The sequence below is a fragment of the Kitasatospora sp. NPDC056181 genome, from assembly GCF_042266225.1.
Lineage (GTDB): Bacteria > Actinomycetota > Actinomycetes > Streptomycetales > Streptomycetaceae > Kitasatospora.
The window spans coordinates 1-226,359 of record NZ_JBHJUK010000001.1 but is presented as its reverse complement, the minus strand read 5'-3'; the positions used below and the strand labels follow the sequence as shown (position 1 = coordinate 226,359).

Below are 226,359 nucleotides of genomic sequence, written 5' to 3'. Positions count from 1 at the left end.
AGTTCCATGACCGAACGCTCCATGCAGGAGCCCACGCTGCTTCTGCTCACCGCACTGGCCGACGCTCCCAGGCACGGCTACGCGCTGATCCAGGAGGTCTCCGCGATCTCCGGCGGCCGGGTCGCGATGCGCACCGGCACGCTCTACGGCGCCCTCGACCGGCTGCTCCAGCAGGGCCTGATCGAGGTCGCGGCCGAGGAGGTGGTGGACGGCCGGGCCCGGCGCACGTACGCGCTGACCGCCGCCGGCCGGACCTCCCTGGCCACCGAGGCGGAGCGGCTGCGCGCCGTCGCCACCGAGGCGGAGCGCCGCCTCTCCGTGTTTCGCCCGAGGACCAGGGGGACCTTCGCATGACGATGACCACGCCGACGGTGGCGGTGAAGGCCGCGCTCCGGTTCTACCCGGCACGCTACCGCCGTGAGCGCGGGGACGAGCTGGCCGCCGTCTTCTCCGACACCACGGCCGAGGCCGGGGCGCCCGCCGTCGTCCGGGAGGCGCTGGACCTCGCCGCGTACGGGCTGCGGGTGCGCACCCGGCTGACCGCCTTCTCCGCCGGCGGGCGGCTGCTGGCGCTGGCCGCGCCGGTGATCGCCGGGGCGATCGCGGGGGCCGGGCTGTACCCGTGGGTCAGCGACACGGACCTGCTCGCCTGGCGGCTCGGGCACACCTCGTCGGTGATCACGCTGGTGGCCGCCTTCGCGCAGCCGGTGGCGTCGCTGCTGCTGGCCCTCGCCGCGTTCCTGGGACGCTGGACGGAGGCGCGGGTGATCGCGGTGGCGGTGATGGCCGCCGGGCTGCTCGGCATGAAGGACGCCTTCGCGGTGGACCGGGTCGACGCGTGGTGGATCCTGGCGGTCGGCTCCTCGGCGATGCCGTTCGTGCTGGCCGGCCTGCTGGTGATCGCGGCGCCGCGCGAGCTGCTGGCCGAGCCGACCTGGCGCACGCGCGCCGTGGTGCCGGCGTCGATGGTCGGCGGCTGGTCCTTCTTCGCCCTCCAGGGCGGCTTCGACTCCCACTACATGCTGAACGGCCCGCGCTCGGTCGCGCTGGTGGTCCCTCCGCTGTTCCTGGTGCTGACGGCGCTGCGCGGCCGGCTGGTGCCGGCGGCGATCGGGCTCGCGGTGCTGCCGCTGACCGTCACCTTCAGCATGTTCACGCTCTGGCAGACGACCGGCGGCCTCTGGTACCTGCTGCCGATCTCCGCCGTGGCGGTGGTGCTGATGGCGGCGCCGCTGATGATCGGGAGCCGGGGCGGGGCCGGCGGTGCCCGCGGTCTCGCCTGACCGGGCGCGCACCGATGGCCGCACCGATGGCCGCGCCGATCACAGCGCCGATCGTCTGACCGGTCACCGGGGCGGGCCCCCGGCGTGGGCTCCCGGCCGAGCGACCGCCGGGGGGCTCGCCGGGGGCTCCCGGATGTGGCAGGCTATCCGATATGTCTAGACCAATTTTCGAAGTCATCGCGCTGACGCCCCAGGACGCCCAGGCCGCCGAGTCGGGCGGCGCCGACCGGCTCGAACTGGTCACGGACATGGCCGCCGACGGACTCACCCCGTCGGTCGCGGACTTCGCCGCGATCCGTGCCGCGGTGAACCTCCCGCTGCGCGTCATGCTGCGCATCCGGGACGGCTTCGCGCCCGGCGACCTGGACGAGCTGCGGGCCCGTGCCGCCGCGCTGCGGGCCGAGGGGGCGGACGAGTTCGTCTTCGGCTTCCTGGACGCCGACGGCGCCGTGGACCTGGCCGCCACCGGCGCCGTCGCCGAGGCGGTGGCCGGCTGCCGCTGGACCTTCCACCGGGCGGTCGACCACAGCGCCGACCGCGGCGCCGTCCGCGCGGCCGTCGGTGCGCTGCCCGGGCTGGACACCTTCCTCACCTCCGGTGCGGCCGGCGGAGTGGACGCGGGCCGCGAGGCGCTGGAGGCCGAGCTGGCCAAGGCCGGCGAGCCCGGCTACGGCCAGCGGATCCTGATCGGCGGCGGGCTGCGGGCCGATCACCTGCCGGGCCTGCGGGCGGCCGGCTTCGACGCCTTCCACGTCGGCGGGGCGGTCCGCGCCGACGGGTGGGGCTCGCCGGTGGACGCCGGCAAGGTCGCCGAGTGGCGTGCCCTGATCGATGGCTGAGCGTGGAAGCGCCGACGGCTGAGCGATCGGCGGCCGTCGGCTCGGTGGGAGGGGGACCGGCAGACGCCGGTCCCCCTCCCGCTTTCCGCTCCGGCTCCCGCCGCCCCCGTACGGCCGCTCAGCCCAGCTGCCCGGGCACCGGCTCGGCGTGCAGCACGGCCAGCCCGGAGACGGCGCGGGTGAGGGCCACGTACAGGCGGCGCAGGCCGGTCCGCTCGTCCGGTTCGCCGGCGACGACGGCGGCCGGCTCGTCCAGGACCACGTAGTCGTACTCCAGACCCTTGGCCAGCGAGGCCGGGACGAGGGTCAGCCGGGCCTGCGCACTGGTCTCGGCGCCGGGGGAGAGGTACGCCAGGCCGGCTGCGGTGAGCGCCTCGGCGAGCAGCGGGATGCGCGCGTCCGCGGCGATCAGCCCGGTCGAGCCCTCGTGCTCCAGCGCCCGGTGGCAGGCCTCGACGACCGCCTTCTCCAGCCCGTCCTCCGGGACGCGGGTGACCGTCAGCGAGCCGGGCGCCTCGCGGACCGAGGTCGCCGGGGCGAGGCCGGGGGCGATCGAGGGCAGCAGCCGGGAGGCGTAGGCGATGACCTCCTCGGGGACGCGGAAGCCCTTGGTCAGCTCCTCGACGTGGGCGGCCGGCTTGCCCAGGTGGTGCAGGGCGTCCGCCCAACTCGCCGTCGCCCACGGGGTGGTGCCCTGGGCGAGGTCGCCGAGGACGGTCGCCGAGCCGGTGGTGCAGCGGCGGCCGACCGCGCGGTACTGCATCGGCGAGAGGTCCTGCGCCTCGTCCAGCACCACGTGCCCGAGCGACGGTGTGCGCTGGACCAGGTCGGCCGTCTCGTCCACCAGGACGGCGTCGGCCTGGGTCCAGCGGGCGGTCTTCACGGAGCGGCCGGGCTTGGGCCAGAGCACGGCCCGCTGCTCCTCGGGGGTGAGCACGCCGTCCGCGCACGCGGCGAGGAACTCCGGGTCGGAGAGCAGCCGCAGCACCAGCCTGGCCGGCTCGACCAGCGGCCAGCACTCCTTGACCACCGCCTTGACCGCGGGGTTGCGGGCCACCGCGTCCTGCACCCGGTCGTCCGGCGCCTCGCCGCCCTGCTCCATCTTCAGCAGCACGGCGTGCGCGATGCGCTGCGGCAGCGCGTCGCGCGCGGCGCCGTAGCGGATCTCGCGGCCCTTCAGCTCCTCGACGATCTCGACGAGTTCGTACGCCGGGACGCGCCAACGCCGGGAGCCGCGGACCACCACGCAGGGCTCGGTGGGCAGCGTGATGCCGGCCCGGACCGCCCGGCGCAGCACCTCGGCCATCCGGGCGTCGCCCTTCAGCCGGGCCGCCTCGGCGCTGTCCTCGCCCTTCACCTCGACGTGCGCGACCAGCTGCTGCACGGTGGCCTGCGCCACGTCCAGCTCGCCGAGGGCGGGCAGCACCTGCTCGATGTAGGAGAGGAAGGCGTTGTTCGGCCCGATCACCAGGGTGCCGGTCCGGGCGAGCCGCTCGCGGTGCGCGTACAGCAGGTACGCCACGCGGTGCAGGCCGACGGCGGTCTTCCCGGTGCCGGGCGCGCCCTGGACGCAGACGGTGCCGGTGATGTCGGCGCGGACGATCTCGTCCTGCTCGGGCTGGATGGTGGCGACGATGTCGCGCATCGGGCCGACGCGGGGCTTCTCGATCTCGGCGGCGAGCAGGGCCGAGGCGGAGTCCGACTCGGCCGGGTCGCTGAGGTGCTCGTCCTCGTACGCGGTGAGCTCGCCGCCGGTGTAGCCGAAGCGGCGCCGGCGTTCGACGTCCATCGGCTCGGTCCGGCTGGCGCGGTAGAACGGCTGGGAGACCGGCGCGCGCCAGTCGATCACCATCGGGTCGCCGTCGGCGTCGTGGACGTGCCGGCGGCCGATGTAGAAGCTCTCCCCGCCGGAGCCCTCGGAGAGCTCCTCGCTGATCGCGTGCAGGTAGTCCAGGCGGCCGAAGAAGAGCGGGGTGTGCGAGAGGTCGGCCAGGGCGGCGATCCTGGCCTCGATCTGGTTCTGCAGCACGAGGGCGGTGACCCAGGTGCCGGTCACGTCGCTGATGTCGAGCGACTGGACGTCCTCCCGCATGGCGCGCAGCGCGGCCCGGGAGGAGGCCAGGTGGTCGCGTTCGCGCTGGAGGGGGTCGGTGGTGGGGGTGGCGGGCACAGCGAACCTTCCCGGCTGCCCCGGAGACGGGCGCAGCGGATCGTTGGAGCTCACGGTGGACACGGCCGACCGGTTGCCGTGCGGTCGACGCCTCCCCCGGCTGCCTGCGGGACTTCAGCAGGTACCACGGTTCGGGAGGGGGCAGACGGACGATCCTAGACCGCCTGCGGCTCCGGTGCCATTCAGCCCGTGCCGCGCGGCCCCAGGTCGGCGTACCGGACCACCTGGAACGCCAGCACACCCAGCCCGGCGAACTCGGCCACCGACGTGGCGGTCTGCCACCCCGCGTTCCCGTCGTGGGCCCAGAACAGGACGATCGCGGTGGCCGAGGAGAGGCAGAACACCAGCAGGTTGGCCGCCAGTTGCAGGTACTTGCGGCTGGTCCGCCGCTCGTCCCTCAGGTGTGAGGCCTCCCAGCCGAACACCGTCGTGTCGCCCGGGAGGACCGCGGCGAGGCGCGGGGCGAGGTCGCCGCGGATGTACCGGCCGATGGAGGAGATCTTGTGGTCGTTGATCAGGTACGTCCAGCCGAGCAGGAAGGTCACCGGGGGCAGCAGCAGGAGCCGTTCCGGGTGCCCGCCGGACTGCAGGGTCGCCGCCAGGACGGCGGCCAGCGACGCGAGCGTGGCGTAGATGAGGTTGTCCCGGAACCCGATCCGCTGCTTCTGCTCGTCCTTGATGGACGTGTACTCCGCGAGCAGCACCTGTACGGCGACGCTCTGCTCCTGAGGCGACACTGTCCCTCCCCCTGTGACGTCGACGGACGGCCATCTTGCCCGACCGGGCGTGGGCCGGTCCAGGCTGGGAGGCCTTCGGCCGGGGCCGCGGATCCGGCCCGGAAGTCCCTGCGGCATGGCTAACATGACGCCATGTCAGGATGGGCGGCCTACCGTGCGCGGGTGGCGAAGAAGCGGGTTGCCGGCTACATCCCGCCGACCTTCCACCTCACGGAGGCCGACGGCGAGGAGCAGGAGTACGAGGGCGAGGAGCCGGAGGGCGACGGGGAGCCGGAGGACCAGACCGAGGTCGCGCAGCGGCCGTACCGGTGGCTCCTCGACCAGTTGGCCGGGTTCCCGCCACGGACCTACCTGGTCGACGGGGTGGCCGGCAGCGGGAAGAGCTCGCTCGTCACCCACATGGCGATGGACCTGCTCGCCGCCGAGGTGGCCTGCGTCCAGGTCAACCGGGACACCCTGGCCTACGGCTTCAAACACCTCGGTGACCCGCTGGACTTCGGCCGGGCGCAGTGCCCGCCGGACATCGACGAGCCCCTCTGGAAGGCGAGGTTCAAGCAGCGCAGGGGCGTCTTCCTGATCGACGCCGTCAACGAGCTGGAACGCGAGCTGAACCCGAAGGAGATGCGCTTCGTCCGCCTCCTGCTGGACGGTTCGCACCGCTACCCGGTGCTGGCGACCTCGCGGACCGAGCCGGAGCGGCTGGGGTCGGCGGGGCTGCGCTCGATCAAGCGGCTCACGATCGCCCCGCTGACCGAGGGGGAGTCCGGCGGCTACCTGCGGGCGCGCGGGCTCGAACCCGACGCGGCCCTGAAGGAGATCCGGGCCGCGGGCCTGGACGGCGCGATCTGGAACCCCCTGCTGCTGTCGTTGCTGGCGGGCCTGCTGCAGACCGAGGGCGACGACCGCTCGGCCCCGCTGCCCCGCTCGCGGGCCGAGCTGCTGCGCCGGACCGTCCACCGGAACCCGGCGGGGAACCACGCCGACCCCGCGGCGGACCGGCTCAGGGGCCAGGGCCTGCACCTGGAGTCCGTGCTCTGCGCCGCGGCGCTGGTGGTGGCGGGCAAGGAGGGTGAGAGCGGCTTCCGGCGCAACGACCTCAGGGCCGTCCTCGACCGGGTCTGGGACGACCGGACCGGGCTGGACGGGCTCATCGAGGAGTTCCTGAACACGCAGATGGTGGCGGTCGAGACCACCGAGCACCACCAGGAGCAGTCCTACCGGCTGCTCCACCAGTCGATCGTCGACTTCGGGCTGGCCCTGGGCTGGCAGAACAGCAGCCTGCCGCCGCTCGCCTTCGACCTCGACCAGTGCGTCGGCGACTGGCTGGGCCTCCAGGAGGACACCGGGCGGGCGACGGAGGCCGTGCTGGCCCGCCGGGAGGACCTGCGGCCCAGCGTGCTGCTCGACGTCCTGGTCGCCAACCGCGGCCGGCTCTCCGACGAGTCGCGGGCGAGCATCTGGCGGGCCCTCGGCGAGCACTTCTGCGGAGACCGCAGACACCGGGACGACCTGGCGACGTCGCTCGGACGGGTGCCCTTCCACGTCGTGAAGGAGGGGGTGGACTACGGGCTGCTGGAGGACCTGAAGGAGCGGGACCCGCTGATGGTGCGCGGCGTCCTCGAATCCCTGTGGAACGAGACGCTGACGCCGGAACACCTCCAGCAGCTGCGCCGGCGCAAGCTGCGGCAGGAGAAGGACCAGCACCGGGCACAGGCCGAGGCCGGCGCCGCGGGCGAACCCTCCGAAGCCCTGGTGGCCACCCGGCTGGCGCGCCTGGCGGACGACCCGTCGTCCGCCAACCGGGGCAGGACGGCCCTGTGGCTGGCCCGCAACCGCCCCGTCGAGGCACTGGCGCCCCTGGCGGCCGCCCTGATCACCGACCCCGTGCCGACCGTCCGGGGCGCCGCGGCGAAGGCGCTCGGCCTGATCGGGGACCCGACGGTGGTTCCGGCACTGAAGGCGACCGTGACGGGTGACGCGGACCCGGTGGTGCGCGGCACCGCGGCCAACACCCTGGGCAAGCTCGGGGACCGGACCACGGTGCCGACCCTGCAGACGGTGCTGGAGAAGGACGACGACCCCGTGGTGCGCGCCTCGGCGGCCACCGCGCTGGGGAGGATCGGGGACCGCTCCGGGGTGACGGCCCTGCAGGCGGCGCTGAAGGGCGACCCCGACTCCGTGGTGCGCGGCTCGGCGGCCAATGCGCTGGGGTTCCTCGGGGACCGGTCCACGGCCCCGGCCCTGCGTGCCGTGGTGGAGGGGGACGAGGACCCCGTGGTGCGCGGCTCCGCGGCCACCGCGCTGGGGCGGCTGGGGGACCGGTCGGCGGTCGCGGTGCTCGGCGCGGCGGCGCAGCGCGATCCGGACGAGGGGGTGCGCGGATCCGCCGTGCACGCCCTGGGGCGGCTCGGCGACGGGTCGGCGGCCCCGGTGCTGGGCGCCGTGATGGAGGCCGACACCAACTCCTGGGTCCGGGGCGCCGCCGCCAACGCGCTGGGCGGGCTCGGGGACGCCTCGGTGCTCCCCGGACTGCGCAGGGTCGTCGAGGACCCGGCCGAGGACTTCACCACCCGCGGCTCCGCCGTGTGGTCGATCGGCGCGCTCGCCACCGAGCCCCAGCTCTGGCTCATCCCCTTCGCCGAGTCCGCCCGCAACTACATCGGGTCCGACGTGTCGTCGGCGCGGAAGTTCCGCGGGACGATCGTCAACCTCCTGGCCCGGCAGGCCGCCCACGAGGACGTCCGGCACTGGCTCAACCGGGTCGCCCGGCTCGACTCCGACCCGCTGAACCGGACGGAGGCCGTCCGGGGCCTCGCCCAGGCCAACGTCATCAGCAGCGAGCTGATCCGGTTCCTGATAGATCCGGAGAAGCCCCGCAGCGACAAGCGCAAGCGGGACACCGACAACGGCGTGCTGGGCAGCGCGGGGGCGGCCGCGCTCTGGATGTACGGCTACAACGAGAAGCTCGCCGACCACCTCCTGCCCTCCGTGGCCCGGCTGCTGACCGACGAGGCCACCTGGAGCGGCACCGTCAACGCGGTGCTCTCACCGCTCGCCGTGCTGCCCCTGGACGTGTCCCGGCGGATCATCCGGGTGCTGGAGGAGACGGCCGCGGAGTGCGGGGGCCGCCCGTTCCTGGAACGCCGGCTGGTGCCCTACGCGCGGCTCAACGAATGGCGCCAGGCCGTGCGCGGCGACATGGAACGGCTCAGAGAGAGACCCGAGGAGATCATGGCAGGCTTTCGGCCCGGACCGGCCGCGGCGGAGCCGGCGGAACCGTCCGCCGGGGAGTTCGACGTCGCCGTCCTCACCGCGATCCAGGTGGAGTTCCGTGCACTGCTGGACGAGGTGAAGCAGCGGGGGATCCCGGTGACGAAGGTGCAGAAGGGCAGCAGGTACTACCGCACCTTCACCCTGCCGGGGAGCCAGGGGCCCGTCCGGGTCGTCGCGGCCAAGGCCACCGACAAGGGCGGCCAGGCGGCGGCCGCCCTCACCCAGGCGGTGATGGCCGACTACGACTGCTCGCTGCTGCTGCTGGTCGGCGTCGCCGGCGGTTTCGCCGAACGCGGCGTGCGGCTCCACGACGTCCTCTTCGGGAAGGTCGTCCACAACTACGACCCCGAGCGCCTCCAGGCCGACGGGGCGGGCAACCGCCAGCAGGCCTACCGGACGGACGAGCAGCTGCTCCGGCTGGTGCAGGACCTCCACGTGGACGGCGACCTGGACGACGCGCTCGACGGGCACCGCCTGCACGTGAAGGACTACGCCAGCGGGGAGAAGGTGGTCGCCTGGGAGGACGCGCCGCTGCGCCGGGCCATGCTCGCCATGTCCACCGACGTGTACGGCATGGAGACCGAGGCCCACGGGGTCCTGCACGCCGTGTACGAGGGGGACAAGGCGGGCGCCTACGTCAACGCGGGCATCGTCAAGTGCATCAGCGACCTCGGGGACGAGGCCATGCGGGAGGACAAGGAGACCAAGCAGGAGCAGGCCGCCGGGATCGCGGCCCGGGTCGCCCTGGACGTGCTCTCCCACTTCTACCGACCCGTAGGGGGAGGGGTAGGGGACGGGGGAGGGGACCTCTAGGGGACGGGGAGGGGCCTGCGTACACCCGGAGGACGACCTGGGGCACGTCCGGTACGGCCTTTGGGGTGATGTGCCCGGACCGCTCGGGAGCCTACCGTTGAAGGCATGAGCACCGTACACGTCACGGCGCCGCGAGTGCCGAACCAGAAGTCCGCCCCTGCCCGCCCCGCGGGCGCCACCGCCACCGCGGCCACCGGCCCCGGCCGGCGCCGCAGTCCGCTGAAGACCGCCGTCCGCAACGTCGGCATCGCCCTCGACACCGCCGCGCGCGTGGTCTTCCTCGGGCGCGACGGCGTCAAGTACTGAGCGTTGCCGGGGGTTACAACACGTCGTCCGCGTCGATGATGCGGTACGCGTAGCCCTGCTCGGCCAGGAAGCGCTGCCGGTGGGCGGCGAAGTCCTGGTCGACGGTGTCGCGGGCCACCACCGAGTAGAAGTGCGCCGCGTGGCCGTCCGCCTTCGGGCGCAGCACGCGGCCCAGGCGCTGGGCCTCCTCCTGGCGGGAGCCGAAGGTGCCGGAGACCTGGATGGCGACGGTCGCCTCCGGCAGGTCGATGGAGAAGTTGGCGACCTTGGAGACCACCAGGACGCTGATCTCCTTGGTCCGGAAGGCCTCGAACAGCTTCTCGCGCTGGGCGTTGCTGGTCTCGCCCTTGATCACCGGGGCGTCCAGGGCCTCGCCGAGCTCGTCCAGCTGGTCGATGTACTGCCCGATGATCAGCGTCTGGTCCTTCTCGTGCTTCTTGACCAGCGCCTCCACCACCCGCCGCTTGGTGGCGGTGGTGGCGCAGAAGCGGTACCGCTCCTCGGGCTCGGCGGTCGCGTAGGCGAGCCGCTCGGAGTCGGTGAGGGTGACCCGGACCTCGCAGCAGTCGGCGGGCGCGATGTAGCCCTGCGCCTCGATCTCCTTCCACGGGGCGTCGAAGCGCTTGGGGCCGATGAGCGAGAAGACGTCGCCCTCGCGGCCGTCCTCGCGGACCAGGGTGGCGGTCAGGCCGAGCCGGCGGCGGGCCTGGAGGTCGGCGGTGAACTTGAACACCGGCGCGGGCAGCAGGTGCACCTCGTCGTAGACCACCAGGCCCCAGTTGCGGGCGTCGAACAGCTCCAGGTGGGCGTAGACGCCCTTCCGCTTGGTCGTCATCACCTGGTAGGTGGCGATGGTGACCGGGCGGATCTCCTTCTTCGTCCCGCTGTACTCGCCGATCTCGTCCTCGGTCAGCGAGGTGCGCTTGACCAGTTCGTGCTTCCACTGCCGGGCCGAGACGGTGTTGGTGACCAGGATGAGCGTGGTCGACTTGGCCTCGGCCATGGCGGCGGCGCCGACCAGCGTCTTGCCGGCGCCGCAGGGCAGCACCACGACGCCCGAGCCGCCGTGCCAGAAGCCCTCGACGGCCTGCGCCTGGTACGGGCGCAGCTGCCAGCCGTTCTGGTCCAGCTCGATCGGGTGCGCCTCGCCGTCCACGTAGCCGGCGAAGTCCTCGGCGGGCCAGCCGAGTTTGAGCAGCACCTGCTTGATCTGGCCGCGCTCGGACGGGTGGACGACGACGGTGTCCGGGTCCACCCGGGCGCCGACCAGCGGGACGATCTTCTTGGAGCGCAGCACCTCCTCCAGCACCGGGCGGTCCGTGGTGGTGAGCACCAGGCCGTGGGTGGGGTGCTTGGAGAGCCTGAGCCGCCCGTAGCGCGCCATGGTGTCGGCCACGTCGACCAGCAGCGCGTGCGGGACGGGGTAGCGGGAGTACTTCACCAGGGCGTCGACCACCTGCTCGGCGTCGTGCCCGGCGGCGCGCGCGTTCCACAGCCCGAGCGGGGTCACCCGGTAGGTGTGCACGTGCTCGGGCGCGCGCTCCAGTTCGGCGAACGGCGCGATGGCGCGGCGGCAGTCGGAGGCCTTGGGGTGGTCGATCTCCAGGAGAAGAGTTTTGTCGCTCTGGACGATGAGCGGTCCGTCGTTCACGCGGGGGAGCCCTCCACTGGCTGACAGGTCTGTCGGGACGCAGACCCTCCAGTGTCGCGCATCCGGCGGGGAAGGCGGGAGGCCGCCCGGGCGGGGGCTACTTCCACTCGAACACCTTGGCGCTGTTCTTGCCGTCGGCGGTGGAGTCGAACTCGAAGACGCCGGCGATGCCGTTCAGGCGGGAGAACTGCGGGGACGCGGTGGTGAAGAAGACCGAGCCGCGGAACGAGACACCGCCGCCCTCGGTGAAGTGGCCGACGCCGCTGCCGTGCCAGGTGATGGTCTGGCCGTCGGCGGTCATGTCGACGCCCTGGCCCTCACCGAACAGCGTGCCGTCGGCGTGGAGTTCCGACTCGTAGGTGGCGAACTCCGTGACCGGGGTGCCGAGGACCTCTCCCGTGCCCTGGAACGAGACCTCGACCACCGGGCCCTCGCCGCCGGCGAGCACCCGCCGGACGGTGTCCTGGCTCCGAATCTCCGCTATCCGATCGCCGAGCATGGTGACTCCTTCCGCAAACCCCCCTCTCCTCCGGACTACGCCGGGCCGGCGGGGTCGTCAACCGCAGGGCTGTGACCAGTGCGGGCGTCGCTCGTTAGAGCAGGTCATGAACAAGTCGAAGCGTGCCCTCACCGCTCTCGCCCTCCTCGGTTCGGCCTTCGCCGCGACCGCCTCCTCCGCCGGTTCCGCCCACGCCCTCGCGGGCGTCGGCGAGGGCCCGGGCGGGCTGCTCGCGTCCCCCGCCTTCCTGATCGCCGACCTGGCCGGGGCTCCCGAACTGCCGGTCGGCAAGGACCAGATCGGCACGCTGGCGGACAAGGCGGTCAAGGAGAAGGTGAAGGAGGCCCAGCAGGGCCACTGATCCTGCGGTCACTCCTCCAGTTCGGCGACGCCGGTGATCCGGTGCAGGGCGAAGGTGCGCAGCTCGTCGGCGTGGTGGTCGAAGGCGGTGACGAAGCCGCCCTCGACCTTGACCGGGTCGATGATCCGCTGGCTGGAGAGCCCCTCGGCGTTGAGGTAGCCGATCCACATCCGCTCGCCGAGCAGCACGGCCGTCTGCAGTGCGGCGAGGGTCTCGGCGGCCGGGGTGCGCGGGAGTTGGCGCGGGTCGGGGGTGTGCTCGCGGCGGACGGCGGTGGCGGCGCGGTCACCCGCCCGGATGGCCTTGATGGCGACGGCGAGCAGGGTGTCGTCGGGCGTGGGCGGGCCGTCCGGGACGGGGACGGGGGCCGCGCGCGGCGGGGTGCGGTGGCTGTCCGGCCGGGTGATCAGCACGTCGCCCTCGGCGGACTCGGCGGCGGGCGCGTAGCCCATGCCGCGCAGGGCCGCGAGCAGTACGTCCGGCGCGGCCTGGGCGGCGAGGACGGTGGGGGCGAGCAGGCGCAGCCGCAGGTCGACGGAGCGGCGGTCGGCCAGGACCTCGTTCAGCAGCGCCGGGTCGTCGCAGCGCAGGTAGGAGGAGGCGGCGCCGACCCGCAGGATGCCGTGCCGGCGGGCGACGTCGTCGATCAGGTAGGCGAGCGGCTGCGGGACGGGCGTGCGCGAGTGCTGTTCCAGGAAGGCCCGGAGGTCGGCGGCGGTGCGGCCGGCGTCGAGGGCCCGTCGGACGGATGCGGTGGTGAACCGGTAGACGGTGGCGCCGCCCTTGGACTCGATGTCGGCGCAGAGCGCGAGCGCCTGGGCGAGCGGGGTGAGCAGGGGGCCGGGGGCGATCGCGGTGAGGTCCGGCTGGAGGATCACGTGGTCCAGCGGCTGCGGCAGCAGCGGGGCCAGCACCTCGGCCGGGTCGGCCTCGGCGGTGAGCAGCGCGCGGGCGTGGGAGGCGAGGGCGCCGCGGCCGGTGACGCCGAGCAGTTCGGCCTCGGCGAGGGTCCACGCCGTGAGGTCGTCGCGCAGGTCGTGGGTCTGCCCGGCGGGCTCCTGCCCCGCGTGGGTCTGGCCGGTGTGGGCCTGGCCGGTGTGGGTCTGGCCGGCGGGACCCTGGCCGGTGGCGGGGGCCTGGCCGGTGACCGGGCCGCCGCGCAGCGGGCGCTGCCAGCGCAGGGTGGGCAGCAGTTCGCCGGCGGTGGCGGCGGTGCCGGGCGGCAGTTCGGCGAGCAGGGCGAGGGCCGCGCGGCGGACCGACGGGGCCAGGGTGCGGTCCAGTTCGGGGCCGAGCGCGGCCCGTGCCTTGCCCTTGCCGTCCGGGGAGCCGGTGAGGGCGGCGACGCGGGTGGCGGTGAGCCAGCCGCCGGCCAGCACCGCCCAGCGGTCGGCGGTGTCCTGCTGGAGCCAGCCGTCGTAGGCCGGGGTGGGCGCCCAGCGCTCGTCGGCCTCACCGTCGGGGGCCAGCAGGCCGCAGGTGTAGGCGAGTTCGAGCCAGAAGGCGGTCTGCTGCTCGGTGGTCTCCAGGGCCTGCGCGGTGCGCTTGAGGTCGCGGACGCCCAGGCCGCCGGCGCGCAGGGTGGGCGGGGGGTTGAGGCCCCAGAGGTCGAGCACCTCCTCGACGATCCGGACGGCGGTGTGCGCCTGGCCGGCGGCGGCCTTGTCCACAACCTGTGGATCGCGCGGGGCGGCGGCCGGGGCCGGCTCCGGCTGGACCGGCTCGACCACGCGGTGGGTGCGGCCGCCGCGCAGGTGCAGGGCGAGTTCGCGGGGCAGGACGACGCTGCCGGGGCTGCTGGGCAGCAGCAGGCCGCGGGCCAGCAGCCACTCGACCGGGCTCTGCGCGTCCTCGGCGGTGACCGGCCGGGTGGCGTCCGGGACGGTGCCGGTGGGCGGGCCCCAGACCAGCCGGTCCAGCAGCCGCAGCGCCGGTTCGGGCGCGGTGGCGAGCAGGGCGTCGCAGCGGGCGCGGTCGCCGAGCAGCGCGGTGAGCGCGGCGACGGCCGTGACCGGGTCCGGGGTGGCGGGCTGCCCGGCCGAGGCGAGCAACTGCTGGAGCCGGGCCGGGGACATGCCGACCGTGGCGTCGGCCAGGGTCGGGCCGAGGCCGGTGCGGCCGGGGTTGGCGGCGGTGGGCGCGAGCGCCTCGCGGGCCGCGATGACCAGGCGCAGCCCGTTCTCCGGCCCCCAGAGCAGCGCGCGGTCGCGCAGGGTGGCGAGCGCGCGCGGGAGGGCGGCGGTGACGGCGGCCCGGTCCGCGGTGGTCAGCGGGGTGGCGCCGGGGTGCGGCTTGACCCTGGCCGGGCCGGTGAGGAGCGCCTTCACGGTGGCCGGGGAGGCGCCGTCCGGGGCGGCGGCCAGCGCCTCGGCGACCTGGAGGGTGAAGCGGTCCAGCCGCTCCAGGGCGCGCAGTGCGGAGGCGCGGGAGGAGAGCCGGGCGGCGAGCTGGGTGAGGTCGCCGGGCACGGGGTTGAGCAGGTCGGGGCGGGACCGGAGCAGGGTGGCGAGGTCGTCGTCCGCGCGGCTGCGGAGCTCGTCGGCGAGGGTGCGCGGGCCGGCGGGCGCCTTGCCGGTGCGTTGGGGGCCCTGCTGTGTGGTCATTCGACCTAGGTTAGTCGGGAGGGGGCACGGTGGGGACCGGTCGGCGTGGCCCCGGTCGGGGTGGGTACCGTCTGACCGGCGGCCCCACGACGGCCGCTGCGGCACGGGCGAGGCGGGGTGTGGGGCGAATGTCGGACGGCGAGTGGTGGCGCAAGCGGGGGCCGTGGAGCGGGCCGCCGGGGGGCGGTGACGGCGGCACTGGCTCGGAGGGCGAGGACAGTGTGTACGCCGACGGGGCGCCCGCGGTGCCGCCGCGGCCCGCCGATCCGCCGGCCGCGCCGCCGTCCGCCGGGCCGGTCACCGGACCGCCTGCCGGCCCGCCGTCCGCGCCGCCGTCCGCGCCGCCGTCCGGACGTCGGCCTTCGCCGGCCGCGGACGACCCGGGCTCGCCCTGGGTGCCGCAGCCGATCGCGGACGCGGACGCCGATCCGGACGCCGTGCCGGCTCCCTTCACGGCCGTGAACGCGGGCGACTGGTCCCTCGTGTCGCTGGACTTCTCGGACGGCCCTGGCCCGGCCGTCAAGCCGATCCCCGAGCAGCGGACCGCCGCCGAGGACGCCCCTGCGCAGACCCCGCCCGCCGCCCCCGCCGCCGCGCAGGACAAGGGCAGGAAGCGGAGGAAGGGCCGGGCGGCGCCCCCGCCGCAGGCCGCCACGCCCGATGCGGCGCCCGACGCCGGCGCCGCGGCTGGTCCGAAACCGTCCGCGATGGCCGGCCGCCGCCCCTCCCCGCTCCTGCTGCTGGCCGCGGTGACGCTGCTCGGCGGCGCCGTCAGCAGCCAGCTCGTGGTGATGCTGGTCGGCTGGGGGCTCGGCTACCTGTCCAGCCGGCTCACCGACTTCACCCGCAAGGTCGGCATCCTCGGCATTCCCCTGATGACGATGAGCGCCACCACCGTCTGGTTCTGGGGCAGGTCCCAGGGCCGCTGGGGCGGGGCGCTCCAGCCGGGCCAGCAGGCGGGCCAGGTCGCCTGGTCGGCCGCGCCCGGCGTGCTGCGCGTGGCCGCGGTGCTGTCGGCGCTGTTCCTGCTGGCCGTGGCGTTCAAGCGGCGGGCCCGCCCGGAGGGGTGAGCCGCGGGCCCGGCCGTCAGTCGTCGGCGATGGTGACCCGGCGGCGGAAGGTCTCGGGTGCGCCGAGGTGCCCCACGATCCAGGCCGCGATGGTGGCCCGGGTGGCGGTGCCCGCCCCGGGGAGCGGGCGGTCGTACGAGACGCGGGGGCCGGCGGCGGGCGGCCCGTCCTTGAGCATCGGGGCGCGGACGACGGTCCAGGCCGTGTCGGAGTCCTCCAGGACCGCCTCCATCCGGGCCAGGTCGCGGTGGATCTCCCGGTAGAGCCGGTCGACCACCAGCCGGGACACCACCCGCTGGGCGAACGGCAGATGGCCGGTCTCCAGCCCCGCCGAGCCCATCACCACCAGGTGCCGCGGCCCGCCGGCCCGCGCGGCGGCCACCAGCTCCCGTGCGCCGTCCGAGAAGACCGTGGTGGCGGCCCGGCCGGTGGTGCCGAGCGTCGAGACCACCGCGTCCTGGCCGGTCAGCGGCTCGCGCAGGGAGCCGGGCCGGTGGACGTCGGCCTGCACGATGTGCGGCGTGCCGTGCGCGAACTCCGGTAGCCGGGAGGGTGTGCGGGCGACGGCCGTGACGGTGTGCCCGGCGGCCAGGGCGAGGTCGACGACCAGGCGGCCGGTGCGGCCGGCGGCGCCGACGACGGCGAGTTTCATCGCGTTCCTCCTTGCGGGCGGCCCCGAGGTCCGTTCGGGGGTCTGCCCTTGCCGATTCATTCAGACAGGCTGTATGACTGAACCCAGTGAACCACACAGTTCGGCTCAAGGGAGTGATGGGACATGCGAGTTCAGTACCCCGACCTGTCCGGCAAGGTCGTCGTGATCACCGGCGGCAGCCGCGGCATCGGCGCCGAGACCGCCCGCTCGTTCGCCCGGCAGGGTGCGGCCGTCGCCGTCCTCGGCCGGGACGGGACGGCCCTGGCCGCCGTCGAGGGCGAGCTGCGCGAGCTGGGCGCCAAGGCGCTCGGCCTGGTCGCCGACTGCACCGACGCCGCCGCGCTCGCCCGGGCCGCCGACCGGATCGAGGAGGGGCTCGGCCCGGTCGATGTCGTCGCCGCCTTCGCCGGCGGGGACGGCTACCCGGTGCCGACCGTCCGGGAGACCGAGGAGCACTGGCGCGCCGTGCTGGAGGCTAACCTCACGGCCACCTTCCTCACCGTCCAGGCCTTCCTGCCGGGCCTGCTGGAACGCGGCGCCGGCTCGGTGGTCACCATGGCCTCCACGGCCGGCCGGCTGCCCAGCGGCTCCTCCGCCGCGTACGCGGCCGCCAAGGCGGGGGTGCTGATGTACACCCGCCACCTCGCCCTGGAGCTGGCGGGCGAGGGCGTCCGGGTCAACGCGATCGCGCCCGGCGCCGTCCGGACCGAGCGGACGGCCGCCGTCATGCCGCCCGAGGTGCAGGCGGCCGTCGCCGCGGCCCACCCGCTCGGCCGGCTCGGCGAACCGGCCGACGTCGCGGCGGCCACGCTCTTCCTGGCGTCCACCGCGTCCTCGTGGATCACCGGCCAGACGCTGGACGTCAGCGGCGGCCGGGTCATCGTCTGACGCCCCCCGCCCGGGGCGCCGGCCCATCGGGGATACTGCCTGTTCACGAGAGGTCCGACCGTCGTTGCACCGGCGGCGGGACGAGCGAGTGGAGGCGAGCGCGATGAGCCCCCGGTCCTACCGGATGGGACAGCGGCAGGCGGACGTGGACGAGACGCGCGCGCGGATCGTCGCGGCCGCGCGGGGGCAGCTGGCCGGGACGGGCACGCTCTCGCTGGACGCGGTCGCCAAGCGGGCGGACGTCGCCCGGGCCACCGTCTACTACCAGTTCGGCTCGAAGACGGGCCTGTTGGAGGCCGTCTGCGACGCGCTCGCGGCCGAGGGCGGGATGGCGCGGCTCGCCGAGGCGTTCACGCTGCCCGGGCCCTGGCCGGCGGTGGACCGTTTCGTCGAGGTGATGGGCGGCTTCTGGGCGGTGGACCGGGTCTGCACCCGCCGGCTGCGCGCGCTGGCCGCACTGGACGAGGAGGTGGGCCGGGTCATCGCCGCACGCGACGCCCGCCGCCGCGAGGGCGCCCGGGTGCTGGCCGCCCGGCTCGACGGCGTACCGCAGGACGCGGCCGCGCTGCTGTTCGTGCTCACCGGCTTCGAGACCTTCGACGCGCTGGCCGGCGAGACGGCCGGCCCCGACGGTGACCTGCGGACGGCGGTTCCGGCCGTCACCCGGCTGGTCCGGAGCGCGCTGGGCGGGCCTGCGGCCTGACCGGTCGCAGGCCCGCGCGGGCGTCGGGGGCGGGGCTCAGGCGGACGCGGCCGCCGGGGCCGGGGCCCATTGCGGGTCGCGGCCCGACGCGGCCAGCGCGCGGTCGAGCGGCGAGGCCTCGGCGGGCACGGCGACGGGGCCGTCGAACCCGTCGTACTGGCGGAAGAGCGCGGCGAACTCCTCGACGATCCCGAGGACCGCCCCGGCCAGTTCGTCCCCGGCCCCGGCCCCGGTCCGCTGGCCGGTCGCGCGGGCGACGTCCCACCCGTGCAGCACCAGCTCCAGGACCAGCATCCGGGCGATGGCGGCGGCGGGCATCGGCGACCCGCCCAGGTCCACGTCGCCCTCCCAGACCGCCGGGTCGGCCCAGGCCGCGACGGCCCGCTCCAACTGGGCGGCGTAGGCGTCGGCCCAGGCGGGGTCGGCGGTGAAGTCGCGCTCGACGAGGTCCTGCGGCAGGTCCTTGCGCAGGGCCCGGTGCTCCAGGCCGTGCGAGGTGTAGAGCACCCAGTGGTTGACCAGCGCCCGGGTGTCGAACCCGGTGCAGGGGGTGGGTCCGTCCAGCTGCTCCGGACGGACGCCGCGGGCGATGCGCGCGGCCTCCGCGGCGGCCTGAGCCATGAGGGGGTGGAGTGCATGACCGTTCATGGCCCGATCCTGCGCGGGGTGGCGGCGCCGGGTCTTGAAGAAACGCGACGACGGCGCCCCTGCTGTCGGCGGCACGTCCTAGCCTGGCGGCATGAACGGTCCTGATCTCGGCCGCGGGGTGCTCCACCCCGGAAGGGCGGCGGGCGTGGTCCACCTGGACCGGTACGGGCCCGCTCCCGGGCTGGCGCGTCTGGTCGAGTTCTACTGGCTGGTCCGGTGGGACCGCCGCGGGCTGCCCGCGCACGAGCAGAAGGTGCTCGCCCACCCCAACGTCCACCTGGTGTTCGAGGCCCCGCGGGCGCGCGTCTACGGCGTCGACCGGTCGCTGTTCGTGCGCCGGCTGGAGGGCGCGGGGCACGTGCTGGGGGTCAAGTTCCGGCCGGGCGGCTTCCGCCCGTTCACCGACCGCCCGGTGGCCGGGCTCGCCGACCGGTCGGTGCCGGCGGCAGGGGTCTTCGGGCCCGCCGCCGACCTGCTCAACGAGGAGGTGCTGTCCGGAGCCGCGGAGCCGGCCGCACTGGTGGACGCCTTCCTGCTCGCCCGGCTGCCCGCCCCGGTGGCGGACCGTCAGGCGGAGCTCGCCGCCGCGATGGTCGAGCGCGTCACCGGCTCGGCGGACCTGCGCCGCGTGGACGAGCTGGCCGCCGAGTTCGGCGTCACCGTCCGCCAGGTGCAGCGACTCTTCGCCGAGTACGTCGGCGCGGCGCCCAAGTGGGTGCTGCGGCGGGCCCGGCTGCACGAGGCCGCCCAGCGCGCCGACCGGGGGGCGGATGTGGACTGGGCCGCGCTGGCCGCCGAGCTCGGATACGCCGACCAGGCCCACTTCACCCGCGACTTCACGGCGGCGGTGGGCCTCTCGCCGGCCCGCTACGCCGGGGGCCGGTGACCGGGGCGGCTCAGCCCCGCTCGTGCGCGGCCATCAGCGCGTGCAGCAGCCCGGGGAACGCCTCCTCGAACTCCTCCCGGCGCAGCGCGTTCATCCGCGAGGTGCCGACGTAGTACTGCCGGATGAGCCCGGCCTCGCGCAGCACGTGGAAGTGGTGGGTGGCGGTGGACTTGCTGACCGGCAGCTCGATCGTGCCGCAGGCGAGGTCCTCGCCGGCGGCGTACAGCCCGCCGACGATCAGGCGGCGCACCGGGTCGACCACGGCCTCCAGGACCTGCTGGAGGGTGACCTCCCGGAGGTCGGGGTGGGGCGGGGTGCGGTCCTGCTGTCCGCTGCGCCGTGTGGTCGCCATCTCGCTCCGATCTCCGGTGGCTCGTCGTACGGGGTTGGTCAGAGTATGGCCTGCATCAAAGTACGACAGACATCGAAGTTTGACAGCTGACGTACTTTCAGGTTCAGTGATCTGCGGCGGCCGACGGTTCCCGGGCCGCCGTCAGCGATCGGAAGGGGCGGGCGCGATGGCCAGGACGGTGCGGTTCCACGAACACGGCGGGCCGGAGGTGCTGCGGCTGGAGGACGCGGAGGTCGGCACGCCCGGCCCCGGCGAGCTGCTGATCCGGGTGGACGCGATCGGGCTCAACCGGGCCGAGGTGCTGTTCCGCAGCGGCGTCTACATCGAGCCGGTCCGGGAGTTCCCCGCCCGGCTCGGCTCCGAGGCCGCGGGTGTGGTCGAGGTGGTCGGTCCGGGCGTGGCCGGCTTCGAGTCCGGGCAGGCGGTCAGTGTGGTGCCCGCGTTCTCGATGAACGACTACGGCGTCTACGCCGAGCGCGCGATCGTTCCGGCGGCGGCGGTGGTCCACCGTCCCGAGGGGCTCGACGCGGTGGCGGGCGCCGCGGTCTGGATGCCGTACCTGACCGCCTACGGCGCACTGGTCGACGTGGGCGGCATGCGCGCCGGGGACACCGTGGTGATCACGGCGGCCTCCAGCAGCGTGGGCCTGGCCGCGATCCAACTCGCCCACCGGGTGGGGGCGGTGCCCATCGCCACCACCCGGACACAGGCCAAGCGGGACGCCCTGCTCAAGGCGGGTGCGGCCGCGGTGATCGTCACCGAGGAGGAGGACGTCGTCGGGCGGGTGCGCGAACTGACCGGGGGGCGGGGTGCCGAGTTCGTCTTCGACGCCGTGGCCGGCCGCGGCGTGCTCGACCTGGCCAAGGTGGTCGCCCCCGGCGGCACCCTGTTCCTGTACGGCGCCCTGAGCGGCGAGCCGACGCCCTACCCCGGCTTCGAACTCGGCATGCCGGCGCTGAACATGCGCACGTACACGCTGCACGAGATCACCAGGGACGGCGAACGGCTGCGCCGGGCGGAGGCGTTCGTCGCCTCGGGGCTGCGCAGCGGGGCGTTCACACCGGTGGTGGACAGGGTCTTCGGCCTGGCCGAGATCGCGGAGGCGCACCGGTACATGGAGGCGGGCAACCAGCTGGGCAAGATCGTGGTGACCGTCGACCACTGAGGGTTCGGCCGGGGCGGTCCTGCCCGGGCCGCCCCGCTCACGCCCCCAGGAAGCGCTGCAACTCCGCCAGGACGTAGTTGGCGGCCGTGTAGCCGTTGCCCTGGAACCAGAGCTGGTCGTCCACCTCGAAGGCCCGGTGCGCCTTCACCGCCCCGAGGGACTGCCAGGCCGGGGTGGCCAGGACGGCGGCGGTGCCGGCCGGGTCGCCGTAGGTGGCGTACACCAGCAGGTCGCCGTCGGCCTTGGCGAGCTGGTCGACGGGGATCTCGAAGTCGGACTGGTCGACGTTCTGCGCATCCGGCCGGCCGAGCTGTACGTCGGCCAGGACGGTGCCGGGGAAGGTCTGCCTGCCGTACAGCCGGATGCCGCCGCCCTGGACGAACCGCACCAGGCTGACCTTCCGGCCCGAGGCCCTGGCGCCGGACAGCGCCTGGACCACCTGGGAGACGTGCCGCTGGTAGGACGAGACGAACGCCGCCGCCGCCTCCTGGCGGCTGAGCGCCTGGGCGTGCACCTGGAAGTTGGCCTTCCAGGGGGCGCCGGTGGTCTGGGTGAGCACCGTGGGGGCGATCCCGCGGAGCTGGTCGTACCGGGCGCCGTCGCTGGTCTGGTTGGAGAGGACGAGGTCCGGCCGGACGGCGCGGAGGGCCGCCAGGTCCGGTGAGCCGATCGACCCCACCCGGGTGATCCCGCTGAGCCGGGACAGGGGCCAGTAGTCGGGGAAGCCGGAGTCCAGCGGCGCCAGGGCCGCCCCGACCGGGGTGATGCCGAGAGTGAGGGCCGAGTCGAGCTCCCCCGTGTCCAGCGTGACCACCCGCATCGGCGCGCCCGGGACGACCACCGGCCCCGTCGCGGTGTTCACGGTGACGTTGGGCACCGCTTCCGGGCTCGGGGTCACGGTGCCCGTCGCGGCGTCGGCGGGAGGGGCGGCGTGCCGTACGGCGCAGCCGCCGAGGGCGGCGGCGCCGAGCCCCGCGAGCAGGGCGCGGCGGGCGATCGGGGGCATCGGCGGTCCTCGGTGGATGGGCACACGGGCGCGGGCGCGTCGATTATGTCCGAATTGCCCGCTAGGCGTCCGCCTTCACCGCCCACGGCGCGCCCGGGACGACCAGCGGGGTGCCGGTCACCGGGTCCGGGACGACCACCGAGGACAGCCCGAAGACCTCCCGCACCAGCTCCGCCGTCACGACCTCGCCCGGCGCGCCCTGGGCGACGATCCGCCCGTCGCGCATGGCCACCAGGTGGTCCGCGTACCGGGCCGCCTGGTTGAGGTCGTGCAGGACGGCGACCACCGTCCTCCCGCGCTCGACGTTGAGCCGCCGGACGAGGTCCAGCACCTCCACCTGGTGGGCGATGTCCAGGAAGGTGGTCGGCTCGTCCAGCAGCAGGATGTCCGTCCCCTGGGCGAGCGCCATCGCGATCCAGGCCCGCTGGCGCTGGCCGCCCGACAGCTCGTCGACGCTGCGCTCGGCCAGTTCGGCCGTGGAGGTGCGCTCCAGCGCCTCCGCCACCGCCTGCTCGTCCTCGGCCGACCACTGCTGCCACCAGCTCTGGTGCGGCTGGCGGCCGCGCGAGACCAGGTCCGCCACCGAGATGCCCTCGGGCGCGGTGGGGGACTGCGGCAGCAGGCCGATCCGCTGGGCGATCCGCTTGGTGGGGACGCGGGCCAGTTCGGCGCCGTCCAGCAGTACCGCGCCGCGCACCGGCTTCAGCAGCCGGCCGAGGGCGCGCAGCAGCGTCGACTTGCCGCAGGCGTTCGGGCCGACGATCACCGTCACCCGGCCGTCCGGGACGACGAGGTCCAGCCCCTCGACGACCGTGCGCGCCTCGTAGGCGAGGGTCAGGCCGCGGGCTTCGAGACGGTGGCCGGGCACCGGGGGAACGGTCATCAGGAGCCTCCACGGCGGGATCGGATCAGCAGCCACATCAGGTACGGCGCGCCGACCAGCCCGGTCACCACGCCGACCGGCAGCTCGGTGGGCGCGAGCAGCCGCCGGGCCAGCAGGTCGGCCAGGACGACGACCAGCGCGCCGGTCAGGGCCGAACAGAGCAGCGGGACCTGCGCCGAGCGGGCCAGCCGCAGCGCGATCTGCGGGGCCATCAGCGCGACGAAGTCCACCGGACCGGCCGCGCCCGCGGCGCAGGAGGCCAGCACGATGCCGAGCAGCGCCATGCCGAGCCGGATCCGGTCCAGCCGCAGACCGAGGCCGACGGCGGTGGCGTCGTCGAAGGAGATCGACCGCTGCGCCCGCGCCGCCCAGAGCGCGAGCGGCGCGGCGGCCGGCAGCACCCAGGCGAGCCATCCGGCCTGGTCGTAGCCGGAGCCGTTGAGGCTGCCGGTCATCCACACCTTCGCCGCCTGCGCCTGGAAACCGTCCCCCTTGGTGAGGAAGACGGAGGTGAGCGAGGAGAGCGCGACCGAGACGCCGATGCCGATCAGCACGAACCGCTGGGCGTGCAGTCCGCGCCGCCAGGCCAGCAGGTACACCAGCAGGCCGGCCGCCAGGCCGCCGGCCACCGCCGCGTACGGCACCTGCCCGGCGGAGCCGACCACGCCGTACGCCATCAGGCCGACCACGGTGGCGGTGGCGCCCCAGGAGACGCCAACCACGTCGGGGCTGGCCAGCGGATTGCGGGCGACGGTCTGGATCAGCGCGCCGGCCAGGCCGAGCGCTGATCCGACCAGCAGGCCGACCACCACCCGGGGCAGCCGGAACTCGCCGACCACCAGCTCGTGCGGGCTGGGCCGCCCGAGCAGGACCGTCACCACCTCGCCGGGGGAGACCGTGGACTCGCCCAGACAGAGCGAGGCGACGACGGTGGCGGCGAGCACCAGCGCCAGGCAGCAGGCCGCCACGGCGGAACGCCGGTGCAGCAGGAACGACGCGCGCCCGGCGCGCAGCACGGTGTACCCGCGCAGAGCCACGGCGCTCATGCGCCCACCTCGCTGCGCTCGGCAGACGCTTCGCTCAACGCGCACCCCTCGACGGTTCGCTCGCTGCGCTCGCTCACGCGCCCACCTCCCTGCGCCCGGCAGACGCCTCGCTCAACGCGCACCCCTCGACGGTTCGCTCGCTCACGCCGCCACCACCTTCCGACGCCGGACCAGTGCGACCAGGACCGGCACCCCGACCAGTGCGGTCATCACACCGGCGGGGACCTCCGACGGCGGGAAGAGCACCCGGCCGAACGCGTCCGCGAGCAGCAGCAGCGCCGGGCCGAGCACCGCGGAGAACGTCAGCACCCAGCGGTGGTCCGCGCCGGCCACCGCGCGGGCGGCGTGCGGGACGGCCAGGCCGACGAAGGCGATCGGGCCGGCCGCGGCGACCGCCGAACCGGTCAGCACCGTGGCGCCGAGCGCGCCGACCGCCCGGACGGCGCCGGTCCTGGCACCGAGGCCCTTCGCGGTGTCGTCGCCGAGCGCCAGCGCGTCCAGCCCGCGCGCCACCGCGAACACCAGCACCGTGCCGGCCAGCAGGAACGGCAGCAGCTGCCAGGCCACGTCGGCGGTGCGGCCGGAGAGCGAGCCGACGTGCCAGAACCGGAACTGGTCCATGGCGGCGGCGTCGGTGGTGAGCACCAGGGTGTTGAGCGAGGCGATGAACGCGGACATCGCCGAGCCGGCCAGCGCCAGCTTGACCGGCGTGGCCCCGCCCCGGCCGCGCCCGGCCAGCCCGTACACCAGCACGGTGGCGATGACGGCCCCGGCGAAGCCGAACCAGACGTAGCCGGTGAGGGTGGAGATGCCGAAGCCGGAGATGGCCAGCACCACGCCGGCCGCCGCGCCCTGGCTGACGCCGAGGATGCCGGGGTCGGCGATCGGGTTGCGGGTGATGCCCTGCATCACGGCGCCGGCCAGGCCGAGCGCCGCGCCGACCGCGAGGCCGACCACCGTGCGCGGCACCCGCAGTTCGCGGACGACGACGGCGTTGGTGGTGTCGCCGCCGTGCAGCAGGGCGTCCAGGGTCTCGCCGAACGGGATGGTGCGGCTGCCGACCGCCAGGCTCAGCAGGACGGCCGTGGCGAGCAGGACGAGGGCGGCGACGAGCCACAGTATTCGGCGGCGCAGCAGCCGCCGCTTGCCGGGAGCGGTGGCCGGCCTCGCGGCCGGCGCGGTGGTGTCGGTCATGGCTCTCTCTCGCAGATAGCTGAGGCAAACCTAAGTTCCCTGGAGAAGCCGGGGCAAATCGCCTGTGCACCTTCGTTGGATAGCCTGACGACATGCCCACCACCCCGGTTTCCCCGCTCACCGTCGGCTTCGACCTCGACATGACCCTGCTGGACACCCGGCCCGGGATCCGGGCCACCTACGCCGCCCTCTCCGCCGAGACCGGCGCGTACATCGACGCCGACCTGGTGGTCACCCGGCTCGGGCCGCCGCTCGCGGACGAGATGGGCAACTGGTTCCCGGCCGATCGGCTGCAGGCGGCCGTCGACCGCTACCGCGAGCTGTACCGGGACCACGCCTTCGCCCCCACCGTCGCCCTGCCCGGCGCGCACGCCGCCGTCGAGGCGGTCCGCGCCCAGGGCGGCCGGGTCGCGGTGATCACCGGCAAGTACGAGCCCAACGCCCGGCTGCACCTGGAGCACGCGGGCCTGCACGCGGACGCGCTGGTGGGCGACCTCTGGGCGGAGACCAAGGGCGACGCGCTGCGCGAGCACGGCGCGAGCGTCTACGTCGGCGACCACCTCGGGGACATCCGCGGCGCCAAGCACGCGGACGCCGTCGCGGTGGGCGTGGCCACCGGCCCGTACAGCGCGGAGGAGCTGCTGGCGGCGGGCGCGGACGTGGTGCTGGCCGACCTCACCGGGTTCCCGGCCTGGCTGGCCGGTCACCTGGCCGGCCGGGCCTAGGAGCCGGGCAGCCCAGGAGTCAGGAAGCCGGGAAGCCGGGAAGCAGGGAAGTCGAGAAGCCCAGGAGTCAGGAAGCCTAGGAGCCGCGGACCCGGCGGCGCTGGGCGCGGGCGGAGAGCAGCAGCCCGGTCAGGGCCAGCAGGAAGCCCAGCGGCATCATCATGCTCAGCCAGTACGCGGCCGTAGGCAGCGGCGTGAGGTGCAGGAACAGCGGGACGAAGGTGACGAGCGTGGCGAGCGCGCCGAGCCCGAAGACGATCGCTCCGGCCTTGACGTAGGCGTCGCCGTGGTCGGCGCTCTGGCTGCTCACTGGGCTTGCTCCTCTGCGGGCCTGGGGGAGTCGGTCTGCCGCCCCAGTCTCGCAGAGCGCCCGGGCGGCGACCGCGCCGGACCGCTTCGCAGGCGAGCGGTCCGGTCACGTTGCGCAGTTTCCCGGGCGCTGGGAGTTTTGATCCCTGCTGAGCGGGGGTATGCAGGCTGTGCCGAGGGGTGCGACAGGTGCGCCCCGTCTCCTCAGACCGGGGGTGTGAGCCAGTGGAAAGCGCCGAGTCGCGCCCCGGCCATGCCAGTACCGGGTCGCCCGTGGCCGCGAGAGCCCCGTACGGATCCTTCGCGGAACGCGGATGAGGCAGTGACGGACCGTTAGTCTGCTCCCTACAGCGTGCTGACCATGGGCGCCCCGCGGGCGCCGAGTCGAGGTCGGCCCACCCTCCCACCCAGTGATCCCCGGCCAGGGCCGGGATCCCTCACACCCACATCGAGGACTGTTCGAGATGCCCACCGGCCAGGTCAAGTGGTTCAACGAGACGAAGGGCTTCGGCTTCCTGTCGCGCGACGACGGCGGCGACGTCTTCGTCCACACCAAGGCGCTGCCCGCCGGTGTCACCGTGCTCAAGCCGGGCCAGCGGGTCGAGTTCGGCGTGGTCGCGGGCCACCGCGGCGACCAGGCGATGGCCGTGCAGCTGCTGGACGCGCTGCCGTCGGTGGCGGCCGCCCAGCGCAAGACCCCGGACGACATGGCGGCGCTCGTCCAGGACTTGATCACGATGATGGACTCGGTGCTGCCGGGGCTCCAGCACGGCCGTTACCCGGCCAAGCCGGCCGGCCAGAAGCTGGCCGTGCTGCTGCGCGCGGTGGCGGACCAGTTCGACGTGTAGTCCGCGGTCGGGCCCGCCGCGCTCGGGCGGGCGGGCCCCGGACGCCGCGCGGCGCGGAACGCCGCGGGGCTCAGAACGCGAGCGCACCCGGGTCGAGCGGGGGCACCAGCCCCTCGGCGGCGGCCCGGGTGAGCAGCGCCCGGACGGCGCCGTAGCCCTCTTCGCCGAGGTCCGCGGTGAACTCGTTGACGTACAGCCCGATGTGCTGGTCGGCGACGTCCGGGTCCATCTCCTGGGCGTTCGCCAGCACGTACGTGCGGCTGGCCGACGGGTCCGCCCAGGCCTGCCGGACGGAGGCGCGGATGGCGTCGGCGATCGCGTGCAGCCGCTCGGTGCCGAGCGAGCGCTTGGCGATGATCGCGCCGAGCGGGATCGGCAGGCCGGTCTCCTGCTCCCAGGCCTCGCCCATGTCGGCGAGGCGGTGCAGTCCGTACTGCTGGTAGGTGAAGCGGGCCTCGTGGATCACCAGGCCGGCGTCCACCCGGCCGTCCCGGACGGCGGGCATGATCTCGTGGAACGGCAGCACGACGATCTCGCCGAACCCGCCGGGCACGGCCTTCGCGGCCCAGAGCCGGAACAGCAGGTAGGCGGTGGACCGCTCGGACGGGACGGCGACGGTCCGGCCGGTGAGGTCGCCGCCGGTGTCCGGGCGGGTGAGCACCAGCGGGCCGCAGCCGCGGCCGAGCGCGCCGCCGCAGGGCAGCAGGGCGTACTCGTCCAGGACCCAGGGCAGGGCCGCGTAGCTGACCTTGAGGACGTCCAGCCCGCCCTGCTCGGCCAGGCCGTTGGTGACGTCGATGTCCGCGAAGGTGACCTCGGGGGCGTCCGCGCCGGGCACCAGGCCGTGCGTCCAGGCGTGGAAGACGAAGGTGTCGTTCGGGCAGGGCGAGTGGGCGATGCCCAGCTGTTCAGCCACGGCGGGCCTCCTTCAGGAACTCCGGGTAGGGCAGCGCGGCGAAGGCCCGTTCCAGCGCGCCCAGCGCCTCGCCGATCCGCCAGGCGGCCCGGTCGCGCGGGCCCACCGGGTTGGAGACGGTGCGCAGTTCGAAGGCCGGCACGCCGTGCCGGACGGCGGCCTCGGCCACCCCGAACCCCTCCATCGCCTCGGCCACCGCGCCGGGGTGGCGGGCGGTCAGCGCGGCGGCGCGTCCGGCGCTGCCGGTCACCGTGGAGACGGTCAGGACGGTGCCTGTGACGGCGCCCAGGGCGGCTGCGGCGAGCGCCACGGCGGCCGGGGCGGGGGTGTGCCGGACGGTCCCGAAACCCAGCTCGGTGACGTCCGCGAAGCCGTCGGGGGTCTCGGCCCCGAGGTCGGCGGCGACGATCGCCTCGGCGAGCACCGTCGAGCCGACCGGGGCCTGCGGGGCGAAGCCGCCGCCGATGCCGGCCGAGACCACGAGGTCGTAAGGGTGCGCGCAGAGCGCGGCGGACGCGGCGGCAGCGGCGGCGGCCGGGCCGACCCCGCCCGCCAGCACGTCCACCGTCACGCCCGAGGGGTGCGCGGCGCGGTGCAGTTCACCGCCGGGCAGCGGCAGGGCCCGCACCGGCCCGCCGAGGCCGCGCAGGACGGCCTGCGCCTCGGCGGCCACCGCGACGACGACGAGCAGCCGGCCCCGCTCGGGGGCCGGCTGCTCACCGGTGTGTCGCTCGGTCACCGGGTGACCGTCAGGCGTCCTGGGTGTCCAGCTCGAAGTACCAGACGCCGTAGATCGCGTCGGGCTGCTTCGGGTCGGACTCGACCACGGTGACCAGGGTCTTGCCCGAGGCGTTGAGCGCCCGGGAGGCCGCGACGGAGCCGGAGTACGTGGAGCCCTTGGCCGCCGGGGCCAGGATGAACCGGCCGCCGGAGGCCTGGCCGCCGCCGTTGGTGTTGGCCCACCAGCCGCGGTCGGCCACGTCCGGGGTCACGCCCACGCCGATCCGGTCACTGGCGACCACGTCGGACTTGGGGAGCTTGCCCTCGTCCAGGGCCTTGCTGGCCTTGTCCTGGCACTCGCTCTGCTGGTCCTCGGTGAGCGGCTTGCCGTCGTTGAAGCAGAACGGCTCGACCTCCATCGAGGAACGGCCGACGGTGAGGGTCGCGCGGTGGCTGACGGGCTCGTCCCTGCCGGACGCGACGGCGACGGAGGTGCCGACCGTGGCCGCGCCGATCACGACGACGGCGCCGAGGGCGGCGATGACACGGGTGCTGAGGCTCATGCGTCAGAGGCTACCGGGCTTTGCCGATCACGCTACGCGGGGGTGGGCAACCGCGTGTTGTGGCAGGAGAACGACGGCCCGGGACGACCGCCCCGCCCTGCCCCGCCGGGGAGGGCCTCAGGCCACCCGAGGTGCGGCGGCGCGGCGCCGCAACCCCACCCGGAACAGCGAACGGACCGTCCAGAGCAGCACCACGCCCAGGACCCCGGCCGCCACCGAGAGGCCGAGCACGCCGTTCAGCGGCAGCAGGATGCCGACCGCGCCCCCGGCCACCCAGCACAACTGGAGCAGCGTCTCCGAACGGGCGAAGGCGGACGTCCGCACCGACTCCGGGACGTCCCGCTGGATCAGCGCGTCCAGCGCCAGCTTGCCCAGCGAGGCCGCCACCCCGGACACCGCGGCGACCAGGACCACCGTCACCGCGCCGTACCAGAGCGCGGCGGCCGCCGTGGTGCAGGTGGCCAGCAGCAGCATCGCGGTGACCGTCGCCTCCGAGCCCCGGGTGCGCAGCCATGAGCCGAGCACCGAGCCCAGCGCGTTGCCCGTGCCGGCCGCGAGGGCGACGAGGCCGAGCGCGAGGGTCGGCTGGAGCCCGCCGATCGGCTCGTCACGGAGCAGGAACGCCAGGAACATCACCAGGAAGCCGACCAGCCAGCGCAGTGCCGACATCGCCCGCAGCGCCAGGATCACCGAGGGTCCGACGGTGCGCAGCGACGCCTTCGGCGCCTTGGCCGCCTGCGTGGTCCCGGTCCCGGCGCCGCTGCCGCTGCCGGGTTCGGCTCCGGCGGGGACGGCCGCGGCCTCGCCGTGCACCTCCGCGTGCAGGACGGCCCGCTGCTCGCCCTTGGCGGAGTCCACCGCGTGCGGCAGGTGGAAGGCCATCAGGGTGCCGACGACGAAGACCAGGAAGGCGCCGCGCAGCGGCCACCCCGGCCCGATCAGGTGCAGCAGCCCGCCCACCCCGGCCGCCACCATGGTGGCCAGCAGCCCGGCCAGGGTGACCCGGGAGTTCGCCTTCACGAGTGAAAGCCGGCTCGGCAGCAGCCGGGGCACCACGACGCTGCGCACCACCCCGTAGGCCTTGGACGCCACCAGGACGCCCAGCGCCTCCGGGTAGAGCGCCAGCCCGCCGCCGACCACGGTGCCGGCCATCGTCCACGCCAGCACCGCACGGGCCAGCATCGACGTCGCCATCGCGGCCCGGCGGCCGTGCGGGAGGCGGTCCAGCAGCGGGCCGATCACCGGGGCCAGCACGGCGAACGGGGCCATCGTGATCAGCAGGTAGAGCGCCACCCGGCCGCGGGCCTCGCCGGTGGGGACGGAGAAGAAGATGGTGGAGGCCAGCGCGACGGTGATCAGCATGTCGCCGAACGAGTTCAGCGCGTGCAGCTCGATCAGTTTGGCGAGGCCGGACTCGCCGGCGCCCTCGGCGGAGGTCGCCTTGCGGATGCGGCGGCCGGTGCCGTGGACGACCTTTCCGGTGCGGGAGCCGGCGGCGGAGGCGGTGCGGACGAGGAAGTGCCGGCGCGGCTCCTCCTCCTCGTCGAGCGGGTCGAGCGCGTCGAGGGCGTCGAGCGCGTCGACGGCGTCGAGCGGGCCGGGGGAGTCCGGGGAGTCCGCGTCCGGGTGCTTGTCGAGGTCCACGTGCCCGGCGGAATCCCGGGGCGTCGCGGAGGTGTCCACCGGCTGCGGTTCGCCCGCAGCGAGGACCGGAGGCTGCTGTCGCGGCACGGCGTTCACCTCGTCGGGACTGCCGTCGGCCTGCGAGGCGCGCAGTGCATGCTGCGACGGGTTTTCGTCCGCCACAAGCCCATCCTGCCCCAGAATCGTGACGACGACGCGGGATTCCGCTTCGCTCGGCGCGGCCGTTCCGGCGCCGGCCGCCGCCCCGGACTGTGCCGGGTGGCCGACCGGCGGGTAGCCTGCCCAGGGTCCGCCCGACGATCGGCCGGGCGCCGGCCGGAGCTGACGGGCGGCGCGGCCGGTACCCGAGGCGGCCCGTGGTCGCGCAGAATGGACGAGGGAAACCGAGCCGCGACGGAACAGGCAACACGCCGTGGGCAACAGAAGAACTGGGAGAGAATCGACGCCGTGAGTGCTGCGATGCGAAGCCGTACCCCCGACCGGCTCTGTGCCGAGGCCGTCGAACTCGCCCGGCAGGCGGCAGACGAGGCCGTCGGAGCAGAGACCGTCGGTGCGCACCTCGGAGTCCAGGCGGACGCCGACCGCGTCGTCACCCACACCTTCGAGTGCCTGGACGCCGCCTACCGGGGCTGGAACTGGGCCGTCACCGTGGCCCGCGCCCCGCGCGCAAAGAACGTCACGCTGGACGAGGTCGTGCTGCTGCCCGGCCCCGACGCCGTGCTCGCCCCGCAGTGGGTGCCGTGGAGCGAGCGGCTGCGCCCCGGCGACATGGGCCCGGGCGACCTGCTGCCCACCGACGCCGACGACCTGCGCCTGGAGCCGGGTTGGTCCGGCGAGGACGAGCCGGCGCCGAACTCCGCGGTGGCGCTGGCCGCCGAGGAGGACGTGGTCGTCAGCGACCCGCACATCCAGCCGGCCCCGGTGCGTGCGCAGATCGGCGCCGTCGCCGAGGAGCTCGGCATGGGCCGCAGCCGGGTGCTCTCGCGGCTCGGCCTGCACCTGGCGGCGGACCGTTGGGAGAAGGCGCACGGCCCGCAGACGCCGATGGCGCAGTCGGCCCCGGCCTCGTGCAACAGCTGCGGCTTCCTGATCCCGATCGGCGGCTCGCTCGGCCAGGCGTTCGGTGTCTGCGGCAACGAGTTCGGCCCGGCCGACGGCCAGATCGTCTCCTTCGCGTACGGCTGCGGCGGTCACTCCGAGGCGGCGGTCATCCCGGCCCCGCCGGCGCCGTCCGAGCTGATCCTGGACGAGCTGGTGGTCGAGCCGCTCCAGCTGCACCCCGACCGCACCTCCGGCTCGGTCGAGCCGGACGCCCCGGCCGAGGAGCTCGGCCACTCCTGAGCGATCCGCCGCCGGCCCGCCCCCCGTCACGTCGAGGGGGCGGGCCGGCGGCGTTCAGCGGCGGCCGAACAGCCCGCGCCTCGGCGGCGCGGCCTCCCGCGGCGGGTTCGGCGGGGCGGGCGGCGGGGCCTCCTCCTCGGCGTGCACCAGCTCGCCGACCGAGACCCGGAAGTGACGCTTCCAGCCGCGGTAGTGGAGCTGGACCAGGAAGCCGCCGTCGGGGAGCCGGAAGACCCGCCGGGCCGGTGTCCCGGCCGGCTCCCCGCTCTCGCGCGGGAGGTACGTGCGGGCCGTCTCCTCCGCCAGCTCGACCGCCTGCTCCCGGCCGAGCGGAGCCTCCTGGGGCGGGGCCAGCTGCCAGCGGTAGTAGACGGAGTCGCCGTAGTCCCGCCTGTCGCGTTCGATCAGGACGTACCACGAACGGTCGGACACCTGTGGACGGTCGGACGCCATCGGATTCCCCCCTCGCCGGGCCATCGGAGCGGCCCCAGGATAGGCGCGGCCCCACCCCGGTCCGCCGGGGGTGCCCGGGCGGGGGAGAATGCCCCCCGTACGAAGTACAGGGCGGCGGAAGGCGGCAGGTCCAGTGGAACCTCGGATCATCGGCAGCGGCACGGACGAGCACCTCGCGGACCACTTCGGCAGCGCCGGGCTGCGCCGCCGGGTGCTGGACGCCTGGGCCGCCTCCCCGGCCCGGTTCCGGGAGGACGCCAACGCCGAGGAGGAGCTCGCCCTCGGCGGCTACCGCGACCGCCTCGTCGTCGAGTTGGCGCAGAACGCCGCCGACGCGGCGGCCCGCGCCGGCGGCGGTCCGGGCCGGCTGCGGCTCACCCTCGCGGACGGCGTGCTGGCGGCCGCCAACACCGGCGCGCCGCTGGACCACGCCGCCGTCGAGTCGCTCTCCACCCTGCGCGCCTCCTCGAAGCGGGCGGACGAGCAGCCCACCGTCGGCCGCTTCGGCGTCGGCTTCGCCGCCGTCCTCGCCGTCACCGACGAGCCGGCCGTGCTCGGCTCCGCCGGCGGCGTGCGCTGGTCGCTCGGCGAGGCCCGCTCGCTGGCCGAGGCGCAGCCGGCGCTCGCCGACGAACTGCGCCGCCGGGACGGCCACGTGCCGCTGCTGCGGTTGCCGTTCGCCGCCGAGGGACCGGCGCCCGACGGCTACGACACGGTGGTCGTGCTGCCGCTGCGCGACGCCGCCGCCGAGGACCTCACCCGCCGCCTGCTGGCCGGCATCGACGACGCGCTGCTGCTCACCCTCCCCGGCCTCGCCGAGGTCGTGGTGGAGACCCCGGACGGCACCCGCACACTGACCCGGTCCGCCGCCGAGCCGCGCCCGGACGGCGTCACCGAGGTCACCGTCACCGACGACGCGGGCGGGCGGCTGCGGCAGACCGTCTGGCAGACCGCCGGCGCCTCCGGCTCGCTGGACGCCGCGCTGCTCGCCGACCGCCCCACCGAGGAGCGCGCCCGCCCGTACTGGACGGTGACCTGGGCCGTCCCGGTCGGCGCCGACGGTGCCCCGCAGAAGCCCGGGATCGCCCCGGTCCTGCACGCGCCGACGCCGAGCGACGAGCCGCTCGGCCTGCCGGCGCTGCTGATCGCCTCCTACCCGCTGGACTCCACCCGCCGGCACGTCGCCCCCGGCCCGCTCGCCGACTTCCTGACCGGGCGCGCCGCCGACAGCTACGCCGATCTGCTGCGCGCCCGCGGCGGCGACCTCGGCTCGCTCGGCCTGGTGCCCGGCCCGCTCGGCCAGGGCGCGCTGGACAACGCGCTGCGCGCCGCGATCCTCTCCCGGCTGCCCGGCACGCCGTTCCTGCCGCACCCGGCGCCGGTCGAGCAGGGCACGCCGGCGCTGCGGCCGCGGGACGCCACGCTGCTGGAGGGCGCGGACGGCTCGGTGGTCGAGGCGCTGGCGCCGGTCTTCCCCGGGCTGCTGCCGGCCGGCCTGGAGCGCCGCAGCGAGCTGCGGGTGCTGGGCGTGCGCCGGGTGCCGCTGGCCGACGTGGTCGACCAGCTCGGCGGTCTGGACCGCGAGCCGGCCTGGTGGCGCAACCTCTACGCGGCGCTCGGCGCGGCCGACCCGGAGGCGCTCGGCGCGCTGCCGGTGCCGCTGGCCGACGGACGGACGGTCACCGGCCCGCGCCGCGTCCTGCTGCCCTCCGACGACGCCGACTGGGCGGCCTTCCCCGGCTACCCGGAGTCGCTGGCCGGTGCGCTGGCCCTGCTCGACCTGCGCCTCGCCCACCCGGAGGCCGCGCACCCGCTGCTGGCCAAGCTCGGCGCCGGCACCGCCACCCCGGCCGGCGTCCTGGACACCCCCGAGGTGCGGGCCGCCGTCGCCCGCTCCTACGAGCTGGCCGAGGACGACCTGGACGCCGCGGCCGACCTCGCCGAGTCCGTCCTCGGCCTGGTGAAGGCGGCCGCCCCGGCGGTCGGCGAGCACCCGTGGCTGGCCCGGCTGGCGCTGCTGGACGACGAGGGCGAGCCGACCCGCGCCGGTGAGCTGATCCTGCCCGGCAGCCCGCTGGCCGGTCTGGCCCGGGAGGACGACGCCGGCTGGCTGGACGACGAACTCGTGGACCGCTGGGGCCCCGAAGTCCTGGCCGCGGCAGGAGTGCTGGCGGACTTCGTGCTGGTCCGCGCCGAGGACGTGGTGCTCGACCCGGACGACCTGGAGCGGCTCGACCCGACCGTCCCCGCCGACCGCGCCGCCGGCGGCCGCCCCACCGGGCTGCTGGACGAGGCGCCGGACGGCCTCGCGGAGTGGGCCGAGGACGCCCTGGAGGCGCTGCACGCCGACGACGCCGACGCGGTCGGCGTGCCGCCGGTCGCGGCCGAGCTGCTCGCCGTCCGCGACCTCGACCTGGTGGACGACGACGCCTGGCCCGAGGCGCTGGCCGCGCTGGCCCGCCCGCCGTACCGGGACGCCGTCGTCCTGCCCGTCCGCGCCCTGCTGCCGGACGGCTCGTACGCGGACCTGCCGCCGTACACCGCCTGGTGGCTGCGCGACCACCCGGTGCTGGACGGCCGCGAGCCGGCCGGCCTGCGCGCGGCCGGCGCCGACCCGCTGCTGCGCGGCCTCTACGACGAGGCCCGCACGACGCTGGACGAGCAGTTCCTGCACGCGCTGGGCGTCCGCACCACGCTGACCGCACTGCTGGCCGAGCCGCACGGGCCGGACGAGGTGCTGGACCGGCTCACCGATCCGGCCTCCGAGGTCGGCCACCGCCAGCTGCACGGCATCCACAGCGCGTTGGCCCGGGTGGAGGCGGAGCGGATCGATCCGCTGGACGTCGTCCGGGCGCTGCCGCCGCTGGACCCGGAGACCGGTCGCCGCCCGGCGCACACGGTGATCGTGGACGCCACCGAGGCGGTCGTCGCCGACGCCCCCGACCTGGTCCAGCTCCTGCACCCGTACCCGCTGCTGCCGGTCGCCCCGGCACTGGCCGCGGACCTCGCCGAGCGGCTGCACGTCTCGCTGGCCAGCGAGGTGGCCGGCGGCCGGGTGCTCTCCGAGGGCCGGCTGCACCGGGTCCCCGCCGTGGTGCGGGAGCTGCTGCCCGGCTGCCCGGTGGCGTACGAGGAGCACGAGGAGCTGCTGGTGGTCGGCCCCGACGGCAACGAGGCCGCGGTGGACTGGCGGTGGGACTCGGTGGCGGACACGCCGGAGGCGCCGTACGACCCGGATGCGGCCGAGGAGGCGGACGAGGACGACGAGTTCGAGCTGCCGCCGGCGCCGGGGCTGCTGCACGCCGCCACCCCGGAGGGCCTGGCCGCCGGCCTGGCCTGGTCGGTCGGGCAGTGGCACCGGCGGTTCGAGGTGCTGGCCGCGCTCACCGAGCCGGACCGCGCCTACGAGCTCTCCGCGGCACGGGACTTCGAGGGCTAGACCGGCCCGGCCGCTTCGCCCGCGTACCCGCTCCGCCCGCGCATCCGCTCCGGCTCAGGGGCGGGTGCGCGCGGACGCGGTCAGACGGAGGTAGAGCGTGAGCGTGACCGCCACCCAGAGGGCCAGCAGTGCGGCCAGTGCGGCCTTCCGCAGCAGCGGACCGGCCTCGATCCCGGCGAACGTCACCACCCCGTAGCCGGCCAGCGCCGTCAGGCCGGCCGCCACGAGCCCGCCCAGGAAGGCGGTGAACGCCTCCAAGTCCCCACCCCTGCGTGCCATCCGGCCACCCCCTCCGGGGTCAATCATCCATCTTGCGCCGCATGATCCGCCAGACCACCTCCAGCACCAGCCCGGCGGTCACCGCGATCGCGACGCCGATCCACGGGTCCCGGGTGCCGGAGAGGGAGAGCTCGAAGAAGTCCGACAGCCACGGCACGGTCAGCACCAGCGCGAACGCCCCGCACATCGTCCCGATCAGCAGCAGCCGCCACCAGTTGTACGGCCGGGCCACGATCGCCAGTACCCAGATCGCCACCAGGAACAGCGTCAGGGTGGCCACGCTGGTGTCCGCCTCCAGGTCGGTGGCGTGGTTGGCCCGGGCCAGCGCGTAGGCGGTGAAGGTCGCGGTGCCGGCGATGATCCCGCCGGGGATCGCCAGCCGCAGCACCCGGCGGACGAAGCCGGTGCGGGCGCGCTCGTTGTTGGGCGCCAGCGCCAGGAAGAAGGCCGGCACGCCGATGGTGAGGGTGGAGAGCACCGTCGAGTGCCGGGGCAGGAACGGGTACGGCGAGTGGGTGAAGATCACCAGCAGGGCGAGCAGCACCGAGTAGACCGTCTTGACCAGGAAGAGCCCGGCCACCCGCTCGATGTTGCCGATCACCCGGCGGCCCTCGGCGACCACCGAGGGCAGGGTGGCGAAGGAGTCGTTCAGCAGGACGATCTGGGCGACGGCCTTGGTCGCGTCGCTGCCGGTGCCCATCGCCACGCCGATGTCGGCGTCCTTGAGCGCCAGCACGTCGTTGACGCCGTCGCCGGTCATCGCCACGGTGTGCCCGCGCGACTGCATCGCGCCGACCAGCTCGCGCTTCTGCTGCGGGGTGACCCGGCCGAACACGGTGGTGCGTTCCGCGGCGTCGGCGAACCGCTCCGGCTCGGCGGGCAGCGTCCGGGCGTCCAGCGGGTGGTCGGCGCCGGGCATGCCGAGGTGGGCGGCGACCGCGCCGACCGAGACGGCCGCGTCGCCGGAGATCACCTTCGCCTGGACCTGCTGCCCCTCGAAGTAGCGCAGGGTGTCGGCGGCGTCCTCGCGCAGCCGCTGCTGGAGCACCACCAGGGCGAGCGGCTGGAGGTCGGCGGCCGGGTCCGGGGCGTCCAGCGGGACGGGCGTGCGGCCGAGCAGCAGCACCCGCAGGCCCTTGGCGCCCAGCTCGTCCACCTCGTCCAGGGCCGGGTGCCCGGCGGGCAGCAGCACGTCGGGCGCGCCGAGCAGCCAGCTGGCCTCGCCGCCCTGCGGCTCCAGTAGCTGCACGCCGCTCCACTTGCGGGCGGACGAGAACGGCATCGCCTCGATCACCCGCCAGCCGCCGCCACCGCCGTCGCTGCCGGTGCCGTAGGCGTCGATGACGGCCTGCATCGACGGGTTGGGGCGGGCGTCGGCTCCGGCCATCACGCCGAGCGCCTGTTTGACGGTCGCCGGGTCGGCCGGGACGTGCCGGGCCGGCGGGGCGTCCGGGCGCAGGTGGCCGTCGGCCCCGGCGACCTCCGGCAGGGTGCGCAGCTCGACCACGTCCATGCCGCCCTCGGTGAGGGTGCCGGTCTTGTCCAGGCAGACGATGTCCACCCGGGCCAGCCCCTCGATCGCGGGCAGCTCCTGCACCAGGCACTGCTTGCGGCCGAGCCGGACCACGCCGATCGCGAAGGCGACCGAGGTCAGCAGGACCAGCCCCTCCGGGACCATCGGCACGATGCCGGCCACCATCCGGCGGACCGCCTCCTGCCAGTCCCGCCCCTCCACCGCCAGCTGGCTGATGATCAGGCCGATGGCGGTCGGGACGAGCAGCCAGGTGATGAACCGCAGGATGCTGTTGATGCCGCTGCGCAGCTCCGACCTGACCAGGGTGAACCGGCTCGCCTCCTCGGCCAGCTGCGCCGCGTAGGCCTCGCGGCCGACCTTGGTGGCGGTGAACGCGCCGGCGCCGGCCACCACGAAGCTGCCGGACATCACCTGGTCGCCGGGCTGCTTGAGGACGGGGTCGGGCTCGCCGGTGAGCAGCGACTCGTCGATCTCCAGGCCGTCCGCCTCGGTGACCTCGCCGTCGACGATCACCTTGTCGCCGATGCCGAGCAGCACCGTGTCGTCCAGCACGATCGCGCCGGTGGCGATCTGCTGGACGGTGCCGTCCCGGCGGACCTGCGGTCTGGCCTCGCCGATCAGTGCGAGGCTGTCGAGGGTCTTCTTGGCCCGCAGTTCCTGGACGATGCCGATCGCGGTGTTGGCGACGATGACCAGGCCGAAGAGGCCGTCCTGGATCGGGCCGACGATCAGGATGATGCCGAACATCACGCCGATGATCGCGTTGAACCGGGTGAAGACGTTGGCCCGGACGATCTCCCGGGTGGAGCGGCTGGACCGCACCGGGACGTCGTTGACGTCCCCGCGGGCGACCCGCTCGGCCACCTCGGCGGTGGTGAGGCCGCCGCGCCGCCCGGGCAGCAGTCCGAGCGGGTGGGCGCCGTCGGGCTCCCGGGTGCCGCCGCCGTCCCGGCGGCTGTCACGCTCCCGGTCGCCGGGCGTCTCTTCCGCGGGCTGCGCAGGCTGCGTCATGGCACCGACTCTACGGGCGCCTTATGTCCGATGCGTGCTACTAAAGGACTATTCAGTCCGACCGGGTGGCCGGGTCGGCGCCGTTCCCGGTCGCGCCGTTGCCGGGTGCGCCTTCACCGGGGGTCTGCGCCTCGCCCGCGGCCCGGCTGCGGGCGATCGCGTCCCGGCGGGCGCGGCAGTACCAGAGGCCGATCAGGCCCAGGCCGGCGCCGGACAGGCAGATCCACGGCCAGCTGCCGTGGCCGTGTTCGGAGAGGGCGCCCTGGAAGGGGAGGAGCGCCAGGAAGGCGATGAACCACAGCACCGTGCCTCCGCCGACGATGGCGACGTCGTTGGCCTCCAAGGGCGGGGGCGAGGGGTGCAGCGGGGTCTTCGGCATGGGCCCTAGCGTACGGCGCCGGGGCTCCGCGTCCGACTTTCGGCCGCCGTTGTCCGGTGCCGTTCGTCCCCGCTCGTTCTACGCGCGAAGATAGCGCGTGTGCGATCGGGGAATTCATACTGGGCGTTCCGGTTGGCCGCGCCATGCCCAGGACGCCTGAGTTCGTGCCCGTCCCACCGGGCCCGTCCGGCCACCGTCGCTCCGGGCGATCACCCTCTCCTCAGCCCCCACCAGAGGACGCACGCATGCCTGTGGCCCAGCCGACCACCGAGTCGCCCGAGCCCACCTCCACCGCGCCGAAGCCCCCCGCCGGCGCCCTGGACCGCTACTTCCGGATCACCGAGCGCGGCTCCACCCTGCCGCGTGAGGTCCGCGGTGGCATCGCCACCTTCTTCACCATGGCCTACATCCTGGTGCTCAACCCGATCATCCTGGCCAGTGCCACGGACATGACCGGCAGCCACCTGGACAGCGCGCAGCTGGTCACCGCCACCGCCCTCACCGCCGGGCTCACCACCCTGCTGATGGGCGTGATCGGCAACGTCCCGATCGGCCTCGCCGCCGGCCTCGGCGTCAACACCATCGTCGCCCTCCAGCTCGCCCCCAAGATGACCTGGCCGGACGCCATGGGCATGGTGGTGCTGGCCGGCTTCGCAATCATGATCCTGGTCGCCACCGGCCTGCGCGAGCGCGTCATGAACGCCGTCCCGCTCGGCCTGCGCAAGGCCATCGCGATCGGCATCGGCCTGTTCATCAGCCTCGTCGGCCTGGTGGACTCCGGCTTCGTCAGCCGCATCCCGGACGCCGCCCACGCCACCGTCCCGCTCCAGCTCGGCGGCAACGGCCACCTGCTCGGCTGGCCGGTCCTGGTCTTCGTGCTCGGCCTGCTGCTCACCCTGGTCCTGATCGTCCGCAAGGTCCCCGGCGCGATCCTCATCTCCATCGTGGTGATGACCGGCCTCGCCGCGGTGATCGACAAGCTCGCCGACATCCCCGCCCTCAACTGGGGCCTCACCGTCCCGGCCTGGCCCGGCAACCCGGTGGCCGCCCCCGACTTCGGCCTGGTCGGCAAGGTCAGCCTGTTCGGCGGCTTCGAGAAGGTCGGCGTGCTGACCGGCGTGCTCTTCGTCTTCACGGTGCTCATGTCGTGCTTCTTCGACGCGATGGGCACCATCCTCGGCGTCGCCGACGAGGCCCACCTGCTGGACGAGAAGGGCGACCTGCCCGGCATCAACAAGATCCTGATGGTCGACGGCATCGCCACCGCCGCCGGCGGCGCCACCTCCTCCTCCGCCAACACCTGCTTCGTCGAGTCCACCGCCGGCGTCGGCGAGGGCGCCCGCACCGGGTTCGCCTCGATCGTCACCGGCCTGCTCTTCGTGGTGGCCCTCTTCCTGACCCCGCTCGCCACCATGGTCCCCGCCCAGGCCGCCACCCCGGCCCTGGTCGCGGTCGGCTTCCTGATCCTGGCCAACTCGGTCAAGGAGATCGACTGGGCCGACCACACCATCGCGATCCCGGCGTTCCTGACCATCGTGATGATGCCGTTCACCTACTCCATCACCAACGGAATCGGCTTCGGCTTCATCGCCTTCTGCGTCCTGCGCCTCGCCGCGGGCCGCGGCCGCGAGGTCCCCGCCGCGATGTACGTGGTGGCCGCCGTCTTCGCCTTCTACTACCTGATGCCGGCCCTCGGCCTGCTCTGACCGGGTGTCCTGCGGCGTACGGGAACGGGCCCGCCCCCTCGGCAGGGGGTGGGCCCGTTCGTGTGCGGCGGGGGCGGGCTCAGTCGTCCTCGGGGAAGGCGAACTCCAGGTTCTGCCGGTGGTAGGGCAGCGGGAGGCCCGTCAGGCGGCGCGCCGGCCAGAGGTCGGAGCGCTCGCTGAGGCTCAGCTCGCCGCCCTGGCGGACCAGCCAGACCTCCTCGTAGTCGAGGTGCAGCACGGCGTCGCCCGGGACCTGGGCGAGCAGGCCGAGCGTCAGCCGGACGGCGTCGTCCTGCTGGCCGGCGACGTCGGCCGTCTTGTCGAGGCGGAAGGCCACCGCGACGGTCGCGCCGAAGGGGCGGCCGCCGATCTGCGGGTCCCCCCAGGGGACCGGCTTCACCGGGACCACCCGGACCCAGGTGCCGTACGCGGTGATAGCGCCCTCGCCGAGCAGCGGGCCGGCGGCCTCGGGGGTGCCGAACAACCGCTGCGGCCGGGCGATCTCGTCGAGCTTCTGCGCGACCTCGGACGGGGTGAGCGGGGTCACCAGGTCGAGGCTGTAGGAAATAGCCATGCTGGCCGTCTTTCTCGGTATGTCTAGGGGAAGAAGTGGACCACGTTGCCGGAGGAGTCGATGACCTTGACCTCCTTGAGGCCGTCGATCGGCCATTCCGACAGCTGCCTGCGCATGGCGGCCGCGTCGACGCCGCTGTCGGAGAGGTTCAGCACGATGCGGTCGGCCTGGCCCGAGTCCACCTTCTTCTGGATCCCGGTGGCGATGGAGCGCGGGTTCGAGGCGGTGGGCGCGTAACAGTCGAAGACCTCGCCCTCGATGCGGTAGTCGGGGTTCTTGGTCGTGCCCGGGACGTCCGGGTTCTGCTCGACCTTGTAGCCGTTCCGCGCCATGATCTCGGCGGACTCGTTCTCGCGCTGGAACGCGCGGACCGTCGTCTGGTCGGCGTTCTTCGGGATGCTGGTGGTGTGGCCCTCCGGTGTGGCGGCGGGGTCGACCCCCTTCGACGGCTGGGTGTGGAGTTCGGGCGAGCTGCCGCCCCCGCCTCCGCCCTCGCCCTCCATGTGGACCCGGTCCTGGCCCATGGCGTCCTTGGCGATGTCGCTCGCGCCCATGCCGGCCACGCCCACACCGGTCGCGATGAGGCCGGCCGAGAGCACGTTGACCGGGACGCCGACCACGGCGCCCACGCCGGTGAGGTCCAGGCCGACGCCGAGGACCTCGCCGCCCGCGCCGACGGTGGCCAGGGCGAGGCCGCCCGCGACCTCCAGGGCCGCGCCCGGGTTGTGCAGCATGGCGTTGCCGACCGAGGCGAGGTCCTCCACCGCGACCTGGCCGACGTCGGCCAGGAAGTCGCCCGCGTCGGAGAGGAAGTCGCCGACGTCGTCCCAGAAGCCCGGCTCCTCGGGGGCCTTGTCGCGAGCCTTGCCGATCTTGTCGGCCGCGGTGTCGCCCGCGCTCTTGACCTGGCCCCGCGCGGTGGAGAGGGTCTGCCGCGCCGCGGTGCGGGTGCCCTCGCCCGGGTCGGTGAACGGCAGCTCGTGGCCGGCGTTCTTCTCGGCGTCCTGGTGGTCGCTCTTCGCCTTGTTGGTCGCAGCCTGGCCCTCGTTCCACTGCCGGATCGCGTCCTGGGCCTGGCCCTGTGCCCAGGTCAGGGTCGTCTGGTACGAGGTCAGGGCGGTGGCGGCGTCGTGGAAGCAGTCGCCGGCCTCCACCCACTTGGCGGGCTCGCCGTCGAAGGCCTCGCGGAAGGCGTCGCCGGCCTCCCCGGACCAGCCCTCGGTGGTGTCGATCTTCTTCAGGCCGAGGCCGGTCGAGTGCAGGGTGTCGCCGTAGCTCTTGAGCCAGGCGCTGGTCGAGGCGAGCGCCTCGGGGTTGCCGGGGACGAGCTCCTTCGGGTCGGAGGTCTCGCCGAGTTCCTTCGCCATCAGTTCGCCCCCGGGTCCTTGCCGCCGTCGCGGGTGAGCGTCCCGCTCAGGTGGCCGACGATGTGGCCGTCGACCTCGCGGTAGGCCTTCACGCTCGCGTTCAGCCGCTTCGAGACCTCCTGGGCGTCCTTCGCCAGGTTCTCCACGCCGATCTCCCAACGGGTGCAGAACTTCTCGACCACGCCGGCCAGGTGGTCGTGGCCGAAGTCCTCCTTCTGCGGGTCGAGGTCGCTGACCTTCTTGAACTGCAGCTTGGCCAGCGTGTCCGTGATGCCCGAGGCCGCGTCGTCGAGCGCGCCCAGGTCCACGCTGAAACCTTGTCCTGCCATGGGTCCCTCCCTGTCGTGCACCGGCCCCCTCGCGCCGGGCGGGCCGGCGGGGCCGTTGCTGGGGACGGCCACACCGGAACGGGCGGTTCCCGGTGGATTGGGTGAGGCCTGTGAACGTTCGGGCCCGGTGCGGCCGCACGCCTCGGCGGGCCCCGCGGCCGGCCGCCGGCCACCGGTGAACGGCCGGTGTCAAAAAGGGGACTGTGTAGGCCAGTTGACGGTGGGCATACTGCCTGGACGGGAGACGGGGAGGGGGCTCGACCGATGGTGCAGGAAGATCCGCCCGTGGGCGACGAGGCACGGCTGCTGCCGGAGCTGTTCTGGACGGCCGACCGGGCGTCGGTGGAGGGGCAGCGGCAGACGCTGCGCTGGTACCGCGGCCTGATCGCGATGCTGGTGGTCGCCGCGGCGGTGGGGTCGCTGCCGGGGCCGGAGCACCGCGGGGACGGTGACATCACGCCGCTCTTCTCCGTGGTGGCCTTCCTGATCGCCGGCTACTTCTGGTCGCGGCTGCGCCGCAGCAACCCGCAGGGCCGGTGGTACGAGGCGCGGGCGGCGGCCGAGTCGGTGAAGACGCTCGCCTGGAAGTACTCGATGCGGGCCCGGCCGTTCGACGGTGCGGCGGACTCGGCGGAGACGGACCGCGGCTACCTGCTCCAGCTGGAGGACGTGCTGCGCGCCTTCGAGGACCCGGAGATCGTGCCGCCGGGCACCGTCCCGGAGATCACCCCGGAGATGCGCCGCGTCCGCTCCGCCAGCCTGGTCGCCCGCCGGACGCTCTACCTGCGCACCCGGGTGGAGGGCCAGCGGACGTGGTACCGCTCGCGTGCCGAGTCGTGCGAGTCGCAGGCGGTGTCCTGGGGGCTGGGGATAGCGGCGCTGATCATCATCGGTGCGGCGGCGGCGATCGCCCAGGCGACCGGCGCGCTGTCGGTGCACGTCTTCGGGGCCAGTTCGGCGGCGGCCGCCGCGGTGATCGCCTGGACCCAGCTGAAGCAGTTGCGCCCGCTGGCCGCCGCGTACCAGCTGGCCGCGCGCGAGCTGGAGAACGTCGGCAACCAGCTCTCCGACCTCGATCTGAAGGCCCCGGACGCCGAGCAGCGCTGGGCCCGGCTGGCCGCCGAGGCGGAGGACGCCGTCTCCCGCGAGCACACCACCTGGCGCGCCCGGCGGGCGTTCCCGCGCTGACGCCGCAGCGTTCCCCGGGGGGCCTTTGTCACGGGGCGGATCGGGAGGTCGTGGGGAGATCGGGCGGAGCCGCGCGCCGCCCCGGGCACAGGTGTGCGGGGTGGGTGAGGGTCGGGCGCGCAAGCCCGGACCGTAATCATTGCGTGTCCATGCCCTGGTTTCATCGCCTCCGCGCACGACGTCAGTCACTGCTCGGAGGCCCCCTTGCGCATTCTCCTGATCGCCAGCGCGTTCAACAGCCTGACCCAGCGCGTCCACACCGAACTCCGTGACCGCGGGCACCAGGTGGCCGTCCAGCTGGCGCTCGGCGACGAGCAGGTGCGGGCGGCGGTGGAGCGGACCGACCCCGAGTTGATCCTCTGCCCGATGCTCACCAAGGCCGTCCCCGAGGACGTCTGGTCGCGGCACACCGTCCTGATCGTGCACCCCGGCCCCAAGGGCGACCGCGGCCCGTCCTCGCTGGACTGGGCGATCACCGAGGGAGCCGAGCGCTGGGGCGTGACCGTGCTCCAGGCGGTCGGGGAGATGGACGCCGGGGACATCTGGGCCTGCGTCGAGTTCCCCGTCCCGGCCGGCGGCAAGAGCGAGATCTACCGCAACGAGGTCGCGGACGCCGCCGTGGAGGCGGTGCTGCTGGCCGTCGGCCGGTTCCAGGGCGGGCTGTACACCCCCGAGCCGTTGGACTACGCCCGCCCGGACGTCCGCGGCGAGCTGCGGCCCCTCCTCCGGCAGGAGACCCGCCGCATCGACTGGTCCGCCGACCCCACCGCCACCGTGCTGCGCAAGCTGCGCGCCGCCGACTCGCAGCCGGGCGTCCTGGACGAGCTGTACGGGCGCGAGTACTTCCTGCACGGCGGCCACCCCGAGGACGAACTGCGCGGCCGCGAGCCCGGCGCGGTGATCGCGACCCGGGACGGCGCGATCTGCCGGGCCACCGTGGACGGCGCGGTCTGGATCCCGCAGCTGCGCCCGCGCCGTACGCCCGGCGGTCCGGCCACCTTCAAGCGGCCGGCCGCGACGGTGCTCGCCGACCACCTCCACCGGGTCCGCGAGGTGCCCGTCACCCCGGCCTCGGCGGCCGGGCGGGACACCTGGGCGGAGATCCGCTACCACGAGCAGGACGAGGTCGGCTTCCTCGAATTCGCCTTCGCCGGCGGGGCGATGAGCACCGATCAGTGCCGCCGCCTGCTGGCCGCCTACCGGGAGGCCGTGGACCGGCCGACCTCGGTGCTGGTGCTCGGCCCGGCCCGGGACTTCTTCTCCAACGGCATCCACCTCAACGTGATCGAGGGGGCGTCGTACCCGGCGCTGGAGTCCTGGGAGAACATCAACGCGATGGACGACCTGGTCGAGGCGGTCCTCACCACCACCGACAAGCTGACCGTCTCCGCCCTGGCCGGGAACGCGGCGGCCGGCGGGCTGATGCTGGCGATCGCCGCCGACGAGGTCTGGTGCCGCGAGTCGGCCGTCCTCAACCCGCACTACCGGCTGATGGGCCTCCACGGCTCCGAGTACTGGACGTACACGCTGCCCCGCCGGGTCGGCGCCGAGCAGGCCGGGCGGCTGACCGAGCAGGCCCTGCCGGTCGGAGCGGCACAGGCCGAGCGGCTGGGCCTGGTCGACCGGACGGCGGGCGGCAGCGCGGCCGGGTTCCGCCGCTGGGTGGCCCGGGAGGCGGCCCGGCTGGCGGGCTCGCCGGAGCTGACCGGCCGGCTGGTGGAGAAGAAGCGCCGCCGGGCCGAGGACGAGGACGCCAGGCCGCTCGCCGAGTACCGGGCGGAGGAACTGCGCCTGATGCACCGCAACTTCTACCGGGACGGCGAGCCGTACCACGGGCTGCGGCGCGACTTCGTGCACAAGGTCTGCCCGGTCGCGACGCCGGAGCACCTGACCGGGCTGCTCGGCAGGCCGGAGTAGGACGGGCCGCAGGCGGCAGGGCCCCGGGCCCCGGTGAGGAGACCGGGGTCCGGGGCCCTGCCCGTGCTCAGCGTCCGTGCGGGGCCAGCGGCGCCGCCCGCCCGACCAGCACCGGCTGCGCGTTGAGGGTGCTGCGGCTCGGCGACACCGCGAAGGCCAGCGAGCCGAAGAAGATGTAGCAGCCCAGCCCGACCACCAGCGGGAAGATGAACTGGAGCGCCATCACCCCGTCCGCCGTGCTCTGCGAGGCGTCCAGCCGGACGGAGACGGCGGCCATCCCGGTGTAGTGCATCGCGCACACCGCGACGCCCATCACCGGGGCCGCGGCGAGCACCGCGAGGGTGCCCCGGATGTTCAGCGCGGCCCAGAGCGCGGCCGTCGCGGCGAACACCGCGATGCCGACCGAGAGCCACACCGTGGTCTGGTCGTAGCCGACGTGGCCGGGCAGGACCATGGCGGCCATGCCGAGGTAGTGCATGGCCGCGACTCCGAGCCCGGTGGTCAGCCCGCCCGCGAGCAGCGCGGCGACCCGGTGGCGGCTGTAGCCGACGGCGAACATGCCGAGGCCGACCACGAGGATCGCCACGAGCAGGCTGAGCACGGTCAGCCCGGGGCGGTAGCTGATCTCGACGCCGGTGACGGAGAAGCCCAGCATCGCGATGAAGTGCATCGACCAGATGCCCGCGCCGAGCGAGGTCGACGCGAACAGCAGCCAGTAGACGCGGGTGCGGCCGGTGGAGACGAGCGCCCAGCGGGTGCTGCGCAGGGCGACGAAGGCGCCCAGGCAGGCGACGAAGTACGAGACCGCCGGCGTCAGCCAGCCGTGGTCGGCATGATGGATCTCTCCCACGAGGAAGCTCCCTGACGGGTTTGGGGGGAGGACTGACGCCAGGATCGGGCGGACGCGCAGGCCGTGGGACGGCCCGGTCACGGGTGGCGATGCCGGGTGCGCGGTACGCGCGGGTGTCGCGCTCCTGCCCGGGGGAAGCCTGGCGTGTGGTGCCCCTGACAACGGGGACAGTAGCCACTACCGGCGGGTCGCACAATGTTCGCGTTTTTGGTGAACTCGCAGGTCAGGGCCGCTCTTTACGTGATCGGCAAGATCTCGGCACCAAGCCCTGACGCCGCCTGCGCATGCACACTCCGCCTCCCCGGAGGGCCGTGGGGTCCTCCCGGCCGTCACTCCAGGGGAGCTAGTCCGAACGGGTGGCCGGCCGGGTCGATCAGCACCTTGAGGGTGCGGCCGTGCTGGTACTGCGGTTCGGTGGCGCCGAGTGCGAGCGCCCGGGCGGTGGCCTCGTCCAGGTCGTCGACGTAGAAGTCCAGGTGGAAGTGCTTGCTGCCGTCCGGTTCAGTCCACGGCTCCGGCCGGTAGCCGGCGACCCGCCCGAAGCCGAGCGGGCTGCCGCCCTCCGGGTTGTCCAGGATGGCGAAGTGCTCGTCCACGTGCCGGGTCTCCCACCCGAGCAGCTCGCCGTAGAAGGCGGCCAGCGCGACCGGGTCGGCGCAGTCGATGGTGACCATGGCGAGGCGGGCGAAGCCGGTGTCGTTCTGCTCGGGGGCGAGGTCGGCGAGGTCGGACATTTCTGGTCGGCCCTTCTCCTGAGGGGTGGGTGCGGAACCCGTCATGACCAGCATCGCGCTCGGGGCCGCGCGCGGCGCGGGGAGCCGCCGGCGGAGGGCGGGAGGAGGGGTCGGCGGAGGGCCGGCGGTAACCAATTTTCCTTAGCGAGAGTAATGACGTAGGCTAAATACATGCCCGAGATGTCCGAGCAGGACCTCGCAGCCATCAGTCAGCTGCGGTCGTCCACCATGCGCCTCTCCCGTCGCCTGCGTCACCAGCGGGTCGAGGAGTCGCTCAGCCCTACCGAGATGGGGGTGCTGGGCACCCTCGCGCGCTGCGGGAAGGCCACGCCGGGTGAGCTCGCCCGGAAGGAGCACGTCCAGCCGCCCTCCATGACCAGGATCGTCGCGATGCTGGAGGAGAAGGGCCTGGTGCGGAGGGAACCGCACCCGGAGGACCGCCGCCAGGTGGTCGTCAGCAGCACCGAGCAGGCGGAGGTGATCCTCCAGGAGAGCCGCCGCCGGCGCAACGCCTGGCTCGCCGAGCTCGCCGAAGGGCTCGACGAGGAGGAGTGGGCCGTCCTCCGGGAGGCCGCTCCCGTGCTGTACAAGCTCGCACATCTCTGAGGCACACCTGTTTCCGGTCAGCCGCCGGAGGACGAAGGAGAACCGCATCACCGCAGCGCCGACCACCGACACCAGGAGCACGACGACCCCCCGACGGGTCGTCGCGCCGCGAGGGGAGACCACCGTGACACCGCCGGCCGCAGCCAGCGCCGCCGCCATCCGCACCGACGAGCCGACCACCGACCCCGCCGCAGCCTCCGCCGCGGCCGCCGACGCCCAGGCACCCGCCCCCACGGGGCTGCCGGGCAACGGCGACGACGACCCCGACGAACGCACCGCGGCGGTAGACCCCGCCGCTCAAGGCCACGGCACCGTGGCCGCGTCCCCGACCGGCGCCCGCTTCACCCGGCCCGGGGGGATGTTCTCCTCACTGCGCGTCCGCAACTACCGCTACTACTTCGCGGGCCAGGTGGTCTCCAACACCGGCACCTGGATGCAGCGGATCGCACAGGACTGGCTGGTCCTCAGCCTCACCGGCAGCCCGCTGGCCGTCGGCATCACCACCGCCATGCAGTTCCTGCCGATGCTGCTGCTCGGCCTGTTCGGCGGGGTGCTCGCCGACCGGATGCCCAAGCGCCGCCTGCTGGTCTACACCCAGGGCGCGATGGGCCTGCTGGCCGCCGGCCTGGCCGTCCTGACCATCGGCGGCGTCGTGACGCCGTACTACGTGTACGCGTTCGCGCTGCTGCTCGGCCTGGTCACGGTGGTCGACAACCCGACCCGCCAGGCCTTCGTCTCCGAGATGGTCGGCCCGAAGGACCTCGCCAACGCCGTCAGCCTGAACGCCGCCAACTTCCAGACCGCCCGGCTGGTCGGCCCCGCCGTCGCGGGCCTGCTGATCGCCGCGGTCGGCAGTGGCTGGGCGTTCGCGGTGAACGCGCTCTCCTTCGCCGCCGTGATCGGCGGACTGCTCGCCATGCGCGAGGGCGAACTGCGCCCGACGGCGCCGATCGCCCGCGAGAAGGGGCAGTTGAAGGAGGGGCTGCGGTACGTGAAGGAGCGGCCCGAGCTGCTCTGGCCGATGGTGCTGGCCGGGTTCATCGGCACCTTCGGGTTCAACTTCCCGACGCTGCTCTCCGGCTTCGCCTACGACACCTTCAAGGTGGGCGCCGGGCAGTACGGCCTGCTGAACACCGCGATGGCGGTCGGCTCGCTGGCCGGCGCCCTGCTCGCGGCGCGCCGGGGAGCGCCCAGGCTGCGCCGGCTGGTGGGGGCGGCACTGGCCTTCGGCACGCTGGAGGTGGTGGCCGCGTTCGCCCCCGGCTACTGGACCTTCGCGGTGCTGCTGACGCTGATCGGCGTATTCGGGCTGAGCTTCAACACCTCGGTCAACTCCACGCTCCAGCTGGCCACCGACCCGGAGATGCGGGGCCGGGTGATGGGCCTGCTGGTGCTGGTCTTCACCGGTGGCACGCCGATCGGTGCGCCGGTGGTGGGCTGGGTGACGGCCTCGTACGGGCCGCGGCTGGGGCTGCTGGCCTGCGGGCTGGTCTCGGCGCTGGCCGCCGGTACGGTCGGCCTGGTGCTGGCGCGCAGTGCCGACCTGAAGGTCCGGGTCGACCTGCACCCGGGCCGCGGCGGGCGGGTGGTGGCCTTCGTGCCGCGCGTGCGCACCACCGCCAAGTCGGAGCTGGCCGCCGCCTGCTGACGGTCGGTCACCCCGGGGCGGGCGTGGTCGCCCGCCCCGGGTCGGTGGTCACGGCCGCCGCCGGGTCCGCGGCGGCCGGGCCGTTGCCGGACCCGCCGTCAGAGCCGGATCTCCAGCACCTGGCCGGGCCAGGTCCCGCCCGGCTGCTCGACCTCGAACGCCACGGTCTCGGTGAAGCCGAGCGCCCGGTACTGGCCCACCAGCTTGCGGTCGGCGCCCCCGTAGCAGTCCACCCGGACCAGGTCGATGCCGCGGCGGCGGGCCTCGTCCAGGGCGTCGGCGATCAGCGCGGCGCCGATGCCCGAGCCCTTGCGGGTCCGGTCGGTGACCAGGTTGCGGATGTACAGCTCGCGCTCCTCCACCGCGGGGATGTAGGTGCCGCGCTCCTCGGAGAGGACGCAGGAGCCCACCGTGCGGCCCTCGTCGTCCACGGCGAGGCGGATCAGGAAGGGCTCACGGCCGTACTTCTCGGTGTGCTCGACCCTGGTCGGGTTGCCGCTGAAGGGCTGGTCGCCCCACTGGCCGGTGCGGCCCTGTGCGGCGAGCCAGGTGACGGCTCCGTCGAGCAGGGCGAGGATGTCGGCGATGTCGTCGGGACCGCCGGTACGGATCTTCATGGAATCCGTTCTAACCCAAACGGCTCCGCGCGGGAAGACGGTGGGCGGATCGCCGGGCGCGGGAGGACGGCCGGGCGGATCGCGAGGGATCGCGGGGGATCGCGGGGACTCGCAGGGGAAGGAAAATGGCTCCATGAGGCTCTTTGTGGCGGTGCTGCCGCCGGTCGAGGCGTTGCAGGGGCTCTACGACGCGGTGGAGCCGGTGCGCGGGCTGCCCGGGGCGGACCGGTTGCGCTGGACGACGGTCGAGGGCTGGCACCTGACCCTGGCCTTCCTCGGCGAGGTGCCGGTCGAGCGGCTGCCCGAGCTGGAGGCCGGGCTGGCCGGGGTGGCCGAGGTGCACGCCGTGCACCGGCTGCGGCTCGCCGGGGCCGGCCGGTTCGGCGACCGGGTGCTCTGGGCCGGGGTGGAGGGCCAGACCTGGGCGCTGCGGCGGCTCGCCGAGGCGGTGAACGAGGCCACCGCGGACGTGATCGGCGAGGTGGACGCGTTCACCTTCCACCCGCACCTGACCCTGGCCCGGGCCGGCTCCTCGCGCGGCCACCGGCGGGCGGTGCAGCGGATGGCGGCGGCGGAGCTGGACTCCCTGGCGCTGGCGCTCGGCGACTACCGGGGGCCGGAGTGGGAGGCGGCCGAGCTGCACCTGATGAAGAGCGAGCCGGACGGCGGCGTCACGCACTACGAGACGGTCCGCGCCTGGCCGCTGGCCGACTGGAGCTGAGGCCGGGGGCGCCGTACCGCGCGCCCCCGGCCCCGTGGTCGGCCGGACCGGCGGATCAGCCGGTGTAGTAGCCCTGGACGTCGGCCACCAGGTCCACGCTGCCGTGCGGGTTGTACAGCTCGATGCAGCCGTCCGCGCCGACCGGGACGACGGTCATCGCGGCGGTGTCCTTGCCGCCGGCGTAGTTGAGGTTGGACGTGGACGGGATCGCGTCGCCGCTGCGGTAGGCGGTGATGTGGCCGTCGTCCGCGGCGTTGGTGCCGGTGAGGTTGAGGACCACGGCGGTGACGTTCTCGGGCACGCCGCCCAGGCCGGTCACCTTGACCCGGACGGTGCTGCCGGGGCCGGCCTGGCCCGCGGGGGCACCCAGCCCGGACCGGGTGTCGAGCACCCGGGTGGGGGCGGCCGGGACGAACAGGCCGTGGTCGCCGGAGGCGGTGCCCGGGTAGTGGTAGTCGAACCGCCCGATGTAGTCGACCACCAGGTCCACCTGGCCGGCGTTGTTGTACAGGGCGAGGCCGCCCCGGCCCGCGTCGATGTACGACAGGTTGGTGACGGTCTGGCCGGCCGCGAAGTTGAGGTCGGAGGTCCGCCAGACGCTCTGGCCCGCCGGGTAGACGGTGACGTGGCTGGCGTCGGTCGGCTCGGTCGCGGTGACCTGGAGCACGAGCTCGGAGCCGCCCGCGTCCGCGGGCAGCACCGAGGAGACGTCCGCCGCGATGGCGTTCTGCTCGCCGGCGCCGACCTTGCCCTGCCGGTCGCCGATGGTGGTGCGGGTGTCCAGGAGGCGGGTGGGCCGGCCGAGCACGAAGGTGGAGCCGGGGTAGTTCCCGTTGGTGCCCTTGGCGGTGTAGAAGCCCTGGAGGTCGACCACCAGGTGGACGCTGCCGACGTGGTTGTACAGGTCCACCACGCCGTTGGCGCCGACCTGCACCGTCACCCGGTTGGTGGTGACCTGGCGGCGCGGGTCGAAGTTGAGGTTGGACACCGTCGGCACCTGCTGCCCGTCGGGGAAGGCGGTGACGAAGCTGTCGCCGGTCGGGTCGACGGCGGTGACGTTCATGACCACCGCGGTCGGCACGACGTTGGTGCCGAGCCACTTGCGGAGGTCGAGCCTGGTCACGCTGTCGGGGCCGACCTTGCCGCTGGGGGCGCCGTTGCCGACCCGGGTGTCCAGGATGCGGTAGTTCGACACCGAGAACCAGGTGCTGGCCGGGCCGGTCTGGCTGTTCCCGGCCGCGACGGCCGAGGGTGCCGCGGGCAGGACGGTACCGGCCGCGAGGACGAGCGCCGCCAGGGCAGCGGTGCGGGATGCGCGCATGTGTTCTGTTTCCCCCAGTGAATGTGAAGATCCCTCGGACCTTCGAGGAGGCATGGTAGCGGCCGCCGCTCGCCGCTGGTCAACGGGATAACCGCTGTGCCGCCCAGGGGCGTTCGCTCACGGCCACACGCGCATCGCGTCGGCGGCGACGCGTTCCAGCTCGGCCCGGTCCGCGCCGTCGCGGGCGCGCTGGGACATGCCCTGGAGCACGGCGGCGGTGAACCGGGCCAGTGCCGCCGGGTCGGTGCCGGCGGGCTCGTGGCCGGCCGCGACGTCGGCGCGGATCAGGGACTCCAGGGCGCGGACGTTGGCGTTGCGCAGCTCCCGGACGGCCTCGGTGACCTCCGGCGAGGTGCAGTTCACCGTCGAGCTGATCAGCAGGCAGCCCCAGGGGTGGTCCGGGTCGGTGGCCTGGGCGGCGGCCTCGCGCAGCATCCGGGCGACGCCGGCCCGGGCGGTGGGCTCCTCGGCCAGCGCGTGGGTGGCGTACGCGCCGTGGCTCTCCCGGTAGCGGGCGACGACCTCCTCGAACAGTGCCCGCTTGTCGCCGAAGGCCGCGTACAGGCTCGGCGGGCGGATGCCCATGGCGGCGGTGAGGTCGGCGACCGAGGTCGCCTCGTAGCCGCGCTCCCAGAACAGCCGCAGCGCCTGCTCCAGGGCGGCGTCGCGGTCGAAGGAACGCGGGCGTCCGCGCTGGGGGGTGGTCGTCGCCGGGGTCGTGGCCATGAAGGGATTCTATATCGAGCACTACAAAACGCGTGCTACGGTTCCTTTCATTAGCGACCGCTACAGAAATGAGGGGGCGTGGCCATGGGCGCGCTTGAGGGCAGGACGGCACTGGTGACGGGCGGCAGCCGGGGGATCGGACGGGGCATCGCCGAGCGGCTGGGCCGGGAGGGCGCGCTGGTCGCCGTCCACTACGGCGGCAACGCGGCGGCGGCCGAGGAGGTCGTCGAGGCGATCGGGCGGGCCGGCGGGCGGGCCTTCGCGATCGGCGCCGAGCTGGGCGTCCCCGGCGACGCGAAGGCGCTCTGGGCGGCCTTCGACGAGGGGCTCGCCGCCGCCGGCGGGGGAGAGGGCCTGGACATCCTGGTGAACAACGCCGGGATCGGCCAGTTCGGGCGGGTCCACGAGGTGGCCGAAGCCGACTTCGACCGGGTGTTCGCGGTGAACGCCAAGGCGCCGTTCTTCATCGTCCAGGAGGGCCTGGGCCGGCTGCGGGACGGCGGCCGGATCGTCAACGTCTCGTCCGGCGTCACCCGGGTGGCCTTCCCCGGCGCGGTGTCGTACGCGATGACGAAGGGTGCGCTGAACACCCTGACGCTGACCCTGGCGGAGGAGCTGGGCCCGCGCGGGATCACCGTCAACGCGGTGCTGCCAGGCGTCGTCGCCACCGACATCAACCCCTGGCTGGAGGACCCGGCGGCGCGCGCCCGGGTGGCCGCCTACTCGGCCTTCGGCCGGGTCGGCGAGGCCGCCGACGTGGCGGACGTCGTGGCCTTCCTCGCCTCCGACGACTCCCGCTGGGTCACCGGCCAGAACCTGGACGTCAGCGGCGGGTCCAACCTCGGCGTCTAGGTCCGCGCGGGGCCCGGGTACGCTCGTTGACCGTGGATCCCAAGACTCGTATGCGTATCGTGACCGGCGCCCTGGTGCTGCTGCTCGTCGTCGTGCTGGTCAGCTCACTGGTCAACCGCTAGCGCACCCGCCCCGGCGCACGTCCGGGGCCCCGCGGACACGCAGAAGGGCCACCGCCCGCAGGCGGTGGCCCTCACGCGTGTGCCGGACGGTTCAGAGCTGCTCGACCACGTAGTCGATGCAGGCGGTGAGCGCCTCGACGTCCGCCGGGTCGATCGCCGGGAACATCGCGATGCGCAGCTGGTTGCGGCCGAGCTTGCGGTACGGCTCGGTGTCGACGATGCCGTTGGCACGCAGTGCCTTGGCGACGGCGGCGGCGTCCACCGAGTCGTCGAAGTCGATCGTGCCGACGACCTGCGAGCGCTCGGCCGGGTTCGCCACGAACGGGTTGGCGTACGAGGACTTCTCGGCCCAGCCGTACAGGCGGGACGAGGAATCAGCCGTACGGGCGACGGCCCAGTCGAGCCCGCCGTTGCCGTTCAGCCACTCCAGCTGGTCGGCGAGGAGGAACAGCGTGGCGATCGACGGGGTGTTGTACGTCTGGTCCTTCGACGAGTTGTCGATGGCCGTCGGCAGGTCGAAGAACGGCGGGATGTAGCGGCCGGAGCCGGCGATCTCCGCGGCGCGCTCCAGCGCGGCCGGGGAGAAGGCCGCCAGCCAGAGCCCGCCCTCGGAGGCGAAGGACTTCTGCGGGGCGAAGTAGTAGACGTCCGTCTCGGTGATGTCGACCGGCAGGCCGCCGGCGCCCGAGGTGGCGTCCACCAGGACGAGCGAGCCCTGGTCGGCGCCGGCCGGGCGCCTGATCGGCATCGCGACGCCGGTGGAGGTCTCGTTGTGGGTGAGTCCGTAGACGTCCACGCCGGCCTCGGCGACCGGCAGCGGGTGGGTGCCCGGGGCGGTCTTGATCACGGTCGGCTCGGCGAGCCACGGGGCCGCCTTGACCGAGGAGGCGAACTTGGACGAGAACTCGCCGAAGTCGAGGTGCTGGGACTTCTCCCGCACCAGGCCGAAGGCCGCGATGTCCCAGAAGGCGGTGGAGCCGCCGTTGCCGAGCACCACCTCGTACCCCTCGGGGAGGGAGAAGAGGCTGCTCACGCCCTCGCGCACGCGCTTGACCAGGTTCTTCACCGGGGCCTGGCGGTGGGAGGTGCCGAGCAGGGAGGTCTCGGTCGCGGCGAGGGCACTCAGGGCCTCGGGGCGCACCTTGGACGGGCCGCAGCCGAAACGGCCGTCTGCGGGCTTGATGTCAGCGGGGATCTGGATCTGAGCCACGCGCGCAGCCTACCGGCCGGTCGCTCCCCGGCGTGCTGTCGGTCCGCCCGCTGAGATGTGATCTCCGCGGCTCCCGGAAGCGGCGGCAGCGGGCCCGGCACGGTGCCGGACCCGCTGCTCAGCAGGGGTTTCGTCAGTGCGCGATGGCCTCGTAGCCCTCGATGTCGCGCGGGCTGCGCGGGCCCGGGCCGATGTAGCGCGCGGCGGGGCGCACGAGCCGGCCCGTGCGCTTCTGCTCCAGGATGTGCGCCGACCAGCCGGCGGTGCGGGCACAGGTGAACATCGAGGTGAACATGTGCGCCGGGACCTCGGCGAAGTCCAGCATGATCGCGGCCCAGAACTCGACGTTGGTGGCCAGCACGCGGTCGGGGCGGCGGTTGTGCAGCTCCTCCAGCGCGGCCTTCTCCAGCGCCTCGGCGACCTCGAAGCGCGGCGCCCCGAGCTCCTTGGCGGTACGGCGCAGCACGCGGGCGCGCGGGTCCTCGGCGCGGTAGACGCGGTGGCCGAAGCCCATCAGGCGCTCGCCCTTGTCCAGGGCGTTCTTCACCCAGGCGGTGGCGTCGCCGGTGCGCTCGATCTCCTCGATCATGCCGAGCACGCGGGACGGCGCGCCGCCGTGCAGCGGGCCGGACATCGCGCCGACGGCGCCGGAGAGCGCGGCCGCGACGTCGGCGCCGGTGGAGGCGATGACGCGGGCGGTGAAGGTGGAGGCGTTCATGCCGTGCTCGGCGGCGGACGTCCAGTAGGCGTCGATGGCCTTGACGTGCTTCGGGTCCGGCTCGCCGCGCCAGCGGATCATGAAGCGCTCGACGACCGTCTCGGCCTTGTCGATCTCGCTCTGCGGGACCATCGGCAGGCCCTGGCCGCGGGCGGACTGGGCGACGTAGGACAGCGCCATCACGGCGGCGCGGGCGAGGTCGTCGCGGGCCTGCTCGGCGGAGATGTCCAGCAGCGGCTTGAGGCCCCAGACGGGGGCGAGCATGGCGAGGGCGGACTGCACGTCGACGCGGATGTCACCGGAGTGCACCGGGATCGGGAACGGCTCGGCGGCCGGCAGGCCGGGGTTGAACTTGCCGTCCACCAGCAGGCCCCAGACGTGGCCGAAGGAGACGTGGCCGACCAGGTCGTCGATGTCGACGCCCCGGTACCGCAGTGCGCCGCCTTCACGGTCGGGTTCGGCGATCTCGCTCTCGAACGCGACGACTCCCTCAAGCCCGGGTACGAAGTCGGACATGCGACGGCTCCTTCAGTTCTGCGATCGGCGCTCCGCCGTGGTGGGGCGGTACGCCAGTGACCGATGGTGGTTGGCACTCGGTGCCATCCTCACAGGCACAGAGTGCATTGCGCCATACACCACCGTGGTGATGTTGCCCTGGGGCCCGCTTGACTTTTCGCCCGGAGGCCGGTCGTGCCAGGGAAATCTCCCGAACCAAACCCCAGGTTCCGGACAATTCACCGTAGGCCGGGCGGTCAAGCGGTGGCGAGTCACCTTATCTCCCACCGGGGTTTGTCCGGAGGTAGCGGTGCCGGTTGCTTGTCGTACGGGATGATGTTGACGTGCAGACCCCGGAACGCGCCCAGTCGACGCCCCCGAGCCCCGCCACCCGGATCCTGGCCGAGGAGGCCCGGCCCGGGCCGGACCTCACCGTGATGCGCAAGCACTACACCCACGAGGGCCTGGTCGAGGAGCAGCTCACCGCCGAGCCGATCGCGCTGTTCACCCGCTGGTTCCACGAGGCGGACGACGCCGGGGTGGTGGAGCCCAACGCGATGGTGCTCTCCACGGCCGACGCCGAGGGGCGGCCCAGCTCGCGGACCGTCCTCCTGAAGGGCTTCGACGCGCGCGGCTTCGTCTTCTTCACCAACTACGGCTCGCGCAAGGGCGCCGAGCTGGCCGCCAACCCGCATGCGGCGCTGCTCTTCCCGTGGATCGCGCTGGCCCGCCAGGTGATCGTCCAGGGCCGGGTGGAGAAGGTCGGCCGGGACGAGACCGCCGCCTACTTCCGCACCCGCCCGCACGGCTCGCAGCTCGGGGCCTGGGCCAGCGAGCAGTCCAGCCCGGTCGGCAGCCGGGAGGTGCTGGAGCAGCGGTACGCGGAGCTGGAGCGGCGCTACCCGGAGGGCGAGGGGGTGCCGGTGCCGCCGTTCTGGGGCGGGTACCGGGTGCTCCCCGAGCGCGTGGAGTTCTGGCAGGGCCGGGAGAACCGGCTGCACGACCGGCTGAACTACCTCGCCGACCCGTCGGCCCCGTCCGGCTGGCGGGTGGAGCGGCTCTGTCCGTGAGTGCTGCGTGGGCGGGGTGGGGCGGCGGCCCGGGTGGCGCATCTTGGCCGGTGAACTACCTTGCCACGCTTCGAAGATGAGGCAACGTCAGGTACTCCGGTGTAACGTGGCCGAAAGGCCCGGACTGGGGTCTGGGCCGCACTCTTCCGAGAGAGTGAGGCATCTGATGGATGACACCGCCGCACCTATCGCCGCCGGGCCCGCCGACCCGGGCGACGCCCCCCGCCGGCCGACCCTGGGCGAGCTGGCCGGCATGTCGGCGGCCGACCTTGGCGCGCTGCTGCGCCGGACGGGTTTGGAGGAGGGGGGGTCCTGCGCCGTCCCGGTGGCCAGATTCTCCTCCGCGGCGTGACCCAACGAGCTGGGATCTTCCTGGATCCCGGCTCCTTTTGCGTCAACTGACCTGTATCTTAAGCCAAGTTGGTGGGGTGGGACCGGGGGGTTCAGTGCGGCCGTACTTCTTCTTCAGCTATGCGCGGCGGGACCACATGGCCGGCGGCGCCTTCGTCGACCAGTTCTTCAGCGACCTCCGGGACGAGCTGGCCCGGATCGAGCCCGCGGCCGGGCCGGGCGAACTCGCCTACCGGGACACCGAACGACTGCGCGTCGGCGACGACTGGGAGCAGCAGCTCTCCCGGATGCTGGCCGTCAGTCGCACCATGGTGGCGCTGTACTCCCCGGCCTACTTCGCCAGTTCGTACTGCGGCAAGGAGTGGACGGCCTTCGACGGCCGGATGCGGCGGCACCAGAAGATGACCGGCGAGGCGGTGCCGGCCCTGATCCCGGTGGTCTGGGAGCCGCCCCCGGCCGGCCTGCCCGCCGAGGTGCTGCGGATCCAGTACAGCCAGCACGACCTGGGCGTGGCGTACGCCACCGGCGGGCTGCGCGACCTCCTGCGGGCCGACCCGCACGGACCCGACTACCGCCGGGTGGTCCGGGCCATCGCCGAGCGGGTGCGGGAGGCGGCGTGCCGGCCCCTGACCGAGCTGCCCCACCTCGACCTGGGCCGGGTGGACGGCTGCTTCCCGGTGCCGGACGCCGTGCCGCCGCCCGGGCGCAGCGGGATGGTCCGGATCTTCGTCGCCGCCGGCCACAAGGCCGTCGGCCACACCGCCGCCCGCCGCACCGCCGACCCGTCCCGCGCCGGGGGGCGGACGGCGGACGCCGCCGTGTACGCCGTGCCCGGCATCCCGGCGCAGCGGCAGGACGAGGACCGGTACCGGGGCGGCTGGTACGGGGACCGGCCCAGGGACTGGGCGCCCTACCACCCGCCGCGGCTGCCCCCGCTGGTGGTGCAGGCCCAGCAGGCGATCACCCAGGCCGGCCACAGCACCACGTTGGAGGAGGTCGGGCCGGGCCTGGCCGCCAGCCTGGACCTCGCCCGCGAGAACAACGAGGTCAGCGTCCTGCTGGTGGATCCGTGGGCGGCCACCGCCGAGCCCTACCGACAGGCGCTGCGCGACTTCGACGACCAGAACCACCCCGTCACCGGCGTCCTGGTGCCGGCCGGCACCGATGACCCGCCCGAGGGGCCGGCGCGCAGCAGGCTCTGGGGAGGGGTGCGCGACGTCTTCCCGCGCAACTGGCTGCACAGGTCCGGGCCGGAGCCGCTCTTTAAGGTGCGCGTTCCGCGGGAACGCTTCGAAACGGACCTGCTACGTACCGTTACGGTTGCCCAGAATCGACTGTTAGACGAGACGGACGAAGTCGATCCGGTTCTCGCGCGGGCTGCGTTCGGCCTGGGCCCCGGCGTCGCGGCCATGCCTGCTCTGCTGATCCCGGCGTGGCCGCCGGCAGTGTCCCCTGAAGCAGCCCTGCCCCCGGCTCCCCGGGAGCCCCGCGAAGGAGACTCCGAACGATGACCGCCGATCAGGTGGCCCTGGCGGACGCCGAGTCCGCCGTCCCGTCGACACCCGGGACCGGGTCGGTCGTCACCTTCTACTCGTACAAGGGCGGCACCGGCCGCACCATGGCGCTGGCCAACCTCGGCTGGATCCTGGCCAGCCAGGGCCTGCGCGTCCTGGTGGTCGACTGGGACCTCGAAGCTCCCGGCCTGCACCGGTACTACCACCCGCTGCTGATCGACCCCGAGCTGCACGCCACCGACGGCCTGATCGACCTGCTGCGGGCCTACGTCGAACAGGCGCTGCCGGCCCCCGGCGACGCCACCGCGGCAGCCCCCCGGGACTGGCTGGCCGAGCCCGGCCGGCTCGACCGCTACCTCTGCGGCCTCGCGCTCGACCTGCCGGCCGGCGGGCGGCTCGACCTGATGCCGGCCGGCCGGCAGAACGCCTCCTACTCGGCCGCCGTGACCAGCTTCAACTGGCGCAGCTTCTACACCCGCGCGGACATCCGGGGCGCCGAGTTCCTGTACGCGCTGCGCGAGCAGTGGACCGGCTCGTACGACTACGTGCTGATCGACAGCCGGACCGGGGTCAGCGACACCTCGGGCATCTGCACCGTGCTGATGCCGGACACCGTGGTGGACTGCTTCACCCTCGGCGCCCAGAGCATCCGCGGCGGCGTCGACGCGGCCCGCGCGATCGTGGACGCCGACGAGCGCGACATCCGGGTGCTGCCCGTCCCGATGCGGGTCGAGGACGCCGAGCGGGCCGGGCTGGCCGCCGGGCGCGACCTCGCCCACGACGCCTTCGCCCCGTACCTGGACCGCTGGCTGAGCGTCGAGCGCCGGGCCGACTACTGGCGGGACGTCGAGGTCCCGTACAAGCCGTTCTACGCATACGAAGAAGTTCCGGCCACCATCGTCGACCGGCCGCAGCAGGGCCGCAGCCTGCTCGGCGCGTTCGAACGGCTGGCGGAGTGGCTCACCGAGGGCCGGGTCCGCGCGCTGCGGCCCGTCCCCGACCGCGCCCGCCGCCGGCTGTACGCGGCCTACCTGCGCACCGGCCGCACGAGGTCCCGCCAGGTGCACGTGAGTTACGCCCCGGGGGACCGGATCTGGGCCGAGTGGGCCGCCGCTGCCCTGGCCGGCTTCGGCTACCTCGCCTCGCTGCACAGCGCCGCGGCGCCGATGGACGCCGGGCCGCCCGGCGACGCCGCCCTGCCCGAGGCCGCCGGGCCGTTGGACGGCGACGGCCGGGTGCTGGTGCTGCTCTCGCCCGAGTACGCGGAACTGCCCCGCGGCCGGGAGATCTGGCGCAGGCTCACCTCCGCCGAGCAGGACGGCGGCTCGGCCGGCCTGCTGCCGCTCGCCCTGACGGCGCCGGGCGAGCGGCTGCCCGAGCCGTTCGCCGGCCACCGGGTGTCCGAGCTGGCCCGGGGCTCCGTCGAGCAGGCCGAGACCCAGCTCTTCGAGCTGCTCGGCCCGCCGCCCGGCGCCGGCCGCTGGCTGGAGGCCGACGAGGAGGCCGCGCCCGCCCCCGCCCGCTTCCCGACGGGCCGGCCCGCGGTGGAGAACCCCCCGCCCCGGCTGCCCACCTTCACCGGCCGCGCCCGGCTGCTGGAGACCCTGCGGGACGGTTTCACGCTCGGCCCGGCGGCCGAACCCGTGCAGGTCCTGTACGGCATGGGCGGGGTGGGCAAGTCGCAGGCCGCGGTCGAGTACGCCCACCGGTTCGCGCCCGCGTACGAGGTGGTCTGGTGGGTGCCGGCCGAGGACCCGGCCGGCGTCCCGCAGCGGCTCGCCGAACTCGCCGCCGAACTCGGCCTGGAGGGCGGCGGCGACGCGGCCCGGACCGCCCGGGCCGTCCTGGACGCGCTCGGCCGGGGCCTGCCGCACCGGCGCTGGCTCCTGGTCTTCGACAACGCGGAGGACCCGGAGCAGCTCGCCGCCTGGATCCCGGCGGGCACCGCCGACGGCCACGTCCTGGTGACCTCGCGCGACCGGCGCTGGGCCAGGCACCGCGGACGGACCGAGGTCGAGGTCTTCGACCGGGCGGAGAGCGTCGAGCTGGTCCGCCGCTTCAACGCCGGGGTCGGGGCCGCCGACGCCGACCGGATCGCCGAACTCCTCGGGGACCTGCCGCTCGCCGTCGGCCAGGCCGCCGCCTGGCTCCACGAGACCCCGATGCCGGCCGCCACCTACGCCGAACTGCTGGACGAGACGCTCACCGACATCCTCGACCGGTCGGTCCAGGCGGACGCCGAGTACTCGACCGTCACCGCGGCCACCTGGCGGATCGCCGGTGCCGACCTGCGCCGGATCAACGCCCCCGCCGCCCGGCTGCTGGAGGTCTGCGGCTTCCTCGGCCCGGACGCCATCCCGATCCGGCTGCTCTACAGCGCGCCCGTGACCGAGGCCGTCGGGCTGCCCCCGGGCACGGACGGCCAGCTCGCGACGGGCGAGATCCTGCGCACCGTCAACCAGTTCAACCTCGCCCGGTACGACCAGGCCGGCGGGACGCTGAGCGTGCACCGGATCACCCAGGCGCTGCTGCGCGACCAGGTCACCGAGGCCGACCGGGCCCGGGTGCGGGCCGTCGTGCACCGCGCGCTCGCACTGGACTCCCCGGGCGACCCCGACACCCCGGACAACTGGGCCCGGTACGCCGAACTGCTGCCCCACCTCGGGCCGTCCGGAGCCACCGCGAGCACCGACCCGGCGGTCCGGCGGTGGATCGTCGAGTCGGTCCGCTACCTCTGGCACCGCGGCCTGCTCGACGCCGGCCGCGACCTCGCCGAACGCGCCCTGGCGCAGTGGTCCACCGACGGCCACGACGGGCCCGGCCAGGACGGCGGTGACGACGGCGGAGACGACGTGCCGGCCCTGCTGATGCGCGTCCAGCTCGGCAATATCCGGCGTTCCCAGGGAGCCGCGCAGGCGGCCTACGAGCTCGACCGGCACGCGCTGGAGCGGCTGCGCGCGGCGCTCGGCCCGGACCACCTGCACACCATCGCCGTGGCCAACAGCCTCGGCGGCGACCTGCGCCACCTCGGGCACTACGCGCAGGCCCGGGCGCTGGACGAGCAGACCCTGGAGACCGCGCTGCGGGTGCTGGGCCCCGACCACCCGCGCACGTTCATGAGCATGAACAACCTGGCCGTCTCGGCCTTCATGACCGGCGACTTCCGGGCGGCGCTGGCCGGCCACCAGGACGTCTACCGCCGCCAGTGCGCGGTGCTGGGCGAGCACAACCCCTACACGCTGCTGTCCGGCCTCAACTACGCCCGCGACCTGAGCGGGAACGGGCGGTTCCAGGAGGCCCTGGAACTCCTGGAGCACGTCGTGCGGAGCTACCGGGAGATCGTCGGGGACGACCACGACGACACCCTGCGCGCCCGCCGGAGCCTCGGGATCGTGCTGCGCCGGCTCGGCCGGTACCGGGAGGCGCTGGCGAACGACGAGGACGTCCACCGGCGCCTGCACGCCCTCAACGGGGCCGACGACCACGGCACCGCGGCCGCCGCCGGCAACCTGGCCGGCTCCCTCGGCGCGCTGGGCGAGACCGGGCGGGCCGTCCCGCCGGCCGAGGACGCGTTCGGGTACTGCCGCACCCACCTCGGCGAGGACCACCCGACCACCTGGGTCTCGGCCGTGAACCTCGCCGTGGCGCTGCGCCGGGCCGGCCGCACCGCCGAGGCCCGGCAGCTCTCCGGCCGGGCCCTGGACGGTCTGGGCGCGGCGCTCGGGGACCGCCACCCGTACGTCGGGATCGCGATGCTGAACCACGCCGACCACCTGGCCCTGGCCGGTGACCCGGCGGCGGCACTGGCCCTGGACGAGCAGGCCGCACAGCTGCTGGCCGACGTCCTCGGCCCGGACCATCCCGACACCCTCGCGGCGGTCTCCAACCTGTCGCTCGGCCTCGCCGCCGCCGGCGACACCGCCCGGGCCGGGCGGCTGGTGGCGGACGCGCTCGCACGGGCCCGGGAGTCGATGGGTGAGACCCATCCGGTGACGGTGGCGATCAGGGAGGGCCGGCGGCTGGAGAGCGACATCGAGGTGCGAGCGGTGTGAGTCGGCAGGCCGTCACCGGGGGCGGTGCGCCGTGCAGGTGCCGCTACGCGACCGCCGAGTGGGTGAACTTTCCGCAAGACTTCGCTGGATGGCGGGGTAGAGGACACGGAGGCTCGTGGAACAGCGCGGTGTTGCCCCCGTGCTGCCACTACATTGGTCGAAAGGCGCCGGGGTATACCCGGAGTCGGCTCTCTCTAACCCCCATCGTGGAAGAGAATCGAACATGACACCCGCACTGGACACCAAGCCCAAGCATGACCTGACGGATCATCACCAGTCGGACCGGCCGACCCTGGCCGATCTGGCCTCGCTCGGGGCCGACGAGCTGGCCACGCGGCTCCGACGTGCCCTGCCAGGCTCCGATACCGGTCTGGTGCCGGTCGCGGCCTTCAACTCCTCCATCTGACCAGCCGATCGACCATCGGCTCCGGCTGAAAACGACTGACCATGACGCGATCCCTGCTTCCGTTCACGCAGTTCGTTGTGAAGGTCCACAGCCGGTGCGATCTCGCCTGTGACCACTGCTACGTCTACGAGCACGCCGACACCAGTTGGCGCGCCCGGCCCAAGGTCATCGGCGACGAGGTCCTGGCCAAGGCCGCCGAACGGATCGGCGAGCACGCGGCCGCCCACGGCCTCACCGTCGTCCGGGTCGTCCTGCACGGGGGAGAGCCCCTGCTGGCCGGCCCGGACCGACTGCGCCGTGCCGCCGAGGAGTTCAGGGTCGCACTCCCGCCCGGCTGTGCGCTCGACCTGCGGATCCACACCAACGGGGTGCTGCTGAGCCCCGCCTTCTGCGACCTCTTCGACCGGCAGGACATCAAGGTCGGCGTCTCCCTGGACGGCGACCGCGCGGCCAACGACCGGCACCGCCGGTTCGCCGACGGCCGCAGCAGCCACCCCCAGGTGCTGCGGGCGGTGGGCCTGCTCCGCCGGCCCGAGTACCGGCACCTCTACGCCGGCCTGCTCTGCACCGTCGACATCGACAACGACCCGGCCGCCGTCTACCGCGCACTGGCCGAACTGGAGCCCCCCGCCGTCGACTTCCTGCTCCCGCACGCCACCTGGGAGCAGCCGCCGAGACGCCCCGCCGGCCGGACGGAGAACCCGTACGCCGCATGGCTGCTGGCCGTCTACGACCACTGGGAGGGGGACGGCCGGCCGTTCGCCGTCCGGACCTTCGACTCGGTCCACCGCACCCTGCACGGGCTCTCCAGCCTCACCGAGTCGCTCGGCCTGGAGCCCGCCGCGCTGGTGGTGCTGGAGACCGACGGCACGTTCGAGCAGGCCGACAGCCTGAAGACCGCGTACGACGGCGCTCCCGCCACCGGCCTCGACGTCTTCCGGCACAGCCTCGACGAGGTCGCCCGGCACCCCGGCATGGCCGCCCGGCAGTCCGGGCTGGCCGGCCTGAGCGCCACCTGTCGCGGCTGCCCCGTCGTCCGTTCCTGCGGTGGCGGTCTGTACGCCCACCGCTACCGGGCCGATGGTGGATTCGACAACCCCTCCGTCTACTGCGGGGATCTCATGACACTCATCAACGGCATCGCCGACCGCGGCGAGCCGGACCCCGGGGCCGGCACGGCCCCGCGAGCGGCAACCGACCAGGCCGTTCCCGTGCAGGCCGTTTCCGCGCAGGCCGTTCCGGTGCAGGCCGGCGAGCCGGCCGTGCCCGTCGGCCTCACCGACCGGCAGCTCGGCCAGCTGGCCCGCGGCCACGGTGACGCGGACACCGTCCGGGCCCTCGTCCGCTCCCAACTCGCCCTCACCCGGGCGATGCTGGCGGCCGTCCGGGGCACCTCCGGGCTGCGCTCCTCGGCCGCCTGGGACCTCCTCACCGACCTCGACGCCGCCGCACCGGCCGCGCTGGACACGGTGCTCGGCCACCCGTACGCCCGGGCCTGGGCGGCCCGGAGGCTCGGCGGCGACCCCGGCGCCGGGCTCGGGCGGCTGGCCGAGCTGGCCGGCGCCGCGGCCGTCCGGGCCGGGCGGGGCGACGCCGTGGCCGTCCCGGTCCGGGAAGGCGCCCTGCACCTGCCGACCCTCGGCCGGCTCACCCTCGCCGGGGGCGGGGAGGCGCTCGTCACCGGCACCGGCGACGGGTTCACCGTCCGCACGGCCGGTGGCGAGGTGCTCACCCTCGGCGCGGGCCACCGGGACCCGCGCTGGGAGCCGGTCCGGCTGGTCCGCCCGGCCGGCGGCTGGACGCTCGCCCTGGAGGACACCGACCCGCAGCGCGACAGCCACCAGTGGCCGGTCGGCGACCGGCTCGACGAGGCCGAACTGCACGCCTGGACCGGGGCGTTGCGCGAGGCCGTCGAGCTGCTCGACCGGGACCTGCCGGCCTACGCCCAGGGCCTGCGGACCGGACTGACCACCGTCACCCCGCTGCGCCCCGGCCCGTCCGGACGGGACGTCAGCGCTGCCGCCCGGCAGGCCTTCGGTGCGGTCGGGATCGCCCGCCCGGCCACCGCGCCGACCCTGGCGCTGCTGCTCGCGCACGAGTTCCAGCACGTCAAACTGGGCGCCGTGCTGGACCTGCTGGACCTCTACGACCCCGCCGACACCGCGCAGTACGACGCGCCCTGGCGGCCCGACCCGCGCCCGATCGAGGGCCTGCTCCAGGGTACCTACGCCCACCTCGCGGTGACCGCCTTCTGGGGCACCCGGACCGCCATCTACGACGGCCTGCCCGGGACGGCCGCCGAGCACGCCCGGGCGCAGTTCGCGCTCTGGCGCGGGTACACCGCCGAGGCGGTCGAGAGACTGGCCGGTTCGGGGTCGCTGACCCCGGTCGGCCTGCGCTTCGCCGACGGCATGCGGGAGACGGTCGGGCCCTGGCTGGACGTGGCCCTGCCGAAGGCGGCCGAGGACGCCGCCCGGCAGGCCCGGCAGGCCAGGCGTCCGGCCGCGCCCACCGGCTGACCGCGCCCCGCGCACCACGCCCCGGCCCGCGCACCACGCCCCGGCCCGCCCGCGACGCCTGACCCGCCCACGACGCCCTGGCCGTCCACGACGCCCCGGTCGGCCTTCGCCGCGCCGATGACGTGACGGTCGCCCAGAACCAACTGTTACCAAGGATGTGAGCCACCCCCCGGGGTGCAGAACCGGCCGATCGCGACCGGTGGTTGCCCTGGCGCCTTCCGCCGTGGGCGCCCCTCGGGGTTGTAGGCTCGCGCTCATCCCCCCTCCGGCACCGGAGCCTTCCTCCGGGCCCATCACCCTCGGGAACCGCCATCCTCACCGAACCGAGTCCCGTGCCGTCCCGGCAGGACATATCGCCAAATAAGTTGACTCGAACGATGCTCGCGGAGCAGTTCACCGATCTCGGCGTTCGGCCGGGCCAGGTGCTGCTCGTCCAGGCCTCGCTGCGCCGGCTCGGCCCGGTCGAGGGCGATGGCGCCACCGTCGTCGAAGCGCTGCTGGACGCGCTCGGCGGCCCCGGGCGGGGCACCCTGGCCGCGTACACCGGCACCCCGGAGAACTCGGACACCTCCCGGATGGTCAGGGAGATGATGCAGGGCTGGCTGCCCGAGCAGGTGGACGAGTGGCGCGCGAGCATGCCCCCCTTCGACCCGTACACGACGCCGGCCTCGCCGACCATGGGCACGCTTTCGGAGCTGATCCGCGTCCACCCGGAGGCGGTGCGCAGCAACCATCCGCAGTCCTCCTTCGCCGCGGTGGGGGCTCGCGCGAAGGACGTCACCGAGCTGCACGAACTCACCTGCCACCTCGGCATGGCGTCGCCGCTCGGCCGGCTGTACGAGATCGGTGCACACGTGCTCGGCATCGGGGTGGGGATGGACAGGTTCACCGCCTTCCACCTGGCCGACCTCCAGATGCCGGACATCCCCGTCCGCCACTACGGCTGCGTGATCAAGGAGGGCGGCGGCAGCCGCTGGGTCCACTTCGACGGCCCGCTCCTGGACGACCTGCACTTCGGGGAGCTCGGCGAGGAGGTGCTCCGCTCCGCCGCCGGCGTCCGGCACGGCAGCGTGGGCGGCGCGGACTGCCGGCTCCTCCCGATGCGCGAGGCCGTCGATCTCGCGGTCGGCATCCTGCGCGAGCGGCGCTGGCTCAGGCCGGATCTGGCCACCGCGTAAGGGCCGTACGGGGGCGGTCGTTTCAGTCATGTCAACTCGCATGGCCCGCTGTGCTATTCCATTGGACCCTCAGTCGTTCCTACACTGAAGCCCCGCGTACGGGGACTCGCGGGAAAGAGGTTGCCGGCGGGCCAGGGGGAGGCGCGTGTGAACGACCATGGCTGGGACGAGGAAGCCGCCCGGCCGTACTTCTTCCTCAGTTACGCCCACACCCCGAAGGCCGGCGCGCGTGGCGCCGGGGATCCCAACCACTGGGTGCGACAGCTGTATCGCGACCTCTGCGAGGCCGTGCTGCAACTGACCACCGTGCCCGCGGGCGTACCGGTCGGGTTCATGGACGAGTCCATGCACCAGGGGGAGTTGTGGGCCGACCGGCTCTCCGAGGAGCTGGCCACCTGCCGGGTCTTCGTGCCGCTCTACTCGCCGCGGTACTTCAACAGCCTCCCGTGCGGCCAGGAGTGGCACTCCTTCACCCAGCGGCCGGTCTACCCGGCCAACCTCGACTCGGAGCGGACCAGCGGCATCGTGCCGGTGCTCTGGGCGCCGATGAGCCGCTACAAACTGCCCGAGGTGGCGAGCGAACTCCAGTTCAACCACGCCAGTTTCGGCCCCGACTACGCCACCGAGGGCCTCTACGCGCTGATGAAGCTCAGCTACTTCCGGTCCGCCTACGAGCTGGCCGTGCACCGGCTGGCCCGGCGGATCGTCGAGGTGGCCGAGGAGACGGTGATCCCGGTCGGGCGCCGCCTCGACTTCAACGCCCAGCCCAGCGCCTTCAACGTCACCGCGCCCACCAAGCAGCTGCGGATCTCCGTCCTCGCCTACCACCGGGGCGAGGTGCCGCCCGACCGCAACCCCGACTACTACGGCGCCAGGCGCACCGACTGGCACCCGTACCGGCCGGCCGCCTCCCGCCCGCTGGCCGAGCACGCGGTGCGGCTCGCCCGGCAGCTGGGGTTCCAGGCCACCGTGCACGAGTTCGACGGCGAGGCCGAGGCGATCATCGCCGGCGGCGACCCGGTCGCGCCGGGGCTGCTGCTGCTGGACCGCTGGGTGCTCCAGGACGAGCGGTGGAGCGAACTGGTCCGCCGCTTCGACCGCTCCGACTGCTCCTGGGTGAGCGTCCTGGAGCCGTGGAACCTCGACGACCCGGACTGCGTGGAGAACCACCGCGAGCTGGGCGAACTCAGCGACCGGGTCCTGCGGTTCACCCACCGGTCCGTCCGGCCGAGCTTCCTCGGCGCCACCGGCGGGCCGCCCGGGCTGGGCAGCCTGGAGGAGTTCGACGACGCGCTGCCCCGGGCCGCCATGAAGGCCAAGTACGCCTTCGAGGGCCGGACCAGGACCGAACCCGAGGAACCACCGCCGCCACGGCCCAATCTGCGGGACGCTTTCCGGTACGGGCGCGGGCGGGACGGGCCCGAACCCTTCGCCTACGACGACGACCAGCCACCACGCGACTCAGGCGAACGCCCGGACGACGGGACACCGCCCCGGGGAGGAAGCACATGAGCGAGCGGAGCGAGCGAATCACCGGGGGCTGCGCGTTTCGCGAAGCGACCGCCGAACGCAGCGAGGTGGGCACAATGAGCGAGCGGAACGAGCGAATCACGGGGGGCTGCGCGTTTCGCGAAGCGACCGCCGAGCGCAGCGAGGTGGGCGCATGAGTGACAACCGCACCAGGAACCTCCGGATCGGGGGCCTGACCGCAGCCGAACTCGCCGCCCGGCGCGAGGCGGAGCAGGACCGGCAGGGCCGGATCATCACCTTCTACTCGTACAAGGGCGGCACCGGGCGCACCATGGCGCTCGCCAACACCGCCTGGATCCTTGCCGCCAACGGTTACCGGGTGCTCACCGTCGACTGGGACCTGGAGGCACCGGGCCTGGCCAAGTTCTTCCACCCGTTCCTCGACCCGGCGGTACTGGCCGGAACCACCGGCATGATGGACCTGATCGCCGAGTACCGGGAGGAGGCGCTGCGCCCGGTCGAGCACGCCGACGGCTGGCACCTCGACTTCGCCCGGGTCCACCCGCACGCGCTGTCGCTCTCCTGGCCGATGTTCCCCTCCGGCGGCAGCCTGGACTTCCTCTCCGCGGGCCAGTTCAACCGGGACTACTCCGAGGCCGTCACCCACCTCGACTGGGACATCTTCTACGACCGCTTCGACGGCGGGCAGTTCTTCGACGCGCTCCGCGCCGACATGGGCAAGCGCTACGACTACGTGCTGATCGACTCCCGGACCGGCCTCTCCGACATCGCCGAGATCTGCACCGTCCAGATGCCCGACGACCTGGTCGTCTGCTTCACCCTCAGCGACCAGTCGATCGACGGCGCCTCCCGGATCGCCCAGCACATCCACGACCGCTACCGCGAGCGCGGCATCCGCATCCTGCCGGTGCCGATGCGCATCGACGAGGGCGAGAAGGAGAAGGCCGACGCCGGCCGGGCGCTCGCCCGGATCCGCTTCGACGGCCTGCCGGCCGGGCTGAACGGCGAGGAGCTCGCCCACTACTGGGGCTCGGTGGAGATCCCGTACCGGCCGTTCTACGCCTACGAGGAGATCCTCGCCACCTTCGGCGACCAGGGCGGCACCCAGACCTCGATGCTCGCCGCCTGCGAGCGGCTGACCGGCGTCATCACCGAGGGCCGGGTCACCTCTCTGCCCCCGGTCGACGAGGAGGTCCGGCTGCGTTACGTGGATGCCTTCACCCGGCGCCGCCCGTCCGTGCCGGCCGACCTCTACCTCTCCTACGTGCCCGAGGACCGGATGTGGGCGGACTGGATCGAGTCGGTCCTGACCCGGGCCGGCTTCCGGGTGCTGCCGAGGGACCTCAGCGCCGGCTCGGACCCGCGCCACGAGACCGAGCGCGGCATCGATGCCGCCTACCGGACGGTCGCGGTGCTCTCGCCCGCCTACCAGCGTTCGCCGCAGGCCCGCGCGCTCTGGGAGTCCGTCGTCAGCTCCGACCCGTCCGGCACCCGCCGCCAGCTGGTCCCGGTCCGGGTCGGCGACGTCCGCCTCACCGCGCCGTTCAGCAACCGCAACCCGGTCGACCTGGTCGGCCGCGACGAGACGCAGTCGGTGCAGACCCTGCTGCGCGCCCTCGGCCGCGGCGACGTGCCGCTCGCCGAGACCGCCGGCACCGGCCCGCGCTTCCCCGGCAGCAAGCCGCAGGTCTGGGACGTGCCGCCGCGCAACCCGTCCTTCACCGGCCGCGCCGCCGTCCTGGAGCAGCTGCGCAACCAGCTGCGCGGCGGCATGGCCGCCGTCCTGCCCACCCCGCAGACCCTGTACGGGCTCGGCGGCGTCGGCAAGACCCAGGTGGCGCTGGAGTACGCGCACCGCTTCATGTCCGACTACGACCTGGTCTGGTGGATCGACGCCGAGCAGACCGAGCTGGTCGCCCCGGCCCTGGCCGACCTGGCCCGCCGGCTCGGACTGCGGGTCGGCGACTCCGTCACCGAGGCGGCCGAGGCGGCCCGCGAGGCGCTGCGCCGCGGGGTGCCCACCGCACGCTGGCTGCTGATCTTCGACAACGCCGACGAGCCGTCCGAGATCCGCCGGTTCTTCCCCGGCGGCTCCGGACACATCCTGGTCACCTCCCGCAACCAGGCCTGGTCCGGGCACGCGGAGGCGCTGGAGGTGGACGTCTTCACCCGCGGCGAGAGCGTCGAGCACCTCTGCCGGCGCGCCCGCGGCCTCTCCCGCCCCGACGCCGACCGGGTCGCCGAGGCCGTCGGGGACCTCCCGCTGGCCGTCGAGGTCGCCGCCGCCTGGCTGGACACCACCGGCACCCCGGTCGACACCTACGTCGCCCAGCTGCAGGCCGAGGCCGCCCGCGCCCTGGCCGGCGCCCGCCCGGCCGACTACCCGACCCCGGTCGGCGCCACCTGGAACGTCTCGATCGCCCGGCTGCGCACCCAGTCCCCGGCAGCGGTGCGGCTGCTCCAGCTCTGCGCGTTCTTCGCGCCCGAGCCGATCTCGATGAACCTCTTCTACAGCGACCAGATGATCCGCGCGCTCGTCCAGTACGACGCCGACCTCAGCGACAAGTTCATGCTGGGCAAGGTGATCCAGGCGATCGGCCGGTACGCGCTGGCCAAGGTCGACGCCGGCACCAACAGCTTCCAGGTGCACCGGCTGGTCCAGGCGGTCATCCGGGCCGAGATGACCGATGACGAGCAGGAGATCGCCATCCACGAGGTGCACCGCATCCTCACCGGCGCCCGGCCCGTCCTCGGCGACACCGACGACCCCGCCAACTGGCCCGCCTTCGACGAGATCTGGCCGCACCTCTCGCCCTCCAAGGCGCACAACTGCGACGAGGCCGACACCCGGCAGCTGCTCATCGACCGCGTCCGCTACCTGTGGAAGCGCGGCGAACTGGACCGCGCCCGCGACCTCGGCCACGCCCTGGACGCCGAGTGGACCGGCAAGCTCGGCGAGGACGACCGGCAGACCCTGCTGCTGCGCTTCCAGCTCGCCAACGTGCTGCGCTCGCAGGGCAACTACGCCGAGGCGCTGGCCCTCGACGAGGCCACCCTGGAGCGCCAGCGGGCCCTGCTGGGCGAGCACCACCCGTACACCCTGATGACGGCCGGCTCGCTCGGCGCCGACCGGCGGGCCCTCGGCCGGTTCCAGGCCGCGCTCGACCTCGACCGCGAGATCCTCGACCAGTTCCGCGAGTTGTTCGGCGACGACAACCCGCGCACGCTCTCGATGGCCAACAACCTGGCGATCGACTACCGGCTGGTCGGCGACAGCGAGGCCGCCCGCGAACTCGACCAGGAGACCCTCGACCGGCGCACCGCCGTCCTCGGCCCGCGCCACCCGTACACCCTCTCCACCAAGTCCAACCTCGCCCGTGACCTGCGCGAACTCGGCGACTACCGCGGCTCGGTCGAACTGCTCCAGGAGGTGACCAACGACCTCGGCGACGTGCTCGACCCCGACCTTCCGGAGAACCTGCGCAACGCCAAGTCGCTGGCCGTCTCGCTGCGCCGCACCGGCCAGCTCGCCGAGGCCCGCCGGATCACCAAGGAGACCTACGAGCGCTACCTGGAGCGGTACGGCGCCGACGCCCCCGACGCGCTGGCCTGCGCGCTCAACCTGGCCGCCGACCACAGCGCCTCCGGGGACAAGGAGGCCGCCCGCGACCTCTGCACCACCGTCTTCGAGGGCCACCGGCGGCTGTTCGGCGACGAGCACCCGTTCACCCTGGCCTGCGCCAACAACCTCGGCATCTACCTGCGGGGCAGCGGCGACGTCCAGGGCGCCATCGCGCGCGGGCTCGCCACCGTCGAGGGGCTCACCGAGTCCGTCGGCGCGGAGCACCCGTACACCCTGAACGCGATGATCAACCTGGCCAACGCCTACGGGGAGGACGGCCAGATCGCCAGGGCCGAGGAGCTCGGCCGCACCGCGTACGCGGGCCTCTGCGACCGCTACACGCCCCGGCACCCGGACGCGGTGGCCTGCGAGGCCAACCTGGCCGTCACCCTGCGCGCGGCCGGCCGGCACACCCAGGCGGCCGAGCTGCGGGCCAAGGCGATCTCCGAGCTGATCCGGCAGTTCGGCGAGGAACACCCGAACACCGTCTCGGCGCGCGGCTGGAAGCGGATCAACCGCGACCTGGAGCCGCAGCCGGTCTGACGGGGAGGTTCCGGCCGGGGCCGGCGGGTACGCTGCGGGACCTATGAACGAGCAGCTGCCCCCGGTCCTGGTCACCCGCCGCCTCGCGCCGGGGGTGATCGAGCGGCTCACCGCCCACCACGCGGCGACCCTGCACGACTCGGACCTGCCGATGCCGCGCGCCGAGCTGCTGGCCGCCGTCCGCGGCCGGTCGGCGGTGGTCACCACGCTGGACGACGCGGTCGACGGCGCGTTCCTGGACGCGGCCGGCCCGGGCCTGCGGATCGTCGCCAACCACGCGGTCGGCCACCACAACGTCGACCTCGCCGCCTGCGCCGAACGCGGAGTCCTGGTCAGCAACACCCCCGGCGTGCTCACCGCCGCCACCGCCGACATGGCCTGGGCGCTGCTGCTGGCCGCCACCCGCCGGCTGGGCGAGGGGGAGCGCCTGCTGCGCTCCGGGGAGCCGTGGGCCTGGGCCCCGAACTTCATGCTCGGCCTGGAGCTGGCCGGCACCCCGCTGGGCGTCCTCGGCATGGGCCGGATCGGGCAGGCCGTGGCCCGCCGCGCCCGGGCCTTCGACATGCCGGTGAGCTACCACAACCGCTCCGAACTGCCGCCCGGGAAGGCCGAGGGCGCGCAGTGGCTGCCGCTGGAGGAACTGCTCGCCACCTCCACCGTGCTGGTGGTCACCTGCCCGCTCGGCGCCGCCACCCGGCACCTGCTGGACGCCCGTCGGCTGGCCCTGCTCCCGGCCGGGGCGGTCGTGGTCTCGATGACCGCCGGGGTGGTGGACGAGGACGCGCTCGCCGCCGCGCTGGAGTCGGGCGCGCTGTTCGCCGCGGCGGTGGACAACTTCGAGCGGGAACCGGCGGTGCCGTCGGCCCTGCTCGCCCAGGAGCGCGCGGTGCTGGCCCCGCACCTGGGCAGTGCCACCGTGCGGACCAGGCAGGCGATGGGCGGGCTCGCGGTGGAGAACGTGCTGGCGGTGCTGGCCGGCGGGGAGCCGGTCACCCCGGTCGGGGCCTGAGGGCCGGGCCCGGGCTCAGGGCCTGCGCCCGGGGGCCGCGGTGTGGCCGGCCGCCCAGGCCAGCGCGGTGGTCATCACCCGGAACGCCCCGAAGTGCGCGGCGCCGGGCTCCAGGAAGAGCTCGGCGCCGGGGATGTGGTCGGCCAGCCAGCGGGAGTGCTCGACCGGCGAGAACTGGTCGTCGGCGCCGTGCCAGAGCCACGCGGGGACCGTGATGTCCTGCACCTTGAAGCCCCAGTCGGCGGTGAAGGCCAGCACGTCGTCGATCCAGCCGTCGGCGCCGTGCCGGAACGCCTCGCGGTAGTTGCTCTGCAGCATCCGCCGCAGCCCGGTGTCGGCGACCACCTCCCGGTCGTTGGGCGTCAGCTCCGGCCGCAGGCCCTTGAGCAGCCGGACCGGGTCGGCCTTGATCTGCTCGGAGCGGAACCGCATCGCCGCGGCGATCCGGTCGTGCCCGCGTTCGGCCTCCCGGTACGCGCGGATGTTGGACGGGGTCATTCCGCCGTACCAGTCCAGCCCGGCCGCGTTCCGGGGCGCCAGGCCCACCAGCACGGCGACCCGGCTGACCCGGTCGGGCAGCAGCGCCGCGCAGGCCAGCGCGTGCGGACCGCCGCCCGAGCGGCCCAGCACCGCGAACCGGTCGATCCCGAGCTCGTCCGCGATGGTCCGCACGTCGGCCGCCGCCGCGCTCACCCGGCGGCCGGGCAGCCGGGCGGAGTCGCCGTAGCCGGGCCGGTCGAAGGAGACCAGCCGGACGCCCAGGCGGTACAGCACGGTGCTGCGCGGGTGCGGGCCGACCCGGCTGCCGGGCATGCCGTGCAGCAGGAACACCGGCCGGCCGCGCGGGTCGCCCAGGGTCTCGACGGCGATGGCGCGGCCGTCCGGCGCCTTGACCATCCGTAATGACACGCGGGCCTCCTCGGTACGGGTGATGCTTCCGTGGTGCCGGTCTGTTCGGGGCCGGTCCTCCGGCCGTCCCGGTCCGGTGGTTCCGGGCCTCAGTGGTCCCGGTCGGTCGTGCCGCGGACCTCACGGCGGGCCTGCCAGGTGGTGTGCTCGCGGGAGACCGCGTCCTCGGCGTCGCGGGCCAGCCGGGACCAGATCTCCTCGGCGTCGGAGGACGTCACGTCCAGCTGGGCCAGCTGGCTGCGGATCAGCTCCAGTTCGTCGGCGGCCAGGCCGTACGCGGCCGCCAGCGGCCGGTACTGGCGCAGCTGCGCCCAGGCGGCGACCGAGGCGGCCACCGCCGAGACGGTGCCGAGCGCGTCGTAGCCGAACTCGCCCATCGCGCGCAGCACCGCCAGGACCAGGCCGAGCAGCGGCAGCACCACGCCCAGCACGCCCGTCCAGAAGCCGGCCCGGGCGCAGTAGCGGGCCTTCGACCGGTACCAGTCGTGCTGGACCTGGATGCGCTCGCGCAGGTACACCTCGCGGCGCACCGCCAGCGGCTGGTCGCGCAGGCCGCGCATCGCGTCGGTGATCCGCGCGCCGGAGTCCTCCGCCGCGGCGCCGACCGCGCGGCTGCCCCGGAAGGCGTTCAGCACCCGGCCGAGCTGGAAGCTGTACAGCCCCTCGGCGTCCGGCAGGCTGCGCGGCGGCGGCTGGTACGCGTCGGCCCGGACGCTGAACTTCCAGGCCAGCGTCTTGACCGACTCCGCGGCCGCCCGGCCCTCGTACCAGAGGCCCTGCGGGTTCTGCCGGCTGATCACCAGGGCGAGGGCGATCGCGCCGAGGTAGGCGGCGGCGGCCGGCCAGGCCCAGGGCGCGCCGTCGGCGGAGCCGAACGCGGCGGCGGCCACCAGCAGTACCAGCTCCCACGCGGAGAGCAGTACGGACCGCCGCTGCCCCTGCAGGGAGGCGGAGTCGGCGGACCAGAACAGCGCGGGCATCAGCTCCTGCTCGCGCACTCTTCCCATTGGACCCGCACCCGATGCCATCCTCGGCCCCCACCCGTCGCTCCGGTCGCACCCGCTCTCCTGCCCCGCCCGCCGCGCCGGTACGCCTGGCCCGGGCCGGCTCCGGCCGCATTGGCCGGGATGCCGCCGGAGGTTGTCCCATATCGCGGCCCTCCGGCGGCGGCCGCCGCGCGCGGCTCAGTACGTGTAGAAGACCCGGTCCGCGTTGTCGGCCATCTGCTTGGCGTTCCACTCGGTGCCGCCGGGCACGTTGCCGGAGCGGAACAGCGGCGGGGTGGCGCCGGTGCCGGCCGCCGCCGCGTCGGCGAGGCGGCCGACCGCCGAGGCGACCACGGCCTGCATCAGCGCGCTGGTCACGATGGTGGAGACCGGGCCGAACGAGGTCTCGGCGGCCGGGTGGGTCAGCTCGCCGTCCCCGACCGCGATCTTGTTGTCCAGGACGACGTCGCAGTGGTCCTTGAGGTAGCTGCCGGACGGGTGCGCCGAGGGCACCTGCTCCGGGTACGCCAGCGAGGTCACCCCGATCACCTTGAGTCCGCGCTCCCGGGCGTGGCGGGCGAGCTCGACCGGCATCACCTGGCGGCCGGAGAGGGAGATGACGAACAGCAGGTCCCCCGAGGTGGCCGGGGTGAGGTCCAGGGTGGTGGTGGCCAGGCCGGAGACCCGCTCCAGCGCGCTGGAGAGCGGGGCGGGCATCACCGTCACCCCGGACATCCCGGGGACGTCCAGCAGGTTGACCGGGACGAGCCCGCCGGCCCGGTAGACCACGTCCTGGGCGGCCAGTGAGGAGTGGCCGGAGCCGAAGGTGAAGATCCGGCGCCCCTCGGCGACCGCCTCGGCCAGCAGCGCGGCAGCCGCCTCGATGGTGTCGGCCTCCTCCGTGCGGACCCGCTGGAGGTGGGCGATCGCGGCGTCGAAGTACCGGCCGACCAGGTCGCTCATCTGTTGCCTTCGCTCTCTGCCGGTGGGGGAGCCGGCCGGGTGGGGCGGCCCGGGTGGTCCAGACCGCCGATGGAGAAAGCTACGGCCAGCACCGTGCTGCCTCACCGGTACCGCTGTCAACAGGAACGAAATGCGGTCCCCGAGGCCCCTGCGCGGGCTCGGCAGTCGGTGCGGTACGTCAGAATTGGCGGTGAGGACACCGAAGAAGGGAACCAGCGGCGATGTCTGGGCTGATCGACACCACTGAGATGTACCTTCGCACCATCCTGGAGCTGGAGGAGGAGGGCATCACACCGATGCGCGCCCGCATCGCCGAGCGTCTGGAACAGAGCGGCCCCACGGTCAGCCAGACGGTCGGCCGGATGGAGCGCGACGGACTGCTCCGGGTCGCGGGCGACCGTCACCTCGAACTCACCGAGGACGGCCGCCGGCTCGCGGTGCGGGTGATGCGCAAGCACCGCATCGCCGAGTGCCTGCTGGTCGACGTGATCGGTCTGGAGTGGGAGCAGGTCCACGAGGAGGCCTGCCGCTGGGAGCACGTGATGAGCGAGACGGTCGAGCGCAAGGTGCTCGCCATGCTCGGCCACCCCACCCAGTCCCCGTACGGGAACCCGATCCCGGGCCTGGACGAGCTGGGCGACGCCAAGGCCGAGGGCGAGGGCTTCGACGCGGCGCTCGTCCCGCTGGACACGGTCCGCCCGGGCGAGGCGGGCGCGGACGTCGTGGTCCGCCGGATCGGCGAGCCGATCCAGACCGACGGCGAGCTGATGCGCACGCTGCGCCGGGCCGGGATCCGGCCGGGCTCGACGGTGCGGGTCACCGCCGGGGTCGGCGGGGTGCTGGTCGGCAGCGGGGAGACCGCGGCCGAGCTGGGCAAGGAGATCGCCGCGCACGTCTTCGTCGCGCAGGCCTGATCCCGCGGGCAGTCGAATGAGCAGGGCCCGGTGCATCCCCGTGCACCGGGCCCTGCTCGTCCTCCCCGTCCCTCCCTGTTCCTCCCTGCTTCCGTGGCACCGGCCTCCCCGAACCCGGCCGGTACCACGGCCCCTCCGTTCCCTCCCGTCCCTCCCTGTCCCCTCCGTCCCCTCCGTTCCCTCCCGACCGCCCCGCCCGGCTTCCCCGTCCGAGCGCCCCTTCCGGCGTCCCCTCACGGTGGAATTTCTCCCCTCGGCAGATCATGGCAATCCTTGAGCGTTGTCACTCGTAAGAGGGGCTTTCGCCGTTGACCAGCGGGTACACCGAAGCCTTATCCGCACATGCGTGTGACGGGCCTTGTCTCCGGTGGGAGACAAGGCCCGTCAGCCGCGCGCGGGGTGTCGCGCTGTGCACGCCCTCACCCGATAGGCGTAGGGCGGCCGTCCACGGGACGGTGAACCTCCGGGCCGGTGCCGGGGGACCGTCCGGCTCAGGGGGTCAGCGGACCGCCGCCGGCTGGGCCGGCTGGAGGCGGGCCGACGGCGCCTCGCGCCCGCAGGCGTAGGCCAGCGGGCTGACCAGCTCGGCGGCGTCCGGCAGCCAGCGGTTCAGTGCGGAGGGCGAGCGCGCCCACTGGGCGAAGCCGGTCGGGCCGACCCGGGACGGCGGGGCCACCGTCCAGTCGCCCTCGCCGCGGGCCACCAGGTCCAGCCGGCCGGGCGGCCAGCCGAGCTTGCGCAGCATCTCGGGCAGCTTGGCGGCCACTCCGGGCAGCACCAGGAAGTGCAGCCGCCGGCCGGAGCGGCCGGGTGCGGCCGGGACGGCGACCACCGGGCCGAGCTGGAGGTCCATCCGCTCCATCCGGGCCAGTGCCAGGCAGCCGGCCACCTCCGGCACGTCCAGCACGTCGAAGGAGCGGCTGGTGGGCAGCAGGATCGAGGCCTCCGGTCGCTCGGTCCACCAGCGCCGCACCGCGCCCGGGCCGGCGCTCGCCTTGCGCGCCCAGTCCGCGTCGATCGGGTGCGCACCCGGCATCGGGCAGCGGGCGTCGCCGCAGGAGCAGCGGGCCGGCCCGTCGCCGTCGATCAGCCAGGCGCCCGGCGCGACCTCCCAGTGCCGGCTCTCGGCGTAGCCGACGGCTTCGATGAGCAGCGGGGGCAGTCCGGCGGTGCCGCCCTGGTCGGGGGAGTCTGGGATGTCTTCCACGCGCTGCACAACTACCGTGCGTGAGGCTGGTTACGGCCGGGCGGGGGCGGGTCTTGCGCGCGGTGGCAATGTCACCCGAACCGGTGAGGCAACCGAGTTGGAGCGGACCGGGTGGACGGGGGTGGGCGCAGTGGGGGCGCACGGGAGCATTTCCCAGGGCGCGCGGGGGGTGGGGATCGTCACCGTGGGTATCCCGGTGGCGTTGCTGATCGCTAACCTGGTGTCAGATTCCTTGGACGGTCGGACAGTCGGCAACAGATCAGCAGAATCGTCGCCCACCGGCCGGGCCGGAGGGTGTGGGGAGGCGAAGCCCAATGGCCGCGAGACCACTTGTCGCACGACAGCCCAACGAGCGTCTGCAGCAGCTGATCCAGGAGGCCAGCTGCTCCAACGCCGGCCTGGCGCGGAGAGTCAACCTGTGCGGTGCGGAGCACGGCCTGGACCTGCGGTACGACAAGACGTCCGTCGCCCGCTGGCTCCGCGGCCAGCAGCCGCGCGGGCAGGCCCCGGCGGTGATCGCCGAGGCCCTCGGCCGCAAGCTGGGGCGGAGCGTGTCGGTCGAGGAGATCGGCATGGCGGACGGCAAGAACCTCAGCTCCGGGATCGGGCTGCAGTTCGCGCCGACGCTGAACGCCGCACTGGAGCAGGTGTGCGAGCTGTGGCGCAGCGACGTCGGCCGCCGGGACTTCCTGACCGGGGCGACGGTGGCGGCCTCCGCCCTCGTCGAGCCCAGCCGGGACTGGCTGATCACCCCGCCCGACCCGGTGGTGGCCCGTACCGGCGGCACGCGGGTCGGTCCGACGGACGTCGCGGCGATCCGGGCGACCACGGCGATGCTGGTCGACCTCGACCACCGCTTCGGCAGCGGGCACGTCCGCCCGGTGGTGGTCCACTACCTCAACAGCGTGGTCTCCGGCCTGCTGGGCGGCGCGTACCGGGAGGAGACCGGCCGGCAACTCTTCGCGGCGGTGGCCCGGTTGACCGAACTGGCCGGCTACATGGCGGTGGACACCGGGCAGCCGGGCCTGGCCCAGCGCTACTACATCCAGGCGCTGCGGCTCGCCCAGGCCGCCGACGACCGCGGCTACGGCGGGTACGTGCTGGCGGCGTCGATGAGCCACCTGGCGGCGACGCTGGGCAACCCGCGGGAGATCGCCCAGCTGGCCCGTGCCGCGCAGGAGGGCGCCCGCTCGGTGGCCACCCCGACGGCGATGGCGATGTTCTACGCGGCCGAGGCGCGCGGCCACGCCCTGCTCGGCGACGCCCGGTCGTGCGAGGCGGTGGCCGCCAAGGCGCTGGAGGCGATGGAGAGGCGCCGCCCGGAGGACGACCCGGACTGGATCGTCCACTTCGACGACGCCTACCTGGCGGACGAGCTGGCCCACTGCCACCGGGACCTGGAGCAGGCCGGCCAGGCCGAGCACTACGCGCGCCGGGCGCTCGACCTGCACCCCCCGACCAGGGTGCGGCGCCGGGCGGTCGACCTCGTCCTGCTGGCCACGGCCCAGCTCCAGCAGCGGGACCTGGAACGGGCCTGCGAGACCGGCGCCCAGGCGGTGCGGCTGCTGAGCGGGCTCCGGTCCAACCGGGGCGTGGAGTACCTGGACGAGTTCCGGCGGCGGCTGGAGCCGTTCCGGGAGCAGCGGGTGGTCCGCGAGTTCCAGGCCCGGGCGGAGGCGGAGGCAGCCTGACCTGGAGCGGGGGGCGCGTCGTCGGCGCGTACGTGAGGGGCCGGTGAGGGATGGACCGCCCACGTGGTCACCCGGTTCGGCGAACCGGTAGCGTGGGCGCGACGTCCAAGGAACTGTGATGCTCCCAAGAACCGACGAGATGTGGTCCGCCGTCAGCGCGCGGTCGTGCACAGGTGAGGAATCGCGTTGAGTCAGCGCCGCTCGTACCCGAACTCGGGTGACTTCAACCTGGACGACCTGTTCCGCCCGGAGCCCGGCCAGCCGCAGGGCCAGGGCGGTGCGCCCGGCCAGGCCGGGCCCGGCCAGCAGTACCTGCCGCCGGACGGTCAGCCAGAGTACCTCGGCGAGGGCGCGCACGCGCTGCCGACCCAGGCCATCCCGGCCCAGGGCGCCCCGTGGGGCGGCGCTCCGCACCCCGGGTACGGCGCTCCGCAGGCCGATCCGGCCCCGGCGACCCAGTACCTGCCGCCCTACCCCACCGCGGACCCGCAGGCGGCCAGCTACCCGGCCCGGCCCGGCTACCAGCAGCCCGCTCCGCCGCAGGCCTACCCGCAGGCGCAGCAGGGCTACCAGCCGGCCCCGCAGGAGTACCCGGCCCAGCCGGAGTACGCGGGGCCGGACTACCCGACCGGCCCGGTCCCCGCGCGGGGCGGCGACGGCGGGCGTTCGTCCGGCAAGCTGATCATCGGCGGCGTGGTGGCCGGTTGTGCGGCGGCCGGCATCCTGGTCGCCGTCCTGCTGAGCGGCGGCGACGACCAGTCCGCCGGCAAGGAGAAGCAGGCCAATCCGGTGACCACCGGCAGCGCCGCCGCGAGCGGTGGCCCGGCGACCGCGAGCGCGTCGGCGGCGACGGTCAACCCGGAGGTCAAGGCGCAGGCCCAGCCGCTCTCCGATCTGCTGGGCACGGCCAACGACAGCCGCCAGGCGGTGATCGGCGCGGTGGCCGCGGTGCAGAAGTGCGACAAGCTGCCCGAGTCCCAGCAGGCGCTGGCCGACGCCGCGGGCAAGCGCCGGGACCTGCAGACCAAGCTGGCGGCGCTGAAGACGGACAAGCTGCCGGGCGGGCCCCAGCTGGTCGAGCAGCTGAACGCCGCCTGGACGGCCTCGGCGACCGCCGACGACGAGTACGCGGCCTGGGCCACGGACATGCAGGCCGCCTGCGACGCCAAGAAGGCCGACAACCAGCACTACAAGAACGCGGTCCAGGCCAGTGGCACGGCCACCACCGCGAAGAAGCAGGCCTCCGGCCTCTGGAACACCATCGCCGGGCAGACCGGCCTGCCGACCCGCGGCGACGGGGACCTGTAGCACGGGGGCCGGCGCCCGCGGGACCTGTGCCGAGGGGCCGCACCGGCTGCCCGGTACGGCCCCTCGCGGTACGGCCCTCGGGGGTGAGCCCCGGGGCCCGGGGTCAGGCCGGCGGCCTGCTCCCGGTGAGCACCCAGCGCACGTCCACGAAGCCGGGCTGCTGCAGGGTCATCCGCCCGCCCTTGACCACCTGGTACGTCACCCAGGTGTTCACCAGCCGCGGCGACTCGGTGCTCGGCAGCATGTTGGTGGTGCCCCAGTTCAGCGGCGGGGTCAGGCCGACGTCCACCTGCTCGCCGCTGTCCAGCAGCCCGGTGACCGTCTTGGAGCTGACCGGGCGGCCGGCCGCGTTCAGCCGGTCGGCCACCTGCCGGAACACCTCGTACGCGACCCAGGTGGTCTGCACCCCGGGGTCGGAGACGTCGATGCTGCGCCCGCCGGCGGCGTCGCTGCGGACCACCGCGCGCAGCGCGTCCCAGGTCTTGGCCGACTCGGGCGGGTACCAGCCGGTCACGTAGGCACCGGCCAGCGGGCCGCTGTCGCCGCCGGTCGAGTCGACCACCGACTGCTGGACGCTGCCGATGACCGAGGCGATCCTGGTGTTCCGCGGACTCAGCCGGCGGTAGGAGTCGAGCAGGTTGCCGGTCGGCTCGGCGCCCAGGGCGGACGTGAGGCAGTTGCCCGCCTCGTCCTTGCCGATCGCCTTGCGGGCCACCGGCGTGTAGTCCGAGGACTGCTCCGGCGCCTTGACGTCCAGCAGCTTGATCCCGGCCGGCTTGAGCGCGTTGGCGAGGTAGCCGAGCAGGTTGTCACCGGCCGGGGTGTCCGGGCGGACCAGCGAGACGGCCTTGCAGCCGGCCTCCACCAGCTGCCGGCCGCTGCCGCCGATCAGCGCCGGCATGCCGCCGGCCACCGGGTACGACAGCGGGCTGCTGAACTCGGGCTGGGAGAGCCCGTACCCGCCGATCAGGGGAATGCCGGCCCGCTCCAGGACCGGCATGAAACGGTCGCCGTACTGGCTGTACGAGCCGATCACCGCGACCGCCTGGGCGCTCACCGCCTGCTGGGCGCAGGCCGTGGCGCCGTCCGCGGTGTTGTGCTCGTTGCAGGTGAGGACGCGCAGCTTGCGTCCGTTCAGGCCGCCCTTGGCGTTGACGTCCCGGCCGATCGCATCTGCGAGGGCGGTCATGCCGGGCCGGTCGGCGGACCCGGTACCGGACGGTGCCCAGGTCATCACGGTCAGGTCGCCGGCACTGGTGGCGGCATCGGCCGGTCCGCCGCACGCGGAGGCCGAGAAGAGGGTTGGGAGCAGTGCCACGGCGGTGGCGGCTGCGGTGATCGGGCGGCGGTGGCGCCGTGTCGCGATCGGATTCTGACTCTGGAACGAGCCCTTTCGGCCGGTCATCGGTCTTCCCTCCCGGGGCGCTCTGCGGCGCACCGGCACCAGCCAAGCCCCGGCGCCACACGCCGAGAGGGCCGAAAAGGGAACGGTTGGCAAACGGCGGCCGAACTCCGGGCTTGGACGCGTGTAGAGCCGGAGTAGAGCACGAACCTTTGGGGAACGTACGATCGTCCACCATGTCCGCCAGCACAGATTCTTCGTATCGGTCTGCCCGAAACCCTTCTCGTCCGGGCCACCGCTCAAGCACGATGGGCGGCATGCCGCTCAACGACCTGCCCTGGTGGCGCTGGCGTGCCCGACTGCGCTCGGCGTTGCACATGCTGTCCGACCCCGGCTTCCAGCAGGAGACCTGGCTGGCCGGCCGCGAGGGCTTCGGTGACGTGACCGACGCCGTGTACCGGCTGGTGGAGGACACCTGGCTGGACCGGTGGTCGGCCGAGAAGTACGTCGGCACGATCTTCCGGGACTCGGCCGAGGCCGCGGTGGTGGACGTCGCGGTGCTCCGGGTGGTCCGCATCCTCCACCAGGTCGGCGCGGACGCCCCGGCCTCCGCCTACCTCGGCCACCACGGCTGGCCGGAGGCGGTCCGGGCGGCCCGCGAGGCCCACGTCAAGCTGGCCGTCAACGACGGCGAGGACCCGGACGCCCCGCCGCGCTCGCTGGACGTGCTGCGCATCCTGACCGCGTCCTGACCCGGGGCCGACCCGTGCCGACCCGGCCCTGACCTGCCACGACGCCGCCCCGACCGGCTTCGGCCCGGTTCCGGGGCGGTGCTGCGCGGTGCCCGCCGGGGCCCCGCGCCCCGCGGCCGGACCGGGCCGTCCCGCAGTGCGGGCAGCGGGACGGCGGCTGTCCAGGATGTGACACGCTGGGGCACTCACCAGGAGCACGACCCCAGGACGGGAGACCCCCCACCGTGGAACAGCAGCCGGCCAGCGCCCAGTACGTCCTCACGCTGTCCTCGCCCGACAAGCAGGGCATCGTCCACGCGGTCTCCAGCTACCTCTTCATGACCGGGTGCAACATCATCGACAGCCAGCAGTTCGGCGACGGTGACAGCGGGCTGTTCTTCATGCGGGTGCACTTCTCCGCCGTCGAGCCGGTCACCGTGGACAAGCTGCGGGCCAGCTTCGCCGCGATCGGGGCCTCCTTCGGGATGGAGTGGCAGATCCACCCGTCCGAGGAGCGGATGCGGATCGTCCTGATGGTCAGCAAGTTCGGGCACTGCCTGAACGACCTGCTCTACCGCACCGGGATCGGCGCCCTGCCGGTGGAGATCGCCGCGGTGGTCTCCAACCACACCGACCTGCGCGGCCTGACCGAGAGCTACGGCATCCCGTTCCACCACATCCCGGTGACCCGGGACACCAAGGCCGAGGCCGAGCAGCAGCTGCTGGACCTGGTCGCCAAGGAGAAGGTCGAGCTGGTCGTACTGGCCCGCTACATGCAGGTGCTCTCGGACCAGCTCTGCACGGCGCTGTCCGGCAAGGTGATCAACATCCACCACTCCTTCCTGCCGAGCTTCAAGGGCGCCAAGCCGTACCACCAGGCGCACGCCCGCGGCGTGAAGCTGATCGGCGCCACCGCGCACTACGTCACCGCCGACCTCGACGAGGGCCCGATCATCGAGCAGGAGGTGGCCCGGGTGACCCACGACGTCACCCCGGACCAGCTGGTCGCGCTCGGCCGGGACGTCGAGTGCCAGGCGCTGGCCCGTGCGGTGAAGTGGCACAGCGAGCACCGGGTCCTGCTCAACGGCACCCGCACGGTGGTCTTCGCCTGATCCCCGGCTCCTGACCCCGGGCCCCGAGGCCGCGGCTCCCGGGTTCCGGCGCCGAGGGCCCGTGGCCCCGTGGTCCCGGGGTTTCGGGGTTCCTACGGCCGGGAGAGCAGCGGGACCGCGTGGAGCACCTCGTGGATCGCCGCCCGGTCGCCGTGGGCGCCCACCGGCAGCCGGTCCGGGTCGCGGTGCGCGGCCGCCAGCTGGCAGAACTCCAGCCCGTCCAGCACCAGCGCGGCCACCGGGTCCCCGCCGGGCGGACCGCTCTCCGGGCCGTCCAGGGGGATCAGCCACTCACCGGCCGCCGGGCCGTCGATCACCAGCCGGACCCGCCGGCCCGTCCGGCCGTCCGCGCCCGGTGCGACCGCGGGCGCACCGGCGTGCTCGGGCCGCGCCGCGCGCAGCCCGGCCAGCACGGGCGGGAGCATCCGGACGGCCAGGTCGACCATCTGCCGGAGGTGCTGGGGCGCCGGCGGGTCGTACGGGTACGCCACCGCGCGGGCCACGTCCTCGCCGTGGACGAAGCACTCGAAGGCCCGGTCGACGAAGGCGTCGCGCAGCGGGACGGTCGCGAAGCCGTAGTCGACGGGCGTGTTGCCCTGCGGGGCCAACGCCGCGGTGCGGACCAGCTCGTGGCAGTGCCGGCGCCAGCGGGCGCGCACCGTCTGCGGCGGCAGGCCGGCCTGTTCGGCGGTCAGCCGGGCGGTGCGCTCGGCGATCGCGGCGAACGGCGGGCGGCCCTGCGGCGGCACCCGGGGCACGGTCGGTGCCGGGTCCTGCGGCGGCACCCGGCGGCCGGCCGCAGGCGTGCCCCCACCGGGGACGGGGTCGGGCAGGCCGAGGGCGAGGGCGAGGTAGCCGTCCACGGCGGCGAGGTGGCAGAGCACCTCGGCCGGGCGCAGGTACTCGGTGCCGCCGTGCCAGGGGAGTTCGGCCACCTCCTGCCACTCCTCCGGCCCGAGGTCGCGCAGCAGCGCGTCGAGCTTGGCCGTCTCGGCGGTGTAGGGCGCACCCCAGACGGGGACGGGCAGTTCGGCCGGGCGCCGGGCGAGACACCAGTCGAGCACCTGCTGGCGCAGCGAACCGGGCTGGTCGAGCGGTTCGTCGACGGCGAGCCAGCCGGCGGCCTCGCGCAGCCGGGCGGCCTCCTCGGCGCAGCCCGGGCAGGCCTTCAGGTGGAGTTCCAGTTCGGCGGCCTCGGGGTGCGGGCAGGCGCCCAGGGCCCAGGCGCCGAGCAGCGAGCGCAGGGCCTCGTGCTGGTCCTCGGTGGTCGTCACGTGCCCCCGTCCTCGTTCCGGTGCCGCGGTCCGTCGTGGTGCCTGTCGTGGTACCTGTCGTGGTGTCGATTGCTGTGCCGATTGCTGTGCCGGTCGTCCTGACCGCGCCGCGTCTGTGGCTCGTCCTGCTCGCCCGGGTGTTCTCCCGGGTGCCGTTCCCCGTGCGGCCGGCCGTCGCCGGCTCTGTCGTCGCCGCCCCGGCCCTCGCCGCCCCGGTCGCCACCGGTCCTGCCGCGGCTGTTCCGGGCCCGTCGCTGGCGGTCGCGCTCCTCGGCGAGTTCGGTGGCCAGCAGCTCCAGGCCGAGCCGCATCCGCTGCTTGGCGGCCTGTTCGCTGATGCCGAGCCGGCGGGCCGTCTCCTGGTAGGTGCGGCCGTCGTAGTACGACACCGTGATCGTCTCACGCAGGCTGTGCGGCAGGGAGTCGACCGCGACCTGGATCCGGGCGGCGGTGGCCACCGTCCGGATCTCCTCCTCGACCGGCGAGTCCTCGCCGTAAGTGCCGCTGCCGGAAGAGCGGTTGACGCCCTCGCCGCCCTCGCCGCCCGGGCCGTCCCGGTAGCCGTCGCCGAAGGCCGGGACCTCGGCGGCGCGCCGGACCCGGAGCCGGTCCACCGCGCGGCGGTGGGTCAGCGAGCCGATCCAGGAGCGGAGCGAGCCCTGGGCGGGGTCGAAGGACTCGGGGTGCTCCCAGACGTGGGCGAATATCTCGCGGGTCAGTTGGGCGGCCGCGGCCTGGTCGGCCAGTATCCGCCCGGCCAGCCCGTGCACCATCGGCGCCAGCTGGTCGTAGAGTTCGCCGAGAGCGGTCTCCTCACCCCGGGCCAGCCGGAGTTGGAGCTGCTCGTCCCAGCGCGGGGCGCTGCCGGGGATGGCCATCGTCAACCACCCTCCTGCCGTGGGATCCGCCGCCTTACTCAACGGTATCTTGCGGTCTTCCGGGGACGGGTGGATTCCGGGGAGAACGGAGTCCGCAGTTTCGGATCGTCCTCCGGGGCCGGCGCCGCGGGCCTCGTTCCGGATCGTCACATCGGGGGATCTGCCGCCGATCCCGCTGTTCGAAGACCGGTGGACATATGTCGCAAGGGGCGTTCGCGAGTGGCGGGCCGGGCCGCGGGGGTGTCCGGCGGTAGGTTCGCCACTGCGTGTCCGGCCGGTCGGCCGCCGGTCGGACGAGCGCCGGTACGAGGCTCGCGTGAGTGAACGGGACAGTATGCACTGCCCTGTCCCCCGATCGCTGGAATATGCCCGAAGCGCTTGCTGCGCCCCGTCCGCCGACTCATCCTGAGGCGTATTCGTGTCGCAGCCTGTGCGCGACGGACGAGACGGCGCGGGCACGACGTACCGGGTTGACGTGCGGCGCGGCCCGGCGTGCGGTGGCCCGGCGCGCGCCAGGGCCGGCCGGCTGGACGATCCGGCCTGATCGAGACGACGGCCGAACTGCGAGTGCGGGTGGTGGAGCGGTGCAGGTTCTTCAGGTACAGCTGGCGGTGCAGGCGGACCCCGCGGAGGTCGGCCGGGCCCGCCGGTGGGTGCGCTCGCGTCTGCTCAACCACGGCGTGGACCCGGACGCCCCGATCGCCGAGACGGTCGTGCTGGTGGTCTCCGAGCTGGTGACCAACGCCGTGGTGCACACCGGTTGTCCTGCCGTGCTGCGGCTCTGCTTCCCGATGGACGGCTCCGCTGCGGACGGCGACCCGGTGCAGGCCGGCACCGCGGACGGCGCCGGCCCGGACGGTTCCGGCTGCCAGGTGCGCGAGTCGGCCGCCGTCGGCCCGCTCCGGGTCGAGGTCGCGGACGCCAGCCAGGCCGCCCCCGCCCCGCGGCACGCGGGCGCGGACACCGACGCCACCAACGGCCGCGGCCTGGAACTGGTCGAACTGCTCTGTGACCGCTGGGGTTGGTATCCGGACGGTTCGGGCAAGCGCGTCTGGTGCGAGATCGGCGCGGACGCCCGGCCGGCGGACCCGTTGGCCGCCGTGGACTGGGCCGCGCTGGCGCAGTGACCCTCCCCGCGACACCGGGCGGTCACCCGGCGATCATCGGGCTGAAAGCTGACGCAACCATTCCGAATTTCTGACAACCCATTGACGTGACGTATCCGACTGATCACGCTTGGGAGCAGCTCTCCGTTGCGAGGGGACGCCGAGGGAACACCCGAACGCCGCTGCGGTGCTGCTGTCCAGGGGGATCGTGTCAGCAGGGGGGCCGTGGTCTACCGGTCGCGCGGTGGCTCCTTGGCGAGTGCGGAGTGCGGTTGCGCGGGTTCAGGGGCCCGTGCGAGGGGGTTGGATGGCGGCCTGCCGTGCCGTGCTCGGGGTGCGTGCGGCCTGCCGCCATCCAATCCGTCCACTGCCGGGGGCGTCTTTCGGCCACCTGGTCAGCCCACCTGCTCCGGGGCCCGGAACGTTCGCCGGTACGCGCTCGGCGCGACGTCCAGCCGGCCGCGCAGCTGGAGCCGGAGCGAGGCGGCCGTCCCGAAACCGGACTCCCGGGCCACCTGGTCGATCGTCAGGTCGGTGCGCTCCAGCAACTGCCGGGCCCGTTCGGTGCGCTGCACCGTCAGCCACTGGCCGGGGCTGGCGCCGGTCTCCTCGCGGAACCGCCGGGTGAAGGTCCGCACGCTCATCCCCGCCCGGCCGGCGAGCAGGCGCAGCGGCAGCGGCTCGTCCAGGTGCTCCAGCGTCCAGGCCCGGACGGCGGCGGTGCCCGGGCCGGTCTCGGCGGCCGGGCGGGGGATCGCCACGTACTGCTTCTGGCCACCCTCGCGCCACGGCGGCACCAGGCAGGTGCGGGCCACCGCGTTGGCCACGGCGCTGCCGTGGTCGCGGCGCACGATGTGCAGGCAGAGGTCGACGCCGGCGGCCACCCCGCCCGAGGTGAGCACGTCCCCGTCGTCCGTGAACAGCACGTCCGGGTCGAGCCGGACCTTCGGGAAGAGCGCGGCGAACCGGCCGGTGTAGCTCCAGTGGGTGGTGGCCGGGCGGCCGTCGAGCAGACCGGCGGCGGCCAGGACGAACGAGGCGGTGCAGATCGAGACCAGCCGGGTGCCGGGCCGGATCCGGGCCAGCGCGGCGGTCAGTGCGGGGCTGAGCCGGGCGTCCACCTGCTTGGGCCCCTCGTCGGTGGAGGCCGGGACGACCACGGTGTCCGCCCACTCCAGCAGTTCGGGCCCGTGGTCGACGGCGACCCGGAAGTCGCTGCTGGTGGCGACCGGCCGGCCGTCCACGGTGCAGGTGGCCACTTGGTAGTACGGGACGCCGGCGGCGTCCTTGGCGGACTCGAAGATCCTTGCGGGGATGCCCAGTTCGAAGGCGATCACCCCGTCGAGGGCCAGTACCGCGACCTTGTGCGCCACCCGGTCTCCCGTTCCGTGCCCGATCAGGGGTCCCAGCGTACGCCGGGCAGCTGGCCCGATTCTTGCGAAACCTGGCAGTCAGGCCACTCGTGGGTGCCGGGGCCGTTCGGGAGACTCGGCCGGGTGAACGAACGGAACGCCCCCACGATCGACTCCCCGCCCACCCCGCCGACCCCGCCCGCCGCCGGCCGGCCCCGGCTGCACTACGCGTGGGTGGTGGCCGGCGTCTCGCTGCTGGTGCTGCTCGGCTCGGCCGGGTTCCGCTCCACGCCGAGCCTGATGATGGACGCGCTGCACAACGAGTACGGCTGGTCGATGGGGACGATCTCCAGCGCCACCTCGGTCAACCTCACCCTCTACGGACTCACCGCCCCCTTCGCCGCCGCCCTGATGGACCGGTTCGGCGTCCGGCTCGTGGTGGTCTGCGCGCTGCTCACCATCTCGGTCGGCTCCGGCCTCACCATGCTGATGCGCGAGCCCTGGCAACTGGTGCTCTGCTGGGGCGTGTTGGTCGGCCTCGGCAGCGGTTCGATGGCCGGCGCCTTCGCCACCACGATCACCGGCCGCTGGTTCCGGGCCCGGCAGGGGCTGGTCACCGGCGTGCTCACCGCGGCCGGCGCGGCCGGCAACCTGGTCTTCCTGCCGCTCGGCGCCTGGCTGGTGGAGGAGCACGGCTGGCGCTCGGCGGTGGTGGTCGTCTCGTTGGCCGCCAGCGCGGTGGCCGTCCCGGTGCTGCTGCTGATGCGCGAGCGCCCGGCCGACCTCGGCCTGCTCCCGTACGGGGCCACCGAGGAGCCGCCCGCGGCGCCCGGCGGGCGGGCTGTGGCACGCTCGCTGCGGGTGCTCCGCGAAGCGGTGCGCAGCCGGGCGTTCTGGCTGCTGGCCGGCTCCTTCGCGATCTGCGGTGCGACCACCGCCGGGCTGGTCGGCACCCACTTCATCCCGGCCGCCCACGATCACGGCCTGCCCGTCACCACGGCCGCGAGCCTGCTGGCGCTGGTCGGCGTCTTCGACGTGGTCGGCACGATCGCCAGCGGCTGGTTCACCGACCGCTTCGACTCCCGGCTGCTGCTGGTCGTCTACTACGCGCTGCGCGGGCTCTCGCTGCTCCTGCTGCCGCAGCTGTTCGCGGGCTCGCTGGAGCCGCCGATCCTGGCCTTCGTGATCTTCTACGGCCTGGACTGGGTGGCCACGGTGCCGCCGACCGTCGCGCTCTGCCGCCGCCACTTCGGCGAGGACGCGCCGATCGTCTTCGGCTGGGCGCTGGCCTGCCACCAGATCGGCGCGGCCGTGGTGGCCGGCCTGGCGGGCCTGACCCGGGACGCGCTCGGCAGCTACGACCTGACCTGGTACGCGGCCGGCGGGCTCTGCGCGGTCGCCGTCGTGCTCTGCCTGGCACTGCGGGGGAGCGGGCCGGCCCGGCCGGCCCCGGCACTGTCGTAGGCGGCGGGTAGGCTCCGCGCCCATGACACTCGTCTTCACCCTGGACCCCGACCTCGACCCCGGGCTGCGGGCCGCCGCCGTCCGGCTCTGGACGGACGTCACCAACGCCGGGGGCGCGGTCGGCTTCGTCGCGCCGGTGACGGAGGACGAGGTCTGGAAGACCGCCGACGTGCAGTTCGCGGGCGTCGGGCCGGGCGAGCCGGACCGCCTGCTGGTCGCCCACGATGCGGAGACCGGCCGCCTCGCCGGCCTGCTGTTCTTCGAGTCGATGCGGTTCGGGCCGATGGACCACTGGCGGCTGCTCAAGCGGGTCATGGTGCACCCGGACTTCCAGGGGCGCGGCTACGGCGCCGAGCTGATGGCCGAGGCCGCGCGGGTGGCCCGGGCCTGGGGACTGGAGAGCCTGCGGCTCACCCTGCGCGGCGGGCTCGGCCTGGAGGCGTTCTACGGGCGCTGCGGCTGGACGGAGGCCGGCCGGGTCCCGGCGGCGATCCGGGTCGCCCCCGGGGACGACCGCGACGACGTCACCATGTGGCTCGACCTGCGCTGATGACGCCCCCGGCGCCGGGGGCGACGTGGCCGACGGCGGGTGTGACGTGGCCGACGGCGGGTGCGGCGGCCGTCCGGACGCGGGGGACGGGCGACCCGTTCCCCGCGCGGCCCGTCGGGCATGCTTCACTGGGAGACCGGCCGAGCCCCGCACAGAGAAGGATGTGTTCCCGGTGAGCAGCAATGTGAGCAGCAAGTCGCACGCCACGCTCCGTTACACGTCCCTGCGGGTCAGCATTTTCCTCGGCTGCCTGCTGGTGGCCCTCCTCCTCGGCCACTTCGGGGTGATCCCGGTCGCGGGCGAGCTCGGGGTGATCTTCCTCTTCCTGCTGGCCGCGGTGGTCTCGGCGCCGCTCAGCTACGTCCTGCTGAACAAGCAGCGGAACGAGATGTCGGCCCAGATCTCCGGCAAGGTCAACGACCTGCGCAACCGGACGGCCGACCGGATCGCGGCGCAGAACGCCGAGGAGGACGCCGCCGACGAGGCCGCCCGCGCGGCGGCCCGGTAGCCGCGGCGGCCCGCTGGAACCGGCCCGCACCGCCGCCGTGTCCACCTCCGCCCCCACGCCCGGACCCGCGTCCGCCTCCGGTTCCGGACCCGCGTCCGCCTCCGGGTCCGGACCCGCATCCGCCTCTGGCTCCGCGTCCCGGAACGACGGGCCCGCGCACGAGAAGTCGGCCGGCCCGACGTCCAGTGCTTCCGGCGTGCCCGGCGTGCCCGGCGTGCCCGGTGCGGCCGCCGCGCCGAGTGCTCCCGGTGCGTCCGCCGCGCCTGCGGCCGCGACGGACGAGGTGGCCAGCGGCACCTGGCCGGCGCCGGTGCGCAGACCCACCGGAAGGGACGTCGCCCGTCTCGCCGGGGTCTCCCAGGCCACCGTCTCGCTGGTGTTCTCCGGCTCCGAGGCGGGCCGCCGGGTCTCCGACGCCACCCGCGAGCGCGTCCGCGAGGCCGCCCGCAGCCTCGGCTACCGCCCGCAGGCGGCCGGCCGCCAGCTCCGCCTCGGCCGCAGCGGCATGATCCTGCTGGCCGTGCCGAACATCCTCGGCCCGTTCTTCGGCCGGGTACTGGAGGGCGTCCACGCCGAGGCCGGCAGACACGGCCTGGCCGTCGTGGTCAGCTCCGGCTGGGGGAGCGCCACCCTCGCCGACGCCGCCACCACCAGCCGCTTCGACGGCCTGCTGATCTGCTCCCCGGACGACAGCCAGCTCGGCGAGCTGCCCGCCGACACCCCCGCCGTCTTCCTGGACGCCGACCCGGGCACCGACCGGGCCCGCCCGACCATCGAGCTGGACGTGGCCGGCGGCATGCGCGCCGCCGTCGAGCACCTGGCCGGACTGGGCCACCGACGCCTCGGCCGGCTGCGCTCCACGCACTCCGCGTACACCTTCCGGGTCCGCCAGGCCGCCTTCGAGGAGGCCGCCCGCGCGCTCGGCCTGGACGTGGTCGAGCTCGGTGTCAGCCTCAACGAGGGCCAGCCCGCGGCCCGCAGCGTCGCCCGCCGGCTGCTGGAGCGACCGGACCGCCCGCACGCGGTGATCTGCGACGACGACGTGGTGGCCTCCGGGGTCTACCAGGCCGCCGCCGAACTCGGACTGCGGGTGCCCGGCGACCTCTCGGTGGTCGGCATCGACAACGTTCCGGTGGCCGCGCTGCTCGCCCCGCCGCTGACCACCGTGGACCTGCCCGGCGAGGAGCTGGGCCGGGCCGGCGTCTCCGCCCTCGCCGACCTGCTCCGCGGTGAGTCGGTGGCCCCCGTCCCGCCGCTCGCCACCTCGCTGGTGCTGCGCTCCTCGACCGCGGCCTCCGACCGCTCCTGACGGCCTGCCGCCGGGCGCGTCTGCCCCGGAACGCCGCGCCCGGGACTGTCGCGCCGTCAGGCCGTCCCGGGTATGTCCGCCCACCCGAACGGGTGAAAGATCGCCGCATCGTCTCGCGCCACACCGACGTGACGATTACGGCCGAGGTCCGCGCCGATGTGCGTGCCGACGTCCTCGCCGTCGTCCACGGCGAGCCCTTCGCCGACTCGGGCGCCGCCCTGGTAGCCGACGCGCGCGCCGACCCACACGAGCTAGCTGACCCACACGAGCCACCTGACCCGCGCGAAGCACCCGACGCAGTCGCCGACCCACGGCGGCACGCTGCCCGACACCGGCGGCGGGACCACCACCCTCGTGGGCGTGCTCGGCGCGGCCGTCCTCGGCGCGGACCTGCGGCTCATCCCGGTCGCCCGAGGAGGCCGCGGCGGCCACGGCTGTTCGGGAAGCCCGTGCCGGGCGGTGCCGGGTGAGGGAGTGAACAAGTGACTGCGCCCGTCGGCCAGACCACCCGGTCCGACGGGCGCAGTCACGTCTCTGGGGCGGGCCCGGCCCGCCTCCGCCGGCTGGCTCGGTCCACCAGGACCGGCTCAGCCCACCGGTACGGGCTCAGCCCACCAGCACCGGCTCCGCCGCCGGGACCGCGGCGGCAGGCGCGGGCCGGAACCAGCGACGGGCGCCGAAGAGCAGCAGCCCGCCCAGGGCGATCCCGCCCGCCGCGCAGAGCGCCACCGAGCGCAGCGACCCCTCGGCGAGGCTGCCGGAGACGGCGTAGCCGAGCGAGTTGCCGGTCGCGAACAGCGTCACCAGCCAGGCGAAAGCCTCGGTCACGGTGCCGGCCGGCGCCAGTTCGGCGACCAGGACGAACGCGGCGGCCAGCAGCGGCGCCAGCCCGATCCCGGAGAGGAACGCCAGCCCGGCCATCGCGTACGGCCCGGGGAGCAGCACCAACGGCAGGTAGCTGACGGCCATCCCGAGCGCCATCACCCAGGTCCGGGTGGCCGTGCTGCTGCGCCACTGCACCGCGCCGTAGGCGAGCGCCCCGAGCAGGCCGCCGAGCGCTGCCAGGGCCAGCAGGGTTCCCGCGCCACCCGGCAGTGCGCCGTCGTGGGCCTCGGCGTAGGCGATGAAGAGCACGTTCTGCGCGCCGACCGCCCAGCCGGCGCCGGCCAGGCCGACCAGCAGCAGGACCAGCCCGGGGGAGCGGAGCGGTCCGAGCAGGCCGGCCGAGTGGGCGCGCGGCGGCGCCTGCCAGGCCCGGGCCGGTCCGGCGGTGGCCACGATCAGTGCCCCGGCCAGCCCCAGGCCGGCGGCCACCCAGAGCGCCGCGACCGGGCTGACCGCGCCCGCGATGCCGGCCACCGCGAGCGGTCCGGCGACGTAGAGGATCTGCTGCGAGGCGGAGTCGAAGGCGTACGCGGTGTCGAGCTGCTTCTCCTCGACGACGTCCGGCCAGAGCGAGCGGAGGCAGGGTTCGAGCGGCGGCATGGCCAGGCCGGCGATCGCGGCGCCGACCGGTGCGGCCACGGCCGAGCCGGGCGCGAGCGCGAGCAGCGCGTAGCCGCCGCCGGCGACCACGGCCGAGGCGAGCAGCACCCGCGGCTGTCCGGTGCGGTCCACGATCCGGCCCAGGACCGGCCCGCCGACGGCGGCCGAGATCGCGTAGGCGGCGGTGGCCAGCCCGATCCGGCTGTACGGCGCGTCGGCCTCGCGCAGCGCGAGCGCGATCACCAGGGCGGTCATGCCGGCGGGGAGGCGGCCGAGCAGGGTGCCGAAGAGGAGGCGGCTGACGTGCGGGGCGCGGAGCAGGGCGACATAGCCCATGGACGGTTCTCCGGTTCCGGGCAGGGAGGGGCGGGGGGCTGTCCTGCCAAGTTATACGTATAACCGGCGTCGGTCAATCGAGGTGACCCCCGGGGTGGCCGCCGGCCCCGCAGAAGATCTGATGGTGCGTCAGCCTCGTTCGTGTCCGGAATTGATCGCACCGCCGCCTGCATCTCAAACAACTACTTTGAACATCTCAAACCTTTGCTGCTAACGTACCGGCCATGACCACCTCAGGAGCACCCCGGACGAACGGCCTGGGCTCGATGCCCGGCGCCGCCCGCCGGTGCTGCCTGCCGGGTGCTGTGGACAGCCCGCGCCGTTGTCGCGCCATGAGCTGTATTCAGGCGGCACGCCCCTGACCGGGGGCCGACCCCAACCCGTCCGGCCCGCGCGCCGTGCCGCCTTCCCCGCCTCACTTCACCGTCAGTAACGCCCTCCCCCGGAGTCGCACCGTCATGTCCACAGCGCCCGAGGCGACCTCGTCGCCGTCCGTGCTCGCCAGGCTGCGAAGCTCGAAGCTTGGCAAGACCCCCTTCTGGGTCCAGATCGTCGCCGGCCTCGTGCTCGGCATCGGTCTCGGCTACCTGGCCCGCGCGGCCGACATCTCCTGGCTGGCCACCACCCTGGAGACGATCGGCAGGATCTTCGTCCAGCTGCTGAAGCTGGCCGTCCCGCCGCTGGTCTTCACCGCGATCGTGGTGTCCGTCGCCAACCTGCGGAACGTCACCAACGCGGCCCGCCTCGCCGCCCGCACCCTGCTCTGGTTCCTGGTCACCTCGCTGATCGCCGTCGCGATCGGCCTGGGCCTGGGCCTGCTGACCAACCCGGGCGAGGGCACCAACCTCAAGACCGAGGGTCTCAAGCCGCCGAAGTCCACCGGCACCTGGATCGACTTCCTCACCGGCATCTTCCCGACCAACATCGTCGACGCCTTCACCCAGGTGAACGTCCTCCAGATCGTCTTCCTGGCGGTCGTGGTCGGCGCGGCGATCATCAAGCTCGGCGCCAAGGCCGAGCCGATCCTCAAGCTCAACGAGTCCGTGCTGGAGCTGGTGCAGACCGCCCTCTGGTGGGTCATCCGGCTCTCCCCGCTCGGCACCCTCGGCCTGATCGGCAAGTCCGTCGCCAAGTACGGCTGGGACCTGCTGAAGCCGTTCGCGACGCTGACCGTCGACATCTACGTCGGCTGCGCGCTGGTGCTGTTCGTCGTCTACTCCCTGCTCCTGAAGTTCGCCGGGGGCCTCAATCCGGTCAACTTCTTCAAGGGCGCCTGGCCCGCCATCCAGCTGGCCTTCGTCTCCCGCTCCTCCGTCGGCACCCTGCCGGTCACCCGCCGCGTCACCGAGCGCCTCGGCGTCCCGAGCGAGTACGCCTCGTTCGCCGTCCCGTTCGGCGCCACGACCAAGATGGACGGTTGCGCCGCGATCTACCCGTCGCTGGCCGCGATCTTCGTCGCCCAGGTCTACGGCATCGACCTCGGCATCAAGGACTACCTGCTGATCGCCTTCGTCTCGGTCATCGGCTCGGCCGCCACGGCCGGTCTGACCGGTGCGATCGTCATGCTGACCCTGACCCTGTCGACGCTGGGCCTGCCCCTGGAGGGCGTCGGTCTGCTGCTCGCCATCGACCCGATCCTCGACATGATGAGGACCGCCACCAACGTCGCCGGACAAGCTGTCGTCCCGATCCTGGTCGCGGCCCGCGAGAAGACCCTCGACCTGGCCGCCTACAACAACCCGCACGGCGACCTCTACGAGGACGCCCAGTCGGCCGTCATCCCGGCTCAGGCCTCCGTGAAGGCGCCCGCCGCCGCCTGACGCCCGTACTCCTGGAGCCCGCCCCCACGCCGTCCGGCGCGGGGGCGGGCTTCGTCGTGGGGGAGGGCTTCGTGGCGGGGGAGGGGGCCGCTGCTTCCGCTGCGGGCGCGCGAGGGACAGGTGGCCGCTGGGCTGTTCAGTGGCTGCGGGGCTGTTCAGACGGATCCCCGGGCGTGTGCCCGGGGGCACGGTGGAGCGACGACCGAGGGGGTCACCGCCCGTGTTGAGAGTCGGAGATTCGGTATCGGGTGAGCTTTGAGGGCGTGAACTCGGCCGTCCGGGACGTTGCCGTTGTGGAAGGCAGGACGGAATGTCGCAGCAGCCCTCCGGGAATCCCCTTCGATTCGAATTCATCCGGCGATTCGATGGCTGATGGGGCTGGTAGGGCTGGTGGGCGTTGTGCTCCTGCTTTCGGCGGTCAGCGGGCAGATGCCGAGCTCGCCAAGAAGCAGAACGCGGAGAAGGCCAGCCAGGTCTCACCGGAGATCATCGACAGGTTCGCCCAGGCCGACGCGAGGCGCAGGAGCGCGATCTGGTGAACGAATTCACCCAGATGATGAACGACAAGCTTGAGGTGCCTCCCAAGGACGACATCGTCCGCGAGCTGGTCGGCATTGCCTGGCTGCGGCTGTCGGCGCCGGACGGCGGGCGCCGACAGCGGGGTCGGGCGGCGGGGACGAGCGGTCCGGCAGCTGGGCTTCGGGCTACGGGCGGTTCAGTAGCTTGGTCGACGTGCGCAGTGCCAGGCTGCGGACCTCCTGGGTCCGGCCCTGCGACAGGCAGTGTTCCGCCGGCTCGACCAGCAGATCGCGCGAGTTGGGAGACGAGTGGCCACCTGCCCGCTTCGGAGTCCGTTCTCATCTCCACGGTCAGCGGGAGCGACCTTATTGTTTGCGCGGGCTGCTCGAAGTAGATGCGTCCCGGTTTCCTCGCCGAGTCCGGCGTCCCTCACGACCGCGCTGATGCACTCCTGGCCGACCGGCTGAGGAATTCCCGGCCCCTGGGACTGTCGACGAACCCGTCGAGCCGGCCGGCGTCGGTGGCCTTGGTGAGGACCGGCAGGGCGAAGGCCGGGGTGTCGAACAGCCAGGGCCTGAGCCTGTCGACAAGGGCGAGCGTGTTGTGGTCAGTGAACTCACGGCGCTCAGGGTCCGAAGCGGGCCTTCGATGTCGGAATTCCCGAGGATTTCTTGATGTCCCCCTTGGCGTGCGCCTTCGTGTCGACGGTCGGCTTTACGCCGCCCCGTCGGTCGGCCGGCCACGCGCCAGGCCTGGAAGCGCCGGCTCCGGGCGGTCGCAGGGAGGCGGGGCGTAGGCGGCGGCCCCGGCCGGGAGGTCGCCGGATGGGATCCGGGGCGTCAGATCCGGGGTACGTGGGATTCGGGAGGGCCTACGGCTGCCGGATCGCGACGAGGGGCCGTGGACGGTGGCGGTGGCAGTGGTGGGCCGGCGTCCTCGGCGGGACAAGAGGCAGGGGGCCCGACGGATGGTCGGGCCCCCTTGGGTATTGCTCTTGTGCTCATGGTGACGGCCAGAGTGCCGTCGGCGGACCCGAGGGGTCCCGAGCGATCAGGTCATCAGAGGATGATCAGATAGCGGTGACGTTCTCCGCCTGCGGGCCCTTCGGACCCTGGGTGACGTCGAAGCTGACCGCCTGGTTCTCCTCCAGCGAGCGGAAACCGTTCGCGTTGATGGCGGAGTAGTGGACGAAGACGTCGGGGCCGCCGCCCTCCTGGGCGATGAAGCCGAAGCCCTTCTCAGCGTTGAACCACTTGACGGTTCCCTGAGCCATGCCGTTCTCCTTGCGAGGGACGTATTGGGGGCCACACCGTGTGGCACCCGGTCCGCTGCGCTGATCGCCCTGCCTCCGGACGGGTCCGGAGTTTTTCGATATTGCTGAAAAACTACAAAAAGCCTGCGGTTACATGCTCCGCAGGCTTCAAGTACTGCAAGGGGAATCAAACTGCAACTGACAGCAACGCTAGCATGCGTGCGCTGTCACGACCAGAGGTGACTTGAGGGGTGGATCGGGCGTGTCGTAAGGCCGGTGCGAGGCTTCCCGAACGGCAGGCGTACGGTGCGTGGAGGCGCACGAACAGCAAGGGAGCGGCGCAGTGGCGGTAGCGGATGCGGAGACGCAGGAGCACCGGGAGCACCGGGAGAACACCCCGGTCAGGCCGCGGGTCGGGCATATTCAGTTCCTGAACTGCGTCCCCCTCTACTGGGGCCTGGCCAGGACCGGCAATCTGCTCGATCTGGACCTCACCAAGGACACCCCGGAGAAGCTGAGCGACCAGCTGGTCGGCGGCTCGCTGGACATCGGTCCGATCACCTGCGTGGAGTACCTGCGGCACGCGGACGAACTGCTCGTCCTTCCCGACATCGCGGTCGGCAGCGACGGCCCGGTGATGTCCTGCGTGATCGTCAGCAAGCTGCCGCTGGCCGAGCTGGACGGCCGCAAGGTCGCCCTCGGCTCCACCAGCCGGACCTCGGTGCGGCTGGCGCGGCTGCTCCTGGAGGAGCGCGAGGGGGTGCGGCCGGAGTACTTCAGCTGCCCGCCCGACCTGGACGCCATGCTCGCCGAGGCCGACGCCGCCGTCCTGATCGGCGACCCGGCGCTGCGTGCCTACCTGGGCCAGGCGGCCGCGAAGGGGCTCGCGGTGCACGACCTCGGCGAGATGTGGAAGGAGTGGACCGGCCTGCCCTTCGTCTTCGCCGTCTGGGCCGCCCGCCGCGACTTCGCCGAGCGCCGCCCCGAACTGACGGCGGCGGTGCACCGGGCCTTCCTGGAGTCCCGCGACCTCTCCCTGGTCGAGGCCGGCGAGGTGGCCGAGCACGCGGCCCGCTGGGAGGCGTTCGACGCCGGGGTGCTGGAGCGGTACTTCAGCGAGGCGCTGGACTTCTCGCTCGGCGAGCGGCAGCTGGCCGGCGTGGCCGAGTTCGCCCGCCGGGTCGCCCACGACAGCGGCTTCGCCCCGGACGTCGAGGTCCGGCTGCTGGAGCCCGAGCCCGCGGCGGTCGTGGCCTGACCCGGGCCGTGTTGGTCGAGGCCTGCCCCCGGTCCAAGTTGGCTGAGGCCTGACCCCGGGCCGTCTTGGTCGAGGTCTGGCCCCGGCCGCAGCGGTCGTGGCCCGATTCCGGCCCCGATCCCGATCCCGGCCCCGGCCCCGGCCCCGATCCCGATCCTGACCCCGGCCGCCCCGACCCCGGCCGTGGCGGCCAGGGTCAGGCCCCCGCCGGACGTGCCACGGGTTGTGGCACGTCGGAGTCTTGCCGCCCGGTAGCGTCTGCACGCGGCATCGGCGGCCGGTGGCGATGCCGGTCGGCCGGTCGGGCCGGCGGGCGAGGGGAGCGTGCGGGATGCAGGCACTGGGGGCGGACGACCCGCGCCAGGTGGGCGGGTACCGGTTGCTGAGGCGGCTCGGCGCGGGCGGGATGGGCCGGGTCTACCTCGGCCGGACGGCCGGCGGGCGCACGGTGGCGGTCAAGGTGGTCCGCGGCGAGCTGGCCGAGGACGCCGAGTTCCGGGCCCGGTTCCGGCAGGAGGTCGCTGCGGCCCGCCGGGTCGGCGGCGCCTGGACCGCGCCCGTGCTGGACGCGGACACCGAGGGCGAACACCCGTGGGTGGCCACCGGGTACGTGGCCGGGCCGGCGCTCGGCGGCGCCGTCCGGGAGTTCGGGCCGCTGTCGGAAGCCGCCACGCGGGCGCTCGGGGTCGGGCTGGCCGAGGCGCTGGAGCACGTGCACGGGCTGGGCCTGGTGCACCGGGACGTCAAACCGTCGAACGTGCTGCTCACCCTGGACGGGCCCCGGCTGATCGACTTCGGCATCGCCCGGGCGTTGGACGCGACCAGTGGGTTCACCCGGTCCGGTTACGTGGTGGGCTCGCCCGGCTTCATGTCGCCGGAACAGGCGAACGGGCTGCCCGCAGGGGCGCCCAGCGACGTGTTCTCGCTCGGCGCGGTCCTCGCCTTCGCGGCCACCGGGGTCCACCCCTTCGGCGAGGGCGTGAGCGTGGCGGTGCTGCTCTACCGGGTCCTCCACGAGGAACCGGACCTCTCGGGGCTGGCCGAACCCCTCCGCTCCGTCGTGCTCGCCTGTCTGGCCAAGGATCCGGCGGCCCGTCCCACCCCGCGGCAGCTGCGGGACCGGCTGGACGCCGACGGCGGGGCCACCGTCCGGCTGGGGCGGGGCGGCTGGCTGCCGCCCGCCCTGGCGGCGGCGGTCGGACGCAGCGCGGTCGGGCTGCTGGACCTGGAGGGGGATCCGGAGGACGGACCCGTCGCGCCGCTCGGCGCTCCGGTCAGTGCTCCGGCCTCGCCGGCCTCCCCGGACGCTCCCGTCGCGCCGCTCGGTGCTCCGTCCGGTGCTCAGGTCGGCGTTCCGGCGGAGGTGCCGCCGCTGTGGACTCCCACGGTCGGTAGCGGGGTGCCGGTCGGCGGCGCGGCACCGGTCGGGGCCGGAGCGCCGGTCGGTACCGGGGGACCGGTCTGGCCGGGGCCCTGGACGGGGCCGTTGCCGCTGCCCGAACAACGGGCGCAGTGGGTGAAGGAGCGGCAGGCGCCGCGCTGGGCGGTCGCGGTCGTGGGGGTGACGGCGGCCGTACTGGTGCTCGTGGCCTTCAAGTTCGGGCTCTTCGACTCGTCGGGGAGTCAGGACCTGGCGACCACGCCCACCACCACGGCCGCCTCCACACCGGCCGGCACGACCGGCGTCACCCAGCCACCGCCCGCGACCACCCCGCCCGTGACGACCCCGCCCGTGACGACCCCGTCAGCGGCCGCCGCGTCCAGCGCCGCCAAGCCCGGGGGCCCCAGCGTCGTACCGGCCGTCTTCCTCGGCACGTGGAGCGGGGAGATGACCAGCGAGAAGGGGCTGCCCGCCGGCACCACCACGCTGGTGATCGGTCCGGCCGCGATCGGACAGGAGAACACCACCAGCCGCAACGCCGTCACCGGACTGCTCTCCGTCTCCTGCGAGGGGGCCTGGACGCTCAACTCGGCGTCGCCGGAGAAGCTGGTGTTCACCTCCCGGCTGGTCCGCTCCTCGATCCCGGGGGCGTGCACTGGCGGGTCCAACGCGGAGACGCTCACCCTCCAGAGCGACGGGACCATCCGCTTCACCTCTGCCGACCCGCCGGCCGGGAACCCGGCCGGGACGATGCGGAGGGCAGGCTGAGGGGAAGGCGGGCTGAGGGGAAGGCGGGAGCGTGGACGGCGGGTGGAGCGGCACGCGGGCTGAGGAGAGCGGGGCGGTGTGCCGGGGCGGCGGTGTGCAGGTGTGCCTGCGCGCCCGGGTGACGGGTCGGCGCGAGCCGGGGCAGCGGGCTGACGCAGCGGCCGGAATGCCCTGGCGTAGGCTGGTTCGGCCGTACCCGGAAGCCTCCGGAAGCACTGGAACACGCAGCAGTACCCGAGAGAGAGAAGGCCGCCAGGTGTCCGAGCTCGCAGCGACCACCCTCGATGCGCCCAGCACCGACCTGCAGGCCGTGCTCGACCGGGCCGCGGCCGGCGGCCGGATCACTCCGGAGGAGGCGCTGGAGCTGTACCGCTCGGCGCCGCTGCACGCGCTCGGCTCCGCCGCCGACACGGTGCGCCGCCGCCGTTACGCCGGCACCGAGCACATCGCGACGTACATCATCGAGCGCAACATCAACTACACGAACGTCTGCGTGACGGCGTGCAAGTTCTGCGCCTTCTACGTGCCGCCGAAGAGCGACAAGGGCTGGTCCCGCGACCTCGACGAGATCCTGCGCCGTTGCGCGGAGACGGTCGAGCTGGGCGGCACCCAGGTCATGTTCCAGGGCGGCCACCACCCGGACTACGGCGTGGAGTACTACGAGCGCGCCTTCGCGGCCATCAAGGCGGACTTCCCGCAGCTGGTGATCCACTCGCTCGGCGCGTCCGAGGTCGAGCACATGTCCCGGATCTCGGGCGTCTCCATCGAGGAGGCCATCACCCGGATCCACAAGGCGGGCCTGGACTCCTTCGCGGGTGCCGGCGCCGAGCTGCTCCCGGAGCGGCCGCGCAAGGCGATCGCGCCGCTCAAGGAGTCCGGCGAGCGCTGGCTGGAGATCATGGAGGTCTCCCACGGCCTGGGCGTGGAGTCCACCTCCACCATGCTGATGGGCACCGGCGAGACCAACGCCGAGCGGATCGAGCACCTGCGGATGATCCGGGACGTGCAGGACCGCACCGGCGGCTTCCGGGCCTTCATCCCGTACACCTACCAGCCGCAGAACAACCACCTGAAGGGCTCGACCCAGGCGACGGTCTTCGAGTACCTGCGGATGATCGCGATCGCGCGGCTCTTCCTCGACAACGTCGCCCACATCCAGGGCTCCTGGCTGACCACCGGCAAGGAGGCCGGCCAGCTGTCGCTGCACTACGGCGCCGACGACCTGGGCTCGGTCATGCTGGAGGAGAACGTGGTCTCGGCGGCCGGCGCCAAGCACCGCTCCAACCTCACCGAGCTGATCCACCTGATCCGCTCCGCCGACCGCGTCCCGGCCCAGCGTTCCACCACGTACGAGCACCTGCGGGTGCTGGACGACCCGGCCAACGACCCGGTCGACCCGCGGGTCGCATCGCACATCGCCTCCACCGCGATCGAGGGCGGCACCGCGCACCCCGAGCTGAAGATCCTCAACAACGGCTGAGGGCTTCCCTCGTCCGTGTTGATCCCGCCGTCATGGTGACCGTGCTGCCGTGTTGACCCTGCACCGGGCGGCCCTCGTGCTGCCCGACCCGGCCGACCCCACCGCCCCGCCGCTCGCCGACGGGGCGGTGCTGGTGCGTGACGGGCGGATCGCCGCCCTCGGCCCGTACCGGGCGCTGGCCGCCGCCCACCCGGGGGCCCGGCTGCGGGACTGGGGCGACGCCCTGCTCACGGCCGGCCTGCGCAACCCGTACGGACACTGGCTGCTGGAGTGCGCGTACCACCCGGACCCGCGCGAGGGGGTCGGGGACGAGCCGGTGCCCGGGGGCCTGACCGGTACGACGGACGAGGCGCGTTGTGGCGCGAGCGCCCGGCGTGGGCTGCAGCGGATGCTCGGGTTCGGGGTGACCGCGGTGGCCGGACCGTTCGAGCGCGCCTCGGTGCGGACGGCGGTGGCCCGCTCGGGGCTGGCGGCGCTGCCCGGCTCGGCCGGGGACGAGGGCCCGCTGGACCCGCTCGCCGTGCTGCCGCTCGGTGCGGCGGCGCACGGCAAGCTGACGGGTGACGGGCCGGCGGACTTCGCGGTGTTCGCGCTGACTGCGGGGCAGGGCGCGGCGGCGGCCGGTGGGGCGGCGGCCGGTGGGGAGGCGGTGCGCCCCGGTGGGTGCCTGGCCACCGTGCTGGCCGGGCGGCTGGTGTACCGGCGGCGCTGATCGCCGGTGGTGGGGCGGGAGTCGGTGGCTGGTGGGCGGTGGCTGCGGGTCGGGGGTCGGGGGTCGGGCGGGGGCGTGTCGGTCCAGGGTCGAGTGCCGGTCGGGCGTCGAGTGCCGGTCGGGCGTCGGGTGTCGGTCCAGGGGCGAGTGCCGGTCGAGAGTTGCCCGGCGATCTTCGGCTACCCGCGGGTAGCCGGACTCCCGTGCAGTGCAGGGGACTTCCTTCGTGTGCCGTCGAACTCCGCTTCCGGCCATATCGTCTGATTCACCCTTCGCCGTGACCTGAGGGCCCGCCAGCGGATACGATCCCGGACAGCTCACTCCGTACCCTCACCACACACCGCCCGCCCCCGCGGGTGGCGGGGCCCCGTCCCAGGTCCCGAAGGCAAGCCAGGACAGGAACCATGCGATCCGCGACCGTCCCCCCGCCGCGCTCCCCGCGGTTGGGCCGTGGCTGGTACCTCACCGCCGTGCTCAGCGCCGTGCTGGCCGTCGGCATGTGCCTGCTCGGTTGGCGTCAGGCCGAGCAGGCCGACCGGATCGGCGCCAACCCGGTGAGAGTTGACGGCGTCGTCACCCAGCTGCCCACCGGCGGCGGCTCGTACTCCACCGTCAGCTACCGGGCCGCCGGCCAGTCGCACACCGCGGCCGCGCTGCCGTTGGCCGACGGCACCAAGGTCGGCGACGCGGTCTGCCTGGAGCACGCCGCCGACGACCCGGGTGCGGTCCGGATCTGCGGCGACACCTACCCGCAGCCGGTCGGCGTCGGCCTGGCCCGGATCAGCGTGCCGGTGGCCGGGCTGCTCTTCCTGGTCTGCGTGCTGCGGATCCGCCGGCACCGCCGGGCGGTCGCCATCCGGAGCGGTCAGGGACGCTTCGCCACCACCGTGGCGCTCGCCGCGGGCGCGCTGCCGGACGGGATGCCCGCGATAACGCAGGGCAAGCGCTCGCGCCGCAAGCGCCGTGCGAGCGGGCGGCGCGGCCTGCACTGAGGCCTGCGCCGACGCCGTACTGCGGCCTGTACTGAGGCCTGTACCAACGCCTGCAGCAACGCCTGTGCTGAGGCTGGCGCCGGGGGCGGGGACCGCTCCGGGGCTGAGGTCAGAGGCCGGTACCGGGCCGGTGCCGGGGCCGGGCGCCGGGGTCTTGTGCGGCGGGCGGCGTGCCCCCTTGCCCGGGCCGTCGGCGCCAGGGTGAACAATGGGGGCGTGACCCGAGCCTCTCTGGACAAGCAGCCGCACGAAGTCGCCGCCATGTTCGACGACGTCGCGGCCAAGTACGACCGCACCAACGACGTGATCTCCCTCGGTCAGGCGCGCGCCTGGCGCCGGGCGGTGGCCGAGGCGGTGGCCGCAGGACCGGGGGACCTCGTGCTCGACCTCGGTGCCGGCACCGGCACCTCCTCGTTGCCCTTCGTCGAGGCCGGGGCCAAGGTCGTCCCGTGCGACTTCTCGGTGGGCATGCTCTCGGAGGGCAAGCGCCGCCACCCCGAGCTTCCGCTGACCGCGGGGGACGCCACCAGCCTGCCGTTCGCGGACGACACCTTCGACGCGGTGACGATCTCCTTCGCGCTGCGCAACGTCCACGACACCGACGCCGCGCTGAGCGAGATGTTCCGGGTCACCAAGCCCGGCGGCAAGCTGGTGATCTGCGAGTTCTCGACGCCGACCTGGACGCCGTTCCGCACGGTCTACACCGAGTACCTGATGCGCGCGCTGCCGCCGGTCGCCACCGCGGTCAGCAGCAACCCGGACGCGTACGTCTACCTCGCCGAGTCCATCCGCGCCTGGCCCGACCAGCCCGAGCTGGCCGCGAAGCTCCAGGCGGCCGGCTGGTCCAAGGTCGCCTGGCGCAACCTGACCGGCGGGATCGTCGCGCTGCACCGCGCTTACAAGGTCTCCGCGTAGGACTTCCCTACGCCTCCCGGCGGGCCCCGCGACTCGTGGCGGGCCCGCCGGTCGCGTCTTGCCGGCAGCGTCCTGGTGGGTGGATCGCGCTGGCCGGGGCTCGTCGGGTGGGGTCCGGTGAGACCGTGTGCGGTCGACCGTCGGCCCGGTGGGCGTGGCCGGGGGAACTGGTCGGCCGCGGGGCCGGACCACGCCCTGAAGGGCCTCGATCGAGCGGTTGAGCCGGGTCGGCGCCCTGGCCGGCTCGGCCACCTCGGCCACCTCGGCTTCCGTTCAGCCCTTCAGCACCCGGTCGGGCCCGTCCTGGTGACGGTTGCGGTCCGTCGTGAGGGCCTCGTCCCCGGTGGGGGTGATGGCGAACGTGCGGGCCACCCCGCCGTCCGGGTCCGGGATCCGCAGGACCACGCCGGCGCGCAGCATCGCTGCCGCCTGCCCGTTCACGGTGGAGGCGTCCAGTTGGAACGCCTTCGCGAGCTGCTGATCCGGTGCTGGACGGGTGGCGGTTCGGGAGTCGCTTTGGGAGGCGGCTCGGGAGTCAGTTCGGGAGCCGCTCCGGGAGCCGCTCCGGGAGCCGGTTCGGGAGCCGGTTCGGGAGTCGGTTCGGCGTCCGGCTGTTCGTCCGCGGCTGGTGCCGCCGTCGGATCCGGTCCCGAGGACGGCAACTAGACTGCCGGGGACAGCCGCCGTCCCCCAGCCGCAGCTCCAGGAGAGTGCCCACCGTGTCCGAGACCGCAGCCGACCTGACGAAGCCGGACAGCCCCGTGGAGAGCACCGCGGACGTCATCGTGGTCGGCGCAGGCCCGGCCGGCTCCACCACCGCGTACTACCTGGCCCAGGCCGGCCTCGACGTCCTGCTGCTGGAGAAGACCTCGTTCCCGCGTGAGAAGGTCTGCGGCGACGGCCTGACCCCGCGCGCCACCAAGCAGCTGGTCGACATGGGCATCGACGTGTCGGTGGAGAACGGCTGGCTGCACAACAAGGGCCTGCGGATCATCGGCGGCGGTGTCCGGCTCGAACTCGACTGGCCGGAGCTGTCGGCCTTCCCCGACTACGGCCTGGTGCGCAAGCGCGCCGACTTCGACGAGCTGCTCGCCCGTCAGGCCGAGAAGGCGGGCGCGCGGCTGTACGAGCGGTGCAACGTCAGCGGCCCGGTGCTGGACGACCGGACCGGCCGGATTGTTGGCGTCACCGCCCGGCTCGGGGAGGAGAAGCGCGAGGTGACGTTCCGGGCCCCGCTGGTCGTCGCCGCCGACGGCAACTCCACCCGGCTCTCGCTCGCCATGGGCCTGCACCGCCGCGAGGACCGCCCGATGGGCGTCGCCTACCGGACGTACTTCACCTCCCCGCGCCACGACGACGACTACCTCGAGTCCTGGCTGGAGCTGTGGGACACCCGCGGCGGCGAGCGCAAGCTGCTTCCCGGCTACGGCTGGGTCTTCGGCATGGGCGACGGGACCTCCAACGTCGGCCTCGGCATCCTCAACTCCTCGCCCGCCTTCGGCGAGCTGGACTGGCGCGAGGTGCTCAAGGCCTGGTGCGCGAGCATGCCGGAGGAATGGGGCTACACCCCGGAGAACATGACCGACCCGATCCGCGGCGCCGCCCTGCCGATGGCCTTCAACCGGCAGCCGCACTACACGCGCGGCCTGCTGCTCGTCGGCGACGCCGGCGGCATGGTCAACCCGTTCAACGGCGAGGGCATCGCCTACGCGATGGAATCCGGGCAGATCGCCGCCGGCGTCATCGTCCAGGCCAACGCCCGGGTCACCGACGCCGGTCGTGAGCGCGCCCTCCAGGCCTACCCGCGCATCCTCAAGGACGTCTACGGCGGCTACTACACGATGGGCCGCGCCTTCGTGAAGCTCATTGGCAACCCCAAGGTCATGCAGCTCGCCACCCAGCGCGGCCTGACGCACCCGATGCTGATGAAGTTCGTCCTCAAGATGCTCGCCAACCTGACCGACCCGCAGGGTGGCGACGCCATGGACCGCATCATCAACGGCCTCGCCCGGGTCGCCCCGAACGCGTGACGGGTGTCGCGTGACGCGTGACGGGAGTCGCGTGACCGGTGCCGGTGCCGGTGCCGGTGGTTGTGGCGGGTGGCGGTCGTCGGCTGACGGGTGCCGTTGCCGTCCCCCGGCCCCGGCTGGGCCGGGGGCGGGCCAGGGCGGGGGCGGTTCAGCCGGTCGCGCGCACGTAGATGTCGGCGCCTTGCGGTGAGCCGGCTGCCGCGGTGACGACGAAGATCTGCCGCTTGTCCGTCCCCGTCTGCCGCACCAGAGGAGCCTCGGCCGGCTCCTCCCCGGGAAACGCCGCCCGCAGATCGTCCGGGAGCGGCGCCGGGGCGGCGGGCTGCGGCAGGTCGTAGACCCGGAGGAAGTCGTCCACGTTGGAGTCCGGGCCGGCCTGCACCTGGTAGTGGAGGTAGCCCGCCCGCGTTCCGTCGGGCAGTCGGCTGAACACGGCCTCCGCCGGGACGTAGTACCGCCCCTTGCCCGGGTTCTGCCGGTAGTGCAGGGTTGCCAGCTTCTCTGCTCGGTCGGCGTCGGTCTCGGGTGGGTGGACGGTCGCCACCATCACCTGTGCGATCCAGCCGACGGCGACGACGGTGAACGCCAGGCAGATCCCGATCCCCCACACCAGCGCCCGCCGGATCCCGGGCCGCCGCTGCGCCCCGGGCACCACTTCGCCGATCCACCCGCCGGTCTTGGCCGCCATCCGATGCCCCCAGGATTCGTCCGCCACCGACGACCGTAGGGGGCCTGGCGGGGCCGGGTCATCCGTAGAAGTACTCAGATTGCGGGCCGCGCGGTGGCGTTGGGTTGCGCGGTGCCCGCAGCCACGATCGCCGGGGTGCGCGGGATGTCCGTGACGTTGGCCGGGTGCGAGGCGTGTGTGCAGCAGTCGCCGTGATCGCGGTGACCGCCGTGACCGCCGTGTGCGCGGCTACTCCGGGCGGCGGCTGGCGGTGGAGCGCTGCTCGACGTACGCGAGGCGGTCGGCGAAGACCTGGGCGGCGTCCGGAGTGAGGGTGCGGAGGGCGACGAGGGCGGAGAAGACGACGTCGCAGAGTTCGTGCTGGACGTCCTCCCAGGTGTGGGTGACCCCCTTGCGGGGGTTCTGTCCGGTGGCGCCTACCACCGCGGCGCCGACCTCGCCGATCTCCTCGGACAGCTTGAGGATGCGGAGCAGCCGTTCCTCCTGAGGGGAGAGCCGGCTCTCGTCGTCCAGCCAGGCGACCAGATGGTCGACGCTCTCCCAGATCCTGCTGTCCATGTGCGCGGCTCCCGTACGGCTTCGGTGACGCTGACCACCGTACGGGAGCCTGGCGGTCGCCGGGCGGGCCGGTTCAGCGGGAGCTGATCTTCACGTTGCGGATGTTCACCGGGAGCGTGGGGAACCCGTCGCCCGGATTGTTCTGGTCGTCCTCGCCGCCCGCCGCGATCTTCTGCAGGACGTCGAGGCCCGCGGTGATCCGCCCGAACGGGGTGTAGGCGGGGGAGAGCTTGGTGTCCTTCCAGACGAAGAAGAACTGGCTGCCGTTGGTGTTCGGACCGGCGTTGGCCATGGCCACGGTTCCGGCGGGGTAGGTGGCGCCGGTCAGGTTCTCGTCCGGGAAGGAGTAGCCGGGGCCGCCGCTGCCGGTCCCGGTCGGGTCGCCGCACTGGAGGACGAAGATCCGCTGCGTGGTGAGGCGGTGGCAGTGGCTGCGGTCGAAGTAGTCGTGCTCGGCGAGGAAGCGGAACGAGAAGGTGGTGCAGGGGGCTTCCGCGGTCAGGGCCTGGAAAGTGATCGCTCCCTGGCTGGTCTTCAGCGTCGCGCTGTAGGGCTTGGCGGCCTTCTTCGCGTCGAAGACCGGGATGCCCTTGAAGTTGTCGGCCGGCACGGCCGGGGTGTACGTGCACGTGGCGGGTGCGGTCGGCGTCTGGGCCGCGCCCGGCGGGGTCTCCGCGGCGGCGGTGCCGGTGGTCGCGACGAGCGGGAGGACGGTGGCGACGGCGAACAACGCCCAGTGCTTGCGCTTCACTTGACGGGCCTTCCGGGGGGTGGTGGACGGCGATGTTGTCATGGCTACATCATCCACGGCGCAAGGTGGTTCCGGTAGACGTCGGGGGCGGGCGGCGCAGAGAGGGAGGTGTGAGCGGGCCGGGGTGGACGGTGCGGCGAGGGGTGCGTGAGCAGGTCGGGGAGGGTGGCCTCAGCGGTTGGGGTGGATGAGCCGGGGTGGATGGACCGGGGGAGTGGGCTGGGGCGGATGGACCGGGGGGCGGGCCGGGGTGGGTGGTGCGGGGTGGGTGGTGTGGATCAGTCGGCCTCCGTGGCGAACAGGCCTGCGCGGGCGGCGAGGGTGGCGGCGTCGGCTGCTCGCTCGGCGGTGTGGGCGTCCAGTGGCTCGCCGGTGACGAACAGGCGGTAGTAGATCGGCGCGGTGGCGGCCCGGATCACCTCGGCGCCGTCGGTGCCGGCGGGCAGCTCGCCGCGTTCGACGGCGCGTTCGGCCACCGCGGCGGCTTGCCGGTGGCGTGCTGCGAAGAAAGCGCGGAGGGCGGTTGCGCCGACGTCGGAGCGCTGGGCGGCGGTGATCAGTGCGGTCGGGGTCGGGCCGAGTTCGGGGTCGGTGAAGACGGCGTAGACCTCGTGGGCGATGCGGCGGAGGTCGCCGGCGAGGTCGCCGGTGTCGGGGAGCGGCCAGGGCCGGTCGGCGGAGGCGGTCAGTGCGTCCGCGACCAGGCCGTCCACCCCGTTCCAACGGCGGTACAGGGTGGCCTTGTGGACGCCGGAGCGGGCTGCGACCGCGTCGACGGTCAGGCCGTCGTAACCCTTCTCGGTGACCTCGGCCAGCGTGGCGGCGACGACGTTCTCGCGCACCCGGGTGCTGCGCCCGCCGGGGCGAGGGGTGGGGGTTCGGGCTTCCTCGCTCAAAGTCGACTCCAGTCGCATTAAGACTTGCTGTGGCGGTGCCGCCATGTCATTCTCATCTTAATGCGACTCTGGTCGCATTTCGCGATGTTCGTTGAGCTGCCCAAGGAGTTCCATGGCTGCCACCATCCCTGACCACACCGTGCTTCACCCGCTCGCCGGCCACGACCGCGTCGTGCTGCTGCGCCCACTGGTCAGTGACCCGCGTATCCAGGTCGGCGAATACACCTACTTCGACGACCCGGACGGTGCCACCCGGTTCGAGGAGCGCAACGTCCTCTATGCGTACGGGCCCGAGCGGCTGGTGATCGGCAAGTACTGCGCGATCGCCACCGGCACCCGATTCCTGATGGCCGGCGCCGCTCACCCCACCGTAGGAGTCTCCACCTTTCCGTTCACCATGTTCGGCGGGACCTGGACCGAGCGGACGCTGGACATCGTCACGGGCCTCCCGAGCCGGGGTGACACCGTGGTCGGCAACGACGTCTGGTTCGGCTACGGCGCCACCGTCCTGCCCGGTGTCCGGATCGGCGACGGCGCGATCATCGCCGCCGGTTCCGTGGTCACCTCCGATGTCGAGCCGTACACCGTCGTCGGCGGAAACCCCGCCCGCCCGATCCGTCGGCGCTTCGACGATGCGGACGTCGACCGCCTGCTGCGCGCCGCCTGGTGGGACTGGCCGGTCGAACTCGTCACCGAACACGTCCGCGCCATCATGTCCGGCACGCCCGCCGACATCGAGGCCGTCGCCGCGGCCCACGGTCTGCTGGCCGGCTGAGGCCGGACGTTGGGAGGCCGGGCGATGGGAGGCCGGACGTTGGGAGGTCGGGCGATGGGAACGGGATACGCGCAGCGCGGGAGCGCAAGGGTGCGGCGACGGGCGGTGCCCGAAAGCCGTTGATCGCCGGCGGTCGGGTGCGCGAAGATGGCGGGCCTTTGCCGGGGGGCTTGCCCTGGCCCGAGATCCGTCCGATGTCGTACGGGAATCTCCTCGTCGGTTCCGTTCGCTCCGGAGGGTTCCTGTCCATGCGTGGTTCGTCGTCCTTCCTTCGTGATGTGCCCGTACTGCTGGTGGCAGTGGTGTGGGGATCGAGCTTTCTGGCCGTCCAGCAGGTGGCCGAACCGGGGACGGTGGTGGCGATGCTGGTGCTGAGGTTCGGCCTGGTGCTGCCGGTGCTGGGACTGGCGGCATGGCGGGGGCTGCGGGGGATGGGCCGGGCCGAGTGGCTGGGCGGTGCGGTGCTGGGGCTGGTGCTCGGCGGCGTCTTTCTGCTGGAGACCTACGGCGCGGTGCACACCTCGGCCACCAACGCCGGTCTGATCATCAGTCTCACCATGGTGTTCACTCCTCTCGCGGAGAGCGCGCTTGCCCGGACGCCGCTGCCGCGGGCCTTCCTTGCCGCGGCCGGGCTGGCGGTGGCCGGCGTCGCCCTGCTCACCGGGGGCGGTGGGCTGAAGACGCCCTCGCTGGGCGATCTGCTGGTGCTCGGTGCCGCGGTGGTGCGGACCGTGCACGTACTGGCGATGGCTCGCCTCCGGTCCATCCGGGTCACCGACTCGTTGGCCCTCACCTGGGTCCAACTCGCGACCGCGACAGTGGTTTTCGCCGTCGTCGCGCCGTTCGCCGGACCGCTGCCGTGGACGGTCGCCGCCTCGTACGGCCCCGCCCAGTGGGCTTGGCTGCTGCATCTCGCCCTGCTCTGCACGCTGTTCGCCTTCTTCGTGCAGATGTGGGCCGTCCGCACCACCTCGCCGTCCAGGGTCAGCCTGCTGCTCGGCACCGAACCGCTCTGGGCCGCCGTCTTCGGCATCACACTCGCCGGCAACCACCTCGGCCCGCTCGCGCTCCTGGGCGGCGCTCTCGTCCTGGTTGCCACCGAATGGGGCCGCCGGACCGCCGTCGCTCCGGCCCGGGATGCGGCCCGGGGTGCGGCCGGGGGTGCGGCCGGGGGTGCGGCCGGGGGTGCGGCCGGGGACGAAGCGCGGGATGCAGCACGAGCGGCGGTGGCCGAGGAGGGGACGGAGCCGACTGCGGCTTCGGCTGCGGTGTAGCGCGGCGCCTTCGTCATCGGCGGCCCAGCGTGCGGCGGGCGTAGGCGAAGGTGACGAGCGCGAGCAAGGGACCCCAGGCGACCAGCGGCAGGTAGCAGAGGGTCATGACGAGCCCGGCAAAGCCGTGCGGGGCTTCGGGGTCGCTCATGTTGCTGCTCCAGCCGCCGAACAGGGCCGCCATCCCGAGCCGGGTCAGGACCACGGAGCCGAGTACGGCCGGGACGATCGCGGCGAGCGGGCGGATCCTGCGGCCTCCTATCAGCGGGATCCAGCGGGGCACTACCTCGCCCCAGGGGCGGACCAGGCCGACGGTGAGGAAGGCGAGCGACTCGGCCAGGGCGCTCAGGACCACCACGTACACGGTGCCCCAGCCGGGGTTGTGCCGGGCGGCCAACTCCGCGGTCTCGCCGCTGAAGCCGACCGGGATGCCGAGACCGAACACGATCCGCCAGAGCCCGGAGGGCACGGTGGTCCAGACGGTGGCCTTGGCGGCCAGTTCGGCCCACCGCGGAACGGGGGCCTTGGTGGTGGCCGGTGCGTGTCCGCCGGCAACGGCGGCGGCACCGGTCGAGGTCCCGGCCCTGTTCGGACGCGCGGCCGGGGTGCGGGTGACGGTGCTCATGGCTGTGGACTCCCCTCTCGACCGGCCCCTGCGGCCGGTTCGACGGGTCAAGCCTGGCGGTCCGCTGCGGCCTGCGGCAGATGCCGATCGGGCTGTTCTTGCTGCTCAGAAGGCGTGCGCAAATATGCCGATCGGCACAGGCGGCCGGGAGTTGAAGTCCGTAGGCTGACCGCGGGAAAGGAGGCGACGATGAGTCAGATTCTGGCGTTGGCGGTCCCGGTGGTCCTGCTGATCGGTTGGGCGGCACGCGGGCGGTACGGGGTGGTGACCGTGACCGGTGCGGCCGGTGCGGTTTCGGTGGCGACCACGGCGGGTGTCTGGGCCGCCGGCCGGTGGGTCGAGGCGGACCGCTGGCCCGGCCTGGTCGGTCTGCTCGAACTCGCCTCCCTGCTCCTGCTGGTGGTGCTGGCGCTGCGGGCCGAGGACGGGAGGCGGTCGGCGGTGGCGGCCTGGACGGTCGGCGGCGCGGTCGCGCTCTGGCCGTCCCGGTTCGACGTGATCGTCGGCGGCCCGCTGGACGCACTGACCCTCTTCGGGTTCGGTTCGGCCTTCACGCTGCCGGTGGTGCTGGCCGGGCTGTACCTGCGCGGGCTGGACGAGACCAGGCGGCGCTCGGTGGCCGCCGCCCGTCGCGTCCAACGGCTGGAACTCGCCCACGACCTGCACGACTTCGTCGCGCACGATGTCAGCGGCATGGTCGCCCAGGCACAGGCGGGCATCGTGCTGGCCGCCTCCGACCCGGCCCGTGCGGCAGCCCTGTTCGAGCGGATAGAGAAGGCCGGGCTGCAGGCGCTGGCCTCGCTCGACCGGACGGTCCACCTGCTGCGCAGCGAGGAGCCGGACGGACCGGAGCGAGGGCCGCAGCCGGGCCTGGCCGAACTCACCGAACTCACCGATCGGTTCGCGGAGTCCGGTGGTGCCACTGTCCGGCTGGACACCCCGGCGGAACAGGTCGGCGTACCCCGGGAGGTGGCGGCGACGGCCTACCGGATCGTGGTCGAGGCGCTGACGAACGTCAGGCGCCACGCGCCCGCCGCGCGAGTGGTGGACGTCAAGGTACGGCGCGAGGGCCGACGGCTGGAGGTCATGGTGCAGGACGACGGTGGCGGTCCGCAGACGTCCGGGCCGCGCCTCGGGGAGGGCCGTCGCGGCGGCAGCGGACTGGCCGGGCTGGCGGCCAGGGTCGAGGCGCTGGGCGGGACGCTCTCCTCCGGGCGGGAGAAGACCGGCGGCTGGCGAGTCACTGCAACGATGCCCTTGGAGGGCCGATGAGCATCCGAGTCCTTCTCGCCGATGACGACGAGGCGATCCGCAGTGCGTACCGGATCATTCTGGACGCACAGCCGGACATCGAGGTGGTGGGTGAGGCCGAGGACGGTGCGGTGGCGGTGGAGGAGGCCCGTCGGCTGCGGCCGGACGTGATCCTCGCGGACATCCGGATGCCCCGGCTGGACGGGCTGGAGCTGACCAGGCAGTTGGGCGGGGAGTTCCGGGTGGTCGTGGTCACCACCTTCGACCTGGACGAGTACGTGCACACGGCGATCCGCGCCGGTGCGGCCGGGTTCCTGCTGAAGCGCTCGGGCCCGGCGCTGCTCGCGGAGGCGGTCCGGGCGGCGGTCGCCGGGGATGCGTTGGTCAGCCCGCAGGTTACCGTCCGCCTGCTGCGGCAGCTGTCGCAGCAGGGGCAGGAGCACGATCGCCAGCGGCCGGGACGCCTGGAGCAGGGGAGCAGGGGCAGGCAGGAGAGGAAGGAGACACAGCGCGGTCAGGACCGGCAGGGCCCCGAGTTCATCGAGGAACTCACCCCGCGAGAGAGGGAGATCGCTCAGCTCGTCGCCGGCGGGGCGACCAACGCGGAGATCGGCGCGCAGTTGTTCATCACTGCCGGGACGGTGAAGAACCACCTGGCCACAGTCCAGCGCAAGATCGGCGCCCGGAACCGCGTTGGCATCGCCGCCTGGGTCTGGGAGGCCGGTTCCTAGCCAAGCCGTGGCCTGACGGCCCCACCACCCACCCCACCGTCCGGCGGCGCATGCCACGGCCGCGGCATGCGTCGCCGTGCCGCGGGGCCGCCCTACCGCCGGGCTGCCCTGCTGTCGGGTCGCTGTGCCGTCGCGCATCCGGACAGCGAGCCGATGAAGCCGGCAGCCGGCGAAGCACACACCCGGCGCTAGGCACCCGGCACCTGGCAGCAGGCGCCACCGCCCCTCCACCGCCCCCGACCCGGCCCCTCCACTGCCCCCGCCCCCGCACCCGCATCCGCCACTGCCCCCGCCCCCGCCCCCGCACCCGCCACTGCCCCCGTCCCGGGGCCCGCTCGCGCGCTTGTGAACGAAGGGTCAAGCGGGCGTTCGGAGGCCCGCCACCCCTGCGAGTGAGGCGCTATAACACGTCAACATTGCGCCCAGAAATTTGCCTTGAGCGGAGCATAGTTGATATAGGAGCGCGGCCCTGACCAGCTGCTTCACACAGAAATGCGACTGGTTGTGACTGTTTGACTTCTTTGTGTTGACAACTCTGGGCATGTTCACTTTCGCCACCATTCCAGGGGTGGCGTAGATCACAAAGATCGCCGTGAACTGCGTGTCGCAGATCACAAGCCGACGGGCATAGGATGCGCTCGTTCCAGGCTTTGTGAACTGCCTCACATGAGGTGGATCTCGGGAACTGGATCGCGGGTCCACCACAGCGTGACCCGTCGGTTCCGATCTGCAGTCAAGGACGACTGGACGGAGGGAGCGGGGGCTATGAATGCCTACGCGCCGATCCTCGTACTCGGTGCCATCGCGGCGGCGTTCGCGGTCGGCTCGGTCGTGATGGCCTCACTGACCGGCCCGAAGCGATACAACCGGGCCAAGTTGGAGGCGTACGAGTGCGGCATCGAGCCGACCCCGCAGCCCGTGGGCGGCGGTCGGTTCCCGATCAAGTACTACCTGACGGCGATGCTCTTCATCGTCTTCGACATCGAGATCGTCTTCCTCTACCCGTGGGCGGTGAGCTTCGACGCCCTGGGGATCTTCGGGCTGGTCGAGATGCTCCTGTTCATCGCCACCGTCTTCGTCGCCTACGCCTACGTCTGGCGTCGCGGCGGCCTGGAGTGGGACTGAGCGCGGGGCGGCCGCTGACTTTGTGAACGGGCGGACAAGCCCGGCGGGGTGCAGCGACCCGAACGGACGGACGAACCACAGGACTTGAGGGCACCGAGGGCATTGAGAGGGATCTGATGGGAATCGAGGAGAAGCTGCCGAGCGGCTTTCTGCTCACGAGTGTGGAGACGGCCGCGGGCTGGGTGCGCAAGGCGTCGCTCTTCCCGGCCACCTTCGGACTGGCCTGCTGCGCGATCGAGATGATGACCACCGGCGCCGGCCGCTACGACCTGGCCCGGTTCGGTATGGAGGTCTTCCGGGGCTCCCCCCGGCAGGCCGATCTGATGATCGTGGCGGGGCGGGTGAGCCAGAAGATGGCCCCGGTGCTGCGCCAGGTGTACGACCAGATGGCCAACCCGAAGTGGGTCATCTCGATGGGTGTCTGCGCCTCCTCGGGCGGCATGTTCAACAACTACGCGATCGTGCAGGGCGTCGACCACATCGTCCCGGTGGACATCTACCTGCCCGGCTGCCCGCCCCGCCCGGAGATGCTGATGGACGCGATCCTGAAGCTGCACGACAAGATCCAGCACGAGCCGCTGGGCGCGAACCGCCGCCGCGCCGAGGAGCTGGGCGAGGCGCTCGCCCTGAAGGCCACCCCGGTGAGCGAGATGCGGGGGCAGCTGCGATGAACGACCAGGTACCCGAGACCCGGCGCGAGCACCCGCACCGCGAGATCCCGGTCGAGGTGGTCGGCCGGCGCCAGGGCATGTTCGGCGCCGAGGGCAGCGGTGACACCTCCGGCTTCGGCGGCCTCGCGGCCCCGATCGCCCTGCCGCCCGCGAGCCAACGCCCCTACGGGGGCTGGTTCGACGAGGTCGCGGACGAGCTGGAGGGGGCACTGGAGGAGCAGGGCCTCGACCCCGCGGAGGTGATCGAGAAGACCGTCGTCGACCGCGCCGAGCTCACCTTCCACGTCGCCCGCGAGCACCTGCTGAAGACCGTCCGCACGCTGCGCGACGACCCCGCGCTCCGCTTCGAGCTCTGCCTCGGCGTGAGCGGCGTCCACTACCCGGGCGACCCGGGTCGTGAGCTGCACGCGGTCTACCACCTGCGCTCGATCACCCACGGCCGGCTGCTCCGGCTGGAGGTGACCGCTCCGGACTCCGACCCGCGGATCCCGTCCGTGGTCAGCGTCTACCCGACCAACGACTGGCACGAGCGCGAGGCCTACGACTTCTTCGGCCTGGTCTTCGAGGGGCACCCCGCGCTCACCCGGATCATGATGCCGGACGACTGGCTGGGCCACCCGCAGCGCAAGGACTACCCGCTCGGCGGCATCCCCGTCGAGTACAAGGGCGCCCAGATCCCGGCACCCGACCAGCGGAGGTCGTACAGCTGATGAGTACTCAGCATTACGAGAAGGCCGAAGAGGCGGCAGCGGCGGCGGCGGCCGAGGAGGCGGCAGCGGCGGAGGCCGCGGCGTCCCGCGAGACCACCGAGGGCCGGGTCTTCACCGTCACCGGCGGCGACTGGGGCGAGGTGGTCGAGGCGGTCGGCCGGGCCGACGACGAGCGCATCATCGTCAACATGGGCCCGCAGCACCCGTCCACCCACGGCGTGCTGCGGTTGATCCTGGAGATCGACGGCGAGACGGTGACGGAGGCGCGCTGCGGCATCGGCTACCTCCACACCGGCATCGAGAAGAACATGGAGTTCCGCAGCTGGGTCCAGGGCACCACCTTCGTGACGCGGATGGACTACCTGACCCCGCTGTTCAACGAGACCGCCTACTGTCTGGCGGTCGAGAAGCTGCTCGGCATCACCGACGACGTCCCGGACCGCGCCAGCGTCATCCGCGTCCTGATGATGGAGCTCAACCGGATCTCCTCCCACCTGGTCTGCCTGGCCACCGGCGGCATGGAGATCGGCTCCACCACCCTGATGATCTACGGGTTCCGCGACCGCGAGCTCATCCTGGACGTCTTCGAGCTGGTCACCGGCCTGCGGATGAACCACGCCTACGTCCGCCCGGGCGGCCTCGCCCAGGACCTCCCGCCCGGCGCGGTCGACCAGATCCGCGAGGCGGTCAGGACGCTCCGCTCGCGGATGCACGAGTACGACAAGCTGGCCACCGGCAACCCGGTGTTCAAGGCCCGCCTGGTCGACGTCGGCTTCCTCGACCTGCCCGGCTGCCTGGCCCTCGGTGCCACCGGCCCGATCCTGCGCGCCACCGGCCTGCCGCACGACCTGCGCAAGACCGACCCGTACTGCGGCTACGAAGACTACGACTTCGAGGTCGCGATCGCCGAGAGCGCCGACTCCTACGGCCGCTTCCTGATCCGGCTGGAGGAGATGCGCCAGTCGCTGAGGATCGTCGAGCAGTGCCTGGACCGGCTGCGTCCGGGCCCGGTCATGGTGGCCGACAAGAAGATCGCCTGGCCCGCCCAACTGGCCGTCGGCCCGGACGGGATGGGCAACTCCCTCGACCACATCCGCAAGATCATGGGCACCTCGATGGAGGCGCTGATCCACCACTTCAAGCTGGTCACCGAGGGCTTCCGGGTCCCGGTCGGCCAGGCGTACGCGGCGGTCGAGTCGCCCAAGGGCGAGCTGGGCGTGCACGTGGTCAGCGACGGCGGGACGCGCCCGTACCGGGTCCACTTCAGGGACCCGTCGTTCACCAATCTGCAGACGATGGCGGCGATGTGCGAGGGCGGCCAGGTCGCCGACGTGATCGTCGCGGTGGCCGGGATCGACCCGGTGATGGGAGGCGTGGACCGGTGAGCAACGTGGAACTCGGACTGCCGGCACTGCCGGCCAGGCCGTACCCCGAGGAGGTGCGCGCGCGCCTCGCCGCCGACGCCGCGGAGCTGATCGGCCGCTACCCGGTGGCCCGGTCCGCCCTGCTCCCGCTGCTGCACCTCGTGCAGGCGGAGGAGGGCTTCGTCAGCGCGACCGGCATCCGGTTCTGCGCCGAGCAGCTGGACCTCACCACCGCCGAGGTGACCGCCGTCGCGACCTTCTACACCATGTACCGGCGTCGGCCGGCCGGGAAGTACCACGTCGGGGTCTGCACCAACACCCTCTGCGCGGTGCTCGGCGGCGACCAGATCTTCGACGAGCTCCAGCAGCACCTCGGCATCCGCAACAACGAGACCACCGAGGACGGCGAGATCTCGATCGAGCACATCGAGTGCAACGCCGCCTGCGACTACGCCCCCGTGGTGATGGTCAACTGGGAGTTCTTCGACAACCAGACTCCGGAGAGCGCCCGGCAGCTGGTCGACGACCTGCGCGCGGGCGAGGAGGTCCGGCCCACCCGTGGTGCCCGGCTCTGCAGCTTCAAGGAGTCCGCCCGGATCCTGGCCGGCTTCGCCGACGAGCGCGCCGGCGTCGTGGACGAGTCCGGGGCGGGCGGCGCGCCGTCGCTGGCCGGGCTGCGCCTGGCCAAGGGCGAGGCCCTGCCCGGCACCGCCGGCACCAAGGTCGTCTCCCCCCGCCACGAGGACACCCGCCACGAGGGCACCCGCCACGAGGGCACCCGCAGCGACGGTACCCACCGCGACGGCTCCCGCAGCGAGGGCACCCACCGCGACGGAACCGGCCACGAAGGGACCGAAGCGTGATGACGTCCGCCGAGCCGGCCGAGAAGCTGCTCACCCCCGTGCTCTCCGCGTCCTGGGACGACAGCCGCCCCTGGACGCTCGCCACCTACCGCCGTCACGCCGGCTACGAGGGCCTGAAGGCCGCCCTCGCGATGCCCCCGGACGACGTGATCGCCCTGGTCAAGGACTCCGGCCTGCGCGGCCGCGGCGGCGCCGGTTTCCCCACCGGCATGAAGTGGCAGTTCATCCCGCAGAACGACGGCAAGCCGCACTACCTGGTGGTGAACGCGGACGAGTCCGAGCCGGGCACCTGCAAGGACATCCCGCTGCTCTTCGCCAACCCGCACTCGCTGATCGAGGGCATGATCATCGCGTCCTACGCGATCCGCTGCGACCACGCCTTCGTCTACCTGCGCGGCGAGGTCGTCCCGGTGCTCCGCCGCCTCCAGGCCGCCGTCGCCGAGGCGTACGGGGCCGGGCTGCTCGGCAAGGACATCCTGGGCTCCGGCATCAACCTCGACATCACCGTGCACGCCGGCGCCGGCGCGTACATCTGCGGCGAGGAGACCGCCCTGCTGGACTCGCTGGAGGGGCGCCGCGGCCAGCCCCGGCTGCGCCCGCCGTTCCCGGCCATCGCCGGCCTCTACGCCTGTCCGACGGTGGTCAACAACGTCGAGTCGATCGCCTCGGTGCCGCCGATCCTGGCCAAGGGCAAGGAGTGGTTCAAGGGCCTGGGCACCGAGAAGTCCCCGGGCTTCACGCTCTACTCGCTCTCCGGCCACGTCACCAACCCCGGCCAGTACGAGGCCCCGCTCGGCATCACCCTGCGCCAGCTGTTGGACATCAGCGGGGGCGTCCGGGCCGGGCACCGGCTCAAGTTCTGGACGCCGGGCGGCTCGTCCACCCCGATGTTCACCGACGAGCACCTCGACGTCCCGCTCGACTACGAGGGGGTCGGCGCGGCCGGCTCGATGCTCGGCACCAAGGCGCTGCAGATCTTCGACGAGACCACCTGCGTCGTCCGGGCCGTGACCCGCTGGACGGAGTTCTACGCCCACGAGTCCTGCGGCAAGTGCACGCCGTGCCGCGAGGGCACCTACTGGCTGGTCCAGCTGCTCAAGCGGATCGAGTCCGGGGAGGGCGTCGACGGCGACCTGGAGAAGCTGCTCGACATCGCCGACAACATCAACGGCAAGTCCTTCTGCGCCCTGGGCGACGGCGCGGCCAGCCCGATCGTCTCCTCGCTCCAGTACTTCCGGGCCGAGTACGAGCAGCACCTCGCCGAGCGCCGCTGCCCGTTCGACCCGGCCGCCTCCACCGTCTGGGCCGACGGCCCCCGCCCCGGCCACCAGTCCGCCACCGAAAGGGAGGTGCACGCGTGACGATCACAGAGCCATCCACCTCCACGGGCGACACGGGCGACAAGCCCGCGGTCGAGCTGGTCACGCTCACCATCGACGGCGTCGAAGTGCAGGTCCCCAAGGGGACGTTGGTGATCAGGGCCGCCGAGCAGATCGGCACCCAGATCCCGCGCTTCTGCGACCACCCGCTGCTCGATCCGGCCGGCGCCTGCCGGCAGTGCATCGTCGAGATCGAGGGCCAGCGAAAGCCGGTCGCCTCCTGCACCATCCCGGTGGCCGAGGGCATGGTGGTCCGTACGCAGGTCAGCTCGCCGGTGGCCGAGAAGGCGCAGCGCGGCGTGATGGAGCTGCTGCTGATCAACCACCCGCTGGACTGCCCAGTCTGCGACAAGGGCGGCGAGTGCCCGCTGCAGAACCAGGCGATGTCGACCGGCGACACCGACTCCCGCTTCGAGGGGATGAAGCGCACCTACGAGAAGCCGATCCCGCTCAGCACCCAGGTGCTGCTGGACCGCGAGCGCTGCGTGCTCTGCGCCCGCTGCACCCGCTTCTCGCAGCAGATCGCCGGGGACCCGTTCATCGACCTGGTCGAGCGCGGCGCCCTCCAGCAGGTCGGCACCGGCGACGCCGAGCCGCTCGACTCCTACTTCTCCGGCAACACCATCCAGATCTGCCCGGTCGGCGCTCTCACCTCGGCGGCTTATCGTTTCCGCTCCCGCCCGTTCGACCTGGTCTCCTCGCCGAGCGTCTGCGAGCACTGCTCCTCCGGCTGCGCCCAGCGCACCGACCACCGGCGCGGCAAGGTGCTGCGCCGGCTGGCGGGGGAGGACCCGGCGGTCAACGAGGAGTGGAACTGCGACAAGGGCCGGTTCGCCTTCCGCTACGCCCAGCAGCGCGACCGGTTCACCACCCCGCTCGTCCGCGACGGTGCCGGTGAGCTGGCCCCGGCCTCCTGGCCGGAGGCGCTGGCCAAGGCCGCCGAGGGTCTGCGCGGCGCCCCCACCGGCGTGCTCACCGGCGGCCGGGTCACCGTCGAGGACGCCTACGCCTACGCCAAGTTCGCCCGGGTGGTGCTCGGCACCAACGACGTGGACTTCCGCGCCCGCCCGCACAGCGGAGAGGAGGCGGCCTTCCTGGCCGCCGTCGTGGCCGGCCGCGGCACCGACCTCGACGGGAGCGGCGTCACCTACGAGGAGCTGGAGGGCGCCCCGGCCGTCCTGCTCGCGGGCTTCGAGCCCGAGGAGGAGTCGCCGATCGTCTTCCTGAGGCTGCGCAAGGCGACGCGCGCCGGCGGCCTCAAGGTGTTCTCGATCGCCGCCTTCGGCTCCCGGGGCCTGACCAAGCTGCGCGGCGCGCTGCTGCCCGCCGCCCCAGGCACCGAGGCCGAGTGGCTGGCCGCGCTCGCCGCCGACGAGCCGCTGAACGACGACGCCAGCCGCGCCGGGGGGCTGCTGCGCACCCCCGGTGCCGTCATCCTGGTCGGCGAGCGGCTGGCCGCCACCCCCGGCGCACTGACCGCCGCCCTGCGACTGTCCCACGCCACCGGCGCCCGGCTCGCCTGGGTGCCGCGCCGGGCCGGTGAGCGCGGCGCGGTCGAGGCCGGCGCACTGCCGGGGCTGCTGCCCGGTGGCCGTCCGGTCTCGGCGCCGGCTGCGCGCGCCGAGGCCGCCGCCGCCTGGGGGGTGGCCGAACTCCCCGCCCGGCCCGGCCGGGACACCGAGGACATCCTCGGCGCGGCCTTCGGCGGCGAACTCGGCGCGCTGCTCGTCGGCGGCGTCGACCTGGACGACCTTCCGGACCCGGCGCTCGCCGAGCAGGCGCTGGCCGCCGTGCCGTTCGTGGTCTCGCTGGAGCTGCGACCGTCCGCCGTCACCGCGCACGCCGACGTGGTGCTGCCGGTCGCCGCGGTGGCCGAGAAGGCCGGCACCTTCCTGGACTGGGAGGGCCGGGTGCGGATGTTCGAGGCCGCGCTCAAGCCCGACCAGCAGATGGGCCGTCACTTCCACCCGGACGCCCGGGTGCTGAACATGCTGGCCGACGCGCTGGGCCACCGGCTCGGCCTGGCCGACGTGCGGGCCGTCCGGCTGGAGCTGAACCGGTTCGCGCCGTGGGCGGGGGACCGGGCCACCGACCCGGCCACCCACCCGGGGCTGCTGCCCCGGCCGGCCACCGGCCAGGCGGTGCTCGCGGGTTGGCGGCAGCTGTTGGACAACGGCACGCTCCAGCAGGGGGACCAGCACCTCGCGGGGACGAGGCACCGGGCGGTCGCCCGGATCTCGCCGGTCACCGCGGAGGAGATCGGCGTGACGGAGGGGCCGTCCGCCGCCCTGCGGCTGACCGGTCCGGCCGGGTCGCTGACGCTGCCGCTGGAGATCACCAAGGACATCCCGGACCGCACGGTCTGGATCCCGCTCAACTCGACCCCGGGCGGCGCCCATCGCGCCCTCGGCACCACCGTGGGCCACCTGGTCACCATCGCGGCCGCCACCATCGGCGCCGCCGCCGTAACGGCCAGCACCGAGACTCCCGGCACCCCCGGCACTGAGGCCGACCCGACCCCGGAGGAGGAGCTGTGAACCTCGCCGCGTACGAGACCCTGGGCTTCTTCGGCCGCGACCCCTGGTGGCTGGTGCTGCTGAAGGCGGTCTTCTGCTTCGCCTTCCTGGTCGGCACGGTGCTGATCGCGATCGTCTGGGAGCGCAAGGTCGTGGCCTGGATGCAGCTGCGCATCGGCCCCAACCGGCACGGCCCCTGGGGCATGCTGCAGTCGCTCGCGGACGGCGTGAAGCTGGCGCTCAAGGAAGACCTGGTGGTCACGAGCGCCGACAAGGCGGTCTACATCCTGGCCCCGATCGTCTGCGCCATCCCCGCGTTCATGGCCTTCGCGGTGATCCCGTTCGGCCCGGCCGGTGACGAGGTGTCGATCTTCGGCACCCGGACGCCGCTCCAGCTGACCGACTTCCCGGTGGCGCTGCTCTACATCCTGGCGACGGCCTCGGTCGGCATCTACGGCATCGTGCTGGCCGGCTGGTCGTCCGGTTCGACGTACCCGCTGCTCGGCGGGATCCGTTCGTCCGCGCAGATGATCAGCTACGAGATCGCGATGGGACTGTCCTTCGCGGCGGTGTTCATCTACTCGGGGTCGATGTCCACCTCGGAGATCGTCGCCTCGCAGCAGCCGACCTGGTTCGCGGTCCTGCTGCCGGTCTCCTTCATCGTCTACATCATCGCGATGGTCGGGGAGACCAACCGGGCGCCGTTCGACCTCCCGGAGGCCGAGGGCGAGCTGGTCGGCGGCTTCAACACCGAGTACTCCTCGCTGAAGTTCGCGATGTTCATGCTGGCCGAGTACGTCAACATGGTCACCGTCTCGGCGGTCGCGTCCACCCTCTTCCTGGGCGGCTGGCGCGCGCCCTGGCCGGTCTCCACCTTCTGGGAGGGGGCCAACCACGGCTGGTGGCCGATGCTCTGGATCATCCTCAAGATCCAGCTGCTGCTCTTCTTCTTCATCTGGCTGCGCGGCACCCTGCCCCGGCTCCGCTACGACCAGTTCATGAAGCTGGGCTGGAAGGTGCTGATCCCGGTCTCGCTGGTCTGGCTGGTCATGGTCTCCAGCGTCCGGGCGCTGCGGAACGAGGGCTACGACTTCGGCGAGGTGGTGCTGTACGTCGGTGCCCCGGTCGGCGCGATCCTGCTGCTCGCCCTGGCGCGGGACGTCGTGAAGCGCAAGCCCGAGCCGGAGGAGGCGGTCCCGTCCGCGGGGAAGTTCGACCCGATGGCGGGCGGGTACCCGGTGCCGCCGCTGCCCGGCCAGAAGCTCCAGCCGGTCCCGCGCCGGCGCAGCCGCGCCCCGAAGCAACTCCAGGACGCCCTCAACGGGGCCGACCATTCCGAAGGGAGCTGAACCGAGATGTCGTCCGACCAGAACGGCAGCGGCGACCGGCCAGACCGGCCCGACAAGCCTTCCGTCCTCGGGCCGGCCGCCGGCTTCGGCGTGACCTTCAAGGCCATGTTCAAGAAGCGGCTCACCGAGCAGTACCCGGAGCAGAAGAAGCCCACCGCTCCGCGCTTCCACGGCCGCCACCAGCTGAACCGGCACCCGGACGGCCTGGAGAAGTGCGTCGGCTGCGAACTCTGCGCGTGGGCCTGCCCGGCCGACGCGATCTACGTCGAGGGCGCGGACAACCGCGAGGAGGAGCGCTACTCGCCCGGTGAGCGGTACGGCGCGGTCTACCAGATCAACTACGCCCGCTGCATCCTCTGCGGCCTCTGCATCGAGGCCTGTCCGACCCGCGCGCTCACCATGACCAACGAGTACGAGCTCGCGGACTCCTCCCGCCGGGACCTCATCTTCACCAAGGAGCAGCTGCTGGTCGGCCTCTCCGAGGGGATGGTCGACACCCCGCACGCGATCTTCCCCGGCGCCGACGAGGGCGCCTACTACCGGGGCGAGATCACCGCGGCGGCGCCGGGGACGGTTCCGCAGGAGCGCACCGACCGGGACAAGGAGGCCCAGCAGTGACCGCCTCCTCCACGCTGAACCTCGCCGCCGTGACGGGCGCGACCTCCACCGGTGAGGCCGTCCAGTTCTGGGTGCTCGCGGTGATCGCCGTCGGCGGCGCGCTGGGCATGCTGCTGATGAAGAAGGCCGTGCACAGCGCGCTCTGCCTGGCGGCCACCATGCTCGCCCTGGCGGTCTGTTACATGGCCCAGGGCGCGGTGTTCCTGGGTGTGGTGCAGATCGTCGTCTACACCGGCGCGATCATGATGCTCTTCCTCTTCGTGGTCATGCTGGTCGGTGTCACCAGCGCCGACTCGTTGAAGGAGCAGCTCAAGGGCCAGCGGTTCGCCGCGGTGCTCTGCGGGCTGGGCTTCGGCGTGCTGCTGATCGCGGGCATCGCCAACGCCAAGCTGGACACCTTCACCGGCCTCGCCGAGGCCAACGCCGAGGGCAACGTCCAGGGCCTGGCCCGGCTGATCTTCACCAAGTACGTCTGGGCGTTCGAGGTCACCGGCGCGCTGCTGATCACGGCCGCGATCGGCGCCATGGTGCTGACCCACCGCGAGCACGTGAAGGCCCCGAAGACCCAGCGCGAGCTGGCGGCCCGGCGGATCCTGGACAACATCCAGGTCCCGCCGCTGCCCGCGCCCGGCGTCTACGCCCGGCACAACGCGGTGGACGTCCCCGGCCTGCTGCCGGACGGCACGGCCGCCGAGGACTCGGTGATGGGGACGCTGCGCGAGCGCGGCCAGATCCGCGACGTCAGCCAGGAGATGCTCCGGCGGATGGCCGAGCTGGAGTCGACCACCGCCGACTGGCTGGGCCGCGCGCCGTCCGAGCGCCCGTCGGTGACCGGCCCGCGCAACGGTCCGGGCAACGGCCCGGCCAACGGTTCCGGCAAGGGCTTGGGCAAGGGCCCGCGCAACGGCCCGGGCAACGGTTCGGGCAAGGGGTCGGGCAAGGGCTCGGGCAACGGCCCGCACAAGGAGCTGGAACCGGCGGGTACCAACAACCACACCGCGTCGAACGGCCACGACGAGGAGGGCGCGGAGTGAATCCGGTCAACTACCTCTATCTCTCCGCCCTGTTGTTCACCATCGGCGCCTCCGGCGTGCTGATCCGACGCAACGCGATCGTCCTGTTCATGTGCGTCGAGCTGATGCTCAACGCCTCGAACCTGGCCCTGGTCACCTTCTCCCGGCTGCACGGCAACCTGGACGGCCAGATCATCGCCTTCTTCACCATGGTGGTCGCGGCGGCCGAGGTCGTGGTCGGCCTCGCCATCATCGTCTCCATCTTCCGGACCAGGCACTCCGCTTCGGTCGACGACAGCAATCTGATGAAGCTGTAGGCGGAGGGCCTTCGGTGAACTCTCTCATTCCGCTGCTCGTGGCGGCTCCGCTGGCCGGTGCTGCCCTGCTGCTGCTCGGCGGCCGGTTCTTCGACCGCTTCGGTCACTGGCTCGCCACCGCGCTGGCCGCGCTCTCCTTCGGCTTCGGGCTCGCCCTGTTCTCGGACATGCTGGGCCGCCCCGCCGAGGAACGCGCCGTCACCAAATTCCTGTACACCTGGATCCCGGTGAACGGCTTCCAGGCCGACGTCTCGTTCCTGCTCGACCAGCTCTCGATCACCTTCGTCCTGCTGATCACCGGCGTGGGCACGCTGATCCACCTCTACTCGGTGGGGTACATGGCGCACGACGAGCGCCGGCGCCGCTTCTTCGGGTACCTGAACCTGTTCCTGGCGGCCATGGTGCTGCTGGTGATCGCCGACAACTACCTCCTCCTGTACGTCGGTTGGGAGGGCGTGGGCCTCGCCTCGTACCTGCTGATCGGCTTCTGGCAGCACAAGCCGAGCGCCGCGACGGCCGCCAAGAAGGCGTTCATCGTCAACCGCGTCGGTGACATGGGCCTCTCCATCGCGATCATGCTGATGTTCGCGGAGTTCGGGTCCTTCGCCTTCGGGCCGGTCTTCCAGGACGCCGGCCAGGCCAGTGAGGGCAAGCTGACGGCGATCGGCCTGATGCTGCTGCTGGCGGCCTGCGGCAAGTCCGCCCAGGTGCCGCTGCAGTCCTGGCTCGGGGACGCCATGGAGGGCCCGACCCCGGTCTCGGCCCTGATCCACGCGGCCACCATGGTGACCGCCGGTGTCTACCTGATCGTCCGCTCCGGTGCGATCTTCAACCTGGCGCCGGACGCCCAGACCGCCGTGGTGGCGGTCGGCGCGGTCACGCTGCTCTTCGGTGCGATCATCGGTTGCGCCAAGGACGACATCAAGAAGGCGCTGGCCGGGTCGACCATGTCGCAGATCGGCTACATGATCCTGGCGGCCGGCCTCGGCCCGATCGGCTACGCCTTCGCGATCATGCACCTGGTCACGCACGGCTTCTTCAAGGCCGGGCTGTTCCTCGGCGCGGGGTCGGTCATGCACGGCATGAACGACGAGGTGAACATGCGTCACTACGGCGGCCTGCGCAAGTACATGCCGGTCACCTTCGTCACCTTCGGCCTCGCCTACCTGGCCATCATCGGCTTCCCCGGCCTGTCCGGCTTCTTCTCCAAGGACAAGATCATCGAGGCGGCCTTCGCCAAGGGCGGCACCGAGGGCTGGATCCTCGGGGTCTGCACCCTCGTCGGTGCGGCCGTCACCGCGTTCTACATGACCCGGGTGATGATCCTGACCTTCTTCGGCGAGAAGCGCTGGCAGCCCGACACCGAGGGGCACGACCCGCACCCGCACGAGTCGCCGGGCACCATGACGATCCCGATGATCGTGCTGGCCTTCGGCTCGGTCTTCGCGGGCGGGCTGTTCGTCCTGAACAGTTCCTTCCTCGACTGGCTGGAGCCGGTCACCGGCCACGAGGAGGGCCACTCGCCGCTCTCCGCACTGACGGTCACCCTGCTCGCCACGGTCTGCATGGTGATCGGCGTCGTGGTCTCGTACCTGATGTACGGGCGCTCCGCCGTCCCCGTGGTGCCGCCGGTCGGTTCCGCGCTCACCCGGGCCGCCCGCCGTGACCTGCTCCAGGACGACTTCAACCACGCCGTCCTGGTCCGGCCCGGCTCGGCGCTCACCGCGGCCCTGGTCTACTTCGACAGCCGCGGCCTGGACGGCTTCGTCAACGGCCTGGCCGCCGCCATCGGCGGCATCTCCAGCCGGCTGCGGCGGATCCAGAACGGCTACGTCCGCTCGTACGCGCTCTCCATGTTCGGCGGCACGCTGGTGCTGGTCGCCACGACTCTCCTGATGAGGTCCGTCTGATGAATAGGCCCGAAAACCGTTGGGGGGTACGGCCCGTGAGCGAGCGGCGGGGGCACCCCCGGCCGACGGCCGGGGGAGGACGAGGCACCGACCGGCGCGGGTGGGCGGACGCCCCCGCCGGGCGTCGGGGGTCCCCCCGGCCGGCGGCTGGGGCAGGGGTGGCGGCATGAGCTACCTGCTGTCCGTCACCTGCGCCGTCCCGGCGGCCGGCGCGGTGCTCACCGCCGCGCTGCCCGCCGGGTCCACCGAGGCCCGGCGGCGGACCACCAAGGCCGTCGCGCTCGGCGTCTCGGCCGTCACCCTGGCCCTGGCCGCCGCCGTGGCCGTGCGGTTCGAGCCGGGCGGGGCGCGCTACCAGCTGACCGAGTCCTACAGCTGGATCCGCTCCTTCGGCATCGACTTCTCGCTCGGCGTGGACGGCATCGGCACCGTGCTGGCACTGCTCACCGCGGTGCTGGTCCCGATCGTGATGCTGGCCTCCTGGCACGACGCCGACCCGGGGCCCGCCGCGCCGGACGGCACCTTCGAGAACCGCAGGCGCACCCAGGGCTTCTTCGCCCTGATCCTGGCGGTCGAGGCGATGGTGATCGTCTCCTTCTACGCCACCGACGTCTTCGTCTTCTACGTCTTCTTCGAAGCCATGCTGATCCCGATGTACTTCCTGATCGGCGGCTTCGGCGACAGGGCGGGCGGCCCCGAGTCGGCACGCCAGCGCTCGTACGCCGCGGTGAAGTTCCTGCTCTACAACCTGCTCGGCGGCCTGGTCATGCTGGCCGCCGTGATCGGCCTGTACGTGATCGCGCAGGACCAGGGCTTCGCGACCTTCGACCTGCCGACGCTGACCGGTGCGATCGCCGACGGCCGGCTGGTGCTCAGCGGCACCGCCGAGAAGGCGCTGTTCCTCGGCTTCTTCTTCGCCTTCGCGGTGAAGGCCCCGCTCTGGCCGCTGCACACCTGGCTGCCGAACGCGATGGGGGAGTCCACCGCCGGAACGGCCGTGCTGATCACCGCGGTGGTCGACAAGGTCGGCACCTTCGCGATGCTCCGCTACTGCCTCGGCCTCTTCCCGGACGCCTCGAAGACCTTCGCTCCGGCGATCCTGGTCCTCTCGGTGATCGGGATCATCTACGGCGCGCTGCTCGCCATCGGCCAGAAGGACATCAAGCGGCTGGTCGCCTACGCCTCCATCTCGCACTTCGGCTTCATCATCATGGGCATCTTCGCGCTGACCAGCCAGGGCCAGAGCGGCGCCACCCTCTACATGGTGAACCACGGCATCTCCACCGCCGCGTGGATGCTGGTGGCCGGCTTCCTGATCTCCCGCCGCGGCTCCCGCCTGATCGCCGACTACGGCGGCGTGCAGAAGGTCGCCCCGGTGCTCGCCGGGACGTTCCTGATCGGCGGCCTGGCCACCCTCTCGCTGCCCGGCCTGGCGCCGTTCGTCAGCGAGTTCCTCGTCCTGGTCGGCACCTTCACCCGGTACCCGGCGATCGGCATCGTCGCCACCTTCGGCATCGTGCTCGCCGCGCTCTACGCCCTGCTGCTCTACCAGCGCACCATGACCGGCCCGGTCAAGGACGGGGTGCGCAGCATGTCCGACCTCAAGGTGCGCGAGCTCGCGGTCGTCGCCCCGCTGGTGGCGCTGACCGTCCTGCTCGGCGTCTACCCGAAGCCGCTCACCGACATCGTCAACCCGGCGGTGGACGCGACCCTCTCGCAGGTCCACCAGTCCGACCCGGCACCGGCCCACCCGGTCGCCGCCCACGGAGACGCCACCTCAGGAGGTGAGCACAAGTGAGCACCACCGGATGGCTCGCCGCCGCCGGCGGCAACAGCCTCGCCGCCGCCGGGGGCAACACCCAGAGCATCCCGGCGCCGCACATCGAGTACGGGCTGCTCTCCCCGATGCTGGTGGTGTTCGCCACCGCCGTGGCGGGCGTCCTGCTGGAGGCCTTCGTCCCGCGCCGGCACCGGCACCGGGCCCAGGTCTGGCTGGCCCTGCTCGGCCTGGCCGGCGCGTTCACCGCCGTCGTGGTGCTCGCCTCCCAGGGCTACGGCTCCACCAAGGTCGACCTGCTGGCGATGGGCGCGATCGCGCTGGACGGCCCGGCGCTCTTCCTGCAGGGCGTGATCCTGCTGGCCGCCGTGGTCGCGGTGCTCACCTACGCCGAGCGCAGGCTGGAGCCCAAGGCCGGCGGCGAGCCGGCCGACGCCTTCGCGGCGCAGGCCGCCGCCACCCCGGGCGGCGAGCAGGAGCGCGCCGCGGTCCGGGCGGGCTTCGGCACCAGCGAGGTCTTCCCGCTGACCATGTTCGCGGTCGGCGGCATGCTGCTCTTCCCCGCGGCCAACGACCTGCTGACCATGTTCGTGGCGCTGGAGGTCTTCTCCCTCCCGCTGTACCTGCTCTGCGCGCTGGCCCGCCGGCGCCGGCTGCTCTCCCAGGAGGCGGCGGTCAAGTACTTCCTGCTCGGCGCCTTCGCCTCGGCGTTCTTCCTCTTCGGAACCGCCCTGCTGTACGGGTACGCGGGCAGCGTGCGGCTCGGCGACATCGCGGACGTCATCTCCGGCAAGGCGCTGGCCACCCCGGCCCTGCTCTCCACCACCCAGAACGACGCGCTGCTGCTGGTGGGCCTGGCGATGCTCGCGGTCGGCCTGCTCTTCAAGGTCGGCGCGGTGCCGTTCCACTCCTGGACCCCGGACGTCTACCAGGGCGCGCCGACCCCGGTCACCGGTTTCATGGCGGCCGCGACCAAGGTGGCCGCGTTCGGCGCCTTCCTCCGGCTGTTCTACGTGGCCTTCCCGGGCCTGCGGCTGGACTGGCGGCCGGTGCTCTGGGGCGTGGCGATCCTGACCATGGTGGTCGGCGCGATCCTGGCCGTCACCCAGCAGGACGTGAAGCGGCTGCTCGCCTACTCCTCCATCGCGCACGCCGGTTTCATCCTGACCGGTGTGATCGCCACCAACAAGCAGGGCCTCAGCTCGGTGCTGTTCTACCTGCTGGCGTACTCCTTCGTGACGCTCGGCGCCTTCGCCGTGGTCACCCTGGTGCGCGACTCCAAGGGCGAGGCCACCCACCTGTCCAGCTGGGCCGGGCTGGGCCGGCGCTCGCCGCTGGTCGCGGCGGTCTTCGCGCTCTTCCTGCTGGCCTTCGCGGGGATCCCGCTCACCTCGGGCTTCACCGGGAAGTTCGCGGTCTTCCAGGCCGCGGCGGCGGGCGGGGCGACCCCGCTGGTGATCGTCGGTGTGCTCAGCTCGGCGGTGGCCGCGTTCTTCTACATCAGGGTGATCGTGCTGATGTTCTTCTCCGACCCGCAGCCGGGCGGCCCGACCGTGGCCATCCCGAGCGCCTTCACGGCCACGGCGATCGGCTTCGGAGTCCTCGTCACCCTCGGCCTCGGCCTGCTTCCGCAGTACTTCCTGGACCTGGCGTCGAAGGCCTCGCTCTTCGTCCGCTGAGCCCCGGGCCGGCCACCCGCCGGCGCTCCGCCGTCCGGGCCGCGCGCGCATCCGCGCGGCCCGGACGCGCCGCTCCCGGACCGGCTCCGACCAGCGCGTCCGGCCCGACCATGACAGGATCCGCACGCCCGTGCAGTGATCCACTCGCGACCGGATACCCTGCCTGTATGGCCAGCGGCGGCACTCAGGGACCAGGCCGCTAGATCGACCAGGGACAGAGGAGTGGTCTTCGTGACCGTCGTGGGACCCTTTGGGCTCAGCGTGCAGGACCGCGATCTGACCCGTGACGTCCAGGCCGGGATGGACGCGGTGGAGGCCGCGCTCATCGAGGCCGTGAAGAGCGACGTCCCGCTCGTGACCGTCACCGCCAGCCACCTGATGGAAGCGGGCGGCAAGCGCTTCCGCCCCCTGCTGGTGATGCTCGCCGCCCAGTTCGGTGACGCCAACGCCCCCGGTGTGGTGCCGGCCGCCGTCGTCGTCGAGCTGACCCACCTCGCGACGCTCTACCACGACGACGTGATGGACGAGGCCCCCGTGCGCCGCGGCGCCCCCAGCGCCAACTCGCGCTGGGACAACTCGGTCGCCATCCTCACCGGCGACTTCCTCTTCTCCCGTGCCTCCCAGGTGCTCGCCGACCTCGGCCCGGAGGCCGTCCGCGTGCAGGCCGACGCCTTCGAGCGGCTGGTCACCGGCCAGATCCTGGAGACGGCCGGTCCCGGCCCGGACGACGACCCGCTGCACCACTACCTCGACGTGCTCGCCGGCAAGACCGGTTCGCTGATCGCCGTCTCCTGCCGGATAGGAGCACTGCTGGCCGGCGCCGAGCCCTGGATCACGGACATCCTCAGCGCGTACGGCGAGCGCATCGGCATCGCGTTCCAGCTGGCCGACGACGTGATCGACATCGCCAGTGACGGTCACGAGTCCGGCAAGACCCCCGGCACCGACCTGCGCGAGGGCGTGGCGACCCTGCCCACCCTGCTGCTGCGGCAGATGCCGGTGGACGAGTCGGACCCGGCCGACCTGCGGCTGCGCGAGCTGATCGACTCCGACCTCGGCGACGACGAGCTGCACGCCGAGGCGCTGCGCCTGCTGCGCCGCCACCCGGCGCTGGAGCACGCCCGCCGGGAGACGCTGCGACACGCCGAGGAGGCCCGCGCGCTGCTCGGCCCGCTGCCGGAGGGCGCGGCCAAGGCGGCGCTCCAGGGACTCTGCGACGCGGTGGCCATCCGCACGATGTGAGGCGCCGGCCCGGACGAGTCCGGGACCCGGTGTGATTTGTCGCCCGGTGGTGGTGCGAGTAGGGAAGACTGGCCGTCGTCAGCTCAGCCCGCAGCACCGCCCGACCGGAAGGCCCCCATGCTTCGCGTCGTCATCGCCGAGGACTCCGTACTGCTGCGGGAGGGCCTGACCAGGCTGCTCACCGACCGGGGTCTGGAGGTCGTGGCAGGTGTCGGGGACGGTGAGGCGCTGCTGAAGGCCGTCCACGACCTGGCCGAGGGCGGCGCGCTGCCCGACGTGGTGGTCGCCGACGTCCGGATGCCCCCCACCCACACCGACGAGGGCGTCCGTGCCTGCGTCACGCTCCGCGGCCTCTACCCGGACCTGGGCGTCCTGGTGCTGTCGCAGTACGTGGAGGAGCGGTACGCCTCCGAGCTGCTGGCCGGTTCCACCCGGGGCGTGGGCTACCTGTTGAAGGACCGGGTGGCCGAGGTGCGCGAGTTCGTGGACGCGGTGGTCCGGGTCGCCGGCGGCGGCACCGCGCTGGACCCGGAGGTCGTGCAGCAGCTGCTCAGCCGCAGCCGCAAGGGCGACGTGCTGGCCGGGCTGACCCCGCGCGAGCGCGAGGTGCTCGGGCTGATGGCCGAGGGCCGGACCAACGCGGCGGTGGCCAAGCAGCTGGTGGTCTCGGACGGTGCGGTGGAGAAGCACGTCAGCAACATCTTCCTCAAGCTGGGCCTGACCCAGAGCTCCGAGGACCACCGCCGGGTGCTGGCGGTGCTCACCTACCTGAACTCGTAGTACGCACCCGAACACGTGGGATCCGAACACTTGGGATCCGGACGAACAGGATCCGGACGAACGGGTTCCGGGTGAACTCGTGCTGCCCGCCCGCCGGCCCGGTAGGAGGCCACGGCCCGGTATGAGACCGCGGCCTTGGGGCGTTGTACCGGGTGTGGCCGTGATTTCCCGACCGGGCGCGGTGGTGATTTCCGGCCCGGTGCGGTGGTGATTTCCGACCCGATGTGGCGGTGATTTCCCGCCGCATCGGGGAGTTCCGTCCAAGGCAATCCTTACCCGCATAGGATGCGAGAGGTGCACCAGGCGGACGGGGCACACGGCTCACGCCCGCGGCTGGTGCCCACGAGGAGGTCCGCGGCAGTGACCAGTCAGGTCGATCAGTCAGAAGCAGTGGACGGCTCGGACGGCGAAGAGGGCCGCTCCGGGGCGGGCGAGGACCGCTCCGGAGCCGCCGTGCCGCCGAGTCCGCAGCCCAGGCGCGCCAAGCCGATTCGCAGACTGGACCGGGTGATCATCCGGTTCGCCGGGGACTCCGGCGACGGTATGCAGCTCACCGGTGACCGCTTCACCTCGGAGACGGCGTCCTTCGGCAACGACCTCTCCACCCTGCCCAACTTCCCGGCCGAGATCCGGGCCCCTGCCGGAACGCTGCCGGGCGTCTCGTCCTTCCAGCTGCACTTCGCCGACCACGACATCCTGACCCCGGGGGACGCGCCCAACGTCCTGGTGGCGATGAACCCGGCCGCCCTCAAGGCGAACCTGCCGGACCTGCCGCGGGGCGCGGAGATCATCGTCAACACCGACGAGTTCACCAAGCGGGCCCTGGCCAAGGTCGGCTACCCGGCCGACCCGCTGGCCGACGGCTCGCTGGAGGCCTTCCACCTGCACAAGGTGCCGCTGACGACGCTGACCCTCGAAGCGCTCAAGGACAGCGGCCTGGCCCGCAAGGACGCCGAGCGGGCGAAGAACATGTTCGCCCTGGGTCTGCTCTCCTGGATGTACCACCGGCCCACCCGCGGCACCGAGACCTTCCTGCGCAGCAAGTTCGCGAAGAAGCCGCAGATCGCCGAGGCCAACATCAGCGCCTTCCGGGCGGGCTGGAACTTCGGTGAGACGACGGAGTCCTTCGCGGTCTCCTACGAGGTGCCGCCGGCCAAGCTGCCACCGGGCCGCTACCGCAACATCTCGGGGAACCTGGCCCTCTCCTACGGCCTGATCGCCGCCGCCGAGCGCTCCGGGCTGCCGCTCTACCTCGGCTCGTACCCGATCACCCCGGCCTCGGACATCCTGCACGAGCTGAGCAAGCACAAGAACTTCGGGGTCCGCACCTTCCAGGCCGAGGACGAGATCGCCGGCATCGGCGCGGCGCTCGGCGCGGCCTTCGGCGGCGCGCTCGGCGTGACCACCACCTCGGGCCCGGGCGTGGCGCTCAAGAGCGAGACCATCGGTCTGGCCGTCTCGCTCGAACTGCCGCTGCTGGTGGTCGACATCCAGCGCGGCGGGCCGTCCACCGGGCTGCCGACCAAGACCGAGCAGGCGGATCTCCTGCAGGCGATGTTCGGGCGCAACGGCGAGGCGCCGGTGCCGATCGTGGCCCCGGCCACTCCGGCCGAGTGCTTCGACGCGGCGCTGGAGGCGGCACGGATCGCGGTGACCTACCGGACGCCGGTGTTCCTGCTCTCGGACGGCTACCTGGCCAACGGCTCCGAGCCGTGGCGGATCCCCGAGGTCGGCGAACTGCCCGCGATCGAGCCGGACTTCGCCACCGGCCCGAACCGGGAGGACGGCGCGTTCTGGCCCTACCTGCGCGACCCCCAGACGCTGGCCCGCCCCTGGGCGGTGCCCGGCACCCCGGGCCTGGAGCACCGGATCGGCGGCATCGAGAAGCAGGACGGCACCGGCAACATCTCGTACGACCCGGCCAACCACGACTTCATGGTCCGCACCCGGCAGGCCAAGGTGGACGGGATTACCGTTCCTGCTATCGATGTTGACGACCCGTCCGGCGATGCGCGGGTGCTGGTGCTCGGCTGGGGTTCGACCTACGGGCCGATCACCGCGGCCGTCCGCAGGGTCCGCGCGGACGGCGGCCGCGTCGCCCAGGCCCACCTGCGGAACCTGAACCCCTTCCCGGCCAATCTCGGCTCGGTGCTGAAGGGTTATGACAAGGTCATCGTCCCCGAGATGAACCTCGGACAGCTGGCGCTGCTGCTGCGCGCCAAGTACCTGGTGGATGCGCAGTCCTACAACCAGGTACGCGGACTTCCTTTCAAGGCGGCCCAGTTGGCGGATGTTCTGTGGGCGGCGGTCGGCAGCCTGGACGAGTCGCCGCACGAGTCGCCGCACGAGTCGCCGCACGAATCGGCGGGTGAGCCGGCGGCCGTGTCGGCGGGCGAGGAGGACAACCGATGAGCGAGCAGTTCCCCTCGTTGAAGCTGGTCCCGAAGAGCGAGGCGCCGCAGAGCGCCAAGGACTTCAAGACGGACCAGGAGGTGCGATGGTGCCCGGGGTGCGGTGACTACGCGATCCTGGCGGCCGTGCAGTCCTTCATGCCGGAGCTGGGGATCAAGCGGGAGAACACCGTCTTCGTCTCCGGGATCGGCTGTTCCTCGCGCTTCCCGTACTACATGAACACCTACGGCGTTCACTCGATCCACGGCCGCGCGCCGGCCATCGCCACCGGGCTCGCCTCGTCCCGGCAGGACCTGAGCGTGTGGGTGGTGACGGGTGACGGCGATGCGCTCTCGATCGGCGGCAACCACCTGATCCACGCGCTGCGGCGGAACGTCAACCTGAAGATCCTGCTGTTCAACAACCGGATCTACGGCCTCACCAAGGGCCAGTACTCGCCGACCAGCGAGGTCGGCAAGATCACCAAGTCGACGCCGATGGGCTCGCTGGACGCCCCGTTCAACCCGCTCTCGCTGGCGATCGGCGCGGAGGCGTCGTTCGTCGCGCGGACGATCGACTCCGACCGCCAGCACCTCCAGTCGGTGCTGCGGGCGGCGGCCGAGCACGAGGGCACGGCGCTGGTGGAGATCTACCAGAACTGCAACATCTTCAACGACGGCGCCTTCGAGGTGCTGAAGGAGCCGGGCACCCGGGACGAGGCGCTGATCCGCCTGGAGCACGGACAGCCGATCCGGTTCGGTGCGGACCGCGCCCAGGGCGTCTTCCGCGGTCCGGACGGCGAGCTGTTCGTCGACGCCGTCACCGCCGGGAACGAGGCGTCGGTGGTCGTCCACGACGCCCACGCCGCGGGTCCGGCCGGGGCGTTCGCCCTCTCGCGGATCGCCGACACGGACACGCTGCACCACACTCCGATCGGCGTGCTGCGAAGCGTGAAGCGGCCGGTCTACGACGAGCTGATGGCCGCCCAGCTGGCCGCGGCGGCCGACCAGCGCGGCCGGGGCGAGCTGGCCGCGCTGCTGGCCGGGAACGACACCTGGACCGTCGACTGAGGCCGGTTGCACGGTGACGGCGCCCCCCGGCCTCGGCCGGGGGGCGCCGTCGTTCCTGCCGGCGGTTACTGCTGTCGTTCCTACCGCCGGTTCCTGCCGGCGGTTACTGCTGGACCCACTCGACCAGCTGGATCACGACCCCGTTCGGGTCGGTGACCTGGAACAGCTTCTCGCCCCACGGCTCCTCCAGCAGGGGCATGGTGATCTCCACGCCCTCGCTGCGGAGGCGGGCCTCCTCGTCCTCCAGGCCGGTGACGTTGAAGGCGAGGATCAGCCCGGCGGCGTGCTGGTCACGGAACCCTGCCGGCAGCACCTCGTTGCCGCGCCGCAGGTAGATCACGTTCATCCCGGAGTCCTCCCGTCCGAGCGAGACGAATCCGTCGGCGGCCATCTGCTCGGTGAACCCGAAGTGCGTCTGCAGGAAGGCCGAGGAGGCGGCCTCGTCCTCGACGGTGAGCGAAACGGCGGCGGCGGTGATCTGCATGGATGAGTGCCCTCTCGTCGGCGAATACCCCGTACGCAGTACACTATACATAGTACGGAGAATCGCGCAAGGGGGGTGGGCGGGCGTGGCTGGGCGTGCGTCCCGGGGTACGCCCAAGACGCTTGCGTTAGAGCGGACTCAAACTTCTACTGTCCCTGTTGTGGCCGGCGGAGAGATCCTTCCCGCGGCCGGAGGACTCGACCGTCCACGACGAACAGCCGCCCCCGGGCGGCGGAAACGGACCACCTGTGAACAGCACCGCCGTCGCCCCCGCCCCCGCCGCGACCCGCCAGGAGCGCTTCGACCACGGGATGGAGGTCCTCACCCGTATCGACGGGGAGGGCGGCCAGAGGGTCATCGACGCGCTGGCGGACGTCTCGCCGGAGCTGGGCCACCAGGTCGTCGCCTGGGCGTTCGGCGACATCTACGACCGGCCCGGCCTGGCCCCCCGTGACCGGCAGCTGGTCACCCTCGGCATGCTCACCGCCCTCGGCGGCTGCGAGCCGCAGCTGGACGTGCACATCAACGCGGCCCTCAACGTCGGCCTCAGCCCCGAGGAGATCGTCGAGGCGCTGCTGCACTCGGCCGTCTACTGCGGCATGCCGCGCGCCCTCAACGCCACGTTCGTGGCGAAGAAGGTCTTCGCCGAGCGCGGCCTGTCGCCGGTGGGTGCCGCGGCGCAGGGCTGAGCGGACGGCCGGTGGACGGTCGGACGGCCGGATGGAAGCGGACGGGAGCGGACGGGAGCGGACGGGAGCGGACGGAAGCGGGCGTGGAGGCGGGGGTTTCACCGGCTCCACGCCCGCTCAGGATCCGGACGTCACTTCCAGGAGATGGCGCCCTTGCCGAGGGTGTACGGGGAGCCCCAGTACTCGGCGCCCGTGACCTTGGTGGCGGTCGGGGCGAGTGCGACCGCGCAGGCCTGGGCGGTCTTGCCGTTGGTGAAGCCCTTCGGCAGCGAGGAGCTCGGGCACTTGGCGAAGCTGCCGATGATCATCAGCTCCTGGGCCTCGCTGCCGTCCGGCAGGAGGCCCTTGATGTGGTCCACGCTGGTGTAGGCCAGGTCGGTGGTCCCGGTGTTGGTGATCGTGTAGTGCACGTAGTACGGGACGAGGCCCTTCACCTTGTCGCCCAGCTTGAGCGCGTCGAGGTCGGCCGGGTCGCCCGTCTCGATCGAGCTGACGGACAGGGCGATGACGCCCTTGGTGCTGCCCGAGGTGAACTGCACCTGGGCGGGCTGGCCGATCTTGAAGGTCTGGCCGGGGGTCGCGTCCGTGCCGCCGCCGGTGGCGGGTGCGGGAGCACTGGCCGAGGTGCCGGTCGAGGCGCTGGCGGACGGGCTCGCGGCGGCCGGGGTGGTCGGTGAGGTGGCCGGCGTGGTCGGGGCGGCTGCCGAGGTCGTCGGGGCGGCGGCCGGCGGCGGGGTGTTCTTCGCCGAGTCCGACGAGTTGTCGTCGTTGCAGGCGGTGAGGGTCAGTGCGCCGACGGCTGCCAGTCCGACGAGTGCCCGCACGCTTCTACCGCTACTGAGGCTGTTCACAGGAGGTCCCCCCGTGTTCCGCAGTGCCAAATGGCGCTGCTCGTACCTCTGTTGATAGCGCGTGGGCGGGGGAGCGCACCATGGTCTTGGCGGGCTTTTGACCCGGATGTGACGTGACCGCGTCGGGGCTGTTGACGAGCCGGTACGGCCGTGGTGTTTGCCGGGGCGGCCGGGGCGCGCACCTGCGGCGCAGCGTTCCGGGCGGTCCCGGGTCCGTTGAGGCGGCGTCTCGGAGCATCTCGGGCCGCTGCTTCGGGCGCGGCCGTCGCTACGGTGGTGGCCATGAGTGCGGGGGAGAACTCGGTCCGGGCCGGGATACGGCGGGTGCTGCTGACGTTGCTGGGCCTGGTCGTGGCGGCGGCGGTGGTCGTCGTCGCAGGGCTCGCCTGGGCGATCCACGACCTGACCGCCATTCCCAAGGCGCCGGACGCGGCAGGGCTGGCCCGGTCCGCCGAGACGCGTGAGGCGCGCGAGAAGGCGGTGGCGTTCGCCGACGAGCAGACGGCACGGCTACGGGTGGCGGCGCCCTGGGCGGAGGTCCTCGACAGCTCGGTCGCCGACCACTGCCATGCCGAGGCCCGCAGCGAGAGCTTCGGCGGGAAGCGGGCGTGGTCGGGGGTGACCTGCGAGCGGACGACGGTGCTGTACGCGGCGTTCGACGGCGAGATCGAACCGCGGCTCGCGGACCTGGACGGGGCACTGGCCGGGGGCGGGTGGAAGCCGCGCTCGGACGGCAAGACGCTGCTGCAGCAGCTGCGGCACGTGCACAGCCCGGGTTCCGACGCCACGGCCGAGCAGACGGCGGAGGCGCTGGCCCGGCCGAACGCGGTCAGCGTCGATCACGTGCCGGGCGATGGGCGGAAGAGGATCGCCCTGACCGTGGCAGTCATGGACGGCAAGGGATTTCCGTCAGTGAACGGGAGTTGGGACGACCGGCCTTCACTGAGCGGTCCGGACGCGAAGCCGTACCTGGACCGGGAGTCCGAGCGCGTGGTGTATTTCGACTGGCGGAGAGTGGACGCCGAGGGGCTCAAGGCCAAGGCGTATGCGGGACACCGGTATCTGATGGCGATCGGCGTCAGCCAGGTCTACGCCAGCGGCTGCCCGGGCGCCGAGTGCAACGGCGTCGGCCCTGCCTGGTAGGGGCGATGGCTGCCGTGGTGGCGGCGGCCATCGCCCGGGCCGGGGAGGTCAGACGAGGTGGTCGAACTCGCCGGCCTTGGCCCCGAGGATGAAGGCGCGGAGCCTGGCGGCGGTGGTGGTGACGATGACGTCCGGGGCGTCGGACTCGCGGAGGTGGCGGATGTCGCCGGTTCCAGGGGCCACTTCGAGGCAGTTGTTGCCACCTTCTGCATCGCTGTACGACGACTTCTGCCAGCTCAGCTGTTGCATGGGTAGCTCCTTGGATGCGAGGGCCACGGCCGCTTAGGCGAGGTGATCGAAGTCGCCAGCTTTGACGCCGAGGATGAAGGCACGGAGCTTGGTGGTGGTGGTGGTGACGATGACGTCCGGGTCGTCGGACTCGCGGAGGTGGCGGATGTCGCCGGTTCCAGGGGCCACTTCGAGGCAGTTGTTGGAGCCTTCTCCCTCGCTGTATGACGACTTCTGCCAGGAGAGATAGGACATGAGACGCCCTTCAGTTCGGGAGTAGATAGAGGAGGTGTTGGATCAGTCCGAGCGAGCTGCGGAAGGGTAGGTCACGCAGAGACCTGCTCGTGTCGATGGCCGGCAGCGAGACATCGCTCAGCTGCTCAAACTTCAGGCGATACGCCGCGATGTCGGCCTGATCGCCAAGGTGCTCGGCACGCTTGGGGCCATCGAGAACGACTGTCGACAGTGCGGCGCAACCGGGGTCGCAGAACAGGAACGAAGAGGATAGCGGAGCGTGCTTCGGTGCGGTGAACGGAAGAATCTGGATGGTGACGTTGGGGAGTTCTGCCATGTCAAGCAGGTGAAGTAGCTGAGCTCGCATGACATCCTCGCCCGGGAATCGCATGCGCAACGCTGCTTCGTGAATAACGAAGTGAAACTGCCTGTCCTTGTCATCGATCAGAATCCGCTGCCGATCCACACGGAACTGAACGGACGTCGCGACATCCCACTTGCCGCTGTGGTAGCTGTCCGCATAGATCGCTTCTGCGTATGCGGGCAGTTGAAAGACTCCAGGGATGTAGAGCGCGTCGTAGCCTTCCAGGCGGACGGCTCGGCCCTCGGCCTCGGCCAGATCGAGGGCGAGCGCGGGAACCTTGCCCTTGTATGTCGTCCACCAGCCTTTGCCGTCACTGCTGCCCAGATCTTGCAGAAGCTCGACGTAGGTGGCATCCGTGCACCCGTAGGCCGCAAGTAGCGTGACGAGCCGATCCGGATCGAGCCCGGTGCGGGCGGCCTCGATGTGACTGAGCTGCGGGCCGCCCATGCCGACGAGGGCGCCGGCATCCTTCACGGCCAGCCCGGCAGACTCACGCAGTCTCCTCAGCTCAGCGCCGAACCGCTTCTGCCGTTCGCTGATTTGAGTCCTGAGTGCCAAGGGTCTTCCTTCCGTGTCGGAGCAGTTTCCCGCTTCGAGCGCGCCGGGCGCCACTCACAAGAGTGAGGTTACTCGGCCTCAGGGGCCATCTTCCGCGGTTGTGTTGCACGCGTGGAACCTGTGACCCTACTCTCAGTGTTGCACCGATCACACGACGGAGCGTCAGTAATGCCCTGTCCGGGCGCCGCAGAGCAGCCATGTGCGGCCTGGCTCACGGTCACGTCTCCGCCGCGAACTCCCTCTCCTTCTCCGGAGGTTCTTCGTGCGTGCCTTCAACCCTCCCGACTGGTCCGCCGCCCGTGACGAGCTGCGTGACGTCCTCAACGCCTCCGGCTGGCCGGACGACGTCATCGCCGACGCCGAGCTCGCCCTCCACGAGCTCTTCGTCAATGCGTGGAAGCACGCCGGCAGCCAGGCGCCCCTCGTGGTGGTCGTCCTCCTGAACCGGACGCTCCGCGTCTCGGTCAGCGACGACAGCCCCGACCTCCCCGAACAGCGCGCCTCCGCCGACCCGTACGAGCTCTCCGGACGCGGCCTGCACCTCGTCCGCTCGCTCACCCACCGCTTCGGGAGCGACCCGCGCAAGCGCGGCAAGAGTGTCTGGTTCGAGTTGGACGCCGCCGCGTGAACCACCCCCTCCTCTCCCTGCGGGGTGAACCGTGGGGGTTCTGATCCCGCTCGTCACCGGCTCCACCCAGGTCGAGCGAACGACCGTCCCCTACCTCATCGTTGAGGCCGTCCCCGACGCGACCGTGCAGCTCCGCCTCGCCGTCGACCTGGACATCCACGCCGGCCCGGGCGAACAGCTCGCCTTCCCCCTCACCCGCGACCAGGCCCACGAGCTCCTCCACGGCCTCGCCGCCCACCTCGGTCATCGCGTCATCGGGATCCGCCGATGAGATCCGGCACCGCCGAGTTCCTGATCGGCGCCGCCTTCGCCGTCCTGCTCGCACTCGCGATCGCCACCGTCGTCCTGGGCGTCATCACCGCTCTCAATGTTGCAAAGCCCGAGGACGACGCGCCCACCGGGCGTACGCCGAACTGACCGGCCCGCCCCACCCCGCCCACCCTCCCGGAAGGGCACCTCCATGCCCGAATCGCCCGTACCGCAGCAGCCCCCGCTCGCCGACGCCCTCATCGACGTCCTCGGCAACGCCCTGGCCGCCGCCCACTTCGCCGTCGCAGCCGCGTTCAACGCGCACGCCCGGGGCGACGTCACCCCCGCCGTCCCCGACGACTTCGACTGGCCCCAACTCGAAGCCTTCATCCACCAACTCGGCTACGAGGCCGACGAGTCCGACGCGGCCCTCAACCTCTACCGGCTCCTCACCGCCGCCCAGCGGATCGCCTACCGCGAGGGCGCCGGTCGCAACACCACCTGGCACCCCGCCCGCCTCAACCCCAGACCGAGGCCCGGGCCCGGAGCTCCCCGGTGATCGATCCCAAGCGGTCGCGTGACGGGCCCGAGCGGCCCGTGAGCCTCGGGTGTCGGGCGTCGGCCGGCTACCCGGCGAGGGGCCAGCCGATGACCTGGTCGAGTTCGACTCCGCGGAGAACGGCCTTCTCCAGCCTGACATCGGTGGCGTCGGTGAGCCCGTAGGGCGGAGTACCGGTGAGGACCCGGCCGAGACGGGCGCCGGTCAGGTCCGCTGCCCGGAGGTCGGCGCCGGTGAGGTCGCAGCCGGCCAGCATGACGCCCCTCATCGAGGCGCCGCTCAAATCGGCTCCGCGGAGATCGCACAGCTTGAAGTGGCAGCCGTCGAGCGTGGCGTGGCGGAGATCGGTCCCACGGAACGTGCACCGCGTGAACCACAGCGGCCGCAGCCGTACCGACGCGAGGTCCGCGCCGTCGAAGGACTCCCGCTGGAGAGTCGCGTACAGGCGGCGCGAGGCGAGCTCGTCCTTCGGCGTCATCGGTCGGCTCATGCGGGACATCGTGCCAGCCCGCAGCGGGGCGTCTCGGCTGCGGGGCACCTCGGCGGCGGGGCGTCCCGGCGCGCGGTCGCGGAATAGCCCGGGCGCGGCCGAGGCTGACCTGACCATGGGTGAGATTCTCGTGACCGGCGCGACCGGCAACGTGGGCCGGGAGGTCGTTGTCCAACTCCTGGCCAGGGGTGCCTCCGTGCGTGCACTGGCGCGTGATCCCGAAACGGCCGGGCTGCCGGCTGGAGCCGAGGTCGTGGGCGGGGACCTCTCCCGGCCGGACACACTGGAGGAGGCACTGGTCGGGAGCGACACGGTGTTCCTGATCTGGCCGTTCCTCACGACCGAGGGCGCCCCCGCCGTGCTGGAGGCGATCGCTCGGCACGCCCGCCGCGTCGTCTATCTCTCGTCGTCGGGGGTGAACGAGGGCGCCGAGCGCCAGACCGACCCGATCAACCAGCTCCACGCCGACATGGAGCGCCTGGTCGAAGGATCCGGCCTGGCGTGGACGTTCCTGCGGTCGAACACCATCGCCTCCAACGCGCGGGGGTGGGCCGAGCAGACCCGCACCACGGACGTCGTCCGCGGGCCCGACATCGCTGCCACGGCGGTGATCCACGAGCGCGACGTCGCGGCCGTGGCGGCACACGCGCTCACCGACGACGGGCACGTGGGCGGGACGTACGTCCTGACCGGTCCTCAGGTGCTCAGCAGGGCCGATCAGGTGCACGCGATCGGGGTGGCGATCGGCCGTCCGACGCGTTTCGAGAAGGTCCCGGTGGAGGCCGCCCGCCGGCAGATGCTCGCCGACGGAAGGCCCCCCGCTCTCGTCGAGGCCCTGTTGGCCAGCGCCGAAACACGACCGGGATCGGACGTGATCACGTCGGCGGTGGAAGTGATCACCGGACGGCCGGCGCGCACGTTCCGCTCGTGGGCGGAGGAGCACGCGGACGGGTTCCGCTAGGACGGGATCCGCTCACACGGGATCCGCTCACACGGGATCCGCTCACACGGGTGGTCGTGACCGCCCCTGTCCCGGTCGGCCTCGCGGGCGAAACCCCCGTGCCGTTCGGAGCGGTGTCTCCTACGCTGCTGCGGCGTGAGCACATCGAACGCCGTACCCGTCCTGCGAACCCCTGACCTGCGGAGCGCCTATCAGGCGGCCCGGCGGATCCTGGACCTCGCCATCCCCATGGACCGGTTCAACATCAGCGCGGAGGCACAGGCGCGGACCCTGGCCGAGGCGCAGCGCATGGCCGCCGCCTTCCCGGACGCCAGGCTCTGCACCGAGGACCCGTACCGGCCCGAGTCCCACGACGACGTCCGGCGCATGGTGGTGGCGGGGGAGGAGGGCGTGGCGGCGGTGCTCCCCGTCGTGCTCGTCATCGAGAACCAGCCGGTCGGGTCGATCGAGGAGAGGTTCCTCGACGTGATCGGCTCCGGGCCCGCCTACGTCGACTGGGACTGCTTCTGGTGGCCGGCCGTCCCGGAACTCGGCCTGGACATCCGCAACAAGGACGCCTACGTCCAGATCGTCTTCAACAGCCACGGGGTGGGCCGCGACATCCCCGCAACCGATCACACGGTGTACATCCACTTCCGGGAGGGTGACGTCGAACGCGCCGAGTGGCTGGCCCGGCAGGCGGGACTCCGGCCGATCGGGCCGGTGGAGTGCGGCTGGTAGCCGGCGAGACGCCCCACCCGCCCCGGGACCCTGCCGGCCCGAGGCGTGCCCCACCCGCCCGGGACCGGCCCGGGCGTACCCCGGCCCCGGGCCTCACCCGGCCCGGGCGCCCGGTCCCGGCCGCCACCGGGGCGCGGTCACGGCTCGTGCCCCATGTGGTCGGGACAACAGGCGGCCGACGCTGAATCCCTGGCCCGGCGGCTTGGGGATCAGGCCGCCGGACCCCAGTTGTCCACATCACAGGGGTTCACATGAAAACCACCCGGTCCGTTCCCACCGTTCCGCACGCCCGCGGCGCCTCCGTGGGTACCTCACTGGTCGGCCTGCTGGAGCAGCAGGTGCACGCGCGGCCCGAGGCCGTCGCGGTCGTCGACGGGGAGCGGAGCCTCACCAACCGGGAGCTGTCCGCCGAAGCCGGCCGGCTCGCCGCCCGTCTGCACCGCCTGGGAGCGGGCGCCGACGACTGCGTCGGCCTGTGCGTCGAACCGTCCGTCGACCTGATGGTCGGCGCCTGGGGCATCCTGCACGCCGGGGCCGGCTACCTGCCGCTCTCGCCGGACTACCCCGAGGACCGGCTGCGCTACATGATCGAGGACAGCCGCACCCGGGTCATCGTCACCCAGGGCCACCTGCGGGACCGCCTGGCCGGCCTGGCCCCGCAAGGCACCCGGATCGTCACCGCCGCCGAGGCCCCGGCCGACACCGCCTCCGGGGCGTCGGTCGACGGCGCGGAGGCGCCCCCGGCCGGGCCCCGCCCGGAGGCCCTGGCGTACGTCATCTACACCTCCGGCAGCACCGGGCGCCCGAAGGGCGTGATGATCGAGCACCGCAGCGTCGTGTCCCAGCTGCGCTGGATGCACGCCACCGGCCACCTGGGCGCGGGCGTGGCGGTGCTGCAGAAGACACCGATGAGTTTCGACGCGGCCCAGTGGGAGATCCTGGCCCCGGCGGCCGGGGCCCGGGTCGTCATGGGCGCGCCCGGCGTGTACCGGGACCCGGAGGCGCTGATCGCCACCGTCCGGCGGCACGGGGTGACGGCGCTGCAGTGCGTGCCGACCCTGCTCCAGGCGCTGCTGGACACCGAGGGGTTCGCCGAGTGCACCAGCCTCACCCGGGTGTTCTCCGGCGGCGAGGCGCTCTCGCAGCGGCTCGCCCGCTCGTTCTCCGGCCAACTGCCGTGGGCCTCACTGGTCAACCTCTACGGGCCCACCGAGTGCACCATCAACGCGACCGCCCACGTGGTGGACCCGGAGACGATCGGCGACGGCGCGGGCACCGTCCCGATCGGGCGCCCGGTCGACAACACCCACTGCTTCATCCTGGACGGGGACCTGGCGCCGGTGGGCGTCGGGACGACCGGCGAGCTGTACATCGGCGGGGTCCAGCTGGCGCGCGGATACCTGCACCGGCCCGAGCTGACCGTCGAGCGCTTCATCCCCTCCCCGTTCATCCCGACCGAGCGGCTCTACCGGACGGGCGACCTGACGTACTGGAACGAGGACGGCACCATCCAGTTCGCCGGCCGGGCCGACAACCAGGTCAAGCTCCGCGGTCACCGCGTGGAGCTGGACGAGGTCGCCGTCGCCATCGAGGAGCACACCTGGGTCAGACGGGCGGCGGCGATCGTCACCGACGACGAACGCACCGGCCACCAGAGCCTGGTGGCGTGCGTCGAGCTGAACCCCCGGGAGGCGGCCCTGATGGACCAGGGCAACCACGGCCGCCACCACCAGTCCAAGGCGAGCCGGCTCCAGGTGAAGGCCCAGCTGTCCGACCCGGGCCTGCGGGAAGCCGGGGAGCTGCGCGGGCGGCCGGTGGTGGAGCTGCCCGGCAAACGGGAGTCCGGCCTCCAACGGCGCGAGACGTACGCCCGCAAGACCTACCGCTTCTACGAGGGCGGGCCCGTCACCCGGGACGATCTGCGCAGGCTGCTCGCCCCGCGCCCGGCCGGCGCCTACGCCCGTCGGCTCGACCGGCTGACCTTCCCCGAACTCGGCCGGATCCTGCGGTGGTTCGGGCAGTTCCACAGTGAGGAGCGGCTGCTGCCCAAGTACGCGTACGCCTCGCCCGGCGCGCTGTACGCGACGCAGCTCTACCTGGAGACCGGCGGCCTGGACGGCCTCGACGCCGGCCTGTACTACTACCACCCGGTCGACCACACCCTGGTCCGGATCGGCCCGGCCGAGGAGCGCGCCGAGGCGTACCTCTCGGTGCACTTCTCCGGCAAGAAACGGGCGATCGAGCCGGTGTACAGCAACAACATCCAGGAGGTCCTGGAGTTCGAGGCCGGGCACATGCTGGGCGTCTTCGAGGAGGTGCTGCCGGCGTACGGCCTGGCCGTCCGCCCGCTCGGCCTCGACGCCTCCCTCAAGGACCGCCTGGACGTCGCGGAGGAGGACTACTACCTGGGCACCTTCGCGATCGGGGGCGGTGGCGGCGCGCCGCGGCCGGAGACCGTCGAGCTGTTCGTCCAGGCCCACCCCGGCCGGGTCGACGGCCTGCCGGCCGGCCAGTACCGCTACGTGAAGGGAGAGTTGGTGCACGTGTCGGACGAGCTGGTGCAGTCGCGGCACGTGATCGCGATCAACCAGGGCGCGTACGAGCGGGCCGCCTTCGGCATCACCGCCGTCAGCCGGGCCGACCGGCCGTGGCTGGAGTACATCGACCTGGGCACCAAGCTGCACCACCTCCAGCGCAACGGCCTCGCCCTGGGGTTCATGTCCTCCGGCTACAGCTCCCGGACCGGCCATCCGCTGCCGGCCGCGCGGCGGATCGACTCGATCCTGGACGCCTGCGGCATAGCCACCGGGCCGTCGTACTTCTTCGTCGGCGGCAAGGTCAGCGAGGAGCAGATCCGCAGCGAGGGCATGCGCGAGGACGCCGTCCACATGAAGGGGCCGGCCGAGATCATCAAGGACGAGCTGGCGACCTTCCTGCCCGACTACATGCTCCCGAACCGGGTGCTGGTGCTGGACTCGCTGCCGCTGACGGCGAACGGGAAGGTCGACGCCAAGGCCCTGGCCACCTCCGAGGCCGTCTCCCGGGCGGGTGGCAGGAGCGCGTACGTGGCTCCCGCGACGCGCTACGAGCGGTGGCTCGCGCAGGCGTGGGGCAGGGCGCTGAAGTACGAGAACGCCTCGCCGGCGCTGTCGGCGGAGGGCTCGCCGGAGGGTGCGGCGGAGGGTGCAGTGGAGGGTTCGGCCGTGGTCTCGGTGGAGGACGAGTTCTTCGCCGCCGGCGGCAACTCGCTGATCGCCGTGGCGCTGGTCAACCGGATCAACCGGGAGTTCGGCATCCGGCTGCCGCTCCAGGTGGTGTTCGAACACCCCAAGCTGGCCGACCTGGCCGCGCGGATCGAGGGCGCCGTGGCGGGTGCCCGGGTGGGCGGCGACGCGGCCGGCGGGCCGAGCTCGCGGTTGGTGCCGCTGCACCCCGGCAGCGCGGACCGTCCCGTGTTCTGCTGGCCGGGCCTCGGCGGCTACCCGATGAACCTGCGTCTGCTGGGACGCGAGGCGGGCGACGGGCGCGCGTTCTACGGGATCCAGGCACACGGCATCAACGCCGGCGAGGAGCCGTACCCGACCATCCGGGAGATGGCCGCCGCCGACGTCGCCGAGATCCGGCGGGTGCAGCCCGAGGGGCCGTACACGCTCTGGGGCTACTCCTTCGGCGCCCGGGTCGCGTTCGAGGCGGCCTGGCAGTTGGAGAGCGCCGGGGAGCGGGTGACGGAGGTGCTGCTGATCTGCCCGGCCAACCCGAAGGTCCGCCAGGCCGACGGCCGGCGCTACGGGCGGGAGGCGTCGTACCGCAACCCGGCGTACCTGACGATCCTGTTCTCCGTCTTCGCCAGTGCCGTCAGGAGCCCCGAACTGGAGCGCTGCCTGGCCGAAGTGGAGGACGAGGACGGCTTCGTGGCCTTCGTCCATCGTCTGCTCCCGGAGCTGGACGAGGAGATGATCCGGCGGATCACCCGAATCGTGGGCGAGACCTACGAGTTCGAGTACACCTTCCGTGAGCTGGCCGAGCGGCGGCTGGACGCGCCGGTGACCGTCTTCAAGGCCTCGGGGGACGACTACTCGTTCATCGACGGGCACACCGGCTGGTCCGCGCGCCCGCCGACCGTGGTCGAACTGGCCGGAGACCACTACGGCGTGCTGAAGGAGCACGGCATCGGCGAACTGGCGGCGGCGATCCGCAACCGCTAGGCCGCCGCCGGTCCGGCAGAAGGGCGACGCCCTGCACCGCACGGTGCCGGTCGCCGCCCTTCTGCGTGAGGCCGGGGCCCGGCGAGGCCAGGGGCGCGGCCCTTCCCGGGAGGTCTCCTGTCGGACGGGTGTGCCAGAGTCTGCGCATGCTTGAGATCGCGGTGAAGACGGAGAAGCCGGGGCGGCAGGTCCGCGTGACCGCCGAGGAGCTGGCCGGGCTGGTCCGTCGGCTCGACGGCAACGGTGACCGGTTCCTGGTGCTCCAGCGCGTCCCGGATCTTCCCGACGTCTTCGCCCAGGTCTGGGAGGAGGCCGACGGTGTCTTCACGCTGGAGCACCGCGACGGGGGCGCCGACCGGCACTTCGAGACCCGGGTCGAAGGCTCCGAGGCCGTGATCGCGGCGCTGACCGGCTGGGCCCGCCAGGAGGACGGCTGGGACACCGGCCTGGTCTGGTCGCCGCTGGACCTGGGCCCCACCCCTGAGGTGCCGCCGCTCGACCTGGACGAGGACGAGCGCGGGGAACTGGAGAAGAGCGTCCGCGAGATGCTGGCCGCCGGCTACGCCTCCCGTGACCAACTGGCCGAGCACGCCGAGGAGTACCTCGTCTCCGGCGACCGCCGGCCCGTCTCGCGCGAGCAGGCACGAGTGCTGGCCGACCGGCTCTGGCTGGAGCGCGTCGCGGAACAGGCCGCCTGGCAGGGCGAGACCGACCCCGAGCGGCTCAGCCGCGCGTTCGCCGCCCTCCAGGAGGCCGGCATCACCGCCCGCGAGAACTTCACCTGCTGTCGCAGCTGCGGCGAGGCCGAGATCGGCGCCGAAGGCGGGCCCGATGCCCGTGGCTTCGTCTACTTCCACAGCCAGTGCACGGACTCCGCCGCGGCCGGCCACGGACTGATGCTGCTCTACGGGGGCTTCGACGGCTCGTCCGGGACCACCAGGGCCGTCGGCGAGGAGGTCGTGGCCGCCGTCGAAGCCGTCGGCCTCCGCACCGAGTGGGACCGCGACCCCGGCCGGGCCATCACCGTCACCCCGCTGGACTGGCGCCGGCGCCTGGTCGGTTAGCCGCACCGGGCCGGTTGCGCCGGCCTGGTTGCCCGGGCCTGGTTGCCCCGGAGTCGCAGTGGCCTGGTCGCGTTGGCCTGGGGCTCCGGTGAGTTGGAGCAGCCTGGGTCGCACCGCCTGGGTCGCAGCGGCCTGGTCGCGCCGCCCTGGTCCCACCGCCCTGGTTGCAGCGGCCGGCGAGGCCGGGGGCGCGGCCCACGCGGGGGAGGGCGTCCGGTCAGTGCCGCCCGGGCCCGGCCGACGAGCCTCCGGGGCCGGACACCCAGCGCGGATCCAACGCGACGGCCTTCACCCCTTCGAGGTCGAGCACCGGCTTGGTCCGGGTCCGCGGGCCCAGGTCGGAGGCCGCGTCGCAGGCGCCGGCCACCACCCGGCTGCCGTTCGGGCGCAGCGTGTCGACCGTGTTGCACCGGACCTCGCCGGTCGCGCCGGCCGACGCCTCGTAGGACTTCACGACGGTGCCGTCGGCCGTGGTTACCGTCTGGCAGCCCACCGGCGCACGGTCGCAGTTCATGCGGTCCTTCACCTGGTCCGTCACCCCGCTCTGCACGGTGATCGTGACCAGCCCCTTGCCCCGGCCGTCGTCGAGCAGTGCGGTGGCGTACTCGGGGCCGTTCTCCGAGCCCCCGGTCGCCTTCCCCCGGCCGGAAAGCATCGTGACCAGCAGCGCCCGGAGGTCGGACGGCTTCGCAGTCGGGGGTGCGTCGGTGGCGGACGGGGCGCCGCTGGAGGGCGACGCGCCGGTGGAGGGCTGGGCGGGGGTGGAGGACCGGGCGGCCTGCTGCACCGGGGTCGGGGGCGTCCGGTCGGCGCCGTGCACCAGGGCGGCGCCGACGCCCAGGACCGCGACGAACGCCACCACACCCGTCAACCGCGCGGCCCGGGCCCGGCGGTGCCGGCGCTCGCCCCGCTCCGCCGACCGCAGCACCAGATCGTGCGGGGGCGGCGCGAACCGGGCCGCCGCGCGGTCCAGGCCGTGGGCCATGGCGCGTCCCAACTCATGTTCCAGCTTCTCGTCCGCGGACACGGGATGACTCCGTTCATCCAAGTTCATCCAAGGGGTACCGCCGCCTCGGCCCACCAGGGGCGGCGGCTCGGCAGGAGCGCGGGGCTAACCCGCCGACACGTCGGCCAGCTCGTCGCCGAGCAGCCCGCGCAGCCTGCGCAGCGCACGCAGGCTACGGGTGCGGACGGTCGTGGGAGGAATCTTGAGGATCTGCGCGGTCTCCTCGACCGACCGGTCCTCCCAGTAGCGCAGCACCAGCACGGCCCGGTCGGCGGCGGACAGGCGCGCCAGCCCGTCCAGGAGGGTCAGCCGCAGGTCGGCCTGGTCGGCACGGGCCTCGGCCGTGTCGTCCAGCCGGTCGCTGACGCGCTCCCAGAAGCTCAGCCGCCGACGTTGCGCCAGGTACGTCCGGACCAGGACGGTGTGCGCGTAGGCCACCGGCGGCCGGTCGTGGTTGATCTTCCGCCAGGACCGGTACATCTTGGCGAGCGTCTCCTGCACCAGGTCCTCGGCCTGGTGCCAGTCCCCGGTGAGCAGACATGCCGTGCGGAACAGCCGACCGCCGGCGGCATGCGCGAACTCCAGGTAACCCGCAGGTGCTTCCCCCACCGAGACGTCCTTTCCTGCTTTCCTGTCGTCCCTCCTACATGCGGCCGTCCTCATCGCGCGTTTCCGGATGTGGCGCACGTCACTTCTGGGTTCCCGGTGGACTTCGGGGTTCCCGGCGGACTTCAGGAATCTCGGTGGACTTCGGGGTTCCCGGTGGGGAGGCGGTTGTCTCAGGGGCCGTCCATCCCCGGCAGCGTGTCCTGTTCCACCTCGTGGCGGGCCACGCGCTCGGACGGGTCCCGGCACTCCGGGCCGAGGCGCAGCATCCGGGACTCGGGGTCGTGCAGCGGCCGGTGGCAGCGGCGGCAGGTGACCCGGGGGCGCAGTACCTCCGGCGCGTCGGTGCCGGGGAGTGGTTCGGGGGTGAGGCCGGTCGCGGGGCTGGTCGCCGGGCTGGTCGGGGGACTGGTCGCGGGGCTGGTTGCGGGGCCGGCCGCGGGGTCGGCCGCCGGGGCGGTCGCCGGGCCGGGGTCGGGGGTGGTCATGGGCCGACGGTAGCGGGCGGGGGCGTGAAAGGATCTCCCCATGGCGAGTGAGCGCAGCAGTGCAGGAGACCCGGCGCGCACACTGGCGCTGCTCTGGGGCGTGTCGGCGGAGGAGAAGCCGGGTCGGCGGGGGCCACGACAGGCGAAGTCGTCGGCGGAGATCGCCGCCGTGGCGATCGCACTGGCCGACGCCGAGGGCGTGGACGCCGTGACCATGCGGCGCGTCGCCCAGGAGCTCGGCGTCTCCCCGATGGCGCTCTACACCTACGTGCCGGGCAAGGCCGAGCTGCTGGACCTGATGCTGGACACCGTCTACGCGACCATGCCGCGTACCGCCCCCGCCGGCGAGGGCTGGCGCGCCCGGGTCACCGCCCTGGCCGACGACAACCGTGCGCTCCATCGGGCGCACCCCTGGGTGGCCGGCGTGTCCACCAGCCGTCCGCCGTTGGGGCCGGGGGTGATGGCCAAGTACGAGTACGAGCTGCGGGCCCTGGAGGGGACCGGCCTGCCGGACGTCGAGCTGGACTCGGCCCTCACCCACCTGCTGGGCTTCGTGCAGACCTGTGCCCTGATGGCGGCCGACGAGCGTGCCGCCGAGCAGGACAGTGCGATGAGCGACACGCAGTGGTGGGCCGCCAATGCCGACCTGCTGGCCCGCGTGTTCGACCCCGAGCGCTACCCGGTCGCCGCTCGTGTCGGTGCCGCGGCCGGCGAGGCCCACGGCGGCGCCTACAGCCCGGATCACGCGTACGCCTTCGGCCTCGCCCGGGTGCTGGACGGCTTCGCGGCGCTGATCGCGGCGCGGGGCGAATAAGTCGACCGGTCTGCATATTCCTGTGTGGGGTGTGCCCGCTGGGTCTGCTGGGCCTGTGGCGTGCGCTGCGCCTGCGGCGTGGGCTGTGCTCGGCGTGCGACCCCCTGCGTGCGTCCGCGGCGCGCGTGAATCTGTAGACCGATCGGTATATGCAGACCGGTCTACATAGGTAGACCGGTCTGCATAAAACGCAGGCTCGCCCGCTCGTCCGGCCGCTCGTCCGGCGTGCCCGGGGTGCGCCCGGGCTCCCGGCGTACCCCGGGCGGGCCGGGCTCCCGGTGCACCGCGGACTCCCGGGGCCGACATCCCGCGCGGCGCCTCCTGCGGCGCCTCCCGCGGTGCCTCCCGTGGGGCGTCCCGTCGGCGGCCCGCCCCGCCCGGCCGCCCGCGGGGGCCTCCTCAGCGGCCCGGCCGGGCGTCGTACTCGGCGCGGGCCGTCAGCACGGCGGGCACGCGCGCCTCGGACCAGTGGGCGAGTGCCGCGACCAGCTGCGCGGCCTCCCGGCCCAGCGGGGTGAGGCTGTAGTCGACTCGGGGCGGGATGACCGGATGGGCCTCGCGCAGCACGAAGCCGTCGCGCTCCAGGGTCTGGAGGGTCTGCGCGAGCATCTTCTCGCTCACCCCCGCGACCCTGCGTCGCAGCTCGCTGAAGCGGTAGCCGCGCTCGTTCAGCGCCCCGAGCACCAGGACGCCCCAGCGGGTGGTGACGTGTTCCAGTACCCCGCGCGAGGGGCACATGCGGTCGAAGACGTCCGGCGGGGGCAGTTCGCCGACGGGCTTGGCCTTGCTCATTACCTCCATGTCAGTACCCTACTTTGAAGTGCGTACTTTCGGATAGTTAGTGCTGTCCCTAGGGTTAGTTGCGAGGTCAACAAGGACAACCCACCACGAGGGAGCACACCATGTACGTCGTCACCGGAGCCACTGGACAGCTCGGCCGCCTGGTCGTCGAGGGCCTGCTGGCCAAGGTCCCCGCGGGCGAGGTGGCGGTCGCCGTCCGCTCCGCCGCGAAGGCCGCCGACCTGGCCGCCCGAGGCGTGACCGTTCGCGAGGTCGACTACGACCGCCCGGAGAGCCTGGCCGGTGCCTTTGCCGCGGGTGACCGCGTGCTGCTGATCTCGGGCAGCGAGGTCGGCCGCCGGATCCCGCAGCACACCGCGGTGGTCGAGGCGGCACGTGCCGCCGGGGTCGCGCTGCTCGCGTACACCAGCGCGCCGGGTGCGGCCACGTTCCGGCTCGCGGACGAGCACAAGGCGACCGAGGTGGCGATCCGCGAGTCCGGCGTCCCCTACTCCTTCCTCCGTAACGGCTGGTACACCGAGAACTACCTGGGCGACGCCGCCGGCACGGTGGCCCGCGGCGTCGTGATCGGCAGTGCGGGCGAGGGCCGGGTGGCCAGTGCCCCGCGCAGGGACTACGCCGACGCCGCGGTCGCGGTGCTGCTCGGCGAGGGCGACGTGAGCGGTCACGCGGACACCGTGTACGAGCTGAGCGGCGACGCCGCGTGGAGCCTGCCGGAGCTGGCCGCCGAGCTGGCGCGGGTCTCGGGCCGGCCGGTCGAGCACCGCGAGGTGACCCCGGCCGAGCACCGCGAGGTGCTGGTCGGCGCGGGCCTGCCGGAGGGCTTCGCCGAGGTCCTGGTGGACGTGGACGCGGGCATCGCACGCGGCGAGCTGGCCGGCACCCCCGGCGACCTGGCCCGGCTGATCGGCCGTCCGACCGTCCCGCTGGCCGAGAGCGTGCGCGCCGCGCTGAGCGCCTGAGGGCCCCGGACCGCCCGTCCCGGCGGTCCCCGGTCCGCCCCTGTCATGACCAAAAACCGAATACGGAGATGACATCCTGCCCTTCGCCCGCTACCGTCGCCTCGACACACGTGCGCGCGGAGGGCAGGCCGTCAATGCCAGAGACAACCCAGCAGGAGGCCGGCAGAGGGCTCTGGTTCGGCATGGCCGCGTACGGGATCTGGGGGCTCTTCCCCCTGTTCTGGCCGCTGCTGGAGCCCGGCGCCGCCGACGACATCCTGGCCAACCGGATGGTCTGGTCGCTGGTCTCCGTGGCGCTGCTGCTGCTGGTCCAGCGGCACTGGGGCTGGATACGTCCGCTGCTGCGCCAGCCGCGCCGCCTCGCCATGCTGGGCGGTGCCGCCGCCGTGATCTCGGTCAACTGGGGCGTCTACATCTGGGGCGTCAACGCCGGGCACGTCGTGGAGACCAGCCTCGGCTACTTCATCAACCCGCTGGTCACCATCGGGTTCGGCGTGCTGATGCTGAAGGAGCGGCTGCGGCCCGCGCAGTGGGCGGCCGTCGGGGTCGGAGCCCTCGCCGTGGTGGTGCTGACGGTCGGGTACGGCCGGCTGCCGTGGATCGCGCTGACCCTGGCGTTCTCCTTCGCCACCTACGGGCTGCTGAAGAAGAAGGTCGGGCTGAGCGGGCTGGAGAGCCTGGCGGCCGAGAGCGCCTTCATGTTCCCCTTCGCCCTCGGCTACCTGATCTACCTGGAGGTCAGCGGCCGCGGCACCTTCGGGCACACCGTGGCCGGCTCGTACGGCTGGGGGCACTCGGGGCTGCTGATGCTCAGCGGGGTGATCACCGCGATCCCGCTGCTCTTCTTCGGCGCGGCGGCCGTCCGGGTGCCGCTCACCGTGCTCGGGCTGCTGCAGTACCTGGCGCCGGTGTTCCAGTTCCTGATCGGCGTCGCGGTCTTCCACGAGTCCATGCCGCCCGCCCGCTGGGCCGGCTTCGCCCTGGTCTGGGCGGCGCTGGCGCTGCTCACCTGGGACGCGCTGCGCCGGGTGCGGGCCGACCGCGTGGAGCGGGCGGCCGCCCTGGCCCGGACGGCCCCGGCCGACGCCACCGCTCCGGCAGAAGCCACGGCCCCGGCCGAAGCCGCCGCCACCGCCCGCTGACACCGGCGCGCCGGTGCCGCCCCGGCGGCGCCGGCCGACTGCCGCCCGCCGGTGGCACCCCGTCGCCCGCCCGCCGGTGACACCCTGCCGCCCGCCCGCCGGGCACCCCGTCGCCTGCCGGCCGGTGGCACCCCGCCGGCCGGTGGCGGGTTCTCAGGCCGTGATGTCCCGGCTAGTGAAACGGGACCACGCCGCCGCACCGAAGACCGCGACGTACGCACCCTGGAGCCCCAGGTTCTTCAGCACGTTGTCCCAGTACATCGGTTCGCGCAGCAGGTCCCCGAAGCTCAGCCAGTGGTGGGCGAAGAGGAACGGCTGGATCGCGTGCAGCTGCGGGAAGCTGTCCAGGATCTGGACGGTGATCACCAGGCCGACCGTGGCGGCCATCGCCGCGATGCCGCTGCCGGTGAGCGTCGAGATGAAGAGCCCGATCGCGACCAGCCCGGCCAGCGAGGCGGCCACCACGACGGCGACCAGCACCGCCCGCAGCAGGGCCGGGCCGACCCCGATGGTCTCCCCGGAGACCAGCGTGACCTCTCCCATCGGGAACAGCGCCGCGCCGGTGGCCAGCGCCGCCAGGGCGACGGTCAGGGTCGCGGCCAGACAGAACGCCAGCCCGGCGGTGAACTTGGCGGCCAGCAGCCTGGTCCGCCCGGCCGGTGCGACCAGCAGGTAGCGCAGCGTTCCGCCAGCCGACTCGCCGGCCACCGAGTCCCCGGCGACCACGCCGACGGTCATCGGAAGGAAGACCGGCAGCGACACCGCGAGCGCGGTGAAGACCAGGAACAGGCCGTTCTGCGTCACCTGGGCGATGAACGCCGGGCCCTCGCCCCTGCTCGGGCCGTCCGTCTCGATCTTGACGACCACGCCGATCAGGACCGGCAGCACGGCCAGGATGCCGAGCAGCACCATGGTCCGCACCCGGCGGAAGGTCAGCAGCAGTTCGCTGCGGAACAGCGCGAGGAACCCGGCCGCCGTCTGCGGCCGATGCCCGGCCGCCCGGGGGGTCACCACCCCCGTCGCCTCAGCCTGCGACATCGAATCCCTCCCCGGTCAGCGCCACGAAGGCGTCCTCCAACGTGCCCCGTTCCACACCGAAGCCGTGCACCCGCACCCCGGCCGCGACCAGTGCCGCACAGATCCCGGGCAGGACGTCGTCGGCCGGCGCGTCCAGCCCGCCGTCCACCCGGCCCTCGCCCTTCTGCAGTCCGGCGACGTGGTGTGCGGCCAGCACCTCGGCGGCCTGCGCCACGTCCGGTGTGCGGACCACCAGCCGGCCCTGCGCCCGGGCGGCCAGTTCGGCGACGGTGCCCTGCACCAGCAGCCGGCCGCGGGACATCACCGCGGCGTGGGTGCAGACCTGCTCGATCTCGTCCAGCAGGTGCGAGGAGAGGAAGACCGTCGTGCCCTCGGCCGCGACCTCCCGGACGAGGGCACGGATCTCCCGCATGCCCTGCGGGTCGAGGCCGTTGGTCGGCTCGTCGAGCACCAGCAGCTCGCGGGGCTGGAGCAGCGCCGAGGCGAGGCCGAGCCGCTGCTTCATGCCCAGCGAGTAGGCCCGGGCCTTCTTGCCCGCGGCGGCCGTCAGGCCGACCCGCTCCAGGGCCTCGGCCACCCGTTGCCGGCGGGTGCGCGGGTCGGCGGTCGGATCGGCCGCGTCGAACCGGGCCAGGTTGTCCCGGCCGGAGAGGAAGCCGTACAGCGCAGGGCCCTCGATCAGCGCGCCGACCCGGGGCAGCACCGTGCCGACGGACTGCGGCATCGGTTCGCCGAGCACGGTGGCCACGCCCGCGGTGGGCGCGATCAGACCCATCAGCATCCGGATGGTGGTGGTCTTGCCGGAGCCGTTGGGGCCGAGGAAGCCGAAGACCGAGCCCCGCGGGACCGTCAGGTCCAGCCCGTCCACGGCGAGCTGGCCGCCGCGGAACCGCTTGGTCAGGCCACTGGTCCTGATCACGTCGTCGGACCCGGAGACCGGCCCACCGGCCGAACCGGCCGAGCCGGACGCGGTGGACGCGGTGGAGGCGGCAGAAGTGGAGGAAACGGCAGAAGCGGAGGAAGCGCTGGAGGCGGAGGAGGGAGCGGAGGAGACGGCGGGAGCATCGGGAACGGCCACGGGGGCCGGGCGCGCAGCCGCGCCCCGGCCCCCGGCCGGCTCCGTAACGTCCCCCGTTACAGGAGCCTGGGTCACTTACTTCACCCCGGCCGCACTCTGCAGCACCGGCAGCGTCACCGCGCCCGCGAAGACCCGGCCGTCGTCGGTGACCAGCACGTTCAGCACCTTGGTGCTGATCAGCGAGCCGCCCTCGACCGGCTTGCCGAGCGACTTCACCAGCGCCAGCGGGTTCTGCACCCGGGCCTCGCCGCCCTTGCCGTGCCTGCCCTTCGCGCCCTCGGCCGGGACGGAGACGTCGCCGGTGGGCAGCTTGCCGCTCAGCACGGCCGTCCAGCCGTCGCCGACCACGTTCAGCCCGGCGGCGGCCTTCTCCGCCTCCTCCCGGGACGGGGCCTTCCCGGCGTCGCCGGCCTTCTGCTCCGTCACCTTGGCGCCCTTGGGCACCGTGAAGTCGAAGGTCTTGGCGGCCGGCTTGGCGAACGACACCTCGGTGAAGTGGACGTCGAACACCTTGCCGCCGTCGGTGCCCTTGACCAGCACCGCGAGCGGCACGCCGTTGTCGGCGGCCACCGCGATCCGCACCTCGCCGATGGTCGAGCCGGACCGGGTGGGCTTCAGGCTGAGCTGGTACGCCTTCTGCCCGGCGACGGTCGCCGTGCCGTCCACGGTGACGGTGGTGCTGCCCGCGCCCGCCGCGAGGAACTGGCGTGCGGCCTCCTGCGGGGTGGCCGGCACCTGGGTCAGCGGCGGCTTGCCGCCGTGCCCGTCACCGCCGAGCCCGTCGGGACGGGAGCCCTGCGGGGCCGTCAGGTGGACGGCCTCGTTGCTGGTGCTGTCCCAGGCCCAGACCTGGTCGCCGTTGTGGACCAGCTCGTACCCGGCCAGCTGCTGGATCAGGCCGATCCGCTGGCGGTCGGGGCCGTCCACGGCGACCCGCAGGGTGTGTTCGCCGCCGAGCAGCTGCGTCAGCTTGGCCTCCGGCGAGGCCGCGGACGGCTTCGAGCCGCCGGTACCGCCCGAGCCGACCCCTCCGCCACCGGCCGTGAGGCCGGCGCCGGCCCCGAGGAGCTCGCTCGGCACCCCGAGGTCCGCGGAGACCGAGACCGTGCCCGAGAGCGTCTGCGCCTGCGAGCCGAGCGCCTTCGCCACCACCTGCTCCGCCGTCAGCGCCGGCAGGTCCGGCGGGGAGTCGGCCGCGAGCGCCGGCACCAGGCCCACGCCCGCGGCGATCACCGCCGCCACCGCCACCGGCACCGCCACCCGCACCGCGGTGCGCCGCCCGGCCCGGTACGGCACCGCGGCGCCCTCCCCGTCCCGCTCGGCCGCCCTGTCGTCCGTCATGAGTGTCCTACCCCTCCGTAGCCGTGACCGACTTCCTCTGCACCTCCATTACACGGCGCCGGGCGGCCGGGGTCATCGCCCTCCAGGGCCAGATAGGGGTCGCCCTCCGGGCGCAGCCGACCCTGATGCGTCCTCAGGGTTGTCTCCTCCGGATGTACGAGAACTGGCGTAGGGTCGCGCCATGGATGCAACCAACACCCCGACTGCGAACGCGATGCGGCGCGCCCTGCGCCGTGCCCGGGACGGTGTCGCGCTGGACGCGGCCGAGGCGGCGGTCCTGCTCCAAGCCAGGGGCGACGACCTCCTGGACCTCTGTTCGAGCGCGGCCCGGGTGCGCGACGCGGGCCTGGAGGCGGCGGGCCGGGCCGGTGTCATCACCTACTCCAAGAGCGTCTTCATCCCGCTCACCCGGCTCTGCCGCGACAAGTGCCACTACTGCACCTTCGCCACCGTCCCCGGTAAGCTGCGCCGGGCCGGGCACGGGATGTTCATGTCCCCGGACGAGGTGCTGGACGTGGCCCGGCGCGGGGCCGAACTCGGCTGCAAGGAAGCCCTGATCACCCTCGGTGACAAGCCCGAGGACCGCTGGCCCGAGGCCCGCGAGTGGCTGGACGCGCACGGCTACGACGACACCATCGCGTACGTCCGGGCGATGTCGATCCGCATCCTGGAGGAGACCGGCCTGCTGCCGCACCTCAACCCCGGGGTGCTGAGCTGGACGGACTTCCAGCGGCTCAAGCCGGTCTCGGCGTCCATGGGCATGATGCTGGAGACCACCGCCACCCGTCTGTGGAGCGAGCCCGGCGGCCCGCACCACGGCTCGCCCGACAAGGAGCCGGCCGTCAGGCTGCGGGTGCTGGAGGACGCCGGGCGCAGCTCCGTCCCCTTCACCAGCGGGCTGCTGATCGGCATCGGCGAGACCTACGAGGAGCGCGCGGAGTCGCTGTTCGCGCTGCGCCGGATCTCCCGGGCCTACCACGGCATCCAGGAACTGATCCTGCAGAACTTCCGCGCCAAGCCGGACACGGCGATGCGCGGCATGCCGGACGCGGAGCTGGACGAGCTGGTCGCCACCGTCGCCGTGGCCCGGCACATCATGGGCCCGTCGGCCTGTCTCCAGGCGCCGCCGAACCTGGTGGACGGCGAGTACCGGCGGCTGATCGGCGCCGGGATCGACGACTGGGGCGGGGTCTCGCCGCTGACGCCCGACCACGTGAACCCCGAGCGCCCCTGGCCGCAGATCGACCGGCTGGCGGAGCAGTCGGCGGCGGCCGGTTTCGAGCTGCGCGAGCGCCTCGCCGTCTACCCCGAGTACGTCCGCAACGGCGAGCCCTGGCTGGACCCGCGGGTGCTGCCGCACGTCCGCGCGCTGTCCGACCCGGAGACCGGCCTGGCCCGCCCGGACGCGGTCGTCCGGGGGCTCCCCTGGCAGGAGCCGGAGGACCTCCCGGCCTCGTACGGGCGGACCGACCTGCACACCGCCATCGACTCCGAGGGCCGCACCGGCGACCGCCGGGCCGACTTCGAGGACGTCTACGGCGACTGGGAGGTGCTGCGCGAGCAGGTTCTCGCCAAGGGCGCGCCCGAGCGGCTGGCCGGCGACCTGCGGGAGGCCCTGGCGGTGGCCGCCGACGACCCGGTGAGGCTGACCGACGACCAGGCGCTGGCCCTGTTCCACGCGGACGGCCCGGCGCTGGACGCGCTCTGCCGGATCGCCGACGACGTGCGCCGCTCGGCGGTCGGCGACGACGTCACCTACTGCGTCACCCGGAACATCAACTTCACCAACGTCTGCTACACCGGCTGCCGGTTCTGCGCGTTCGCCCAGCGCCGCACCGACGCGGACGCGTACACCCTCTCGCTGGAGCAGGTGGCCGACCGGGCCGCGCAGGCCTGGGAGGTCGGTGCCACCGAGGTCTGCATGCAGGGCGGCATCCACCCGGACCTCCCCGGCACCGCCTACTTCGACATCGCGCGGGCGGTGAAGGAGCGGGTGCCCGGCATCCACGTGCACGCCTTCTCGCCGATGGAGGTCGTCAACGGGGCGACCCGGACCGGGCTCTCCATCCGCGACTGGCTCCAGGAGGCCAAGGCGTCCGGCCTGGACACCATTCCGGGCACCGCCGCCGAGATCCTGGACGACGACGTCCGCTGGGTGCTCACCAAGGGCAAGCTGCCGGCCGCCACCTGGGTCGAGGTGGTCACCACCGCGCACGAGCTGGGCATCCGCTCCTCGTCCACCATGATGTACGGGCACGTGGACACCCCGGCGCACTGGCTCGGGCACCTGCGGCTGCTCGCCGGGATCCAGCAACGGACCGGCGGCTTCACCGAGTTCGTGACGCTGCCGTTCATCCACACCAACGCGCCGGTCTACCTGGCCGGCATCTCCCGGCCCGGGCCGACCGCCCGGGACAACCGCGCGGTGGTGGCGATGGCCCGGCTGCTGCTGCACCCGCACATCCCCAACATCCAGACCAGCTGGGTGAAGCTGGGGGCCGAGGGCGCGGCCGAGATGCTCCGCTCGGGCGCCAACGACCTGGGCGGCACGCTGATGGAGGAGACCATCTCGCGGATGGCCGGTTCGGCGTACGGGAGTTACAAGTCCGTGCGGGACCTCCAGGCGATCGCCGAGGCGGCGGGCCGGCCGCACCGGCAGCGCACCACCACCTACGGCGAGGTCCCCGCCGAGCGGCAGGCCGCGGCCCTGGCCTCGGACGGACACCTGCCGGAGCTGCTGCCGGTGCTCGACTGAACCGAGGGCCGGCCCGGCCGGCGGTCCCGGAACCGGACCGCCGGAACCGGCGTCCCTGTCGTGGCGGTCCGGGCCCCGGGCCGCCACGACGATCGGGGGACGCGGTGGGGACGGCAGTGGTCAGAGGCGGCAACGGCCGGTGGGGCGTGCTCGCGGCGGTGGTGGTCGCCGGGGTGCTGGGCTGGGGCTTCGCGGCGTACGCGGGGGACGTCTACCACCGAGAGATCGGGGGACCGCTCCAGCACTGCGCCAAGGTGGGGAGCCTGGCCGGGCCGGCGGTCGCCGCGGCGGTGATGGCGCCCCTGCTCAGCGCCGCGGGCGCGGTCGCGGCCGGGTGGGTCGCGGTGCGGTCCTCGCGGAGTCCGCTCCTGCTGGTCGCCGGGGGCGTACTGGCCGTGGCCGCCGGGCTGTTCGCCGTCGGCGAGGTGTTCAACGCCGTGAACGTGCTGTCCGGCCCCCACACCTGGGGCAACACCTGCGAGTGACGGCCCCCGTTGGCCCCCCGTCGGCCCCGCTTCGGCAGCCCCTCTTCGACGGCCTCCGCCCGTCGGCCCGCTTCGGCGGCCCCTCGCACCGGTCAGGGCGAGTGCGGTGGCCAGGCGGGTGCGGGAGATGGTCATGGCCCCGGACGGTGGGGAGTGCGGGGTGGTGGTCCGTGGCGGGCGCGTGGCGCGGCAGCAACATTCTGTTGAAGACTGGTGTTCCGGGGAACCCCTCGACTTGTTCAGCCATTCGAATACAGTGCGAGGGCGCGCGACCGGCTTCCGTCGCGCCGCCGCTCCCCGGACGAAAGGCGCCCCGTCGTGATGCCACTCTGGTCACGCGCACAGCAGCAGGACTTCCGCAGCCGGGTGCGGGGCTGTCTGCTCGGCGGCGCGATCGGTGACGCGCTCGGCGCGGGCATCGAGTTCGAGTCGCTGGAGAAGATCCGGGCGGTGCACGGCCCGCAAGGCGTCACCGGCTACGTCCCCGCGTACGGGCGGCTCGGCGCGGTCACCGACGACACCCAGATGGTGCTCTTCACCGTCGACGGGCTGATCCGCGCCCACATCCGCCGGGACACCGGCAGCTGGCACCCGCCCACCGACCTCCACCTCGCCTACCTGCGCTGGTCCGCCACCCAGCGGGACTGGGGTCCGGACGAGCGGCGGGCCGACCTCGGCTGGCTCGGCCGCGAGGAGTGGCTGTACGCCCAGCGCGCCCCCGGCCAGGCCTGCCTCTCCGGCCTCTCCGGGCCGGACGCCGAGCGCCTCGGCACCCTGGATGCGCCCAAGAACCCGCACTCCAAGGGCTGCGGCACGGTGATGCGGGCGGCGCCGTTCGGGCTGCTCACCACCTGGGAGCCGAGCCTGGTGTTCCAGCTGGCGGTGGAGTGCTCGGTGCTGACCCACGGCCACCCCACCGGCTACCTCTCGGCCGGCGCGCTGGCGGTGATCGTCCAGACCGCGGCCCGCGGCGGGACCCTGGAGGAGGGCGTCCACCTGGCGTTGGCACTGCTCTCCGAGCGGCCGGCGCACGAGGAGACCACGGCGGCGCTGCGGGCGGCGCTGGACGCGGTCCGGGCCGGGGAGCCGTCCGCGGAGCGGGTCGAGGCGCTGGGGGAGGGCTGGGTCGCCGAGGAGGCGCTGGCGATCGGGCTCTACTGCGCGCTGGTCGCCCACGACATCCGCTCGGGCCTGCTGCTGGCGGTGAACCACTCGGGGGACAGCGACTCCACCGGCGCGATCTGCGGCAACCTGCTCGGGGTGCTGCACGGGGACACCGCGCTGCCGCCCGGCCTGGTGGCCGGTCTGGAGGGGCGTGGGGCGCTGCTGGAGCTGGCCGACGACTTCGTCCTGGAGCTGATGCACGGGTCCGAGCTGCACGGCCCGGACACCGCGGAGGGCGCGGCCTGGTCCGCGCGCTACCCCGTGCTGCGCTGATCGTCGGGCCGCCTGGGCCGCACTGGTTGCCTGAGCTGCACTGGTCGCCTCGGCCGCACTGGCTTCCTCGAACGCCCCGGGTGCGTCGAGTGTCCCGGACGCGCGGCTGCCCGTGGTGGTGTCCGCCGCCGGGGGAGGCGACGGGCTCCGCCACGGGCAGCCGGTCGAGAACGGTGGACGCGGATCAGAGTTCGCCGAACGCCCCTGCTCCGGCGGCGGACGCGAACGCCGTCCAGGCCTCGGCGGAGAAGTGCAGCTGAGGGCCCTGCGGATCCTTGGAGTCCCGGACCGCCACAGCGTCCGCGGCCGGCGTGGCGATCTCCACACAGGCGCCGTTGCCGCCACTGTGACTGCTCTTGCGCCAGGCGGTCCCGTTCTCGAAGGTGGTGCTCATGCGTGGTATCCCTCTTCAATGTTGGCTATCAGTGACCGGCTCTCGGCCACCCCGAGCGCAGCCGCCCGCAGGTGGTCGTAAAGACTGGTATAGCGGCGCACGTCCGCGTCCTTCTCCAGGTAGAGATCGCTCGTCACCCCTTCGAAGTAGACAACTGTGGAATCGGCTGACTCCGGGAACTCCAGCAGGGAGAATGTCCCGGTCATACCGGGGTGGGCGCCGTGCTCGAAGGGGATCACCTGGATGGTGATGTTGGGGCGCTGGCTCAGCTCCAGCATGTGCTTCAGCTGATCGGCCATCACGGCCTTGCTGCCGACCTCGCGGCGCAGCACCGCCTCGTCTATGACGGTCCAGAGGCTGCCGAGCTGGTTCTCGCCGTTGACGCGGTCCTGGCGCTTCATCCGGACCTGCACCCGGCGCTGGACGGCGAGCGCGTCGGTGTCCGGCTGGGTGCCCTCGACCACGGCCTGGGCGTACTGCTCGGTCTGGAGCAGGCCGGGGACGAACGAGGACTCGTAGGCGCGGATCGAGGAGGCCTCGGCCTCCAGGCCGATGTAGACGCTGTAGGGGGTGGGCATGTCGTTGAAGTCGTGCCACCAGCCGCGCTGCCGCGACTCCCGGGCCATCTCCATCAGGCTGGCGCGCATCGCCTCGTCGGTCACGTTGTAGACGTCGCAGAGGTCGCGGACGTCGCGCTGGCTGATGCTGCGGCGTCCGTTCTCCAGCCGGCTGATCTTCGACTGGGAGACCATCAGCCGGCCGGCCACCTCCTCCGCCGTCATGGCCAGGCCCTCGCGCAGCTTGCGCAGTTCGGAGCCCAGACGCCTGCGACGGACGGTGGGATTGATGTTCGCGGACACGTCGACCTCCGGCCGGACCTCTGGTGATCGTTGGAACGGCAGTCCTCGGAACACTGTGGAAATTGGGACCAACCCCCCTGACTTGGAGCAGCATGTCACCTTGGATCAGGTCGGCGCCGGGTAATCGCAGGAGCGCAGTAGAACAGATCATCGGAAAAGCGCTTCGGCGAGACAGCGGGCACCCACGAGTGGTAAGGCGGCTCTGCGGCTCGATCCGGTACTTCTGCGGTGGTGGTGCGGGCGCCGCCGACGCCCGCACAAGTGCTGGTGGCACGTGCCGGGGCGGTCCGGTCCCGGCTCCGTGGAGCGGTCCGGCCGGACTCCGGGGACGGCGGAGGGGCGGCCGCCCGGCGACTTCCGTCGCGGGCGACCGCCCCTCCGTGCTGCTGGTTGCTCGCCGCTGGGTGGCGGCGCGAGCGGTGCGGCGAGCGCCGTGCCGCGTGCTGCGGTGGCGTGCCGTGCGTGCTGCGGTGCCGTGGTGCGGGCCCGGCCTGTGGCGCGGGCCCTGCGGTGCGTGTCATGTGGTGCGGGTCCTGCGGTGCGTGTGGTGCCGTGTGCCCTGCGGTGCGGGTCCAGCTGTGCGGACCCAGCCGTGCGTGTCATGCGGTGCGGGTCCTGCGGCGCGGGTCCTGCTGTGCAGGACCCGAGGCGCGGGTCCTGCGGTGTCGCCCGTTCGTGCCGGTCGGTGTCAGCGCACGCCCACGCGGGGCGCCACGACCCGGCCGCCGGCCCCGCCGCGGCCCGACGCCCGCTGACCGGGGCGGCCTGCGGCGGCAGGGGTGCCGCTGCCTCCCTGGGGTGAACGGTTCTGCTGCGACGGAAGGCCGTTCTGCACGTCCATCACGGCGTGCGCGACCATCCCGCCGAGCGGGTCGTACCGGATCAGGTCGCGCAGTCGCGACCGTGAGGACCGGCCCTCGTTGCCCGGGTACAGATGCTTGCCCAGGCCCACCGAGTGGGCCAGGGCGGCGAGCGCCGCGGTCCGCGGGTCCGGCGGCACGCCGGTGCGGATCGCGGTGTCCAGCCGCTGTTTGATCGCGGCGTTGGTGCAGTCGTCGGACGCCTGGTAGCGCGTCGTCGGCAGCACCCCGCACACCTGGCCCGGCACGGCCGTGACCATGCCGCACCTCTCCAGGTGCGCCAGATAGGTCTGCCGCAGCCCCAGCCGGGGCCCGCCGATCCAGTGCGCGGCACGGACCGGACTGCCGCGTCGGCGCAGCAACTCCAGTGCGTGGTCCAGTGTCGGGTCGCCGGTCGGCCTTGGCAGCACGACGGCGATCCGGTCGCCCTCCGGGACGATCCGTCCGGCCAGGGACAGCTCGACGAGCTGCGCCCCGGCAAGTCCGAGGTCGAGGGTCTGCGGCTGCGCCGTGGTGCCCGTGGTCGGGTCCAAGGCGAGCAGCAAGAGTTCCTCGGGAATAGTTCTGCGGCTCTTGCCCATCCAAGCCTCCCCGCGTGGATGGGAAACAGCGTGACGCCTCTCACACGGGCTTGTCGAGTACGCCTCCGAATCGTGACCTTGCGTACGAGGCGGGGAACCGGCGGCGCCAGGCCCGGCGTCTGACCGGTGAACGGGCCGCGGTGCGGCCGTGCGGCGGCAATAACCGCCGGTCGGGCGGGGTGTGGGCGGCCGGAACCTCCGTCGGTGGCGGAGACTGTACAGGTACACGGGGCGGGGCGTCGGCTTCCCGAAATCGGGTCTGCCGGTGCCCCGCCGGTCGTTGAGGAGGCTGGGTTACGTGGGCGAGTCCCCCGACAGGGTGCTGCGGGACGGCGAGCGGGCGAGCGAGCGGGGTGGGGAACGGGTGCGTCCGGCGGACGGTGACGGCGTCCAGGAGGCAGCCGGTGCGGCCGGTGCCGCCGCCGGTGCCGCCGATGTCTCCGGCGACGCCGACGCCTCGGACGCCGTGGACGCCGTGGATGCGGCGGACGCTGCTGACGGCGGGTCGGCGGAGGCACCGTCCGGGACGGCGAAGGCCGGCTCCACGGTGCAGCTCCGGGTCCGGGATGTGGACACGGTGACCACGATGCTCCGGCTGCCCGTCGACAACGCGACCACGGCCCTGCGGCTCCCCCCGGAGCTGACCTCGCCCGCCCCGAAGAGTGACGAGTCCGCAGCTGACGGAGGGTCTGCCGATTCCGACGGCGATGCCCCCGTGAAGGGCGGCGCGTCCGGCGGGACCTCCGGACGGCCGGCCGGGACCGACCCGCGTCTCGCCCTTCGGACCACCGCGTCGGCCGAGAAGCCGGCGGAGAAGCCGGCCGCAAAGGCAACGGAGAAGGCGACGGAAGAGCCGGCCGCGAAGGCAGCGGAGAAGGCACCCGCGAAGGCGCTGGACGAGCCGGCCAAGAAGCTGGCCAAGAAGCCGGTGGAGAAGCCGGCGGAGAAGCCTGCCGTGAAGCCCGCCCAGGAGCCGGCGGACAAGCAGTCCGAGAAGCCGGGGCCGGCGAAGGCCGAGAAGCTGGAGAAGTCCCTCCCCGCGAAGGCCGCCGCCGCGCTTCCCGTCGCCGCCGCGCTCCCCGCGACCCCCGTGCAGCCCGCCGCCCCCGGCTCGGGCACCGTTCCCGAGCCCCCCGAGCCGGAGCCGACGCCCGAGCCGGCCCCCGTCCCCGAGCCGGTGCCCGAGCCCCACCCGGAGCCCGCGCCCGTCCCCGAGCCGGAGCCGACGCCCGGCCCGGAACCGCTGCCGAAGCCCACGCCCGCCCCGAAGCCCGGGCCGGCGCCCGCTCCCGCCCCGCTCCCCGTCCCGGACCCGCAGCCGGTGCCGCCGGCCCCGCCGCTGCCGAAGCCGGAGCCGCTGCCCGCCCCCGCACCGCCGGCCGTCCCGGAGGCGGTCGGCACCGAACCCGGTCCGGTCGACCTGCTGAGCATCACCGAGCCGATGCTCGGACCGGCGACGACGGCCGAGGCGATGGAGGTGCTGGCGGCGCTCAACGCCCGCCCGGTCTCGCCGCTGCGCCGCGCGCTCAAGCGGATCACCATCTGGACCGTCTTCCTCGCCGTCGTACTCGGCGCGGTCGTGGTCGCCCAGCTGCTCCGCCCGCTGCCGGACGCGAAGGTGAAGCTGACCGCCGCGGGCAGTTTCAACTTCGGTGGCGACCAGATGGACCTCGCCTGGCCGGCCAAGGGCCAGTCGGCCGCCGAGGTGGTCGGCGTCGGCAGCCTCGGCAGCTCCGGCCCGGAGACGCCGGCCTCGATCGCCAGCGTCACCAAGGTCATGAACGCCTACCTGATCCTCCAGTCGCACCCGCTGAAGAAGGGGGAGAGCGGCCCGAAGATCACCGTCGACAAGCAGGCCGCCCAGGAGTCCGGCAACAGCGACGAGTCCAGGGTCACCCTGGCCGAGGGCCAGCAGCTCACCCAGTACCAGGCGCTGGAGATGCTGATGCTGCCGTCGGCCAACAACGTGGCCCGGCTGCTGGCCCGCTGGGACGTTGGCTCGGAGGACGCGTTCGTCAAGAAGATGAACGACGCCGCCGCCAAGTTCGGCATGAACAACACCGTCTACACCGACCCGGCCGGTTACAGCCCGGACACCAAGAGCACCGCGAAGGACCAGCTGAAGCTGGCCGAGCAGGTGATGCAGAACGAGATCTTCCGGCAGATCGTCTCCACCCCGGACACCAACTTCAACGGGCAGAAGATCTTCAACACCAACACCCTGATCAACGCGAAGAACGGGGTCATCGGCGTCAAGACCGGTTCCAGCACCCCGGCCGGCGGCTGCCTGATGTGGGCCGCCTACAAGGAGGTCGGCGGCGTGAAGCGGCTCATCCTCGGCGTCACCCTGGGCCAGCAGGCCACCTCCCCCGCGACCAGCGACGGGATCCTCCCGACGGTGCTGAAGGTCAGCGGCAAGCAGATCCAGGCGGCGCAGAACGTGGTGACCGGGCAGACCATCGCCAAGCAGGGCGACGTGGTGGCCCGGGTCGAGGACGGCCTCGGCGGCACGGTCCCGGTCGTCGCCGGCAAGGATCTCGTCGCGGCAGGGTTCCCCGGCATCACCGGCACCCTCACCCTGGACCCGGTGAAGCTCGGCCACCAGGCCCAGGCCGGTACCCAGGTCGGCACGCTGAGCCTGGGCGCGGGTGACAACAAGACGGAGGTCCCGGTCCTGCTCCAGTCCGACCTGGCCCCGCCGTCCATCCTCTCCAGGCTGACCCGGATGCTCTGACCGGAGTCGTCGCCGGAAGGGACAGCACGAACGGAGTGGGAAGTCGGCCGGTCCGACTTCCCACTCCGTTCTCATGTCCGTTCTCATGCCCGGCCCGGTGTGCGCTCGAAGTCACCGCCCGAAATCACCCGGGGCCGCCCGCCTGAAGCCACCCGCTTGAAGCCGCCCGCCCGAAGTCGCCCGTCCGGGGCCGCCCGCCCGAAGTCGCCCGCCCGGGGCGGGGCCTACAGCCGGACACCGCCCCAGCGGCCCGGCTCGGTGCGGGTGCCCAGCCACTCGGTGAGCGGCGGTTCCTCGGACAGCACCCGCCCCAGCGAGATCGCCAGCGTCAGCGCGGTGAACATCACGATCAGCCAGGAGAGCCCGGTGAAGACCACCCCGTAGGGCCCGAACTGGCTCACACTGCGCGACATCGCCCCCGGCAGGTAGATCCGCGACGCGATCCCGAGGCCGACCACCGCCACCCCGCAGAGCAGCGACCCGGGCAGCAGCGGCAGCCAGCGCACCCGGCCCGCCAGCAGCAGGTGCTGCGTCCACCACCACATGCCGCCCGCGGTGAGGAAGGTCAGGGGGATCCCGAGCCACAGGCCCAGGCCGAACCCGCTCCGGATCGGGCTCTGGAGCACCAGGGCGATCAGCCAGACCAGCAGCCAGACCAGCCACCGCCAGGCCGCCAGCCGCGTCCCGGACTTGGGCAACTCCCAGCAGCGCTCGCAGACCCGCTGCATCGCCCGGCTCAGCGCGGTCGCCGACAGCAGCGTCATCAGGACGCCGATCGCCCCGTAACCGGACTCGGACTCCTGGTCCTTGTGGCTCTCCAGCAGTTGCTGCACCGACTGCTGGGCCGATCCCTGGATCCCCAGCTCCTGGCGGAGCGTGTGCACCACGCCGTCCCGGATCGCGGCCGGGGCGAACACCGCCAGCACGAAGAGCGCCGGCAGCGCGCTCAGGAAGGCCTGGGCGGCCAAACGGGTGGCGTTGTCCAGCAGGTTCACCCGCAGCAGCTGGCCGAGTGCCCGGCCGACCAGTGGCACCTGTTCGGGCAGCGCGCGGGCGTGCCGGGCCAGCGTCTGTGACCGGTCCTTCAGCCGGTCCTTCAGTCGGGCCATCCGCCCGGGCGGCTGCTCGCTCACGGGCTCGTCCTCCTGGTGCAGTCGCGGCCGTGGACGGGCGGGCGGGCAGGGGCGCGCCCTGGACGCCGTGCTCCATGGTCACCCGGCCCGAGCGCGCCCGCATCCGGGCAGCCCGGGCGCGGCGCGGGCGCCGGGCGGCGGGCGCGCGGCCGGTGAGGGCGGCAGGTCAGCGGGTGGAACGGTCCAGCAGGGCGAGCGTCACGCCGCCGAGGGGGGTCACCCGGCTCGGTGTGCCGTACCGGGCCCTGAGCGCCTGCGCCTGGTCGTCGGGCATCGCGGCCAGCGGCTCGGCGGTGTCCCCGAGCACCAGCAGCCATATCCGCTGCGCCTGCCCCACGCACTCGGCCGGCCGCGGACAGGCGGAGGGGAAGAGGTCCTCCGCCTGCTCGGCACTGTGCTCGACGAAGACGGGGTAGGGGTGGACGCCCTCCGGCAGGTAGTAGGTGACGCCCGGTCCGACCATCGCCCAGCTCTGGTTGCCGAGCGGGGCCGCCAAGCCGTCCCCGGGCCGGTAGCCGGCCGCGATCAGCTCGGCGGCCGCCCGGTACGGCGCCTCGGAGAGCGAGTGCGAGCCCGGGTCCCGCACCTCGGACTGCGTGGGCAGCGCCGCCGCCGCCGGCACCGCCAGCAGCCCGACCGCCAGCAGCACCCCGGCGGCCCGGACCTGTCCCGGAGTCCGGCTGCGCCGTGCGGCCGCGGCCACCGTCGTGTACACCGCGCGCACCCCGCCGCCGGCCAGCGCGGCCCAGGCCGGCACCGTGAACAGCAGGTACCGGTCGATGAAGTACGAGGTGCTGCCCTGCGACGCCAGCCAGACGGAGGCCACCGGCAGCACCGCGAGCAGCAGCAGCTGCACCGCGGGGAGCCGCCGTCCGGGCAGTACCAGTACCAGCAGGGCGAGCAGGGCGAAGACGTGGAACACCCCGGCCGAGCCGAACAGCGCCTCGCCGAAGTGCTGCAGCGTGTGGAGGCCGGGTTTCCCGATCCAGCCCAGCTGCCGCCCGGACTGTCGGCTGCCCAGCAGCAGCACCGGCAGCACCGGCAGCGTCGCCACGGCCACCGCCAGCGGGTACTGCCAGAGCACCCGCCGCCGCACCGCGCCGCGGGCCTGCCACAGGTGCGCCGCCACCACCGCCAGCTGCCCGGCGAGGGTGCTGAACGAGATCACGTGGCCCGCCCCGGCCACCGCCATCGTCACGCAGTACGGCGCCCAGCGCCTCCAGGTCGGCCGCTCCAGCGCGCGCAGCAGCAGCCAGGTCGCCGCGGCGATCGCGCAGGTCACCAGCGCGTACGAGCGGGCCTCCTGGGCGTACCGGGAGATCGTCGGCACCACGGCGAACAGCAGCCCGCCGCTGACCGCCGCCACCCGGCCGCCGAACAGCCGCTGCGCGGTGAGTGCCACGAACGCCGCCGCGCCGGCCATCGCCAGCACCGACGGCAGCCGCAGCGCGATCATGGAGTCGCCGGCCACCGCGGTCCAGCCGTGCATCAGCACGTAGTAGGCGCCGTTGCTGGCGTCGATGTGCTGGAGCAGCCGGAAGAGGTCACCGAGCGGCCGGGTGGCCGCGGTCCACGTCGACACCTCGTCCCGCCAGAGCTCCGGCGTGCCGAGCCGGTACCCGCCGATGCAGAGCATGGCCAGCGCCGGCCACAACCAGACCTGCCCGAGCAGGCGGAGAGCCGGGTGCGGGGCGGCGGCTGGTCTCATCGGGGGCCTTCGTGATCGGACGGGTGCGGGCAGTCCCTCGCAGGCTACTGGACGCCGTCTGACACCCAGTCGGCAGTCGCCCCTCAGGGCGCCGCCCCCCGCTCCCGCCCTCCCGGACGCCGGGCCGGCGCAGGACCCGCCCGCGTACCGCGGAAACCCCAACACCCGCCCCACCGCCGATCCGGTACGCTGTCCACCGAGTGCGCCTCAGTAGCTCAGGGGATAGAGCACGGCTCTCCTAAAGCCGGTGTCGCAGGTTCGAATCCTGCCTGGGGCACAGAAGGAACGACCCGAGGGAAAAGCCCCGGACCACCACGGTCCGGGGCTTTTTCGTCAGGGTCGCGTACCTCTGGAGGAGGAGACGGCGGCGGGCGGCGTCAGCTCCCGGGGTGATCGGGAACGCGACGTCCTGCCGACAGGGGCGGGGCCCGGGCGAACCTAGGCTCGATCATGATCCTGACGGAGCATCACGGCTGGTCAGGCGGTTGATCCGAGGGGCCATGACGACGTACCGATACACCCTGGCCGAGTTGCGCGGGCAGTTGCGGCAACTGGCGCTCACCGGAGCGGCGATCGCGCTGGGGGTGGCCTTCCTGATCGCCTCGGTCAGCGGCAGCGGGGCGTTGGTCGACTCCTTCAGCCAGAGCGCCGCCGCCGAGGTCGGCCCCGCCGACGTCCAGGTGACGGCGCCGGAGGCGCGGGGCCCGCTGGAGCCGGGGGCGGCCGACCGGGCCCGGCAGGTGCCCGGGGTGGCCGCGGTGTCCGCGCGGCTGGCCGGCCGGGGCGGGGTACTGACGCCCGCCGGGCGCCCGCTGGACGAGGCGGCCGTGATCAGCTCGGTCGCGGCCGACCCGGCGCTGCGCTGGCAGCTGCTCAAGGACGGGCGGTGGCCGGCCGGCCCGGGCGAGGTGCTGCTCGACGCCGACACCGCCCGCCGGGTCGACGCCCGGCCCGGTTCGGACGTCCGGCTCACCCGGGCGGACGGCACCACCGGCACCGTCCGGCTGGCCGGGACGCTGGACGGCCGGGGCGCCCCCGGCTTCGCCGGACGACCGGTCGTCGCGGTGCCGGACGGCTCGGTGGCGCAGTACGCGACCGGGGTCGCCACCACCTCGCTCGACCTGCGCCTCGCCCCGGGTACCTCGCACGCGCGGACCGCCGAGGCGCTGGGGCAGGCCCTCGGCGGCGGGGTCGAGGTCCGGACCCGCGACGCCTCCGTTGCCGAGGCGACCCGGCAGAGCCGGACGCTCTACGGGGTGGTGCTGATCGCGGCGCTGTCGTTCGTGCTGATCGCCCTCGCCGTCGCCCGCATGGTGGTCGGCAACACCTTCTCCGTCGTGCTCGCCCAGCGGACCCGTCGGCTCGCCCTGCTGCGCTGCGTCGGCGCCGACCGGGCCCAGGTCCGGCGGCTCATCCACCGCCAGGGGCTGCTGCTCGGGGCGGGCGCGTCGGCCGCCGGGGTCCTGCTCGGGGCGGGGCTCTGCGGCGTCGGCACCCTGCTGGCCGGCACCGCCGACCTCGGGCCGGTGCACCTCTCGCTCATGCCGTCCCCGGTGACCTGCGTCCTGGCCTGGCTGTTCGGCGTACTGCTCACGGTGCTCGCCGTGCGCGGCCCGGCGAAGGCGGCCTCGGCGGTGCCGCCGGTCGCGGCGCTCGGCGGCGTCGCCGGCCCCACCGGAGGTGCCAGGGTGCGCGCGACGGTGCTGTCCGCGCTGCTGCTGGCGGCGGGCGCCGGACTGCTGGCGGCCGGGGTGACGACCGGGCCGCCGTTGTCGCTGCTCGCGGTCACCCTGGGGGCGATCAGCAGCTTCTTCGGGGTCCTGCGGTTCTGCCACCGGCTGCTCCCGGCCGTCGTCGCCGGGCTGGGCGTACCAGTGCGGCGGTTCTGCGGGACGGCGGGCGGGCTCGCCACCCGGCAGCTCCGGCTCAACCCGGGGCGCACCGGCGCCACCGGATCCGCGCTGCTGCTCGGGGTGACGGTGATGGTGAGCGCGGTCACCGCGCTAGAGATCACCTCCAACTCCCTGGTCCCGGCGGTCTCGGCCCGCCAGCCGGGCGTCTTCTCGGTGACCGCCCCCGGCGGCGCCCCGCTGCCGGCCGGGGCGCTCGCCGCGCTCGGGCGGGAGCGGACGCTCGGCGTCACGCCCGTCCGCTCGGCCGCACTGGAGGTCGACGGCCGCAGCACGCTGGTGGCCGCGGCCGACCCGGCCCTGCTCAACCCGGCCACCGACGGGGCCGGCCAGGCCCGGGCGCTGGCGGACGGCTCCGCCCTCAGCGGCTTCGGCGACGACGGTCCGGCCGGCCCCGGCGAGCACGGCGCGCACCGGGTCGCCGGCACGGCGGGAGCACCGGGCACCACCCTGCGGATCGAGTCCGGCCGCAGCCGGCTGCCGTTCACGCTGCAGAGCGGGGCCGTCCTCTTCGTCACCCCGGCCACCCTGGACCGGCTCGCCCCGGCGGCGGCCGTCACCACGCTGTGGATCAGCCCCGCCGTCGGTGCCGACCGGTTCGCCGCCCGGCAGGCGATGGACCGGGCCCTGGACGGTCAGCCGCAGGTCACCGTCACCGACACGGCCGCGCAGGCCGAGACCCTGCGCTCGCTGCTGGACCGGATGATGCTGATCAGCATGGCCCTGCTCGCCTTCTCGGTGGCGATCGCCGGGCTCGGCGTCGCGGCCACCCTGATGCTCGGCGTCGACGAGCGCGCCCGGGAGATCGGCATGCTCCGGGCAATCGGGATGTCCCGGCAGCAGCTGCGCCGGATGCTCACCCTGGAGGCACTCCTGCTGGCGCTGGCCGGCGCCCTGGTCGGCACGGGCCTGGGCCTGGGCTACGGCTGGGCGGCCGCCAGGTCCGTCACCTCGACCCTGGGCACGGTGGGCGGCCCGCCGGTCCTCCTGGTGCTCGCGGCCCTGGCGCTCACCGTGCTGACCGGCCTCGCCGCGGCCGTCCTGCCGGCCCGCCGGGTGGGGCGGATGACGGTGGTGGACGCGCTGCACGCGCCGTGACGGGGCCGGGTGCTCCCGGGTCCCGGGCGGCTGTGCACGGCCGGCGCGGGACCGGGGCGGTCCCGCCGGTGCTAGCCGGTCGCGCCGTCCGGGCGCTCGGCGGCGTCGTCGAAGGGCGGGTCGTAGGGGGCGGGGCGGGGCGGGGAGACCAGGACGCGCTGGACCCTCGGCCTGGTCCGCCAGTTGACCCGCCGGACGTCCCGGGCGAGGGCGCCGGGCCGCCAGAGCTCGACGCCGATGGTGACCGCGCCCAGCACGAACCCGGAGGCCAGCCACCCGCCCAGCACGTCGCTCGGCCAGTGCACCCCGAGGGCGATCCTCGTCCAGCCGATCGTGAGCACCGTCAGCACGGCGATGGTGCAGGCGGCGATCCGCCCGCCGCGCCGGGTCTGCGACCAGAGCAGCCCGGCCAGGACGGCGCAGGTGATGGTGGAGGCCATCGCGTGCCCGGAGGGGAAGGCCGGGCCGCCGGCGTGCGAGACCGGATCCGGGAAGGACGGCCGCTGACGGTCGAAGGAGAGCTTCAGCAGCCACTGCATGCCCCAGCCGACCAGGGTCTGCGCCACCACCCAGCCGGCCAGCACCCGGGCGCCGATCAGCCAGAGCCAGACCGCGGTGAGGCCGAGCAGCGTCCGCATGGTGATCGTGCCGCCGATGTCGGAGAGCGTCTGCACCGAGGCCGTCCAGGCGGTGCTCTCCCGGGCGTAGCGGTGCATGCCGTCGATCCACCCGTGGTCGAGCCGGGCGAGCGGCTCCCAGCCGGTCTGCACCAGGGCCGCCAGGACGCCGAACAGCAGGGCGCAACCGGCCGCCAGCGCCACACACCAGCGGAGGTGGCGGTTACGCGGGGTGACGGGCGGCGCGCTGTTGGTCAGGTGCATGGCTGACACCTTCCCAGTGTGATGTGCCGAGCGGGCGCTGGACCGATAGCGATTTGGCATCTTTTGTGCGGAGAACCTGCGTGCGCCGGGGCGTGGGCGCGGGCGGATCCCCCGTGGTGCGGGAACGCGGGCGGTGCTGCGGGGGTTCACGAAGGAGAGGGCGGGACGCGTGGAGGGTTGGCGGGGGAGTCGTGCACCGGCTCCCGGGCCGACCCCGGCGGCGCCCCGCCCGGGCTCCGGAGGGCGCACCGCTCCGAACCGGTCGCCCCACTGGCACCGGATGCACCGGAGTGGTCACCCTCCGTCCATCACCGGGGTGAAAACCGGCAGGATACTGCATCGCTGGAAGAATCTGAGCGACTTGGGAATGTTGTCCGGAATCTGTTCGTTGGATCGTTACGTGTGAGCCCCGAGGGGCCCGCACTTCTTGCCCTTCCCGCCCCGACGGGGCAGGCAGGCAACCTCGGCAGCACCAGCAAAGGGAGCAAGCATGGCCACCCGTGCCGTCGTTCGCGACAGGGCCGACCGGACTCGCGCGGCCCGCCCGACCAACCTTGAGGCCGACCGTGACCTGGTCGGTATGTACCTCGACGAGATCGCCAGGACGCCCCTGCTCGATGCCGCCGAGGAGGTCGAGCTCTCACTGCGGATCGAGGCCGGCGTGTACGCACAGCACCTGCTGGAGGAGGGAGAGCTGCCCAAGGGCGTGAAGCGTGAGGAGCTGGAGGCGATAGCCGAGGACGCGGAACGCGCCAAGGACGTCTTCATCCGCTCCAACCTCCGTCTGGTGGTGGCCGTCGCCCGGCGTTACCCGCGCAGCGGCCTCCCGCTCCTGGACCTCATCCAGGAGGGCAATGCGGGGCTGGTCCGGGCGGTCGAGAAGTTCGACTACGCGAAGGGCTTCAAGTTCTCCACCTACGCGACCTGGTGGATCCGGCAGGCGATCACCCGGTCGATCGCCGACCAGTCGCGGACGATCCGGCTGCCCGTCCACCTGGTCGAGGAGCTCGGCCGGATCCGGCGGGTGCAGCGCGAGAAGTCCAAGGAGCTGGGCCGCGAGGCCGATCCGTCCGAGATCGCGGCCGAGCTGGACACCACCGAGGCGCGCATCAAGGACGTGCTGGACTGGGCGCGCGACCCGGTGAGCCTGAACATGTCGGTCGACGACGAGGGTGAGACCCAGTTCGGCGACCTCGTCGAGGACACCGGGGCGACGTCCCCGGAGGACGCCGTGATGGTCATGCTCCGCCGCGAGGAGCTGGACGACCTGATCGGCCGGCTGGACGACCGTACGGCGTCGATCATCCGGTCCCGGTACGGGATGGAGGACGGCCGGGAGCGGACGCTGACCGAGGTCGGCAAGCAGCACGGCCTGACCCGCGAGCGGATCCGCCAGATCGAGAAGCACGCGCTGGCCGAGCTGAAGAAGATCGCCGACCACGCCGGCTTCGAGGCCGCCTGACGGGTTCTCCCGGCGGCCTCGGCCGTCGTCGCCCGGGCCGTCGTCGCCCGGGCCGTCGTCGCCCGGGCCGTCGTCGCCCGGGCCGTCGTCGCCCGGGCCGCCGTCGGCCACCGCCGTGGGCCCCGGCGCGGAACGTTCCGCGCCGGGGCTCACGCGTCCCCGGGCGGCGGCCCGGCCGCAGGGCCGGGGGTGGCTCCGGGGCCCGGCCCGGTGCCGGGAGCTTCTAGGCTGGAGGAGTGGACAACGTGCAAGACGGAGGTCGACCGGTGACCGAGCAGAAGCCCGTGCAGGACGGCACGGACCCCACGACGGCCGCGGGCGCCGGATCCGGTGCCTCCGCCCAAGCGGCGCCGAAGGCCCGCCTGGTCTTCCGCGACCCGCTGGACCAGCAGTCCCGGGACGACACCGACAGCGGCTGGGGCGACCGCCCGGCAGCGGGGGAGAGCAGTGGGCGGGGGCTGGACTGGTACCTGAGCCAGCGCCCGCCGCACCACGGCGGCTGACCGGCGCCCCCCGCACCACGGCGACTGACCGGCGCGTGCCGCTCCGGGCAGGGCGCCTCCGGGCGGCGGCCGACCCGGGCGGCCGGGGCTCAGCGCCGGGGCGTGACCAGCGCGTCGCGGATCTCGGTGAGCAGGACGACCTCCTTGGCCTCCGCCTCCGCCGCCTCCTCGGCAAGGGTCTTCCGCTTGGCGGTGAACCTGGTCATGGGCAGGATCAGGCAGAAGTAGACGACGGCCGCGGTGATCAGGAACTGCAGGGCCGCGCTCAGCACCGAGCCCCAGAGGATGAAGATGCCGGACGTCACCTCCCCGGTCGCGCTCACCTCACAGGGACCCTTGAGGCAGGAGCTGTAGGAGGCCAGGTCCTTGGCCCCGAACACGCCGACGATCGGATTGATCACGCCCTTGACGAAGGCGTTGACAATGTTGGTGAAAGCCGCACCGATGACCACGGCGACGGCGAGGTCGACGACATTTCCCCGCAGCAGGAATTCCTTGAAGCCTTTCATGCCGCGTGAACGACGAAGTCGTTGTCCGGTTACGGGTGATCTTCGGCGGCCCCCGATTGACAACCCGTTTGGTGGACGGGCGTGGCGCCCGGCGGCGGCAGGCCCGCCCGCGCGGGCCCGAACGCCAGCGCCGCCGCCACGGAGAGCAGGAGCAGGGCCGGCAGCCCGGGCCGGTGCCGGAAGGCCTGCCGGAGCCGGTGGAGGCGGCCGGACCCGCGCCGGATCGGCGGGAACGACGGCACCTCCCGCCGGGGCGGGACGGCGGGCGCGGGGAGCGGGAACGGAAGGGGGAGGCTCGTGGTCGTCATGGGCACCGCCGGTGGTCGCAGGGCGCCGGCCCGCTGCGGACCGGCTTCTCGTGACGCACACTCTGGGCCGCAAGCGAGCCCGGCGGAAGTCCTTTCCCCAGGCCTGTGGAAAACCCGGGGTTGTGGATAACTTCCATCAACCGCCCGGGTGAATTCGGCGACTCCGGGAATGCGATCCCAAGCCTGCACGGGAACCACCCCGGGCCCCGCACACCCCCCCCGGGCCCCGCACGGAAACCACCCCGGGCCCCGCACGACGAAGGGCCCGCCGACCCCGCCGGAGCGGGGTCAACGGGCCCTTCGAAAGCCTGGGATCAGCCGGCCGGCTTCGCCGCGGCCGCCGGGGCGGGGCTCGCCGCGGGGGCGGAGCCGCCCGAGGACGAGGCCGGGGCTGCCGACGAGGACGAGGACGACGAGGACGAAGCCGCGCCCACCGAGCTGCTGGAGGACGAGCGGCTGTCGGTCCGGTAGAAGCCGGACCCCTTGAAGACCACACCCACGGCCGAGAAGACCTTGCGGAGCCGTCCCTGGCATTCGGGGCACGTGGTCAGCGCCTCGTCGGTGAACTTCTGCACCGCCTCCAGGCCGTTGCCGCACTCGGTGCACTGGTACTGGTACGTGGGCACTTGTCTTCCTCCTGGCACTCTCGCCTGATGAGTGCTAACGATGGTCAATGATGCGGCATTCCGCTGGATCAGTCCAGCGACTCGAATGTGAGATGAGACGGGGGGCGCCGCCTGGCGCCCCCCGCACGCGTGCTGTACGCGCTCCGCTCAGCGCTCGGCCGCACCGACCAGCTGCCGCGCCACGGGCCGCTCGCCACCGGCGACGACCACCGGGGTGCTCGCCGCCCCCGGCGCGACCAGCAGGTGCCGCAGGGCGACCAGCGCGACCAGGCCAAGTCCGGCGCCGGCCACCGGCACCAGGAACCCGGCCGACGGCCCGTGGCCGTCGATCAGCCGCCCGGCCACCGTGGAACCGGTCGCCAGGCCGAGGCCGATGGCGCCGGTCAGCCAGGTGAAGGCCTCGGTCTTGGCGCCGTCCGCGACCAGCGTCTCGACCAGGGTGTACCCGGTGATCAGGGTCGGCGCGATGGCCAGGCCGCAGACCAGGCCGGCGACGGACAGGGCGACCAGGTTGGGCATCGCCCAGAGCGTCGAGCAGCCCAGCACCAGCAGCGCGTAGCTGGCCAGCATCCGCTGCCGGGCGGCGCGGCGCCAGGCGACCATGCCGTAGAGCACGCCGGCCAGCATCGAGCCGCCGGCGAAGATCCCGTAGACCGTGCCGTTGGCGCCGGGCTGGCCGACGGACTCGGTGAAGGCGGTGACGGAGACCTGCATCCCGCCGAACACGGTGCCGACGCCCAGGAACGCGCCGGCCAGCAGGCGGACGCCGGGCGAGGACAGCGCGGAGACCCGGCGGGCGCCCGGCTGGTGCGGGTGGCGGGCCGGGGCGGTGCGGCGCTGGGCGGCGAAGGCGAGCCCGCCGGCGACGGTCAGCGCGGCCTCGGCGATCAGCCCGGCCGAGGGGTTGACCGAGGTGGCGATGGCGCTGGCCAGCACGGGGCCGATCACGAAGGTGAACTCGTCCGTCACCGACTCGAAGGCGAACGCGGTGTTCAGCTTGGCCGCGGGCGCGCCCTCGGTGGAGAGCTTGGCGACCCAGCGGGAGCGGACCATCGCGCCGATCTGCGGCACGCTGGCACCCGCCGGGGCGGCCGCCAGCAGCAGGGCCCAGACGGGGGCGTGGCCGAGGGCCAGCGCGATCAGCACGCCGACCGAGACGGCGTGCACGATCACGCTCGGCACCAGGACGGCCGCCTGGCCGTACCGGTCGGCCAGCCGGCCGGTCTGCGGCCCGACGAGGGCCTGGGCGACGGCCGAGACGGCCGCGACGGTGCCGGCGGTGCCGTACGAGCCGTGGGTGTCGAAGACGAGCAGCAGGATGCCCAGGCTCAGCATGGCGTACGGGAGCCGCGCGGCGAACGCGGGCGCCAGGAACGTCCAGGCGCCCGGGGTGCGCAGCAGCGCGCCGTAGCCGATGCGGGCGGGCGCCTCGGCGTCGGAGGGGGCGTCCACGGGGACGCCGCTGTTGTCGACCGTTCGGCGGGCCGTCACGGTCGGTCCTTCCTGCTGCCTGGTAGCGCGGAAGGGGCAATGGGTGGCCCCGACGGCGCCGAGAGTCGTCCTCTCGCGCGTCGACCGGGGTAGTTACCGGGCCGGCCCGGTGTGGTTGCCGGGGGTCAGGCCGCGGCCGCCGAGCGGTCGCGCCAACTCTGCTTCAGGCAGATGCTGGGGTGTTTCGTCCATCATACTTATACGCGCGTAGATGTCGCGCTTGCCTCCACAATACAGGGCCCATCCAAATCTGTCCTGCCAATTGAAGGTGAACAGCGGACGAACCCCTCAAGTCGCAGGCCAGGGCGTCCGTTCAGCCACTTCAAGCCCCGCTGCCCGGCCGCCCCCGGGCCCCGCCCGGCCTCCCCCCGGCCCCCCTCAGCGCCCCCGGCCGTTCAGCCACCCGGCGAGCTTGCCGCCCTTGTCCACGGCCCGCAGCCGCCGCTCCGCGGCCTCGCCCACCTCGTCGGTGGTGACCACCAGCAGCTCGTCGCCGCCGCGCAGCACGGTCGCCTTGTCCGGGACGAAGCTGCTCCCCTCGCGGACGACCAGGGTGACCGCCGCCCCGGCCGGCAACCGCAGCTCGCTGATCTCCACGCCGGACATCTTCGAGTCCGGCGCCAGCGCCACCGAGAGCAGGTGTCCGTGCAGCTTCTCCAGCGGGGCGGACTCGATGCCGAGGTCCTGTCCCATCGAGCCCTCGCCGATCCGCAGCCACTTGGCCACCAGGGGCAGGGTGGGGCCCTGGAGCAGGGTGAACACCACGACCAGGATGAAGACGATGTTGAAGACTTCCTGGGCCATCGGGGCGCCCGCGACCATCGGGATGGTGGCCAGCACGATGGGCACCGCCCCGCGCAGCCCGGCCCAGCTCAGCAGCGCCTGTTCGCGCACGGGGAGCCTGAACGGCGTGAGGGTCAGCACCACCGAGAGCGGCCGCGCCAGGAAGACCAGCACCGCGCCGATCACCAGCGCGGGCACCACGGCCGAGCCCATCGACTCGGGGGTGCAGAGCAGGCCGAGCAGCACGAACATGCCGATCTGCCCGATCCAGGCCAGCCCGTCGGCGAAGCCGCGGACGGCCGGTCCGTGCGGCAGCTTGGCGTTGCCGAGGATGACGGCGCAGATGTAGACGGCGAGGAAGCCGGAGCCGTGCAGCAGTGCGCCGCCCGCGTAGGCGAGCACGGTGAGCGCCATGACCGCGATCGGGTAGAGGCCGGAGGACGGCAGTGCGACGTGCTTGATCCCGAACGCGCCGATCCTGCCGATCGCGAAGCCGACGGCCGCGCCGATCGCCAGCTCGGCGACGATCGTGCCGACCAGCACGTACCAGGAGTCCAGCTCGCCCGCGGTGGCGAAGGCCACGACCAGGATGACCACGGGCGCGTCGTTGAAGCCGGACTCCGCCTCCAGCAGGCCGGTGAGCCGGTGCGGCAGCGGCACCATCCGCAGGACGGAGAAGACGGCCGCGGCGTCGGTCGAGGAGACGATCGCGCCGAGCAGCATGGAGGTCCGCCAGTCGAGGCCGACCAGCCAGTGCGCGCCGGCGGCGGTGACGAAGACGCTGACCCCGACGCCGACGGTGGCGAGCACGGTGGCGGCGGGCATCACCGGTCTGACCTCGCGCCAGCTGGTCTTGAGACCGCCCTCGGCCAGGATCACCACCAGGGCGGCGTAGCCGAGCACCTGGGTGAGGGCGGCGTTGTTGAAGGAGACGCCGAGGCCGTTCTGGCCCAGGGCGACGCCGATGCCGAGGTAGATCAGCAGGCTGGGCAGTCCCGACCGGGTCGAGATGCGCACGGCGACCACCGCGACCAGCAGGATCACGGAGAACTCGAGGAGCAGCTGGTTCAAGTGGTCGACGTTCACGCAGGGGCACCTCGGGCAGGCTGGGGGCGGGCGGGGTGTCTGGCGGCGGTGAGGCCGGAGGAGTCGACGGCCGGAAGGGGGACGGGGCCGGCGAAGGCCGATTGCTCCCCTTGTGGATCGTTACTCAGTCTAACATTTTGCCATATCTTTAGCTTCACCTTTCCCACCGGCCTCCCGCCTGCGGTTCTCTGACCTCCCCGGATCCCACCGTGGGCGTCCCCCGTGCACGCCCGCCAGCCGAGTCGGCCTAATGTGGTGCCCTGTCATGGCCGAGTGCCCTGGACATGCCCACCTGCTCCCCAGTCGAGGACCGCAAGGACCCAGATGCCCCGCTCGAAGAAGTTCCGGCGCGCCCGTCTGATCGTGATCGTGCTGGTCGTGCTGCTGGTGGCCGGCACCGGCTACGGCGGCTACCGGGGGGTGGCCGCGGTCCGCGCGTCGTTCCCGGAGGTCGACGGCAGCGTCAAGGTGGCGGGCCTGAGCGCGCCGGTCGACGTCAAGCGGGACGCCAACGGCATCCCCCAGCTCTACGCCGACACCGGCGAGGACCTCTTCCGGGCCCAGGGCTACGTCCAGGCCCAGGACCGCTTCTGGGAGATGGACGTCCGGCGGCACATCACCGCCGGCCGCCTCTCCGAGATGTTCGGCGACGGCCAGGTCGAGACCGACTCCTTCATCCGCACCATGGGCTGGCGCCAGGTGGCGCAGAAGGAGTTCGACGAGAAGCTCGCGCCGGAGACCAAGAAGTACCTCCAGGCCTACGCGGACGGCGTCAACGCCTGGCTCGGCGAACACCCCGGCGGCCAGAGCGCCTCGCTGGAGTACACGCTGCTCGGCGTCGTCAACGGCGGCTACAAGCCCGAGCAGTGGACGCCCGTCGACTCGGTGTCCTGGCTGAAGGCGATGGCCTGGAACCTCTCCGGGAACCTCCAGGAGGAGATCGACCGCTCGCTGCTCGCCCAGGACTTCAGCCCGGAGAAGATCGCCGAGCTGTACCCGGAGTACCCGTACGCGAGCAACGGCACGATCGTGCGGACCGGCACCGTCAGCGGCGACACCTACCGCCCCGCCGACGGCGCCGCCCCGGCCGCCGGTGCGCCCGGCACCGGTTCCGCCGCCCAGGGCGCGGCCGCCACCAAGGCGATGCTGAAGGACGTCACCGACCGGATCGACGCGATGCCGCAACTGCTCGGCCGACAGGGCCAGGGCATCGGGTCCAACTCCTGGGCGGTCGCCGGTTCGCACACCACGACCGGCAAGCCGCTGCTGGCCAACGACCCGCACCTCGGCCCCGGCCTGCCCTCGGTCTGGTACCAGATGGGCCTGCACTGCCGGACCGTCTCGGCCGCCTGCCAGTACGACGTCTCGGGCTTCACCTTCGCCGGCATGCCGGGCGTGGTGATCGGCCACAACAAGGACATCGCCTGGGGCTTCACCAACCTCGGCGCCGACGTCACCGACCTCTTCCTGGAGAAGGTCACCGGCCCGGAGACGTACCTGGTGGACGGCAAGGAGGTGAAGTTCGCGCTGCGCAAGGAGACCATCAAGGTCGCCGGCGGCGAGGACCGCACCATCACCGTCCGCACCACGCAGACCGGCGCACCGCTGATCTCCGACCAGAGCACCGAGCAGCAGAACGTCGGCAAGTACGCGCCGAACGGCACCGCCGCCCCCGACCGCGGCACCGGCGGCTACGGCGTCGCCCTGCAGTGGACGGCGCTCAGCCCCGGCAAGACCATGGACGCCGTCTTCGAGCTGGACCGCGCCAAGGGCTGGGACGACTTCCGGGCCGCCGCCAAGGACTTCGCCGTCCCCGCGCAGAACCTGATCTACGCCGACTCCAAGGTCATCGGCTACCAGGCCCCCGGCGACATCCCCGTGCGCGGCAAGGGCGACGGCACGTACCCGGCCCCCGGCTGGGACTCCGCCTACCAGTGGAAGGGCTCCATCCCCTTCACCGCCCTGCCGTACAGCTACAACCCCCCGGCCGGCTACATCGTCACCGCCAACCAGGCCGTGGTCGACCCCTCGTACAAGTACCTGCTGACCAAGGACTGGGAGTACGGCACCCGGGCCAAGGAGATCACCGACCAGATCGAGGCCAAGCTCAAGAACAACGGCAGGATCTCGCCGGACGACATGCAGGAGATGCAGCTCGACAACACCAGCATCCTCGCGAAGAAGCTGGTCCCGCTGCTGCTCAAGGTGCAGATCGACGACCCGTACGTGCGCGAGGCGCAGGACCTCCTGAAGGACTGGAACTACCACCAGGACGCCGACTCGGCCGCCGCCGCCTACTACAACGGCGTCTGGCGCCAGCTGCTCAGCCTCTCCTTCGGCCAGAAGTTCCCGGCCGACCTGCGGGCCAAGGACAACTGCCTGCTGGTCCGCCGGCAGACCGACCCGACCAAGCCGGACAGCAGCACCCAGATCGTCACCGAGTGCGGCACCCGCGACCCGGGCAAGGCCCAGCCGGACGGCGGCGACCGCTGGACCGAGGTGGTGCGCCAGCAGCTGGACAAGCCCGACAGCGGCTGGTGGACGTACATCGACTCGGGGCACAAGGAGCAGAAGGGCCTGGACAACCTGCTCGCCGAGGCGATGAAGAACGCCCGTCAGGACCTCACCTCGCTGCTCAGCAAGGACGTCTCCACCTGGAGCTGGGGCCGCCTGCACAAGCTGACGCTGCGCGAGCAGACCATGGGGACCGACGACTCGTCGATCGCCTCCGGCGTCGTGCACAAGCTGCTCAACCGCGGCCCCTACCGCCTCTCGGGCGGTTCGGCGGCGGTCGACGCGGCCGGCTGGAACGCGGCCGCCGGGTACGAGGTGGACTGGATCCCGTCGATGCGGATGGTGGTCGACATGAGCGACCTCGACGCCTCGCGCTGGATCAACGTCGGCGGCGCCTCCGGGCACGCCTTCCACCCCAACTACAACGACCAGACCGACCTCTGGCTCGACGGCAAGCTGCTGACCTGGGCCTTCTCGCCGGACGCGGTCGAGAAGTCGGCCAAGAACAAGCTGGTGCTGACCACCGGCTGACCCACCGCAGGACCGCGGCCCCGCCCACCCCGCACCGGGGAGGGCGGGGCCGCGGCCGTTACCGGCCCGGCGCGTCACCGCCGAGGCGGTGCAGCCCCGACGGCGTGAGCGCCACGTCCACCGGCAGGTCGTGCGGCTCGGCCGGCACGCTTGCCAGCAGCTCGTGCTCGTACAGCAGCACCGCCAGCAGCGGCCGTACGCCGGCCCGCTCCAGCCGGGCCAGCACCCGGTCGTACGAGCCGCCGCCCCGGCCCAGCCGCAGCCCCTGCCGGTCCACCGCCAGGCCCGGCAACAGCACCAGCTCCGCCCCGGTCACCGCCTCCGGCCCGAGCCGGCCGCCGACCGGCTCCAGCAGCCCGCGCCCGGCCGGGGCCAGCGCCCCGGGACCCTCGTACGCGGCCCAGTCCAGGTCGTTGTCGGCCAGCAGCACCGGCAGCAGCACCCGCACCCCGCGCGCCAGCAGCGCGTCCAGCAGCGGACGGGTGCCCGGCTCGGCGCCGACCGACACGTAGGCGGCCACCGTGGCACCCGGCGCGGCCAGCTCCCCGGCGTGCCCGGCCAGCTCCTCCGCGGCCGCCTCGCGGACCTCCGGCGCCAGTGCGCGCCGCTGCGACAGCAGCCGTGTCCTCAGCGCGCTCTTCTCGTTGTGCATGGGATCCTCCACGGCTCGATCCTCCCCAGCTCTGTGCGGGCGACGCCCAGAGCCTGACATGCGGAAGGCACCCCGATGTCCACCCCGCTGCTGGTCCAGGCCCTGGCCGTCCTGAGTGCCCCCGCGCTGGTCGGCGCCGCCGCGCTCGGGCTGCGACAGCGCCGCCGCGACCGGGGCGCGGCCGCCCGCGAGGCCGGGCTGCGCGAGCGCGTCGCCGGGCTGGAGGCCCGCTGCGCCGAGCTGGAGCGCACCGCCTCCTGCGACCCGCTCACCGGCGTCTGGAACTACCGGCACCTCCAGCTCACCCTGGACGGGGAGATCGAGCGGGCCCGCCGCGCCGAGCAGGCCGAGCAGCAGGACGGGCCGCGCCCGGTGGCCCTGCTGCTGCTGGAGATCGCGGGCTTCGAGGCGGTCGTCGCCGAGCACGGCCGGGCCCGGGCCAACGCGGTGCTGCGCGACCTCGCCCAGCGGCTCGGCATGGAGATCCGCCGCTCGGACACCTTCGGCCGGTACAGCGGCGAGGAGTTCATGGCCGTGCTGCCGGACACCGGCGCGGAGGGCGCCGCGCAGGTCGCCGAGCGGCTGGTCTGGTCGGTCCGCCGCCACCTGCTGCTGGACTGGTCCTCCGGCCCGCGCGAGGACCGCCGCCCGCACGGCAACGGGCTGACCGCCGCCGTCGGCGTCGCGGTGCTGCCGGAGGACGGCACGCACGCCGCCGTGCTGCTCCGGGCCGCCGACCGGGCCCTGGCCGAGGCCCGGGCGGCCGGCGGGGACTGCTGGCGCGGAACGTCCTGCTCGCGGTCGCACGGCGGTCCCGCCGCCGAGCACGACCGTTCGGGAAAGGCGGGTAGTCTGTCGGCCTGTGCCGGTGAGGACGCCCTCGCCTCTCCCGTCACCCCACCTCTGCCTGCCATCGTGGCCGGGCCCAGCAACGTGCTGTCACCACCGGTCCACCGCGCTCGGCCAGGCGTAAACATGCCTTAGTAAGGTAAAACGCATGACGACGACCAGCTCTCGACCGCCGGTAACCAAGGCCGTGGTCCCCGCCGCCGGACTGGGTACCCGCTTCCTCCCGGCGACCAAGGCCACTCCGAAGGAGATGCTGCCGGTCGTCGACAAGCCGGCGATCCAGTACGTCGTCGAGGAGGCCGCCGCCGCCGGGCTGTCCGACATACTGATGGTCACCGGCCGCAACAAGCGCGCTCTCGAGGACCACTTCGACCGCGCCTACGAGCTGGAGGAGCTGCTCGCCCGCAAGGGCGACCAGGACCGCCTGCGCCGGGTCCGCGAGTCCGTCGAGCTGGCCAACATGCACTACGTCCGCCAGGGCGACCCCAAGGGCCTCGGCCACGCCGTCTCGGTCGCCGAGCAGCACGTCGCCGGCCAGCCCTTCGCCGTCCTGCTCGGTGACGACCTGATCGACCCGCGCGACCCGCTGCTCGCCCGCATGATCGAGGTCCAGCAGGAGCTCGGCGGCTCGGTCGTCGCGCTGATGGAGGTCGACCCCTCCCAGATCCACCTCTACGGCTGCGCCGCCGTCAAGGCCAACGGCTTCGGCGAGGACGTCTTCCAGGTGACCGACCTGGTCGAGAAGCCGGAGACCGCCGAGGCCCCCTCGAACTACGCCGTCATCGGCCGCTACGTCCTCGACCCCTCGGTCTTCGACGTGCTGCGCGAGACCCCGCCCGGCCGCGGCGGCGAGATCCAGCTCACCGACGCCCTGCGCGAGCTGACCACCCGCGCCCCGGAGACCGGCGGCCAGGTGCACGGCGTCCTCTTCAAGGGCCGCCGCTACGACACCGGTGACCGCTCGGACTACCTGCGCGCTATCGTCCGACTGGCCTCCGAGCGCGAGGACCTCGGCCCGGAGTTCCGCTCCTGGCTCCGGGAGTTCGTCGCCTCCGAGCTCCAGGACTGACCTACGACAGAGAGCGAGTGAGCCGATGACCGGGTCCACGGAGGGCAACACCACCCCCGCCGCCTGCTGCGGGGGACCCGCGGACCCGGCACCGGCCGCTCGCTCCGGCGGCCTCTGGACGGTCGACGAGCACCTCGCCGACGTCCTGGCCGCCGTCGGCCCGCTGCCCGCGATCGAGCTCCAGCTGCTCGAGGCCCAGGGCTGCCGGCTCGACGAGGACGTCCTGGCCGACGGCGACCTGCCGCCCTTCGACAACAGCTCGATGGACGGCTACGCGCTCCGCACCGCCGACACCGCCGGCGCCACCGCCGAGTACCCCTCGGTCCTCGCCGTGGTCGGGGACATCGCCGCCGGCGCCGGCGACCTGCCCAAGGTCGGCCCGGGCCAGGCCGCCCGCATCATGACCGGCGCCCCCGTCCCGCCCGGCGCCCAGGCCGTCGCCCCGGTCGAGTGGACCGACGGCGGCACCGGCAGCGGGCAGGCCGCCGACGCGATGGCCGCCGCCGTCGAGGACGAGGAGGTCCGGGTGCTGCGCCCGGTCTCCGAGGGCGCCCACATCCGCCGCCGCGGAAGCGACGTCGCCGCCGGCTCGCGGGTGCTGGAGTCCGGCACCCGGCTCGGCCCCGCCCAGCTCGGCCTGCTCGCCGCGATCGGCCGGGCCACCGTGAAGGTCCGCCCACGCCCGCGCGTGGTGGTCCTCTCCACCGGCAGCGAGCTGGTCCAGCCCGGCGAGCCGGTCGGCCCCGGCCAGATCTCCGACTCCAACAGCTTCACCCTCACCGCCGCGGCACGGGACGCCGGCGCCATCGCCTACCGCGTCGGCGGCGTGCCCGACGACGCGGCGCGGCTGCGCGCGGCCCTGGAGGACCAGCTCGGCCGCGCCGACCTGATCGTCACCAGCGGTGGCGTCAGCGTCGGCGCGTACGACGTGGTCAAGGAGGTCTTCGAGTCCTACGGCGGGGTGGACTTCCGCCGGCTGCGGATGCAGCCCGGCAAGCCGCAGGGCTTCGGCCGGATCGGCGCCGGGAGCGGCGCGGGGGCCGGCGGCTCCGGCGTGCCGCTGATGGCCCTGCCCGGCAACCCGGTCAGCGCCTACATCTCCTTCGAGCTGTTCGTCCGCCCGGTGATCCGCACCATGCTCGGCGCCGCCGACGTCCACCGCCCGGTGGTCCGGGCGCTCTGCCGGTCGGCGCTGCGCTCGCCCGCGGGCCGCCGGCAGTTCCTGCGCGGCCGGTACGACGCCGCGGCCGGCGTGGTCGAGCCGGTGGGCGGGGCCGGGTCCCACCTGGTCGGCGCGCTGGCCCGGGCGGACTGCCTGATCACCGTCCCCGAGGACGTCACCGAGCTGCCCGCCGGCAGCGAGGTGGACGTCGTCCTGCTCGGCGGCTGACCGGCCGGCGCGGCGGGCCGTCTCGCGGACACGGCCCGTCCCACGCCCCGGCCGGGACGGGGGGTACGGTAGCGCGGTATTCGACCTGCGCGCCCCCTCTGGAGCACCCGTGAGCACCTCACCACCCGGCGACCGCCTGACCCACGTCGACGACCAGGGCGCGGCCCGGATGGTCGACGTCTCGGAGAAGGCCACCACCGCGCGCACCGCCGTCGCGGCCGGCCGGGTCCGGGTCTCCCCGCGCGTGGTCGAGCTGCTGCGCGGCGAGGGCGTGCCCAAGGGCGACGCCCTCGCCGTCGCCCGGATCGCCGGGATCATGGGCGCCAAGAAGACCCCGGACCTCATCCCGCTCTGCCACCCGATCGCGGTCTCCGGGGTCAAGGTGGACCTCTCCGTCGCGGACGACGCGGTCGAGATCACCGCGACCGTGAAGACCGCCGACCGCACCGGCGTCGAGATGGAGGCGCTCACCGCCGTCGCGGTGGCCGGCCTCACCGTGATCGACATGGTCAAGGCCGTCGACAAGAGCGCCACCATCGAGGCCGTCCGGGTGCTCAGCAAGACCGGCGGCAAGAGCGGCGACTGGTTCACCCCGGAGGCGGGCGCGTGAGCGCGCCGGCCGGACGGGCGCTCGCCGTCACCGTCTCCAACCGGGCCTCGGCCGGCGTCTACGAGGACAAGGGCGGCCCGCTGCTGGTGGCCGGCCTGCGCGCGATGGGCTTCACCGCCGACGGCCCCCGGGTCGTCCCGGACGGCGAACCGGTCGAGGAGGCCCTGCGGGAGGCCGTCGCGGCCGGCTACGACGTGGTGCTGACCACCGGCGGCACCGGCATCTCCCCGATGGACCTCACCCCGGAGATGACCGCCCGTGTCATCGACCGGCAGGTCCCCGGCATCGCCGAGGCCATCCGGGCCGAGGGCCGTGCGAAGGTCCCGACCTCCGCGCTCTCCCGCGGGCTCGCCGGCCTCGCCGGACGTACCCTGATCGTCAACCTGCCGGGCTCGACCGGCGGCGTCAAGGACGGCCTGGCCGTCCTGGAGCCGCTGCTCGCCCACGCCGTCGACCAGCTCGGCGGCGGGGACCACCCCCGGCCCGACGCACCTGACTCCGGGAGAGCGCACTGAACGCCGGCTGGCCGGTAGAGCTCCACGAGGGGGAGGTCGTGCTGCGCCCGATCCGGGCCCGCGACCAGCGCGAGTGGCAGGAGGTCAGCCGGCGCAACCGGGACTGGCTGCGCCGCTGGGAGGCCACCGTGCCGCCCGGCCCGGCCGGCCAGGGCGCCGGCCCGCGGCCGACCTACCGGCAGATGGTCCGGTTCCTGCGCGGCGAGGCCTCGGCCGGCCGGATGCTGCCCTTCGTCGTGCTCTACAAGGGGCAGCTGGTCGGCCAGCTGACCGTGGGCGGGATCACCTGGGGCTCGATGTGCTCGGCCAACGTCGGCTACTGGATCGACGAGGCGGTGGCCGGCCGGGGCATCATGCCGGCCGCGGTGGCGCTTTCGGTGGACCACTGTTTCCGCACCCTCGGACTCCACCGGATCGAGGTCTGCATCCGTCCCGAGAACGCCCCGAGCCGGCGCGTGGTGGAAAAGCTCGGTTTCCGCTCGGAGGGAATGCGGCCCCGCTATCTGCACATCGACGGCGACTGGCGGGACCACCTGGTGTACGCGCTCACCGCCGAGGAGGTCCCCGAGGGGATGCTGGAGCGCTGGCGGGCGCTCAGTTCGGGCAGGGGTCCAGGTAATTGAATATATGTTCGAAAGAAATATCGATATGGCATCGGCGTGGCGACGGACGGGCACAAATACCGGCAAAATAGTCGGAGAATCAGCTTGATCACACGACACGCCGTGCCAAATTGCTGCCAGGCCTTCCCCTGCGCCCGTACGGTGTGAAACGTGAGCAGTAGCGGCCTTATCTACGCCGTCATCGTAGGGGCCTGGGCCGCCTATCTCGTGCCGATGTGGCTCCGCAGGCAGGACGAGCTCAACGAGGCGCGCCCGACGGAACGCTTCAGCACCGCCATCCGCCTGCTGGCCGGGCGTTCGGCGCTGGAGCGGCGGGCATCCCGGGCCCTGGGCGACGAACCGCGTGACGACGAGCAGAGCAAGGACGGCCCTCCCGGACGGGACGAGGCCGCCTCCGGCGACCCCGGGAACGCCCCGGCGGACGGCGCGGCGCAGGCCCCGTCGGACGGCCCGGCCGAACGCGCCGTGGAGCCCCCCGCGGGGCACACGGCCGAGCGGACCGCCGAGGAGACCGCCGAGCGGCGGGCCGGGGCCGAGCGCCGGGCCCGGCTGCTGGCCCGGCGGCGCCGGATGGTCAGCGTCCTCTTCCTGGCGTTCGCGTTCGGCGCGGTCGTCGCGGCGGTGGCCGGTCTGGCCTTCCTCTGGGTCCCGGCCGTGCCGGCCGTCCTCCTCACGCTCTACATCGGCCACCTGCGGCGGCTGGAGCGCCTGCGGTACGAGGTGAAGCTCGACCGCGCCCGGGCGGCCCAGGCCGCCGAGCGGCTGCGCAAGCGCGAGCAGCGGCGCGCCGAGGCCCGGCCGGCCGAGGAGCCGCCGCCGGACGCCCCCGAGGAGCCCGTCCGTGCCCGCCCGCACCTGCGGCTCGCCACCGACCCGGAGCCGGCCGAACCCGCGCCGGCCGCCACCACCGGTGCGGCCTCGGCCTCGGCCGTGGCGGAGGCGACCGAGCACGAGGAGTGGGTCGACGGCATGCGCGAGCGCGGTGCGGCCGGCCCGGACTCCTGGGAGCCCGTCCCCGTCCCGCTGCCGACCTACGTCACCGCCCCGGTGGCCCCCCGGGTCACCCGCGGCCTCGACCTGTCGGCCCCGGGCACCTGGACGGCCGGCCGCCCCACCGAGGCCCGCACCACCCCGCTCTTCGACCAGTACGCCGAAGCGCCGGCCCCCGAGACCCGCCCCCGCGCGGCCAACGAATGACCGCGCCGGGACGCCGGCCGGGACGGCGTCCCGGGGGGTGGTCACGAGCCCCCTCGGAAAGGTGCTAAAGTTTCTTCTCGTTGGGGCTGTGGCGCAGTCCGGTAGCGCACCTCGTTCGCATCGAGGGGGTCAGGGGTTCGAATCCCCTCAGCTCCACCCAACAGGAAGTCCCGCCCGATCATCAGATCGGGCGGGACTTCTGCGTTGTGGGGGGAAGGACGCCGGACGGGGGCTCAGGCGACTCCTGAGGGGCCCCGGTTGGGCGGTGTGACGATGATCACTCGGGTGTACCGGTCGCCGTGCAGGGTGCGTGGTGGAGGCAGTCGTGGCCGGCGGCGCCCTCGGCGGCGAAACGGCCGAGGGGCGGGCGGAGCGGGTGCTCCGGCCGGCCCTCGGGGGTGGGGCGGGGTCCGTCAGGGCTGGCCGGAGCCCGCGTACGGGCCCGGCTGCGGGGCCCCGGCCTGCGGCGGCACGCTGCCGTAGCGGGCCGGACGGTGGCCGCGCGGGTGGCGGGTCAGGGTGTAGCCCGCGACGCCTGCCAGGGCGGCCAGGGCGCCGCCGGCCAGGGTCCAGAACCAGCGGGTGTTCCAGCCGGAGAACCAGCCGGTGTACCAGTGCTCCTCGGGCTCCTCGGGTGCGGCCGCCTTGGCGGTCGCGGCGCCGCCGCCGGCCGGCGGGACGAGCGGGGCCTTGAGGTTGCCGCCCTCCGGCTGGGCGTTGTCCGCGTCGCCCTTGGCGGCGACGTGCAGCTGGACGGAGGCGGCGAGGCCGAGGTCGGGCTGCGGGACGTCGGAGACCGACAGGCGGACGTAGTAGGTGCCGGGCAGCGGGTCGCCGGACCACGGCTCGGCCCAGGACCGGACCTCGCGCAGGGTGCAGCTCAGTGCGAGCGAGGCCGCGGCGGGCTCGGCGGTCGCGTTCTGGGTGCCGGCGGTGCAGGACTGGCGGCGGCGCAGCCCGTCGAACACCTCGACGCTCCAGCTCTGCGGGCCGTGCCGGTCCGCCGAGGGCGCCAGGTTGACGGTCAGGCCGACCGTCGGCGTCTGGCCCTCGGAGGCGCCGAACGCCCAGTAGAGGTAGTCGCCGGTGGAGGCCGAGACGTTGGCGTCCTGGCCGGCGGCGAGGTTGATGGCGGTCAGGAAGGACGTCCCGGCCTTGGTGACCGGTGCCGGGGTGCCGCTGGCGCCGGCCGTCGGGGACGGCGAGGCGGCGGAGGCAGCCGGGGCCGCGACCACGAGGGCCGGGAGCAGGGCCAGGCCGGCCAGGGCGGTACGGAAAGAGGTGCGCATGGTCAGTTCTCCCGCCAGACAGCGATCCGCCAGCGTGCGATCCAGCCGAAGACCAGGCCGGTGAGCAGGCCGGCCAGGGTGAGCACCAGCAGCAGGATCCAGCCGCGGCCGAGACCCATCGCCGGGCCGTCCGGGGCGGGCGAGGCGGCGGCCAGGTCGACCGTCAGCTCCAGCGGCAGGCCGGGCTCGGCCTGGACACCGGGCTGGGCGGCCAGCGAGTTGCTGACGACCAGGCAGACGGTCGTCTCCGGCTTGCCGCTGGGCGAGGCGGACGGCGTCGCCGACGCGTAGCCCTTGGAGTCGCCGGTGGACCAGCGCAGGCCGGCGGAGACCACGTCGGTCCGGCCGCTGCCGGCGTCGGTGCCGCGGACCAGCTCCTGGCCGGTGGCGCTGGTGGCCTGGAGCAGGACGCCGTAGTCGCGGGCCACCGCCCGGTCCACGGAGACGCTGACGGAGGCGCGCAGCTCCTGCCCGGCCTTGACCGGGACGCGGTACACGCGGTGCTCGGAGAACTTCTCCCGGTCGCTGTAGACGCCGGGGGTCAGGACGGGGGCGCTCTCGCACTTGTCGGTGCCCGCGGTCTTGACCGGCGTCACGGTGTAGGTGTCGTTGGAGCGGTCGACCAGCTGCTTCACCTTGTCGGTGAGCTGCTCCTGGGTGCGCACGTCGGTGTAGGTGCCGCCGGTGGCGTTGGCGATGCAGAGCAGCTGCTGGCGGGTCTTGTCGTCGTGCGCCAGGCCCAGGGTGTCGACCACCAGGTGGATGCCCTGGGCGGCCAGCTCGCGGGCCACGTCGCACGGGTCCGGCGGGGCGCAGGAGTCCTCGCCGTCGGTGATCAGCACCACCCGTCGGGTGGTCTCGCCCTTGCCGAGGTCCTGGGCGGCTCCGCGCAGGGCGAGGCCGATCGGGGTCCAGCCGGTCGGGCGCAGGGTCGCGACGGCGGTCTTGGCCTCGACCTTGTTGGTCTTGCCGACGGGGAACAGCTGCCGGGTGTCCTGGCAGCCCTGGGCCTTGTCGTCGCCGGGGTAGTTGGCGCCCAGGGTGCGGATGCCGAACTCGGTCTCCGCGGGAAGGGCGTCGATCACCTCGTTGAGGGACTGCTGGGCCACCGCGATGCGGCTCTTGCCCTGGATGTCGGTGGCCCGCATGGAGCCGCTGACGTCCAGGACGAGGTCGACCCGGGGGGCCTCCTTGCCGCCGGCGGCGCCGGCTGATGGTTCGTCGGCATGGGCGGGCAGGCCGCTGAGCAGCGCACCGCCTGTTATCGCCAGGGCGGCCAGCAGGCTGCCGAGCCTGGCCTTCGGTCGTCGTCCGGTAGTCACCCGCCAGATCCTAGGGATCATCAGTTCGCCGTGGCCAACGAGGTCCGGTGCGCGGCCGGCCGGGAACCGGCGTGAACTCCCGGGCGCCGGTGGGTGATCGGACGCCGGGCGCGGGCTGGTGCGCCCGTAGGGGTGGCGGTGGCGTGCGAGGCCGTTTCCGGGCGGGGCCGGGGGAGGGCTGCGGGCAATCCGGGACACACCGGGCGGAAGAGTCAATAAATATGGATAGTGCTCGTTAGGGTGACGAACGGGTCATGGGTGCGGCCGTGACGGCGCGCCCTCCCGGCCGGTACGTCCGACTGATTGGAAGGACCAGCACGTGAGCAACCTCTTCGCTATCGCCTACCCGGATCTGGCCACCGCCCGGGCGGTGCGCAACGAGGCGGTCGGACTGCAGAAGCAGAAGCTGATCGACCTGGAGGACGCGGTCGTCGTCGAGCGCCGCGAGGACGGCCGGATCAAGCTGCACCAGCAGGTCAGCACCACGGGCGCGGGAGCCGCCTCCGGGGCGCTCTGGGGCGGGGTGATCGGCCTGCTGTTCTTCATGCCGTTCCTCGGCGCGGCGGTCGGCGGTGCCACGGGCGCCGCGGTGGGCGCCTCCACCGACATCGGGGTGGACGACAACTTCATGCGCGAGGTAGGCGAGCACCTCCAGCCGGGCACCGCCGCGGTCTTCCTGCTGGTCCGCAAGGCCACCGCGGACAAGGTCCTCCCGGCGCTGGCCCGTTACGGGGGGAAGATCATCCAGACCTCGCTCTCCGCCGCGGCGGAGGCCGAGCTGAAGGCGACCGTCGAGGCGTCCCGGCCGCAGCCCGCTCCGGCCTCCGCCTGAGCCGCCGGCCTCCTGACCAGCCGCTCACATCGGGGCGGACGGGCGCGGCCGCCCGTCCGCCCCGATCGCCGTCCTCCGACGGCCCCGCCCCCGCACCACCACCGCAGCAGGGACACCAGGACGGTCCGTGGCGACACCCTCCGCCGTGACGAGAGGCTCCGGCCGGCCGCGCCGGACGGTGCCGACCCGGCGCAACACCGAGCTCGTGCTGGTCCTGGCCGCCGTGCTGACCGCCGTCTACGGATACGCCGAGGTCGGCGTCAACATCGACGGCACGGTGCCCGCCGACGCGGCCGAGTACGGCGGCGCGCTCGGCGTGCTCGCACTGCTGGCACACGCCGCGGTCCGCTGGAAGGCGCCGTACGCCGACCCGCTGCTGCTGCCGATCGGCGTGCTGCTCAACGGGATCGGCCTGGTCGTCATCTACCGCCTGGACCGGGCCACGGGCGGCGGCGGCGCGGCGCCCACCCAGCTGCTCTGGTCCAGCCTCGGGGTGGGCCTGTTCATCGCCGTCGTCCTGCTGCTGCGCGACCACAAGCGGCTGCAGCGCTACGCGTACATCGGCGCGCTGGTGGCCCTGGTGCTGCTGGTGCTGCCGGTCTTCTTCCCGCCGGTGTACGGGTCGCGGATCTGGATCACGATCGGGCCGCTCTCCTTCCAGCCGGGGGAGTTCGCCAAGATCCTGCTGGCGGTCTTCTTCGCCGCCTACCTGGCGGTGCACCGGGACGCGCTGGCGCTGACCGGCCGGCGGGTCCTCGGGTTCCAGCTGCCGCGCGGGCGGGTGCTCGGGCCGGTGCTGCTGATCTGGGCGGCCTTCGTCGGCGTCCTCGTCCTGGAGACCGACCTCGGCACCTCGCTGCTCTTCTTCGGCCTCTTCGTGGTGATGCTCTACGTGGCCACCGCGCGCAGCGGCTGGATCGCGATCGGGCTGTTCCTGGCCGCGGTGGCGGCATTCGGGGTCGGCCGGCTCTCGCCGCACGTGCACAGCCGGGTCGCCGACTGGCTGGACCCGCTCGGCTCGATCGCCGCCGGCCGGGGCGCCAACCAGATCGCCCAGTCGTTGTTCGCCTTCGCCTGGGGAGGCGAGCTGGGCACCGGGCTCGGCAACGGGCACTCCGTGCTGATCGGCTTCGCCGCCAAGTCCGACTTCATCCTCGCCACCATCGGCGAGGAGCTCGGCCTGACCGGGCTGATGGCGGTCCTCCTGCTGTACGCCCTGCTGGTCTCCCGGGGGTTCAGGACCGGCATCGCGCTGCGGGACCCGTTCGGGCGGCTGCTGGCGATCGGGCTGGCCGCGATCGTCGGCCTCCAGGTGTTCGTGGTGGCCGGCGGGGTGCTGGACCTCATCCCGCTGACCGGGATGACGCTGCCGTTCGTCGCGCAGGGCGGCTCCTCGGTGGTGACCAACTGGATCATCGTCGCGCTGCTGGTGCGCATGAGTGATCTCGCCCGCCGGCCGGCGGAGGAGGCCTGATGGCGCTGGACAGGGGAGGGGGCCGCGGGCGGGGCAACGGGCCGCAGGGCCTGCCCGGGATCTCCGTCACCGGGCGCCGGGCGGGCACCTTCTGCCTGCTGCTGATCGTGGCGCTCTGCGTCCAGGCCACCCGGGTGCAGGTGTTCCGGGCCGAGGAGCTGAACCACAACGAGGCCAACCAGCGGCTCACCATCGAGCGCTACTCCCAGCCGCGCGGCGACATCCGGGTCGGCGCCGACAGCGTCACCGGCTCCGAGCCGACCGGCGGCCGGTACGACTACAAGCGCACCTACACCGACGGACCGCTGTACGCCGCCGTCACCGGGTACTCCTCGCAGGCATACGGCAACTCCCTGCTGGAGGGGACCGAGGACGACCTGCTCTCCGGCACCGACAGCCGGCTGGCGAGCTGGGCCGTCTGGGACGCCGTCGCCCGGAAGCAGAACCCCGGCGGCGACGTCCACACCACCATCGACCGGGCGGCCCAGCAGGCCGCGGTGCGCGGGCTCGGGGACCAGAAGGGCGCGGTCGCCGCGATCGAGCCCGCCACCGGCCGGATCCTGGCGCTGGCCAGCACCCCCTCGTACGACCCGGGGAGCTTCGCGGGTTCCTCCGCCGCCGACCAGGAGGCCTGGAACGGGCTCCAGGCCGACCCCGACCAGCCGATGCTCAACCGGGCGCTGCGCCAGACCTACCCGCCCGGTTCGACCTTCAAGGTGGTCACCGCGGCGGCCGCGCTGCAGAACGGCGTGGTCACCGACATCGACGCGCCGACCGGCGCGCCCTACCCGTACGTGCTGCCGGGGACCACCACGCCGCTGGTCAACGACACCACGGCCTGCGACGAGCCCGGGCAGTCGCTGGACACCGCCATGGTCCACAGCTGCAACAGCACCATGGGCTACCTCGGGGTGCAGGTCGGGCTGGAGGGGATGGTCTCGACGGCCGAGGCCTTCGGCTTCAACGACGCGAGGCTGGACGTCCCCGTCCGCCCGGCGCGCTCCAACTTCGACACCCGCATGAACCCGTCCCAGCTGGCGCTCTCCTCGATCGGCCAGTTCGACACCGCGGCCACCCCGCTGGTGATGGCGATGGTCGCGGCCGGAGTCGCCGACAACGGCACCGTGATGCATCCACAGCTTGTGGACAGACTGACCAGGAGCGACGGCACCACCGTGCAGATGATGCGGCCGCAGCCCTACCGGCAGGCGATGAGCCCGGCGGTGGCCGCGCAGGTGCGGAAGCTGATGACCGACGTGGTGGAGAACGGCACCGGGCGCAGCGCCCGGATCGGCGGCGCGGAGGTCGGCGGCAAGACCGGCACCGCCCAGCACGGGGTGGACAACTCCGAGACGCCGTACGCCTGGTTCATCTCGTGGGCCAGGCCGGCCGGCTCGGACGCCGTGCCGCCGGTGGCCGTCGCCGTGGTGATCGCGGACAGCGATGCCACGGACGTCACGGGCGGTGGCCTGGCCGCCCCGGTCGCCCGCTCGGTGATGCAGGCCGTCCTGGGGCGCTGAGCGCGAGGGGGATGGCCCTGACCTGCGGCTTAGCCGCCCGGTGGAAGATCCGCCGTTTGCGAAGTGTCCGGTTTGTACATGCTGATGCGACGATTCGTACAATGCGCGCGGTGCGACTGTTCGTTTGCGACACTGGTGCTTTCGCGGGGTACTGTCCCATGTTTGTTCGGTTGGTCCTTGATGTCACTTCACGGCGTCTTGAGTGACCGGCCGCTAGGACACCCTCCCCCGCCTAGAAGGAACGTCGTTTTGGCCAGCAACACCCTCGGCGCGCGTCTGCTGCGACGCAAGCCCGTCTCCACCCTGATCGCCGAGAGCGAGGGCCACGACGCCCTTCCCGCCGGTGCGCCCGAGGAGGGCGGACGCTCCGGCATCCACCTGCGGCGTTCGATCGGCCTCTGGCAGCTGTCCTCGATCGGCATCGGCGCCACCATCGGCACCGGCATCTTCTTCGTCCTCAGCACCGCGGTGCCGTCGGCCGGCCCGGCCGTGATCCTGTCCTTCGTGATCGCCGCGGTCACCGCAGGCCTCACCGCGCTCTGCTACGCCGAGATGGCGTCCGCGATCCCGGTCTCCGGCTCCTCGTACTCGTACGCCTACGCCACCCTCGGCGAGGGCGTCGCGTTCGCGGTCGGCATCTGCCTGCTGATGGAGTACGGCGTCTCCGCCTCCGCGATCGCGGTGAGCTGGGCCGAGTACCTGAACAAGTTCCTCGACCTGGCCTTCGGGGCGAAGATCCCCGAGGCGCTCTCCGGCGCGCCGGACGGCACCCACTGGTTCAACCTGCCGGCGCTGATCCTGGTCGCGATGGTCTGCTTCCTGCTGATCCGCGGCGTGAGCGAGTCGGTGAAGGTCAACGCGGCCATGGTGGGCATCAAGATCCTCATCCTGATCCTCTTCATCGGCGTCGCCCTGACCGGCTTCCACTCCGGCAACCTGACCCCGTTCATGCCGCTCGGCATCGGCGGCGTCCAGGTCGCGGCCTCCAGCATCTTCTTCTCGTTCATCGGCCTGGACGCCGTGTCCACCGCCGGTGAGGAGGTCAAGAACCCGCGCCGGACCCTGCCGCTGGCGATCATCATCTCGCTGGTCGTGGTCACCCTGCTGTACATCCTGGTCGCCCTGGCCGGCATCGGCGCCCAGCCCTGGCAGAAGTTCGACGGCCAGGAGGCCGGCCTCGCCCAGATCCTCCAGGACATCACCGGCCAGAGCTGGCCCGCGATGGTCTTCGCGATCGGCGCGATCATCTCGATCTTCTCCATCACCCTCGTGGTGATCTACGGCCAGACCCGCATCCTGTACTCGATGGGCCGCGACGGCATGCTGCCCAAGCGCTTCGCCCAGCTCTCGCCGCGCACCGGCACCCCGGTCTGGAACACCATCGTGGTCGGCGTCGGCGTCGGCGCGCTGGCCGCCTTCATCCCGCTGGAGAAGCTGGCCGACATCACCAGCCTCGGCACGCTGATCGCGTTCTCGGTGGTCTCCATCGGCGTGATCATCCTGCGCCGCACCCAGCCCGACCTGCCGCGCGGCTTCAAGGTGCCCGGCTACCCGGTCGTCCCGCTGGTCAGCGTCGCCTTCTGCATCTACCTGATCACCGGCCTGCACGCCGACACCTTCGAGGCCGGCGGCGTCGCCCTCGCGATCGCCCTCGCGGTCTACTTCGGCTACAGCATCAAGCACTCCAAGCTGGAGCGCGCCGAGCAGCCCGTCGCGGCCGACACCCCGGCCGACACCAAGGCCGGCTGAGCATCGCGGACACCCGTGGACGGGGCCGCCGGACGGTGACGACACCCCGGCGGCCCCGTTCGTCCCTGTGGACACTCAGTCCGCGGACATGGCGACAGGGCCCGGCCGCCACCCATAACCTTCCACCATGGTGAGCACCCGCACGCCCGGCCACACCCGCCCGCGCGGCCGCTTCACCGGCCGTGGCGGGGCGCCCGTCCCGCCCGCAGCGGCCGGACCAACGACCGGACGCGACCGACCGCGCCGCCGCCTTCCCGCCCCGTCGTTCCCCCGTCAGCGTGGTGACGGCACGCCACCGCCACCGCCCGATCGGCTGAACCCCGCCCGGCTCGCCTCGCTGCGCCGCGTCCAGTTCCTCGGCTGTCTGATCGCCGCCGGCTGGGCCGCGGCCTTCCCCCTCGTCTCCGACCTGCCCAACCAGCGGCTGTGGGGCACCGTCGCGGCCCCCGCCTACGTCCTCGCCGGGCTGCTCTGCCTGGCTCTGCCGCGCCGGTTCGCGGCCCGTGCGGCGGCCGGGGCCGCCCTCCTGGGCGCCGTCCTGGTGCCCCTCGCGCTGCTGGCCCTGCAGGGCCGCCACCAGTCCGAGGTGATGGTGGTCGAGCGCTCGGCCCACCTGCTGCTCACCACCGGCAGCCCGTACCTGCCGCACCCGGTGGTGGTCACCGACTACAACCCCTACCTGCCGGCCATGACCCTGTTCGGGATGCCGCGCGCCCTGGTGGGCAACGGCAACCCGGTGGCGCAGGTGGCCGGGGACGCCCGGATCTGGTTCGCGCTGGCCTTCCTGGCCTGCCTGATGGCCAGCTGGCGGCTGCTGCGGCCCTCCCGGGACCGCGCCCCGCTGCTGCCGCTGGCCGTGCTCACCGCCTCGCCGCTGATCGCGCTCGCGCTGGTGGTCGGCGGGGTGGACCTGCCGTTGATCGGGGTCTGTTGCCTGGCGATGGCACTGGCCGAGCGGGACCGCACCATCGGGGCCGGGCTGGTCCTGGCGCTGGCCTGCACCCTGAAGTGGACGGCCTGGCCGGCGCTGCCGGTGGCCGTGCTGCTGCTCTGGCGGCTCTACGGGCGGCGGCCCGCCGCCCGGGCGGGGCTGACCGCGCTGGGCACGGGCCTGGCGGTGATCCTGCCCTCCGCGCTGGCCCGGGCGGACGCGCTGCGCGAGCAGGTGGTGCGGTTCCCGCTGGGGCTGACCGCGATCCAGACGCCGGCCGGAAGCCCGCTGCCCGGCAAGGTGCTGGCCGGGTTCGGGCCGACCGGGCACACCGTCTCGCTGGTGCTGATGACGGTCGGCGGGCTGGGGGTGGCGATCTGGCTGGTGGCCCGGCCGCCGGTCTCCGCCATAGCCGCCGCCGACCTGCTGGCCGCGGGGCTGGCGATCGCGTTCATGCTGGCGCCGGCCGGGCGGTTCGGGTACCTGGCCCTGCCGGTGGTGCTGCTGATCTGGCCGCGGCTGGCGGCCCGGCGGTGGAGCGGGCGCAGGCCCGTTCCGGCGAGCTGCCTGCTGGCCCGGCCGGAGCCGGTCCTGCCCCGGGGCTGACCGGGGCGGGACCGGGCGGGAGCGAGCAGGACCGGCCGGGGCGGGCGGCGCGGCGCCGGGGTCAGCGGTTGCCGGCCGCCTTGATGACGGAGGCGACGGCCGGACCGGCCGCGTCGGCGCCGTGGCCGCCGCCCTGGACCTCGGCGGCGATGGCCAGGTTGCCCCGGTAGGCGGTGAACCAGCTGTTGGTGGTCTCGACGCCGGTGGCCTCCGCCGAGCCGGTCTTGGCGCCCGCGTTGTCCGAGATCCCGTTCATCACGGCCTTGGCGGTGCCGTCCTTGGCGGTGGCCGCCATCATCGCCTTCAGCTTGGCGTCGGCGTCCGGGGACATGGTGCGGGCGGCCTTCTGCTGCGGCAGGTCGGCGACCAGGATCGGCTGCTTGAACTCGCCGCTCTGCACGGTGGCCGTGATCGAGGCGATGGCCAGCGGGTTCATCTGGATCTTGCCCTGGCCGATGGACTGCATGGCCTGCTCGTCCTTGTTGGCGCCCGCGTCCGGCACCCGGCCGTCGGCGTTCGGCAGGCCGGTCTTCCACTCCAGGCCGATGCCGTAGATGTCCTTGGCGGTGGAGGTCAGCGCGCCCGGCTTGAGGCTGGCCAGGCCCTGGTCGATGAACGCGGTGTTGCAGGAGATCATGAAGTCCTGCTGGAGCGTGTTGGTCGGGTAGGCGTCCGGGAAGGAGTTCGGGATCGCCTTCGGGTTGCTGCTCTTCACCGGGCAGGGGACCACGGTGTCCGGGTTGACGCCCGCCTCCAGCAGGGCCGTCGAGGTGACGATCTTCATCGTCGAGCCGGGGGCCAGCAGGCCGAGGAAGGCCCGGTTCTGGCCGGTGGCGGGCGCGTTGGCGAACGCCAGCACCTGGCCGGTGCTCGGCTCGATGGCGACGATCGAACCCTGCTTGCCGCCGAGGTCGGTCATCGCCTTCTCGGCGGCGGCCTGGAGCCCGTTGTCGATGGTCACCTTGAACGGCTTGGCGGGCTTGGGCTCGACGATGGTGAAGAGCTTGTCGGTGGCGCCCTTGCCGTCCGCGGTGGAGATGACCACACCGCTGCCCGCGTCGCTCTGGTCCTGGGCGGGCTGGAGCTTGCGGGCGTTGTCCTGGAGGGTGGCGAGCAGCGTCGGGGTGAGCGAGGCGCCCTGCAGCGCCTTGCCGTTGCGGTCGACCACGTTGCCGGGCGGGGCGAAGACCGGCTGGGTGGAGATCACCTCGCCCGCGCCGAGGTGCGGGTGGATCACCGACGGCGCCCAGTGCACGGCCGGGGTGTTGTCGCTCATCTTCACGACGCTCAGGAAGCCGTTGTAGTCCCACACCCGGTTGGTGCCCTCGAACTCGGCCCGGGCCTTGAAGCCCATCAGCACGCCGGCCGGGGCCGGGGAGGCGGAGGCGGACGGCGAGTCGGTGCCCGTCGCGGACGGCGTCGCCGCGGCGGAGGGCGAGCCGGTGGGCTTGGCACCGGGCGAGGGGGTGCCCGTCGAGGAGGCGAACGCGGCGGCGGTGGCCGGGCCGGACGGCGCGAGGGTCAGCCCGCTCGGCTTCACCTGGTCCTTGAAGGCGGTCAGCGCGGTGGTCGCCGCCGCCGGGTCGTCGGTCAGCCCGGCCGCCTTGGCGAGGTCACCGGCGGCCCAGGCCTCCAGGAAGTCCTTGGCACCGGCCGTCGCCTGCTCGGCGCTGGGAGGCTCGGCGACCACCGTGCGGGCCTTCTTGCCCTGCGGTGCGTCCGAGTCCGAGCCGCCGACGAGGCTGTACGCCCCGTACCCGCCGCCCGCGAGCACGGCGAGGGACACGCCGGTGATGATGCCGATCTTCGCGCCACTGCGCATGGTGCTCTTCCCCCAAGGGTCTGGCGACTGGCCGCTGCCGGAGGTGGCCGGAAAGCGCGTTCGGTCCTCAGCCTAGGCAGAGGTTTTCCGTGCCCCGACGAAATGCCCGGGTCTTGTGACGGATCTGGTACGTGTCGCGCACCACCTCGCCACGGTCCCCGCGCTCAGATCCAGCTGTTGAACCACATCCGCCTGCGCCAGTCGTCCATCGGAATCGTCTCCCCCGTGAACAGCGGGTGGAAGAAGAGAAAGTTCCACACGATCAGCAGCACCAGGAGGCCGGCCGCCGTCGAGCCGATGATCCGGCGGTCCCGGGACGCCCCGGACGGGCCGATCAGGGCGCCGACCAGCATGGTGACCGCGAGCACCAGGAACGGTACGAAGGCCACCGCGTAGAAGAGGAAGATCGTCCGCTGCTGGTAGGCGAACCAGGGCAGGTAGCCCGCGGCCAGGCCGCAGAGCACGGCGCCGGCCCGCCAGTCCCGCCGGGCGGCCCAGCGCCAGAGGCAGTACACCAGTGCCACCACGCCGGTCCACCAGAGCAGCGGGGTGCCGATGCCCAGTACCTCGCGGGCGCACTCGCTCACGGTGCAGCCGGCCTGGCCCTGCTTGGGGGACTCGTAGAAGAAGGAGACCGGGCGGCCCAGCACGAGCCAGCTCCACGGGTTGGACTGGTAGGTGTGCGGGTCGCTCAGGTGGGTGTGGAACTCGTAGACCGTCGAGTGGTAGTGCCAGAGCGCCCGCAGGCCCTCCGGTATCCAGCCGTAGTCGCTGTCCCGGCCGACCGCCCAGTCCCGGCCGTAGCCGCCCTTGCCGGGGACCGTGCTGCTGGCGAACCAGCCCCACCAGGAGGTGACGTAGACGACCGCGGAGACCACGACGACCGAGACGAAGGCCGGCACGACGTCCCGCACCAGCGTCCACAGGTACGGCCGGCCCGCTCCCGCCAGGCGGCGCGCGCCCGCGTCCCAGAGCACCGTCAGTACGCCGAACGCGGCCGCCACGTAGAGGCCGCTCCACTTGGTCGCGCAGGTCAGGCCGACGCAGACGCCGGCCGCGATCCGGTACGGGCGCCAGCCCAGGTTCAGCCGCTGGGCGGCCGCCGCGTCCGCGACGCCGCCGAGCCGTTCGGCGATCCGGGCCCGGGTGCGGTCACGGTCCAGCAGCAGGAAGCCGAAGGCGGCGAGGATCCAGAACATCACCACCAGGTCCAGCAGGGCCGACCGGCTGAGCACGAAGTGCAGGCCGTCCACGGAGAGCAGCAGCCCGGCCACGCAGCCCAGCAGGGTCGAGCGGAACAGCCGGCGGGCGATCCGGGCCACCATCAGGACGGAGAGCGTGCCGAGCAGCGCCACCGCGAACCGCCAGCCGAACGGGTTCATGCCGAACAGCTGCTCGCCGAAGCCGATGATCCACTTGCCGACCGGCGGATGGACCACGTAGCTCGGGTCCGGCCGGTAGGGCACCGGCGCGCCCGCGATGATCTGCTCGTTGGCGCCGTCCGGCCAGCTGATCTCGTAGCCGCCGTGCCAGAGCGCGTAGGCGTCCTTGGCGTAGTACGTCTCGTCGAAGACGACCGCGTTCGGCTGCCCCAGGCCGTCGAACCGCAGGAGCCCGGCGAACAGCGCCACCACGAGCGGGCCGATCCAGCCCGCCCAGCGGCAGAGCCAGGACCAGAGGGCCTCGGGCAGGGATATGCCGAGCCGCAGCAGCAGCGGCGAGGGCGCGACCCGGTCCGGCGTCACCCCCGGGCCGTCCGGCATCGGCGGCACCAGCCGCTCGGCGAGCGGGGCCGGGGGCGCGGGCGCGTAGCCGTACCGGGACAGGCCGGACAGCCAGGCCGGGCGCCCGGACCGCGGCTGCCCGGGCCGGGGCGCGCGCGGGGACGGGACGGCGGGGGACGGCTGGTCCGTCAGGACAGGCACGCCGACGCCACCCTGCGTGCTGTGGTCTGTACCGGTAGGCGTCTCTGCCGCCGTGTCGCCGTTCATCCGCCACATCGTAGGGGCGGTTCCCACCAGGGGAACGGCTCCCTCCGAAGCTGCCCGAATCGTCACCAAAAGCGCCGGGGGCGCCGTTGCTGGAAGGATGGGGCACGTGACAGGAGTACTGGTACTGGCAGGCACCCCCATCGGCGACGTCTCGGACGCCCCGCCCCGGCTGCTCAACGAGCTCGCCACCGCGGACGTGATCGCGGCCGAGGACACCCGGCGGCTGCGCCGCCTCACCCAGGCGCTCGGGGTGACCCCGGCCGGGCGGGTCGTCTCCTACTTCGAGGGCAACGAGGTCGGCCGCACCCCCGAACTGGTCGAGGCGCTGCTCGGCGGCGCCCGGGTGCTGCTGGTCACCGACGCCGGGATGCCCTCGGTCTCCGACCCCGGCTACCGGCTGGTGGCCGCCGCCGTCGCCGCCGACGTCAAGGTGACCGCGGTGCCCGGGCCGTCCGCCGTCCTCACCGCGCTGGCGCTCTCCGGCCTGCCGGTGGACCGCTTCACCTTCGAGGGCTTCCTGCCGCGCAAGACCGGTGACCGGGCCCGCCAGCTCGCCACCGTCGCCGCCGAGCCGCGCACCATGGTCTTCTTCGAGGCCCCGCACCGGATCGCCGAGGCGCTGGCGGCGATGGCCGAGGCGTTCGGCGCCGACCGGCCCGCCGCCGTCTGCCGCGAGCTGACCAAAACCTACGAGGAGGTCAAGCGCGGCCCGATCGGCGAGCTGGCCGCCTGGGCGGCCGACGGCGTCAAGGGCGAGATCACCGTGGTCGTCGCGGGCGCCCCGCCGGCCGCCCCGCAGGAGCTGACCCCGGCCGAGCTGGCCCGCCTGGTGGCCGTCCGGGAGGAGGCCGGCGAGCGGCGCAAGGAGGCCATCGCGGCCGTCGCGGCCGAGCTCGCGCTGCCCAAGCGGGACGTCTTCGACGCCGTGGTCGCGGCCAAGAACGCGGCGGTGGCGAAGCCCTGAAAGCCGGGGGTGCCGCGGTCGGCGAGGACGCGTACCTTGGAGAGAAGGCCCCGGGTAAACACCCTTTGAGCTGAAGCTTTGGCCGTGGTTTCGGGAGCGGACCCACCCTTTCGTATAGGGATCCCCAATCCGCGTCCAAGACTTCACAAGAGGGGCATCGGCCGGGGCGTTCCGGGCATTTCCTGGTTTGGAAAGACCCAGCCGGACGAGCGTCCGGCGGGCGCTGGGAGACGGCTATGAGCGAGACGATCGGTAGCCCTCGTGGTGGTAACGCGCTGAGCGACCCCGGCCTGACCGGCCGGCCGCACTCTCCCGTCGAGACCGTCCGGGAGGCCTACTCCTTCGCGTGCCTGAGCTGCGGGTACGGCTGGGAGCAGGCGTACGACATCGAGCACCACGTGGCCCGGGACGGGCACGTCGTGTTCGAGTACCACGCCAACGGTGTCCGGGTGCCGTCGCCGCTCCTCAAGCCGACCTGCCCGGGGTGCGGTGGCCACACCGTCCGGATCATGCGCGAGGGCCGGGTGACCGTCGCCGACCAGCCCTGGCACCACGCGCCCGGCTTCTCGGCGCACGCCGAGCCCGCCGGGGCCCCGGCGGCCGCACCCGCGGCCGCCCCCGCGGACGCGGGTGCGGACCGGCCGCGCGGGCGCCTGGCCCGGCTCTGGTCGCGGCTGACGGGCTGACCACCCCGGTGGTGACGGGGCCGTTCGGGAGGTGGCGGGAGCGCCGGTGACGGGGCCGCCCGCCGGGGAAACCCGGTCGAGGGCGGCCCCCGCACGCGATTAAGCTTGCCGACCATGGCGGCCACTGCAGAGCACAGCACCACCGGGGGCACGACCCCGGCGTACTACGTTTCCACCCCGATCTACTACGTCAACGATCGCCCGCACCTGGGCCACGCCTACACCACCGTGGCGGGTGACGTGCTGACCCGCTGGCACCGCCAGCGCGGCGAGAAGGTCTGGTACCTGACCGGCACGGACGAGCACGGCCAGAAGATCCTGCGGACCGCCGAGGCCAACGGGGTCAGCCCGCAGGAGTGGTGCGACAAGCTGGTCGAGGAGGCGTGGAAGCCGCTCTGGCAGCACCTCGACATCGCCAACGACGACTTCATCCGCACCACCCAGCAGCGGCACACCGACCGGGTGCAGGAGTTCGTCCAGGACCTGTACGACAAGGGCGAGATCTACAAGGGCGGCTACTCCGGCCCGTACTGCGTCGGCTGCGAGGAGTACAAGCTCCCGGCCGAGCTGCTCGACGGCGCCGCCGAGGGCGAGAAGCTCTGCCCGATCCACAAGAAGCCGGTCGAGTGGCTGGAGGAGGAGAACTACTTCTTCCGCCTCTCCGCCTACGGTCCGAAGCTGCTGGAGTTCTACGCCGCCAACCCCGGCTTCATCGCGCCCGAGTCCGCCCGCAACGAGGTGCTCCGCTTCGTCGAGCAGGGCCTCCAGGACCTCTCGATCTCCCGCTCCACCTTCAACTGGGGCGTGCCGCTGCCCTGGGACGACAAGCACGTCCTGTACGTGTGGGTGGACGCCCTGCAGAACTACATCACCGCCGCCGGCTACGGCAGCGACCCGGAGCGCTTCGCCGAGCTCTGGCCGGCCTCCGTGCACCTGGTCGGCAAGGACATCCTGCGGTTCCACGCCGTGATCTGGCCGGCCATGCTGATGGCCGCGGGCCTGCCGCTGCCCAAGCGGGTCGTCGCCAACGGCTGGCTGATGGTCGGCGGCGAGAAGATGTCCAAGTCCAACCTGACCGGCATCGCGCCCACCGACCTCACCTCGCACTTCGGCGTGGACGCCTACCGCTACTACTTCCTGCGGGCGATCCCGTTCGGCACCGACGGCTCGTTCTCCTGGGAGGACTTCACCGCCCGGTACACCTCCGAGCTGGCCAACGACTTCGGAAACCTGGCCTCCCGGGTGGCGGCCATGGTCGGCAAGTACTTCGACGGAACCCTGCCGGCCTCCGCCGCGCACGGTGACGCCGAGCAGGCCGTCGCCGACGGGCTGGTCAAGGCCGCCGAGGCGGCCGACCGGAAGATCGGCGAGGAGCTGGACTTCGCCGGCGGCATCGCGGCGGTCTTCGAGTTCGTCAAGCAGGTCAACGGCTACCTCACCGAGCAGGAACCCTGGAAGGTCGCCAAGACCGCGTCGTCGGAGGGGGAGGGCTCCGAGGAGGCCCGGGCCCGCCTCGCGACCATCCTCTACACCGCCGCCGAGGCGCTGCGCGCCACCGCCGTCCTGCTCAACCCGGTGATGCCCGCCACCGCCGAGAAGCTCTGGGACTCGCTGGGCGCCGACGCCGCCGGCCTCGGCGCACTGTCCGCGCAGACCATCGCCACCGTGGCGGACTGGGGCCGGCTGCCCGCCGGCGCCACCGTCACCAAGGGCGAGATCCTGTTCCCGCGTCTGGAAGAGAAGCCGGCCTCCTGATGCCGAAGAACGACGACGACCGGTCGACGCCGCCGCCACTGCCCGCCCCGCTGGCGGTGGCGGTCGCCGACTCGCACACCCACCTGGACATGCAGTCCGGCACCCCCGCCGAGGGCCTGGCGCGCGCGGCGTCGGTCGGCGTCACCACCGTCGTCCAGGTGGGCTGCGACGTGCCCGGCTCGCGCTGGGCCGCCGATCTGGCGTCCCAGTTCGAGCAGGTGCACGCGGCCGTCGCCCTGCACCCCAACGAGGCGCCGCGGATCCACCTCGGCGACCCCGACGGCTGGTCCGGGCAGCGGCGCCCGGCCGGCGGCGCCGCCGCACTGGACGCCGCCCTCGCCGAGATCGACGCGCTCGCCGCGCTGCCGCAGGTCCGCGCCGTCGGCGAGACCGGCCTCGACTACTTCCGCACCGGCCCCGAGGGCGTCGAGATCCAGAAGGAGTCGTTCCGCCGCCACATCGAGATGGCCAAGCGGCACGGCAAGGCCCTGGTCATCCACGACCGCGACGCCCACGAGGACGTCATCGCCGTCCTGCTGGAGGAGGGCGCCCCCGAGCGGACCGTCTTCCACTGCTACTCCGGCGACGCCGCGATGGCCAGGACCTGCGCCGAGCACGGCTGGTACCTCTCCTTCGCCGGCCCGGTCACCTTCAAGGCCAACCAGCCGCTGCGCGACGCCCTCGCCGCCACCCCGCTCGACCGCGTCCTGGTCGAGACCGACGCCCCCTTCCTCACCCCGCACCCCTACCGCGGCCGCCCCAACGCCCCGTACCTGATCCCGGTCACCGTGCGGTCGATGGCCGACACCCTGGGGCTGCACGAGGACGAGCTCGCCACCGCCATCGCGGCGAACACGGCGCGGGCGTTCGGGTACTGACCGCACAAACGTCGGAACCGGGAAGAACGATTCTGCACACCGCACTGTCCGCGATGCTGGTTGGCATGAGTGCAGTGAGGGAGGTGGCGTTGACCGCCGAGCCGATCAACGAACCCGTCGAGGAGCGCGTCGACTGGACCCATCCGCCGGCCCAGGGCTGGACGTACGAGCAGGCCAAAGGGTTCGACCTGCCGTTCGACCGGGACCTGGTGGACGGAGCCGTCGTGGTGCGGGGGCAGAGGAAGCACTGGCACGACCAGGTGCGCGACGAGTTGTTCGTGGCCCTGCGTGGAGCACGGGTCGCGCCGTACGCGGCGAACGTGGAACGCTGCGTGCTGCTCGACCAGAACAACACCACCAAGCCCGATGTGGTGGTCTTCGACAAGACCGGCCTGGACGTCTTCGAGCTCGAATGCCTTCCGCCCGAGTCCGTGGTGCTCGCGGTCGAGGTCGTCTCCCACCACACCAGAGCGAATGACCGCTTCCGCAAGCCCGGCCAGTACGCCGAGAAGGGGATCCCGTCCTACTGGCGCGTCGAGCGCGGCCTGGACAACCTCCCGATCGTCCACGAGTTCCACCGGGACGAGGAGAAGGGCGTCTACCTGCCCGTCGCCCAGCACGAAGGAGTACTGCGGACCGTGGTGCCCTACCCCGTCGAGATCGACCTCGCGGCCGTCGTCGAACTCTGAGGGCCCGTCGCGCCCGTATCCTTGGCGCGTGAGCACCACCGACCCCACCTCTGACAGCCACCTGCTGGGCGCCGCCGACATCCGGGAGCTGGCGGCCGCGTTCGGCGTGAAGCCGACCAAGCAGCGCGGGCAGAACTTCGTCATCGACGGCAACACCGTGCGGCGGATCGTCCGCGCGGGCGGGGTGACGGCCGAGGACTCCGTGGTCGAGGTCGGGCCAGGGCTCGGATCGCTGACGCTGGCCCTGCTGGAGGTCGCGAAGCACGTCACGGCGGTGGAGATCGACCCCGTCCTGGCACAGCACCTCCCGGACACCGTCGCCGCGCGGATGCCCGGCAAGGCGGACGCCTTCGACCTGGTGTTCAGCGACGCCATGGAGGTCACCGAGCTCCCCGGGCCGGCACCGACCGCGCTGGTCGCCAACCTCCCCTACAACGTTGCCGTGCCGGTACTGCTGCACATGCTGGCGACCTTCCCCACCATCGAGCGCACCCTGGTGATGGTGCAGAGCGAGGTCGCCGACCGGCTCGCCGCCAAGCCCGGCAACAAGGTGTACGGCGTCCCGTCGGTCAAGGCCAACTGGTACGCGGACGTGAAGCGGTCCGGCGCCATCGGGCGCAACGTGTTCTGGCCCGCGCCGAACGTCGACTCCGGCCTCGTCTCGCTGATCCGCCGCGAGCCGCCCACGACCACTGCCACCCGCACCGAGGTGTTCGCGGTCGTCGACGCCGCCTTCGCCCAGCGCCGCAAGACCCTGCGCGCCGCCCTGGCCGGCTGGGCCGGCTCCCCGGCCGCCGCCGAGCAGGCGCTCGCCGCCGCCGGCATCGACCACAAGCTGCGCGGCGAGATGCTGACCGTCGAGCAGTTCGCCGCGATCGCCGAACACAAGCCCGCGAAGCCGGAGTCCGAGTGATCACCGTACGGGTCCCCGCCAAGGTCAACGTCCAGCTCGGGGTCGGCGGCCTGCGCGCCGACGGCTTCCACGACCTGGCCAACGTCTTCTTCGCCGTCGCCCTCGGCGACGAGGTGACGGCCACCGTCGGCACGCCCGGCGACGGCGTCACACTCAGCTGCTCCGGCCCCGACGCCGCCGTCGTCCCGCTCGACGGCAGCAACCTGGCCGCCCGCGCGGCCCGGCTGCTCGCCGCCCGCCACGGCCTCGCCGACCCCGACGTCCACCTGCACATCGCCAAGGCCATCCCGGTGGCCGGCGGCATGGCCGGCGGCAGCGCGGACGGGGCCGCGGCACTGGTCGCCTGCGACGCGCTCTGGGGCCTCGGCACCCCGGCCGACACCCTGCTGGAGCTGGCCGCCGAGCTCGGCTCCGACGTGCCGTTCGCCCTGGTCGGCGGCGTCGCCCTCGGTCGCGGCCGCGGCGAGATCCTCGACCCGCTGCCCGCCACCGGCACCTTCCACTGGGTCTTCGCCGTCGCCGACGGCGGCCTCTCCACCCCGGCCGTCTTCCGCGAGTGCGACCGCCTCCGCGAAGAGGCCGGCACCGGCGCCCGCGACACCGACGTCCCCACCCCCGACGCCGACCCGGCGCTGCTCGCCGCCCTCGCCGAGGGCGACGCCGTCGCCCTCGCCGGCGCGCTCACCAACGACCTCCAGCAGGCCGCCCTCTCGCTGCGCCCCTCACTCGCCGCCACCCTGCGGGCCGGCACCGAGGCCGGCGCGATCGGCGCCCTGGTCTCCGGATCCGGCCCCACCTGCGCCTTCCTCACCAAGGACGCCGACGCCGCGGCCGCCGTCGCCGAGGCGCTGCGGGCGTCCGGCACCTGCCGCACCGCGCACGCGACGTACGGGCCGGTGCCGGGAGCGGCGGTGCTCGGCGGGTGAGGCGTGGGGCCGGGTGTCGGTTCTCGGCGGGTGACAGCGGTGCCGGGTGTCGGTTCTCGGCAGGTGAAGCGCGGGTCAGCGGCGGCGTTGCTCGGCGGGTGAGGGGGCCCGGGGCGGCCGACTAGGCTGGGGAGATCGGGGCCTTCCCCGAAAGGGGCGCGCCGCGACACCGGGGCGGCCCCGAGACCGCCGATCCCAGGAGCGCAGCACACGTGGCCGTCAATCTCGCCACCATCGAGTCCGTCACGAAGGTCTACGGCACCCGGGCCCTCCTGGACGGGGTCAGCCTCGGCGTCAGCGAAGGGGACCGGATCGGTGTCGTCGGACGCAACGGCGACGGCAAGACCACCCTGATCCGGATGCTCGCCAAGCTGGAGGAGCCGGACGGCGGCCGGATCACCCACTCCGGCGGGCTCCAGATGGCCGTCCTCACCCAGCACGACTCGCTCGACCCCGAGGCCACCATCCGGCACGAGGTGATCGCCGACCGCGCCGACCACGAGTGGCTCGGCGACGCACGCATCCGCGACATCATCGAAGGCCTCTTCGGCGGCCTCGACCTGCCCGGCTTCGCCGACGGCCTGGACACCGTGATCGGCCCGCTCTCCGGCGGCGAGCGCCGCCGGATCGCCCTCGCCAAGCTGCTCCTCGGCTCGCCCGACCTCATCGTCCTGGACGAGCCCACCAACCACCTCGACGTCGAGGGCATCGCCTGGCTCGCCCAGCACCTCCAGAACCGCCGCTCCGCCCTCGTCTGCGTCACCCACGACCGCTGGTTCCTCGACCAGGTCTGCACCCGGATGTGGGACGTCCAGCACGGCTCGGTGCACGAGTACGAGGGCGGCTACTCCGACTACGTCTTCGCCCGCGCCGAGCGCTCCCGGATCGAGGCCGTCGAGGAGCAGAAGCGCCAGAACCTCGCCCGCAAGGAGCTCGCCTGGCTGCGCCGCGGCGCCCCCGCCCGCACCTCCAAGCCGCGCTACCGGATCGAGGCCGCCAACGCCCTGATCGCCGACGTGCCGGACGTCCGGGACAAGAGCGAGCTGATGAAGTTCGCCAACGCCCGGCTCGGCCGGACCGTCTTCGAGCTGGAGAACGTCACGGTCAAGGCCGGCCCGAAGCTCCTGCTGGAGAACCTCACCTGGCAGCTCGGCCCCGGCGACCGGATCGGCCTGCTCGGCGTCAACGGCGCCGGCAAGACCTCGCTGCTGCGCGCCATGCGCGACGCGTACGCCTCCGAGGGCGACGTGCAGCCCGCGTCGGGCGTCATCAAGGTCGGCAAGACCGTGCGCCTGGCCTACCTCTCCCAGGAGGTCGCCGAGCTGGAACCGACCACCCGGGTGCTCCAGGCCGTCGAGCAGGTGCGCTCGCGCGTCGACCTCGGCAAGGGCCGGGAGATGAGCGCCGGCCAGCTCTGCGAGCAGTTCGGCTTCGGCAAGGACAAGCAGTGGACGCCCGTCGGCGACCTCTCCGGCGGCGAGCGGCGCCGGCTCCAGCTGCTCCGGCTGCTGATGGACGAGCCGAACGTCCTCTTCCTCGACGAGCCGACCAACGACCTCGACATCGAGACCCTCAACCAGCTGGAGGACCTCCTCGACGGCTGGCCCGGCTCGATGGTCGTCATCAGCCACGACCGCTTCTTCATCGAGCGGACCACGGACGTGGTGCACGCGCTGCTCGGCGACCAGAAGCTGCGGATGCTGCCGAACGGCGTCGACGAGTACCTGGAGCGGCGCGCCCGGATGGCCGCCGCGGCCGCCGCCTCCGCCGCCGCCTCGGCCCCGGCCTCCGAGCCGGCGGCCCCCGGGCTGTCGGCCGGGGACGCGCGGGCCGCGAAGAAGGAGATGCAGAAGCTGGAGCGGCAGATCGCCAAGCTGGACGAGAAGGAGTCCAAGCTGCACGCCCAACTCGCGGAGCACGCCGCCAACTTCTCCAAGGTCGCCGAGCTGGACACGCAGCTGCGCGCCGTCCGGGAGGAGAAGGAGGAGCTGGAGATGAGCTGGATGGAGCTGGCCGAGCAGGTCTGATCCCGGCCGGCCCCCGACCGTCCGGTCCGCACGGCCCGGCGCCCGGCGCGCCGGGCCGTGCGGCGTTCTGGGGCGCGGTCGGGCGTTGTACGTGTCAAGTTCGTACCGATCGCGCTCAGTCCTGCCATGGGCCCTGCCGGTCCGACGGAGGCGGTGGCTACGATGGCTGAGGCGACTGCCGTCCCCAGGGCGGGCGGCGTGCGCCGGGTACGACTGTAGGACCGAGAAGTTGACGGTGTGTTGCGGTGCGGCGGCCTCCGGCCCGCCCCGCACACGGGGGAGAGGTGGATTACGGTGGCAGACGCGCCTGCAGGCGACGGTACGGGGACGGCCAAGCCCGACGAGACGCCGTTCTCGCTCGGTGGCGACCACAGCAGCAACAGCTGGTTCGGCTTCGGCGCCATCTTCGGCGCGGCCGACTCCGTCGTGCGCGCCGTCCAGACGAACGCAAGCGCCTCGGATCTGGTCGCCGCGTTCGGCAGCAAGAACGTCCAGGTCGAGCTGGACACCCTGACGGCTTTCACGAAGAAGATCGAGGCGCTGCTCCAGGCGATGGAGGGGTCGGCGGCCGCGCCGTACAACCTCGAGGAACAGCGGCTGCACGCGGACAACTTCGGCAAGAACTTCTCGGAGTCCACCGATCTGACGTCGGCGTACCAGCGGGCTCACAACGAGCTCGTGAACATGCACAAGGTCTTCGTGAAGCAGATCGAGGCGATGCAGAAGTCGGTCACGACGGCCGCGGCCAACTACGCGGGCAACGAGGATCACGCGACCGCCGCCCAGCAGGCGGTTGCCAAGAACTCGGGCGTCGGCACGTCCTCGGGCGGCTCGGGTTCGACGACCGGCGGGATGTGACGGTGGCACGGCGCGACATTTCGACTGACACGGGGAGCATGTGATGGCAGGCGGAACGAACTTTCAGCCCATGGAGCACGAGCAGCTCAAGGCCATGGTCAAGGACACCGAGCCGGGGAAGGTGCTGAGCCGGGGAACCCAGCTGCAGTCGGCCGGTCGTGTCCTGAAGGACCTCAGCGCGGCGCTCAAGTCCCACGTCGACGGGATCCACTGGGAGGGACCGGCCGGCGAGAGCTTCAAGGAGTGGGCCAGCAACTTCCACAAGTCGGCGGCGAAGCTCGCCGACTACTCCACTGGCGTCGGCGACGCGATGCACCAGGCGGGTGAGGCGCTCAGCACCGCCAAGACCGCCGTGCCCGAGCTGCCGAAGACCGAGATCGCCCAAGTCGCCCGGCACAAGAACCAGACGGTCCCGTACCTCCCCTCGGACTTCGAGGCCAGGTACGGCGTCGGTGCCACCGTCGACTCCGTCATGAAGCAGGGCAACTCCAACTGGGTGACCGCGGCGGAGGCGGCCGCGGCGGAGAAGAAGGTCCAGCAGGAGCACCAGGAAGCCGTCAACCAGATGGTGAAGCTGGCGCAGGCGTACGACGCCGTGACCACCAAGCTGAACGCGCTGGAGACGCCGGCGGAGTTGCAGCCGCCGGGTGAGCGCGGCCGGGGTGGTACCGAGCACATTGGCGGCGGTGACAGCGGTGGGACCGGATCAGGCGGCAGCTACCGCACCCCGCACGGTGGGTCCGTCGGCGGCGGTGGCGGCAGTTACAGCCCGCCCGTCGGCGGAGGCGGTGGCGGGGGCTCGGTGACGCCGCGTCCGCCCGCGACCGTCCCGCAGGGGCCGAGCGGTCCGGGACACGTCGACCCGACCCCGCCGCACAGCGGTCCGCAGCTGCCGTCGGACCCCGGCACGCCCACCCCGTCCCCGGGTCCGTCGTACCCGACGGACCGCCCCGGGACCGATCTCAACAGCCTGCCGCCGGCCCCGACCCTGCCCGGCCAGACCGGTCCGTACACGCCGGGCGGCCCGGGCAGCCTGCCGCCGGGGGTTCCCGGTGGCGGGCCCGGCTACCCGAACGGCCCCGGGGGCAGCGGCCCCTTCCAGGGCCCCGGGCCCGTCCCGTTCAACACCGGCGGCACCATCCAGCCCAAGAGCACCGGCCCGGGCCCGAGCAGGACGAGCACCTTCGGCGGGGGCAACCTGCAGTCGAAGAACGGCACCCCCGGCCTCCCGAGCGGCGGGACGGTCTTCGGCCGTGACGGCCAGGCGGGCCGGTCCGGCGGTGGCGGCATGAACAACCCGGGCGGGGGCGGCATGCACCCCGGCGGCGGTCACGGCGGCGGTGCCGTCGGCGGCGGTTCGCGCGGTCGTGGGCTGACCTCGACCGGCGGCGGTACGGTCGGCGGCCGCAAGGGGCCGACCGCGAGCGGCGAGTTCACGCCGGGCGGCACGGGCCTGCGCAACCGGGCCGGCGCCGCCGGAGCCGAGGGCGGGTCGCGTTCGGGCCAGAACGGCATGATGGGCGGCCCCATGTCGGGCGGCGGCACGGGCAAGAACGAGCGGGAACGCCGCAACCGGGCCGACTACCTGCACGAGGACGAGGAGACCTGGACCAGCGGTACGCCGCAGAGCAACCCGAACGTGATTGAGTAGGACTGCAATGGCTGCCCGGCCACTGGGTTCATCCCGGTGGCCGGGCAGACCTGTCCGGGGCGCGGTCCTCGGCCGACGGGGAGAGCGACGAGGGAGCTGTGATGCGGCGAACTGACATGTGGGTGCGTGGTCGGGGGTTCGCCGCGGCGCTCCTGGCTGCTGGTGTGGTTGCCGGACCGGCGGTGGCACCGGTGGCCGCGGATGATTCGATCCGTGGTCAGCAGTGGCACCTGGATGCCATGCACGCACCGGAGATGTGGAAGACCACCAAGGGTCAGGGCATCACGGTCGCGGTGATCGACAGTGGTTTCATGCTTGATCACCCGGATCTGGTGGGGCAGTTCCTGCCGGGCAAGGACTTCAGTGGCCTCGCCGGCGGTGTCGGGGGCTTCGTCAACGAGCACGGCACCGAGATGGCCAGTCTCATTGCGGGGTCCGGCAAGGGCAAGGGCGGCAATGGTGCGTATGGCCTTGCTCCAGGCGCCAAGCTTCTTCCGCTGAGGATCAAGACCGGTGCCGGCGGGAATACGGTCAGCTCGTCCGAGTTCTTCGACCAGATGGCTCAGGCCATTACGTACGCTGCTGATCAGGGAGCCAAGGTCATCAGCATCTCGCAGGGCGAGGCTGCGGATTTCGCCTCCTCCGATGACGTGGCCAAGGCCAACACCGCCATTGCGCAAGCGCGGGCCAAGGGCTCGTTGGTGGTCGCCAGCGTCGGGAACTCCGGTCAGACGGACAACGCGGTGGAGTACCCCGGGGCGCTTCCCTACGTGGTCGGGGTCGGTGCGGTCGACCAGAACAGCACGACCACGGCCGAGTCGGAGCGGGGACCGCAGGTTGATCTCGTGGCGCCCGGAATCGACATGGTTGACGCCTGCCCGGGCGGGTCGGGCTACTGCAAGGGGCACGGAACGTCGGACGCCACCGCGATCGTGTCCGCATCGGCGGCGCTGCTCTGGTCCGTGCATCAGGACTGGACGGCGAACCAGGTCCTGCGGGTGCTCATCAACACGGCCGGCAAGCCGACCGACGGATCGCAGCGCACCGATGCCGTCGGCTATGGCACGGTTCGCCCGCGGATCGGGCTGACGACTCCGGGCGACCCGGGCCCGGCGGACGTCTACCCGATCCCCGAGATGCAGGCCGGGACCCCTTCCGCTTCCCCGTCAGCGGCGGCGTCCTCGCCGGCGACTTCCCCCTCGTCGGCCGCGCCGTCGGGCTCGGCGTCGGCCGGCGCCGGTGCCGCGCCGAGCGCGGGCAGCACGCCGGCGGGTGTGCCGTCTTCGCCGTCACAGGCCGACAAGGCGTCGGACTCGGGCAGTTCGCTGCCGATCGTCGCCGCGGTGGTCGGCGGGCTGGTGCTGGTGGCGGGGGTGGTGGTCTTCGTGCTGCGGCGGCGGGCGTCCGGCTCCCGGCAGCCCGCGGTCGAGGCCCCGCCGATGCCTCAGCAGACCGGGCCGGGTGTGCCGCCCGGGCCGCCCGGGCCGCCGTCGTACGAGCCGCCGGCTCCGCCGAGCGACAACCCGTACGCGCGGTAGGGGCGCTGCGACCGCCCGGTCACCGGATTCACCCGGTGGCCGGGCGGCGCCGTTCCGGGGGCGGGTCGGACGGCGCACGGCGCCGGGCGCAGGCGCGGCAGAGGACCGGCGTGCGCGGGCGGGGTGTGCGCGGGTGTCACCCGGGTGGGCGCTGTTGCGAGGGTGGGCCGGTCGCCAGGGTGGCGGTATGGATACGCAGGACGCCCGGCGGGCGGCGCAGTTGCGGAGGGCCGCGGCGGCGGCGCTGATCGGTACGGCAATCGAGTTCTACGACTTCTTCATCTACGGGACGGCGGCCGCGCTGGTCTTCGGGCCGGTGTTCTTCCCCGGACTGGGCGCGGTGGGTGCGCTGTTGGCGTCGTTCTCGGTGTACGCCGTGGCGTTCCTGGCGCGGCCGCTGGGGGCGGTGGTGTTCGGGCACTTCGGGGACAGGCTGGGGCGGAAGGCGACGTTGGTGGTGTCGCTCTTGCTGATGGGGTTGTCGACGGCGGTCGTGGGGGTGCTGCCGGGCTACGGGGTGTGGGGGTGGTGGGCGCCGGTGGCGCTGGTGGTGTTGCGGGTGTGCCAGGGCGTCGGGCTGGGCGGGGAGTGGGGCGGGGCGGCGCTGCTGATCGCGGAGAACGCGCCGGCCGGGCGGCGCGGGCGGTACGGGGCGTTTCTGCAGCTCGGGCCGACGCTCGGGTTCGTGCTCGCCAACGGGGTGTTCCTGGGGCTGCAACTGGCGCTGGACGAGCGGGCGTTCCAGGGGTGGGGCTGGCGGGTGCCGTTCCTGGCGTCGCTGGTGATGGTGGCGGTGGGGCTGTTCGTGCGGCTGCGGCTGGAGGAGACGCCGCTGTTCGCCGCGGAGGCCGGGCGGGTGCCGGAGCGGCCGCCGGTGGTGGAGGTGTTGCGCGGGCACTGGCGGTCGGTGCTGGTCGGCTGCGGGGTGATCACCGTGGGGTACGCGATGTTCTACCTGACCACGACCTTTGCGCTGGCGTACGCGACGACCGGGCTTGGGGTGTCGAGCAGGCTGGTGCTGTCGATGCTGCTGGCGGGCGGCGTGGCGATGGGCGGGACGGTCTGGGCGAGCGCCCGGGGCAGCGACGGATGGGGGCGGCGGCGGACGTTGCAGGTGGCGACGGGGCTGGTGTTGCTCTGGTCGCCGCTGCTGTTCCCGCTGTTGGAGACGGTGCGCCTGCCGCTGATGTTCGTGGCCCTTGCAGGGTCGATGGTGGTGCTGGGGTGTCTGTTCGGGCCGGTGGCGGCGTACCTGCCGGAGCTGTTCCCGACCCGGGTGCGGTACACGGGGGCCGCGCTCACGTACAACCTGGGCGGGGTGGTGGGCGGGGCGACCACGCCGCTGGTCGCGACGAGGCTGACGGACACGTACGGCACGGCGGAGCCGGTCGGCTGGTACCTGGCGGCACTGGGGGTGGTGGCGCTGTTCTGCCTGCGGCTGCTGCCGGAGACCAGTGGCACGGACCTCGCGGTGGCCGGGGCGGACGGCGGACGCCGCCGGGCGCCCGTTCTGGGGGCGGATCCGGCGGCGTAGCCCGCGGGGGTGGGGCCGGGGCCGCGTGGCCTCCGGGGAGCGGGTCAGGCGGCCTGGGCGGCGCGGCCGGCCAGCAGGGTCGCGGTGTGCTGGGCGACCCGGCCGCCGAGGTGCTCGGCGGTGGCGATGTCGGCCTTGTGCACGGTGTCGGTGCCGCCGTCGGCGGGGGTGGAGGCGGCGGCGCCCGCGAAGAAGCCGAGGCGGTTGAGGTCGTCCTCAGTACCGGCGGAGGAGTTCCAGCCGGGCTTGAGGCCCAGGTTGACCCAGCTCATGCCGTGCTGGGCGGCGAGGGTCTGGAAGAAGCCGAGGGTGCCGGCCTTGTCGCCGCTCTTGGAGGCGGAGTTGGTGAAGCCGGCGGCGACCTTGTCCAGCCAGGCGTCGCCGAACCAGCGCTTGCTGCTGGCCTCGGCGAAGGTGTGGAAGGCGCCGGAGGCGGTGCCCATGTAGGTGGGCGAGCCGAAGATGATCGCGTCCGCGGCGTCGAGCCGGGCCCACTGCTCGTCGGTGATGGTGTCGACGGCGACGGAGACGACCTCGGCTCCGGTGGCGGCGGCCCCGCGGGCGACGGCCTCGGCTATCACGGCGGTGTGGCCGTAGCCGGAGTGGTAGGCGATGGCGACGGTCGGGCGGATTGCGGTCATGGCGGGTGCTCCTCGCGGAAGGGCGGACGGAAAGAGCCGAAAGCGGCAGGCGGGGCAGGGGTGGAGCGGGGCAACAGGAGGCGGAGGCCGCCGTGCGGCCGCCGCGGTCTCTAATATAGACCAGGTCTCTATTGGTTACCAAGGATGGATGGGAGACCTACGGCTACCCTGGGGGGCATGACGACGAACGAGCAGGTGCCGGCCGGGTCCGAGCAGGACCAGGCGTGCGACGTCTTCGCTCAGCTCTGTCCGAGCAGGGACGTGTTCGCCGAGCTGGCGGACAAGTGGTCGCTGCTGATCCTGATGGGCCTCGACCAGTGCGGTCCGCAGCGGTTCTCCGAGCTCCAGCGCGCGGTGGGCGGGGTCAGCCGGAAGATGCTCACCCAGTCGTTGCGCTCGCTGGAGCGGAACGGGCTGGTGCGGCGCACCGTCCATCCGGAGATCCCGCCGCGGGTGGTCTACGACCTGCTGCCGCTCGGCCGGCAGCTGGCCGGGCTGGTGGTGCCCGTCGGACGCTGGACGGAGGAGCACGCCCCCGTCATGCTGGCCGCGCGCGAGGAGTTCGACCGCGTGCACACCGGGGATTGAGAGGGGCGGACCGGCTCCGGGGGCGGGGCCGGGAGCCGATTTCCCTTCCCGGTCGTCGGCCGTGTAATGTCTTCCTTGTTCGAGCGAGCGAGTGAGCAAGCGAGAACAGCAGGGAACAGGCCCCTATAGCTCAGTCGGTAGAGCGTCTCCATGGTAAGGAGAAGGTCTGCGGTTCGATTCCGCATGGGGGCTCAAGTGAAGGACCCTCGCCCAACGGCGAGGGTCCTTTTCGTTTTCTGGTCCGCGCGCCCGGACCGGCGCCGTCGGCGAGGCGGCCTAGCGGGCCGGGCCCGGAATGCGCTGTGATGGTGCGTCATCGGCCGCCCGCCCCACCGGGTGCGGGCGCGGGCCGGACCCCGACCGGGAGGGCGTCATGGGTGTTCGACTCGTGGTGGCCGACGACCACCGGCTGCTGGCCGAGGCGCTGGCCACCGCACTCCAGCTGCGCGGCCACCGGGTGCTCGCGGTCGGCTCGCCGGCCGGCTCCGCGGCCGACATGGTGGCCGGGCGCCGGCCGGAGGTGTGCCTGCTCGGGGTGGCCGGGCCGGGTGAGCCGGGAGCCTTCGACGTGCTGCGCCGGATCCGCCGGGAGCGGCCCGAGGTGGCCGTCATCGTGCTCGGGCCGGTCGGTGAACTACGCGGTGTGGCGGGCGCGTTCGCGGCGGGCGCGGCGGGGTACGTGCCCAGTGACGAGCGGATCGAGGTGGTCGAGCGGGCCATCGCGCGGGCCCGGGCCGGGGAGGCGGCGGTCGCCGTGGACGTCCTGCGCGGCGCCTTCGACCAACTGCTCTGCCCGGCGGCCGAGTCGGACGACGAGGCGGTCCGGTTGCTGCGGCTGCTGACCCGCCGTGAGGTCCAGGTGCTGGCCCGGATCGCGGACGGCGAGGACACCGCGGCGATCGCCGCCGGGATGCGGATCGCGGCCAGCACGGCGCGGACGCACGTCCAGCGGGTGCTGATGAAGCTCGGCGCGCGGACCCGGCTGGAGGCCGCGGCGGTGGCGGCCCGGACCGGGCTGCTCGACCGGGTGGCCCGGGACTGAGCGGCGGGGCCGAACGGCACGGGGCCGAACAGTGCGGGACGGAACGACGGGCCCGGGGCGGCGGGGCCGGCCGGGGGCGGGCGGCGGTCCGGAGCACTCCCGGTGGCCAGGGAGAATAGGCCCCAGTCGTACGTCACCGATGGCCCGCCGAGGCGGCGGACCATCGCCCGCTGGAGGTCGCATCATGAGTAAGTACCTGGTCACGGGTGGCGCCGGATATGTCGGCAGCGTCGTCGCCGCCCACCTGTTGGAGGCCGGGCACCAGGTGACCGTCCTGGACGACCTCTCCACCGGTTTCCGGGAGGGCGTGCCGGCCGGTGCCGAGTTCGTCCGGGGCCGGATCCAGGAGGCCGCCGCGG

The 226,359-nt window shown here is 73.4% G+C and carries 196 protein-coding genes, 3 tRNA genes and 2 pseudogenes; 124 read left to right on the top strand and 77 right to left on the bottom strand.

Annotated features, from left to right (window positions below; translation table 11 throughout):
- Positions 1 to 6: 6 nt before the first annotated feature.
- The 3 genes from ACFC1F_RS01005 to ACFC1F_RS00995 all read left to right on the top strand — a co-directional run bounded on the left by ACFC1F_RS01005 (position 7) and on the right by ACFC1F_RS00995 (position 2,122).
- Entirely contained in the window at positions 7 to 354 is a 348-nt protein-coding gene (locus ACFC1F_RS01005; protein WP_209412904.1) for a PadR family transcriptional regulator, read from the top strand.
- A complete protein-coding gene (locus tag ACFC1F_RS01000; RefSeq protein WP_376154776.1) occupies positions 351 to 1,283 on the top strand; it encodes a hypothetical protein in 933 nt (310 codons plus the stop codon). Before ACFC1F_RS01005 ends, ACFC1F_RS01000 begins: the two co-directional genes overlap by 4 nt.
- 152 nt (positions 1,284 to 1,435) lie before the next feature.
- Positions 1,436 to 2,122, top strand: a complete 687-nt coding sequence (locus ACFC1F_RS00995; RefSeq protein WP_376154774.1) for a copper homeostasis protein CutC — start codon at positions 1,436 to 1,438, stop codon at positions 2,120 to 2,122.
- A 118-nt stretch (positions 2,123 to 2,240) separates the two neighbouring features.
- On the opposite strand, the gene ACFC1F_RS00990 is transcribed toward ACFC1F_RS00995, so the two are convergent.
- Both ACFC1F_RS00990 and ACFC1F_RS00985 read right to left on the bottom strand, forming a co-directional pair.
- Positions 2,241 to 4,292 carry a HelD family protein gene (locus ACFC1F_RS00990; protein WP_376154773.1) on the bottom strand — a complete coding sequence of 684 codons (2,052 nt, stop codon included), beginning with the start codon at positions 4,290 to 4,292 and terminating at the stop codon, positions 2,241 to 2,243.
- A gap of 182 nt (positions 4,293 to 4,474) precedes the next feature.
- Positions 4,475 to 5,029, bottom strand: coding sequence for a hypothetical protein (locus ACFC1F_RS00985; protein ID WP_376154772.1), 555 nt, complete (start codon positions 5,027 to 5,029; stop codon positions 4,475 to 4,477).
- 132 nt (positions 5,030 to 5,161) lie between these two features.
- On the opposite strand from ACFC1F_RS00985, the gene ACFC1F_RS00980 reads away from it, so the two are divergent.
- Together ACFC1F_RS00980 and ACFC1F_RS00975 are read left to right on the top strand one after the other, a co-directional pair.
- Positions 5,162 to 9,115: a HEAT repeat domain-containing protein gene (locus ACFC1F_RS00980; RefSeq protein WP_376154770.1), complete on the top strand. Its 3,954-nt coding sequence runs from the start codon at positions 5,162 to 5,164 to the stop codon at positions 9,113 to 9,115.
- Positions 9,116 to 9,220: 105 nt separating this feature from the next.
- Complete coding sequence (locus ACFC1F_RS00975; RefSeq protein WP_148643359.1) at positions 9,221 to 9,421, top strand: hypothetical protein; 201 nt, start codon at positions 9,221 to 9,223, stop codon at positions 9,419 to 9,421.
- Between the two features lie 13 nt (positions 9,422 to 9,434).
- Here the strand turns inward: ACFC1F_RS00975 and ACFC1F_RS00970 are convergent, their stop codons facing one another.
- On the bottom strand, positions 9,435 to 11,072 hold the full coding sequence (locus tag ACFC1F_RS00970; protein ID WP_376154768.1) for a DNA repair helicase XPB: 1,638 nt from the start codon (positions 11,070 to 11,072) through the stop codon (positions 9,435 to 9,437).
- A 97-nt stretch (positions 11,073 to 11,169) separates the two neighbouring features.
- Positions 11,170 to 11,571 (bottom strand): hypothetical protein, encoded by a 402-nt coding sequence (locus ACFC1F_RS00965; RefSeq protein ID WP_209412909.1) that lies wholly within the window; start codon positions 11,569 to 11,571, stop codon positions 11,170 to 11,172.
- Between the two features lie 106 nt (positions 11,572 to 11,677).
- On the opposite strand from ACFC1F_RS00965, the gene ACFC1F_RS00960 reads away from it, so the two are divergent.
- On the top strand, positions 11,678 to 11,932 hold the full coding sequence (locus ACFC1F_RS00960) for a hypothetical protein (protein WP_148643356.1): 255 nt from the start codon (positions 11,678 to 11,680) through the stop codon (positions 11,930 to 11,932).
- 8 nt (positions 11,933 to 11,940) lie between these two features.
- Here the strand turns inward: ACFC1F_RS00960 and ACFC1F_RS00955 are convergent, their stop codons facing one another.
- The gene (locus ACFC1F_RS00955) at positions 11,941 to 14,535 is read right to left on the bottom strand and encodes a helicase-associated domain-containing protein (RefSeq protein WP_376154767.1); all 2,595 of its coding nucleotides are present in this window, start codon (positions 14,533 to 14,535) and stop codon (positions 11,941 to 11,943) included.
- 395 nt (positions 14,536 to 14,930) lie between these two features.
- Here ACFC1F_RS00955 and ACFC1F_RS00950 point away from each other — a divergent pair, with 395 nt between their 5' ends.
- A complete protein-coding gene (locus tag ACFC1F_RS00950) occupies positions 14,931 to 15,605 on the top strand; it encodes a hypothetical protein (protein WP_376154765.1) in 675 nt (224 codons plus the stop codon).
- Between the two features lie 16 nt (positions 15,606 to 15,621).
- Here the strand turns inward: ACFC1F_RS00950 and ACFC1F_RS00945 are convergent, their stop codons facing one another.
- Complete coding sequence (locus ACFC1F_RS00945; protein WP_376154763.1) at positions 15,622 to 16,257, bottom strand: NAD(P)-dependent oxidoreductase; 636 nt, start codon at positions 16,255 to 16,257, stop codon at positions 15,622 to 15,624.
- Positions 16,258 to 16,380: 123 nt separating this feature from the next.
- On the opposite strand from ACFC1F_RS00945, the gene ACFC1F_RS00940 reads away from it, so the two are divergent.
- A complete protein-coding gene (locus ACFC1F_RS00940) occupies positions 16,381 to 17,145 on the top strand; it encodes an SDR family NAD(P)-dependent oxidoreductase (RefSeq protein ID WP_376154762.1) in 765 nt (254 codons plus the stop codon).
- A 103-nt stretch (positions 17,146 to 17,248) separates the two neighbouring features.
- Complete coding sequence (locus ACFC1F_RS00935; protein ID WP_209412914.1) at positions 17,249 to 17,848, top strand: TetR/AcrR family transcriptional regulator; 600 nt, start codon at positions 17,249 to 17,251, stop codon at positions 17,846 to 17,848.
- 36 nt (positions 17,849 to 17,884) lie between these two features.
- Here the strand turns inward: ACFC1F_RS00935 and ACFC1F_RS00930 are convergent, their stop codons facing one another.
- Positions 17,885 to 18,496 carry a TIGR03086 family metal-binding protein gene (locus ACFC1F_RS00930; protein ID WP_376154760.1) on the bottom strand — a complete coding sequence of 204 codons (612 nt, stop codon included), beginning with the start codon at positions 18,494 to 18,496 and terminating at the stop codon, positions 17,885 to 17,887.
- Between the two features lie 91 nt (positions 18,497 to 18,587).
- Between ACFC1F_RS00930 and ACFC1F_RS00925 the strand changes: the two genes are divergently transcribed.
- Positions 18,588 to 19,382 (top strand): DUF6597 domain-containing transcriptional factor, encoded by a 795-nt coding sequence (locus tag ACFC1F_RS00925; protein ID WP_376154759.1) that lies wholly within the window; start codon positions 18,588 to 18,590, stop codon positions 19,380 to 19,382.
- Between the two features lie 10 nt (positions 19,383 to 19,392).
- Here the strand turns inward: ACFC1F_RS00925 and ACFC1F_RS00920 are convergent, their stop codons facing one another.
- Complete coding sequence (locus ACFC1F_RS00920) at positions 19,393 to 19,734, bottom strand: ArsR/SmtB family transcription factor (protein WP_376154757.1); 342 nt, start codon at positions 19,732 to 19,734, stop codon at positions 19,393 to 19,395.
- 166 nt (positions 19,735 to 19,900) lie between these two features.
- Here ACFC1F_RS00920 and ACFC1F_RS00915 point away from each other — a divergent pair, with 166 nt between their 5' ends.
- Positions 19,901 to 20,899 carry a zinc-dependent alcohol dehydrogenase family protein gene (locus ACFC1F_RS00915; RefSeq protein WP_376154755.1) on the top strand — a complete coding sequence of 333 codons (999 nt, stop codon included), beginning with the start codon at positions 19,901 to 19,903 and terminating at the stop codon, positions 20,897 to 20,899.
- A gap of 37 nt (positions 20,900 to 20,936) precedes the next feature.
- Here the strand turns inward: ACFC1F_RS00915 and ACFC1F_RS00910 are convergent, their stop codons facing one another.
- The 4 genes from ACFC1F_RS00910 to ACFC1F_RS00895 all read right to left on the bottom strand — a co-directional run bounded on the left by ACFC1F_RS00910 (position 20,937) and on the right by ACFC1F_RS00895 (position 25,028).
- Positions 20,937 to 21,905, bottom strand: a complete 969-nt coding sequence (locus ACFC1F_RS00910) for an ABC transporter substrate-binding protein (RefSeq protein ID WP_376154754.1) — start codon at positions 21,903 to 21,905, stop codon at positions 20,937 to 20,939.
- Between the two features lie 61 nt (positions 21,906 to 21,966).
- Positions 21,967 to 22,788, bottom strand: a complete 822-nt coding sequence (locus ACFC1F_RS00905; RefSeq protein ID WP_376154753.1) for an ABC transporter ATP-binding protein — start codon at positions 22,786 to 22,788, stop codon at positions 21,967 to 21,969.
- Entirely contained in the window at positions 22,788 to 23,834 is a 1,047-nt protein-coding gene (locus ACFC1F_RS00900) for a FecCD family ABC transporter permease (RefSeq protein ID WP_376154752.1), read from the bottom strand. The genes ACFC1F_RS00905 and ACFC1F_RS00900 overlap by 1 nt, the downstream gene beginning before the upstream one ends.
- 141 nt (positions 23,835 to 23,975) lie before the next feature.
- A complete protein-coding gene (locus ACFC1F_RS00895; protein WP_376154750.1) occupies positions 23,976 to 25,028 on the bottom strand; it encodes a FecCD family ABC transporter permease in 1,053 nt (350 codons plus the stop codon).
- Positions 25,029 to 25,120: 92 nt separating this feature from the next.
- Here ACFC1F_RS00895 and ACFC1F_RS00890 point away from each other — a divergent pair, with 92 nt between their 5' ends.
- Positions 25,121 to 25,753 carry an HAD family hydrolase gene (locus tag ACFC1F_RS00890; protein ID WP_209412923.1) on the top strand — a complete coding sequence of 211 codons (633 nt, stop codon included), beginning with the start codon at positions 25,121 to 25,123 and terminating at the stop codon, positions 25,751 to 25,753.
- A 76-nt stretch (positions 25,754 to 25,829) separates the two neighbouring features.
- Here ACFC1F_RS00890 and ACFC1F_RS00885 read toward each other — a convergent pair whose 3' ends face one another.
- Complete coding sequence (locus ACFC1F_RS00885; RefSeq protein ID WP_148643333.1) at positions 25,830 to 26,063, bottom strand: hypothetical protein; 234 nt, start codon at positions 26,061 to 26,063, stop codon at positions 25,830 to 25,832.
- A 463-nt stretch (positions 26,064 to 26,526) separates the two neighbouring features.
- Between ACFC1F_RS00885 and ACFC1F_RS00880 the strand changes: the two genes are divergently transcribed.
- A complete protein-coding gene (locus tag ACFC1F_RS00880) occupies positions 26,527 to 26,910 on the top strand; it encodes a cold-shock protein (RefSeq protein ID WP_148643332.1) in 384 nt (127 codons plus the stop codon).
- 70 nt (positions 26,911 to 26,980) lie between these two features.
- On the opposite strand, the gene ACFC1F_RS00875 is transcribed toward ACFC1F_RS00880, so the two are convergent.
- The 4 genes from ACFC1F_RS00875 to ACFC1F_RS00860 all read right to left on the bottom strand — a co-directional run bounded on the left by ACFC1F_RS00875 (position 26,981) and on the right by ACFC1F_RS00860 (position 30,915).
- A complete protein-coding gene (locus ACFC1F_RS00875) occupies positions 26,981 to 27,826 on the bottom strand; it encodes a 1,4-dihydroxy-6-naphthoate synthase (RefSeq protein WP_376154748.1) in 846 nt (281 codons plus the stop codon).
- Positions 27,819 to 28,565, bottom strand: a complete 747-nt coding sequence (locus ACFC1F_RS00870) for a futalosine hydrolase (RefSeq protein ID WP_376154747.1) — start codon at positions 28,563 to 28,565, stop codon at positions 27,819 to 27,821. Before ACFC1F_RS00870 ends, ACFC1F_RS00875 begins: the two co-directional genes overlap by 8 nt.
- A gap of 10 nt (positions 28,566 to 28,575) precedes the next feature.
- Complete coding sequence (locus tag ACFC1F_RS00865) at positions 28,576 to 29,109, bottom strand: hypothetical protein (protein ID WP_209412926.1); 534 nt, start codon at positions 29,107 to 29,109, stop codon at positions 28,576 to 28,578.
- A 117-nt stretch (positions 29,110 to 29,226) separates the two neighbouring features.
- The gene (locus ACFC1F_RS00860) at positions 29,227 to 30,915 is read right to left on the bottom strand and encodes an MFS transporter (protein ID WP_376154746.1); all 1,689 of its coding nucleotides are present in this window, start codon (positions 30,913 to 30,915) and stop codon (positions 29,227 to 29,229) included.
- 297 nt (positions 30,916 to 31,212) lie between these two features.
- Between ACFC1F_RS00860 and ACFC1F_RS00855 the strand changes: the two genes are divergently transcribed.
- The gene (locus ACFC1F_RS00855) at positions 31,213 to 32,094 is read left to right on the top strand and encodes a DUF3027 domain-containing protein (RefSeq protein WP_148644826.1); all 882 of its coding nucleotides are present in this window, start codon (positions 31,213 to 31,215) and stop codon (positions 32,092 to 32,094) included.
- A 54-nt stretch (positions 32,095 to 32,148) separates the two neighbouring features.
- Here the strand turns inward: ACFC1F_RS00855 and ACFC1F_RS00850 are convergent, their stop codons facing one another.
- A complete protein-coding gene (locus tag ACFC1F_RS00850; protein ID WP_209412927.1) occupies positions 32,149 to 32,526 on the bottom strand; it encodes a hypothetical protein in 378 nt (125 codons plus the stop codon).
- A 154-nt stretch (positions 32,527 to 32,680) separates the two neighbouring features.
- Here ACFC1F_RS00850 and ACFC1F_RS00845 point away from each other — a divergent pair, with 154 nt between their 5' ends.
- Entirely contained in the window at positions 32,681 to 35,986 is a 3,306-nt protein-coding gene (locus ACFC1F_RS00845) for a sacsin N-terminal ATP-binding-like domain-containing protein (protein WP_376154744.1), read from the top strand.
- Between the two features lie 54 nt (positions 35,987 to 36,040).
- Here ACFC1F_RS00845 and ACFC1F_RS00840 read toward each other — a convergent pair whose 3' ends face one another.
- Genes ACFC1F_RS00840 through ACFC1F_RS00830 form a run of 3 tightly spaced genes read right to left on the bottom strand, consistent with a single transcriptional unit; the run spans position 36,041 to position 39,189 of the window.
- On the bottom strand, positions 36,041 to 36,265 hold the full coding sequence (locus ACFC1F_RS00840) for a hypothetical protein (RefSeq protein WP_209412928.1): 225 nt from the start codon (positions 36,263 to 36,265) through the stop codon (positions 36,041 to 36,043).
- Positions 36,266 to 36,284: 19 nt separating this feature from the next.
- The gene (locus tag ACFC1F_RS00835) at positions 36,285 to 38,810 is read right to left on the bottom strand and encodes an HAD-IC family P-type ATPase (protein WP_376154742.1); all 2,526 of its coding nucleotides are present in this window, start codon (positions 38,808 to 38,810) and stop codon (positions 36,285 to 36,287) included.
- Positions 38,811 to 38,862: 52 nt separating this feature from the next.
- Positions 38,863 to 39,189, bottom strand: a complete 327-nt coding sequence (locus tag ACFC1F_RS00830; RefSeq protein WP_376154740.1) for a DUF2530 domain-containing protein — start codon at positions 39,187 to 39,189, stop codon at positions 38,863 to 38,865.
- 245 nt (positions 39,190 to 39,434) lie between these two features.
- On the opposite strand from ACFC1F_RS00830, the gene ACFC1F_RS00825 reads away from it, so the two are divergent.
- Entirely contained in the window at positions 39,435 to 40,895 is a 1,461-nt protein-coding gene (locus ACFC1F_RS00825) for an NCS2 family permease (RefSeq protein ID WP_376154738.1), read from the top strand.
- 79 nt (positions 40,896 to 40,974) lie between these two features.
- On the opposite strand, the gene ACFC1F_RS00820 is transcribed toward ACFC1F_RS00825, so the two are convergent.
- From ACFC1F_RS00820 to ACFC1F_RS00810, 3 genes are read right to left on the bottom strand one after another with little or no spacing between them, the layout of a single operon-like run.
- Positions 40,975 to 41,469 (bottom strand): SitI3 family protein, encoded by a 495-nt coding sequence (locus ACFC1F_RS00820; RefSeq protein WP_376154736.1) that lies wholly within the window; start codon positions 41,467 to 41,469, stop codon positions 40,975 to 40,977.
- 23 nt (positions 41,470 to 41,492) lie between these two features.
- The gene (locus ACFC1F_RS00815) at positions 41,493 to 42,836 is read right to left on the bottom strand and encodes a putative T7SS-secreted protein (protein WP_376154735.1); all 1,344 of its coding nucleotides are present in this window, start codon (positions 42,834 to 42,836) and stop codon (positions 41,493 to 41,495) included.
- Entirely contained in the window at positions 42,836 to 43,165 is a 330-nt protein-coding gene (locus ACFC1F_RS00810; protein WP_376154733.1) for a hypothetical protein, read from the bottom strand. Before ACFC1F_RS00810 ends, ACFC1F_RS00815 begins: the two co-directional genes overlap by 1 nt.
- Positions 43,166 to 43,450: 285 nt before the next feature.
- Here ACFC1F_RS00810 and ACFC1F_RS00805 point away from each other — a divergent pair, with 285 nt between their 5' ends.
- The gene (locus ACFC1F_RS00805; RefSeq protein WP_209412936.1) at positions 43,451 to 44,353 is read left to right on the top strand and encodes a DUF4231 domain-containing protein; all 903 of its coding nucleotides are present in this window, start codon (positions 43,451 to 43,453) and stop codon (positions 44,351 to 44,353) included.
- 204 nt (positions 44,354 to 44,557) lie between these two features.
- Positions 44,558 to 46,270 carry a hydrogenase maturation protein gene (locus ACFC1F_RS00800; protein WP_376154731.1) on the top strand — a complete coding sequence of 571 codons (1,713 nt, stop codon included), beginning with the start codon at positions 44,558 to 44,560 and terminating at the stop codon, positions 46,268 to 46,270.
- Positions 46,271 to 46,337: 67 nt separating this feature from the next.
- Here ACFC1F_RS00800 and ACFC1F_RS00795 read toward each other — a convergent pair whose 3' ends face one another.
- Together ACFC1F_RS00795 and ACFC1F_RS00790 are read right to left on the bottom strand one after the other, a co-directional pair.
- Positions 46,338 to 47,120: an MHYT domain-containing protein gene (locus tag ACFC1F_RS00795; RefSeq protein WP_376154729.1), complete on the bottom strand. Its 783-nt coding sequence runs from the start codon at positions 47,118 to 47,120 to the stop codon at positions 46,338 to 46,340.
- A 329-nt stretch (positions 47,121 to 47,449) separates the two neighbouring features.
- Entirely contained in the window at positions 47,450 to 47,899 is a 450-nt protein-coding gene (locus tag ACFC1F_RS00790; protein ID WP_245204953.1) for a VOC family protein, read from the bottom strand.
- Positions 47,900 to 48,025: 126 nt separating this feature from the next.
- On the opposite strand from ACFC1F_RS00790, the gene ACFC1F_RS00785 reads away from it, so the two are divergent.
- Together ACFC1F_RS00785 and ACFC1F_RS00780 are read left to right on the top strand one after the other, a co-directional pair.
- Entirely contained in the window at positions 48,026 to 48,460 is a 435-nt protein-coding gene (locus ACFC1F_RS00785) for a MarR family winged helix-turn-helix transcriptional regulator (protein WP_209412939.1), read from the top strand.
- A gap of 238 nt (positions 48,461 to 48,698) precedes the next feature.
- Positions 48,699 to 50,108 carry an MFS transporter gene (locus ACFC1F_RS00780; protein ID WP_376154823.1) on the top strand — a complete coding sequence of 470 codons (1,410 nt, stop codon included), beginning with the start codon at positions 48,699 to 48,701 and terminating at the stop codon, positions 50,106 to 50,108.
- Between the two features lie 98 nt (positions 50,109 to 50,206).
- Here ACFC1F_RS00780 and ACFC1F_RS00775 read toward each other — a convergent pair whose 3' ends face one another.
- Positions 50,207 to 50,725, bottom strand: a complete 519-nt coding sequence (locus ACFC1F_RS00775) for a GNAT family N-acetyltransferase (RefSeq protein WP_376154727.1) — start codon at positions 50,723 to 50,725, stop codon at positions 50,207 to 50,209.
- A gap of 133 nt (positions 50,726 to 50,858) precedes the next feature.
- On the opposite strand from ACFC1F_RS00775, the gene thpR reads away from it, so the two are divergent.
- A complete protein-coding gene (thpR, locus tag ACFC1F_RS00770) occupies positions 50,859 to 51,446 on the top strand; it encodes an RNA 2',3'-cyclic phosphodiesterase (RefSeq protein ID WP_209412941.1) in 588 nt (195 codons plus the stop codon).
- Between the two features lie 55 nt (positions 51,447 to 51,501).
- Here thpR and ACFC1F_RS00765 read toward each other — a convergent pair whose 3' ends face one another.
- Both ACFC1F_RS00765 and ACFC1F_RS00760 read right to left on the bottom strand, forming a co-directional pair.
- Positions 51,502 to 52,767 (bottom strand): hypothetical protein, encoded by a 1,266-nt coding sequence (locus ACFC1F_RS00765; RefSeq protein ID WP_376154726.1) that lies wholly within the window; start codon positions 52,765 to 52,767, stop codon positions 51,502 to 51,504.
- Positions 52,768 to 52,884: 117 nt separating this feature from the next.
- The gene (locus ACFC1F_RS00760; RefSeq protein ID WP_209412943.1) at positions 52,885 to 53,493 is read right to left on the bottom strand and encodes a TetR/AcrR family transcriptional regulator; all 609 of its coding nucleotides are present in this window, start codon (positions 53,491 to 53,493) and stop codon (positions 52,885 to 52,887) included.
- A gap of 84 nt (positions 53,494 to 53,577) precedes the next feature.
- Here ACFC1F_RS00760 and ACFC1F_RS00755 point away from each other — a divergent pair, with 84 nt between their 5' ends.
- A complete protein-coding gene (locus ACFC1F_RS00755; protein ID WP_209412944.1) occupies positions 53,578 to 54,345 on the top strand; it encodes an SDR family oxidoreductase in 768 nt (255 codons plus the stop codon).
- Positions 54,346 to 54,558: 213 nt separating this feature from the next.
- Here the strand turns inward: ACFC1F_RS00755 and serC are convergent, their stop codons facing one another.
- Entirely contained in the window at positions 54,559 to 55,677 is a 1,119-nt protein-coding gene (gene serC / locus ACFC1F_RS00750; RefSeq protein WP_209412945.1) for a phosphoserine transaminase, read from the bottom strand.
- A 133-nt stretch (positions 55,678 to 55,810) separates the two neighbouring features.
- Entirely contained in the window at positions 55,811 to 56,911 is a 1,101-nt protein-coding gene (locus ACFC1F_RS00745) for a citrate synthase 2 (RefSeq protein WP_209412946.1), read from the bottom strand.
- Between the two features lie 416 nt (positions 56,912 to 57,327).
- Here ACFC1F_RS00745 and pdxH point away from each other — a divergent pair, with 416 nt between their 5' ends.
- From pdxH to ACFC1F_RS00690, 11 genes are all read left to right on the top strand, one after another.
- Entirely contained in the window at positions 57,328 to 57,960 is a 633-nt protein-coding gene (gene pdxH, locus ACFC1F_RS00740; protein WP_376154821.1) for a pyridoxamine 5'-phosphate oxidase, read from the top strand.
- Between the two features lie 166 nt (positions 57,961 to 58,126).
- Entirely contained in the window at positions 58,127 to 58,312 is a 186-nt protein-coding gene (locus tag ACFC1F_RS00735; RefSeq protein WP_376154725.1) for a hypothetical protein, read from the top strand.
- A 94-nt stretch (positions 58,313 to 58,406) separates the two neighbouring features.
- Complete coding sequence (locus ACFC1F_RS00730) at positions 58,407 to 59,822, top strand: TIR-like protein FxsC (RefSeq protein ID WP_376154724.1); 1,416 nt, start codon at positions 58,407 to 58,409, stop codon at positions 59,820 to 59,822.
- The gene (gene fxsT, locus ACFC1F_RS00725) at positions 59,819 to 63,877 is read left to right on the top strand and encodes an FxSxx-COOH system tetratricopeptide repeat protein (protein WP_376154723.1); all 4,059 of its coding nucleotides are present in this window, start codon (positions 59,819 to 59,821) and stop codon (positions 63,875 to 63,877) included. The genes ACFC1F_RS00730 and fxsT (ACFC1F_RS00725) overlap by 4 nt, the downstream gene beginning before the upstream one ends.
- A gap of 223 nt (positions 63,878 to 64,100) precedes the next feature.
- Positions 64,101 to 64,283 (top strand): hypothetical protein, encoded by a 183-nt coding sequence (locus ACFC1F_RS00720; protein WP_209412949.1) that lies wholly within the window; start codon positions 64,101 to 64,103, stop codon positions 64,281 to 64,283.
- 41 nt (positions 64,284 to 64,324) lie between these two features.
- Positions 64,325 to 66,802 carry an FxsB family cyclophane-forming radical SAM/SPASM peptide maturase gene (locus ACFC1F_RS00715; protein WP_376154722.1) on the top strand — a complete coding sequence of 826 codons (2,478 nt, stop codon included), beginning with the start codon at positions 64,325 to 64,327 and terminating at the stop codon, positions 66,800 to 66,802.
- Positions 66,803 to 67,179: 377 nt separating this feature from the next.
- Positions 67,180 to 67,980: an aminoglycoside N(3)-acetyltransferase gene (locus ACFC1F_RS00710; protein ID WP_376154721.1), complete on the top strand. Its 801-nt coding sequence runs from the start codon at positions 67,180 to 67,182 to the stop codon at positions 67,978 to 67,980.
- 147 nt (positions 67,981 to 68,127) lie between these two features.
- Positions 68,128 to 69,492, top strand: a complete 1,365-nt coding sequence (locus tag ACFC1F_RS00705; RefSeq protein WP_209412952.1) for a TIR-like protein FxsC — start codon at positions 68,128 to 68,130, stop codon at positions 69,490 to 69,492.
- Positions 69,489 to 69,647: a hypothetical protein gene (locus ACFC1F_RS00700; RefSeq protein ID WP_376154720.1), complete on the top strand. Its 159-nt coding sequence runs from the start codon at positions 69,489 to 69,491 to the stop codon at positions 69,645 to 69,647. The genes ACFC1F_RS00705 and ACFC1F_RS00700 overlap by 4 nt, the downstream gene beginning before the upstream one ends.
- Positions 69,644 to 73,636, top strand: a complete 3,993-nt coding sequence (gene fxsT, locus ACFC1F_RS00695; RefSeq protein WP_376154719.1) for an FxSxx-COOH system tetratricopeptide repeat protein — start codon at positions 69,644 to 69,646, stop codon at positions 73,634 to 73,636. The genes ACFC1F_RS00700 and fxsT (ACFC1F_RS00695) overlap by 4 nt, the downstream gene beginning before the upstream one ends.
- Before the next feature lie 43 nt (positions 73,637 to 73,679).
- Positions 73,680 to 74,645: a 2-hydroxyacid dehydrogenase gene (locus ACFC1F_RS00690; RefSeq protein WP_376154718.1), complete on the top strand. Its 966-nt coding sequence runs from the start codon at positions 73,680 to 73,682 to the stop codon at positions 74,643 to 74,645.
- A gap of 15 nt (positions 74,646 to 74,660) precedes the next feature.
- Here ACFC1F_RS00690 and ACFC1F_RS00685 read toward each other — a convergent pair whose 3' ends face one another.
- The 3 genes from ACFC1F_RS00685 to ACFC1F_RS00675 all read right to left on the bottom strand — a co-directional run bounded on the left by ACFC1F_RS00685 (position 74,661) and on the right by ACFC1F_RS00675 (position 77,503).
- A complete protein-coding gene (locus ACFC1F_RS00685) occupies positions 74,661 to 75,542 on the bottom strand; it encodes an alpha/beta fold hydrolase (protein ID WP_209413071.1) in 882 nt (293 codons plus the stop codon).
- A gap of 101 nt (positions 75,543 to 75,643) precedes the next feature.
- A complete protein-coding gene (locus ACFC1F_RS00680; protein ID WP_209412955.1) occupies positions 75,644 to 76,552 on the bottom strand; it encodes a DUF4231 domain-containing protein in 909 nt (302 codons plus the stop codon).
- A 186-nt stretch (positions 76,553 to 76,738) separates the two neighbouring features.
- Positions 76,739 to 77,503, bottom strand: coding sequence for an SIS domain-containing protein (locus ACFC1F_RS00675; protein ID WP_209412956.1), 765 nt, complete (start codon positions 77,501 to 77,503; stop codon positions 76,739 to 76,741).
- A 221-nt stretch (positions 77,504 to 77,724) separates the two neighbouring features.
- Here ACFC1F_RS00675 and ACFC1F_RS00670 point away from each other — a divergent pair, with 221 nt between their 5' ends.
- Complete coding sequence (locus ACFC1F_RS00670; protein WP_148643301.1) at positions 77,725 to 78,417, top strand: metal-dependent transcriptional regulator; 693 nt, start codon at positions 77,725 to 77,727, stop codon at positions 78,415 to 78,417.
- A 499-nt stretch (positions 78,418 to 78,916) separates the two neighbouring features.
- Here ACFC1F_RS00670 and ACFC1F_RS00665 read toward each other — a convergent pair whose 3' ends face one another.
- Positions 78,917 to 79,615, bottom strand: coding sequence for a bifunctional DNA primase/polymerase (locus tag ACFC1F_RS00665; RefSeq protein ID WP_376154818.1), 699 nt, complete (start codon positions 79,613 to 79,615; stop codon positions 78,917 to 78,919).
- Between the two features lie 323 nt (positions 79,616 to 79,938).
- Here ACFC1F_RS00665 and ACFC1F_RS00660 point away from each other — a divergent pair, with 323 nt between their 5' ends.
- Positions 79,939 to 81,315 carry a transcriptional regulator gene (locus tag ACFC1F_RS00660; RefSeq protein WP_376154716.1) on the top strand — a complete coding sequence of 459 codons (1,377 nt, stop codon included), beginning with the start codon at positions 79,939 to 79,941 and terminating at the stop codon, positions 81,313 to 81,315.
- Between the two features lie 186 nt (positions 81,316 to 81,501).
- Positions 81,502 to 82,623 (top strand): hypothetical protein, encoded by a 1,122-nt coding sequence (locus tag ACFC1F_RS00655; RefSeq protein ID WP_376154715.1) that lies wholly within the window; start codon positions 81,502 to 81,504, stop codon positions 82,621 to 82,623.
- A 103-nt stretch (positions 82,624 to 82,726) separates the two neighbouring features.
- Here ACFC1F_RS00655 and ACFC1F_RS00650 read toward each other — a convergent pair whose 3' ends face one another.
- The gene (locus ACFC1F_RS00650; protein ID WP_209412961.1) at positions 82,727 to 84,028 is read right to left on the bottom strand and encodes an ABC transporter substrate-binding protein; all 1,302 of its coding nucleotides are present in this window, start codon (positions 84,026 to 84,028) and stop codon (positions 82,727 to 82,729) included.
- 173 nt (positions 84,029 to 84,201) lie between these two features.
- On the opposite strand from ACFC1F_RS00650, the gene ACFC1F_RS00645 reads away from it, so the two are divergent.
- Both ACFC1F_RS00645 and purU read left to right on the top strand, forming a co-directional pair.
- On the top strand, positions 84,202 to 84,717 hold the full coding sequence (locus ACFC1F_RS00645) for a hypothetical protein (protein WP_209412962.1): 516 nt from the start codon (positions 84,202 to 84,204) through the stop codon (positions 84,715 to 84,717).
- 224 nt (positions 84,718 to 84,941) lie between these two features.
- Positions 84,942 to 85,808: a formyltetrahydrofolate deformylase gene (gene purU / locus ACFC1F_RS00640; RefSeq protein ID WP_376154713.1), complete on the top strand. Its 867-nt coding sequence runs from the start codon at positions 84,942 to 84,944 to the stop codon at positions 85,806 to 85,808.
- Positions 85,809 to 85,900: 92 nt separating this feature from the next.
- Here purU and ACFC1F_RS00635 read toward each other — a convergent pair whose 3' ends face one another.
- Together ACFC1F_RS00635 and ACFC1F_RS00630 are read right to left on the bottom strand one after the other, a co-directional pair.
- A complete protein-coding gene (locus ACFC1F_RS00635) occupies positions 85,901 to 87,082 on the bottom strand; it encodes a zf-HC2 domain-containing protein (RefSeq protein ID WP_376154711.1) in 1,182 nt (393 codons plus the stop codon).
- Positions 87,079 to 87,960, bottom strand: coding sequence for a sigma-70 family RNA polymerase sigma factor (locus tag ACFC1F_RS00630; protein ID WP_376154817.1), 882 nt, complete (start codon positions 87,958 to 87,960; stop codon positions 87,079 to 87,081). The genes ACFC1F_RS00635 and ACFC1F_RS00630 overlap by 4 nt, the downstream gene beginning before the upstream one ends.
- Positions 87,961 to 88,544: 584 nt before the next feature.
- Here ACFC1F_RS00630 and ACFC1F_RS00625 point away from each other — a divergent pair.
- Complete coding sequence (locus tag ACFC1F_RS00625) at positions 88,545 to 89,087, top strand: ATP-binding protein (RefSeq protein ID WP_376154710.1); 543 nt, start codon at positions 88,545 to 88,547, stop codon at positions 89,085 to 89,087.
- A 374-nt stretch (positions 89,088 to 89,461) separates the two neighbouring features.
- On the opposite strand, the gene ACFC1F_RS00620 is transcribed toward ACFC1F_RS00625, so the two are convergent.
- Complete coding sequence (locus tag ACFC1F_RS00620) at positions 89,462 to 90,439, bottom strand: GlxA family transcriptional regulator (protein WP_376154709.1); 978 nt, start codon at positions 90,437 to 90,439, stop codon at positions 89,462 to 89,464.
- A gap of 123 nt (positions 90,440 to 90,562) precedes the next feature.
- On the opposite strand from ACFC1F_RS00620, the gene ACFC1F_RS00615 reads away from it, so the two are divergent.
- The 4 genes from ACFC1F_RS00615 to ACFC1F_RS00600 all read left to right on the top strand — a co-directional run bounded on the left by ACFC1F_RS00615 (position 90,563) and on the right by ACFC1F_RS00600 (position 94,249).
- Entirely contained in the window at positions 90,563 to 91,882 is a 1,320-nt protein-coding gene (locus ACFC1F_RS00615) for an MFS transporter (protein WP_376154707.1), read from the top strand.
- Between the two features lie 22 nt (positions 91,883 to 91,904).
- Complete coding sequence (locus ACFC1F_RS00610) at positions 91,905 to 92,432, top strand: GNAT family N-acetyltransferase (RefSeq protein WP_209412967.1); 528 nt, start codon at positions 91,905 to 91,907, stop codon at positions 92,430 to 92,432.
- A gap of 172 nt (positions 92,433 to 92,604) precedes the next feature.
- On the top strand, positions 92,605 to 92,940 hold the full coding sequence (locus tag ACFC1F_RS00605) for a DUF4229 domain-containing protein (RefSeq protein WP_307853162.1): 336 nt from the start codon (positions 92,605 to 92,607) through the stop codon (positions 92,938 to 92,940).
- Between the two features lie 196 nt (positions 92,941 to 93,136).
- Positions 93,137 to 94,249 (top strand): LacI family DNA-binding transcriptional regulator, encoded by a 1,113-nt coding sequence (locus tag ACFC1F_RS00600; RefSeq protein WP_376154705.1) that lies wholly within the window; start codon positions 93,137 to 93,139, stop codon positions 94,247 to 94,249.
- 56 nt (positions 94,250 to 94,305) lie between these two features.
- Here ACFC1F_RS00600 and ACFC1F_RS00595 read toward each other — a convergent pair whose 3' ends face one another.
- Together ACFC1F_RS00595 and ACFC1F_RS00590 are read right to left on the bottom strand one after the other, a co-directional pair.
- The gene (locus ACFC1F_RS00595; protein ID WP_376154704.1) at positions 94,306 to 94,437 is read right to left on the bottom strand and encodes a hypothetical protein; all 132 of its coding nucleotides are present in this window, start codon (positions 94,435 to 94,437) and stop codon (positions 94,306 to 94,308) included.
- Between the two features lie 418 nt (positions 94,438 to 94,855).
- Complete coding sequence (locus tag ACFC1F_RS00590) at positions 94,856 to 96,070, bottom strand: MFS transporter (RefSeq protein ID WP_376154702.1); 1,215 nt, start codon at positions 96,068 to 96,070, stop codon at positions 94,856 to 94,858.
- 458 nt (positions 96,071 to 96,528) lie between these two features.
- On the opposite strand from ACFC1F_RS00590, the gene ACFC1F_RS00585 reads away from it, so the two are divergent.
- Entirely contained in the window at positions 96,529 to 97,890 is a 1,362-nt protein-coding gene (locus ACFC1F_RS00585; protein WP_376154700.1) for a dicarboxylate/amino acid:cation symporter, read from the top strand.
- A gap of 1,588 nt (positions 97,891 to 99,478) precedes the next feature.
- Here ACFC1F_RS00585 and ACFC1F_RS00580 read toward each other — a convergent pair.
- Positions 99,479 to 99,682, bottom strand: a complete 204-nt coding sequence (locus ACFC1F_RS00580) for a cold-shock protein (RefSeq protein ID WP_057227626.1) — start codon at positions 99,680 to 99,682, stop codon at positions 99,479 to 99,481.
- A gap of 322 nt (positions 99,683 to 100,004) precedes the next feature.
- Here ACFC1F_RS00580 and ACFC1F_RS00575 point away from each other — a divergent pair, with 322 nt between their 5' ends.
- The 6 genes from ACFC1F_RS00575 to ACFC1F_RS00550 all read left to right on the top strand — a co-directional run bounded on the left by ACFC1F_RS00575 (position 100,005) and on the right by ACFC1F_RS00550 (position 107,167).
- Positions 100,005 to 100,919, top strand: a complete 915-nt coding sequence (locus ACFC1F_RS00575) for a menaquinone biosynthetic enzyme MqnA/MqnD family protein (RefSeq protein ID WP_148643284.1) — start codon at positions 100,005 to 100,007, stop codon at positions 100,917 to 100,919.
- Between the two features lie 331 nt (positions 100,920 to 101,250).
- Entirely contained in the window at positions 101,251 to 103,068 is a 1,818-nt protein-coding gene (locus ACFC1F_RS00570; protein WP_376154697.1) for a serine/threonine-protein kinase, read from the top strand.
- Between the two features lie 256 nt (positions 103,069 to 103,324).
- A complete protein-coding gene (gene mqnC / locus ACFC1F_RS00565; protein WP_209412975.1) occupies positions 103,325 to 104,548 on the top strand; it encodes a cyclic dehypoxanthinyl futalosine synthase in 1,224 nt (407 codons plus the stop codon).
- 49 nt (positions 104,549 to 104,597) lie between these two features.
- The gene (locus tag ACFC1F_RS00560; protein WP_376154695.1) at positions 104,598 to 105,260 is read left to right on the top strand and encodes a hypothetical protein; all 663 of its coding nucleotides are present in this window, start codon (positions 104,598 to 104,600) and stop codon (positions 105,258 to 105,260) included.
- 404 nt (positions 105,261 to 105,664) lie between these two features.
- The gene (locus ACFC1F_RS00555; protein ID WP_209412977.1) at positions 105,665 to 106,252 is read left to right on the top strand and encodes a hypothetical protein; all 588 of its coding nucleotides are present in this window, start codon (positions 105,665 to 105,667) and stop codon (positions 106,250 to 106,252) included.
- A gap of 216 nt (positions 106,253 to 106,468) precedes the next feature.
- A complete protein-coding gene (locus ACFC1F_RS00550; RefSeq protein ID WP_209412978.1) occupies positions 106,469 to 107,167 on the top strand; it encodes a demethylmenaquinone methyltransferase in 699 nt (232 codons plus the stop codon).
- Between the two features lie 273 nt (positions 107,168 to 107,440).
- Here the strand turns inward: ACFC1F_RS00550 and ACFC1F_RS00545 are convergent, their stop codons facing one another.
- Positions 107,441 to 107,608 (bottom strand): hypothetical protein, encoded by a 168-nt coding sequence (locus tag ACFC1F_RS00545; RefSeq protein WP_376154694.1) that lies wholly within the window; start codon positions 107,606 to 107,608, stop codon positions 107,441 to 107,443.
- Positions 107,609 to 107,907: 299 nt separating this feature from the next.
- Here ACFC1F_RS00545 and ACFC1F_RS00540 point away from each other — a divergent pair, with 299 nt between their 5' ends.
- Positions 107,908 to 109,197 (top strand): geranylgeranyl reductase family protein, encoded by a 1,290-nt coding sequence (locus ACFC1F_RS00540; protein WP_148644817.1) that lies wholly within the window; start codon positions 107,908 to 107,910, stop codon positions 109,195 to 109,197.
- 148 nt (positions 109,198 to 109,345) lie between these two features.
- On the opposite strand, the gene ACFC1F_RS00535 is transcribed toward ACFC1F_RS00540, so the two are convergent.
- The 4 genes from ACFC1F_RS00535 to ACFC1F_RS00520 all read right to left on the bottom strand — a co-directional run bounded on the left by ACFC1F_RS00535 (position 109,346) and on the right by ACFC1F_RS00520 (position 112,090).
- The gene (locus ACFC1F_RS00535; protein WP_376154693.1) at positions 109,346 to 109,885 is read right to left on the bottom strand and encodes a hypothetical protein; all 540 of its coding nucleotides are present in this window, start codon (positions 109,883 to 109,885) and stop codon (positions 109,346 to 109,348) included.
- 228 nt (positions 109,886 to 110,113) lie between these two features.
- On the bottom strand, positions 110,114 to 110,443 hold the full coding sequence (locus ACFC1F_RS00530) for a MazG-like family protein (protein ID WP_376154691.1): 330 nt from the start codon (positions 110,441 to 110,443) through the stop codon (positions 110,114 to 110,116).
- A 73-nt stretch (positions 110,444 to 110,516) separates the two neighbouring features.
- Complete coding sequence (locus ACFC1F_RS00525; protein WP_209412981.1) at positions 110,517 to 111,236, bottom strand: peptidylprolyl isomerase; 720 nt, start codon at positions 111,234 to 111,236, stop codon at positions 110,517 to 110,519.
- A gap of 236 nt (positions 111,237 to 111,472) precedes the next feature.
- Complete coding sequence (locus ACFC1F_RS00520) at positions 111,473 to 112,090, bottom strand: TetR/AcrR family transcriptional regulator (protein WP_376154689.1); 618 nt, start codon at positions 112,088 to 112,090, stop codon at positions 111,473 to 111,475.
- 112 nt (positions 112,091 to 112,202) lie between these two features.
- Between ACFC1F_RS00520 and ACFC1F_RS00515 the strand changes: the two genes are divergently transcribed.
- On the top strand, positions 112,203 to 112,865 hold the full coding sequence (locus ACFC1F_RS00515) for a CatB-related O-acetyltransferase (RefSeq protein ID WP_376154688.1): 663 nt from the start codon (positions 112,203 to 112,205) through the stop codon (positions 112,863 to 112,865).
- Positions 112,866 to 113,113: 248 nt separating this feature from the next.
- Positions 113,114 to 114,139 carry a DMT family transporter gene (locus ACFC1F_RS00510; protein WP_376154686.1) on the top strand — a complete coding sequence of 342 codons (1,026 nt, stop codon included), beginning with the start codon at positions 113,114 to 113,116 and terminating at the stop codon, positions 114,137 to 114,139.
- A gap of 13 nt (positions 114,140 to 114,152) precedes the next feature.
- Here ACFC1F_RS00510 and ACFC1F_RS00505 read toward each other — a convergent pair whose 3' ends face one another.
- Positions 114,153 to 114,761, bottom strand: coding sequence for a hypothetical protein (locus ACFC1F_RS00505; RefSeq protein WP_376154684.1), 609 nt, complete (start codon positions 114,759 to 114,761; stop codon positions 114,153 to 114,155).
- Between the two features lie 189 nt (positions 114,762 to 114,950).
- Here ACFC1F_RS00505 and ACFC1F_RS00500 point away from each other — a divergent pair, with 189 nt between their 5' ends.
- From ACFC1F_RS00500 to ACFC1F_RS00405, 20 genes and pseudogenes are all read left to right on the top strand, one after another.
- Positions 114,951 to 116,033 carry a sensor histidine kinase gene (locus tag ACFC1F_RS00500; RefSeq protein ID WP_376154682.1) on the top strand — a complete coding sequence of 361 codons (1,083 nt, stop codon included), beginning with the start codon at positions 114,951 to 114,953 and terminating at the stop codon, positions 116,031 to 116,033.
- Entirely contained in the window at positions 116,030 to 116,743 is a 714-nt protein-coding gene (locus ACFC1F_RS00495; protein ID WP_376154680.1) for a response regulator, read from the top strand. The genes ACFC1F_RS00500 and ACFC1F_RS00495 overlap by 4 nt, the downstream gene beginning before the upstream one ends.
- A 765-nt stretch (positions 116,744 to 117,508) precedes the next feature.
- On the top strand, positions 117,509 to 117,868 hold the full coding sequence (locus tag ACFC1F_RS00490; protein WP_014137597.1) for an NADH-quinone oxidoreductase subunit A: 360 nt from the start codon (positions 117,509 to 117,511) through the stop codon (positions 117,866 to 117,868).
- A gap of 116 nt (positions 117,869 to 117,984) precedes the next feature.
- Positions 117,985 to 118,539: an NADH-quinone oxidoreductase subunit B family protein gene (locus ACFC1F_RS00485; RefSeq protein WP_148643269.1), complete on the top strand. Its 555-nt coding sequence runs from the start codon at positions 117,985 to 117,987 to the stop codon at positions 118,537 to 118,539.
- A complete protein-coding gene (locus ACFC1F_RS00480) occupies positions 118,536 to 119,249 on the top strand; it encodes an NADH-quinone oxidoreductase subunit C (protein ID WP_376154677.1) in 714 nt (237 codons plus the stop codon). Before ACFC1F_RS00485 ends, ACFC1F_RS00480 begins: the two co-directional genes overlap by 4 nt.
- Positions 119,249 to 120,634, top strand: coding sequence for an NADH-quinone oxidoreductase subunit D (locus tag ACFC1F_RS00475; protein ID WP_376154676.1), 1,386 nt, complete (start codon positions 119,249 to 119,251; stop codon positions 120,632 to 120,634). The genes ACFC1F_RS00480 and ACFC1F_RS00475 overlap by 1 nt, the downstream gene beginning before the upstream one ends.
- Positions 120,635 to 120,651: 17 nt before the next feature.
- Positions 120,652 to 121,476, top strand: coding sequence for an NADH-quinone oxidoreductase subunit NuoE (gene nuoE, locus ACFC1F_RS00470; protein WP_376154815.1), 825 nt, complete (start codon positions 120,652 to 120,654; stop codon positions 121,474 to 121,476).
- Complete coding sequence (nuoF, locus tag ACFC1F_RS00465; protein ID WP_376154674.1) at positions 121,476 to 122,837, top strand: NADH-quinone oxidoreductase subunit NuoF; 1,362 nt, start codon at positions 121,476 to 121,478, stop codon at positions 122,835 to 122,837. The genes nuoE and nuoF overlap by 1 nt, the downstream gene beginning before the upstream one ends.
- Entirely contained in the window at positions 122,834 to 125,392 is a 2,559-nt protein-coding gene (locus ACFC1F_RS00460; protein WP_376154672.1) for an NADH-quinone oxidoreductase subunit G, read from the top strand. Before nuoF ends, ACFC1F_RS00460 begins: the two co-directional genes overlap by 4 nt.
- Positions 125,389 to 126,720, top strand: a complete 1,332-nt coding sequence (nuoH, locus tag ACFC1F_RS00455; RefSeq protein ID WP_376154670.1) for an NADH-quinone oxidoreductase subunit NuoH — start codon at positions 125,389 to 125,391, stop codon at positions 126,718 to 126,720. The genes ACFC1F_RS00460 and nuoH overlap by 4 nt, the downstream gene beginning before the upstream one ends.
- Positions 126,721 to 126,825: 105 nt before the next feature.
- Entirely contained in the window at positions 126,826 to 127,338 is a 513-nt protein-coding gene (nuoI, locus tag ACFC1F_RS00450) for an NADH-quinone oxidoreductase subunit NuoI (RefSeq protein WP_376154814.1), read from the top strand.
- Positions 127,339 to 127,352: 14 nt separating this feature from the next.
- A pseudogene (locus ACFC1F_RS00445) lies at positions 127,353 to 128,180 on the top strand (NADH-quinone oxidoreductase subunit J); the annotation flags it as partial.
- Positions 128,181 to 128,368: 188 nt separating this feature from the next.
- Positions 128,369 to 128,668 carry an NADH-quinone oxidoreductase subunit NuoK gene (gene nuoK / locus ACFC1F_RS00440; RefSeq protein ID WP_209412994.1) on the top strand — a complete coding sequence of 100 codons (300 nt, stop codon included), beginning with the start codon at positions 128,369 to 128,371 and terminating at the stop codon, positions 128,666 to 128,668.
- Between the two features lie 14 nt (positions 128,669 to 128,682).
- The gene (nuoL, locus tag ACFC1F_RS00435; RefSeq protein WP_376154668.1) at positions 128,683 to 130,578 is read left to right on the top strand and encodes an NADH-quinone oxidoreductase subunit L; all 1,896 of its coding nucleotides are present in this window, start codon (positions 128,683 to 128,685) and stop codon (positions 130,576 to 130,578) included.
- Positions 130,579 to 130,744: 166 nt separating this feature from the next.
- Entirely contained in the window at positions 130,745 to 132,376 is a 1,632-nt protein-coding gene (locus ACFC1F_RS00430) for an NADH-quinone oxidoreductase subunit M (RefSeq protein ID WP_209412996.1), read from the top strand.
- A gap of 68 nt (positions 132,377 to 132,444) precedes the next feature.
- On the top strand, positions 132,445 to 134,034 hold the full coding sequence (gene nuoN, locus ACFC1F_RS00425) for an NADH-quinone oxidoreductase subunit NuoN (RefSeq protein ID WP_307853173.1): 1,590 nt from the start codon (positions 132,445 to 132,447) through the stop codon (positions 134,032 to 134,034).
- A 231-nt stretch (positions 134,035 to 134,265) separates the two neighbouring features.
- Complete coding sequence (locus ACFC1F_RS00420; RefSeq protein WP_376154666.1) at positions 134,266 to 135,276, top strand: polyprenyl synthetase family protein; 1,011 nt, start codon at positions 134,266 to 134,268, stop codon at positions 135,274 to 135,276.
- 117 nt (positions 135,277 to 135,393) lie between these two features.
- A complete protein-coding gene (locus ACFC1F_RS00415; protein WP_376154665.1) occupies positions 135,394 to 136,056 on the top strand; it encodes a LuxR C-terminal-related transcriptional regulator in 663 nt (220 codons plus the stop codon).
- Between the two features lie 360 nt (positions 136,057 to 136,416).
- Positions 136,417 to 138,366, top strand: a pseudogene (locus ACFC1F_RS00410) (2-oxoacid:acceptor oxidoreductase subunit alpha); the annotation flags it as partial.
- 98 nt (positions 138,367 to 138,464) lie between these two features.
- Positions 138,465 to 139,517, top strand: a complete 1,053-nt coding sequence (locus ACFC1F_RS00405) for a 2-oxoacid:ferredoxin oxidoreductase subunit beta (protein ID WP_209413001.1) — start codon at positions 138,465 to 138,467, stop codon at positions 139,515 to 139,517.
- Between the two features lie 103 nt (positions 139,518 to 139,620).
- Here the strand turns inward: ACFC1F_RS00405 and ACFC1F_RS00400 are convergent, their stop codons facing one another.
- Positions 139,621 to 140,001: a VOC family protein gene (locus tag ACFC1F_RS00400; RefSeq protein WP_209413002.1), complete on the bottom strand. Its 381-nt coding sequence runs from the start codon at positions 139,999 to 140,001 to the stop codon at positions 139,621 to 139,623.
- Positions 140,002 to 140,312: 311 nt separating this feature from the next.
- Here ACFC1F_RS00400 and ACFC1F_RS00395 point away from each other — a divergent pair, with 311 nt between their 5' ends.
- On the top strand, positions 140,313 to 140,690 hold the full coding sequence (locus ACFC1F_RS00395) for a carboxymuconolactone decarboxylase family protein (RefSeq protein WP_209413077.1): 378 nt from the start codon (positions 140,313 to 140,315) through the stop codon (positions 140,688 to 140,690).
- A gap of 131 nt (positions 140,691 to 140,821) precedes the next feature.
- Here the strand turns inward: ACFC1F_RS00395 and ACFC1F_RS00390 are convergent, their stop codons facing one another.
- Positions 140,822 to 141,514 (bottom strand): hypothetical protein, encoded by a 693-nt coding sequence (locus tag ACFC1F_RS00390; protein ID WP_376154663.1) that lies wholly within the window; start codon positions 141,512 to 141,514, stop codon positions 140,822 to 140,824.
- A gap of 309 nt (positions 141,515 to 141,823) precedes the next feature.
- On the opposite strand from ACFC1F_RS00390, the gene ACFC1F_RS00385 reads away from it, so the two are divergent.
- Positions 141,824 to 142,684 (top strand): hypothetical protein, encoded by an 861-nt coding sequence (locus tag ACFC1F_RS00385; protein WP_376154662.1) that lies wholly within the window; start codon positions 141,824 to 141,826, stop codon positions 142,682 to 142,684.
- A 48-nt stretch (positions 142,685 to 142,732) separates the two neighbouring features.
- Here the strand turns inward: ACFC1F_RS00385 and ACFC1F_RS00380 are convergent, their stop codons facing one another.
- The 3 genes from ACFC1F_RS00380 to ACFC1F_RS00370 are packed head-to-tail and all read right to left on the bottom strand — an operon-like array spanning position 142,733 to position 144,068.
- On the bottom strand, positions 142,733 to 142,933 hold the full coding sequence (locus tag ACFC1F_RS00380) for a DUF397 domain-containing protein (RefSeq protein ID WP_376154661.1): 201 nt from the start codon (positions 142,931 to 142,933) through the stop codon (positions 142,733 to 142,735).
- Positions 142,934 to 142,966: 33 nt separating this feature from the next.
- Positions 142,967 to 143,167 (bottom strand): DUF397 domain-containing protein, encoded by a 201-nt coding sequence (locus ACFC1F_RS00375; protein WP_376154659.1) that lies wholly within the window; start codon positions 143,165 to 143,167, stop codon positions 142,967 to 142,969.
- Between the two features lie 10 nt (positions 143,168 to 143,177).
- A complete protein-coding gene (locus ACFC1F_RS00370; RefSeq protein ID WP_376154657.1) occupies positions 143,178 to 144,068 on the bottom strand; it encodes a helix-turn-helix domain-containing protein in 891 nt (296 codons plus the stop codon).
- A 262-nt stretch (positions 144,069 to 144,330) separates the two neighbouring features.
- Here ACFC1F_RS00370 and ACFC1F_RS00365 point away from each other — a divergent pair, with 262 nt between their 5' ends.
- From ACFC1F_RS00365 to ACFC1F_RS00350, 4 genes are read left to right on the top strand one after another with little or no spacing between them, the layout of a single operon-like run.
- Positions 144,331 to 144,696, top strand: coding sequence for an ATP-binding protein (locus tag ACFC1F_RS00365; RefSeq protein WP_376154655.1), 366 nt, complete (start codon positions 144,331 to 144,333; stop codon positions 144,694 to 144,696).
- A gap of 31 nt (positions 144,697 to 144,727) precedes the next feature.
- Positions 144,728 to 144,967: a hypothetical protein gene (locus ACFC1F_RS00360; protein WP_376154653.1), complete on the top strand. Its 240-nt coding sequence runs from the start codon at positions 144,728 to 144,730 to the stop codon at positions 144,965 to 144,967.
- The gene (locus ACFC1F_RS00355) at positions 144,964 to 145,113 is read left to right on the top strand and encodes a hypothetical protein (protein WP_209413010.1); all 150 of its coding nucleotides are present in this window, start codon (positions 144,964 to 144,966) and stop codon (positions 145,111 to 145,113) included. The genes ACFC1F_RS00360 and ACFC1F_RS00355 overlap by 4 nt, the downstream gene beginning before the upstream one ends.
- A gap of 43 nt (positions 145,114 to 145,156) precedes the next feature.
- Positions 145,157 to 145,504, top strand: a complete 348-nt coding sequence (locus ACFC1F_RS00350) for a hypothetical protein (RefSeq protein WP_376154652.1) — start codon at positions 145,157 to 145,159, stop codon at positions 145,502 to 145,504.
- 67 nt (positions 145,505 to 145,571) lie between these two features.
- On the opposite strand, the gene ACFC1F_RS00345 is transcribed toward ACFC1F_RS00350, so the two are convergent.
- Positions 145,572 to 145,994: a pentapeptide repeat-containing protein gene (locus ACFC1F_RS00345; RefSeq protein ID WP_245204958.1), complete on the bottom strand. Its 423-nt coding sequence runs from the start codon at positions 145,992 to 145,994 to the stop codon at positions 145,572 to 145,574.
- Between the two features lie 115 nt (positions 145,995 to 146,109).
- On the opposite strand from ACFC1F_RS00345, the gene ACFC1F_RS00340 reads away from it, so the two are divergent.
- The 4 genes from ACFC1F_RS00340 (at position 146,110) to ACFC1F_RS00325 (ending at position 152,944) form a co-directional block, all read left to right on the top strand.
- On the top strand, positions 146,110 to 146,955 hold the full coding sequence (locus ACFC1F_RS00340) for an NAD(P)H-binding protein (RefSeq protein ID WP_376154651.1): 846 nt from the start codon (positions 146,110 to 146,112) through the stop codon (positions 146,953 to 146,955).
- A gap of 135 nt (positions 146,956 to 147,090) precedes the next feature.
- A complete protein-coding gene (locus tag ACFC1F_RS00335) occupies positions 147,091 to 147,675 on the top strand; it encodes a hypothetical protein (RefSeq protein WP_376154650.1) in 585 nt (194 codons plus the stop codon).
- Positions 147,676 to 147,926: 251 nt separating this feature from the next.
- Positions 147,927 to 151,880 carry an amino acid adenylation domain-containing protein gene (locus tag ACFC1F_RS00330; protein ID WP_376154648.1) on the top strand — a complete coding sequence of 1,318 codons (3,954 nt, stop codon included), beginning with the start codon at positions 147,927 to 147,929 and terminating at the stop codon, positions 151,878 to 151,880.
- Between the two features lie 146 nt (positions 151,881 to 152,026).
- Complete coding sequence (locus tag ACFC1F_RS00325) at positions 152,027 to 152,944, top strand: DUF6891 domain-containing protein (protein WP_376154646.1); 918 nt, start codon at positions 152,027 to 152,029, stop codon at positions 152,942 to 152,944.
- Between the two features lie 217 nt (positions 152,945 to 153,161).
- Here ACFC1F_RS00325 and ACFC1F_RS00320 read toward each other — a convergent pair whose 3' ends face one another.
- From ACFC1F_RS00320 to ACFC1F_RS00310, 3 genes are all read right to left on the bottom strand, one after another.
- Positions 153,162 to 153,971 (bottom strand): hypothetical protein, encoded by an 810-nt coding sequence (locus tag ACFC1F_RS00320; RefSeq protein ID WP_376154644.1) that lies wholly within the window; start codon positions 153,969 to 153,971, stop codon positions 153,162 to 153,164.
- Between the two features lie 84 nt (positions 153,972 to 154,055).
- Positions 154,056 to 154,559 (bottom strand): SigE family RNA polymerase sigma factor, encoded by a 504-nt coding sequence (locus ACFC1F_RS00315; protein WP_307853165.1) that lies wholly within the window; start codon positions 154,557 to 154,559, stop codon positions 154,056 to 154,058.
- A gap of 170 nt (positions 154,560 to 154,729) precedes the next feature.
- Positions 154,730 to 155,044, bottom strand: a complete 315-nt coding sequence (locus tag ACFC1F_RS00310) for a DUF6011 domain-containing protein (RefSeq protein WP_376154642.1) — start codon at positions 155,042 to 155,044, stop codon at positions 154,730 to 154,732.
- A gap of 40 nt (positions 155,045 to 155,084) precedes the next feature.
- On the opposite strand from ACFC1F_RS00310, the gene ACFC1F_RS00305 reads away from it, so the two are divergent.
- Positions 155,085 to 155,858 (top strand): TetR/AcrR family transcriptional regulator, encoded by a 774-nt coding sequence (locus ACFC1F_RS00305; RefSeq protein WP_376154640.1) that lies wholly within the window; start codon positions 155,085 to 155,087, stop codon positions 155,856 to 155,858.
- Between the two features lie 399 nt (positions 155,859 to 156,257).
- On the opposite strand, the gene ACFC1F_RS00300 is transcribed toward ACFC1F_RS00305, so the two are convergent.
- A complete protein-coding gene (locus ACFC1F_RS00300; protein WP_209413079.1) occupies positions 156,258 to 156,650 on the bottom strand; it encodes a helix-turn-helix domain-containing protein in 393 nt (130 codons plus the stop codon).
- A gap of 110 nt (positions 156,651 to 156,760) precedes the next feature.
- On the opposite strand from ACFC1F_RS00300, the gene ACFC1F_RS00295 reads away from it, so the two are divergent.
- Entirely contained in the window at positions 156,761 to 157,621 is an 861-nt protein-coding gene (locus ACFC1F_RS00295) for an SDR family oxidoreductase (RefSeq protein WP_376154638.1), read from the top strand.
- Positions 157,622 to 157,755: 134 nt separating this feature from the next.
- Entirely contained in the window at positions 157,756 to 158,763 is a 1,008-nt protein-coding gene (rarD, locus tag ACFC1F_RS00290; protein WP_376154637.1) for an EamA family transporter RarD, read from the top strand.
- Positions 158,764 to 158,916: 153 nt separating this feature from the next.
- On the opposite strand, the gene ACFC1F_RS00285 is transcribed toward rarD, so the two are convergent.
- The 3 genes from ACFC1F_RS00285 to ACFC1F_RS00275 all read right to left on the bottom strand — a co-directional run bounded on the left by ACFC1F_RS00285 (position 158,917) and on the right by ACFC1F_RS00275 (position 162,220).
- Positions 158,917 to 159,801 (bottom strand): ABC transporter permease, encoded by an 885-nt coding sequence (locus tag ACFC1F_RS00285; RefSeq protein ID WP_376154635.1) that lies wholly within the window; start codon positions 159,799 to 159,801, stop codon positions 158,917 to 158,919.
- Positions 159,788 to 160,720, bottom strand: coding sequence for an ABC transporter ATP-binding protein (locus tag ACFC1F_RS00280; RefSeq protein WP_307853166.1), 933 nt, complete (start codon positions 160,718 to 160,720; stop codon positions 159,788 to 159,790). The genes ACFC1F_RS00285 and ACFC1F_RS00280 overlap by 14 nt, the downstream gene beginning before the upstream one ends.
- A gap of 234 nt (positions 160,721 to 160,954) precedes the next feature.
- Positions 160,955 to 162,220 (bottom strand): outer membrane lipoprotein carrier protein LolA, encoded by a 1,266-nt coding sequence (locus tag ACFC1F_RS00275; protein ID WP_376154633.1) that lies wholly within the window; start codon positions 162,218 to 162,220, stop codon positions 160,955 to 160,957.
- A 181-nt stretch (positions 162,221 to 162,401) separates the two neighbouring features.
- On the opposite strand from ACFC1F_RS00275, the gene ACFC1F_RS00270 reads away from it, so the two are divergent.
- The 3 genes from ACFC1F_RS00270 (at position 162,402) to ACFC1F_RS00260 (ending at position 166,897) form a co-directional block, all read left to right on the top strand.
- Positions 162,402 to 164,975: a bifunctional FO biosynthesis protein CofGH gene (locus tag ACFC1F_RS00270; protein WP_209413025.1), complete on the top strand. Its 2,574-nt coding sequence runs from the start codon at positions 162,402 to 162,404 to the stop codon at positions 164,973 to 164,975.
- A gap of 116 nt (positions 164,976 to 165,091) precedes the next feature.
- The gene (locus tag ACFC1F_RS00265; RefSeq protein ID WP_376154631.1) at positions 165,092 to 165,460 is read left to right on the top strand and encodes a hypothetical protein; all 369 of its coding nucleotides are present in this window, start codon (positions 165,092 to 165,094) and stop codon (positions 165,458 to 165,460) included.
- Between the two features lie 321 nt (positions 165,461 to 165,781).
- On the top strand, positions 165,782 to 166,897 hold the full coding sequence (locus tag ACFC1F_RS00260; protein ID WP_209413027.1) for an ADP-ribosylglycohydrolase family protein: 1,116 nt from the start codon (positions 165,782 to 165,784) through the stop codon (positions 166,895 to 166,897).
- Between the two features lie 184 nt (positions 166,898 to 167,081).
- Here ACFC1F_RS00260 and ACFC1F_RS00255 read toward each other — a convergent pair whose 3' ends face one another.
- The 3 genes from ACFC1F_RS00255 to ACFC1F_RS00245 all read right to left on the bottom strand — a co-directional run bounded on the left by ACFC1F_RS00255 (position 167,082) and on the right by ACFC1F_RS00245 (position 169,592).
- Complete coding sequence (locus ACFC1F_RS00255) at positions 167,082 to 167,291, bottom strand: DUF397 domain-containing protein (protein WP_376154629.1); 210 nt, start codon at positions 167,289 to 167,291, stop codon at positions 167,082 to 167,084.
- Positions 167,288 to 168,151 (bottom strand): helix-turn-helix transcriptional regulator, encoded by an 864-nt coding sequence (locus ACFC1F_RS00250; RefSeq protein ID WP_148643229.1) that lies wholly within the window; start codon positions 168,149 to 168,151, stop codon positions 167,288 to 167,290. The genes ACFC1F_RS00255 and ACFC1F_RS00250 overlap by 4 nt, the downstream gene beginning before the upstream one ends.
- Positions 168,152 to 168,839: 688 nt before the next feature.
- The gene (locus ACFC1F_RS00245) at positions 168,840 to 169,592 is read right to left on the bottom strand and encodes a GPP34 family phosphoprotein (RefSeq protein WP_376154627.1); all 753 of its coding nucleotides are present in this window, start codon (positions 169,590 to 169,592) and stop codon (positions 168,840 to 168,842) included.
- Between the two features lie 298 nt (positions 169,593 to 169,890).
- Here ACFC1F_RS00245 and ACFC1F_RS00240 point away from each other — a divergent pair, with 298 nt between their 5' ends.
- On the top strand, positions 169,891 to 172,326 hold the full coding sequence (locus ACFC1F_RS00240; RefSeq protein WP_376154625.1) for a hypothetical protein: 2,436 nt from the start codon (positions 169,891 to 169,893) through the stop codon (positions 172,324 to 172,326).
- A gap of 224 nt (positions 172,327 to 172,550) precedes the next feature.
- On the opposite strand, the gene ACFC1F_RS00235 is transcribed toward ACFC1F_RS00240, so the two are convergent.
- Together ACFC1F_RS00235 and ACFC1F_RS00230 are read right to left on the bottom strand one after the other, a co-directional pair.
- A complete protein-coding gene (locus ACFC1F_RS00235; protein ID WP_376154623.1) occupies positions 172,551 to 173,459 on the bottom strand; it encodes a YhjD/YihY/BrkB family envelope integrity protein in 909 nt (302 codons plus the stop codon).
- Positions 173,460 to 173,625: 166 nt separating this feature from the next.
- A complete protein-coding gene (locus ACFC1F_RS00230; protein ID WP_376154621.1) occupies positions 173,626 to 175,167 on the bottom strand; it encodes a glycosyltransferase family 39 protein in 1,542 nt (513 codons plus the stop codon).
- 204 nt (positions 175,168 to 175,371) lie between these two features.
- On the opposite strand from ACFC1F_RS00230, the gene ACFC1F_RS00225 reads away from it, so the two are divergent.
- Positions 175,372 to 175,444, top strand: a tRNA-Arg gene (locus ACFC1F_RS00225).
- Between the two features lie 223 nt (positions 175,445 to 175,667).
- Entirely contained in the window at positions 175,668 to 178,175 is a 2,508-nt protein-coding gene (locus ACFC1F_RS00220) for an FtsX-like permease family protein (RefSeq protein ID WP_376154620.1), read from the top strand.
- 71 nt (positions 178,176 to 178,246) lie between these two features.
- Here ACFC1F_RS00220 and ACFC1F_RS00215 read toward each other — a convergent pair whose 3' ends face one another.
- Positions 178,247 to 179,056: a phosphatase PAP2 family protein gene (locus ACFC1F_RS00215; RefSeq protein WP_376154618.1), complete on the bottom strand. Its 810-nt coding sequence runs from the start codon at positions 179,054 to 179,056 to the stop codon at positions 178,247 to 178,249.
- A gap of 490 nt (positions 179,057 to 179,546) precedes the next feature.
- On the opposite strand from ACFC1F_RS00215, the gene ACFC1F_RS00210 reads away from it, so the two are divergent.
- Positions 179,547 to 180,518, top strand: coding sequence for a sigma-70 family RNA polymerase sigma factor (locus ACFC1F_RS00210; RefSeq protein WP_376154616.1), 972 nt, complete (start codon positions 179,547 to 179,549; stop codon positions 180,516 to 180,518).
- A 266-nt stretch (positions 180,519 to 180,784) separates the two neighbouring features.
- The gene (locus ACFC1F_RS00205; protein WP_376154615.1) at positions 180,785 to 181,021 is read left to right on the top strand and encodes a hypothetical protein; all 237 of its coding nucleotides are present in this window, start codon (positions 180,785 to 180,787) and stop codon (positions 181,019 to 181,021) included.
- An 89-nt stretch (positions 181,022 to 181,110) separates the two neighbouring features.
- Here the strand turns inward: ACFC1F_RS00205 and mscL are convergent, their stop codons facing one another.
- The 4 genes from mscL to ACFC1F_RS00185 form a co-directional block, all read right to left on the bottom strand.
- The gene (mscL, locus tag ACFC1F_RS00200) at positions 181,111 to 181,530 is read right to left on the bottom strand and encodes a large conductance mechanosensitive channel protein MscL (RefSeq protein ID WP_376154614.1); all 420 of its coding nucleotides are present in this window, start codon (positions 181,528 to 181,530) and stop codon (positions 181,111 to 181,113) included.
- 622 nt (positions 181,531 to 182,152) lie between these two features.
- A complete protein-coding gene (locus ACFC1F_RS00195; RefSeq protein WP_376154612.1) occupies positions 182,153 to 182,464 on the bottom strand; it encodes an FmdB family zinc ribbon protein in 312 nt (103 codons plus the stop codon).
- A gap of 147 nt (positions 182,465 to 182,611) precedes the next feature.
- Complete coding sequence (locus ACFC1F_RS00190) at positions 182,612 to 183,916, bottom strand: MFS transporter (RefSeq protein WP_376154812.1); 1,305 nt, start codon at positions 183,914 to 183,916, stop codon at positions 182,612 to 182,614.
- A 417-nt stretch (positions 183,917 to 184,333) separates the two neighbouring features.
- Positions 184,334 to 185,824, bottom strand: a complete 1,491-nt coding sequence (locus ACFC1F_RS00185; RefSeq protein WP_376154610.1) for a potassium/proton antiporter — start codon at positions 185,822 to 185,824, stop codon at positions 184,334 to 184,336.
- Between the two features lie 324 nt (positions 185,825 to 186,148).
- Here ACFC1F_RS00185 and ACFC1F_RS00180 point away from each other — a divergent pair, with 324 nt between their 5' ends.
- Positions 186,149 to 188,869 (top strand): penicillin acylase family protein, encoded by a 2,721-nt coding sequence (locus ACFC1F_RS00180; protein WP_376154608.1) that lies wholly within the window; start codon positions 186,149 to 186,151, stop codon positions 188,867 to 188,869.
- A gap of 58 nt (positions 188,870 to 188,927) precedes the next feature.
- On the opposite strand, the gene ACFC1F_RS00175 is transcribed toward ACFC1F_RS00180, so the two are convergent.
- On the bottom strand, positions 188,928 to 189,521 hold the full coding sequence (locus ACFC1F_RS00175; RefSeq protein WP_209413083.1) for a 5-formyltetrahydrofolate cyclo-ligase: 594 nt from the start codon (positions 189,519 to 189,521) through the stop codon (positions 188,928 to 188,930).
- Between the two features lie 75 nt (positions 189,522 to 189,596).
- On the opposite strand from ACFC1F_RS00175, the gene ACFC1F_RS00170 reads away from it, so the two are divergent.
- From ACFC1F_RS00170 to ACFC1F_RS00135, 8 genes are all read left to right on the top strand, one after another.
- A complete protein-coding gene (locus ACFC1F_RS00170) occupies positions 189,597 to 190,505 on the top strand; it encodes a GGDEF domain-containing protein (RefSeq protein ID WP_376154606.1) in 909 nt (302 codons plus the stop codon).
- Positions 190,506 to 190,518: 13 nt separating this feature from the next.
- Complete coding sequence (galU, locus tag ACFC1F_RS00165; protein WP_209413038.1) at positions 190,519 to 191,439, top strand: UTP--glucose-1-phosphate uridylyltransferase GalU; 921 nt, start codon at positions 190,519 to 190,521, stop codon at positions 191,437 to 191,439.
- Between the two features lie 25 nt (positions 191,440 to 191,464).
- Positions 191,465 to 192,829, top strand: coding sequence for a gephyrin-like molybdotransferase Glp (glp, locus tag ACFC1F_RS00160; RefSeq protein ID WP_376154604.1), 1,365 nt, complete (start codon positions 191,465 to 191,467; stop codon positions 192,827 to 192,829).
- 169 nt (positions 192,830 to 192,998) lie between these two features.
- A complete protein-coding gene (moaC, locus tag ACFC1F_RS00155; protein ID WP_376154811.1) occupies positions 192,999 to 193,439 on the top strand; it encodes a cyclic pyranopterin monophosphate synthase MoaC in 441 nt (146 codons plus the stop codon).
- Positions 193,436 to 193,954 (top strand): molybdenum cofactor biosynthesis protein B, encoded by a 519-nt coding sequence (locus ACFC1F_RS00150; protein ID WP_376154603.1) that lies wholly within the window; start codon positions 193,436 to 193,438, stop codon positions 193,952 to 193,954. The genes moaC and ACFC1F_RS00150 overlap by 4 nt, the downstream gene beginning before the upstream one ends.
- A 38-nt stretch (positions 193,955 to 193,992) precedes the next feature.
- Entirely contained in the window at positions 193,993 to 194,577 is a 585-nt protein-coding gene (locus ACFC1F_RS00145) for a GNAT family N-acetyltransferase (protein WP_376154601.1), read from the top strand.
- Between the two features lie 150 nt (positions 194,578 to 194,727).
- A complete protein-coding gene (glpR, locus tag ACFC1F_RS00140) occupies positions 194,728 to 195,774 on the top strand; it encodes a gephyrin-like molybdotransferase receptor GlpR (RefSeq protein WP_376154599.1) in 1,047 nt (348 codons plus the stop codon).
- An 82-nt stretch (positions 195,775 to 195,856) separates the two neighbouring features.
- Positions 195,857 to 195,930, top strand: a tRNA-Ala gene (locus ACFC1F_RS00135).
- A gap of 257 nt (positions 195,931 to 196,187) precedes the next feature.
- Here ACFC1F_RS00135 and ACFC1F_RS00130 read toward each other — a convergent pair.
- Positions 196,188 to 197,063, bottom strand: a complete 876-nt coding sequence (locus ACFC1F_RS00130; RefSeq protein WP_209413043.1) for a peptidase — start codon at positions 197,061 to 197,063, stop codon at positions 196,188 to 196,190.
- Positions 197,064 to 197,065: 2 nt separating this feature from the next.
- Entirely contained in the window at positions 197,066 to 198,385 is a 1,320-nt protein-coding gene (locus ACFC1F_RS00125) for a VWA domain-containing protein (RefSeq protein ID WP_307853168.1), read from the bottom strand.
- 319 nt (positions 198,386 to 198,704) lie between these two features.
- Here ACFC1F_RS00125 and ACFC1F_RS00120 point away from each other — a divergent pair, with 319 nt between their 5' ends.
- The 5 genes from ACFC1F_RS00120 to ACFC1F_RS00100 all read left to right on the top strand — a co-directional run bounded on the left by ACFC1F_RS00120 (position 198,705) and on the right by ACFC1F_RS00100 (position 205,497).
- Entirely contained in the window at positions 198,705 to 199,217 is a 513-nt protein-coding gene (locus tag ACFC1F_RS00120; protein WP_376154596.1) for a DUF1269 domain-containing protein, read from the top strand.
- 145 nt (positions 199,218 to 199,362) lie between these two features.
- Positions 199,363 to 200,691, top strand: a complete 1,329-nt coding sequence (locus ACFC1F_RS00115; RefSeq protein ID WP_376154594.1) for an FtsW/RodA/SpoVE family cell cycle protein — start codon at positions 199,363 to 199,365, stop codon at positions 200,689 to 200,691.
- Positions 200,691 to 202,211, top strand: a complete 1,521-nt coding sequence (locus ACFC1F_RS00110) for a penicillin-binding transpeptidase domain-containing protein (RefSeq protein WP_376154593.1) — start codon at positions 200,691 to 200,693, stop codon at positions 202,209 to 202,211. Before ACFC1F_RS00115 ends, ACFC1F_RS00110 begins: the two co-directional genes overlap by 1 nt.
- A gap of 180 nt (positions 202,212 to 202,391) precedes the next feature.
- Positions 202,392 to 203,960 (top strand): amino acid permease, encoded by a 1,569-nt coding sequence (locus tag ACFC1F_RS00105; RefSeq protein WP_376154809.1) that lies wholly within the window; start codon positions 202,392 to 202,394, stop codon positions 203,958 to 203,960.
- A 127-nt stretch (positions 203,961 to 204,087) separates the two neighbouring features.
- Entirely contained in the window at positions 204,088 to 205,497 is a 1,410-nt protein-coding gene (locus ACFC1F_RS00100) for a glycosyltransferase 87 family protein (RefSeq protein WP_376154591.1), read from the top strand.
- A 61-nt stretch (positions 205,498 to 205,558) separates the two neighbouring features.
- On the opposite strand, the gene ACFC1F_RS00095 is transcribed toward ACFC1F_RS00100, so the two are convergent.
- Positions 205,559 to 207,319, bottom strand: a complete 1,761-nt coding sequence (locus ACFC1F_RS00095) for a penicillin-binding transpeptidase domain-containing protein (RefSeq protein WP_376154590.1) — start codon at positions 207,317 to 207,319, stop codon at positions 205,559 to 205,561.
- 164 nt (positions 207,320 to 207,483) lie between these two features.
- The gene (locus tag ACFC1F_RS00090; protein ID WP_376154588.1) at positions 207,484 to 209,310 is read right to left on the bottom strand and encodes a dolichyl-phosphate-mannose--protein mannosyltransferase; all 1,827 of its coding nucleotides are present in this window, start codon (positions 209,308 to 209,310) and stop codon (positions 207,484 to 207,486) included.
- A 106-nt stretch (positions 209,311 to 209,416) separates the two neighbouring features.
- Here ACFC1F_RS00090 and rsmI point away from each other — a divergent pair, with 106 nt between their 5' ends.
- The 12 genes from rsmI to ACFC1F_RS00030 all read left to right on the top strand — a co-directional run bounded on the left by rsmI (position 209,417) and on the right by ACFC1F_RS00030 (position 223,729).
- Positions 209,417 to 210,274 carry a 16S rRNA (cytidine(1402)-2'-O)-methyltransferase gene (rsmI, locus tag ACFC1F_RS00085; RefSeq protein ID WP_148643203.1) on the top strand — a complete coding sequence of 286 codons (858 nt, stop codon included), beginning with the start codon at positions 209,417 to 209,419 and terminating at the stop codon, positions 210,272 to 210,274.
- A 236-nt stretch (positions 210,275 to 210,510) separates the two neighbouring features.
- Complete coding sequence (locus ACFC1F_RS00080; protein WP_209413052.1) at positions 210,511 to 210,960, top strand: hypothetical protein; 450 nt, start codon at positions 210,511 to 210,513, stop codon at positions 210,958 to 210,960.
- A gap of 114 nt (positions 210,961 to 211,074) precedes the next feature.
- Positions 211,075 to 212,715: a methionine--tRNA ligase gene (gene metG / locus ACFC1F_RS00075; protein WP_209413053.1), complete on the top strand. Its 1,641-nt coding sequence runs from the start codon at positions 211,075 to 211,077 to the stop codon at positions 212,713 to 212,715.
- The gene (locus ACFC1F_RS00070; protein ID WP_376154586.1) at positions 212,715 to 213,593 is read left to right on the top strand and encodes a TatD family hydrolase; all 879 of its coding nucleotides are present in this window, start codon (positions 212,715 to 212,717) and stop codon (positions 213,591 to 213,593) included. Before metG ends, ACFC1F_RS00070 begins: the two co-directional genes overlap by 1 nt.
- A 65-nt stretch (positions 213,594 to 213,658) precedes the next feature.
- Complete coding sequence (locus ACFC1F_RS00065) at positions 213,659 to 214,282, top strand: Uma2 family endonuclease (RefSeq protein ID WP_376154584.1); 624 nt, start codon at positions 213,659 to 213,661, stop codon at positions 214,280 to 214,282.
- 28 nt (positions 214,283 to 214,310) lie between these two features.
- Positions 214,311 to 215,195, top strand: a complete 885-nt coding sequence (gene rsmA, locus ACFC1F_RS00060; protein WP_209413055.1) for a 16S rRNA (adenine(1518)-N(6)/adenine(1519)-N(6))-dimethyltransferase RsmA — start codon at positions 214,311 to 214,313, stop codon at positions 215,193 to 215,195.
- Positions 215,192 to 216,121, top strand: a complete 930-nt coding sequence (locus ACFC1F_RS00055; RefSeq protein ID WP_376154583.1) for a 4-(cytidine 5'-diphospho)-2-C-methyl-D-erythritol kinase — start codon at positions 215,192 to 215,194, stop codon at positions 216,119 to 216,121. Before rsmA ends, ACFC1F_RS00055 begins: the two co-directional genes overlap by 4 nt.
- 212 nt (positions 216,122 to 216,333) lie before the next feature.
- Positions 216,334 to 218,148, top strand: a complete 1,815-nt coding sequence (locus ACFC1F_RS00050) for an ABC-F family ATP-binding cassette domain-containing protein (protein ID WP_376154582.1) — start codon at positions 216,334 to 216,336, stop codon at positions 218,146 to 218,148.
- A gap of 294 nt (positions 218,149 to 218,442) precedes the next feature.
- Entirely contained in the window at positions 218,443 to 219,006 is a 564-nt protein-coding gene (locus ACFC1F_RS00045) for a hypothetical protein (protein ID WP_376154580.1), read from the top strand.
- A 70-nt stretch (positions 219,007 to 219,076) separates the two neighbouring features.
- Positions 219,077 to 220,657: a WXG100 family type VII secretion target gene (locus tag ACFC1F_RS00040; RefSeq protein WP_376154579.1), complete on the top strand. Its 1,581-nt coding sequence runs from the start codon at positions 219,077 to 219,079 to the stop codon at positions 220,655 to 220,657.
- A gap of 101 nt (positions 220,658 to 220,758) precedes the next feature.
- Positions 220,759 to 222,195 carry a type VII secretion-associated serine protease mycosin gene (gene mycP / locus ACFC1F_RS00035; RefSeq protein WP_376154578.1) on the top strand — a complete coding sequence of 479 codons (1,437 nt, stop codon included), beginning with the start codon at positions 220,759 to 220,761 and terminating at the stop codon, positions 222,193 to 222,195.
- Positions 222,196 to 222,382: 187 nt separating this feature from the next.
- On the top strand, positions 222,383 to 223,729 hold the full coding sequence (locus ACFC1F_RS00030; protein ID WP_376154576.1) for an MFS transporter: 1,347 nt from the start codon (positions 222,383 to 222,385) through the stop codon (positions 223,727 to 223,729).
- A 44-nt stretch (positions 223,730 to 223,773) separates the two neighbouring features.
- Here ACFC1F_RS00030 and ACFC1F_RS00025 read toward each other — a convergent pair whose 3' ends face one another.
- A complete protein-coding gene (locus tag ACFC1F_RS00025; protein WP_209413060.1) occupies positions 223,774 to 224,370 on the bottom strand; it encodes a flavodoxin family protein in 597 nt (198 codons plus the stop codon).
- Between the two features lie 177 nt (positions 224,371 to 224,547).
- Between ACFC1F_RS00025 and ACFC1F_RS00020 the strand changes: the two genes are divergently transcribed.
- From ACFC1F_RS00020 to ACFC1F_RS00005, 4 genes are all read left to right on the top strand, one after another.
- Positions 224,548 to 224,958, top strand: coding sequence for a winged helix-turn-helix transcriptional regulator (locus tag ACFC1F_RS00020; RefSeq protein WP_376154574.1), 411 nt, complete (start codon positions 224,548 to 224,550; stop codon positions 224,956 to 224,958).
- A gap of 119 nt (positions 224,959 to 225,077) precedes the next feature.
- Positions 225,078 to 225,150: transfer RNA gene (locus ACFC1F_RS00015), tRNA-Thr, on the top strand.
- Between the two features lie 181 nt (positions 225,151 to 225,331).
- The gene (locus ACFC1F_RS00010) at positions 225,332 to 226,000 is read left to right on the top strand and encodes a LuxR C-terminal-related transcriptional regulator (protein WP_376154572.1); all 669 of its coding nucleotides are present in this window, start codon (positions 225,332 to 225,334) and stop codon (positions 225,998 to 226,000) included.
- A 184-nt stretch (positions 226,001 to 226,184) separates the two neighbouring features.
- Positions 226,185 to 226,359 (top strand): NAD-dependent epimerase/dehydratase family protein (locus ACFC1F_RS00005; protein ID WP_376154807.1); only part of this gene is annotated, 175 nt, incomplete at its 3' end.

What these genes read in the sequence shown, in the direction of transcription:
- ACFC1F_RS00760 (WP_209412943.1), bottom strand. Translation starts at nt 53,493, where the DNA reads ATGGCCACGACCCCGGCGACGACCACCCCCCAGCGCGGACGCCCGCGT.
- ACFC1F_RS00995 (WP_376154774.1), top strand. Translation starts at nt 1,436, where the DNA reads ATGTCTAGACCAATTTTCGAAGTCATCGCGCTGACGCCCCAGGACGCC.
- ACFC1F_RS00650 (WP_209412961.1), bottom strand. Translation starts at nt 84,028, where the DNA reads ATGACCGGCCGAAAGGGCTCGTTCCAGAGTCAGAATCCGATCGCGACA.
- glp (WP_376154604.1), top strand. Translation starts at nt 191,465, where the DNA reads ATGACCGGGTCCACGGAGGGCAACACCACCCCCGCCGCCTGCTGCGGG.
- ACFC1F_RS00090 (WP_376154588.1), bottom strand. Translation starts at nt 209,310, where the DNA reads ATGAACGGCGACACGGCGGCAGAGACGCCTACCGGTACAGACCACAGC.
- ACFC1F_RS00070 (WP_376154586.1), top strand. Translation starts at nt 212,715, where the DNA reads ATGCCGAAGAACGACGACGACCGGTCGACGCCGCCGCCACTGCCCGCC.
- ACFC1F_RS00340 (WP_376154651.1), top strand. Translation starts at nt 146,110, where the DNA reads ATGGGTGAGATTCTCGTGACCGGCGCGACCGGCAACGTGGGCCGGGAG.
- ACFC1F_RS00720 (WP_209412949.1), top strand. Translation starts at nt 64,101, where the DNA reads ATGACACCCGCACTGGACACCAAGCCCAAGCATGACCTGACGGATCAT.
- ACFC1F_RS00100 (WP_376154591.1), top strand. Translation starts at nt 204,088, where the DNA reads ATGGTGAGCACCCGCACGCCCGGCCACACCCGCCCGCGCGGCCGCTTC.
- ACFC1F_RS01005 (WP_209412904.1), top strand. Translation starts at nt 7, where the DNA reads ATGACCGAACGCTCCATGCAGGAGCCCACGCTGCTTCTGCTCACCGCA.
- ACFC1F_RS00030 (WP_376154576.1), top strand. Translation starts at nt 222,383, where the DNA reads ATGGATACGCAGGACGCCCGGCGGGCGGCGCAGTTGCGGAGGGCCGCG.
- mycP (WP_376154578.1), top strand. Translation starts at nt 220,759, where the DNA reads ATGCGGCGAACTGACATGTGGGTGCGTGGTCGGGGGTTCGCCGCGGCG.
- ACFC1F_RS00685 (WP_209413071.1), bottom strand. Translation starts at nt 75,542, where the DNA reads ATGGTCAAGGCGCCGGACGGCCGCGCCATCGCCGTCGAGACCCTGGGC.
- ACFC1F_RS00300 (WP_209413079.1), bottom strand. Translation starts at nt 156,650, where the DNA reads ATGAGCAAGGCCAAGCCCGTCGGCGAACTGCCCCCGCCGGACGTCTTC.
- ACFC1F_RS00500 (WP_376154682.1), top strand. Translation starts at nt 114,951, where the DNA reads ATGAGTCAGATTCTGGCGTTGGCGGTCCCGGTGGTCCTGCTGATCGGT.
- ACFC1F_RS00260 (WP_209413027.1), top strand. Translation starts at nt 165,782, where the DNA reads ATGCCACTCTGGTCACGCGCACAGCAGCAGGACTTCCGCAGCCGGGTG.
- ACFC1F_RS00790 (WP_245204953.1), bottom strand. Translation starts at nt 47,899, where the DNA reads ATGACGGGTTCCGCACCCACCCCTCAGGAGAAGGGCCGACCAGAAATG.
- pdxH (WP_376154821.1), top strand. Translation starts at nt 57,328, where the DNA reads ATGCGCAAGCACTACACCCACGAGGGCCTGGTCGAGGAGCAGCTCACC.
- ACFC1F_RS00710 (WP_376154721.1), top strand. Translation starts at nt 67,180, where the DNA reads ATGCTCGCGGAGCAGTTCACCGATCTCGGCGTTCGGCCGGGCCAGGTG.
- ACFC1F_RS00255 (WP_376154629.1), bottom strand. Translation starts at nt 167,291, where the DNA reads ATGAGCACCACCTTCGAGAACGGGACCGCCTGGCGCAAGAGCAGTCAC.
- ACFC1F_RS00735 (WP_376154725.1), top strand. Translation starts at nt 58,127, where the DNA reads ATGGATGACACCGCCGCACCTATCGCCGCCGGGCCCGCCGACCCGGGC.
- ACFC1F_RS00775 (WP_376154727.1), bottom strand. Translation starts at nt 50,725, where the DNA reads ATGAAGATCCGTACCGGCGGTCCCGACGACATCGCCGACATCCTCGCC.
- ACFC1F_RS00955 (WP_376154767.1), bottom strand. Translation starts at nt 14,535, where the DNA reads ATGACCACACAGCAGGGCCCCCAACGCACCGGCAAGGCGCCCGCCGGC.
- ACFC1F_RS00890 (WP_209412923.1), top strand. Translation starts at nt 25,121, where the DNA reads ATGCCCACCACCCCGGTTTCCCCGCTCACCGTCGGCTTCGACCTCGAC.
- ACFC1F_RS00535 (WP_376154693.1), bottom strand. Translation starts at nt 109,885, where the DNA reads ATGGCGGCCAAGACCGGCGGGTGGATCGGCGAAGTGGTGCCCGGGGCG.
- ACFC1F_RS00570 (WP_376154697.1), top strand. Translation starts at nt 101,251, where the DNA reads ATGCAGGCACTGGGGGCGGACGACCCGCGCCAGGTGGGCGGGTACCGG.
- fxsT (WP_376154719.1), top strand. Translation starts at nt 69,644, where the DNA reads ATGAGTGACAACCGCACCAGGAACCTCCGGATCGGGGGCCTGACCGCA.
- ACFC1F_RS00905 (WP_376154753.1), bottom strand. Translation starts at nt 22,788, where the DNA reads ATGACCGTTCCCCCGGTGCCCGGCCACCGTCTCGAAGCCCGCGGCCTG.
- ACFC1F_RS00480 (WP_376154677.1), top strand. Translation starts at nt 118,536, where the DNA reads ATGAACGACCAGGTACCCGAGACCCGGCGCGAGCACCCGCACCGCGAG.
- ACFC1F_RS00350 (WP_376154652.1), top strand. Translation starts at nt 145,157, where the DNA reads ATGCCCGAATCGCCCGTACCGCAGCAGCCCCCGCTCGCCGACGCCCTC.
- ACFC1F_RS00415 (WP_376154665.1), top strand. Translation starts at nt 135,394, where the DNA reads ATGCTTCGCGTCGTCATCGCCGAGGACTCCGTACTGCTGCGGGAGGGC.
- ACFC1F_RS00935 (WP_209412914.1), top strand. Translation starts at nt 17,249, where the DNA reads ATGAGCCCCCGGTCCTACCGGATGGGACAGCGGCAGGCGGACGTGGAC.
- ACFC1F_RS00895 (WP_376154750.1), bottom strand. Translation starts at nt 25,028, where the DNA reads ATGACCGACACCACCGCGCCGGCCGCGAGGCCGGCCACCGCTCCCGGC.
- ACFC1F_RS00610 (WP_209412967.1), top strand. Translation starts at nt 91,905, where the DNA reads ATGACACTCGTCTTCACCCTGGACCCCGACCTCGACCCCGGGCTGCGG.
- ACFC1F_RS01000 (WP_376154776.1), top strand. Translation starts at nt 351, where the DNA reads ATGACGATGACCACGCCGACGGTGGCGGTGAAGGCCGCGCTCCGGTTC.
- ACFC1F_RS00960 (WP_148643356.1), top strand. Translation starts at nt 11,678, where the DNA reads ATGAACAAGTCGAAGCGTGCCCTCACCGCTCTCGCCCTCCTCGGTTCG.
- ACFC1F_RS00930 (WP_376154760.1), bottom strand. Translation starts at nt 18,496, where the DNA reads ATGAACGGTCATGCACTCCACCCCCTCATGGCTCAGGCCGCCGCGGAG.
- ACFC1F_RS00915 (WP_376154755.1), top strand. Translation starts at nt 19,901, where the DNA reads ATGGCCAGGACGGTGCGGTTCCACGAACACGGCGGGCCGGAGGTGCTG.
- ACFC1F_RS00345 (WP_245204958.1), bottom strand. Translation starts at nt 145,994, where the DNA reads ATGAGCCGACCGATGACGCCGAAGGACGAGCTCGCCTCGCGCCGCCTG.
- ACFC1F_RS00330 (WP_376154648.1), top strand. Translation starts at nt 147,927, where the DNA reads ATGAAAACCACCCGGTCCGTTCCCACCGTTCCGCACGCCCGCGGCGCC.
- ACFC1F_RS00810 (WP_376154733.1), bottom strand. Translation starts at nt 43,165, where the DNA reads ATGGCAGGACAAGGTTTCAGCGTGGACCTGGGCGCGCTCGACGACGCG.
- ACFC1F_RS00175 (WP_209413083.1), bottom strand. Translation starts at nt 189,521, where the DNA reads ATGCACAACGAGAAGAGCGCGCTGAGGACACGGCTGCTGTCGCAGCGG.
- ACFC1F_RS00095 (WP_376154590.1), bottom strand. Translation starts at nt 207,319, where the DNA reads ATGCGCAGTGGCGCGAAGATCGGCATCATCACCGGCGTGTCCCTCGCC.
- ACFC1F_RS00715 (WP_376154722.1), top strand. Translation starts at nt 64,325, where the DNA reads ATGACGCGATCCCTGCTTCCGTTCACGCAGTTCGTTGTGAAGGTCCAC.
- ACFC1F_RS00230 (WP_376154621.1), bottom strand. Translation starts at nt 175,167, where the DNA reads ATGAGACCAGCCGCCGCCCCGCACCCGGCTCTCCGCCTGCTCGGGCAG.
- ACFC1F_RS00675 (WP_209412956.1), bottom strand. Translation starts at nt 77,503, where the DNA reads ATGAGCGACCTGGTCGGCCGGTACTTCGACGCCGCGATCGCCCACCTC.
- ACFC1F_RS00580 (WP_057227626.1), bottom strand. Translation starts at nt 99,682, where the DNA reads ATGGCTCAGGGAACCGTCAAGTGGTTCAACGCTGAGAAGGGCTTCGGC.
- ACFC1F_RS00245 (WP_376154627.1), bottom strand. Translation starts at nt 169,592, where the DNA reads ATGGGCAAGAGCCGCAGAACTATTCCCGAGGAACTCTTGCTGCTCGCC.
- ACFC1F_RS00630 (WP_376154817.1), bottom strand. Translation starts at nt 87,960, where the DNA reads ATGGCCATCCCCGGCAGCGCCCCGCGCTGGGACGAGCAGCTCCAACTC.
- ACFC1F_RS00945 (WP_376154763.1), bottom strand. Translation starts at nt 16,257, where the DNA reads ATGAAACTCGCCGTCGTCGGCGCCGCCGGCCGCACCGGCCGCCTGGTC.
- fxsT (WP_376154723.1), top strand. Translation starts at nt 59,819, where the DNA reads ATGACCGCCGATCAGGTGGCCCTGGCGGACGCCGAGTCCGCCGTCCCG.
- ACFC1F_RS00505 (WP_376154684.1), bottom strand. Translation starts at nt 114,761, where the DNA reads ATGAGCACCGTCACCCGCACCCCGGCCGCGCGTCCGAACAGGGCCGGG.
- nuoF (WP_376154674.1), top strand. Translation starts at nt 121,476, where the DNA reads ATGACGTCCGCCGAGCCGGCCGAGAAGCTGCTCACCCCCGTGCTCTCC.
- ACFC1F_RS00645 (WP_209412962.1), top strand. Translation starts at nt 84,202, where the DNA reads ATGTCCGCCAGCACAGATTCTTCGTATCGGTCTGCCCGAAACCCTTCT.
- ACFC1F_RS00270 (WP_209413025.1), top strand. Translation starts at nt 162,402, where the DNA reads ATGGATGCAACCAACACCCCGACTGCGAACGCGATGCGGCGCGCCCTG.
- ACFC1F_RS00835 (WP_376154742.1), bottom strand. Translation starts at nt 38,810, where the DNA reads ATGACGCAGCCTGCGCAGCCCGCGGAAGAGACGCCCGGCGACCGGGAG.
- ACFC1F_RS00395 (WP_209413077.1), top strand. Translation starts at nt 140,313, where the DNA reads ATGGAGGTCCTCACCCGTATCGACGGGGAGGGCGGCCAGAGGGTCATC.
- ACFC1F_RS00485 (WP_148643269.1), top strand. Translation starts at nt 117,985, where the DNA reads ATGGGAATCGAGGAGAAGCTGCCGAGCGGCTTTCTGCTCACGAGTGTG.
- ACFC1F_RS00525 (WP_209412981.1), bottom strand. Translation starts at nt 111,236, where the DNA reads ATGACAACATCGCCGTCCACCACCCCCCGGAAGGCCCGTCAAGTGAAG.
- ACFC1F_RS00840 (WP_209412928.1), bottom strand. Translation starts at nt 36,265, where the DNA reads ATGGCACGCAGGGGTGGGGACTTGGAGGCGTTCACCGCCTTCCTGGGC.
- ACFC1F_RS00110 (WP_376154593.1), top strand. Translation starts at nt 200,691, where the DNA reads ATGGCGCTGGACAGGGGAGGGGGCCGCGGGCGGGGCAACGGGCCGCAG.
- ACFC1F_RS00690 (WP_376154718.1), top strand. Translation starts at nt 73,680, where the DNA reads ATGAACGAGCAGCTGCCCCCGGTCCTGGTCACCCGCCGCCTCGCGCCG.
- ACFC1F_RS00815 (WP_376154735.1), bottom strand. Translation starts at nt 42,836, where the DNA reads ATGGCGAAGGAACTCGGCGAGACCTCCGACCCGAAGGAGCTCGTCCCC.
- ACFC1F_RS00940 (WP_376154762.1), top strand. Translation starts at nt 16,381, where the DNA reads ATGCGAGTTCAGTACCCCGACCTGTCCGGCAAGGTCGTCGTGATCACC.
- ACFC1F_RS00380 (WP_376154661.1), bottom strand. Translation starts at nt 142,933, where the DNA reads ATGCAACAGCTGAGCTGGCAGAAGTCGTCGTACAGCGATGCAGAAGGT.
- ACFC1F_RS00865 (WP_209412926.1), bottom strand. Translation starts at nt 29,109, where the DNA reads ATGAGCCTCAGCACCCGTGTCATCGCCGCCCTCGGCGCCGTCGTCGTG.
- ACFC1F_RS00925 (WP_376154759.1), top strand. Translation starts at nt 18,588, where the DNA reads ATGAACGGTCCTGATCTCGGCCGCGGGGTGCTCCACCCCGGAAGGGCG.
- ACFC1F_RS00975 (WP_148643359.1), top strand. Translation starts at nt 9,221, where the DNA reads ATGAGCACCGTACACGTCACGGCGCCGCGAGTGCCGAACCAGAAGTCC.
- ACFC1F_RS00745 (WP_209412946.1), bottom strand. Translation starts at nt 56,911, where the DNA reads ATGTCCGACTTCGTACCCGGGCTTGAGGGAGTCGTCGCGTTCGAGAGC.
- ACFC1F_RS00880 (WP_148643332.1), top strand. Translation starts at nt 26,527, where the DNA reads ATGCCCACCGGCCAGGTCAAGTGGTTCAACGAGACGAAGGGCTTCGGC.
- ACFC1F_RS00820 (WP_376154736.1), bottom strand. Translation starts at nt 41,469, where the DNA reads ATGGCTATTTCCTACAGCCTCGACCTGGTGACCCCGCTCACCCCGTCC.
- ACFC1F_RS00295 (WP_376154638.1), top strand. Translation starts at nt 156,761, where the DNA reads ATGTACGTCGTCACCGGAGCCACTGGACAGCTCGGCCGCCTGGTCGTC.
- ACFC1F_RS00670 (WP_148643301.1), top strand. Translation starts at nt 77,725, where the DNA reads ATGTCTGGGCTGATCGACACCACTGAGATGTACCTTCGCACCATCCTG.
- ACFC1F_RS00220 (WP_376154620.1), top strand. Translation starts at nt 175,668, where the DNA reads ATGACGACGTACCGATACACCCTGGCCGAGTTGCGCGGGCAGTTGCGG.
- ACFC1F_RS00530 (WP_376154691.1), bottom strand. Translation starts at nt 110,443, where the DNA reads ATGGACAGCAGGATCTGGGAGAGCGTCGACCATCTGGTCGCCTGGCTG.
- ACFC1F_RS00180 (WP_376154608.1), top strand. Translation starts at nt 186,149, where the DNA reads ATGCCCCGCTCGAAGAAGTTCCGGCGCGCCCGTCTGATCGTGATCGTG.
- ACFC1F_RS00400 (WP_209413002.1), bottom strand. Translation starts at nt 140,001, where the DNA reads ATGCAGATCACCGCCGCCGCCGTTTCGCTCACCGTCGAGGACGAGGCC.
- ACFC1F_RS00490 (WP_014137597.1), top strand. Translation starts at nt 117,509, where the DNA reads ATGAATGCCTACGCGCCGATCCTCGTACTCGGTGCCATCGCGGCGGCG.
- ACFC1F_RS00275 (WP_376154633.1), bottom strand. Translation starts at nt 162,220, where the DNA reads ATGACGGACGACAGGGCGGCCGAGCGGGACGGGGAGGGCGCCGCGGTG.
- nuoI (WP_376154814.1), top strand. Translation starts at nt 126,826, where the DNA reads ATGTTCAAGAAGCGGCTCACCGAGCAGTACCCGGAGCAGAAGAAGCCC.
- ACFC1F_RS00065 (WP_376154584.1), top strand. Translation starts at nt 213,659, where the DNA reads ATGAGTGCAGTGAGGGAGGTGGCGTTGACCGCCGAGCCGATCAACGAA.
- ACFC1F_RS00825 (WP_376154738.1), top strand. Translation starts at nt 39,435, where the DNA reads ATGCCTGTGGCCCAGCCGACCACCGAGTCGCCCGAGCCCACCTCCACC.
- ACFC1F_RS00355 (WP_209413010.1), top strand. Translation starts at nt 144,964, where the DNA reads ATGAGATCCGGCACCGCCGAGTTCCTGATCGGCGCCGCCTTCGCCGTC.
- ACFC1F_RS00755 (WP_209412944.1), top strand. Translation starts at nt 53,578, where the DNA reads ATGGGCGCGCTTGAGGGCAGGACGGCACTGGTGACGGGCGGCAGCCGG.
- ACFC1F_RS00920 (WP_376154757.1), bottom strand. Translation starts at nt 19,734, where the DNA reads ATGGCGACCACACGGCGCAGCGGACAGCAGGACCGCACCCCGCCCCAC.
- ACFC1F_RS00375 (WP_376154659.1), bottom strand. Translation starts at nt 143,167, where the DNA reads ATGTCCTATCTCTCCTGGCAGAAGTCGTCATACAGCGAGGGAGAAGGC.
- metG (WP_209413053.1), top strand. Translation starts at nt 211,075, where the DNA reads ATGGCGGCCACTGCAGAGCACAGCACCACCGGGGGCACGACCCCGGCG.
- ACFC1F_RS00765 (WP_376154726.1), bottom strand. Translation starts at nt 52,767, where the DNA reads ATGCGCGCATCCCGCACCGCTGCCCTGGCGGCGCTCGTCCTCGCGGCC.
- ACFC1F_RS00510 (WP_376154686.1), top strand. Translation starts at nt 113,114, where the DNA reads ATGCGTGGTTCGTCGTCCTTCCTTCGTGATGTGCCCGTACTGCTGGTG.
- ACFC1F_RS00475 (WP_376154676.1), top strand. Translation starts at nt 119,249, where the DNA reads ATGAGTACTCAGCATTACGAGAAGGCCGAAGAGGCGGCAGCGGCGGCG.
- ACFC1F_RS00080 (WP_209413052.1), top strand. Translation starts at nt 210,511, where the DNA reads ATGAGCGAGACGATCGGTAGCCCTCGTGGTGGTAACGCGCTGAGCGAC.
- ACFC1F_RS00430 (WP_209412996.1), top strand. Translation starts at nt 130,745, where the DNA reads ATGAGCTACCTGCTGTCCGTCACCTGCGCCGTCCCGGCGGCCGGCGCG.
- ACFC1F_RS00130 (WP_209413043.1), bottom strand. Translation starts at nt 197,063, where the DNA reads ATGCGCACCTCTTTCCGTACCGCCCTGGCCGGCCTGGCCCTGCTCCCG.
- ACFC1F_RS00020 (WP_376154574.1), top strand. Translation starts at nt 224,548, where the DNA reads ATGACGACGAACGAGCAGGTGCCGGCCGGGTCCGAGCAGGACCAGGCG.
- ACFC1F_RS00965 (WP_209412909.1), bottom strand. Translation starts at nt 11,571, where the DNA reads ATGCTCGGCGATCGGATAGCGGAGATTCGGAGCCAGGACACCGTCCGG.
- ACFC1F_RS00215 (WP_376154618.1), bottom strand. Translation starts at nt 179,056, where the DNA reads ATGCACCTGACCAACAGCGCGCCGCCCGTCACCCCGCGTAACCGCCAC.
- moaC (WP_376154811.1), top strand. Translation starts at nt 192,999, where the DNA reads ATGGTCGACGTCTCGGAGAAGGCCACCACCGCGCGCACCGCCGTCGCG.
- ACFC1F_RS00900 (WP_376154752.1), bottom strand. Translation starts at nt 23,834, where the DNA reads ATGAGCGCCGTGGCTCTGCGCGGGTACACCGTGCTGCGCGCCGGGCGC.
- ACFC1F_RS00830 (WP_376154740.1), bottom strand. Translation starts at nt 39,189, where the DNA reads ATGCCGAAGACCCCGCTGCACCCCTCGCCCCCGCCCTTGGAGGCCAAC.
- ACFC1F_RS00515 (WP_376154688.1), top strand. Translation starts at nt 112,203, where the DNA reads ATGGCTGCCACCATCCCTGACCACACCGTGCTTCACCCGCTCGCCGGC.
- galU (WP_209413038.1), top strand. Translation starts at nt 190,519, where the DNA reads ATGACGACGACCAGCTCTCGACCGCCGGTAACCAAGGCCGTGGTCCCC.
- ACFC1F_RS00785 (WP_209412939.1), top strand. Translation starts at nt 48,026, where the DNA reads ATGCCCGAGATGTCCGAGCAGGACCTCGCAGCCATCAGTCAGCTGCGG.
- ACFC1F_RS00285 (WP_376154635.1), bottom strand. Translation starts at nt 159,801, where the DNA reads ATGTCGCAGGCTGAGGCGACGGGGGTGGTGACCCCCCGGGCGGCCGGG.
- ACFC1F_RS00325 (WP_376154646.1), top strand. Translation starts at nt 152,027, where the DNA reads ATGCTTGAGATCGCGGTGAAGACGGAGAAGCCGGGGCGGCAGGTCCGC.
- ACFC1F_RS00700 (WP_376154720.1), top strand. Translation starts at nt 69,489, where the DNA reads ATGAGCGAGCGGAGCGAGCGAATCACCGGGGGCTGCGCGTTTCGCGAA.
- ACFC1F_RS00210 (WP_376154616.1), top strand. Translation starts at nt 179,547, where the DNA reads ATGGCCACCCGTGCCGTCGTTCGCGACAGGGCCGACCGGACTCGCGCG.
- ACFC1F_RS00980 (WP_376154770.1), top strand. Translation starts at nt 5,162, where the DNA reads ATGTCAGGATGGGCGGCCTACCGTGCGCGGGTGGCGAAGAAGCGGGTT.
- ACFC1F_RS00025 (WP_209413060.1), bottom strand. Translation starts at nt 224,370, where the DNA reads ATGACCGCAATCCGCCCGACCGTCGCCATCGCCTACCACTCCGGCTAC.
- rarD (WP_376154637.1), top strand. Translation starts at nt 157,756, where the DNA reads ATGCCAGAGACAACCCAGCAGGAGGCCGGCAGAGGGCTCTGGTTCGGC.
- ACFC1F_RS00590 (WP_376154702.1), bottom strand. Translation starts at nt 96,070, where the DNA reads ATGGGCTATGTCGCCCTGCTCCGCGCCCCGCACGTCAGCCGCCTCCTC.
- ACFC1F_RS00040 (WP_376154579.1), top strand. Translation starts at nt 219,077, where the DNA reads ATGGAGCACGAGCAGCTCAAGGCCATGGTCAAGGACACCGAGCCGGGG.
- thpR (WP_209412941.1), top strand. Translation starts at nt 50,859, where the DNA reads ATGAGGCTCTTTGTGGCGGTGCTGCCGCCGGTCGAGGCGTTGCAGGGG.
- ACFC1F_RS00660 (WP_376154716.1), top strand. Translation starts at nt 79,939, where the DNA reads ATGGCCGCGAGACCACTTGTCGCACGACAGCCCAACGAGCGTCTGCAG.
- ACFC1F_RS00310 (WP_376154642.1), bottom strand. Translation starts at nt 155,044, where the DNA reads ATGACCACCCCCGACCCCGGCCCGGCGACCGCCCCGGCGGCCGACCCC.
- ACFC1F_RS00585 (WP_376154700.1), top strand. Translation starts at nt 96,529, where the DNA reads ATGTCCACAGCGCCCGAGGCGACCTCGTCGCCGTCCGTGCTCGCCAGG.
- ACFC1F_RS00855 (WP_148644826.1), top strand. Translation starts at nt 31,213, where the DNA reads ATGCGAAGCCGTACCCCCGACCGGCTCTGTGCCGAGGCCGTCGAACTC.
- ACFC1F_RS00405 (WP_209413001.1), top strand. Translation starts at nt 138,465, where the DNA reads ATGAGCGAGCAGTTCCCCTCGTTGAAGCTGGTCCCGAAGAGCGAGGCG.
- ACFC1F_RS00910 (WP_376154754.1), bottom strand. Translation starts at nt 21,905, where the DNA reads ATGCCCCCGATCGCCCGCCGCGCCCTGCTCGCGGGGCTCGGCGCCGCC.
- ACFC1F_RS00170 (WP_376154606.1), top strand. Translation starts at nt 189,597, where the DNA reads ATGTCCACCCCGCTGCTGGTCCAGGCCCTGGCCGTCCTGAGTGCCCCC.
- ACFC1F_RS00385 (WP_376154662.1), top strand. Translation starts at nt 141,824, where the DNA reads ATGAGTGCGGGGGAGAACTCGGTCCGGGCCGGGATACGGCGGGTGCTG.
- ACFC1F_RS00010 (WP_376154572.1), top strand. Translation starts at nt 225,332, where the DNA reads ATGGGTGTTCGACTCGTGGTGGCCGACGACCACCGGCTGCTGGCCGAG.
- ACFC1F_RS00305 (WP_376154640.1), top strand. Translation starts at nt 155,085, where the DNA reads ATGGCGAGTGAGCGCAGCAGTGCAGGAGACCCGGCGCGCACACTGGCG.
- ACFC1F_RS00495 (WP_376154680.1), top strand. Translation starts at nt 116,030, where the DNA reads ATGAGCATCCGAGTCCTTCTCGCCGATGACGACGAGGCGATCCGCAGT.
- ACFC1F_RS00105 (WP_376154809.1), top strand. Translation starts at nt 202,392, where the DNA reads ATGTCACTTCACGGCGTCTTGAGTGACCGGCCGCTAGGACACCCTCCC.
- mscL (WP_376154614.1), bottom strand. Translation starts at nt 181,530, where the DNA reads ATGAAAGGCTTCAAGGAATTCCTGCTGCGGGGAAATGTCGTCGACCTC.
- ACFC1F_RS00555 (WP_209412977.1), top strand. Translation starts at nt 105,665, where the DNA reads ATGCGATCCGCGACCGTCCCCCCGCCGCGCTCCCCGCGGTTGGGCCGT.